The organism is Arthrobacter sp. HS15c, assembly GCF_040812005.1.
GTDB lineage: Bacteria > Actinomycetota > Actinomycetes > Actinomycetales > Micrococcaceae > Arthrobacter.
Window position 1 is genome coordinate 1 of record NZ_JBFOHM010000012.1, and the last position, 212,215, is coordinate 212,215.

The 212,215-nt window shown below is 66.7% G+C and carries 195 protein-coding genes, 3 tRNA genes and 2 riboswitches; of the genes, 147 read left to right on the forward strand and 51 right to left on the reverse strand.

Annotated features, from left to right (window positions below):
• From ABV518_RS18950 to ABV518_RS19030, 17 genes are all read left to right on the forward strand, one after another.
• On the forward strand, nt 1-5,338 hold a 5,338-nt coding region (locus ABV518_RS18950), incomplete at its 5' end, for an Ig-like domain-containing protein (RefSeq protein WP_367770156.1).
• A 79-nt stretch (nt 5,339-5,417) separates the two neighbouring features.
• Nucleotides 5,418-6,389 (forward strand): AAA family ATPase, encoded by a 972-nt coding sequence (locus ABV518_RS18955; protein ID WP_367770159.1) that lies wholly within the window; start codon nt 5,418-5,420, stop codon nt 6,387-6,389.
• A gap of 49 nt (nt 6,390-6,438) precedes the next feature.
• Nucleotides 6,439-7,770: a DUF58 domain-containing protein gene (locus ABV518_RS18960; RefSeq protein WP_367770163.1), complete on the forward strand. Its 1,332-nt coding sequence runs from the start codon at nt 6,439-6,441 to the stop codon at nt 7,768-7,770.
• The gene (locus ABV518_RS18965; protein ID WP_367770165.1) at nt 7,767-10,346 is read left to right on the forward strand and encodes a transglutaminase domain-containing protein; all 2,580 of its coding nucleotides are present in this window, start codon (nt 7,767-7,769) and stop codon (nt 10,344-10,346) included. The genes ABV518_RS18960 and ABV518_RS18965 overlap by 4 nt, the downstream gene beginning before the upstream one ends.
• On the forward strand, nt 10,343-11,896 hold the full coding sequence (locus ABV518_RS18970; RefSeq protein WP_367770167.1) for an RDD family protein: 1,554 nt from the start codon (nt 10,343-10,345) through the stop codon (nt 11,894-11,896). The genes ABV518_RS18965 and ABV518_RS18970 overlap by 4 nt, the downstream gene beginning before the upstream one ends.
• Nucleotides 11,893-12,813 carry a PP2C family serine/threonine-protein phosphatase gene (locus ABV518_RS18975; protein WP_367770169.1) on the forward strand — a complete coding sequence of 307 codons (921 nt, stop codon included), beginning with the start codon at nt 11,893-11,895 and terminating at the stop codon, nt 12,811-12,813. Before ABV518_RS18970 ends, ABV518_RS18975 begins: the two co-directional genes overlap by 4 nt.
• The gene (locus tag ABV518_RS18980; protein WP_367770172.1) at nt 12,800-14,362 is read left to right on the forward strand and encodes an FHA domain-containing protein; all 1,563 of its coding nucleotides are present in this window, start codon (nt 12,800-12,802) and stop codon (nt 14,360-14,362) included. Before ABV518_RS18975 ends, ABV518_RS18980 begins: the two co-directional genes overlap by 14 nt.
• Nucleotides 14,359-16,155 carry a protein kinase gene (locus tag ABV518_RS18985; RefSeq protein WP_367770176.1) on the forward strand — a complete coding sequence of 599 codons (1,797 nt, stop codon included), beginning with the start codon at nt 14,359-14,361 and terminating at the stop codon, nt 16,153-16,155. Before ABV518_RS18980 ends, ABV518_RS18985 begins: the two co-directional genes overlap by 4 nt.
• A 57-nt stretch (nt 16,156-16,212) precedes the next feature.
• Nucleotides 16,213-16,917, forward strand: a complete 705-nt coding sequence (locus tag ABV518_RS18990) for a hypothetical protein (RefSeq protein WP_367770179.1) — start codon at nt 16,213-16,215, stop codon at nt 16,915-16,917.
• Nucleotides 16,914-21,359, forward strand: a complete 4,446-nt coding sequence (locus ABV518_RS18995; protein WP_367770182.1) for an FtsK/SpoIIIE domain-containing protein — start codon at nt 16,914-16,916, stop codon at nt 21,357-21,359. The genes ABV518_RS18990 and ABV518_RS18995 overlap by 4 nt, the downstream gene beginning before the upstream one ends.
• An 11-nt stretch (nt 21,360-21,370) precedes the next feature.
• Nucleotides 21,371-21,934 carry a hypothetical protein gene (locus ABV518_RS19000; RefSeq protein ID WP_367770185.1) on the forward strand — a complete coding sequence of 188 codons (564 nt, stop codon included), beginning with the start codon at nt 21,371-21,373 and terminating at the stop codon, nt 21,932-21,934.
• Between the two features lie 169 nt (nt 21,935-22,103).
• On the forward strand, nt 22,104-22,679 hold the full coding sequence (locus tag ABV518_RS19005) for a hypothetical protein (RefSeq protein ID WP_367770189.1): 576 nt from the start codon (nt 22,104-22,106) through the stop codon (nt 22,677-22,679).
• A gap of 165 nt (nt 22,680-22,844) precedes the next feature.
• Entirely contained in the window at nt 22,845-23,108 is a 264-nt protein-coding gene (locus ABV518_RS19010) for a WXG100 family type VII secretion target (RefSeq protein ID WP_367765998.1), read from the forward strand.
• 105 nt (nt 23,109-23,213) lie between these two features.
• The gene (gene ligA / locus ABV518_RS19015) at nt 23,214-25,487 is read left to right on the forward strand and encodes an NAD-dependent DNA ligase LigA (protein WP_367770192.1); all 2,274 of its coding nucleotides are present in this window, start codon (nt 23,214-23,216) and stop codon (nt 25,485-25,487) included.
• On the forward strand, nt 25,484-26,302 hold the full coding sequence (locus ABV518_RS19020) for an inositol monophosphatase family protein (protein WP_131132566.1): 819 nt from the start codon (nt 25,484-25,486) through the stop codon (nt 26,300-26,302). The genes ligA and ABV518_RS19020 overlap by 4 nt, the downstream gene beginning before the upstream one ends.
• An 88-nt stretch (nt 26,303-26,390) precedes the next feature.
• Complete coding sequence (locus tag ABV518_RS19025) at nt 26,391-26,894, forward strand: GNAT family N-acetyltransferase (protein WP_367770195.1); 504 nt, start codon at nt 26,391-26,393, stop codon at nt 26,892-26,894.
• Between the two features lie 46 nt (nt 26,895-26,940).
• Nucleotides 26,941-27,324: a RidA family protein gene (locus ABV518_RS19030; protein WP_367770198.1), complete on the forward strand. Its 384-nt coding sequence runs from the start codon at nt 26,941-26,943 to the stop codon at nt 27,322-27,324.
• 103 nt (nt 27,325-27,427) lie between these two features.
• Here the strand turns inward: ABV518_RS19030 and ABV518_RS19035 are convergent, their stop codons facing one another.
• Both ABV518_RS19035 and ABV518_RS19040 read right to left on the reverse strand, forming a co-directional pair.
• The gene (locus ABV518_RS19035) at nt 27,428-28,090 is read right to left on the reverse strand and encodes a response regulator (RefSeq protein WP_367770201.1); all 663 of its coding nucleotides are present in this window, start codon (nt 28,088-28,090) and stop codon (nt 27,428-27,430) included.
• Nucleotides 28,083-29,795 carry an ATP-binding protein gene (locus tag ABV518_RS19040; RefSeq protein ID WP_367770203.1) on the reverse strand — a complete coding sequence of 571 codons (1,713 nt, stop codon included), beginning with the start codon at nt 29,793-29,795 and terminating at the stop codon, nt 28,083-28,085. The genes ABV518_RS19035 and ABV518_RS19040 overlap by 8 nt, the downstream gene beginning before the upstream one ends.
• 181 nt (nt 29,796-29,976) lie before the next feature.
• Here ABV518_RS19040 and ABV518_RS19045 point away from each other — a divergent pair, with 181 nt between their 5' ends.
• From ABV518_RS19045 to ABV518_RS19065, 5 genes are all read left to right on the forward strand, one after another.
• Nucleotides 29,977-31,443, forward strand: coding sequence for a CitMHS family transporter (locus tag ABV518_RS19045; RefSeq protein ID WP_367770205.1), 1,467 nt, complete (start codon nt 29,977-29,979; stop codon nt 31,441-31,443).
• Between the two features lie 145 nt (nt 31,444-31,588).
• A complete protein-coding gene (gatC, locus tag ABV518_RS19050; RefSeq protein WP_131132561.1) occupies nt 31,589-31,885 on the forward strand; it encodes an Asp-tRNA(Asn)/Glu-tRNA(Gln) amidotransferase subunit GatC in 297 nt (98 codons plus the stop codon).
• A 3-nt stretch (nt 31,886-31,888) separates the two neighbouring features.
• Entirely contained in the window at nt 31,889-33,466 is a 1,578-nt protein-coding gene (gene gatA / locus ABV518_RS19055; RefSeq protein WP_367770208.1) for an Asp-tRNA(Asn)/Glu-tRNA(Gln) amidotransferase subunit GatA, read from the forward strand.
• Nucleotides 33,466-34,974, forward strand: a complete 1,509-nt coding sequence (gene gatB / locus ABV518_RS19060) for an Asp-tRNA(Asn)/Glu-tRNA(Gln) amidotransferase subunit GatB (protein ID WP_367770211.1) — start codon at nt 33,466-33,468, stop codon at nt 34,972-34,974. The genes gatA and gatB overlap by 1 nt, the downstream gene beginning before the upstream one ends.
• Nucleotides 34,975-35,171: 197 nt before the next feature.
• Nucleotides 35,172-35,756: a hypothetical protein gene (locus ABV518_RS19065; RefSeq protein ID WP_367770214.1), complete on the forward strand. Its 585-nt coding sequence runs from the start codon at nt 35,172-35,174 to the stop codon at nt 35,754-35,756.
• Nucleotides 35,757-35,782: 26 nt separating this feature from the next.
• Here ABV518_RS19065 and ABV518_RS19070 read toward each other — a convergent pair whose 3' ends face one another.
• Entirely contained in the window at nt 35,783-36,721 is a 939-nt protein-coding gene (locus ABV518_RS19070; RefSeq protein WP_367770217.1) for a LysR family transcriptional regulator, read from the reverse strand.
• A 138-nt stretch (nt 36,722-36,859) separates the two neighbouring features.
• Between ABV518_RS19070 and tdh the strand changes: the two genes are divergently transcribed.
• From tdh to ABV518_RS19095, 5 genes are all read left to right on the forward strand, one after another.
• A complete protein-coding gene (gene tdh / locus ABV518_RS19075) occupies nt 36,860-37,906 on the forward strand; it encodes an L-threonine 3-dehydrogenase (protein WP_367770221.1) in 1,047 nt (348 codons plus the stop codon).
• Between the two features lie 8 nt (nt 37,907-37,914).
• On the forward strand, nt 37,915-39,111 hold the full coding sequence (locus ABV518_RS19080) for a glycine C-acetyltransferase (protein WP_367770224.1): 1,197 nt from the start codon (nt 37,915-37,917) through the stop codon (nt 39,109-39,111).
• Nucleotides 39,112-39,179: 68 nt separating this feature from the next.
• Nucleotides 39,180-40,295 carry an NAD(P)/FAD-dependent oxidoreductase gene (locus ABV518_RS19085; protein ID WP_367770227.1) on the forward strand — a complete coding sequence of 372 codons (1,116 nt, stop codon included), beginning with the start codon at nt 39,180-39,182 and terminating at the stop codon, nt 40,293-40,295.
• A gap of 11 nt (nt 40,296-40,306) precedes the next feature.
• Complete coding sequence (hutI, locus tag ABV518_RS19090) at nt 40,307-41,518, forward strand: imidazolonepropionase (protein WP_367770230.1); 1,212 nt, start codon at nt 40,307-40,309, stop codon at nt 41,516-41,518.
• Between the two features lie 95 nt (nt 41,519-41,613).
• On the forward strand, nt 41,614-42,402 hold the full coding sequence (locus tag ABV518_RS19095; RefSeq protein ID WP_131132552.1) for a DeoR/GlpR family DNA-binding transcription regulator: 789 nt from the start codon (nt 41,614-41,616) through the stop codon (nt 42,400-42,402).
• Between the two features lie 7 nt (nt 42,403-42,409).
• On the opposite strand, the gene ABV518_RS19100 is transcribed toward ABV518_RS19095, so the two are convergent.
• Complete coding sequence (locus tag ABV518_RS19100; protein ID WP_131132551.1) at nt 42,410-43,090, reverse strand: histidine phosphatase family protein; 681 nt, start codon at nt 43,088-43,090, stop codon at nt 42,410-42,412.
• A gap of 84 nt (nt 43,091-43,174) precedes the next feature.
• Between ABV518_RS19100 and ABV518_RS19105 the strand changes: the two genes are divergently transcribed.
• Nucleotides 43,175-43,951 carry a CPBP family intramembrane glutamic endopeptidase gene (locus tag ABV518_RS19105; RefSeq protein WP_367770234.1) on the forward strand — a complete coding sequence of 259 codons (777 nt, stop codon included), beginning with the start codon at nt 43,175-43,177 and terminating at the stop codon, nt 43,949-43,951.
• A 103-nt stretch (nt 43,952-44,054) separates the two neighbouring features.
• On the opposite strand, the gene ABV518_RS19110 is transcribed toward ABV518_RS19105, so the two are convergent.
• Nucleotides 44,055-44,693, reverse strand: a complete 639-nt coding sequence (locus tag ABV518_RS19110; RefSeq protein WP_131132549.1) for a VOC family protein — start codon at nt 44,691-44,693, stop codon at nt 44,055-44,057.
• Between the two features lie 170 nt (nt 44,694-44,863).
• Nucleotides 44,864-44,978, forward strand: a riboswitch (SAM riboswitch).
• A gap of 44 nt (nt 44,979-45,022) precedes the next feature.
• On the opposite strand from ABV518_RS19110, the gene ABV518_RS19115 reads away from it, so the two are divergent.
• Nucleotides 45,023-46,342 (forward strand): bifunctional o-acetylhomoserine/o-acetylserine sulfhydrylase, encoded by a 1,320-nt coding sequence (locus ABV518_RS19115; protein ID WP_367770237.1) that lies wholly within the window; start codon nt 45,023-45,025, stop codon nt 46,340-46,342.
• A 90-nt stretch (nt 46,343-46,432) separates the two neighbouring features.
• Nucleotides 46,433-46,548: riboswitch (SAM riboswitch) on the forward strand.
• A gap of 12 nt (nt 46,549-46,560) precedes the next feature.
• Nucleotides 46,561-47,676 carry a homoserine O-acetyltransferase gene (locus ABV518_RS19120; protein ID WP_367770240.1) on the forward strand — a complete coding sequence of 372 codons (1,116 nt, stop codon included), beginning with the start codon at nt 46,561-46,563 and terminating at the stop codon, nt 47,674-47,676.
• A gap of 30 nt (nt 47,677-47,706) precedes the next feature.
• Here ABV518_RS19120 and ABV518_RS19125 read toward each other — a convergent pair whose 3' ends face one another.
• From ABV518_RS19125 to ABV518_RS19135, 3 genes are read right to left on the reverse strand one after another with little or no spacing between them, the layout of a single operon-like run.
• Nucleotides 47,707-48,201 (reverse strand): hypothetical protein, encoded by a 495-nt coding sequence (locus tag ABV518_RS19125; RefSeq protein WP_367770243.1) that lies wholly within the window; start codon nt 48,199-48,201, stop codon nt 47,707-47,709.
• Nucleotides 48,202-48,214: 13 nt separating this feature from the next.
• A complete protein-coding gene (locus ABV518_RS19130; protein WP_367770246.1) occupies nt 48,215-49,405 on the reverse strand; it encodes a winged helix DNA-binding domain-containing protein in 1,191 nt (396 codons plus the stop codon).
• A gap of 44 nt (nt 49,406-49,449) precedes the next feature.
• Nucleotides 49,450-50,301, reverse strand: coding sequence for an SGNH/GDSL hydrolase family protein (locus tag ABV518_RS19135; protein WP_367770620.1), 852 nt, complete (start codon nt 50,299-50,301; stop codon nt 49,450-49,452).
• Nucleotides 50,302-50,396: 95 nt separating this feature from the next.
• Here ABV518_RS19135 and ABV518_RS19140 point away from each other — a divergent pair, with 95 nt between their 5' ends.
• Entirely contained in the window at nt 50,397-51,047 is a 651-nt protein-coding gene (locus ABV518_RS19140) for an alpha/beta hydrolase (protein ID WP_367770249.1), read from the forward strand.
• 57 nt (nt 51,048-51,104) lie between these two features.
• Here the strand turns inward: ABV518_RS19140 and ABV518_RS19145 are convergent, their stop codons facing one another.
• Entirely contained in the window at nt 51,105-51,338 is a 234-nt protein-coding gene (locus ABV518_RS19145; protein ID WP_131132544.1) for an RNA-binding S4 domain-containing protein, read from the reverse strand.
• 33 nt (nt 51,339-51,371) lie between these two features.
• On the opposite strand from ABV518_RS19145, the gene ABV518_RS19150 reads away from it, so the two are divergent.
• The 3 genes from ABV518_RS19150 to ABV518_RS19160 all read left to right on the forward strand — a co-directional run bounded on the left by ABV518_RS19150 (nt 51,372) and on the right by ABV518_RS19160 (nt 54,938).
• Nucleotides 51,372-52,370, forward strand: a complete 999-nt coding sequence (locus ABV518_RS19150; RefSeq protein ID WP_367770253.1) for a DMT family transporter — start codon at nt 51,372-51,374, stop codon at nt 52,368-52,370.
• 148 nt (nt 52,371-52,518) lie between these two features.
• Entirely contained in the window at nt 52,519-53,904 is a 1,386-nt protein-coding gene (locus ABV518_RS19155; protein ID WP_131132542.1) for a glycine--tRNA ligase, read from the forward strand.
• Nucleotides 53,905-53,906: 2 nt separating this feature from the next.
• On the forward strand, nt 53,907-54,938 hold the full coding sequence (locus ABV518_RS19160; protein WP_367770257.1) for a GNAT family N-acetyltransferase: 1,032 nt from the start codon (nt 53,907-53,909) through the stop codon (nt 54,936-54,938).
• A 76-nt stretch (nt 54,939-55,014) separates the two neighbouring features.
• Here the strand turns inward: ABV518_RS19160 and ABV518_RS19165 are convergent, their stop codons facing one another.
• Both ABV518_RS19165 and ABV518_RS19170 read right to left on the reverse strand, forming a co-directional pair.
• Nucleotides 55,015-55,815: a DUF1295 domain-containing protein gene (locus ABV518_RS19165; RefSeq protein ID WP_367770259.1), complete on the reverse strand. Its 801-nt coding sequence runs from the start codon at nt 55,813-55,815 to the stop codon at nt 55,015-55,017.
• Entirely contained in the window at nt 55,812-56,489 is a 678-nt protein-coding gene (locus ABV518_RS19170) for an alpha/beta hydrolase (RefSeq protein WP_367770623.1), read from the reverse strand. The genes ABV518_RS19165 and ABV518_RS19170 overlap by 4 nt, the downstream gene beginning before the upstream one ends.
• A 163-nt stretch (nt 56,490-56,652) precedes the next feature.
• On the opposite strand from ABV518_RS19170, the gene ABV518_RS19175 reads away from it, so the two are divergent.
• The 7 genes from ABV518_RS19175 (at nt 56,653) to ABV518_RS19205 (ending at nt 63,602) form a co-directional block, all read left to right on the forward strand.
• The gene (locus ABV518_RS19175; protein ID WP_367770261.1) at nt 56,653-58,095 is read left to right on the forward strand and encodes a YibE/F family protein; all 1,443 of its coding nucleotides are present in this window, start codon (nt 56,653-56,655) and stop codon (nt 58,093-58,095) included.
• 90 nt (nt 58,096-58,185) lie between these two features.
• Nucleotides 58,186-59,364: a tRNA dihydrouridine synthase DusB gene (gene dusB / locus ABV518_RS19180; RefSeq protein WP_367770263.1), complete on the forward strand. Its 1,179-nt coding sequence runs from the start codon at nt 58,186-58,188 to the stop codon at nt 59,362-59,364.
• Complete coding sequence (locus tag ABV518_RS19185; protein ID WP_367770265.1) at nt 59,348-60,646, forward strand: deoxyguanosinetriphosphate triphosphohydrolase; 1,299 nt, start codon at nt 59,348-59,350, stop codon at nt 60,644-60,646. Before dusB ends, ABV518_RS19185 begins: the two co-directional genes overlap by 17 nt.
• 52 nt (nt 60,647-60,698) lie before the next feature.
• Complete coding sequence (gene dnaG, locus ABV518_RS19190; RefSeq protein ID WP_367770267.1) at nt 60,699-62,630, forward strand: DNA primase; 1,932 nt, start codon at nt 60,699-60,701, stop codon at nt 62,628-62,630.
• A 55-nt stretch (nt 62,631-62,685) separates the two neighbouring features.
• Nucleotides 62,686-62,758, forward strand: a tRNA-Asn gene (locus tag ABV518_RS19195).
• Nucleotides 62,759-62,884: 126 nt separating this feature from the next.
• A tRNA-Asn gene (locus ABV518_RS19200) sits at nt 62,885-62,957 on the forward strand.
• Between the two features lie 255 nt (nt 62,958-63,212).
• The gene (locus ABV518_RS19205; RefSeq protein ID WP_367770269.1) at nt 63,213-63,602 is read left to right on the forward strand and encodes an FAD-dependent monooxygenase; all 390 of its coding nucleotides are present in this window, start codon (nt 63,213-63,215) and stop codon (nt 63,600-63,602) included.
• 4 nt (nt 63,603-63,606) lie between these two features.
• On the opposite strand, the gene ABV518_RS19210 is transcribed toward ABV518_RS19205, so the two are convergent.
• The 3 genes from ABV518_RS19210 to ABV518_RS19220 form a co-directional block, all read right to left on the reverse strand.
• Nucleotides 63,607-64,014, reverse strand: a complete 408-nt coding sequence (locus ABV518_RS19210) for a hypothetical protein (protein ID WP_367770272.1) — start codon at nt 64,012-64,014, stop codon at nt 63,607-63,609.
• Between the two features lie 97 nt (nt 64,015-64,111).
• Nucleotides 64,112-64,291, reverse strand: coding sequence for a hypothetical protein (locus ABV518_RS19215; protein WP_131132534.1), 180 nt, complete (start codon nt 64,289-64,291; stop codon nt 64,112-64,114).
• Between the two features lie 49 nt (nt 64,292-64,340).
• A complete protein-coding gene (locus ABV518_RS19220; protein WP_367770275.1) occupies nt 64,341-65,564 on the reverse strand; it encodes a multidrug effflux MFS transporter in 1,224 nt (407 codons plus the stop codon).
• Between the two features lie 179 nt (nt 65,565-65,743).
• Here ABV518_RS19220 and ABV518_RS19225 point away from each other — a divergent pair, with 179 nt between their 5' ends.
• From ABV518_RS19225 to ABV518_RS19250, 6 genes are all read left to right on the forward strand, one after another.
• The gene (locus ABV518_RS19225; RefSeq protein ID WP_367770278.1) at nt 65,744-66,598 is read left to right on the forward strand and encodes a phage holin family protein; all 855 of its coding nucleotides are present in this window, start codon (nt 65,744-65,746) and stop codon (nt 66,596-66,598) included.
• Between the two features lie 48 nt (nt 66,599-66,646).
• Nucleotides 66,647-67,270, forward strand: coding sequence for a CDP-alcohol phosphatidyltransferase family protein (locus tag ABV518_RS19230; protein WP_367770280.1), 624 nt, complete (start codon nt 66,647-66,649; stop codon nt 67,268-67,270).
• Nucleotides 67,270-68,178 carry a DMT family transporter gene (locus ABV518_RS19235; protein WP_367770283.1) on the forward strand — a complete coding sequence of 303 codons (909 nt, stop codon included), beginning with the start codon at nt 67,270-67,272 and terminating at the stop codon, nt 68,176-68,178. The genes ABV518_RS19230 and ABV518_RS19235 overlap by 1 nt, the downstream gene beginning before the upstream one ends.
• A 96-nt stretch (nt 68,179-68,274) precedes the next feature.
• A complete protein-coding gene (locus ABV518_RS19240; protein WP_367770286.1) occupies nt 68,275-69,471 on the forward strand; it encodes a glycosyltransferase in 1,197 nt (398 codons plus the stop codon).
• 78 nt (nt 69,472-69,549) lie between these two features.
• Nucleotides 69,550-69,623 (forward strand) — tRNA-Ile (locus ABV518_RS19245).
• A gap of 167 nt (nt 69,624-69,790) precedes the next feature.
• Nucleotides 69,791-70,981, forward strand: a complete 1,191-nt coding sequence (locus ABV518_RS19250) for an acyl-CoA dehydrogenase family protein (protein ID WP_367770289.1) — start codon at nt 69,791-69,793, stop codon at nt 70,979-70,981.
• Here the strand turns inward: ABV518_RS19250 and ABV518_RS19255 are convergent.
• On the reverse strand, nt 70,978-71,574 hold the full coding sequence (locus ABV518_RS19255) for a M23 family metallopeptidase (RefSeq protein ID WP_367770292.1): 597 nt from the start codon (nt 71,572-71,574) through the stop codon (nt 70,978-70,980). The two genes, ABV518_RS19250 and ABV518_RS19255, sit on opposite strands and share 4 nt — an antisense overlap.
• 435 nt (nt 71,575-72,009) lie before the next feature.
• Here ABV518_RS19255 and rpsB point away from each other — a divergent pair, with 435 nt between their 5' ends.
• From rpsB to ABV518_RS19285, 6 genes are all read left to right on the forward strand, one after another.
• Nucleotides 72,010-72,879, forward strand: a complete 870-nt coding sequence (gene rpsB / locus ABV518_RS19260; protein ID WP_367770295.1) for a 30S ribosomal protein S2 — start codon at nt 72,010-72,012, stop codon at nt 72,877-72,879.
• A gap of 128 nt (nt 72,880-73,007) precedes the next feature.
• Nucleotides 73,008-73,844 carry a translation elongation factor Ts gene (gene tsf, locus ABV518_RS19265; RefSeq protein WP_131132525.1) on the forward strand — a complete coding sequence of 279 codons (837 nt, stop codon included), beginning with the start codon at nt 73,008-73,010 and terminating at the stop codon, nt 73,842-73,844.
• A 128-nt stretch (nt 73,845-73,972) separates the two neighbouring features.
• Nucleotides 73,973-74,710: a UMP kinase gene (gene pyrH, locus ABV518_RS19270; protein ID WP_367770298.1), complete on the forward strand. Its 738-nt coding sequence runs from the start codon at nt 73,973-73,975 to the stop codon at nt 74,708-74,710.
• Between the two features lie 127 nt (nt 74,711-74,837).
• Entirely contained in the window at nt 74,838-75,395 is a 558-nt protein-coding gene (frr, locus tag ABV518_RS19275) for a ribosome recycling factor (RefSeq protein ID WP_367770301.1), read from the forward strand.
• Nucleotides 75,395-76,318 (forward strand): phosphatidate cytidylyltransferase, encoded by a 924-nt coding sequence (locus tag ABV518_RS19280; protein WP_367770303.1) that lies wholly within the window; start codon nt 75,395-75,397, stop codon nt 76,316-76,318. Before frr ends, ABV518_RS19280 begins: the two co-directional genes overlap by 1 nt.
• 92 nt (nt 76,319-76,410) lie before the next feature.
• Entirely contained in the window at nt 76,411-76,995 is a 585-nt protein-coding gene (locus ABV518_RS19285) for a DivIVA domain-containing protein (RefSeq protein ID WP_367770626.1), read from the forward strand.
• A 21-nt stretch (nt 76,996-77,016) separates the two neighbouring features.
• Here ABV518_RS19285 and ABV518_RS19290 read toward each other — a convergent pair whose 3' ends face one another.
• From ABV518_RS19290 to ABV518_RS19310, 5 genes are read right to left on the reverse strand one after another with little or no spacing between them, the layout of a single operon-like run.
• A complete protein-coding gene (locus ABV518_RS19290; protein WP_367770305.1) occupies nt 77,017-77,706 on the reverse strand; it encodes a hypothetical protein in 690 nt (229 codons plus the stop codon).
• A 51-nt stretch (nt 77,707-77,757) separates the two neighbouring features.
• Nucleotides 77,758-79,224, reverse strand: coding sequence for a cation acetate symporter (locus tag ABV518_RS19295; protein WP_367770307.1), 1,467 nt, complete (start codon nt 79,222-79,224; stop codon nt 77,758-77,760).
• A gap of 7 nt (nt 79,225-79,231) precedes the next feature.
• The gene (locus ABV518_RS19300) at nt 79,232-79,582 is read right to left on the reverse strand and encodes a DUF485 domain-containing protein (RefSeq protein ID WP_131132519.1); all 351 of its coding nucleotides are present in this window, start codon (nt 79,580-79,582) and stop codon (nt 79,232-79,234) included.
• Nucleotides 79,579-80,301: a LytR/AlgR family response regulator transcription factor gene (locus ABV518_RS19305; protein ID WP_367770310.1), complete on the reverse strand. Its 723-nt coding sequence runs from the start codon at nt 80,299-80,301 to the stop codon at nt 79,579-79,581. Before ABV518_RS19305 ends, ABV518_RS19300 begins: the two co-directional genes overlap by 4 nt.
• A 45-nt stretch (nt 80,302-80,346) precedes the next feature.
• Complete coding sequence (locus ABV518_RS19310) at nt 80,347-81,537, reverse strand: sensor histidine kinase (protein WP_367770313.1); 1,191 nt, start codon at nt 81,535-81,537, stop codon at nt 80,347-80,349.
• Nucleotides 81,538-81,716: 179 nt separating this feature from the next.
• Here ABV518_RS19310 and ABV518_RS19315 point away from each other — a divergent pair, with 179 nt between their 5' ends.
• Both ABV518_RS19315 and ABV518_RS19320 read left to right on the forward strand, forming a co-directional pair.
• Nucleotides 81,717-82,097 (forward strand): DUF485 domain-containing protein, encoded by a 381-nt coding sequence (locus tag ABV518_RS19315; protein WP_367770316.1) that lies wholly within the window; start codon nt 81,717-81,719, stop codon nt 82,095-82,097.
• A complete protein-coding gene (locus tag ABV518_RS19320; protein WP_367770319.1) occupies nt 82,094-83,710 on the forward strand; it encodes a cation acetate symporter in 1,617 nt (538 codons plus the stop codon). Before ABV518_RS19315 ends, ABV518_RS19320 begins: the two co-directional genes overlap by 4 nt.
• A gap of 97 nt (nt 83,711-83,807) precedes the next feature.
• Here ABV518_RS19320 and ABV518_RS19325 read toward each other — a convergent pair whose 3' ends face one another.
• Nucleotides 83,808-84,500: a hypothetical protein gene (locus ABV518_RS19325; protein WP_367770322.1), complete on the reverse strand. Its 693-nt coding sequence runs from the start codon at nt 84,498-84,500 to the stop codon at nt 83,808-83,810.
• 152 nt (nt 84,501-84,652) lie between these two features.
• A complete protein-coding gene (locus ABV518_RS19330; protein WP_066286063.1) occupies nt 84,653-85,126 on the reverse strand; it encodes an Lrp/AsnC family transcriptional regulator in 474 nt (157 codons plus the stop codon).
• 196 nt (nt 85,127-85,322) lie between these two features.
• Here ABV518_RS19330 and pdhA point away from each other — a divergent pair, with 196 nt between their 5' ends.
• Genes pdhA through ABV518_RS19345 form a run of 3 tightly spaced genes read left to right on the forward strand, consistent with a single transcriptional unit; the run spans nt 85,323 to nt 88,905 of the window.
• Nucleotides 85,323-86,498: a pyruvate dehydrogenase (acetyl-transferring) E1 component subunit alpha gene (gene pdhA, locus ABV518_RS19335; protein WP_367770325.1), complete on the forward strand. Its 1,176-nt coding sequence runs from the start codon at nt 85,323-85,325 to the stop codon at nt 86,496-86,498.
• Nucleotides 86,498-87,508 (forward strand): alpha-ketoacid dehydrogenase subunit beta, encoded by a 1,011-nt coding sequence (locus tag ABV518_RS19340; protein WP_367770328.1) that lies wholly within the window; start codon nt 86,498-86,500, stop codon nt 87,506-87,508. Before pdhA ends, ABV518_RS19340 begins: the two co-directional genes overlap by 1 nt.
• The gene (locus tag ABV518_RS19345) at nt 87,505-88,905 is read left to right on the forward strand and encodes a dihydrolipoamide acetyltransferase family protein (RefSeq protein WP_367770331.1); all 1,401 of its coding nucleotides are present in this window, start codon (nt 87,505-87,507) and stop codon (nt 88,903-88,905) included. Before ABV518_RS19340 ends, ABV518_RS19345 begins: the two co-directional genes overlap by 4 nt.
• Nucleotides 88,906-88,973: 68 nt before the next feature.
• Here ABV518_RS19345 and ABV518_RS19350 read toward each other — a convergent pair whose 3' ends face one another.
• Nucleotides 88,974-89,705 carry a TetR/AcrR family transcriptional regulator gene (locus ABV518_RS19350; protein ID WP_367770334.1) on the reverse strand — a complete coding sequence of 244 codons (732 nt, stop codon included), beginning with the start codon at nt 89,703-89,705 and terminating at the stop codon, nt 88,974-88,976.
• A 157-nt stretch (nt 89,706-89,862) separates the two neighbouring features.
• On the opposite strand from ABV518_RS19350, the gene ABV518_RS19355 reads away from it, so the two are divergent.
• The 8 genes from ABV518_RS19355 to ABV518_RS19390 are packed head-to-tail and all read left to right on the forward strand — an operon-like array spanning nt 89,863 to nt 98,255.
• Nucleotides 89,863-91,470, forward strand: a complete 1,608-nt coding sequence (locus ABV518_RS19355) for a carboxyl transferase domain-containing protein (RefSeq protein ID WP_367770337.1) — start codon at nt 89,863-89,865, stop codon at nt 91,468-91,470.
• Nucleotides 91,471-91,477: 7 nt separating this feature from the next.
• Nucleotides 91,478-93,673, forward strand: coding sequence for a biotin carboxylase N-terminal domain-containing protein (locus ABV518_RS19360; protein WP_367770340.1), 2,196 nt, complete (start codon nt 91,478-91,480; stop codon nt 93,671-93,673).
• Nucleotides 93,674-93,675: 2 nt separating this feature from the next.
• Nucleotides 93,676-94,839, forward strand: coding sequence for an acyl-CoA dehydrogenase family protein (locus ABV518_RS19365; RefSeq protein ID WP_367770343.1), 1,164 nt, complete (start codon nt 93,676-93,678; stop codon nt 94,837-94,839).
• A 23-nt stretch (nt 94,840-94,862) separates the two neighbouring features.
• Nucleotides 94,863-95,657, forward strand: coding sequence for a CoA transferase subunit A (locus ABV518_RS19370; RefSeq protein WP_367770346.1), 795 nt, complete (start codon nt 94,863-94,865; stop codon nt 95,655-95,657).
• A 2-nt stretch (nt 95,658-95,659) separates the two neighbouring features.
• Nucleotides 95,660-96,427 carry a CoA transferase subunit B gene (locus ABV518_RS19375; protein WP_310166380.1) on the forward strand — a complete coding sequence of 256 codons (768 nt, stop codon included), beginning with the start codon at nt 95,660-95,662 and terminating at the stop codon, nt 96,425-96,427.
• A complete protein-coding gene (locus tag ABV518_RS19380) occupies nt 96,424-96,972 on the forward strand; it encodes a MaoC family dehydratase (protein WP_367770350.1) in 549 nt (182 codons plus the stop codon). Before ABV518_RS19375 ends, ABV518_RS19380 begins: the two co-directional genes overlap by 4 nt.
• Entirely contained in the window at nt 96,969-97,808 is an 840-nt protein-coding gene (locus ABV518_RS19385) for a CoA ester lyase (protein WP_367770353.1), read from the forward strand. Before ABV518_RS19380 ends, ABV518_RS19385 begins: the two co-directional genes overlap by 4 nt.
• Nucleotides 97,809-97,865: 57 nt before the next feature.
• Nucleotides 97,866-98,255, forward strand: coding sequence for a hypothetical protein (locus ABV518_RS19390; RefSeq protein ID WP_367770356.1), 390 nt, complete (start codon nt 97,866-97,868; stop codon nt 98,253-98,255).
• A 9-nt stretch (nt 98,256-98,264) separates the two neighbouring features.
• On the opposite strand, the gene ABV518_RS19395 is transcribed toward ABV518_RS19390, so the two are convergent.
• The gene (locus ABV518_RS19395) at nt 98,265-99,740 is read right to left on the reverse strand and encodes a lipase maturation factor family protein (RefSeq protein ID WP_367770359.1); all 1,476 of its coding nucleotides are present in this window, start codon (nt 99,738-99,740) and stop codon (nt 98,265-98,267) included.
• A gap of 231 nt (nt 99,741-99,971) precedes the next feature.
• Between ABV518_RS19395 and dxr the strand changes: the two genes are divergently transcribed.
• The 7 genes from dxr (at nt 99,972) to ABV518_RS19430 (ending at nt 106,354) form a co-directional block, all read left to right on the forward strand.
• Nucleotides 99,972-101,156 (forward strand): 1-deoxy-D-xylulose-5-phosphate reductoisomerase, encoded by a 1,185-nt coding sequence (gene dxr / locus ABV518_RS19400; RefSeq protein WP_367770362.1) that lies wholly within the window; start codon nt 99,972-99,974, stop codon nt 101,154-101,156.
• An 18-nt stretch (nt 101,157-101,174) separates the two neighbouring features.
• Nucleotides 101,175-102,506, forward strand: coding sequence for an RIP metalloprotease (locus ABV518_RS19405; protein WP_367770365.1), 1,332 nt, complete (start codon nt 101,175-101,177; stop codon nt 102,504-102,506).
• A gap of 243 nt (nt 102,507-102,749) precedes the next feature.
• A complete protein-coding gene (locus tag ABV518_RS19410) occupies nt 102,750-103,415 on the forward strand; it encodes a MarR family transcriptional regulator (RefSeq protein WP_367770368.1) in 666 nt (221 codons plus the stop codon).
• Nucleotides 103,412-103,930 carry a hypothetical protein gene (locus ABV518_RS19415; RefSeq protein ID WP_367770371.1) on the forward strand — a complete coding sequence of 173 codons (519 nt, stop codon included), beginning with the start codon at nt 103,412-103,414 and terminating at the stop codon, nt 103,928-103,930. The genes ABV518_RS19410 and ABV518_RS19415 overlap by 4 nt, the downstream gene beginning before the upstream one ends.
• Before the next feature lie 76 nt (nt 103,931-104,006).
• On the forward strand, nt 104,007-104,300 hold the full coding sequence (locus ABV518_RS19420; RefSeq protein ID WP_310166362.1) for a YciI family protein: 294 nt from the start codon (nt 104,007-104,009) through the stop codon (nt 104,298-104,300).
• Between the two features lie 34 nt (nt 104,301-104,334).
• Nucleotides 104,335-105,501 (forward strand): flavodoxin-dependent (E)-4-hydroxy-3-methylbut-2-enyl-diphosphate synthase, encoded by a 1,167-nt coding sequence (gene ispG, locus ABV518_RS19425; protein WP_310166360.1) that lies wholly within the window; start codon nt 104,335-104,337, stop codon nt 105,499-105,501.
• Complete coding sequence (locus tag ABV518_RS19430) at nt 105,464-106,354, forward strand: GNAT family N-acetyltransferase (protein WP_367770629.1); 891 nt, start codon at nt 105,464-105,466, stop codon at nt 106,352-106,354. Before ispG ends, ABV518_RS19430 begins: the two co-directional genes overlap by 38 nt.
• Before the next feature lie 27 nt (nt 106,355-106,381).
• Here ABV518_RS19430 and ABV518_RS19435 read toward each other — a convergent pair whose 3' ends face one another.
• Genes ABV518_RS19435 through ABV518_RS19445 form a run of 3 tightly spaced genes read right to left on the reverse strand, consistent with a single transcriptional unit; the run spans nt 106,382 to nt 108,563 of the window.
• On the reverse strand, nt 106,382-107,014 hold the full coding sequence (locus tag ABV518_RS19435; protein WP_367770374.1) for a TetR family transcriptional regulator: 633 nt from the start codon (nt 107,012-107,014) through the stop codon (nt 106,382-106,384).
• Nucleotides 107,011-107,754 (reverse strand): ABC transporter permease, encoded by a 744-nt coding sequence (locus tag ABV518_RS19440; protein ID WP_367770632.1) that lies wholly within the window; start codon nt 107,752-107,754, stop codon nt 107,011-107,013. The genes ABV518_RS19435 and ABV518_RS19440 overlap by 4 nt, the downstream gene beginning before the upstream one ends.
• Nucleotides 107,755-107,762: 8 nt before the next feature.
• Nucleotides 107,763-108,563: an ABC transporter ATP-binding protein gene (locus ABV518_RS19445; protein WP_367770377.1), complete on the reverse strand. Its 801-nt coding sequence runs from the start codon at nt 108,561-108,563 to the stop codon at nt 107,763-107,765.
• Between the two features lie 438 nt (nt 108,564-109,001).
• Here ABV518_RS19445 and ABV518_RS19450 point away from each other — a divergent pair, with 438 nt between their 5' ends.
• Genes ABV518_RS19450 through ABV518_RS19460 form a run of 3 tightly spaced genes read left to right on the forward strand, consistent with a single transcriptional unit; the run spans nt 109,002 to nt 113,062 of the window.
• Nucleotides 109,002-110,813, forward strand: a complete 1,812-nt coding sequence (locus tag ABV518_RS19450; RefSeq protein WP_367770380.1) for a proline--tRNA ligase — start codon at nt 109,002-109,004, stop codon at nt 110,811-110,813.
• 9 nt (nt 110,814-110,822) lie between these two features.
• Nucleotides 110,823-111,617: a sulfite exporter TauE/SafE family protein gene (locus ABV518_RS19455; protein ID WP_367770383.1), complete on the forward strand. Its 795-nt coding sequence runs from the start codon at nt 110,823-110,825 to the stop codon at nt 111,615-111,617.
• 47 nt (nt 111,618-111,664) lie between these two features.
• Entirely contained in the window at nt 111,665-113,062 is a 1,398-nt protein-coding gene (locus ABV518_RS19460) for an aspartate aminotransferase family protein (RefSeq protein WP_367770386.1), read from the forward strand.
• A 5-nt stretch (nt 113,063-113,067) separates the two neighbouring features.
• On the opposite strand, the gene ABV518_RS19465 is transcribed toward ABV518_RS19460, so the two are convergent.
• The 3 genes from ABV518_RS19465 to ABV518_RS19475 are packed head-to-tail and all read right to left on the reverse strand — an operon-like array spanning nt 113,068 to nt 116,105.
• On the reverse strand, nt 113,068-114,093 hold the full coding sequence (locus ABV518_RS19465; protein ID WP_367770389.1) for an aminoglycoside phosphotransferase family protein: 1,026 nt from the start codon (nt 114,091-114,093) through the stop codon (nt 113,068-113,070).
• Nucleotides 114,094-114,116: 23 nt separating this feature from the next.
• Nucleotides 114,117-114,884: a VIT family protein gene (locus tag ABV518_RS19470; RefSeq protein ID WP_367770391.1), complete on the reverse strand. Its 768-nt coding sequence runs from the start codon at nt 114,882-114,884 to the stop codon at nt 114,117-114,119.
• A gap of 45 nt (nt 114,885-114,929) precedes the next feature.
• Complete coding sequence (locus tag ABV518_RS19475; protein ID WP_367770393.1) at nt 114,930-116,105, reverse strand: DUF4439 domain-containing protein; 1,176 nt, start codon at nt 116,103-116,105, stop codon at nt 114,930-114,932.
• A 106-nt stretch (nt 116,106-116,211) separates the two neighbouring features.
• Between ABV518_RS19475 and rimP the strand changes: the two genes are divergently transcribed.
• The 5 genes from rimP to rbfA all read left to right on the forward strand — a co-directional run bounded on the left by rimP (nt 116,212) and on the right by rbfA (nt 122,192).
• Entirely contained in the window at nt 116,212-116,826 is a 615-nt protein-coding gene (gene rimP, locus ABV518_RS19480; RefSeq protein WP_367770395.1) for a ribosome maturation factor RimP, read from the forward strand.
• Nucleotides 116,826-117,806: a transcription termination factor NusA gene (gene nusA / locus ABV518_RS19485; protein ID WP_131132487.1), complete on the forward strand. Its 981-nt coding sequence runs from the start codon at nt 116,826-116,828 to the stop codon at nt 117,804-117,806. Before rimP ends, nusA begins: the two co-directional genes overlap by 1 nt.
• A gap of 161 nt (nt 117,807-117,967) precedes the next feature.
• Entirely contained in the window at nt 117,968-118,360 is a 393-nt protein-coding gene (locus ABV518_RS19490) for a YlxR family protein (RefSeq protein WP_367770397.1), read from the forward strand.
• Nucleotides 118,361-118,512: 152 nt separating this feature from the next.
• Complete coding sequence (gene infB / locus ABV518_RS19495; RefSeq protein WP_367770399.1) at nt 118,513-121,452, forward strand: translation initiation factor IF-2; 2,940 nt, start codon at nt 118,513-118,515, stop codon at nt 121,450-121,452.
• A 230-nt stretch (nt 121,453-121,682) separates the two neighbouring features.
• The gene (gene rbfA / locus ABV518_RS19500) at nt 121,683-122,192 is read left to right on the forward strand and encodes a 30S ribosome-binding factor RbfA (RefSeq protein ID WP_367770402.1); all 510 of its coding nucleotides are present in this window, start codon (nt 121,683-121,685) and stop codon (nt 122,190-122,192) included.
• Nucleotides 122,193-122,299: 107 nt separating this feature from the next.
• Here the strand turns inward: rbfA and ABV518_RS19505 are convergent, their stop codons facing one another.
• A complete protein-coding gene (locus tag ABV518_RS19505; RefSeq protein ID WP_367770405.1) occupies nt 122,300-123,442 on the reverse strand; it encodes a ScyD/ScyE family protein in 1,143 nt (380 codons plus the stop codon).
• A 181-nt stretch (nt 123,443-123,623) separates the two neighbouring features.
• On the opposite strand from ABV518_RS19505, the gene ABV518_RS19510 reads away from it, so the two are divergent.
• Complete coding sequence (locus tag ABV518_RS19510; RefSeq protein ID WP_367770408.1) at nt 123,624-124,109, forward strand: nucleoside deaminase; 486 nt, start codon at nt 123,624-123,626, stop codon at nt 124,107-124,109.
• Nucleotides 124,110-124,129: 20 nt separating this feature from the next.
• On the forward strand, nt 124,130-124,582 hold the full coding sequence (trxA, locus tag ABV518_RS19515; RefSeq protein ID WP_367770411.1) for a thioredoxin: 453 nt from the start codon (nt 124,130-124,132) through the stop codon (nt 124,580-124,582).
• Here the strand turns inward: trxA and ABV518_RS19520 are convergent.
• Nucleotides 124,579-125,751, reverse strand: a complete 1,173-nt coding sequence (locus ABV518_RS19520; RefSeq protein WP_367770414.1) for a pyridoxal phosphate-dependent aminotransferase — start codon at nt 125,749-125,751, stop codon at nt 124,579-124,581. The genes trxA and ABV518_RS19520 overlap by 4 nt on opposite strands.
• An 82-nt stretch (nt 125,752-125,833) precedes the next feature.
• Here ABV518_RS19520 and truB point away from each other — a divergent pair, with 82 nt between their 5' ends.
• The 10 genes from truB to ABV518_RS19570 all read left to right on the forward strand — a co-directional run bounded on the left by truB (nt 125,834) and on the right by ABV518_RS19570 (nt 135,722).
• The gene (truB, locus tag ABV518_RS19525) at nt 125,834-126,769 is read left to right on the forward strand and encodes a tRNA pseudouridine(55) synthase TruB (RefSeq protein ID WP_367770417.1); all 936 of its coding nucleotides are present in this window, start codon (nt 125,834-125,836) and stop codon (nt 126,767-126,769) included.
• 2 nt (nt 126,770-126,771) lie between these two features.
• Nucleotides 126,772-127,125, forward strand: a complete 354-nt coding sequence (locus ABV518_RS19530; protein ID WP_367770420.1) for a hypothetical protein — start codon at nt 126,772-126,774, stop codon at nt 127,123-127,125.
• 19 nt (nt 127,126-127,144) lie between these two features.
• Complete coding sequence (locus ABV518_RS19535) at nt 127,145-127,603, forward strand: hypothetical protein (protein WP_367770423.1); 459 nt, start codon at nt 127,145-127,147, stop codon at nt 127,601-127,603.
• A gap of 141 nt (nt 127,604-127,744) precedes the next feature.
• Nucleotides 127,745-128,728: a bifunctional riboflavin kinase/FAD synthetase gene (locus ABV518_RS19540; RefSeq protein WP_367770425.1), complete on the forward strand. Its 984-nt coding sequence runs from the start codon at nt 127,745-127,747 to the stop codon at nt 128,726-128,728.
• Nucleotides 128,729-128,757: 29 nt separating this feature from the next.
• Nucleotides 128,758-129,612 (forward strand): tryptophan 2,3-dioxygenase, encoded by an 855-nt coding sequence (kynA, locus tag ABV518_RS19545; protein WP_367770427.1) that lies wholly within the window; start codon nt 128,758-128,760, stop codon nt 129,610-129,612.
• Nucleotides 129,609-130,865, forward strand: coding sequence for a kynureninase (kynU, locus tag ABV518_RS19550; protein ID WP_367770430.1), 1,257 nt, complete (start codon nt 129,609-129,611; stop codon nt 130,863-130,865). The genes kynA and kynU overlap by 4 nt, the downstream gene beginning before the upstream one ends.
• A 139-nt stretch (nt 130,866-131,004) precedes the next feature.
• Nucleotides 131,005-131,274 (forward strand): 30S ribosomal protein S15, encoded by a 270-nt coding sequence (gene rpsO, locus ABV518_RS19555; RefSeq protein WP_310166300.1) that lies wholly within the window; start codon nt 131,005-131,007, stop codon nt 131,272-131,274.
• 245 nt (nt 131,275-131,519) lie between these two features.
• A complete protein-coding gene (locus ABV518_RS19560; protein ID WP_131132856.1) occupies nt 131,520-133,778 on the forward strand; it encodes a polyribonucleotide nucleotidyltransferase in 2,259 nt (752 codons plus the stop codon).
• A 110-nt stretch (nt 133,779-133,888) separates the two neighbouring features.
• Nucleotides 133,889-135,232 (forward strand): M16 family metallopeptidase, encoded by a 1,344-nt coding sequence (locus tag ABV518_RS19565; RefSeq protein ID WP_367770433.1) that lies wholly within the window; start codon nt 133,889-133,891, stop codon nt 135,230-135,232.
• Nucleotides 135,233-135,260: 28 nt separating this feature from the next.
• Complete coding sequence (locus ABV518_RS19570; protein WP_367770436.1) at nt 135,261-135,722, forward strand: DUF1579 family protein; 462 nt, start codon at nt 135,261-135,263, stop codon at nt 135,720-135,722.
• A gap of 51 nt (nt 135,723-135,773) precedes the next feature.
• On the opposite strand, the gene ABV518_RS19575 is transcribed toward ABV518_RS19570, so the two are convergent.
• Nucleotides 135,774-136,055 carry a hypothetical protein gene (locus ABV518_RS19575; protein ID WP_367770438.1) on the reverse strand — a complete coding sequence of 94 codons (282 nt, stop codon included), beginning with the start codon at nt 136,053-136,055 and terminating at the stop codon, nt 135,774-135,776.
• Nucleotides 136,056-136,212: 157 nt separating this feature from the next.
• On the opposite strand from ABV518_RS19575, the gene ABV518_RS19580 reads away from it, so the two are divergent.
• On the forward strand, nt 136,213-137,373 hold the full coding sequence (locus ABV518_RS19580; RefSeq protein ID WP_367770441.1) for a helix-turn-helix transcriptional regulator: 1,161 nt from the start codon (nt 136,213-136,215) through the stop codon (nt 137,371-137,373).
• Between the two features lie 101 nt (nt 137,374-137,474).
• Here the strand turns inward: ABV518_RS19580 and ABV518_RS19585 are convergent, their stop codons facing one another.
• Together ABV518_RS19585 and moaA are read right to left on the reverse strand one after the other, a co-directional pair.
• Complete coding sequence (locus ABV518_RS19585; RefSeq protein WP_367770444.1) at nt 137,475-137,741, reverse strand: MoaD/ThiS family protein; 267 nt, start codon at nt 137,739-137,741, stop codon at nt 137,475-137,477.
• A gap of 4 nt (nt 137,742-137,745) precedes the next feature.
• Nucleotides 137,746-138,873 (reverse strand): GTP 3',8-cyclase MoaA, encoded by a 1,128-nt coding sequence (moaA, locus tag ABV518_RS19590; RefSeq protein WP_367770447.1) that lies wholly within the window; start codon nt 138,871-138,873, stop codon nt 137,746-137,748.
• Between the two features lie 256 nt (nt 138,874-139,129).
• Between moaA and ABV518_RS19595 the strand changes: the two genes are divergently transcribed.
• The 7 genes from ABV518_RS19595 to ABV518_RS19625 all read left to right on the forward strand — a co-directional run bounded on the left by ABV518_RS19595 (nt 139,130) and on the right by ABV518_RS19625 (nt 144,778).
• Nucleotides 139,130-140,608, forward strand: coding sequence for a molybdopterin-dependent oxidoreductase (locus ABV518_RS19595; RefSeq protein ID WP_367770635.1), 1,479 nt, complete (start codon nt 139,130-139,132; stop codon nt 140,606-140,608).
• Nucleotides 140,609-140,632: 24 nt separating this feature from the next.
• Complete coding sequence (gene glp, locus ABV518_RS19600) at nt 140,633-141,967, forward strand: gephyrin-like molybdotransferase Glp (protein ID WP_367770451.1); 1,335 nt, start codon at nt 140,633-140,635, stop codon at nt 141,965-141,967.
• On the forward strand, nt 141,955-142,440 hold the full coding sequence (gene moaC / locus ABV518_RS19605; protein ID WP_367770454.1) for a cyclic pyranopterin monophosphate synthase MoaC: 486 nt from the start codon (nt 141,955-141,957) through the stop codon (nt 142,438-142,440). Before glp ends, moaC begins: the two co-directional genes overlap by 13 nt.
• Nucleotides 142,437-142,964, forward strand: coding sequence for a MogA/MoaB family molybdenum cofactor biosynthesis protein (locus tag ABV518_RS19610; RefSeq protein WP_367770457.1), 528 nt, complete (start codon nt 142,437-142,439; stop codon nt 142,962-142,964). The genes moaC and ABV518_RS19610 overlap by 4 nt, the downstream gene beginning before the upstream one ends.
• Complete coding sequence (locus ABV518_RS19615; protein WP_367770460.1) at nt 142,954-143,415, forward strand: molybdenum cofactor biosynthesis protein MoaE; 462 nt, start codon at nt 142,954-142,956, stop codon at nt 143,413-143,415. Before ABV518_RS19610 ends, ABV518_RS19615 begins: the two co-directional genes overlap by 11 nt.
• A gap of 109 nt (nt 143,416-143,524) precedes the next feature.
• The gene (gene dapB, locus ABV518_RS19620) at nt 143,525-144,295 is read left to right on the forward strand and encodes a 4-hydroxy-tetrahydrodipicolinate reductase (protein ID WP_367770463.1); all 771 of its coding nucleotides are present in this window, start codon (nt 143,525-143,527) and stop codon (nt 144,293-144,295) included.
• A 3-nt stretch (nt 144,296-144,298) separates the two neighbouring features.
• Nucleotides 144,299-144,778 carry a hypothetical protein gene (locus tag ABV518_RS19625; RefSeq protein ID WP_367770466.1) on the forward strand — a complete coding sequence of 160 codons (480 nt, stop codon included), beginning with the start codon at nt 144,299-144,301 and terminating at the stop codon, nt 144,776-144,778.
• Nucleotides 144,779-144,825: 47 nt separating this feature from the next.
• On the opposite strand, the gene ABV518_RS19630 is transcribed toward ABV518_RS19625, so the two are convergent.
• Nucleotides 144,826-146,061, reverse strand: a complete 1,236-nt coding sequence (locus tag ABV518_RS19630; protein WP_367770469.1) for a heparan-alpha-glucosaminide N-acetyltransferase domain-containing protein — start codon at nt 146,059-146,061, stop codon at nt 144,826-144,828.
• Between the two features lie 125 nt (nt 146,062-146,186).
• Between ABV518_RS19630 and ABV518_RS19635 the strand changes: the two genes are divergently transcribed.
• From ABV518_RS19635 to ABV518_RS19670, 8 genes are all read left to right on the forward strand, one after another.
• A complete protein-coding gene (locus tag ABV518_RS19635; RefSeq protein WP_367770472.1) occupies nt 146,187-146,609 on the forward strand; it encodes a hypothetical protein in 423 nt (140 codons plus the stop codon).
• A gap of 32 nt (nt 146,610-146,641) precedes the next feature.
• Nucleotides 146,642-147,388 (forward strand): carbon-nitrogen hydrolase family protein, encoded by a 747-nt coding sequence (locus tag ABV518_RS19640; protein WP_367770475.1) that lies wholly within the window; start codon nt 146,642-146,644, stop codon nt 147,386-147,388.
• Between the two features lie 99 nt (nt 147,389-147,487).
• Complete coding sequence (gene dapA / locus ABV518_RS19645) at nt 147,488-148,396, forward strand: 4-hydroxy-tetrahydrodipicolinate synthase (protein WP_310166261.1); 909 nt, start codon at nt 147,488-147,490, stop codon at nt 148,394-148,396.
• Between the two features lie 41 nt (nt 148,397-148,437).
• Nucleotides 148,438-150,129 (forward strand): ribonuclease J, encoded by a 1,692-nt coding sequence (locus ABV518_RS19650; protein WP_367770479.1) that lies wholly within the window; start codon nt 148,438-148,440, stop codon nt 150,127-150,129.
• Nucleotides 150,130-150,261: 132 nt separating this feature from the next.
• A complete protein-coding gene (locus tag ABV518_RS19655; RefSeq protein WP_367770482.1) occupies nt 150,262-153,168 on the forward strand; it encodes a DNA translocase FtsK in 2,907 nt (968 codons plus the stop codon).
• A 9-nt stretch (nt 153,169-153,177) separates the two neighbouring features.
• A complete protein-coding gene (pgsA, locus tag ABV518_RS19660) occupies nt 153,178-153,801 on the forward strand; it encodes a CDP-diacylglycerol--glycerol-3-phosphate 3-phosphatidyltransferase (protein WP_367770485.1) in 624 nt (207 codons plus the stop codon).
• A gap of 23 nt (nt 153,802-153,824) precedes the next feature.
• Nucleotides 153,825-154,304 carry a CinA family protein gene (locus ABV518_RS19665; RefSeq protein WP_367770488.1) on the forward strand — a complete coding sequence of 160 codons (480 nt, stop codon included), beginning with the start codon at nt 153,825-153,827 and terminating at the stop codon, nt 154,302-154,304.
• A gap of 152 nt (nt 154,305-154,456) precedes the next feature.
• Nucleotides 154,457-154,909, forward strand: a complete 453-nt coding sequence (locus ABV518_RS19670; protein ID WP_131132456.1) for a helix-turn-helix domain-containing protein — start codon at nt 154,457-154,459, stop codon at nt 154,907-154,909.
• A gap of 58 nt (nt 154,910-154,967) precedes the next feature.
• Here ABV518_RS19670 and ABV518_RS19675 read toward each other — a convergent pair whose 3' ends face one another.
• The gene (locus tag ABV518_RS19675; protein ID WP_367770491.1) at nt 154,968-155,498 is read right to left on the reverse strand and encodes a MarR family winged helix-turn-helix transcriptional regulator; all 531 of its coding nucleotides are present in this window, start codon (nt 155,496-155,498) and stop codon (nt 154,968-154,970) included.
• Nucleotides 155,499-155,539: 41 nt separating this feature from the next.
• Between ABV518_RS19675 and ABV518_RS19680 the strand changes: the two genes are divergently transcribed.
• The 6 genes from ABV518_RS19680 to dapF all read left to right on the forward strand — a co-directional run bounded on the left by ABV518_RS19680 (nt 155,540) and on the right by dapF (nt 161,198).
• Nucleotides 155,540-155,764: a DUF3046 domain-containing protein gene (locus tag ABV518_RS19680; RefSeq protein ID WP_131132454.1), complete on the forward strand. Its 225-nt coding sequence runs from the start codon at nt 155,540-155,542 to the stop codon at nt 155,762-155,764.
• 191 nt (nt 155,765-155,955) lie between these two features.
• A complete protein-coding gene (recA, locus tag ABV518_RS19685; protein ID WP_131132453.1) occupies nt 155,956-157,011 on the forward strand; it encodes a recombinase RecA in 1,056 nt (351 codons plus the stop codon).
• A gap of 181 nt (nt 157,012-157,192) precedes the next feature.
• Nucleotides 157,193-157,678 (forward strand): regulatory protein RecX, encoded by a 486-nt coding sequence (locus tag ABV518_RS19690; protein WP_367770638.1) that lies wholly within the window; start codon nt 157,193-157,195, stop codon nt 157,676-157,678.
• A gap of 62 nt (nt 157,679-157,740) precedes the next feature.
• Nucleotides 157,741-159,288 (forward strand): tRNA (N6-isopentenyl adenosine(37)-C2)-methylthiotransferase MiaB, encoded by a 1,548-nt coding sequence (gene miaB / locus ABV518_RS19695; RefSeq protein WP_367770495.1) that lies wholly within the window; start codon nt 157,741-157,743, stop codon nt 159,286-159,288.
• Nucleotides 159,289-159,291: 3 nt separating this feature from the next.
• Nucleotides 159,292-160,188 (forward strand): tRNA (adenosine(37)-N6)-dimethylallyltransferase MiaA, encoded by an 897-nt coding sequence (miaA, locus tag ABV518_RS19700; RefSeq protein ID WP_367770498.1) that lies wholly within the window; start codon nt 159,292-159,294, stop codon nt 160,186-160,188.
• 65 nt (nt 160,189-160,253) lie between these two features.
• Nucleotides 160,254-161,198 carry a diaminopimelate epimerase gene (gene dapF / locus ABV518_RS19705; RefSeq protein WP_367770501.1) on the forward strand — a complete coding sequence of 315 codons (945 nt, stop codon included), beginning with the start codon at nt 160,254-160,256 and terminating at the stop codon, nt 161,196-161,198.
• On the opposite strand, the gene ABV518_RS19710 is transcribed toward dapF, so the two are convergent.
• Entirely contained in the window at nt 161,179-161,793 is a 615-nt protein-coding gene (locus ABV518_RS19710; protein WP_367770504.1) for a class I SAM-dependent methyltransferase, read from the reverse strand. The two genes, dapF and ABV518_RS19710, sit on opposite strands and share 20 nt — an antisense overlap.
• A 427-nt stretch (nt 161,794-162,220) precedes the next feature.
• On the opposite strand from ABV518_RS19710, the gene hflX reads away from it, so the two are divergent.
• Entirely contained in the window at nt 162,221-163,789 is a 1,569-nt protein-coding gene (gene hflX, locus ABV518_RS19715) for a GTPase HflX (RefSeq protein WP_367770507.1), read from the forward strand.
• Nucleotides 163,782-165,839 (forward strand): ATP-dependent DNA helicase, encoded by a 2,058-nt coding sequence (locus tag ABV518_RS19720; RefSeq protein ID WP_367770509.1) that lies wholly within the window; start codon nt 163,782-163,784, stop codon nt 165,837-165,839. Before hflX ends, ABV518_RS19720 begins: the two co-directional genes overlap by 8 nt.
• 77 nt (nt 165,840-165,916) lie before the next feature.
• Here ABV518_RS19720 and lexA read toward each other — a convergent pair whose 3' ends face one another.
• The gene (gene lexA, locus ABV518_RS19725; protein WP_367770511.1) at nt 165,917-166,666 is read right to left on the reverse strand and encodes a transcriptional repressor LexA; all 750 of its coding nucleotides are present in this window, start codon (nt 166,664-166,666) and stop codon (nt 165,917-165,919) included.
• Nucleotides 166,667-166,999: 333 nt separating this feature from the next.
• Between lexA and ABV518_RS19730 the strand changes: the two genes are divergently transcribed.
• The 8 genes from ABV518_RS19730 to ABV518_RS19765 all read left to right on the forward strand — a co-directional run bounded on the left by ABV518_RS19730 (nt 167,000) and on the right by ABV518_RS19765 (nt 173,276).
• The gene (locus ABV518_RS19730) at nt 167,000-167,410 is read left to right on the forward strand and encodes a LysM peptidoglycan-binding domain-containing protein (protein ID WP_367770514.1); all 411 of its coding nucleotides are present in this window, start codon (nt 167,000-167,002) and stop codon (nt 167,408-167,410) included.
• A 73-nt stretch (nt 167,411-167,483) separates the two neighbouring features.
• Nucleotides 167,484-168,602, forward strand: coding sequence for a histidinol-phosphate transaminase (locus ABV518_RS19735; protein WP_367770517.1), 1,119 nt, complete (start codon nt 167,484-167,486; stop codon nt 168,600-168,602).
• A 62-nt stretch (nt 168,603-168,664) separates the two neighbouring features.
• Nucleotides 168,665-169,291 carry an imidazoleglycerol-phosphate dehydratase HisB gene (hisB, locus tag ABV518_RS19740; RefSeq protein ID WP_131132443.1) on the forward strand — a complete coding sequence of 209 codons (627 nt, stop codon included), beginning with the start codon at nt 168,665-168,667 and terminating at the stop codon, nt 169,289-169,291.
• Nucleotides 169,288-170,022: an imidazole glycerol phosphate synthase subunit HisH gene (gene hisH, locus ABV518_RS19745; RefSeq protein WP_131132442.1), complete on the forward strand. Its 735-nt coding sequence runs from the start codon at nt 169,288-169,290 to the stop codon at nt 170,020-170,022. The genes hisB and hisH overlap by 4 nt, the downstream gene beginning before the upstream one ends.
• Complete coding sequence (locus ABV518_RS19750) at nt 170,023-170,181, forward strand: hypothetical protein (RefSeq protein WP_165478273.1); 159 nt, start codon at nt 170,023-170,025, stop codon at nt 170,179-170,181.
• A 54-nt stretch (nt 170,182-170,235) separates the two neighbouring features.
• Entirely contained in the window at nt 170,236-170,982 is a 747-nt protein-coding gene (gene priA, locus ABV518_RS19755; RefSeq protein WP_367770523.1) for a bifunctional 1-(5-phosphoribosyl)-5-((5-phosphoribosylamino)methylideneamino)imidazole-4-carboxamide isomerase/phosphoribosylanthranilate isomerase PriA, read from the forward strand.
• A 21-nt stretch (nt 170,983-171,003) separates the two neighbouring features.
• Nucleotides 171,004-171,927, forward strand: coding sequence for an SseB family protein (locus ABV518_RS19760; RefSeq protein WP_367770526.1), 924 nt, complete (start codon nt 171,004-171,006; stop codon nt 171,925-171,927).
• A gap of 56 nt (nt 171,928-171,983) precedes the next feature.
• A complete protein-coding gene (locus ABV518_RS19765) occupies nt 171,984-173,276 on the forward strand; it encodes an MFS transporter (RefSeq protein ID WP_367770529.1) in 1,293 nt (430 codons plus the stop codon).
• A gap of 84 nt (nt 173,277-173,360) precedes the next feature.
• Here ABV518_RS19765 and ABV518_RS19770 read toward each other — a convergent pair whose 3' ends face one another.
• Nucleotides 173,361-173,747 carry a DUF1844 domain-containing protein gene (locus tag ABV518_RS19770; RefSeq protein ID WP_310166219.1) on the reverse strand — a complete coding sequence of 129 codons (387 nt, stop codon included), beginning with the start codon at nt 173,745-173,747 and terminating at the stop codon, nt 173,361-173,363.
• 386 nt (nt 173,748-174,133) lie between these two features.
• Between ABV518_RS19770 and infC the strand changes: the two genes are divergently transcribed.
• The 4 genes from infC to ABV518_RS19790 all read left to right on the forward strand — a co-directional run bounded on the left by infC (nt 174,134) and on the right by ABV518_RS19790 (nt 177,042).
• Nucleotides 174,134-175,180, forward strand: a complete 1,047-nt coding sequence (gene infC, locus ABV518_RS19775) for a translation initiation factor IF-3 (protein WP_310166216.1) — start codon at nt 174,134-174,136, stop codon at nt 175,178-175,180.
• A 116-nt stretch (nt 175,181-175,296) separates the two neighbouring features.
• The gene (gene rpmI, locus ABV518_RS19780) at nt 175,297-175,491 is read left to right on the forward strand and encodes a 50S ribosomal protein L35 (RefSeq protein WP_009358635.1); all 195 of its coding nucleotides are present in this window, start codon (nt 175,297-175,299) and stop codon (nt 175,489-175,491) included.
• Between the two features lie 117 nt (nt 175,492-175,608).
• Nucleotides 175,609-176,073 carry a 50S ribosomal protein L20 gene (gene rplT / locus ABV518_RS19785; RefSeq protein ID WP_131132438.1) on the forward strand — a complete coding sequence of 155 codons (465 nt, stop codon included), beginning with the start codon at nt 175,609-175,611 and terminating at the stop codon, nt 176,071-176,073.
• Nucleotides 176,074-176,130: 57 nt separating this feature from the next.
• On the forward strand, nt 176,131-177,042 hold the full coding sequence (locus ABV518_RS19790; protein WP_367770537.1) for a TrmH family RNA methyltransferase: 912 nt from the start codon (nt 176,131-176,133) through the stop codon (nt 177,040-177,042).
• A gap of 59 nt (nt 177,043-177,101) precedes the next feature.
• Here the strand turns inward: ABV518_RS19790 and ABV518_RS19795 are convergent, their stop codons facing one another.
• Nucleotides 177,102-177,377 (reverse strand): GlsB/YeaQ/YmgE family stress response membrane protein, encoded by a 276-nt coding sequence (locus tag ABV518_RS19795; RefSeq protein WP_056342958.1) that lies wholly within the window; start codon nt 177,375-177,377, stop codon nt 177,102-177,104.
• A 202-nt stretch (nt 177,378-177,579) separates the two neighbouring features.
• On the opposite strand from ABV518_RS19795, the gene ABV518_RS19800 reads away from it, so the two are divergent.
• Nucleotides 177,580-178,557 (forward strand): cation diffusion facilitator family transporter, encoded by a 978-nt coding sequence (locus ABV518_RS19800; RefSeq protein ID WP_367770540.1) that lies wholly within the window; start codon nt 177,580-177,582, stop codon nt 178,555-178,557.
• An 88-nt stretch (nt 178,558-178,645) separates the two neighbouring features.
• On the opposite strand, the gene ABV518_RS19805 is transcribed toward ABV518_RS19800, so the two are convergent.
• Nucleotides 178,646-179,854 (reverse strand): MFS transporter, encoded by a 1,209-nt coding sequence (locus ABV518_RS19805; protein ID WP_367770542.1) that lies wholly within the window; start codon nt 179,852-179,854, stop codon nt 178,646-178,648.
• Nucleotides 179,855-179,936: 82 nt separating this feature from the next.
• Here ABV518_RS19805 and ABV518_RS19810 point away from each other — a divergent pair, with 82 nt between their 5' ends.
• The gene (locus tag ABV518_RS19810) at nt 179,937-180,389 is read left to right on the forward strand and encodes a (deoxy)nucleoside triphosphate pyrophosphohydrolase (protein ID WP_367770544.1); all 453 of its coding nucleotides are present in this window, start codon (nt 179,937-179,939) and stop codon (nt 180,387-180,389) included.
• Between the two features lie 38 nt (nt 180,390-180,427).
• Here ABV518_RS19810 and ABV518_RS19815 read toward each other — a convergent pair whose 3' ends face one another.
• The 3 genes from ABV518_RS19815 to ABV518_RS19825 form a co-directional block, all read right to left on the reverse strand.
• On the reverse strand, nt 180,428-181,555 hold the full coding sequence (locus ABV518_RS19815; RefSeq protein WP_367770546.1) for an Rv2578c family radical SAM protein: 1,128 nt from the start codon (nt 181,553-181,555) through the stop codon (nt 180,428-180,430).
• Between the two features lie 90 nt (nt 181,556-181,645).
• The gene (locus ABV518_RS19820) at nt 181,646-182,290 is read right to left on the reverse strand and encodes an SIMPL domain-containing protein (protein ID WP_367770549.1); all 645 of its coding nucleotides are present in this window, start codon (nt 182,288-182,290) and stop codon (nt 181,646-181,648) included.
• Nucleotides 182,291-182,292: 2 nt separating this feature from the next.
• On the reverse strand, nt 182,293-182,775 hold the full coding sequence (locus ABV518_RS19825; protein ID WP_367770552.1) for a hypothetical protein: 483 nt from the start codon (nt 182,773-182,775) through the stop codon (nt 182,293-182,295).
• A 224-nt stretch (nt 182,776-182,999) separates the two neighbouring features.
• On the opposite strand from ABV518_RS19825, the gene pheS reads away from it, so the two are divergent.
• Genes pheS through ABV518_RS19840 form a run of 3 tightly spaced genes read left to right on the forward strand, consistent with a single transcriptional unit; the run spans nt 183,000 to nt 187,276 of the window.
• Nucleotides 183,000-184,061, forward strand: coding sequence for a phenylalanine--tRNA ligase subunit alpha (gene pheS / locus ABV518_RS19830; protein ID WP_367770555.1), 1,062 nt, complete (start codon nt 183,000-183,002; stop codon nt 184,059-184,061).
• A 2-nt stretch (nt 184,062-184,063) separates the two neighbouring features.
• On the forward strand, nt 184,064-186,607 hold the full coding sequence (pheT, locus tag ABV518_RS19835) for a phenylalanine--tRNA ligase subunit beta (protein WP_367770558.1): 2,544 nt from the start codon (nt 184,064-184,066) through the stop codon (nt 186,605-186,607).
• 9 nt (nt 186,608-186,616) lie between these two features.
• On the forward strand, nt 186,617-187,276 hold the full coding sequence (locus tag ABV518_RS19840) for a 4'-phosphopantetheinyl transferase superfamily protein (protein WP_367770561.1): 660 nt from the start codon (nt 186,617-186,619) through the stop codon (nt 187,274-187,276).
• Between the two features lie 15 nt (nt 187,277-187,291).
• Here ABV518_RS19840 and ABV518_RS19845 read toward each other — a convergent pair whose 3' ends face one another.
• The 4 genes from ABV518_RS19845 to ABV518_RS19860 all read right to left on the reverse strand — a co-directional run bounded on the left by ABV518_RS19845 (nt 187,292) and on the right by ABV518_RS19860 (nt 194,963).
• Nucleotides 187,292-188,677: a M1 family metallopeptidase gene (locus tag ABV518_RS19845; RefSeq protein WP_367770565.1), complete on the reverse strand. Its 1,386-nt coding sequence runs from the start codon at nt 188,675-188,677 to the stop codon at nt 187,292-187,294.
• A 43-nt stretch (nt 188,678-188,720) separates the two neighbouring features.
• On the reverse strand, nt 188,721-192,671 hold the full coding sequence (locus tag ABV518_RS19850; RefSeq protein ID WP_367770568.1) for a Pls/PosA family non-ribosomal peptide synthetase: 3,951 nt from the start codon (nt 192,669-192,671) through the stop codon (nt 188,721-188,723).
• A gap of 91 nt (nt 192,672-192,762) precedes the next feature.
• On the reverse strand, nt 192,763-193,728 hold the full coding sequence (locus ABV518_RS19855) for a quinone oxidoreductase (protein WP_367770571.1): 966 nt from the start codon (nt 193,726-193,728) through the stop codon (nt 192,763-192,765).
• Between the two features lie 143 nt (nt 193,729-193,871).
• Complete coding sequence (locus ABV518_RS19860; RefSeq protein WP_367770574.1) at nt 193,872-194,963, reverse strand: fatty acid desaturase; 1,092 nt, start codon at nt 194,961-194,963, stop codon at nt 193,872-193,874.
• Between the two features lie 173 nt (nt 194,964-195,136).
• Here ABV518_RS19860 and argC point away from each other — a divergent pair, with 173 nt between their 5' ends.
• From argC to ABV518_RS19910, 10 genes are all read left to right on the forward strand, one after another.
• A complete protein-coding gene (gene argC / locus ABV518_RS19865; RefSeq protein ID WP_367770577.1) occupies nt 195,137-196,168 on the forward strand; it encodes an N-acetyl-gamma-glutamyl-phosphate reductase in 1,032 nt (343 codons plus the stop codon).
• Nucleotides 196,165-197,331 carry a bifunctional glutamate N-acetyltransferase/amino-acid acetyltransferase ArgJ gene (gene argJ / locus ABV518_RS19870; protein WP_367770580.1) on the forward strand — a complete coding sequence of 389 codons (1,167 nt, stop codon included), beginning with the start codon at nt 196,165-196,167 and terminating at the stop codon, nt 197,329-197,331. Before argC ends, argJ begins: the two co-directional genes overlap by 4 nt.
• A 43-nt stretch (nt 197,332-197,374) precedes the next feature.
• Nucleotides 197,375-198,334, forward strand: a complete 960-nt coding sequence (gene argB / locus ABV518_RS19875) for an acetylglutamate kinase (RefSeq protein ID WP_367770583.1) — start codon at nt 197,375-197,377, stop codon at nt 198,332-198,334.
• Nucleotides 198,331-199,611 carry an acetylornithine transaminase gene (locus ABV518_RS19880; RefSeq protein WP_367770586.1) on the forward strand — a complete coding sequence of 427 codons (1,281 nt, stop codon included), beginning with the start codon at nt 198,331-198,333 and terminating at the stop codon, nt 199,609-199,611. The genes argB and ABV518_RS19880 overlap by 4 nt, the downstream gene beginning before the upstream one ends.
• A complete protein-coding gene (gene argF, locus ABV518_RS19885) occupies nt 199,608-200,636 on the forward strand; it encodes an ornithine carbamoyltransferase (RefSeq protein WP_367770589.1) in 1,029 nt (342 codons plus the stop codon). The genes ABV518_RS19880 and argF overlap by 4 nt, the downstream gene beginning before the upstream one ends.
• On the forward strand, nt 200,636-201,172 hold the full coding sequence (locus ABV518_RS19890) for an arginine repressor (RefSeq protein WP_310166164.1): 537 nt from the start codon (nt 200,636-200,638) through the stop codon (nt 201,170-201,172). Before argF ends, ABV518_RS19890 begins: the two co-directional genes overlap by 1 nt.
• A 78-nt stretch (nt 201,173-201,250) precedes the next feature.
• The gene (locus ABV518_RS19895; RefSeq protein ID WP_310166162.1) at nt 201,251-202,456 is read left to right on the forward strand and encodes an argininosuccinate synthase; all 1,206 of its coding nucleotides are present in this window, start codon (nt 201,251-201,253) and stop codon (nt 202,454-202,456) included.
• A 6-nt stretch (nt 202,457-202,462) separates the two neighbouring features.
• Nucleotides 202,463-203,902, forward strand: coding sequence for an argininosuccinate lyase (gene argH, locus ABV518_RS19900; RefSeq protein WP_367770594.1), 1,440 nt, complete (start codon nt 202,463-202,465; stop codon nt 203,900-203,902).
• Between the two features lie 128 nt (nt 203,903-204,030).
• Complete coding sequence (locus ABV518_RS19905) at nt 204,031-204,567, forward strand: pyridoxal 5'-phosphate synthase (RefSeq protein WP_367770598.1); 537 nt, start codon at nt 204,031-204,033, stop codon at nt 204,565-204,567.
• Between the two features lie 10 nt (nt 204,568-204,577).
• On the forward strand, nt 204,578-205,318 hold the full coding sequence (locus ABV518_RS19910) for a maleylpyruvate isomerase family mycothiol-dependent enzyme (RefSeq protein ID WP_367770601.1): 741 nt from the start codon (nt 204,578-204,580) through the stop codon (nt 205,316-205,318).
• Between the two features lie 3 nt (nt 205,319-205,321).
• Here the strand turns inward: ABV518_RS19910 and ABV518_RS19915 are convergent, their stop codons facing one another.
• Both ABV518_RS19915 and ABV518_RS19920 read right to left on the reverse strand, forming a co-directional pair.
• Entirely contained in the window at nt 205,322-205,843 is a 522-nt protein-coding gene (locus ABV518_RS19915; RefSeq protein ID WP_367770604.1) for a methylated-DNA--[protein]-cysteine S-methyltransferase, read from the reverse strand.
• Entirely contained in the window at nt 205,840-207,354 is a 1,515-nt protein-coding gene (locus tag ABV518_RS19920; RefSeq protein ID WP_367770608.1) for a DNA-3-methyladenine glycosylase 2 family protein, read from the reverse strand. The genes ABV518_RS19915 and ABV518_RS19920 overlap by 4 nt, the downstream gene beginning before the upstream one ends.
• Nucleotides 207,355-207,433: 79 nt before the next feature.
• On the opposite strand from ABV518_RS19920, the gene ABV518_RS19925 reads away from it, so the two are divergent.
• The 3 genes from ABV518_RS19925 to tyrS all read left to right on the forward strand — a co-directional run bounded on the left by ABV518_RS19925 (nt 207,434) and on the right by tyrS (nt 211,773).
• Nucleotides 207,434-208,099 (forward strand): DNA-3-methyladenine glycosylase, encoded by a 666-nt coding sequence (locus ABV518_RS19925; protein ID WP_367770611.1) that lies wholly within the window; start codon nt 207,434-207,436, stop codon nt 208,097-208,099.
• A gap of 52 nt (nt 208,100-208,151) precedes the next feature.
• On the forward strand, nt 208,152-210,380 hold the full coding sequence (locus ABV518_RS19930; protein ID WP_367770614.1) for an AAA family ATPase: 2,229 nt from the start codon (nt 208,152-208,154) through the stop codon (nt 210,378-210,380).
• A gap of 79 nt (nt 210,381-210,459) precedes the next feature.
• Complete coding sequence (gene tyrS, locus ABV518_RS19935) at nt 210,460-211,773, forward strand: tyrosine--tRNA ligase (RefSeq protein WP_367770617.1); 1,314 nt, start codon at nt 210,460-210,462, stop codon at nt 211,771-211,773.
• The last annotated feature ends 442 nt before the right edge of the window (nt 211,774-212,215 follow it).

Consider the following 212,215-nt stretch of genomic DNA (forward strand, 5'->3'; position numbering starts at 1 on the left):
TGATTTTGTGGCGATTTCGACGCAGAAGGCGTTGTTGAAGCAGCCGTTGGATGGTGCCACGGCGAAGACGGTGGCCTTTGATGGTGAGGGTGTGCCTGCGGCGCCGGTGCAGTTGGGCGGGTGTGTGCATGCGGCGTGGTCGGGTGCGAACAAGTACGTCCGGGACTGCGCCAATGATGCTGATGATAAGAATGTTGAGGTGCCGAAGGCGAGTGCGTCGCCCTCGTATGTTTTCCGGGTGAACCGGGACCTGGTGGTTTTGAATGATGTGAACTCCGGGAATGTGTGGCTGGTGAACCAGAACATGCAGCTCGTGAACAACTGGGACGACGTCATCCCACCCAAAAATGAATCGGACGAGCAGGACCAGGAATCGGCCGACAACAACACGATCAATGTGCTCCCGGACCGCACCAAGCCCAACCGGCCACCGGAAACCAAACCGGACGCCGTCGGCGTCCGGCCCGGACGCACCACCATCCTCAGCGTCCTGGACAACGACTCAGATCCCGACGGCGATGTCCTCACTGCCGCCGTCGGAAACTCAGGACCCAAGGCCGGTACTCTCGAAAGCATCTACGGCGGCACCGCCTTCCAGATCTCGGTGGCGGCGGACGCACAACCGGGCACCGAAACGTTCGATTACAACGCCGCCGACGGCCGCGGCCTGTCGGCGGGCGGCCAGGTGACGCTGAGCGTCGTGGGCCCGGAGGAAAACCGGCCACCCCAGTTCAAGCGCGGCGGCGACGCCACCACCATGCTGGTGGAACAGGGCAAAACCGTCAGCCAGAACATCCTCACGGACTGGATGGACCCCGACGGCGACGACCTGGTCCTGATGGACGCCAAGGCGGACAACGACCAGGACCAGGTCAAGGTCCGGCGCGACGGCCTGCTGACCTTCCAGGATTCAGGCGCCACCGCAGGCAAGAAGAACGTCACCGTGACCATCTGGGACGGCCGCGCCACGGTCACCGGGAAAGTCGTGGTCAACGTCCAGCCGCCTGGCGCCCTCGCACCCGTCGTCAACGCCGACCACGTCACAGCCGTCGTCGGCCAGGACCTGGTGATCGCGCCGCTGAAGAACGACGTCGACCCCAACGGCGGCGCCCTGCGCCTGGCCCAGGTGGAAGCCAACGGACCGGCCGAGCTGGGTCCAGTGACCGACGGCGGGACCTTCACTTTCAAAAGCACCACCCCTGGGCCGGTCTACCTGACCTACATCGCGAGCAACGGCCCGCAGAGCAGCCAGGGACTCATCCGCGTCGACGTGGAATCCGGCAAGGACACCGGCGACCCCGTCGCCGTGCACGACGTTGCGCTGATGCCCACCGGCGGCAGCGTGCTCCTTGACCCGCTCGCCAACGACTCCGACCCCTCCGGCGGCGTACTGGTCCTGCAGTCAGTAAAGCTCCCGGACAACATCACCGCGTCCGTCAGCGTGATCGACCACAGCGTCCTGCGCATCACCGACGTCGTGGGCACCAAGGAACCGTTCCTGTTCGAATACACCATGTCCAACGGCCGCAAGTCTGCCACCGGCAGCGTCTCCGTGGTCCCGGTGCCGGCCCCCGCCGTCGTCGAAGCCCCGCAGCCGAAACCGGACGAAGTGAACGTCCGGGTCAATGACGTCGTCACCATTCCTGTGCTCGACAACGACACGCACCCGCAGGGTGAGAAGCTGACCGTGGACCCGGTCCTGCCGCAGGGTGTGGACGAGCTGGACGGCAAGAGTTTCGTGTCAGAGAACACGCTCCGGTTCATCGCCGGTTCCCAGCCGAAGACTGTCCGGGCCATCTACAACGCGGTGGACCCGCAGGGCCAGAAGAGCGCCGCAGCGGTGACCATCCACATCCTTCCGCTGGAGGGATCGGAGAATTCCCGGCCCCAGCCCCGGAACCTGACCGCACGCGTGGTCGCCGCCGGCACGGTGCGCATCCCCGTGCAGTTGGACGGCATCGATCCTGACGGCGACTCCGTCCAGCTGACCGGCATCGACAGCACCCCCGCCATGGGAACCGCCACCATAGGCAGCAACTTCATCGACTTCACCGCCGCCGGCGACGGTGCCGGAACCGATACGTTCCGCTACAAGGTGGTGGACCGCCAGGGCGCCGTCAACACCGGCACCGTGACGGTAGGAATCGCCCCGCGGGGTGAAACCAACCAGAACCCCACCCCGGTGGACGACGAAGTCAAGGTCCGTCCGGGACGCCAGATCGCCGTCGACGCCACCGGCAACGACACCGATCCCGACGGCGACATCATCCGCATCCTCACCGACGGGATCGAGGCTGACGACGCCCTGCAGGCCACTGTCAGCAAAACCAGCGGCCGCATCATCCTGCTGGCCCCCGGGGCCGCAGGGACGGTCAACGTGCGCTACACCATCGCCGACGACCGCGACGCCACCGGCCAGGCCACCATCCGCGTGGTGGTGGACAACGAGGTTCCGCTGCAGGCCCCCATAGCCCGCGACGACAGGGTGACCTCCGCCCAGACCATGGGCAAGACGGCCGTGGACGTACCTGTCCTGAAAAACGACGAAGACCCCGACGGCGTGGGCGAGAACCTGAAGATCAGCACCGAAGCCACCACGGCCCGTCCCGGAACGGACGGGACCATGATTGTTGACCTGACAGAGCAGCCGCAGCTCATTCCGTACACCGTGGAGGACGTGGACGGGCAGAAGTCCACCGCGATCATCTGGGTACCGGGCATCGGTCAACAGGTCCCCACACTCGCCAAGGACGAGGTGGTCGAGGTCATCGCCGGCCAGTCCGTCACCGTGGACCTGAACGAATGGGTCAAGGTCCGGGAAGGACGCTCCCCGCGGATCACCCAGACAGACCGGATCAAGCTCATCGGCGCCGACGGCGGCGACCCCACCGGCGGCAGTGCCACGTCGCTTAAATACACTGCGGGCACCGACTATGTGGGGCCGGGCTCCCTCAGCTTCGAGGTGACCGACGGCACCGGACCGGACGATCCCGAGGGCCTGAAGTCAACACTCAGCATCCGCACCAAGGTCCTGCCCGATCCCAACCGGAACAACCCGCCCACCCTGCTGGGCGCGACCGTAGACGTTCCCAAGGGCGAATCGGTGGACCTGGACCTGGGCCCCCTGACATCGGACCCCGACCGGGACGACGTTGACAACATGAAGTACGAACTGGTTGGCGGCAGCCCGGCCAGCTTCAACGCCAGGATCGACGGCAAGACCCTCAAAACGTCCGTTGACGGTTCAACGTCCACCGGCACAACAGGCGCCATCCAGGTTAAGGCCAAAGATTCACGCGGCCTTGAGGCCACCGCCACCTACCAGCTGGCCGTAACAGCCTCCAACCGGCCCAAACCGGTTGCCAACGATGACCTCGAACCCAATGCGGCCGCCGGAAAGCCGGTCACGGTGAAGGTTCTGGCCAACGATTCGAACCCGTTCCCCGAGACGGCCCTTAAAATCGTGGCCGCGGGTGCCGAAACCGGAAGCGGCAACGTGGAGGTGTCCGGCGACTCCGTGGTGGTTACACCGGCTCCGGGATTCTCCGGGTCCATGGTGGTGTCCTACACGGTGGCGGACAAGACGGAGGAATCCTCAAGGCAGGCAACGGCCCGCATCCGCCTGACCGTCAAGGACAAGCCGCTGGCACCCACCACGCCGCAGGCGCAGAGCGTGGGGGACCAGACCGCCCTGCTGAACTGGTCGGCTCCGGCAGACCGCGGTTCAGCCATCACCAAGTACACGGTCTATGGCGAGTCCGGCTTCCGCCAGGACTGCCCGGCGAACACCTGCACCTTGAACGGTCTCGTCAACAACACGAAGTACCACTTCCAGGTGACGGCCACCAACGAGTTCGGTGAGTCGGACCGATCCCCGGCCTCCGCCGAGGTCCGGCCTGACGTCAAACCCGACACCCCGTTGGCGCCCACCCTGAAGTTCGGTGACAAGCAGCTCGCCGTGAACTGGGTGGCGCCGGCCAGCAAGGGGTCACCGGTCAAGTCCTACGACCTGGAAATCTCGCCCGCCCCGCCGGGACAGAACGCGCAGATCCAGAACCTGACAGCGGTCAGCTACGTCTGGAAGGGACTCCAGAACGGAGTCTCCTACAAGGTCCGTGTCCTGGCCCGCAACGATGCCAAGGACCCCTCCGAATGGAGTCCCTACTCGGCTGCCGAAATACCGGCGGGTGTGCCGGCGACTCCGGCAGCTCCCACCGCCTCGCAGGCCGGCTCTGTTGGTACCCAAAGCCAACTGAAGGTCAGCTGGGCTGCGCCGAACAACAACGGTGATGCTGTGTCCTCGTACACCCTCACCACCCTGCGGGGAGGGGCCGTTGTGGCCTCCCAGCCCGTAGCGGGCGGAACCACACAGAACGTCACCGTGGACAACTCCGAGGCCAACTACACGTTCACGGTTTCCGCCACGAACAAGGCCGGCACCAGCGGAACCAGCGCGCAGTCCGCCCAGATCCGGGCGGCAGGCAAGCCGGGCCAGGTCAGCAGCGGCACGGTGGCCGATACGGGCACCAGCGGCCAGCTGAGGGTGACTTTTGAGCCACTGACGCAGGCGCAGCGCAACGGGTCGCTGGAGACCGAAATCCAGTACACCTACAACGCGGACGGCAGGTCGGGAAGCATCCCGGCCGGCGGCGGAAACATCAACGGACTGACCAATGGCCGCGACATTACGGTCACCATCATCGCTACCTCCACCAAGAACAACGTCTCCGGCGACGCCAAGGCGATCGGAACCGGCAACCCCTACGGACCGCCGAACGCGCCCAACGTGGACGGACGGACCTCGGCCCAGGGAGATGGTGACGTGCACTGGACCTGGAACAACCCGGCCACCAATGGCCGCCCGCTCGATCACTTCGAGGTCAGTTATGAAGGGGGCGCCTGGACCAGTGTTGGCTTGGCAAACCGCTACGACCGCCCGGCTGGCGGCTGGGACCAGGCCCGCACACTGAGGGTCCGTGCAGTGACTGCGGCGGTGGGCCCCGCAGGCCAGGCAAATTCCCGTTCCGGGGCGGACCCCACGCCCCCGCCGCCCACGTCGTGGGGCATCACGGCCAGTCCGGTCCGCAGCTGCACCGAACCCCGCAAGGGCACGGACAGCTTCCGCGACGGTAATCCGTCTTCATGCGTGGGGGAAGGCAAATGGCTTGACGCCGGCGCCGCCGCGCAATCGGACCGCTACCAGGTCTGGTACAAGACGTCCAACAACCCCACAGGCATCTGGTACCACCTCACCAGCGGCATGGCAGCCGGCAACTGGCTCCGCTGCGACACCTCGAACCTGGGGTGCAACCCGCCCAATGGGATGCCTAACCGCTAGTCAATTACCACTCGACCCAACGGTCGGGCCCGGGACTCCGGGCCTGATGAAACCTTGAACAAAGAAGAGGATCCACCGCATGACAATGACAACTGAGCAGGCCGAATGGTTTGCAGGCACCTTCGAAAAGCTCGTTGCCAACGTCGGACAGGCGGTCCTGGGCAAGGAACACGTCATCCGGCTGACCTTCACCGCAATGCTGGCGGAAGGGCACGTGCTGTTCGAGGATGCTCCCGGCACGGGTAAGACCATGCTGGCGCGCGCCATGGCGGCCACCGTGCAGGGCTCCAACAACCGCATCCAGTTCACCCCCGACCTGCTGCCGTCGGACGTGACCGGTGTGACCATCTATGACCAGAAGACGCAGAAGTTCGAGTTCCACAAGGGACCGATCTTCAACAACATCGTCCTGGCCGACGAAATCAACCGTGCATCGCCGAAGACGCAGTCGGCGCTACTGGAGGTCATGGAGGAATCCAGGGTCACCGTGGACGGAGTCACCTACGAGGCAGGACGGCCGTTTATGGTCATGGCCACGCAGAACCCGATCGAACAGGCCGGCACCTACCGGCTGCCTGAGGCTCAGCTGGACCGCTTCCTGATCAAGACCTCGATCGGTTATCCGGACCACGCCTCCACGGTCCGGCTGCTGGGAGGCGCCAACCTGAAGGACCGCTCCAAGGAGCTCTCCGCGGTGATCACCACCCAGGCCGTGGCAGACATGGCTGACCTGGCCGCGACGGTGCACGTGGACACTGCAGTGCTCGAATACATTTCCCGGCTCTGCGAGGAGACCCGCAACGCGCCCGAATCCCGGCTGGGTGTCTCCGTGCGTGGCGCCATCGCCATGGTCCGCGCCGCGAAGGTCTGGGCTGCCGGGCAGGGACGGAACTTCGTCCTGCCCGACGACGTCAAGGAACTCGCTCCCGTCGTGTGGACCCACCGGTTTGTGATGGACCCGGAGGCTGAATTCTCCGGCGCCACGCCTGAAGCTGTCCTGGCCCGTGTGCTGGCCGACGTCGCTGCCCCCCAGCAGCGCGCCACTCTCTGACGCTTCCAGGACCTCCCGACCACCACCCAGCGCAAACGAAGGCTCTCCTATGTCCAGCAGCACTCCGTTGACCCGGCTTGCTGAGCGTCTCCGGCAACTTCTCCACCGGAACGGCAAGCCCACAAGGCTGCACCCCTCGGCTTTCTGGGCCGAGGCCACCAGCACCGCAGGCCTGGCCCTGGCCCCTGCCTGGCGGAAATTCCGGGACCTCTGGCTCCGGTACGCGTGGCCGGTGCTGTCAGTGGTGAGCATCCTGGGCTGGTCCGTGCTCGCGGCCGCCATCCTGCTGTGGTCCACCGGCCAGGCCTTCGGCTGGCAGGAAGCCAAGGCGGCGGCCATCGCAGCGTTTGTACTGTTTGTGATCGCCGTCGGATTCATCCTGGGCCGGTCATCGTACGGCGTTGTCCTGGACCTCGCCCGGACCCGCGTCGCCGTGGGCGACAGCGCCGTGGGCAGCATCGCGGTCTCCAACACCTCCGCGCGTCCGCTGTTGCCCGCCGCCCTGGAGCTGCCCGTCGGTGCTGCCACGGCGGTGTTCCACCTGCCCAGAATGAAGCCGCAGCAGGTCCACGAGGACCTCTTCACCATCCCCACGGCCCGCCGCGCCGTCATCGTGGTGGGCCCGGTCCGCTCCGTCCGGGCGGACCCGCTGCACCTGCTGCGCCGCCAGGTGCTGTGGACCGAGCCGGAGGACCTCTTCGTCCATCCCCGCACGGTTGCCCTGGCCGGCTCGGCAGCCGGGTTCATCCGGGACCTTGAAGGCATGCCCACCACGGACCTCTCCAGCGCCGATGTGTCCTTCCACGCGCTTCGCGACTATGTGCCGGGGGATGACCGGCGGCACATCCACTGGAAGACCACCGCACGGACCAACAAACTGATGGTCCGCCAGTTCGAGGAAACCCGCCGCGCCCACCTGGCCATTTCACTGTCCATCAACACGGACGAATACGCCTCCGAACAGGAGTTCGAGATGGCCATCTCGGCCGCCGCCTCGATCGGACGCCAGGCCATCCGGGAACAGCGCGAACTGGACGTCCTGACCCAGAAAGGGCCGCTGCGCTGCGAAACCGGGCGCAACATGCTGGACGACATGACCAGGATCGTCGGGGCACCCATGCGCCGCACCGCCGTCGACCTTGCCCGGTCCCTCGCAGACACTGTCCCCAACGCCTCAGTGGTGTTCTTCGTGGTGGGCAGCAATGTCACACCCACCCAGCTGCGCTCCGCCTCCGCCTCCGTCGCCCCCGGCGTCCGCAGCCTCGCAGTGCGGCTGCAGGCCGGCGCCGCCCCGACACGGGCCAACATCGCAGACTTGACCGTGCTGACCCTGGGCGACCTTGCTGACCTTGCCATCGTCCTGAGAAAGGCGGCCGCATGAGCTCCGCATCCGACCTCCGCCCCCGGGCATCCCGGCAGCAACTGCAGCAGTCCGCGTTCGCAGACGGCAGGCCGCTCTGGCACTTTATGGTCGACGCCGGTGCGCTCACGCTCCTGCTCGGGCTGGGTGTCCTGGGCTTCAGCCTGAGCTTCGGCGGGGACGCCTACTATCTCCTTTCCGGGTTCGGCGGCATCATCCTGGGCCTGGCCCTCAGCGCCGCCAACGCCCACCTCCGGCTTGGCCTGCTCATCACCACAGCCCTGGCCCTGGGCGCCTACCTTGTGCTCGGAACCGTGCTGGCCGTGCCGGACGCCGCCATCGCAGGATTCCTCCCCAGTCTGGACTCCCTCCGGACGCTGCTCCTGGGCGTGGTGTTCGCCTGGAAGGACATGCTGACCGTAGGCGTGCCGGTTGGTACAGCCGGGGGAGTGCTCATTGTCCCGTTCCTCAGTTCCCTGCTCACCGCACTGGTTGCAGGCATCCTCACCTGGCGGGCCAAGAGCCCTTACTGGCCGCTGCTCCCGGTGCTCGCCCTCTTTGTCACCGGCATCGCGTTCAGCACCAACGCCGCGTTCCTTACGGTGGAGCGGGGCATCGGCCTCACCGTGATCGCGATCGCCTGGGCCACATTCCGGCGCGACGCACTGCGCCGCAGCGACACCCGGAAGGTGTCCGTCAACCGCCCGCAAAGCGACGCCGGAACTGCCCAGCGGGCGAAAATCCGCCGGCTCGGCACCGCAGCTGCCGTCATCGCCGCCAGCGTGGCCATCACCGCCGTCGCCGCCCCCCTGGTCACCGCCAGCGATGACCGGAAAGTGCTCCGCAACGTGGTGGTTCCGCCGTTTGACCCCAAGGACTACATCACGCCGCTGGCAAGCTTCCGGACCTTCGTCAAGGACAAAAAGGACGACACCCTGTTTGTGGTCAAGGGCCTGCCGCGGGACGGGCGCGTGCGGCTGGGGGCGTTGGACGCGTTCAACGGCACCAACTACAACATGGACCCCAACGGGTCGGGAAGCTTCAGCAAGGTGGGGGACACCAAGTCCATCAACACCCTGGCGGATACCTCCAGCGTTGTGCCCACGAACGACTACTCCATTGACATCACCATCGAGGACTACCAGGGTTACTTCGTCCCCGGCGGCCGCAAAACCACCGGCCTGAGCTTTGACCAAAGCGCGTCAGCGGCGGCCTCGGGCCTCTACTTCAACTCGGGCACCGACACGGCCGTGACCACCAAGGGACTCTCGACGGGTGATTCCTACAGCGTCCAGGTATCCGACCCGGTCAAGCTGGAGCACGGCCAGCTGACGCAGTACGACTTCGCCAAAGTCACCCTGCCGGACGCCCAGGAGGTGCCGCCGGTGGTGGGCTCCCAGGCCAACGACCTCTCGGCCGATGCGCCCACCGCGATCGACCGGGTCCGGCAGATCGAGGCCCACTTCCAGAAAACCGGTGCCTTCAGCAACGGGCTGGTCACTGAAGGCCAGCTGCCGAGTGTTTCCGGGCACAGCTCGTCCCGGATCCGGAACCTCCTGACGGCCAAGCAAATGCTCGGCGACGATGAACAGTACGCCGTGGCCATGTCGCTGATGCTCCGCCACCTGGGCATCCCCTCGCGCGTGGTCATGGGCTTCTACCCCGAGCCGACCAGCCCGGAGAACGGCGCCGGCGAGGTGAAGATCACCGGCAAGGACGTCCATGCCTGGGTGGAAGTCGCCTTCGACCGGGTGGGCTGGGTCAGCTTCGATCCAACACCGCCCAAGGACAACATCCCCATCCCGCCGGACCCCGAAAACAAGTCCAAGCCCAAGCCGCAGGTTCTGCAGCCCCCGCCGCCGCCGCAGGAACCAGCGGACCTGCCGCCGGATTCATCCCCGGATGCCCTGGACGCGGACCAGAAGAAGAACAACCCCTGGCTGTTCTGGGGCGCCCTCCTCGGTGCCCTCGGGATTGCACTGATTCCGTTGTCGATCCTGGCCTTGCCGCTGCTGCTCATTGCCCTGCTCAAGTCACGGCGGCGGAAGTCCCGTTTCACGGACGGCCACCCCGCGCAGCGCGTCGGCGGCGGCTGGAACGAGGTGTTGAGCCTCGCCACTGACATGGGTGCCGGGATCGACACCCGCGCCACCCGCCGGGAAAGCGCCGCAGTAGTCGCTGACGCCTTCCCCGGGTCAGGAACCACCACCACCCTCCTCGCCCGCCGGGCGGATGCCTCGATCTTCGGTGCCGGACAGCCGAGCGAGGAGGAGGTCAAGGAATACTGGACCATCGTGGAGGGCTCGCTGAAGGAAATGACCGCGACGGTGGGCTTCTGGCGCCGCCAGCAGGCCAGGTTCTCGCCCAGGTCCCTGCTGGCGGACGGGCGCGCGGCCCTCAAGCTGCGCAGCGCGGGGCGGGGGCTCGCCTCGCTGCGGCGCCCGGGCTCGGCCGCACCGCAGCCGGGCTCCGCCGCACCGCAGCCGGCTGACGGTAGGGTGGAGGGCGGCCCGGCGGCAACCCCCGCAGCCCCCTCCGAACCTGATGAGTCCACCGTTCTCAGGAACCCTGGCAGGAAGAACCACACCGAACCATGATGCAAGACTCCGAGCGCTGCCAGCGCTGCCAGCAGCTGATCCGCGCCGGGGCCACTTTCTGCACGGCCTGCGGCGCCCCGCTGCCGAACCGGGCTGCCCGGAATGCACGCAACCTGGACCACGCCCAGCGGGCGCAGATGGAACGTGCCGCTGAGCATGCGTCCGGGATTCCCGGTACTATCCCGGTAGTACACCGGGCCCCCGCTGACAGCGGCCCCGGAATGACACAGGCCGTCCACGGTCAAGGGGGAAGAACGGGCATGGCAGTGAATCTTGGGCTGGTTCCGGCCACGGCGGGCAAACGGCTGGGGGCCGCCGTGCTCGACTGGCTCGCTCCGCTGGCGGTCCTCGCGGTGACCTTCGCCATCGGATTCGCCGGGGTAACGCGCACCCAAAGCGGCGGATTCATCATCTATGACACCGGGTCACTGGTCCTCTTCGGCGGCATCGGCTTGGGACTCACCCTTGTCTACATCGTTGTCCTGGCGGGCATGGAGGCCCGCTCGGGAATCACCATCGGCAACCGGCTCATGGGCATCCGCAGTGCCGACAAAGACGGCTATGGACCCGGCGGGGGAGGGGTGTTCCTCCGCGGACTCATTACCGGCGCCGGCATCCTGCTGGCCGTTCTGGCGGCAGCTGTGCTGGTCATCTTCAAGTGGTTCGATGTGGCCCTCTTCATCCTGGCGCCGCTGGCCCTCATCGGCGCCGCCTGGGCGCTGATTGTGGTGGTGTCGAACGCCTGGGACAAAAACGGCAGGCTCCGGGGATGGCACGACACCGCCGCGAAAACCCTCGTCTTTGACGTCAAAGCCGGACGGAATCCCATTGCGACGGGCGGAATCCAGGGACCGTACAGCTTCGCGCCACTGGACCTGCCGCCCGTCCAGCAGGTCGCTTCGCCAGTGGCCGGGGCCGCAAAAACGCCTCAGGTCATCAACGCCCAGACGCCCCTCAACCCCAACCAGTGGCAGCCGCCGGCAGGGCAACCAGCCGGGCCCGCAGCGTACACCGCACCACAGCCGGCACCCGCCCCTCCGGCCCCTGCTGTTCCGCAAACCCCTGCGGCGCCACAGGCCCCGGCCAGCCAGCAGCACCCCGCGGCGCCCGCAAGCACAGCCCCGTACCGGGCCCCGGACCACGCCGCACCGGCCGCGCACCCGGACGACGACCACGACCGCACGCAGATGCGCGGCGGCGTCCGCGCGCCGGCTCCGGCGGCAGTCCTGCGGATCAGGCTCGACGACGGACGGGACTTCCAGCTCGACCGGAACGTCCTGGTGGGCAGGAACCCCGTGGGGCAGGCGGGCGAGCAGCAGGCCCAGCTGCTGGCGGTGGATGACCCCGGCCGGTCGATTTCCAAAACCCATCTGCATGTCCTCACGGACGGCGCAGGGGTCTGGGTGACCGACCGGAACTCCACCAACGGGAGCGCCGTCACCACTCCGGACGGCCTGCGTACCCCGCTCCAGCCGGGCGTGCCCGCTTTTGTCAGCCCGGGATCCACAGTCCACTTTGGTGACCGCTCCTTCCACCTAGGACAGGCATGAATTCCCAAGCCGCCAGCGTTCCCGCTGCAGCAGACCACGACTCCGGGTTGAGCCTTAGCTACGGTTACGGCACGGACCGCGGGCTGCGGCGCGAACTCAACGAAGACTCCTTCATCGCCTCCGATCCGGTTTTTGCCGTCGCGGACGGGATGGGCGGCCACGAGGCCGGCGAGATCGCCAGCGGAATGTGCGTCCGTGCCCTGGCCGCGATGCCGCAGCTGGCCACCGGTGAACGCAGCGTCACAGCCGCCGTGATCCAGCAGTACCTGGTGAAGGCGGACAACGCGATCCGGGAGGCTACCGGCGCCCGGGCGGGCACAACCCTCACAGGCGCCGTGGTGGTCGAGCAGATGGGCATGCCCTACTGGCTGGTCATGAACATCGGCGATTCCAGGACCTACCGGCTGAGCCAGGGCCAGTTCGCCCAGGTCAGCGTGGACCACTCCGAGGTCCAGGAACTGGTTGATGCAGGCGAAATCACGCCGGAGCAGGCAACTGTCCACCCGCGCCGGCATGTCGTGACCCGTGCCCTCGGCACCGGGGATGAGACCGAAGCGGACTACTGGCTGTTGCCGGTGGAAGAGGGTGACCGGATCATGGTCTGCTCCGACGGGCTCAACGGCGAGCTGACCGACGAGCACATGTTCCGGATCCTGAGCACAGTTGCCCACCCCCAGGATGCGGTGGATGCCTTGATCCAGGCCGCCCTCCGGAACGGCGGCCGGGACAACGTCACGGTCATTGTGGTGGACGCCAAGAACGTGATGAACGACGCCGGCATGGCCACCACAGCGCCGCGTCCGGGTGCTGGTGCCGAGGAGGAGATCACGCTGCCGCGGTCCCAGGTCGTTGAAGCCGCACGGCCGGCAACGGCAGGCGGGAATGAAAGCGAGGAGTCCGGTGATGGCCGCGAATAACTATGTGCCCGGCACGTGGCGGGGCATTGTCCGGTCCCGCACGGCCATCTTCCTGGGACCCGACACACCCCCGCAGCTGGTCCAGTCCCTCTGGGAGCTGCTGGAGAGCGGACCCGAAGTCCATGAGCTGCTCCACGCTGTCACCAGCAGCTTTGGCGTATCGCTGGCCCAGATCCCGCCCTTCGGAATCGTCGATTTCCAAGACTCGCTGCGCATCTTCCTGCGTGGGGACCTGGACCTGACAGTCCAGCTGCCCGGCGGGCCGGTGGAGCTTCACGGCCGCGACGTCACAACGTGGGCCGAACGCCACCTCACAGCCCCAGAGTGGTACCGACTCAGCGTTCCTGGCGGCGGTCCTGCCGGCCAGTCGCTGCCCCTTCAGGAAGGTGTGGTCCTGCTGCAGGCCCTGACGGTGGGCCTGGACGGCACCGTCAGGGCTGCTGCCGCAACGCCGGTTGCCGGGCTCCGTGCAGCCCCGGCAATAGCCGCAGACCCCGTGGCTGTAACGCCTGTTGTGCTCCCCTCGCCTGAGCACGGTGCGTCCGCCGAAACCGTCATCGGAGTCATGGACGAAGACGATGAAGACCCTCCTGCCGGGGAACCGGACGCCGGGCCGGTTGAGAATGAGGCTTCCCCAGCCGAAGAGGCTGTTCCGCCCGCCGCGGAGGAACCGGCGTCGAACGGGGCTGTGCCGGCCTCTGAACAGACCAGCACCTACGACCATTTATGGGAACGCACAGTGGTCCGCAGCATTGAAGATGCGGCTGTCCGTGACGATCCCGACGGCCCGCCTGTTGACGAAGCGCCGGAAAAGCCGGCCGCTGCCGTGCCGGAGATGCCGTCCGCCGCGGAAACGCCGCCGACCGTGGCTGCATCGCCACCTGCGCCGGCGCCGGCCGGGGGACTGATCGACTCTGTACCGTGGAGCACCGGCGGGGCCATCCCACCGGTGCGCGGGTCCGTGCCCGCCCCGGCCGGCGGCGGCAGCGACGATGCTGACCACGACGGCCAGACCATCATGAAGAGTGACCTCGCCGGTATGGCCGCCCACCCGGCGCCCGCTGCTGGCCCGGCCGCCGCCGGATCCACCGGCCCCATGGTGCTGGCACGTGTCTGCGGGCAGGGCCACGCGAATCCGCCCACCCATGCCCAATGCGCGGCGTGCGGGCAGCCCCTGCCGTCGGACGCCGTGCAGGTGCCCCGGCCCCGTCTCGGCCGCATGCGGGTTTCCAGTGGCGAGCTTGTGGACCTTGAGCAGTCCCTCGTCATCGGCCGCCAGCCGTCGGTATCACGCGTCCAGGGCGGAGTTATGCCCCGGCTGGTGCAGGTGGCCAGCCCCAGCGGCGATATCTCCCGCTCACATGTAGAGGTGCGGCTGGAAGGCTGGCACGTGATGCTATGCGATTTGAAGGCCACCAACGGCACTGTCCTGGTCCGGGAGGGCCAGCAGCCGAGGCGACTGGCCCAGAACGAAATGGCCATCCTGCTCGACGGCGACATCGCAGAACTGGGCGACGGCATTTCGCTGCGCTTTGAGGAGATTCTTTGAGTTCCAAACGGCCCATCGCGCCGCCGCCCCCTATCCCGGGGTTTACCTACATCAGCCTGTTGGGTTCAGGCGGCTTCTCAGACGTCTACCTCTACGAACAGGACCGGCCCCGCCGCAAGGTGGCCGTCAAGGTCCTGCTCTCGGACCTGAAGACCGAGGGCGCCCGCCGCCGGTTCGAGTCCGAAGCCAACCTGATGGCCCAGCTGTCCTCACACCCCTACATTGTGACCATCTACGAGGCCGAGGTCACCGAAGCCGGGCATTCCTACCTGGCCATGGAATACTGCTCACGCCCCAGCCTGGACGTCCGGTACCGCAGGCAGCGCTTCAGCGTCGACGAGGTCCTGGCCGTGGGCATCCAGGTTGCCTCCGCGGTCGAAACCGCACACCGCGCCGGCATTGCCCACCGGGACATCAAACCCGCCAACATCCTGGTGACCGACTACAACCGCCCGGCGCTCACGGACTTCGGGATTTCCGGAACCCTCGGTGGTTCCGAGGATGACGACGACGCCGGGATGTCCATCCCCTGGTCACCGCCGGAGCAGTTCACGGACGGCGGTATCGACGGCGTCATGGTGGACGTCTGGGCGCTCGGCGCCACGCTGTACACCCTCCTGGCGGGAAGGTCGCCCTTCGTGATGCCCGGGGCCGACAACTCCCAGCGCGAGCTCATTTCACGCATCAGCACGATGTCGCTGCCACGCCTTGGCCGGGCTGATGTCCCGGAATCGCTGGAACTGGCCCTGTCCACGGCCATGGCCAAATCCGCGGCCTCCCGCTATTCCTCCGCCCATGCCTTCGCACTGGCCCTGCAGCGGATCCAGGCTGAGCTGAACCTGTCAGTCACTCCGTTCGAAGTGCTGGAAGAGCCGCACCCCGAGGAGAGCCACCCGGACGACGGCTATGAAGAGACCCGGGTCCGCAGCATCGCGGCCATCGATCCCGAGCGGACCGGCAGCGCGCCCACCTTCCCGGCACGGACCCGGCCGCAGGGCCTGACCAACGTTCCGCCGTCGACCTTTCCACCGGCCGGTGCGCCGGCGGCGTTGCCTCCTGCAGCTGTGCCGGTACCATCGGCACAGCCACAAGTTCCCGGCAACCTCTTCACCGGCCAGCAGACCGGAAACCCCTCCGGTGAATGGGCGCATGCCACCATGCTCCGCGGCAGTGTGCCCGCTGCTGCGTACGGCACTCCGCAGGACTCAACCGTCCAGCGGCCGGCCGTACCGGCGGGCAGCGGCCTGCCGCCCGGGCAACCCGCAGCAGCACCCCGGACCGGTCCGGAGCCGGAGCTGGACGCCACCGTCAGCCGGCCGCCCGCCGCCATGGAATCCGCGCCGGACGTGTCTGCGGACCCCGGCAAACGGAATCTCTGGCTGGCCATCGCGGGCGGCACGCTGCTTGTCATTGCCGTTGTGGTGGGCATCGTGGTGTCAACCACCGCGCCCCCGCCGGCTCCTGTGGTGACGGACCAGGTGAGCAAGCCCCCGGCAGATGCCCTCGATAACGGCACCGTTCCGGATGTCACAGACCTGGTGGGGGAGATGGGGAGCAACGGGAAAGTCGTCTTTACGTGGACCAACCCGCAGCCCAAGGAAGGCGATACGTACAAGTGGAACGTCAACGACTTCGTGACCCGGGAACCAGGGCCCTTCCAGGTCACAACTGAGCCGCGTGCGGAACTTGAGCCCGCGCCGGGGAACATCACCTGCATCCAGGTCATGATCGTCAGGACAGACGGGGCAGCTTCCCCGATGGAAGCAGACTCCCGGAACTGCTACGTGAAATAGTGCGGATCAGCCGGACAAACGAAGCATTGCGCATTGCCCTTTGAGGAGGCACGGAAAATGGGGGATCTAGCAATAGATTTCTGTGGCGAGTGGTACGAACCGTCGGACGAGGATGTGTTCAACATAGGCCGCGAAGGCGACCTTGAAGTGGACGACAACCCGTACCTGCACCGGCAGTTCCTGCAGGTCGCCCGGTATGACGGGATCTGGTGGCTCAGCAATGTGGGCAGCATGCTCTCAGCCACCGTGGCAGACGGTTCCGGCGGCATGCAGGCCTGGCTCTCCCCGGGAGCGCGCATCCCGCTCGTCTTCAGCCACACGAACATCATCTTCACGGCCGGGCCGACAACGTACGAATTCGCCGTCCACCTCAAGGCGCCCTCCTTCCGCCAGGCGGCACGCGACGACGACAGCAACGGGGAAACCACCGTCGGTCCCGTGGTCTTCACCGACTCGCAAAAAGCCCTGATCGTCGCCCTCGCCGAGCCGATGCTCCGCCGCGAGGGAACAGGCTTCAGCGCCATCCCGTCCTCGGCGGCCGCGGCCAAAACACTTGGCTGGGCGCTGACCCGGTTCAACCGGAAACTGGACAACGTCTGCGACAAGCTGGACCGGGTGGGCGTGGTCGGCCTGCGCGGCGGCGGCGGAAAACTCGCCACCAACCGGCGTGCCAGGCTCGTGGAGCACGCCGTGACATCCCATCTGGTGACCCCTGATGACCTGTATCTGCTCGAAAAAATGAGGGGCGTGGACGAAGGATGAGAATCCGGCTGACGCTCCGCCGGGACCCGGCGGAGACCAAGGATCTCGCGGTCACTGTGGACGGCCTGGCAACCGTGGCGGACATCGCCACGCAGCTGTGGGCCGCCGATCCGGACCGGAAGGGGAATCCGGCGCCGGAGAACCTCTCGCTCCGGATTGATGAGGCCTTTGTGGCCGGGGGGATGCGCGGCAACGTCCTGACCCGCACGGACAACCTCCTCGAATCCGGCCTGCGTCCCGGGTCCGTGGTGTCCCTGACACAGGTCAGCGAACACTTCGACGTCCCCGGCGCCAACCGGGGCCCCGCGGCCGCCACCTTGCGGATCCTTTCGGGTCCCGACGTCGGCCAGGAGTTCTCGCTCCCCTTCGGCACCAGCTACATCGGCCGCGACCGGGACGTGGACATCCGGCTCACGGACCCGCTGACGTCGAAGCGCCATGCCCGCATTACCGTGGGCGAGGGCATAGAAATCGTGGACACCAATTCGGCCAACGGCCTCCTGATGGACGGGCTTCCGGTCACCCGGGCCACACTGAACTCCTCGGACACGGTGACCCTCGGCGACACCACCGTCACAGTGGTGCCGCTGGGGCGCAACCAGGCGGCAGCACCGACGTCGCCCCTGGTGGACTTCAACCGCTCGCCGCGGGTGGTGCCGCGCTTCGAGGCGCCCAAGCGCGTCCTGCCGGCCGGCCCCAAGCGGCCGGACCACCATCCCTTCCCCTACATCATGCTGGTGGCGCCGCTGGTGATGGGCGCAGTCATTTTCGCCATCACCCGGAATGTCATTTCGGTGGTGTTCATGGCGATGATGCCGCTCTTCATCGTGGGCCACTTTGTGGACCAGCGGATGCAGACCAAGCGTCAGCAGAAGGAACAGCTCAAGCATTTCCGCGCCTCCATGGCCGCGTTCCGGCAGGACATCACCGAACTCCAGCACGTGGAACGTGCCGTCCGGCTCCAGGAGGCGCCGTCGGTCAGTGACACCGTGGATTCGATCTACAAGCTGGGTCCGCTGCTGTGGACCCACCGTCCCGAACACCAAGGCTTCCTGGGCCTGCGGTTCGGGCTGGGAACCGCGCCGTCGCGCATCGCGTTCGAAGAGCCGTCCAGCAACGACACCGAAGTTGAGTACATGCGCGAGATCCAGGACTGCCTGACGCAGTTCAGGGACATCGAAGGCGTGCCCGTCGTGTCGCAGCTGCGGACGGCAGGATCGTTCGGCGTGGCAGGCGCACGCGGCCTGGTCGACGACGTGGCGCGCGGCATGGTCCTGCAGCTGGTGGGCCTCCATTCGCCGGCAGAAGCGGTGGTCACGGCCATCACGTCCGCACAGTCCAGGGAACGGTGGAACTGGCTCCAGTGGCTGCCCCACGTCGGTTCGGGCCACAGCCCGCTCACCGGTGACCATCTTGCCGCCGGCTCCGCCAGCGGCTCCTCCCTGCTGGCACGCATCGAAGACCTGCTGGACGCCAGGGAAGCGGCCGCGGGGCGGTCCGGTCCGGACCTGCGCCCGGACATCAACCCGGCCAGGGACGAAATCCCGGCGCCGATGTTGCCTGCCGTGCTGGTCATTGTGGAGGACGACGCCCCGGTTGACCGTGGCCGCCTGACCCGCCTCGCGGAACGGGGCCCGGACTCGGGTGTCCACGTCATGTGGGTGGCTACCGATATCCAGGCGCTGCCGGCCGCCTGCCGCGACTTCATGGTGGTGGATGGCGACCACGGCACCACCACCGGCCAGGTCCGGCTGGGCCGGCACACCTACCCGGTGAGCTGCGAAAGCGTGGACGCCGAGCTGGCGGGCCAGCTTGCCCGGATGCTTTCCCCCGTGGTGGACGTTGGCAAGCCGATGAGCGATGACTCCGACCTGCCGCGCGCCGTGTCCTATGCCACCCTCATCGGCAAGGACTTCCTGGACAACCCGCAGGCCGTCGCTGAACGCTGGACCGAGAACAACTCCGTCCACGCCACCGCCATCGCCAACCGCAAGGACAACGGAACGCTCCGCGCGCTCGTTGGCTCGAAGGGCGTTGAACCCCTCTACCTTGACCTCAAGAACGAAGGCCCGCATGCCCTCGTGGGCGGCACCACCGGTGCCGGCAAGTCCGAGTTCCTGCAGTCCTGGGTCATGGGCATGGCCGCCGCGTACAGCCCGGACAGGGTGAGTTTCCTGTTCGTGGACTACAAAGGCGGCGCGGCCTTCGCCGACTGCCTGCACCTGCCGCATACCGTCGGCCTGGTCACGGACCTCTCCCAGCACCTGGTGCGCCGGGCCCTGACTTCGCTGCGGGCCGAGCTCCACCACCGCGAACACCTCCTGAACCGGAAGAAGGCCAAGGACCTGCTGGCCCTCCAGCGCGAAGCCGACCCGGACGCCCCGCCCTACCTGGTCATCATCGTGGATGAGTTCGCCGCACTGGCCACCGAAGTTCCCGAATTCGTCGACGGCGTGGTGGACGTCGCGGCACGCGGGCGCTCCCTGGGCCTGCACCTGATCCTGGCCACCCAGCGACCCGCCGGTGTGATCAAGGACAGCCTGCGCGCCAACACCAACCTCCGTGTGGCGCTGCGCATGGCGGACGCGGATGATGCCGCCGATATCCTCGGCGTGTCCGACGCGGCGTACTTCGACCCGTCGATCCCCGGCCGGGGCGCCGCCAAGACCGGGCCGGGCCGCATCCAGGGATTCCAGACAGGCTACGCCGGCGGCTGGACCACCGAAAAGCCGCAGCGTCCCCAGATCGACATCGTGGAGATGGCCTTCGGATCCGGACCCGCCTGGGACGTGCCGGCACCGGAAAAGCCGGTCCAGGAAGAAGCCGCCGGTCCCAACGACATCGCCAGGATGACGGCGAACATTGTCAGGGCCGCTGAGTCGCTTGCCCTCCGTCCGCCGCGCAAGCCATGGCTGGACGAACTGGCCACGACGTACGACTTCTCCAAACTGCCGAACCCCCGCACCGACGAGCGGCTGCTCCTCGGCGTCGCGGATGATCCCGCCCGCCAGGACCAGCCCACAGTGTTCTACGAACCGGACAAAGACGGCAACATGGCCATCTACGGCACGGGCGGTTCCGGCAAATCGGCGGCGCTGCGCGGCATCGCCATCGCCGCGGCTGTCACACCGCGAGGCGGGCCGGTCCACGTTTACGGCATCGACTGCGGATCCTCGGGGCTGAAGATGCTCGAGGAGCTTCCACACGTCGGGGAGGTCATCAACGGCGACGACGTGGAACGCGTCGGCCGCCTGCTGCGCCTGCTCCGGGACATCGCCGATGAGCGTTCTGCCCGGTTCGCCGACGTCCGGGCATCCACCATCGTGGAATACCGCAAGATTGCCGGCCGGCCGGACGAAAAGCGGATCTTTGTGCTTGTGGACGGCATGGGAGCTTTCCGCGAAACGTACGAATACAGCCGCCTCTCCGCGCTGTGGGACATTTTCCTGCAGCTCGCCACCGACGGCCGTCCCTTGGGCATCCACCTGGTAGTGACGGGTGACCGTCCCAACGCAGTACCGACGTCGCTGCTCGCCTCCATCCAGCGCCGGCTGGTCCTGCGGCTCTCGTCCGAGGACGACTACCTGTCCATGGACGTCCCGAGGGACGTCCTCAGCAGCACCTCGCCCCCGGGACGCGGCCTGCTGGGTGGCTACGAGGTCCAGCTCGCCGTGCTCGGCGGCGACTCCAACCTGGCCCTGCAGGCCCGCGAAGTCCACAAGCTCAGTGAAGCCATGCTGCGGCAAGGCCTGGACAGGGCGCCCAAGATCGAACGGCTCCCGGAACAGGTGGACCTGCACGTGCTGCCGGCCGGCAGCCCCGACCTGCCGGTGATTGGCGTCGACAACGAAACGCTCCAGCCCGCCGAAATCATGGCCAAGGGCCCGCTCCTCCTCTCCGGCCCGCCCGGGTCGGGCCGGACCGTGGCGCTCGTGACCCTGGCCTACGCGCTCCGGCGCTCGAACCCGGACACCGAACTGGTCTACCTCGGCTCCAGGCGGTCTGCTGTCGCCTCACTGCCCATCTGGAACCGTTCCGTGGTGGGCGCGGACGATGCCGCCGAAATCATGGAGGACCTGGTTGAGCATTCCTCCGGGAACCCGGGCAAGCTGGCGATCTTTATCGAGGGGCTGACTGAGTTCACGGATACGGTGGCCGAGTCCGGGGTGGGGCGGCTGGTGACGGCGTCCATCAAGGCCGACCAGTGGGTCATCGGGGAATCAGAAACGTCCACCTGGTCCTCGGCCTGGTCGCTGGCGCAGCCCTTCAAATCCGGGCGCAGGGGAGTGCTGCTTAATCCCGGCGACATCGAAGGTGACAGCCTGCTTAACACGTCACTGGGCCGTGTCAGTCCGGAGTTCATTCCGGGCCGCGGCTACATCGTGGGACGCGGCAAAGCACGCAAGCTCCAGATCGCCCTGCCGCCGGAAAACAGGGACTAGAAAAGGTATCCATGAAACGATTGCCGTCCGTATTCCGTGTTATCCCCGCGACGGCGGGAGCGGCTGTTTTGGCGCTTTCGGCAGGCCTCTGCACAATAGCGCCTGCGAACGCTGAAACGTCCGAGCCAACTCCCACCTGCGGGCTGATCTGCCTTCCGGGTCAGTTCGGACCGGACCCGGAGAATCCACGCACTCCGCGCCCGAAACCGACCTCGCAGGAACCCTCCGCCCCGCCGGCCCCCGCACCTCCCGCCCCGCAGCCGCCCGCGGAACCCGCCCCTGCGCCCGTTCCCACCCTTGCCCCGGAGCCGGGCGAAGCCGCCGTCGAAGCGACGCCCCCGGCTGAGGCGCCCACCACCGCCCCGGCCGCCACTGCGTCCGGCTCCACAGAACCGAACTGGAACAAGCCGATCACCAAGTCCGCCAAACCAACGCAGGCCGCCGCCGTCTCCCAGGGCGACGGGCCCGGCTTCGGGGACCCGGGGCTGGTGACCATTGTGGCGGGGGTGCTGCTGATGGGACTCAGCGGCCTGGCCTTCGCCTGGTGGGGCCGGAACCGGGTCTCAGCGCACTGAGCTGAGCTGCAGATTGAGCCGCGCAGCGACCGGAAACAGGTGCTGGCGCGGGCTTATACGTTGCCTGCCGCGAATCCCCGGGATTTGCGGCCCCGCGGCGTGTTGTAGCAGACTACCGGGAACACTAGTTGCCGCGGAGGGGGTGCCGCGCGCTGTCGATAAGGTAACCATGATCCGATCCTCCCCAGTGCTTCGCGCCGTCCCCGCGACCGTTGCGGCCATTGGCTTGGCGCTGGCAGTCGGCCTTGGTGCGGTGGGGGCTGCGCACGCCGAATCGCCGACGGCCGATCCAACCCCGACCGTTTGCACGTCATGTTCGCAGCCTACGACCGGGCCCGGAGAAGACCAGGGAAAGCCGGATCCCAAACCCACTCAGGAGCCCTCGGTCCCGGCTCAGCCGGCCGACCCCGCCCCTGCGCCGCCCGCCAAAAAGGCGCCGGCTGCCCCGGAACCGGAGCCCACCCTGGCGCCCGAACCCAGCGCAACTGTCGAAGAGACACCAACGGCAGAGGCCACCACCGCGTCGCCCAGCCCGACGCCGTCGACGGCCGGCCCGTCGAGCGAATCCAACTGGAACAAGCCCATCACGAAATCGGCCAAGCCCACCCAGGCGGCGGCCATCTCCGGCAGCGACGGCACGGGCCCCGGCACAGGGCTCCTTCCCATCGTGGCCGGTGTCCTGCTTGTGGGCCTGGGTGGAATCTCCTTCGCCTGGTGGAGCCGGAACCGCATCTCGGCCCACTGATTACGCGGCGCCGTTGGCCTGCCCATGGGGAGTGGTGCATGGGCAGCGGTCCCCATCGACAGTGCTTTGGGGCCGGGATAGGTTCTAGGTAATGGATCTTCCGGATCAGCCGGGGGCCGCTGGGGATGCCGACCTGGATCGGATCCAAGACTAAGGAGAATACTCATGGCTTTGTGGGGCGCAGATGTAGAACAGCTCAGGACTCTCGGCACCAAGCTGCAGCATGGTGCAAACGAGATCGAGCAGCAGAAGAACAACCTGAACACCCTGCTGGACTCCACGCAGTGGATGGGCCCGGACGCGGACGCCTTCAAGCAGCAGTGGAAGGGTGAGCACATGACCCAGCTGACGCGGGTCGCTGAATCACTGAAGGAAGCCAGCCAGAAGGCCACGCGGAACGCCCAGGAGCAGTCGGACGCTTCACACTAGCCACAGCAGGATTACCAACGGGCCCGGACACAACACAGTGTCCGGGCCCATTGGCGTGCGCCACAGGGTCGCTGCAATGTCCGCCCCATGAGGCAAGATAGGTCTGTGAGCACAGCACCCGGCCCCACAGGACAGACAACCACCAGGACTGAGCCCGGATCGCCCGATCCGGAAGTGGTCCCCTCCGAGTCCGTGCGCGAGGAGTACGAGAACCTGGCCGACCTTGTCAGGAAGTACAGGTTTGCGTACTACCAGGAAGACGAGCCCCTGGTCTCGGACGCCGAATTTGACGACCTCTTCCGCCGACTGGAGGAAATTGAGGCCCTGCACCCGGAACTGGTGGCCAACGATTCCCCCACGCAGGAGGTAGGAGGCGAGGTCTCCGCCGCGTTCGCCGCCGTCGAACACCTGCAGCGCATGTACAGCCTTGAGGATGTCTTTTCCCTGGAGGAGCTGGAAGCCTGGCTCGCCAAGGCCGAAGCCTCCGTTGCAAAAATCGGCAACGGCACGGCCGGGCCTGCCTGGCTGACCGAACTGAAGATCGACGGCCTGGCCGTCAACCTGCTGTACCGCGACGGCAAACTCGTGCGCGCGGCCACCCGCGGTGATGGTTTCACCGGGGAGGACATCACGCACAACGTGCTTACCATCAAGGAGATCCCGCAGGAACTCAGCGGGACCGGCTTCCCCGCCGAAATGGAGGTCCGCGGTGAAGTTTTCATCCCGTCCAAGGCTTTCGCGGAATTCAACGAAGCCCTGATCGAAGCCGGCAAGGCACCACTGGCCAATCCACGGAACGCCGCTGCCGGCTCGCTCCGCCAAAAGGACCCCGCCGAAACCGCCAAGCGTCCGCTGCGGATGTTCGTCCACGGCATCGGTGCGCGCGAGGGCCTCGACGCGCTCAGCCAGTCGGAAACGTATGCCCTGCTGGAACAATGGGGCCTGCCCGTCAGCCCGTACTTCGAGGTCCTGGCCAGCCTGGCTGACGTCCTCGGCTTCATCAGGAAGTACGGTGACCAACGGCACAAGCTCCTCCACGAAATTGACGGCATCGTGGTCAAGGTGGACGACTTCGCCACCCAGCGCGCGCTGGGATTCACGTCGCGCGTACCCCGCTGGGCGGTGGCCTACAAGTACCCGCCGGAGGAAGTGCACACGAAGCTCCTGGACATCGCCGTCAATGTCGGCCGGACCGGGCGCGTCACACCGTTCGGCGTGATGGAGCCGGTCAAGGTGGCCGGCTCCACGGTGGGGATGGCCACGCTCCACAACCAGGACGTTGTGAAGGCGAAGGGCGTCAAGATCGGTGACATTGTCATCCTGCGGAAGGCCGGCGACGTCATTCCGGAAATCGTCGGCCCCGTGCTTGCCCTCCGGGACCAGCAGGATCCGCCGGTCCGCGACTTCGTGATGCCCACCGGATGCCCCTCCTGCGGAACGCCACTTGCCCCCGGAAAGGAAGGGGACGTGGACATCCGCTGCCCCAACGCCAGGTCCTGCCCGGCACAGCTCCGGGAACGTGTCTTCCATCTGGCCGGGCGCGGCGGGTTCGACATCGAGGCGCTCGGTTGGGAAGCCGCCATCGCCCTCACGCAGCCCGCCGAGCCCGATGTGGCTCCGCTGAGTACCGAAGCTGCCCTCTTTGACCTCACCCCGGAGTCCCTGGCGGATGTCCGGATCAGGCGTGAAAAGCGCTCCAAGGGCGTGGCCACCGGCGAGTTTGAACTGGTGCCGTACTTCTGGAGCAAAGGCACAGCCAAAACGCCCTCAAAGCCCACCGCCACCACCGATAAGCTCTTCCGGGAACTGGAGAAGGCCAAGTCTCAGCCACTGTGGCGGCTGCTGGTGGCACTCTCCATCCGGCACGTGGGCCCGCGGGCCTCCCGGGCGCTCGCGCAGGCCTTCGGCACCATGGACGCCATCCGGCAGGCCTCCGAGGAGGAACTCGCGCACGTGGACGGCGTTGGCCCCACGATCGCCGCAGCCCTGAAGGAATGGTTTGCCGAAGACTGGCACCTCGAAATCATCGACCGCTGGGCCGCCGCAGGGGTCCGGATGGAGGACGAACGGGACGAATCCATGCCGCGCACGCTGGAAGGCCTGACGGTGGTGGTCACTGGGTCGCTGCCGAACTTCAGCCGGGACGAGGCCAAGGAAGCCATCCTCCTCCGGGGCGGCAAGGCTGCCGGTTCCGTCTCCAAAAACACCAGCTACGTCGTGGCCGGCGAAAACGCGGGCACCAAGCTGGACAAGGCGGAGCAACTCGGGATCCCGGTGCTTGATGAGGACGCGTTCCGTGAACTCCTGGCCAACGGACCGGCAGCTGCTGCTGCTCCCGCCGAAACAGAGGCCGGCGACCCTGGCCAGGTGTCCGAATGAGCCGTCCGGACATCACCGCAGAACTGCTGGCGGTGGCCCGGCAGGCCGCGGCCGCAGGGGCCGGAGTCCTGGCGTCACGGAACGGGGATGCACTCGGCGTCAGCAACAAGGGCGACGCGGGGGACTGGGTCACGGCCTACGACGTCGCGGCCGAGGACGCGGTCCGCCGCGCCATCACCGCCGCGCGGCCACAGGACACCATCACCGGCGAGGAACACGGGACCACGCGCCCGGATGCGCCCAGCGGCTACCGCTGGTCCATCGACCCGCTGGACGGAACCACCAACTTCATCCGGAACATCGTCTACTACGCCACCTCGGTGGCAGTGGCCGATCCCGACGGCGTCTGGCTGGCCGGCGTCGTGCACGCACCGGCACTGGACCGCGTCTACTACGCCTCCCGCGGGAACGGCGCGTGGCTTGAGGCCCGGGGCCGGGTGACCCGGCTGGAGGGCCCGGTGGCCGGGCGCAAGGGCCAGATCCTTGCCACCGGATTCAGCTACGATCCCGCTGTCCGCGCACAGCAGGCCGCTGCCCTGGGCGGCCTGATGGACGGCTTCGCGGACGTCCGCCGCCTGGGGTCCGCTGCCCTGGACCTGTGCATGGTTGCCGACGGCACCCATGACGCCTTCGGCGAACGCGGCCTCAACGAACACGATTTCTCCGCCGGCGCGCTGATCGCAGAGGAAGCGGGCTGCTGGGTCCGGCGGCCGCGTCTGACCAGCCCGCTGCGGGGAGGTCCCAAGGACAGCGACCGGCTGGCGGCCTGGACCTGCGCCGCCAGCCTGGAACTGTCGGGCAAGTTTCCGCTGTGACCGGACGGCGCTGTGACGGAGTGATAGTTCAATCACGGAAAGCGTTCTTTCACACTCCGACGCGGGCGGACGCCACTAGCATTGTCAGGTGCAGCCGCAGATAACCATCCGTCCCGCCGTCGAGGCCGATTTTGACGCCATTGCCCGGATCACCAGGGACTCCTACCTGGCCGCGGGTTACTTCGACAGCCCCGACCACCCGTACATGCGGCAGATCCAGGAAGTCGCCGAACGGGCGGCGAAGGCCACCATCTGGGTAGCGGAGCGCGCCGGACAGGTGGTCGGCTCGGTGACCTTGGCTGTGGCAGGGGAACCGTATGCTGACATCGCCCTGGCCGATGAGCTGGAATTCCGCATGCTCGTGGTGGACCCGGCAGTGCAGCGCAGCGGGGCCGGCAAAGCCATGGTGGAAGCCATCATCGACCATGCCCGGTCCCTGGCCGGCATCAGCGCAGTGGCTCTCACCACCGGACGGACCTGGGAAAGCGCCCACGGGCTGTACCGGAAGATCGGCTTCCAGCGCGTCCCGGAACGTGACTGGTTCGTGCCCGGCACCGACATAAAGCTGCTGGTTTACCGGCTGGACCTCTAGCCGCCCTAGAGTGGTGCCGACTCATTTCAGGACTGAAAGGCCCACCATGCGCAAAACATTCGGCACCGGCTCCGTCTGGGAACAGACCCTCGGCTACTCCCGTGCCGTCCAGGTGGACAACACGCTGTACATCTCTGCCACAGCCGCCAGCGGCGAAGACGGCATCGTGGGCGAGGACTTCTACACCCAGACCCAGTACATCCTGCAGAAGCTCGGCACCGTCCTGGCGGACGCCGGGTTCAGCTTCGCCGACGTTGTGCAGTCCAAGCTCTACGTGACGGACATCAGCAAGTGGGAAGAAGCCGGCCGCGCGCACGGCGAAGTGTTCGGCGAGATCCGCCCCACCCTCTCCCTTGTGCACGTCCTGCCGTTCCTGGACCCGAAGATGCTCGTCGAGATCGAACTCGTCGCCCAAAAGAGCGCCAGCTAACCCACCCAGCACCCCGCGACACCCCGCGCGAACTGGCACGTAATCCCCTCAAATCCCCATTTTGAGGGTATTACCTGCCAGTTCGCGCCGGGGGAGGTCTACTTTAGCGGGGCGGGAGGCCGTAGCGGTGTTCCGGGCGGCCCGTGGTCCCGTAGCGCAGCTGGATGTCGACGGCGCCGTCGTCGGCCAGTGCCGACAGGTACCGTTGCGCGGTGGCCCGGGATACGCCCACGCGGGTGGCGACTTCGGCGGCAGAATACTGCTCACCCGGCACCAGCGATTCCAGGACTGCCGCTTCCGTAGCCGACCGGGGCCTGGCGGACGGCACCACGTCGCCGGGAATGAGCGCCCGCTTCGCGCGTTCCACCCCGTCCTGGTCCAGCGCGCCCGCCTGGCCCAGGATGCGCCGGTACCGGGCATAGGACCGGAGCTGCTGGGACAGCGATTCCGCCGTAAAGGGCTTGAGCAGGTAGCCCAGGGCTCCCCGCCGGAACGCCACCCGGAGGGACGCGGCATCTGACGCGGCGCTGAGGATCATGGTGTCCACATCCAGCTGCTGCAGCAGGTCCAGCCCCGACCCGTCCGGCAGGTAGACATCGAGCAGCACAAGGTCCGGGCGCAGGCTGTGGATCGCCTGCAGCGCCAGTGACGCCGAACCCACCGGCGAGAGCGCCAGGAAGCCCGCCACCGAATCCACGTACGCGGCGTGGAGCTTGGCGACGTGGAAGTCGTCGTCCACAATCAGCACCCTGAAATCCTCAGGCATCGTTGTCCTCTCGAGCTAAATCATTAATCCGCGCCGTGGTCCGCGGCAGTGAAGCCATAAAAACGGCGCCCGGTCCGCCGGCGGACCCCGGCTCCAGTACCTTGACGTCCCCGCCGCGGCGCCGGGCAAGCTGACGTGCCAGGGCGAGCCCCAGCCCCTGGCCACCGGCACGCGCCGGCACGGCCGCCCCGGCCGCCGTCGTGAATCCTTCCGCGAACACCGCTTCGGGGTCCGTCCCGCTGCCCAGCCCGTCGCCGGAGTCGGCGACGACGATGTGCAGGGTGCCGCCGTCGTCGCCCGGTTCATCCAGCACCTCCAGCTCCACCCAGCGGTCCGCCGACGTGCCGGCGACGGCGGCGTTCACGGCGTTGTCGATCAGGTTGCCGAGCACGGTGGTGACGTCCTGGGGTTCGGTGACCTGGCCCCGGACCAGCGTTTCCGGCCCGATCCGCAGCGTCACGCCGCGTTCGTCAGCCTCCACCCCCTTGGCTCCGACAAACGCCTGAAGGTAGGGATCCTGGAGCAATTCGGCCTGGTCCACCGGGAACTTCAGCGGGCCCGTTGCGGCCAGCCGCGCCAGGTACTCCCGGGCCTGCTGGTGCTGGCCGATGCTCATAAAACCAGCGATCGTGTGCAGCTGGTTGGCAAATTCATGGCGCTGGGCCCGCAGCGCCGTGGACATGGTGCCCACGGCATCCAGTTGCCGGGTGAGCTGCTGCAGTTCGGTGCGGTCCCGCAGCATCACCACCCAGCCCAGGTCCTCGCGCCGGTGCAGGGCCTTCCGGGCACTGGCCACCAGCACACGCCCGCCGGCCACCAGCTCGATGGCGTCCGCCTCCTCGGCGTCCGGCAGCGTCAATGCCGTCAGCTGGCCCGGCACGGGTGCGTCCGCCCACAGCGACCCGGCCAGGTCGGGCTGCCCCAGGAGCCGCTGGGCCGCGGCGTTGAACACGCTGATCCTGCCGTCCGCGGACACGCCGATCACGCCGTCGTCCACGCCCTGCAGCACGGCCACCTGGTCGTGGACCAGGGTGCTGATCTCCTCCGGTTCCAGCCCCAGCGTCAGCCGCTGCAGCCTCCGCCGCAGGAGGAAGGACGCCAGGACTCCCGCCAGCAGGGCCCCGGCAGCCGTAACGGCAACAGGCCCGATGTCCCGTTGCACGCTCTGGCCCACCGTTTCCATCGAGTAGCCCACACTGACCTCGCCCACCACGGTGTCCGTGCCGGGCGCGTAGACCGGAACCTTGGCCCCGGCCGACGGGCCGAGCGTGCCCGTGTTGCGGGTGGTTACCTCCCCGCCGGCCAGCGCTTCGGTGGGATCCGTGCTGACTTTTTCGCCCAGGCGGGCCGGGTCCGGGTGGGCGAGCCGCAGGCCGGTTTCGTCGGTGATCACCACAAAAAGTGCCCCGGTCCTTGTGCGTGCGGCTTCGGCGGCGGCCATCAGGGGCCCGGCGGCGAGTTCCCCGGGCGGGGGAGTGCCGGCCTGCTGGCTGATGGCCAGCACCTCGCCGCGGACGGACGGGTCCGAGGCCACAGTCCGTGCCAGCGTCAGGGCCTGGTTTTCGGCCTCCCGGCCGATCCTGTCGTAGGTCAGCCAGGCGTGGACCACAGCACTGAGCAGAACCACCAGAAGAACCACCCCCAACTGCAGTAGCAGCGTCTGGGTGGAGAACCGCAACGGCGGACGGGACGCGGAACGCTGCATAATCCTCCTTGATTCACGGGTGTGGCTGGCTGGCGGAAGGCCGTGAGCACAATGCGCAAAATGCTCGCAATAAGCAGTATGCCAATCAATTGAGGCAAAGGCACAGCGGTGACGGCCGCCACTATAACGTCTGTAGCACGCGTCACACCGTTGTGTCGCCGTTCACACGAAGGAGCCGGCCGTGCTGGTATTACTTGGATTCGCAATGATCGCGGTATTCATGGTGCTGATCATGACGAAGAAGTTGACGCCAGTACTGGCGCTGATCATCGTCCCCACCGTTTTTGGCCTTTTTGCAGGCGCTGGGCTTGGCATCGGGGACATGGTCCTGGACTCGATGAAGTCCATGACGTCCACCGCAGCCCTGCTGATGTTCGCCATCATCTACTTCGGCCTGATGATCGACGTCGGGCTGTTTGACCCGCTGGTGAAGTTCATCCTCCGCAAGCTCGGCAACGACCCCGCCAAGGTGGTCCTCGGCACCGCAATCCTGGCCGCCGCAGTGTCCCTCGACGGCGACGGTTCCACCACCTTCATCCTTACCACCGCGGCCATGCTGCCCGTGTACCTGCGCCTGAAGATGAGCCCGGTGGTCCTGACCTGCGTGGCCGGCCTCGCCAACGGCACCATGAACATCCTGCCGTGGGGCGGCCCCACGGCCCGCGCCGCCACCGCCCTCAAGCTGGACGTGAACGACGTCTTTGTTCCCATGATCCCGTCCCTCATCGCCGGCCTCGTAGTGGTCTTCGCCTTCTCCTGGCTGCTGGGCCTGCAGGAACGCAACCGCCTCCGCGCCACCGCACCGGAAATCTGGGGCGTCCCGGATACCGCTGAAGAGTTCGACGGCGGCACGGCCGCTCCCTCCGCCGGAACCGGACGCACGGTGTCACGTACCCCCGCAACCGGAAGCCCCGCTGTTTTGTCCCCGGAGGGGTCCTCCGTTGCCGTCCTGGAACGCACGGAAACCCTCGTGGACGACCACGACTCCGCCATGGCCGATACGGCCCTTGACCCCAACCGCTCCACGCTCCGGCCCAAGCTGTTTTGGTTCAACCTGGGCCTGACCGTCGCCGTCATGGTGATGCTGGTGGCTGACCTCGTGCCGCTTCCGTTCGTCTTTATGGTCGGCTCGGCCATCGCCCTCGTGGTGAACTTCCCCAAGGTCAAGGAGCAGGGCGCGCAGCTGATCGCCCACGCGCCGTCCATCGTGGCAGTGGTCAGCATGGTCATGGCAGCGGCTGTCCTGACCGGTGTCCTCAAGGGCACCGGGATGGTGGAAGCAATGTCCGCGTGGCTGGTCCAGATCATCCCTTCCGACATGGGCCCCTTCATGGCCGTGATCACCGGCGTGCTCAGCATCCCGATGACGTTCTTCATGAGCAACGACGCCTTCTACTTCGGCGTCCTTCCCGTGCTGAGCGAAACCGCTGCGCATTACGGTGTCAGCGCCGCCGAAATGGCCCGCGCCTCCATCACCGGCCAGCCGTTCCACCTGCAGAGCCCGCTGGTTCCGGCCATCCTGCTCCTGGTCTCGCTGGCCAAGGTGGACCTGGGCGACCACCATAAGAAGGTGCTCTGGCGCACAGCCGTCATCTCCCTCGTAATGCTTGGCGTGGGAATGCTGACTGGAGCCATCGGAATCGGTTAGTCTTGTCCTGCCTGTGGCTGGCCCTCGTGGCCGGGACCACGGCACCGACGTGCCCGTCTGACGCCCGCTGGGGGTCGTCAGACGGGCACCGACGTTTCCCCACTAGACTGGTTCGGAAAACAATCCGAACTTGCAGGGGAGATCCATGGCTGCGATCAACCGTGACGACGTCGCGCACCTCGCGCGGCTCGCTCACATCGAAATGAGTGCTGACGAGCTGGACAGGATGGCCGGCGAACTCGCCGTCATCGTTGATTCAGTGAAATCCGTGAGTGAAGCCGCCGGCGACGACGTCCCGGCAACCTCCCACCCGATCCCGCTGACGAACGTGTTCCGCGAGGACGTTGTGGGCCACACCTTCACGGCGGAGCAGTCCCTGAGCGGCGCCCCCGACGCATACGAAGGCCGTTTCAAGGTTCCGGCCATCCTGGATGAGGACTGACACATGACTGACACCAACGAACTCATCCGCCTCTCCGCGGCCCAGCTCGCCCAGAAGCTTGCTGCCGGGGAGGTTACCTCCGTCGAGGTCACCCAGGCCTACCTGGACCGTATCGCAGCAGTCGACGGCGGCCCCCGCGGCGTACACGCCTTCCTGCACGTCAACACCGAGGAGGCGCTCGCCGTCGCCGCCGAAGTTGACGCCATCCGCGCCGCCGGCGGCGCCGCCGCCGAAGGGCTCCACGAACTCGCGGGCGTGCCCATCGCCGTCAAGGACCTCATCGTCACGGTCGGCCAGCCCACCACGGCCGGCTCCAAGATTCTCGAAGGCTGGCACAGCCCGTACGACGCCACGGTCGTCAAGCGGCTGCGCGATGCCAAGATGCCCATCCTGGGCAAGACCAACCTGGACGAATTCGCCATGGGTTCCTCGACGGAACACTCGGCCTACGGCCCCACCCGCAACCCGTGGGACCTGGACCGGATCCCGGGCGGCTCCGGCGGCGGCTCGGCAGCCGCCGTCGCTGCCTTTGAAGCACCGCTGGCCCTCGGCACGGACACCGGCGGATCCATCCGCCAGCCCGGCGCCGTCACCGGCACCGTGGGCGTCAAGCCCACCTACGGCAGCGTTTCCCGCTACGGCGCCATCGCGATGGCCTCCTCGCTGGACCAGATCGGCCCCGTGTCCCGGACTGTCCTGGACTCGGCGCTCCTGCACCAGGTCATCGGCGGCCACGACCCCTATGACTCCACGTCCCTCCCGGACCCCCTTGAGGACCTCGTGGCCGCCGCACGGCTGGGCAACGTGGACGGCATGAAGATCGGTATCATCAAGGAACTCCACGGCGAGGGCTACCAGGCCGGCGTCGAGAACCGCTTCAACGAATCGCTGGAGCTGCTCAAGCAGGCCGGCGCGGAAATCGTTGAGGTGTCCTGCCCCAACTTCAAGTACGCGCTCGGCGCCTACTACCTGATTATGCCCTCGGAGGCCTCCTCCAACCTGGCCAAGTTCGACGGCGTCCGGTACGGCCTGCGCGTCCTGCCCAAGGATGCACCGCTCACCATCGAGCGCGTGATGGGTGCCACCCGCGCGGCAGGCTTCGGCGACGAGGTCAAGCGCCGTATCATCCTGGGCACCTACGCGCTGTCCGCCGGCTACTACGACGCCTACTACGGCTCGGCCCAGAAGGTCCGCACCCTGATCCAGCGTGACTTCGAGGCAGCGTTCGCCCAGGCGGACGTGCTGATTTCCCCAACGGCCCCCACCACGGCCTTCAAGCTGGGCGAGAAGCTGAACGACCCCCTGGCCATGTACCTGAACGACGTCGCCACCATTCCGGCCAACATGGCCGGCGTCCCGGGCCTGTCCCTGCCCGGCGGCCTGGCGGACGAGGACGGCCTGCCCGTCGGCATCCAGCTGCTGGCCCCGGCCCGCCAGGACGCACGCCTGTACCGGGTGGGTGCTGTCCTTGAATCCCTGCTTGAGGCCCAATGGGGCGGACCGCTCCTGGCCCAGGCCCCGGCTCTGGCCACCTCGGTGGTCGAGCCTGTCGAGACCCTCGAAACCCAGGAGGCAAAATAATGAGCGTTGACGCAACCCTGAGCTTCGAAGAGGCCATGGAGAAGTACGATCCCGTCCTGGGGTTCGAGGTCCACGTGGAACTCAACACCAAGACCAAGATGTTTTCCTCGGCCCCGAACGTCTTCGGCGACGAGCCGAACACCAACGTCAACGAGGTGGACCTCGGCATGCCGGGCGTGCTGCCCGTGGTGAACCGGACCGCGATCGAGTCTTCCATCAAGATCGGCCTCGCGCTGAACTGCAAGATTGCCGAGACCTGCCGTTTCGCCCGGAAGAACTACTTCTACCCGGACACCCCGAAGAACTTCCAGACGTCCCAGTACGACGAACCCATCGCGTACGACGGCTACCTGGACATCGAGCTGTCGGACGGCACCGTTTTCCGTGTTGAAATCGAGCGCGCCCACATGGAAGAGGACGCCGGCAAGCTGACGCACATGGGCGGCTCCGCGGGCCGCATCCAGGGTGCCGACTACTCGCTGGTGGACTACAACCGTTCCGGTGTTCCGCTGGTGGAGATCGTCACCAAGCCAATCCAGGGCGCAGGAAGCCGTGCCCCCGAGCTGGCCAAGGCCTACGTCGCCGCTGTGCGTGAGATCGTCAAGAACCTCGGCGTCTCGGACGCGAAGATGGAGCGCGGCAACGTGCGCTGCGACGCCAACGTGTCGCTGCGCCCGCACGGCCGCGAACGTTTCGGCATCCGCTCGGAAACGAAGAACGTGAACTCGCTGCGCGCCGTCGAACACGCCGTCCGCTACGAGATCCAGCGCCACGCCGCCGTCCTGGACTCCGGCGAGCCTGTCATCCAGGAAACGCGCCACTGGCACGAGGACACCCGCTCGACGACGTCGGGCCGGGCCAAGTCCGACGCCGACGACTACCGCTACTTCCCCGAGCCGGACCTGGTGCCGATCGTCGCTTCCCGCGAATGGGTGGAGGAACTGCGCGCCACCCTGCCGGAGCCGCCGGCCGAGCGCCGCAAGCGCCTGCAGGCCGACTGGGGCTACTCGGACCTGGAATTCCGCGATGTGGTCAACGCCGGCGTCATGGACGAGATCGAGGAAACCATCGCCGCCGGAGCCACCGCCACGGTGGCCCGCAAGTGGTGGATGGGCGAGATCGTGGGCCGCGCCAAGAACGCCGACGTCGACCCCGGCCAGCTGGGCGTCGAGCCCGCCACCATCGTTGAGCTGAACAAACTGGTGGAAGACGGCAAGATCAACAACAAGATGGCCACCGCGGTCCTGGACGGCGTCCTCGCCGGCGAGGGCACCCCGGCAGAAATCGTCGAAAAGCGCGGCCTGGCCGTGGTTTCCGACGACGGCCCCCTCCTCGAAGCCATCGACGCGGCACTCGCCGCCCAGCCTGACGTCGCGGACAAGATCCGCGCCGGCAAGCTGCAGGCCATCGGCGCGATCGTGGGCGGCGTCATGAAGGCCACCCGCGGCCAGGCCGACGCCGGACGCGTCAAGGAACTGATCCTGCAGAAGCTCGGCGTCGAAAGCTAGGCAGCCTGTTTTAACCCAACTGGGTCGCAGTTAATGTCGTTATGAGCGCTCATCACGACATCTACTGCGACCCAGTTTTGATCAAGTAGTACTCACATTCCACAGGCCGCAAACTACCCGTGTTCAGCGGCGGTTCGCGGTTCTACACTGAAGATCCAGGGCACAGGAGCCCTGTCTGCGCAGTGGGAGGAATGGCCATGTCGGTCCGGGAACCGTTGAGAATCCGCAAGGCGCTGCTGGCGGGTGTGGTGGCACTTGCCCTGACCGGCACAGGCGTCGCGATCGCCTGGTCCGCCACGGACACGCCGTCGCCGTCTCCCTCGGAATCCGCCCCCGGAAAGTCCGACAAGGCCCAGCGCCCCCAGCACCTGCACAGCGAGAGCGTGGTGAAGAAGGCGGACGGGACGTTCGAAACGGTCCTGAGCCAGCAAGGAACCGTGGAGTCCGTCAGCGAAACCTCGGTCACAGTGAAAAGCGAGGACGGCTACACGCAGACCTATGCAGTTAAAGCCGAAACCAAGGTCATAAAGTTCCCTGCCCCGGCCGCTGACGGAACCCCGGCAAAGGGCGACGACGGCAAGCGGCTGAAGCCCTCAGATGTCACCATCGCCGAGATCGCCACGGGTGAGACGGTCAGGGTTTCCGGCGTCAAGAGCGGCGACTCGGTCACGGCCAAAAGGATCGTGGAAGGCGCGGGAACCGGCCATGGACTTGGACTCGGGAAAGGCCTGGGCAAGGGCCACGCCAAAGCACACGGCCACGGCAAGCCATCCGCAAAGTAGGTGGCAGCAGGTGTCCCGTTGAGCCCTCATAACGACATCTGCTGCGACCCAGTTGGGCCCTGTTCCACCAGCCCGGTCATGATCGCCTGCAGCGCCTCGCACACAATCATCACCGAGCGGCGCTTCAGGTTCTCAGGGCGGGCGAGGATATCGATGCGCCGCCGGGTGCTGATGCCCTCGAGCGGCCGCAGCACAATGCCTGGATTCAGGACCGGCCGCGCCGTATGCCGCGGCAGCAGGCCCACCACGCCGCCCGCCGCCACCAGCGCGGCCACGGTGGAGTAGTCGTTGATCCGGTGGACGATGTTCAGTTCCTTGCTGGAGACGGCCGCGACGGCGGACAGGACGTCCGCGGGGGAGTAACCGGTGTGGCTGGTCACCCAGGCTTCCCCCACGACGTCGGCCGCGGTCACTGTGTCCTGGCCGGCCAGGCGGTGGTCCGCCGGGAGGGCAACATCCAGCGGTTCGTGCGCCAGCGGGATCACGGCCACCCGCTCCGCCGGCCACCGCGGACTGTGGTCCATACGGTGCGCGAGCACGAGGTCGTACCGGGCCGTCAGGGCGGGAAAGTCGTGCTGCGCCACGTCCTCGTCGGAAAGTTGGATCTTCGGCTGGCCCGGCGCGTCCAGCATCCGCGCAAGCGGCGCGAACAGCGCCTGGCCCGCACTGTGGAACCCGCTGAGCGTCACCGGCGCCACCGGGGATCCGTGATAGGCGCCGATCGCCGTCCGGGCGTCCGCCATGGCGCTGACGACGGCGGCACCGGCGTCGGCGAGGACCTGGCCGGCTTCGGTGAGCACCAGGTTCCGGCCCTCCTTCCGCGTCAGCGGAACCTCGACGTTGCGCTGCAGCAGGGACAGCTGCTGGGATACGGCGGAGGGCGTGACCATCAGCGTCTCGGCCACAGCCTTGACGCTGCCCAGGGCTCCAAGCTCGCGGAGGATTTCCAGCTGGTGAATTTCCATTCGCCCAGTCTATGCATAAGCAAACACTTCATCGTCGATTGAGAAAATACTGCTTGTGCTAATGCTTCGAAGTGGCTCTAATGAAGGAAGATCTCCGCCCGCGTCACGCGAGGTGGCCGCCCTGCAGTGAGGAAGCCCATGAAGGCGCTCTACAAGTCCGGCGCACACGCCGGGTTCGAACTGGTTGACCGCCCGGAACCCGAAACGGGCCCCAATGACGTCAAGATCCGCGTCCTCACCACCGGCATCTGCGGAACCGACCTGCACATCCAGTCCTGGGACTCCTGGGCCCAGGGGATCATCCAGGCTCCGCTGATCGCCGGCCACGAATTCTTTGGCGAAGTGGTGGAGACCGGCGAGGACGTCCGGGACGTCAAGATAGGTGACCGCGTGTCCGGCGAAGGCCACGTGGTCTGCGGGATCTGCCGGAACTGCCGTGCCGGCCGCCGGCACATGTGCATCCACACCGTAAGCGTCGGGGTGCAGCGGGACGGTGCCTTCGCCGAGTACGTGGTCATCCCCGAAACCAACGTCTGGGTCCACCACGATCCCTCCATCACTCCGGAGCTTGGCGCCATCTTCGATCCGTTCGGCAACGCCGTACACACCGCCCTCAGTTTTCCGCTGGTGGGCGAGGACGTCCTGATCACCGGGGCCGGCCCCATCGGACTGATGGCCATCGCCGTGGCCCGCCATGCCGGTGCGCGGAAGATCGCCATCACCGATGTGTCACGGCCGCGGCTTGAACTGGCGCGCCGGCTGGGCGTGGACCTGGCCATTGACGTCTCCACCACCCGCGTCAAGGATGCCCAGCGTGAACTCGGCATGCGCGAGGGCTTTGACATCGGCATGGAGATGTCGGGCCACCCCACGGCGCTGCCTGAGATGATCGAGAACATGAACCACGGTGGCCGCATCGCCATGCTCGGCCTGCCCAGCCAGGACATCACCATCGACTGGGGCAAGGTGGTCACGCACATGCTGACCCTGAAGGGCATCTATGGCCGGGAAATGTACGAAACCTGGTACGCCATGAGCGCCATGCTGTCCTCCAACCCGGTGCTGCACGCCGGCATCTCGGCCGTGGTCACGGACAGGCTTCCCGCCCGGGACTGGGAAAAAGGCTTTGACATTGCCCGCGCCGGCGTCGGCGGAAAAGTTGTCCTCGACTGGACCGAACTCTAAGGAGCACCATGTACACCTCCATCAAGGACCAGCTGCAGTCAGAGCTGGACGAGATCCGCACCGCGGGGCTCTTCAAGACCGAACGGAGCATCAACTCCCCGCAGTCCAGCCACGTCACCGCCGGGCAGATCGGCCAGCCAGGCTCCACCGTCCTGAACTTCTGCGCCAATAACTACCTGGGCCTGGCCGACCACCCGGACATCATCGCCGCAGCCAAGGAAGCCATGGACACCCGCGGCTTCGGCATGGCCAGTGTCCGCTTCATCTGCGGCACCCAGGACCTGCACCTGGAGCTGGAGGCCCGCGTTTCCCGGTTCCTCGGGACCGAGGACACCATCCTGTTCTCCAGCTGCTTTGACGCCAACGGCGGGGTTTTCGAATCCCTCTTCGGGCCGGAGGATGCCATCATCTCCGACGCCCTCAACCACGCCTCCATCATCGACGGGATCCGGCTCTGCAAGGCCCAGCGCTTCCGCTACGCCAACCAGGACATGGCGGACCTCGAGGCCAAGCTTGTTGAAGCGAAGGATGCCCGCCGCAAGATCATCGTCACCGACGGCGTGTTCTCCATGGACGGCTACCTCGCGCCGCTGGAGGCCATCTGCGACCTCGCCGAGAAGCACGATGCCCTGGTGATGGTGGACGACTCCCACGCCGTCGGGTTCATGGGCGCCACCGGGGCCGGAACCCCCGAGCATGCAGGCGTGTCCTCCCGCGTGGACATCTACACCGGGACGTTCGGCAAGGCACTCGGCGGTGCGTCCGGCGGCTACGTGTCCGGCCGGGCCGAAGTGGTGGCCATGCTCCGCCAGAAAGCACGCCCGTACCTGTTCTCGAACTCCCTTGCTCCCGCGATCGTCGCCGCCACCATCAAGGCCCTGGACCTGGTGGAGAACTCCGGTGACCTGCGGACCCGGCTGTTCGAGAACGCCCGGCTGTTCCGCCGCCGGATGTCGGAGGAAGGCTTCGAACTCCTGGACGGCGAACACGCGATTGTCCCGGTGATGTTCGGGGACGCCGTGATGGCCGCCAAGGTGGCCGACCAGATGCTGCAGCACGGCGTCTTCGTCACGGCGTTCAGTTTTCCGGTGGTCCCGCGCGGTGCCGCCCGGATCCGGGTGCAGCTTTCCGCATCACACTCAGCGGACGACGTCGAAGCGTGCGTGGGCGCATTCGTCGCCAGCCGTGCCGCGGTAGCAGGCTGAACCCCTCCGGCTAGGCGCTGCCGGCCAGGCCCGGCGCGGCAGTACATCAACTCTGCAAGGATGGAGCCATGGCAGCTCAATACGATGTCCTGATTGTCGGCGGCGGCATTGCCGGACTGTCCCTCGCTTCCGCGCTCGCCGGCAGCTGCAGCGTGGCGCTGGTGGAGGCGGAGCAGGAGCTGGCGTACCACACGTCCTCCCGCTCCGCCCGGCAGCTGATCCCCAGCTACGGTCCCGCCGTCGTGCAGGAACTGACGGTCCGGACGCTGGAACTGATAGCCGGGCGGGACGCCGAACTGCCCCGGCCGGTACTGTCGCCGCGCAGCTTTATGCTCATCGGCACGGAGGAGTCCGTCCGCGCAGAGGCCAGCGGCCACATGCGCGCCATCTCCGTTGCGGAGGCGCACGAGCTGTGCCCCGCGCTGGCGCCCGACTCCTTTTCCGCCGCCGGCCTGGACACCGGGTCCTTCGGCTGCGACGCCCCGCTGCTGCTGGCCGACCACCGGCAGCGGGCGGAAGCCGCCGGCACCGACATCATCACCGGTGCCCGGGTGTACTCCGCCCAGCGGCTTGGCACAGGATGGGAAATCGGTGCCGGGCAGGAGGCCTTCCAGGCCGGGGTCATGGTCAACGCCGCCGGCGCCTGGGCCGACGAACTAGCCGTCATCAGCGGCGTGGAGAAGCTCGGGCTGCAGCCCTATCGGCGCACCGCGGCGATTGTCGACGTCGATCATCCGCTGCCTGAGGGAAGTCCCATGGTGGCGGCAGCGGACAACACGTTCTACTTCCGCCGCGAGGGATCCGCCGCCCTGATCTCGCCGTCGGAAACGGTCCCCAGCGGGCCGGAAGACGCCAGGCCGCGGCCCGGCGACGTCGAGCGCCTGGTCGCGAAGCTCAACCAGGTGACCACCTTAGGGATCCGCGGAATCCGCAGTGCCTGGACCGGGCTCCGGACCGAAGCGGCCGACGGCGTCCCGGTGGCAGGGTTCGACGCCGAGGCGCCCGGGTTTTACTGGCTCGCCGGGCAGGGCGGTTACGGGTTCCAGACCTCGGCAGCCATGGCCGAACTGGCAGCCGCGCAGATCCTCGCAGGGCACGGTGCAGCGCAGGGCGTCGACGCGGGCAGTCCGGCATCCCGGACAGCGGAGGCGCTGGCCGCCACGCGCTGGTCCATCCGGCGCTGAAGAATGGTCTCATGAGCACACTGATCACCAACATCGCCGAACTGATGACCCAGGACCTGGAACACCGGGTCCTAAAAAACGCGGCCATGGTGATCGAAGGGGAACGCATCGCCTGGCTCGGCCCCGCCGCATCAGCGCCCGCGGCCGATGACACCGTGGACGCCGGCGGCCGGGCGGTGCTGCCGGGCTGGGTTGATTCCCATACGCACCTGGTCTTCGCGGGGGACCGCACCGCCGAGTTCGAAGCCCGGATGGCGGGGGAGGCCTACGCGGCCGGCGGAATCGCCGTGACGGTGGACGCCACCCGGCGCACGTCCGACTTCGACCTCACCAGGCTGGCCCTGGCGCGGGTCTCCGAGGCCGTCTCGCAGGGCACCACGTACCTCGAAACCAAGACCGGCTACGGGCTGGACACCGAGCATGAGGCCCGCAGCGCCCGGATCGCCTCCACGGTGGCCGACGAAGTCACCTACCTCGGCGCCCACCTGGTCCCGGCAGGATCCGATGCCGATGCCTACACCAACCTCGTGTGTGGGCCCATGCTGGACGCGGTCCGCCCCTATGTCCGCTGGGCGGACGTGTTCTGCGAGGAAGGTGCCTTCACCGCGGAGCAGTCCCGCAGTGTGCTCCAGGCCTGCCGGGACGCGGGCCTGGGCATCCGCGTCCACGGCAACCAGCTGGGCGAGGGCCCCGGCGTGCAGCTGGCGGTGGACCTCGGTGCGGCGAGCGTGGACCACGTCAACTACCTGTCCGCCCAGGACGTGGCAGCACTGGCCGAAAGCTGGACCGGCTGGGACCCCGCAACGGGCACCGGCGCCCGGGGAACCGTGGCCACGTGCCTTCCGGCGTGCGACCTGTCCACCCGGCAGCCGCTGGCCCCGGGACGTGCTCTGCTGGATGCCGGTGTGCAGGTGGCTCTGGCCTCCAACTGCAACCCGGGCACCTCCTACACCAGTTCCATGGCGTTCAACGTGGCTACTGCCGTGCTCCAGATGCGGCTCAGCGTCCACGAAGCGGTCCGGGCCGCAACATACGGCGGCGCGCTGGCGCTGCACCGGGACATCGGGAACGACGCCGACGGCGAACGGGCGGTGGGCTCACTCGCCGTCGGACACCGGGCCGACGTGCACATGCTCAACGCGCCGTCCGCCACGCATCTCGCCTACCGCCCGGGCATGCCGCTCACGTACGCTGTGTGGCGGGCGGGTGTACGGGCACGCTAGAGCCGGCTCACTTTTTGACGTTTAGTGATTGATTTGGTCTGATATGATCATAAAGCGTCATTATCTGGTGACTGTTTGATCGCTGAGAGGCCCCCATGACCCGTACCGACCGCCTGACGGCCATCCTGGACATCCTCGCCAAAACCGGCCAGGTGGAGGTCGAGGAGATCGTCTCCCAGCTTGCGGTGTCGCCCGCGACTGCCCGCCGCGACCTGGACAGCCTGGCCAAGCGACGGCTGCTGACCCGCACGCGGGGCGGCGCCACCACCGGCGCCCTCGCCTACGACCTGCCCGGTCGCTACAACCGCGACGACCACGCCGAAGCCAAGGAAGAGATTGCCCAGGCCGCTTCAGCGCTGATTTGGCCCGGGGCCGTGATCGGCCTCTGCGGCGGCACCACCAGCACCGCCCTGGCCCAGATCCTCGCAACCCGCGAAGACCTCAACGCCCCGGCCAACCAGCCCACCCTGACGGTGGTCACCAATGCCATCAACATCGCCTCGCAGCTGGCCGTCCGGCCCAACATCAAGGTCATGGTGACCGGCGGGATCCTGAATCCCCGGTCCTACGAGCTCGTCGGGCCGTACACGGACATCATCATGCAGAAGGTGGTCCTGGATATCGCGTTCATCGGCGTGAACGGCATCGACCCCGAGGTTGGTCCCACCAATACCGGGGAAGGCGAGGCCTCCGTGAACGCTCTGCTGGCCAGCCGGGCGCGGGTCTCCTACGTGCTGGCGGATTCGTCCAAGGTGGGTATCCGGGCCTTCGCCACCATGGACGGGTACGACTTCACCCGCCTCATCACCGACGCCGGGATTTCAGCCGAGGACAAGGCCGCGTTCGAGGCCAACGGCACCGAAGTGATCGTGGCGCCGCACTAAAGCACCGCTAGAACACCATGGGCGGTGCGTCCAGGACGGTCTCGTCCACCCGGCGGTCCACCCACTGGCTGAACGGAATGTCCAGCTCATACTTCTCCGCGTCAGTGCGCACCAGGGTCCGCACCGCGGCGTTGTCCGGGTTGTTGAGGGACTCAAAGTACTCCACGGACCAGTGGAACCAGCGCATGCAGAACAGCCGCATCGTCAGCCCGTGGGTCACCAGCAGGGTGTTGGGGGCATAGTCCGGCTTGGACCAGTGCCGGTAAAGGGTTTCCATAAAAGAGGAGATCCGGTCGTAGACATCGGAGCCGGACTCGCCCTCGCGGAAGCGGTAGAAGAAGTGGCCATAGGCGTTGCGGAGTTCCTTCTGATCCTCGATCTCCCCGCTGATCTGGAAGTTGGCCCAGTCCTGTTCGCGGAGCCGAGGCTCTTCGATCACCCGTTCCGTGAGGCTGCCAAGGTTGAGCGCCTCCAGCGTCTGGTACGCCCGAAGGTACGGCGACACGTAGACGCAGACCTGGCGGCCGTCCAGCTCCCGGCGGATCCTTTCACCGGCCGCCGCGGCCTGTTCCACGCCCAGGGGGGTCAGCGGGATGCGGTAGTCGGGCACGCGGTTGTAGATGGACGTGTCCGCGTTGGCCATGGACTGGCCATGCCGGATCATGATGATTTTCCCTGGCGCGCTCATAAGGCCCAAGCATAAGTCCTGGGCCAGGCCCTGCCCGGCGGCCCAAATCAGGAAAGAACCAGAAACTGCAGGCAAGATGGGAACATGCTGGTTCCCTCCCGCCGTCGGCTGCGGCTCGAAGTCTGGATTGTCCTGGGCCTGTCCCTGGGGCAGTCGGCCGTCTATTCAGTGGTGCAGCTGCTGGACAAGATGACCCGTGCCCCGCTGGCCGAAGGCACCTCGACGCTGAACCGTTCGCAGAGCAGCCGGGAATACTTTGACCTGACCTACCAGCTGCTGGACATCATCTTTGCGCTGGTTCCGGTGCTCCTGGTCATCTACTTCCTCACCGAGCACCGGCAGTCCACATCCGGGGCGCCGCAGGGCGGTTCCGCGTTCCGGAAGCTCGGCTTCGACTTCGCCAGGCCGGGCCGTGACCTGCTGCAGGGGCTGGGGCTCGCCGCGCTCATCGGCATCCCGTCGCTGGGCCTCTACGCTGCGGGCAGGGCGCTGGGAATCACCACCGCCATCATCCCCAGCGCACTCGATTCGTACTGGTGGACCGTCCCCGTCCTGATCCTGTCTGCCGTGCGGCACGCCGTGGTGGAGGAGGTGATCGTGGTGGGGTATCTCCTGGACCGCTTCGGGAAGTTCGGCTGGAGCATGCCGCTGGCGATCTTCGCCAGCTCCATGCTGCGCGGCAGCTACCACCTCTACCAGGGCTTCGGCCCGTTCATCGGCAATGCCATCATGGGGGTGGTGTTCGCCTGGCTGTACACAAAAACGCGTCGGGTGATGCCGCTGGTGATCGCGCATGCCCTGCTGGACATCGTGGCTTTCGTTGGCTTCAGCCTGTTCGGCAAGGCCGTCGGCCTCGGGTAGGGCTGGGTTACCTGGGCCAGGCCCGGGTTAAAGGGATTCGGCCGCCATCGGTGGGTGGCATCGTTGGCACCCGCTGATGGCGGCCGAAGTATTGACGAAGCAATCAGATGGTGACTGCTCCGGAGGCGGTTTCGAACGTGACGGACAGGATGCCGGGGGTCCCGTGCGGAGCCACCCAGTCAACGGCGACGTCCTCAAGCGGCTTCTCCACCGGTTCGCCCAGCCATTCGGTCACCCGTGCTGCCGAACCGGCGATGGTCAGGCAGGACATCTTGACGTTGCTGTCGTAGGCGTTGGACGGGTGGAGGGCGGGATCGCCTTCCCACTTGAGCATGTACGGAACCTGCGGGTCCGCGATCAGGCCCAGGATGCCGATCTGCTTCCAGACCAGTTCGCGGCCGTCCGGGAACTTGCGGTTGCCGTTGACGGCGGACCGGCCCAGGCGTTCTTCGAACGGGGCGAGGTCGTCCACTTCGACGCACCAGCCCATCCAGCCGCCGCCGGCCGCGGAACGGGCACGGACTGCCTGTCCGAACGGCGCCTTGTCCGATGCCGGGTGGTCAAGCACCTCGACTACTTCCAGATATTTGTGCCCGGCGAGCGGGATGATCATGTTCCGGGTTCCGAAACGGGGGTGCACTCCACCCTTTACGGCTTCGACGCCGAGGGCGGACGAAATACGTTCGGTGGTGGCAGCCAGGCCATCGTGTTCACAGGCGTAAGAGACGTGATCCATGCGCATGCCCTCATCTTGGCACTTTGTGATCCGGCTCTCAGCTAAGGGTACCCTTACCTAATTTGGCGTACGTCACGAGTGGACATCGTCCCTTCCGCGGCCCCCTGGAAGCGCCCGCTGACCATGTTCGTCACAATGCTGTTGCCCGTCGCGGACGGGTTCCTACACTGAACGCAGGTCATGAGTGCCAGCGACAGCCCCGGCTTGCTGGCCGGCAACCCTCCTTCCGCGGTGGGGTGCCCCGGGTGAGGACCTGGCTGTCCGGCAACGGCCGGACGGCAAGCGCGGCCCGTGGTGCTCCCAGCATGCCCGGGCCCACGTCAAAGGAGCCTTGAATGTCCAACGGATGGTCTTTTGAAACCCGCCAGATCCACGCCGGCCAGGAGCCGGACAGCGCCACTGGGGCGCGTGCGCTCCCGATCTACCAGACGACGTCGTTCGTCTTCCCCAGTGCTGAAAGCGCCGCCAACCGCTTCGCGCTCGCAGAACTGGCGCCGATCTACACCCGCATCGGCAACCCCACGCAGGACGCCGTGGAACAGCGGATCGCCAGCCTTGAGGGCGGGCTCGCGGCCCTGCTCCTGAGCTCGGGGCAGGCAGCCGAAACCTTCGCCATCCTGAACATCGCGGAGGCCGGGGACCACGTGGTGGCCAGCCCCAGCCTCTACGGCGGAACCTACAACCTGCTCGCCCACACGCTGAAGAAGTTCGGCATCTCCGTGACCTTCGTGGAGGACCCGGACAACCTGGACCACTGGCGGGACGCCGTCCAGCCCAACACCAAGCTGTTCTTTGCCGAGGTGGTGTCCAACCCGCGCCAGGACGTGCTCGATATTGAAGGGGTGTCCCGGACTGCCCACGAGGCCGGCGTCCCGCTGGTGGTGGACAACACGCTCTCCACCCCGTACCTGATCCGGCCGCTGGAGTGGGGCGCCGACATCGTGGTCCACTCCGCCACGAAATACCTTGGCGGGCACGGCGCGGCCATCGCCGGGGTAATCGTGGATTCGGGCAACTTCGACTTCGGCAAGGACCCGGAACGGTTCCCCGGCTTCAACACCCCGGACCCCACCTACAACGGTCTGGTCTACGCCCGCGACCTTGGCGCCGGCGGAGCCCTCGGCGCCAACCTCTCCTACATCCTCAAGGCCCGGGTCCAGTTGCTCCGTGACCTTGGCTCCGCCGTCTCGCCCTTCAACGCCTTCCTGATCGCGCAGGGCCTGGAGACACTGAGCCTGCGGGTGGAACGGCACGTTGCCAACGCCGTCGCCGTGGCGCAGTGGCTGGAGGCCCGTGACGACGTCGAATCGGTCGCCTATGCCGGGCTCCCGTCAAGCCCCTGGTATGAGCGCGGACGCAAATACGGGCCGTTGGGTACCGGCGCGGTGGTGGCCTTCAACCTGGCCGGCGGGGCCGAAGCGGGGAAACGCTTTGTGGATGCCCTGGAGCTGCACAGCCACGTGGCGAACATCGGTGACGTGCGCTCCCTGGTCATCCACCCGGCGTCGACCACGCACAGCCAGCTCTCCGCGGAGCAGCAGGCGGTTGCGGGCGTGACGCCGGGCCTGGTGCGCCTGTCCGTGGGGATCGAACACATTGACGACATTCTGGCCGACCTGGAGGCCGGATTCCGGGCAGCCAAGGCGGCAAAGTAGGGCGCCGGTCCGGACCGGCCCAGCCTCGGGGAGTCATAAACCAGTCACACTCTTAGCCATACACGGGGGCGGTTTCGTACACTCGGAGGAGGTCATGAGTGCCAGCGACAGCCCCGGCTTGCTGGCCGGCAACCCTCCTTCCGCGGTGGGGTGCCCCGGGTGAAGACCTGGCCTGCCGGTCACTTGACGGCGGGCAAGCGCGTAGAAAAGGTCTCCACATGACGATTACCGTCTCCCGTACAGCAGTACCCGAAAACGGCGTGGTCCGTTACGCCAGCATTGGCGGACTTGAACTCGAGGCGGGCGGCTACCTGCCCGAAGTCACGCTCGCCTATGAAACGTGGGGAACGCTCAATGAGGACGGCTCCAATGCCGTCCTCATTGAGCACGCCCTGACCGGCAGCACGCACGTGACGCGCGGCGACAGCGACGAGCCCGGCTGGTGGGAGCAGCTGGCAGGCCCGGGCGCGCCGGTAGACACGGACAGGTTCTTTGTGGTGTCCATCAACATCGTGGGCGGCTGTTACGGTTCCACCGGCCCGTCGTCGCCCGCACCGGACGGGCAGCCGTGGGGCTCACGCTTCCCGCTCGTGACCCTCCGTGACAGCACCGCAGCCGAGGCCCGGCTGGCGGACCAGCTGGGCATCGGCAGCTGGTATGCCGTCCTGGGCGGGTCCATGGGCGGAGCCCGCGCCCTGGAATGGGCCGTGACCTACCCGGACCGGGTTGAGCGCTGTGCCGTGATCTCCATCGGCGCCGCCAGCACCGCAGAGCAGATCGCCTTCGCACAGGCCCAGACCCTCGCCATCCGCCAGGACGCCAACTTCAACGACGGCGACTACTACGGCGGAGCCTTCCCTGAGGACGGGCTGGCCCTGGCACGGCGGATCGCCCACATCACGTACCGGTCAGCCCAGGAATTCGACGGCCGGTTCGGCCGGTCGCCCCAGGCTCCCGAAACCCCGCTGCAGGCAGCGGCGCTGGGGGACCGGGGCCGCTACCAGGTGGAGAGCTACCTGGACCACCAGGGCAGCAAGCTCGTCAGCCGCTTTGATGCCAACAGCTACATTGCCATCACCGAGGCTCTCATGAGCCACGACGTCTGCCGCGGCAGGGGTTCCCTCGCCGAAACCCTGGCCCGGGCAACCGCCAGGTTCTTCGTGGCCGCGGTGGACTCGGACCGGCTCTACTTCCCGTCGCAGTCCCACGAACTCGCCGCGGCACTTCCCGGAGACGTGGATGTCCACGTCATTGAAGCACCCATCGGCCACGACGGCTTCCTGACCGAGATCGGCCAGCTGGGCAGCCAGCTCCGGAAGACGTTCCTGGTCTGACTGGGTTGCCCGGCCGACTGTCCCGGCTGGCTAGCCGTCCATGATTTCGGAGCGCCGCTTCATGTACTCGTCCACGGCCATCTCGCCGTTGCTGTACTGCTGGTCCAGTTCCGCGAGTTTGCGGGCCCGGAAGCCCTGCGGGGCCGACGGCGGCGGGGGAGTTGCGGGGGCGGCAGGCTGCTGCGGTGCCTCCGCGGCCTGGCCCGGCACAGGCTGGCCGTACGGCGGGAACTGCTGGTCCGCGGGCGGAACGGGCATCATGGGCGGCAGCGGCTGGCTGGGCGGCAGGGGCTGCGGGCCGTCGAGCTGGCGGAAGCCGCCGCTCATGTAGTCCTGCTGGGTGTAGCCGTCACGCGGCTGGCGGCTCTGTTGCCCGGGGAACTGGCCGCCGCCGGGGAACTGGTCCGGGTAGCGTCCGGAGAAGCTCTGTTCCTGGTTCCGCTTGTTGACGGATTTCCGGTACATCCGCATCGCCATCGGAATCAGGAACGACAGAATGATGATCCAGAAGAACAAGCTGTTCACGGTGTAGCGCCTCTCATGTGTGTCCTTCCAGCTTAGCCCCGGTGCGCACGCGGACGGCCGGGGTTCCCAGGAAGGCCCCATATCTGTCCACTGCGTCTTCCACGGCGTTGGCCAGCGGGGAGCCGGGCACCGGACCGGCCGGATCGAACAGGCGGATGTCCAGTTCGCACCGGCCGGGGAGCAGCGTGTGCCGCCAGGAGCCGACCATCCGCCCGTCCAGCAGCACCACGTGCAGCAGCGAGCCATCGACCGGGAAGGCAGGAGCGCTGCCGCCCAGGTAGTGCCGGGACGCGGAATAACCCATCACATATTCGTCGTAGCACTGGATCAGGTCGATCCGCGGTCCGCTGTCAGCGCTGCCGGCGCCATGCCCGGCACCGTGATAAAATACGACGCCGTCAATCACCACCGTGCCGAGGGCTTCCGGATGTTCCTCGATGGCCAGGTGCAGGCCCTCCCGGACCTCGGCCATCGTCAGTCCCGACCAGTCGGCACAATCCTTGACGGTGGCGGGACCACGGCTCGTGAAATAGCGCCGGGCCAGCTCCGCCAGCGCCTCTGGCCGGGTCGGCGGCACGGCCGGCCCGGCAGGCACCCGCTCGTCAAAAAGGGCGTACGTTTGCTTCAGCGCGCCGCCGCGGCTGCGCACCGGCGCTCCGCTGACCAGGACGCCGCTGATTTCCGCGTGCATGATCAGGTAGGCAAGTTCCAGGCCCTTTCCGGCGAAGCCGGCGTCCTGCAGCCTCGCCGCGAGCTGCTCGCGGGTCAGGTGGTTGCCGCCGGCGACGGCCCCGGCCAGCACCTCGCCGCTCCGGGCGGCTGCGGCGGTGTCGATCCCGGTGCGGCGGTACATGCCCGCATTGCCCTGGTGGAGCCGCGGCGCGGACAGGGCAAGGAGCCAGCGGAGATCGTCCCGGTGGACAAAATGCCACGTGGGCCGCAGGATGTGGGTCCGCAGGATCCGGCCGTCGGCCACCGCCTCCTCGATGTCCGCGGCCGTGGCGGGGCCTCCACCGGTGGAACCGGCCCGCCCGCCGGCTGATCCATCGGCTGACGAGCGCTGGGCCAGGCTCCAGCGGGCGTAGGGAAAATCCTGTGCCTGGACGGCCAGCAGGTTCCGCAGGGCTGCTTCCGGGGACGGCGCTGCCGGACCGCGGAGCATCTGGGACTGAAGCCGACGCCGCACCACCGCACCAGGTTCCATGCCTGCCGCCTGATTCACGCTTCGCGGTTCCGGCCCGGCCGCGGCTAGTGCCGGGCCGCGTCAGTGGAGCCGAGCGGACCCTCGCCGGATCCCAACGGGACGCCCGGGCCGAACACGGGTCCTGGCGTCGGACGCTTGGCGGTGATCCCGTCCCCGGAGGAACGGTGGCGCAGCCGCCGCACCACCCACGGGACAAAGTATTCACGCGCCCACACGAGGTCCCCGGACCGGGCTTCGCGCCAGGTGCGCGGCGGCAGCGGCTTGGGCTGCAGGGGCTCCAGCGTGTGGCTGACGTTGAGCGAGTCCAGCACCATGGCCGCGATGGTGTGGTGTCCCAGGGGCGAGAAGTGCAGCCTGTCCTCGTCCCACATCTGCGGGTCGCTGAGCTGCCGCAGGGACCACATGTCGGCGATGATGGCGTCATGCCGGGCCGCAACGGTCCGCAGGTTCTCGTTGTAGATGGCAACCTTGCTGCGGATCCGGCCAAGCACCGAGGACCCGGTGTCCGGGCCGTTGAAAAGCACCACGGTGGCGCCGCCCATGCCCAGGATCTGCACCACGGAATCGAGCCGCTCCGCCAGGACGTCGGGGTCGCCGCCGGGACGGATGAGGTCGTTGCCGCCAGCGGAGAGCGTGACCAGGTCAGGCTTCAGGGCAAGGCACGGGGCAAGCTGCTGGTCCACGATCTGCTGCAGGAGCCTGCCGCGCACGGCGAGGTTGGCGTAGGCGAAATCGCTTTGGCCGCGGCCCAGTTCCTCCGCCACCCTGTCCGCCCAGCCCCGGTAGCCGCCCGGCCTCGTCGGTTCGGGGTCGCCGATGCCTTCGGTAAAGGAATCGCCCATGGCCACATAGCGGCTCCAGGGATGTTCCGCGACGTCGGACGGCGGGTTCTGCATGGCTCTGGCTTCACTCACGGTCCTATCCTGCCTCCTCGTTCTCAAGCTACGCCAACGTAGGTTGTTACCGCCGGGTAGCTGTAAGAATGGAAACCATGACTGACGCCGAAGTATTTCCCGCCCCCGTTGTTTTGTGGTCCCAGCCCGAGGACCAGCGCGCCGGAAAGCCGCTGCTGGTGCTGCTGCACGGGTACGGCGCCAACGAACAGGACCTCCTGAGCCTGGCGGACATGCTGCCGGCCGACTTCGCGGTGGCTTCAGTGCGTGCCCCGATGGCCATGGGGCCGGGCTTCACGTGGTTCCCGCTGACAGCCTCGATCGACTACTCCCTGGACGCCGTGAAAAAGGCCTCCGGGTATGTGCTGGACTGGATCGACACCATCAAGGACGGCCACTCCTCGGTGACGCTGCTGGGTTTCTCCATGGGGATGGCCATGGCCACCACGCTGCTGCGGCAGCGTCCCGCGGACTTCGCCGCCGTCGTCGGCCTGTCCGGCTTTGCCGTGGACGCCGGCGGGGACCCCACGTTCCGCGACGCCGAACTGGACGGCACGGTGCCGATGTTCTGGGGCCGCGACCAGCAGGACCCGGTGATCACCCCGGACAAGATCGAATTCACCATGGGCTGGGTGCGCAAGCACGTCAAACTCACCAAGGTGCTTTACACAGGCATGTGGCACGGCATCAACCAGCAGGAGGTCGGGCACGTGTCCGAGTTCCTGACGCACGAGGTGCTCAACAAGTAAGGCACGACGGCGGCGACGCAGCTGTTGCGCCCGGACCGCCACACGCTGCCGCGCGGGTCAGGCCTCCGGCGCGACCACTTTCACGGTCTGCCCGTTGACGGTGACGGTATCGCCGTTGTGCAGCTGGCGTCCGCGGCGGTCATCAATATCCCCGTTGACCTTGACGAGCCCGTTCTTGATCAGCTCGGCTGCCTCCACCCCGTCCTCCACCAGGCTGGCGAGCTTCAGGAGCTGGCCGAGGCGGATCATGCTGTCGCGGATGGGGATCTCTTCGATGTCCGGGTTGCTCATACAAGCAATAATGCCTGACGTAAGGTGGATTCAATGACCCACACCCCCCGGCTGCCGTTGCTCGCAGGCCTCCCGTTGGCAGTCGGAGCAGGGCTTGCCATCCCGGTCCAGGGCCGGATCAACGGCGCACTTGGTGCCCGGCTCAATGACGGGATCGCCGCGGCGGTGGTGAGTTTCAGCACAGGCCTGGTCCTGATGATCCTGATTTCCCTGGTCCTTCCCAAGGGACGCGCCGGCCTCGCGAAGATCGTACCGGCCGTCCGAAACCGCGCCTTCCCGCCGGTGTACGTCCTGGCCGGCGGGATCGGGGCGCTGTTTGTCTTCGCCCAGTCCTTCACCGTTGGCCTCCTGGGCGTGGCCCTGTTCACCGTGGCCACGGTGACCGGCCAGACGGTGAGCGGCCTGCTGGTGGACCGGCTGGGCATCGGCCCCGCGGGGAAGAAACCGGTGACCGGCATCCGGATCATCGGCTGCGTCCTCACCATCGCCGCCGTGGCATGGGCGGTCTCGCCACGGTTCGCGGCCCCTGCAGCGGCTTCCGCTGGAGCTTCCGGAGCGGCCGGCGGGCCGGAGACGCTGCTGCTGCCGCTCCTGCTGCCTGTCCTCGCGGGGTTCCTGATGAGCTTCCAGCAGGCCATGAACGGAACAGCCACTGTCCACTACGGCACACCCATCGCGGCAACGCTGGTCAACTTCGTGGCCGGCAGCGTGGTGCTGTGGACTGCGTGGGGCATCAAGGTTGCCGTTGCCGGGCCGGGCAGCCCTTTGCCGGGGGAGTGGTGGTACTACGTTGGCGGGCCCATGGGCTGCGTGTTCATCGGGCTGGGCGCACTCCTGGTCCGCAGCCTTGGAGTCCTTGTGACAGGCCTGGGCATGATTGCCGGGCAGCTGTTGGGCTCCCTTGGCCTTGACCTCCTGGTTCCCGCTCCGGGAACCATCGTGGCGCCTGCCACCGTCCTGGGCACCGTCCTCACCCTGGCCGCCATCATCCTGGCCACACTGCCCTGGCCCCGGGGCGCTTTCAGGAGGTAGTGGCCGGTAGGCTAGGACACGCAGCTTTCTGCAATCTTTCCTTCGCCCGCCCCGCCCGGCCACCAACGGTGATTCGCCAACGGTGATCCCGGCGGCCAGATAACCCGCGGACCGCACCCAGCGGCCCTGTAGAAATTGGAGTTCCACCATGGCAGCAAAATCCGTTCTCGACCAGGTCATTTCCCTCTCCAAACGGAGGGGCTTCGTGTTCCAGGCCGGTGAGATCTACGGTGGTTCGCGTTCTGCCTGGGACTACGGGCCCCTCGGCGCCGAGCTGAAGGAAAACATCAAGCGCCAGTGGTGGCAGTCCATGGTCCGCGGCCGCGAAGACGTGGTGGGCCTGGACTCCTCCGTCATCCTGCCCCGCCAGGTATGGGAAGCCTCCGGCCACGTCGACGTCTTCTCCGACCCGCTGGTGGAGTGCCTGTCCTGCCACAAGCGCTACCGCGCGGACCACCTCGAGGAAGAATACGAGGAAAAGAAGGGCCGTCCGGCCGAAAACGGCCTGAAGGACATCGCCTGCGCCAACTGCGGCACCCGCGGCGAATGGACCGAACCCCAGGAGTTCTCCGGCCTGCTCAAGACCTTCCTCGGCCCCGTCGCCAGCGAAGAAGGCATGCACTACCTGCGCCCGGAAACGGCCCAGGGCATCTTTGTGAACTTCAGCAACGTGCTCACCACGTCCCGCAAGAAGCCGCCGTTCGGCATCGGCCAGATCGGCAAGTCCTTCCGCAACGAGATCACGCCCGGAAACTTCATCTTCCGCACCCGTGAATTCGAGCAGATGGAAATGGAATTCTTCGTCGAGCCCGGCACGGACGAAGAGTGGCACCAGTACTGGATGAAGGAGCGCATGTCCTGGTACACCAGCCTGGGCATCCGTGAGGAGAACCTGCGCTTCTTCGAGCACCCGCTGGAGAAGCTCAGCCACTACTCCAAAGGCACCACCGACATCGAATACCGCTTCGGCTTCCAGGGCTCGGAATGGGGCGAGCTCGAAGGCATCGCCAACCGCACCGACTTTGATCTCTCCACCCACTCCAAGGCCTCCGGCCAGGACCTGAGCTACTTCAACCAGGCCACCAATGAGCGCTACACCCCGTACGTGATTGAGCCAGCCGCCGGCCTGACCCGTTCCTTCATGGCGTTCCTCGTGGACGCCTACACCGAAGACGAGGCTCCCAACGCCAAGGGCGGCGTCGACGTCCGCACCGTCCTGAAGCTGGACCCCCGCCTGGCCCCGGTCAAGGCCGCGGTGCTGCCGCTGAGCCGCAACGAGGACCTGTCGCCGAAGGCCAAGGACCTGGGCGCGCAGCTGCGCAAGAACTGGAACATCGACTTCGACGACGCCGGCGCGATCGGCCGCCGCTACCGCCGCCAGGACGAGATCGGCACGCCGTTCTGCATCACCGTGGACTTCGACACCCTCGAGGACCACGCCGTGACCATCCGTGAGCGGGACACCATGACCCAGGAACGCGTGTCCCTGGACAAGGTGGAAGGCTACCTGGCCGCCCGCCTGATCGGCGCCTGAGCATGGCCATCGAATACCGCGAATGGCGCGAAGGCGACGACCTGGCGCTGCTGGAGATCTGGGGCGACCCGGAGACGTTCCAGGCCGGCCAGTTCCGCGGCGCCCTGACCGTGTCCTCCGCCGGTGCTGACGGAACCCCGTGGCGTCGCACCATCGTGGCCGAAGACGTCGTTGACGGCGTCGGCATTCCGGTGGCAGCGGGCGTGGTGTACGAGGCATCGCTGCACCCCGAGCGGCTGTGGGCCTACATCGAGGTGGCCCGGGATCACCGGCGCGCCGGCATCGGTGCGACGCTCCTGACCATGCTCCGCCGCGAAGCCGACCATGCGCCGTCGGGCGTTACCAAGCTCCGCGCGAAGGTCCAGCCCGGCAGCCCCGGGGCCGCGTTCGCCGAGGAGTTCGGCCTGTCGGCCATCCAGCGTTCCCGGCTGGTGGTGGTGGAACCCGGCGCCCTGAAGCTGCCGGTCTTCCCGGCCAAGGACAACGGCGGCCGCCCGGCCAACGACGAGAACGCAGGGTCCGATGTGGTCATGGACCTCGCCACCGGGTCCGTTGAGCTGACCGACGTGGTGGGGCGGTACTACACGTCCATCCACGGCTGGGATTCACCGGGCGTGCTGTCCATGGGGCAGGTGCAGAAGCTCTTCCTTGACGACCTCACCGGCGCCCACGGTGCGATTGTGCTGCGGGCCGAGCCGGAGTCCGCCTTCGGCTCGGGCGTTGCGCCCAGCAAGAAGGGCAGGATCCGCGCCTTCGCGGTGAGCTACGCGGAGGCCTCCCAGGATCCGCTGGCCCCGGAAGGCTCCGCTCCGGGTTCGGCTGCCACGGATGTTTTTGTTGGCCACGATCCTGCCCTGGACACCGCCGATGCCGCCGAAGCGGTCCGCGACCTGCTCTCGCTCATCGCGTACCAGCACCCGGTCATGCTGGAACTGGACGACTCCATGGCAGCCCTGCGTGCCGCCGTCGAACCCCTGCTGGACAGCGGCAAGGCGCGGCAGGCGGGCGCGGAAACGCTGATCGTCGCGGACTGACCCTCCCACCCAACTAAGTATCAGCAGGTGTCGTTTTGGAGCCTCAAAACGACACCTGCTGCTACTCACATGGGCGTCACCTTCGCTTGGGCGGCCAAGGGATAAAGCCGCTGGTGGATTCGACGTACTCGCGGTAGCCTGGCCGGCCGGACATCGCCTTCTCTGTCAGCGGCTTGCCCGTCTTCCCGGCCAGTGTCCACACCATCAGGGCCGGTGACAGCAGCGTCAGGACGCCCGGCCAGGACTCCGCGGTGACCAGGAACAGGCCGATCCAGACGGCGGCATCGCCGAAGTAGTTCGGGTGCCGGGTGTAGCGCCAGAGCCCCGTGTTGAGCACCGTCCCGCGGCGTGACGGATCCTTCTTGAACCGGGCCAGCTGCCAGTCGCCCACGGCCTCAAAAATGAAGCCGGTCAGCCACAGCAGGACTCCCAGGAGGGCGAGCCACCCGACCGGTCCGGTGGAGAACATGCCCACCTGGACGGTGAGGGAGACAAAGAACATGACCACGCCCTGCGGCAGGTAGACCCGGCGGAGGGTGTAGACGTTGCGTGAACCCGGCGCCGAACCCAGCATCGCCTTGTAGCGGGGATCCTCGTGCCCGTCGCGGGCGCGCCAGCCGATGTGCACGCCCAGGCGGAGCCCCCAGATGGCTGTCAGCACCAGCAGGAGCAGCCGCCGCAGGTCATCTCCGTAGGCGGCTGACAGGAACCAGGACACGGCGGCGACAGCCACAAAACCCGGCCCCCACGCCACGTCCATGACGGAGTGCCTGTCCTGCCGGACTGCCACGGCGAAGGTCAGGGCCAGGACCAGGACAACGGCCAACGCCGTCCAGGGGAGCGAAGCCACGAACTCCGGCCAAGGAAAAGGATTCACAGGGTGACCTGGACGGATGTCGCAGGCAACAGGTCATCCAGGGCACGCGCCGAGGCGGGACCGGCCCCGGTCGCCTCGCCGAAGGCTTTCATGATGAAGCCCGTAGCCAGGGCATGCCACAGGCGGACCCGGCGGAACATAAAATGGCCGGCCCCCTTGAGGGTCACGTACTGCATGGAGGCGGTGCCGGTGGCGCGGCGGGCAAACTTGAGCGACTCGGAGGCGCTGGTCCAGCGGTCGGTGGTCCCGTGGACAATCAGCACTTTCTTCCCGGCAACCCGGGTCGAGGGTGTTTCGGGGCTGAGCCAGGGCGCGAGGGCCACTACGGCGGCCACCTGCGGATCGTCGGCCGCGCACACCGCCGTCAGCCCTCCCATGGAATGTCCCAGCAGGAAGACCGGAACCCCCGGGTGCCGCTGCCTGATCTGCTCCAGGGCCCACCGGGCATCCTGCAGCGGCGTCATGTCGTGGCCGTTCCAGCCCCGCACGCTGTTGCGCAACGACCACACCGCCAGGCCATGGTCCCGCCCGGCGCGGTGCAGGTGTTTGGCAAACGGCACCATCCGGGCGGGGCTCAGGTGGTGTGCCGCCACAGGCTCGAAGCTGTGCGACTTGCCCCCATGGAGCACGAGCGCCACACCCAGCGTGGGTCCGGACGGCTCCAGAACAGTCAGGACCGCCGCGCGCGAGGGCCGGTCAACGGCCCCGGCGGAGTGAGGCTTGCCGGGTTCATCAGTCTTGCGCTTGGTCACGCGGGGTTCCTCCCAGTTCCTGGTGGTCCATTTATCAACCCTATGGCGCCGGACGTAGAGTTCAAGGTATGAGGTTCAACTGCTGATGGGGTCCGGTCACACCCACGTTTCACAAGGCCATTCGGAGCCGACGGCCCAGGCGATTGCCGCCCGCAGGAAAGCGAACTACATACTCGCCGCAGTGCTGGTGCCGCTCACCCTGCTGACCCTGGCAGCGATGGCCATGCTGTGGCCGTCCGGGAGCAAGGAAGGCATTTCCCTGGCCAACCCATACTCGGCGGCGCCGGGGGTGACGTTCGACACCGGCAAGATCCAAAGCGTGGTGGTGGAAAGCTGCATGCAGGGCACCGCGGCGCCCAACGCGAATTCCGGCCAGCAGGCTTCCGGCGGCGAGGGCTCGGACTGTACGTTCGCCTTCACCGAGCCGGACAAGGGGGGCAACCCCGTCAAAGTGGTGATCAACCCGGACATCGCCAAGTCCCACGGCGTGAAGCCGGGGGACCAGATCCGGTACCTCAACCTCTCCAACGCCCAGGGCGCGTCCGCGGGGCAGGGTTCCCCGGCCTACATTTTTGTGGACTTTGTCCGGACACTGCCCATTGTCCTGCTGGCCCTTCTGTACGCGGTGGTGGTGATCGCGGTTGCCCGCTGGCGGGGACTCCGGGCCCTGATCGGACTTGTCGGAGCGTACTTTGTGCTGGTCAGCTTTATGCTGCCGGGACTGGTGGAGGGCAAGCCGCCGCTGCTTCTGGCGTTGGTGGGTTCCACGGTGATTATGATCGGGGTCCTCTATTTCGCCCACGGCTTCTCGGCGCGGACGTCGACGGCGTTGCTGGGCACCATGTTTGGCCTCGCCATCACGGCGCTCCTGGCAGCCTGGGCCACCGACGCCGCAAACCTCGCGGGCGTGGGCAACCACGACGCCGCCACACTGGTGAACACCTCGGCCAACATTTCCATCTCCGGGGTGATCCTGTGCGGCCTGATCATCTCGGGCCTGGGCGTCCTTAACGACGTCACCATCACGCAGTCGTCCGCAGTCTGGGAACTGTACGAACTTGCCCCCGCCACGAGTGCCCGCAAGCTGTTCACCTCGGCCATGAGGATCGGACGCGACCACATCGCCTCCACCGTCTACACCATCGCCTTCGCCTATGCGGGGGCGGCGCTGCCCATCCTGATCATCGTGATGCTCTACGACCGCCCGCTGGGGGATACCCTCACCAGCGCCGAACTCTCCGAGGAAGTCATCCGGACGCTGGTGGGTTCCATCGGGCTGGTCCTCGCCATCCCGGTGACCACGCTCATCGCGGTACTGGTGGTCAAAGCAACCGGAATCCGGACCGCCGGGCTCCCGTCGGGTCCCGCTGCAGGGGACCACGGCGAAACCCAGGAGCGCCGCGCCGTGAGCCCGGACGACGTGGACGACACCGGCGCGCTCGCCGCCGCTGCGGCGGTGGCTGCAGAAACAGGGCAGGCAGAAACGCCGGCAGAAACACGGCGGGGACGCAGGGCGGACCGCGGCTGACTGGCCGCGGCCCCGCCGTCAGGCGCTTCAGGGAAGCATCCCTGCCGAGGGTGCCGCTCCCGATTTGCCCGGCTTTGCGACAATGGACAGGTGACTGTTACAGCAACGCCTCCTGCCCCCAAGCTGGAACTCCCGCCCCTGAAGCTGGGCCCCATCACGGTGGACACCCCCGTGATCCTGGCTCCCATGGCGGGCATCACCAACTCCGCCTTCCGCAGGCTCTGCCGTGAGTACGGCGGCGGCATGTACGTGGCGGAGATGGTCACCTCCCGCGCCCTTGTGGAGCGCACGCCCGAATCCCTGCGCATCATCTCGCACGACGACGACGAGAAGGTCAGGTCCGTGCAGCTGTACGGCGTGGACCCGGTGACCGTGGGCGCCGCCGTCCGGATGCTGGTGGAGGAAGACCGGGCCGACCACATCGACCTGAACTTCGGCTGCCCGGTTCCCAAAGTGACCCGGCGCGGCGGCGGCTCGGCCCTGCCGTGGAAGATCGACCTGTTCACCTCGATCGTCCAGACCGCGGTCAAAGAGGCGTCCAAGGGCAACGTCCCGCTGACCATCAAGATGCGCAAGGGCATCGACGAGGACCACCTGACGTACCTCGACGCCGGCCGGATTGCCCGCGATGCCGGTGTCGCCGCCGTCGCACTCCACGGCCGCACGGCCGCACAGTTCTATTCGGGCCAGGCTGACTGGACCGCCATCGCCCGGCTGCGCGAAGCCCTGCCGGACATTCCCGTCCTGGGCAACGGCGACATCTGGTCCGCAGAAGACGCCGTGCGCATGGTCCGGGAAACCGGCGTCGACGGCGTGGTGGTGGGCCGCGGCTGCCAGGGGCGGCCCTGGCTCTTCGGGGACCTGCAGGCCGCGTTCGAAGGCAGCGACACCAGGCACAAGCCCAACCTGCGGCAGGTAGCGGAAGGGGTCTACCGCCACGCGGAACTGATGGTGGAAACCTTCGGCGACGAGGGCAAGGCCCTCCGCGAGATCCGCAAGCACATGGCGTGGTACTTCAAGGGCTACGTGGTGGGCGGGGAGCTGCGCACCCGGCTGGCCCTGGTCACCAGCCTGGAGGTGCTGCGCGAAACACTGGCCGAGCTGGACCAGGACTCGCCGTACCCCGGCGTGGACGCAGAAGGTCCCCGCGGCCGTGCAGGATCGCCGAAGAAACCGGCGCTGCCCAAGGACTGGCTCGAGTCCCGCGCCCTCAACGATGCGCAGTCCCAGGAAATCGCGGCCGCGGAGCTGGATGTTTCCGGTGGCTGAAACCCGCACCACCGCACCGGTCCTGCCCGGCTACGACGCCCACGATTCCGCCCGCTGGGTGGAGGAGCCTCCCAAAACCACCTACCGCTCCGACTTCGAGCGCGACCGCGCCCGGGTGCTGCACTCGTCGGCGCTGCGGCGGCTGGGCGCCAAGACCCAGGTGGTGGCGCCGGACACGGACGACTTCGTCAGGACCCGCCTGACACACAGCCTGGAAGTGGCGCAGGTCGGCCGTGAACTGGGCCGCGCCCTGGGCTGCGACCCGGACGTGGTGGACACGGCCTGCCTCAGCCATGACCTCGGACATCCGCCCTTCGGCCACAACGGCGAGTCCGCCCTGAATGAGGTGGCGCACGCCATCGGCGGCTTTGAAGGCAATGCCCAGACCCTCCGCCTGCTCACCCGGCTGGAGCCCAAGGTCCTGGCCACGGACGGCCGCCCGGCCGGCCTGAACCTCACCCGGGCAAGCCTGGACGCCGCCGCGAAGTATCCCTGGTCTGCCCTGGAGGCGCCGGTGATCCACGGCCAGCGCACCAGCAAGTTCGGCGCCTACGAGGACGACCTCCCCATCTTCAACTGGCTCAGGGAGGGCGCACCGGTGCGCCGGTCCTGCCTGGAAGCCCAGGTCATGGACCTGGCGGACGACATTTCCTACTCCGTGCACGACGTCGAGGACGCGATCGTCGCCGGGCACTTCCAGCTCCGCTGGATGGACAACCCGGACCACCGTGCCCGCGTGGTGGGCTACGCCAAGCAGTGGTACCTCCCGCACAACGATCCAGCCGCCATTGACGCTGCCCTGGCCCGGCTGGAAGCCACCGACGTCTGGGTGCGCGAGGCAGACGGAAGCCGCAAATCCATGGCTGCCCTGAAGAACATGACCAGCCAGCTGATCGGCCGGTTCTGCCAGAGCGCCCTGGAGACCACCCGCACCCTGTATGGCCCGGAGAACCTCACCAGGTACAACGCCGAGCTGATGGTGCCGGACGAAACGGTGATGGAGATCGCGGTGATGAAGGGCCTGGCCACCACGTTCGTGATGACCACCGAGCACCGCCAGCCGATCTACGAACGCCAGCGCGAGGTGCTGCACTCCCTGGTCACCGCGCTGAGTGCCACTGGCGACCGCCATCTCGAACCCATGTTCGCGGCGGACTGGCGGGACGCGGCCGACGACGGCGCACGGCTCCGCGTGGTCATCGACCAGGTCGCGTCGCTGACGGACGGCTCGGCGCTGGCCATGTACGAACGGCTCGTGGGGAGCCTGCCGTCGCTGTGGTGACGGACGCCTCACGGCGGACCAGCTTGTCCGGCCCCGGGACTAGGATGGCTTTGTGGCTGGCCTGATCAAACGTGAAGATATCGACGAAGTACGCCAGCGCACGGACATCAAGGAAGTGGTTGACGGCTACGTCACGCTCAAGGGTGCCGGGCTGGGAACCTACAAGGGCCTGTGCCCCTTCCACGACGAGCGCTCGCCGTCGTTCACCGTCCGCCCCCAAGTGGGCAGGTACCACTGCTTCGGCTGCGGCGAGGACGGCGATGTCATCGCCTTTGTCCAGAAACAGGACCACACCTCCTTCCACGAGGCCGTGGAGAAACTGGCCGCCCGCATCGGCTACGAGCTGCGCTATGAAGACGGCGGCACCGGGCCCAACCGCGAGGAAGTGGGCAAGCGGCAGCGGCTCCTGGACGCGCACAAGATCGCTGACGAATTCTTCCGCGCCCAGCTGCTAACCCCCGGGGCAGCGGAGGGCCGGAACTTCCTGCACGGCCGCGGCTTTGACCGCGCCGCCGCGGAGCAGTTCGGCGTCGGCTACGCGCCGCAGGGCTGGGACGCGCTCCTTAAGCACCTCCGCGGACGCGGCTTCACCGACCAGGAACTCAAGCTCACCGGAATGTTCTCCGAAGGAAACCGGGGCATCTACGACCGCTTCCGCGGCCGGCTCATCTGGCCCATCCGCGACATCGCCGGGGACACCATCGGCTTCGGCGCCCGCAAGCTCTATGAGGACGACCAGGGCCCCAAGTACCTCAACACCCCCGAGACCACGCTCTACAAAAAGTCCCAGGTGCTCTACGGGATCGACCTCGCCAAACGGAGCATCGCCAAGGACCGCCAGCTGGTGGTGGTGGAAGGCTACACGGACGTGATGGCATGCCACCTCGCGGGAATTCCGACGGCGGTGGCCACCTGCGGCACGGCGTTCGGCACCGAGCACATCAAGATAGCCCGCCGCCTGCTGTCTGACGACGGCACCGGGGGAGAGGTCATCTTCACCTTCGACGGCGACGCCGCCGGCCAGAAGGCGGCCCTGCGGGCCTTCGAAGAGGACCAGCGCTTCACCGCGCAGACGTATGTGGCAGTGGAGCCCACCGGCGCAGATCCCTGCGACCTGCGGCAAACCAGGGGGGACGCCGCGGTCCGCGACCTCATCAGCACCCGCCGGCCGCTGTTCGAATTTGCCATCCGCGCCACCCTGAAGCGGCACAACCTGGACACCGTGGAAGGCAGGGTGGCCGCCCTGCGGGAGTCCGCTCCCGTGGTGGGCCAGATCCGCGACGTCGGCATCAGGCCCGAGTACGCCCGTGAACTGGCGGGCTGGCTCGGCATGTCCGTGGAGGAAGTCAGCAGGGCCGTAGCGGTCGCGATGAAGCGGGCTGCCTCGGGCCCGCCGGGCGCTCCGGGCGCCACTGCCCCGGGCGGTGCCCACACCTCGGCGCCGACGCCGCAGGCGGGCGGACCCGGCGTCGCTGCAGGGCCGGCGTCGGGAGCGGTCCCTTCCTACCACCGCCCCGACCCCCGCGACCCCGTGGCGTCCATGGAGCGGCAGGCGATCGAGGTGGCGCTGCAGGAGCCTTCGCTCCTGGGCGGAGGCATCTGGGAGCGTTTCTCGGCTGCGAGATTTGTCACACCGGCCTTCCAGGCCGTTCATGATGCCATGCGGGCCTCCGGACCCGGGCTCATCGGAGACCCCGTGCGCTGGGTGGAGCAGGTCATGAACGAGGTGCCGGAACCCCTCCGGCCGCTGGTGTCCGAACTTGCTGTGGTGCCCCTGCCCGCGAGCACCGAGGAAGCGGTCCAGAAGTACTGCAAGGACATCCTCTCGCGGCTGTTCGAGCTGCAGATCACCCGGGTGAAGGCGGACAAAATGGGCCAGCTGCAGCGGCTGGATCCGGCGGCTGACCCGGAGGATTTCCAGCGGCTCAACAGGGAACTGATGATGCTGGAAATGGAACGCCGGGCACTGCGCTCGGACGCGTAGGGCGGCCCGATTTCACTTCCCCGCGGGGTCTTTGCTAGGCTTGTACCCGCTTCATTCCTCCTTAGCTCAATTGGCAGAGCATTCGACTGTTAATCGAAGGGTTGCTGGTTCAAGTCCAGCAGGAGGAGCGCGCAGTCCCCGTTCCGGGCCTCCGGAACGGGGACTTTTTTATACCCGGGGAGGGTATTTCTTCGCTGTCAGGGCGCCGATTTCCCATAGCCCTGAAACGTTTGCTAATGTCATACCTGCTTCATTCCTCCTTAGCTCAATTGGCAGAGCATTCGACTGTTAATCGAAGGGTTGCTGGTTCAAGTCCAGCAGGAGGAGCAAACACAAAAAGTCCCCGTCCTCCATATGGAGGGCGGGGATTTTTTGTCTCTTCCCGTTGCCGCGGTCTTGGTTCATGATGTGGGGACACCCGGATGTCATGGACACAGGACGCGGAGGCACGCATGGCGGGGACGCTTGCACGCCGGGCGGTCATCATAGGGGCCGGCATCGGCGGCCTGACGTCCGCCCCCGATCCCTGATGTCATCGCGCGGATCGATCCGGCGGCGATCATACGCGCCGACATCTACTCCATGCGGAGGCCGCTGCCGGCACTCCACCGGGGCAAGGTGGCGATCCTCGGCGATGCCGCCCACGCGATGGCACCGAACCTGGGCCAGGGTGCCTGCCAGGCGGTAGAGGACGCCGTTACCCTCGCCTACTGCGTTGCCGCCGCGGACGCTGTGGCTGACGGCCTTGCGGACTACACGGCCGCCCGTCTGCCGCGAACCTCGCTGATAGTGCGCCGTTCTGAGCAGATCGCGCGGCTCGCCACGGCCCGGAATCCCGTGGTGCGGAGGCTCAGGAACGGCATGCTGCGCAGCATGGCGTTCTTTGGCCCCTCGGCCGCGCTGCGGCAGGCCGACTTCGTGATGCGCTGGGACCATCCGGCGCTTTCCCCCGCCGGGCCGCAGTCGTCGTGATCTGTCAGACGAAGTCCATCTCCACCTGCAGGAAGCGCTCCGCCTCGGCGATGGCCGCCTGGAAGGCCTCCTGCTCGGTGGGGGACTTGCGCGGCTCCCGCGGGTGCCATTCGTGCGGGGCGGAGTACACGCGCGTGAAGCCGGAGTCCGGTGGCGCGTAGAAGATGCCGAAGCGCTGCACGGGCCATTCGGCGGAGGTCTCGGGCGCTACGAGCAATGCCGCGTTAAACGCGGGGTTGTACCACTGCGCGATGGGACGGCGGCGGTCCTCGGTGAAGAGACCCGCGGCGTACAGTGCCGCCGACTGCTCACCTGTTTGGGCACACAGCCGATCCCACCACAGGGGCAATATGCCGGTGTCGCACCGTTGCCACGTGGCCGGGAGTGGCGGTGGGGCCTGCCAGCTGTGCACGGAAACATTTTATCGCGGGAAGCGCCCCGGGCGGCAGGGGGCGGAACGGAAGGAGGGCCCTCGGCTTGGCACGCACCGTGCTGCTGCCGCAGGTTGGTCAGCGGCGGTTCCAGGGGCCCGGATTGAGGCGGTAGAGCAGGGCTGAGCCGGCAAGTGAGCCAAGGATGATGCCGATCGCCGGGTTGCCCAGCGCCCGGCCGGCAAAGTAGCCCACGACGGCGCCCAGCACCGCGCCGAGGAACAGTCCCCGCCCGTTGCGGTGCGGCTTGCGTGTCATCGTCCCACCCTACTGCCGGAGGTTGCGGCCCCAGGCCTGTCGCAGGCGATCAGTGGATCGAAGGGACGGTGCGGGGCCGGACCACCAGCCACAGGGCCGCAATTCCCAGCAGGATGCATGCGGCCTGCACGGCGCCCATGGGTGTGGCGGTCTCGATGCCCAGCCAGCCCACCACCGGAGAGATCAGCCCGGCCATCATGAACGTGGCCGCGCCCAGGAGCGAAGCCGCCGTACCCGCCTTGTCGCCATGGCTGGCCAGGGCCAGGACCTGCACGCAGGGAAAAGTAAAGCCAGTGCCCAGGATGTAGAACCAGAGCGGCACCATGACTCCCCACAGGCCCAGTCCCAGCTGGTCGAAGAGAACAATCAGCAACGACATCAGGAACATCCAGGCCGTGGAGCACGCCAGGATCCACTGCGGCGGTACGCGCCTGATGAGCCGCGAGCTGGTCTGGACACCGGCGACGATGCCCAGGGAGTTGATGCCGAACAACAGGCCGTACTGCTGGGGGGAGAACCCAAAGACGTCCTGGAACAGGAACGGCGAAGCGGAGAGATACGTAAAGAGCCCGGCGAAGTTCATGCCGCCCACCAGTAGGAGCCCCACGAAGATCCGGTCGGTGAAGAGGACTTTGTAGCGCTGGCCGGCCGTCAGGCCGGACTGGCCGCGGTTTTCCGGCGGGAGGGTCTCACGGACCAGGAAGAGTGCTGCGATGATCACCAGGGTGCCGTAGGAGGCGAGGAACACAAAAATCCCGGGCCAGGGCATGACCAGCAACAGCTGTGAGCCGATGACCGGCGCCAGGATGGGGGCGAGACCGTTGACGAGCGCCATCCGGGAGAACATCCGCACCATCGCATATCCGGAAAATAGGTCCCTGACCATGGCCATGGCAACCACACCGCCGCCCGCGGCGCCGACGCCCATCAGCACGCGGAACAGACCCAGCGTCGCGATGTCGGTGGAGAGCGCTGCCCCTACGGACGCTGCGATATGCAGGGCCGTGGCAAGAATCAGCGGAAGCCGCCGTCCGAACTTGTCACTGAAGGGCCCCACCACCAACTGGCCCAGGGCGAAGCCCACCGTTGTCCCGGCCAGCGTCAGCTGGACCTGCGCCTCGGTGACTCCCAGGCTGGCCTCAAGCGCGGGGAAGGCCGGCAGGTACAGGTCGATGGTGAACGGTCCCAAAGCGGTAAGCGCGCCGAGCAGGAGGATGTACAGGAGTTTCCGGCGGCGGGTCAGCAGATCGCCCGGATTGGCGGTTATGGTCACGGAGATCAATCCTAGGCCCGATGCATCCAACATTTACAGCGTTGGAGGGCACGCCGCTCCGCATGGCCCGAAGTTCGTCCTGAACCTGAATGATAGTTTTGTGGGCGGGGACTGTGCAGTTGCACTCTCCCGCAGTACACGGAAGCCGAATCGACCATGCAACCAGTTAGGCGGAACCGATGAGCGGACGTCACAGCGGGCGGACCAGCCAGGGCCTGCGCATCACTGCGCTCCCCAGAACCCTCAAACTCCTTTTCCGGTTGGCCCCCCGCCAGATCAATGACGAAATCGCCCTGGCCAAGGTTGAGATCAAGCGCAAGGGCGTCCAGCTCGGAGTCGCCGCCGCATTCTTCGCCGTCGCACTGGTTTTTGTGGCGTTCCTGGTAGTGGGGCTCATCGTTGCCGCCATCATGGGCCTGGCCACCATCATGCCGGCGTGGCTGGCTGCTCTGCTGGTCAGTGCCGCGTTCCTGCTGATCGCCGCGGTCGGCGGCCTGGTGGGATTACAGAAGTTCAAGAAGGCCATGCCGCTGGTTCCGGAGGAGACCATCCGGGGGATCAAGCACGACCTCGGCATCGTCAAGGAAGGCTCGGACTTCAACCCGGCCCTCCTCGATCCGTCCAGCCCCGAAGCGAAGGCCGCCAAGGCCGCCAAAGCAGAAGCTGCTGCGAAGGCCAAGGCCGAGAAGGAAGCCAAAGCCGAGGCGCACGATAAGGAATTCCCGCACGCGTCCGAACCCGAGCTGCACCGCCGCCTCGACCAGCGCCGGCGCCACCTCACGGAGGTCCGCGACGAACTGGACACCGAACTCGACATCAAGCCCCAGGTCCGGTTCCTTGCAGGTGCCGCACAGGAAAAGCTGCGGGAGGGCCAGGCCCTGCTGAACCATGGCCGGGAGGTCGCCGCGGAGAAGTTTTCCGGCCTGTCAGGGGAACCGGGGAGGGCGGCCCTTCGTTGGAAGCCCTTGGCCGCTTTTGCAGGCGCTGCCGCCGTTTTTGTGGTGCTGCTGCGCAAGCTGCTGAAGAACCCGTAGCTGCACACGCCATGCTGCACACCATGCTTTGAGGAAAGGGGGGACGGGATGAAGTTCATTGGTGCTGGCTCCCGTCCGGGCCGCCCCCAGGTTGACCACGACCTCGTCTTCACGGTCCCCAATGCCCTCACCGTCCTGCGGTTTATGGGCGTCCCGCTCTTCATCTGGCTGGTCCTGGCCCAGAAGGAGTACGGCTGGGCCGTCGTGGTCCTGGCGGTCATGGCCAGCACCGACTGGGTCGACGGCTACGTGGCCCGCCGCTTCGACCAGGCGTCCAGGCTGGGCCGCGTGATGGACCCGATCGCAGACAGGCTGGCGCTGATCGCCGTCGCCGTCACCCTGGTGATCGCCGGAGTGGTGCACTGGCTCTACCTCGCCGCGCTGGTCATTCCCGACGCCGTCCTGCTCGTCCTGACGCTTTCCTACTTCGGCGGCCACCCGGACCTTCCGGTGAGCCGGGTTGGCAAAGTCCGCACCGGGCTGCTGCTCCTCGGCACGCCCATGCTGGTGCTGTCCCGGCTGGACGTTCCGCTGGCCGGGGCCCTGCACATTGCGGCCTGGGTGGTGCTGGGCCTCGGCCTGGCCGGGCATTGGATTGCCGCTTACAACTACTTCTGGGCCATCCTGCGGAAGGGCAGAATGCACCCACCTCACGACGGCGGCACCGCCTGATGGTGTGGGTGGCGGTTCTGCTCGCGGTCCTCGGAGCATTTTTCCTGGCCATCGGTGCACAGAAGCAGGGCAGTGCCGTTAAGGCCGATACCGGCGGGCTGGCACTCAGTTCCAACGGCTTCCTCAGGTTGCTGCGCAACCCGCGCTGGGTGCTCGGACTGCTCCTGCTCTGCGTCGGGATGGGAATGAACGCCGTCGCCCTGGTTTCCGCCCCGCTGACCGTGGTACAGCCGATCGGCGCGATTGCGCTGGTGATCACCACCGTGGTCAACGCCCGGGACCAGGACCTCACCATCAACAGGGCAACCTGGGTGGCCATCGCAGCGTGCGTCAGCGGGTCGGCGCTGTTTGTCCTCCTCGCAGTCAACGTGACGCAGGAGAACCACCATGTCAGCCACGACGATGAGCTCACGATTGTGCTGCTGCTGGCGCTCGCAGTGGGCATTTTCGGCACTTTGGCCGCCATGTTCCGGCACCGGATGAGCGCGTTCGTCTACATCCTGGGTGCGGGCGTCCTGTTCGGCTTCGTGGCCGTCCTGACGAGGATCATCGGCAAGCACCTGCTGGATCCCAATGGGCTGGTCCTGCTCAACGTGCAGTGGTACTCCGTGGTGGCCATAGCCGCAGCCGGCGGCCTGGGCTCCTGGTTTGTCCAGAACGCCTACTCCGGCGGACCGCCGGACCTCGTCATCGCCGGCCTCACTGTCATCGACCCGATCGTGGGGATCGCCATTGGCATCGTCATACTGGGCGAACTCCGTCCGGACGTCCACGCCGTGATGGCGATTGCCATGGGTACGGCTGCTTCCCTTGCTATCGTTGGGGTGATCGCCCTTTCCAGGCACCACCCCGAGGTCACCAAGCGCAAGAAGGATGCGCGGAAGGCCGCGGGCCGGGCGTCCCACTAGCCGATTTTCACTAAAAGGCCCGGCACTACCGTGCCAGCGGCCAAGCGGTGCTGTCAGCCTTAACTGCCGGCACCGAGACCATCAGGAGCTCTCCACGTGACAACGCCCGCCGACCAGCCTCCGCTGACTGTCCTGATCGCCGCGGACACCTATCCGCCCCACATCAACGGTGCCGCCACGTTCGGTTACCGGCTGGCCAAGGGAATGACCGGGCGCGGCCACGACGTGCATGTTCTGGCGTGCCGCGCGGACAACGGAAAGAGCTTTACGGAGTTCCGGTCCGAGGCCACCGTGCACCGGCTCCGATCGCATGGGGTCTTTACGCACGAATACTTCCGGATCTGCTTTCCGTGGGAGATCAAAAAGGAGATCAGCCTCCTGTTCGACCGGGTCAAGCCCGACGTCGTACACATCCAGAGCCACTACATGATCGGCGAACACGTCCTCTACGAAGCCGTCAAGCGCGGCATTAGAGTTGTGGCCACCAACCACTTCATGCCCGAAAACCTCAACCCCTTCCTGCCGTTCCCGCAGTGGTTCAAGGACATCATCGGAAAGATCTCCTGGAAGGACATGGGCAAGGTCATGGGCCAGGCCGACGTCGTCACCACCCCCACGCCCCTGGCGGCCAAGGCGATGCACCAGCATGCCTTCCTCCGCAAGGTGCTGCCGCTTTCCAACGGCATCGATGCCTCGGCCTATGAGCTGCAGCCCGGGGAAGTCATCGAACGCCACGCGCACCCCACCCTGCTGTTCGTGGGCCGGCTGGCCGAGGAGAAGCACGTGGACGTGCTGATTGATGCCGTGTCCAAGACGCCGGCGGACCTGAACGTCCACCTGGAAATTGTTGGCGGCGGCGAGGTGCGGTCCGCCCTGGAGGCGCAGGTGCAACGGCTGGGCCTGGGGGACCGGGTGAAGTTCCTGGGCCTGGCCAGCGACGAAGACCTTCGAGAGGCGTACATCAAGGCTGACCTGTTCTGCATGCCCGGCACCGCCGAACTGCAGTCACTGGTCACACTGGAGGCCATGTCGGCGTCCACGCCGGTGTTGCTTGCCGACGCCATGGCATTGCCGCACCTGGTGCGGGACGGCGAGAACGGGTACCTCTTCACCCCGAACGACAGCAACGACCTTGCGGCCAAGATCGCCCGGGTCCTCCAGCTTCCGGCAGAGGAGCTGGCTGAAATGGGCCGGGCCAGCCGCCGGATGGTGGAGCCGCACAGCATGCAGGGAACACTGCAGACCTTTGAGGACCTCTACCGCGGAGCAGGCTTCGAAGACAAGGTGGTCTGAAGGCATTCCGTGATTTGCTAGAGTGTTTTTGCCCCGCTGGATCCGAAGCTCCCCTGGACGCGGATCCGCAGGGCGCACGGGGCTATAGCTCAGCTGGTTAGAGCGCGGGACTCATAATCCTAAGGTCCTCGGTTCAAGTCCGAGTAGCCCTACCCCTGGAACCGTTATTTCAGTCCAAAGAACCGTGGCCACAACAGGCCGCGGTTCTTTGGTTTAACCCGCAGGATACGGTATGTTACTGACCAGTAACTTAGTGGGTTCCCTGGGACATCCATCCCTCGGGGCTCTTCCGCCCGTACTGATCCACTGCGAGGAAACCATGTCCAGGAAATCCATTGACATCAACAACCTTCCGTACGCCGACGGTGACTTTTTCGCTTTTGAGCAGATGCTCACGGGGAAGGAGCAGGACAGGCTCGCGGAGGTCCGCGAATTCCTTACCCGCGAAGTCCGTCCGATCGCCGTGGACTGCTGGAACCGCGGCGAATTCCCGATGGATCTCATCCCCAGGCTGGCCGAGATCGACCTGGTCAGCCCGGTCAGGCGCCAGGGGCACTCCAACCTGTTCGCCGGACTGATGCATGCGGAAGTCACGCGGGCCGACACCTCGATCTCGACGTTCATGGGCGTCCATGACGGACTCTTTACCGGATCCATTGAGGCGCTGGCCTCGCAGGAACAGCAGGACGCCTGGCTTCCGGACATCTACTCGCTGAAGAAGATCGGGGCATTCGGGCTGACCGAGCCGCTGGGCGGCTCGGATGTGGCCGGCGGCACCCGCACCACTGCCCGGCGCGAAGGGGACTCCTGGATCCTCAACGGCGCCAAGCGCTGGATCGGCAACGCTACCTTTTCGGACTGGGTGGTCATCTACGCGCGGGACCTCGCGGACAACCAGGTCAAGGGCTTCCTGGTGGACACCAAGCTTGCCGGGTTCAGTGCAACCAAGATCGAAAACAAGATCTCCCTGCGCACGGTCCAGAACGCGGACATCAACCTGGACAACGTGGTGGTGCCTGACTTCTTCAAGCTCGCCAACGCCAACAGTTTCCGCGACACCAACAAGGTCCTCAAGGTCACCCGCCTTGGCGTTGCCTGGCAGGCCGTGGGCCAGCAGCTGGCGGCGTTTGATGTGGCCCGGCGCTACGCCGTGGAGCGTCACCAGTTCGGCCGCCCGCTGGCATCCTTCCAGCTGGTCCAGAGCCAGCTGGTGCAGATCCTGGGGAATGCCGTCAGCTCCATGGGCATGATGGTCCGGCTCTCCCAGCTGGAGGACGCCGGCCAGGCGAAAGACGAGCAGTCCGCCCTGGCGAAAGCCTTTACGACGGCACGGATGCGCGAAAGCGTGGCGATCGGGCGCAGCCTCCTGGGCGGCAACGGAATCGTCACCGACTTTGAGATGGCCAAGATCTTCGCCGACGCGGAGGCCATCTACTCCTACGAAGGCACGCATGAGGTCAATACCCTGGTGACGGGCCGCGCCATCACGGGCATTTCCGCGATCGTTTAGCCTGCGCGATCGTCCTGTCCCGGATCGGGCCGGCCCCCGGACAGGGGGAGCAGGATGGACGGCCGGAGGTCAAGTACGAACTCCAGCGGATTCACGTAGTCCTCGCCGCGCCGGACGCCCCAGTGGACGCACGGACGGGGGCCACAGTGGCCGGGCATCAAGGTGCCGATCGTGTCACCTTTGGCCACCGTGTCGCCGGCCTTCAGCGGGCTCTCCACCGGTTCGAAACTGCTCCGGAGCCCGTTTCCGTGGTCAATGGTGATCACCGGCCGGTCAACCACCACGCCCACGAAGCTGACGGTTCCGGACTCCGGCGAGGTGACCGGAACGCCGTCGTGCGTTGCCTCAAGGTCCACCCCGCGGTGTCCGCTCATCCACGGCTTGTCCGGGGGATCAAACGCCCGAAGCACTCCGGGCCTGGGCGCAAGAGGCCAGTGCCACGTGGGCTGGGCCGGAGCCGGTCCGGCAAATGCCGAAACGTCCGGGTAACGGCCTCCGGGGACCGGGGCCGGTGCGGCGGACAGCACCTCACCGGCCGGCGTGACCGACGCCGGAAGCAGCAGGACCGCGGCGAGCAACGCTGGGGCTTTCATCTGCCCAGCATCCCGCCGCCATTCACACTGAGGGAAGGCCCGTTTTTGCTATGTGGACAACGCCTGAGGCGCCCCTCCGGGTGTCCGTCGGGAGGGGGTGCCTGTAGTACACTTGATGGAGCAGTTTGCTGCGCCCTCAACGTTTGTCGTGTCAGCGGTTAAATCCGCCGGTCCGGCACGCGTCGGCACGTCTCATTCAGAGGTGCGGGGGAGCGGCGGCTGACTACGCGCATCCAGCCCTCTGAATCTGAAGCCCCGGCTTCATGTGAGGAGGATTGTGCCTCCCGCGGTCAGGACCCCAGGGCCCTGATGGGAAGCGCAATGGATGCCAGGAGCACGGCCCGCCTTGGGCCACGCTAAACAACCGTCAACTATTGGCAGGGTAAGAGGGCCTCAGGGCCTTCTCATGAATGACCTGCCGGAAGGAGCGCCGGCATGCCCGTCGTAACTATGCGCCAGCTGCTTGACAGCGGCGTCCACTTTGGACACCAGACCCGCCGTTGGAACCCGAAGATGAAGCGATTCATCTTCACGGAACGCAATGGCATCTACATCATTGACCTTCAGCAGTCGCTGTCCTACATCGACCGCGCCTACGAGTTCGTCAAGGCCACCGTTGCCCACGGCGGCACCGTACTCTTCGTCGGCACCAAGAAGCAGGCCCAGGAAGCAATTGCTGAGCAGGCAACCCGCGTTGGCCAGCCCTACGTGAACCAGCGCTGGCTCGGCGGTATGCTGACCAACTTCCAGACCGTTTCCAAGCGCATCCAGCGCATGAAGGAACTGGAAGAAATCGACTTCGATGACGTCGCCGGTTCTGCATACACCAAGAAGGAACTGCTGCTCCTTCGCCGCGAACTCACCAAGCTTGAGACCAACCTCGGCGGTATCCGCAACCTGACCAAGGCACCCTCGGTGCTCTGGATCGTGGACACCAAGAAGGAACACCTTGCTGTTGACGAAGCCAAGAAGCTGAACATCCCGGTTGTGGCCATCCTGGACACCAACTGCGATCCGGACGAGGTTGACTTCCCGATCCCGGGCAACGACGACGCCATCCGCTCCGTGAACCTGCTGACCCGCGTTGTCGCCGACGCCGTTGCTGAGGGCCTGATCGCCCGTAACCAGCGCGCCACGGGCACCACGGAAGCTCCGGAAGAGCCGCTGGCTGAGTGGGAGCGCGAACTCCTCGAAGGCAGCAAGGCTGAAGAGGCTGCCGCTCCGGCCGCTGAAGAAGCTGCTGCTCCGGCTGCCGAGGAAGCTCCGGCCGCTGCCGAGGCTCCCGCCGCAGACGCGGACAAGTAACACAAGTAAATCCGGAATACCGGCGCTGCCAGCAGCACCGGAACTGCTGACAGGACGGCGGCTCACCAGGTGGGCTGCTGTCCTGTCGGTCCGTACACCACATAAATTTTCTAGACAGAGGGGTTCACATGGCGAACTACACTGCCGCTGATATCAAGGCTCTGCGTGAGCGCACCGGCGCCGGCATGATGGATGTCAAGAAGGCTCTTGACGAAGCCAACGGTGACGCCGAGAAGGCCATCGAAATCATCCGCATCAAGGGCCTCAAGGGCGCGACCAAGCGTGAAGGCCGCTCCACCGCCGAAGGCCTGGTGGCCGCAAAGGTCACCAACGGCGTTGGCGTGATGATCGAGGTCAACTGCGAGACCGACTTCGTGGCCAAGGCTGACAAGTTCATCCAGCTCGCCGACAAGGTCCTGGCCGTGGCTGTGGAGTCCGGCGCTGCCGACCTCGACACCCTCCTCGCCACCGACGTTGACGGCAAGCCGCTCTCCGAGGTCGTCGTCGAAGAAGGCGCAGTCCTGGGCGAAAAGGTTGTTGTCCGCCGCATCTCCCGCATTGAGGGCGCAACGGTAGACGCTTACCTGCACAAGACCTCCAAGGACCTCCCGGCCCAGGTCGGCGTGCTGTTCGCCGTCGACGGTGAAGGCGAAGCCGCCACCACCGCCGCGCACGACGTTGCTGTCCACGTTGCCGCCATGGCTCCGAACTACCTGACCCGCGAGGACGTTCCGTCCGAGCTGGTTGAGTCCGAGCGCCGCATCGCCGAAGAGACGGCCAAGGCTGAAGGCAAGCCGGAAGCTGCCCTCACCAAGATCGTCGAAGGCCGCGTGACGGGCTTCTACAAGGGCGAGGTCCTCGTTGACCAGTCATTCGCCAAGGATGCCAAGAAGTCCGTGGCACAGGTCCTCGAAGAGGCCGGCGTCAAGGCTACGGCCTTCACGCGTTTCCGCGTCGGCTCCTAGTCGCACCTGCAAAAGGGGTGGCCACTTCGGTGGCCGCCCCTTTTGCATGCACCGGGCCAGCCGTCGATGAGACCTTTGGCCGCCCGGCAGGATAACCTTTTTCAGAGTTCACGAACGGGAAGGCACCCATGGAAGCCGTCAAATCGTCCAACCAGTCGGAGAAAAGCAGGCGCCGCGTTCTCCTGAAGCTTTCAGGTGAGGTCTTCGGCGGCGGAAAGCTGGGCGTTGACCCCGAAACCGTCCGCGACGTCGCCAAGCAGATCGCCGCGGCGGTCCCTGAAGTGGAAGTGGCCATCGTCGTCGGCGGCGGTAATTTCTTCCGTGGCGCCGAACTGTCCCAAAGCGGCATGGACCGCTCACGCGCAGACTACATGGGCATGCTCGGCACCGTCATGAACTGCCTGGCCCTGCAGGACTTCCTGGAGCAGGCCGGCGTGGAAACGCGGGTCCAGAGCGCCATCACCATGGGCCAGGTAGCCGAGGCCTACATTCCCCGCCGCGCCATCAGGCACATGGAAAAGGGCCGCGTGGTCATTTTCGGCGCCGGCGCCGGCCTCCCGTACTTCTCCACCGACACCGTGGCCGCACAGCGCGCCCTGGAAGTGCACGCGGACGTTGTGCTGATGGCCAAGAGCGGCGTGGATGCCGTGTATACGGCCGATCCCAAGAAGGACCCTTCAGCCGAACGCCTGGAGACCCTGAGCTACGACGACGCCCTGCGCCGCGACATCCGGGTCATGGACCAGACCGCAATGACCATGTGCAAAGACAACAACCTCTCCATGGTGGTCTTCGGCATGGAAGGCGAAGGCAACGTCACCCGAGCCATCCTCGGCGAAAAGCTGGGCACCCTGGTGACCACCTAGCAACAGCTAGGATGTTTTCAGGACAGATCCATCCCCGCTGGCCGGCCCAGCGATGGAACCAGTAACACTGAACCAAGATTGTGCAGGAAACCGGCCTCCGGACTGCACTGATTTCTGAGGAGAGACCGTGATCGAAGAAACCTTGCTCGAAGCCGAAGAGAAAATGGACAAGGCAGTAGAGGTAGCCAAGGAAGACTTCGCCTCGATCCGCACGGGCCGGGCCAACCCGGGCCTCTACAACAAGGTCCTGGTGGACTACTACGGCTCACCCACCCCGCTGCAGCAGCTCGCCTCCTTCGCGATCCCGGACGCGCGGACCATCCTTATCACCCCGTTCGACAAAACAGCCCTTCGCGACATCGAGCGCGCCCTCAGCGACTCAGAGGTGGGCGCCAACCCGTCCAACGACGGCAACGTCATCCGCATCACCATCCCTGACCTGACGCAGGAACGCCGCAAGGAATACGTCAAGATCGTCAAATCCAAGGGCGAGGACGCCAAGATCTCCATCCGCAACATCCGCCGCAAGGCCAAGGAAACCCTGGACAAGCTGGTCAAGGACGGCGAAGCCGGCGAGGATGAAGGCACCCGTGCCGAGAAGGAACTCGACGCCCTGACCAAGGCCCACGTGGACGGCATCGATGAGCTGCTCAAGCGCAAGGAAGCAGAGCTGCTCGAAGTCTGATGAGCCAGGCAGAGCAGGCTCCCGCACAACGGGCGCGCATGAAGGGCAGGCAGCCCCGGGCCAACCCCACGCCGAAAGCCGGGCGGAACCTGCCCGCGGCCACCGCCGTGGGGCTGGCCATGCTGTTTGCCGTCCTCGGCGGCCTGCTCTTCCTCCCGCTGGCGTTCGTGGCGGTCACCACCACCTTCGCCATCTTCGGAGTCTGGGAGATCTTCCGGGCCCTCGAAGCCAACGGCACCAGGCTGCCGATTGTCCCGGTTATGACCGGGACCGTGGCCATGCCCTTTGTCGCCTATTTTGGCGGACTGGAAAGCCTGCTCTTTGCCATGCTGCTGAGCTGTGTTGCCGTGCTGCTGTGGCGGTCGATTGAAAGCGCGGCGGGCTCGGCCAACAGCATCTTCGCAGGGGTCTTCACGCTCGGCTGGGTGCCGTTCTTCATCAGCTTCGCGGCGCTGCCGCTCCACGCGTCCGGTGGCGTCACACCCCTGGGGCTCTGGCCGGGCGGTACGGTGCCGCACGGCGCCTGGCAGGTGGCCGTCATGCTCCTGCTGGTGGTATCCAATGACACCTTTGGGTATCTTGTGGGGGCATCGTTGGGCAAACATCCCATGGCCCCGAAGATCAGCCCGAAGAAGTCCTGGGAAGGGTTCGCCGGTTCCATCGCGGGCGCCATGCTGATCGGCGTCCTGGCCAGCATCTTCCTGCTGGACAAACCGTGGTGGGTCGGTGTGGTCCTCGCAGTCGGCGTGGTGGCTGCCTCGACGGCGGGCGACCTCGCCGAATCCATGGTCAAGCGTGAACTTGGCATCAAGGACATGAGCAGCATCCTCCCTGGCCATGGCGGCGTCATGGACCGGCTCGATTCCATCGTTTTCGCGTGTCCCGCAGCCTTCGTCATGTACGTTTTGGTTGCAGGCGCCTGACCGGAAACCACCGACCGGAAACCCCGCCGGCTCCGCCGCGCCAATAGACTGGTGCTAAACCGATCCGGCTGAACAGCATGAAGGAAAACATAGTGGCAGTGGACATTCATCGGCACATTCCCGCGTCCTTTGAGCGCGTGCCGCGCGGCGAATACGGGTACAACGCCAAACAGGTGGACCAGTTCCTCCAGCGTGCGCGCGTGTCACTGGAAACGCCGAAGGCCGCCATCCACGCTGTCAACAGCGGGGATGTCCGTGCCGTGTCCTTTGACCCGGTCAAGGGCGGGTACTCCGCTGCGGTGGTTGACGCGGCCCTGGACAGGCTCGAAGATGCCTTCGCCCGCCGTGAGCGGGATGAGCTTATTGCCGCCAGCGGCGAAGAGGCCTGGCTGCGTGAAATCGGAAAACTGTCCGGGATCCTCCGCGGCAGGCTGCACCGGCCCGACGGCGAGCGGTTCCGGCGGCCGTCCAAGAAAAAGGCCCGGAGCTACAACACGCTGGACGTGGACAATCTTTGCTACGACCTGCTTGGTTACCTCGAGGAGGACAAGCCGCTCAGCGTGGACAACGTCCGGCGCGCAGTCTTCCGTCCCGCCGTCGGCAAGGATGGCTACGAGGAAAACCAGGTGGATGCCTTCCTGGACCGTGTGGTTGAACTGATGGCAGCCATCGACTGATTCCGTCCCGGCTGATGCACCTCAGTCCCGGCCCGGAGGCGTGGGGGAGAGCGGTGTGAAGGCCGGCCACACGTCGCGGTACTGCCGGTAGCCGTAGAACATCGAGGCACCGGCAAAGACGAGTCCGCAGACCGCCCCGGCCAGGACCGCCACCGGTGCCGGCCAGCCCAGCAGCGTGATGGATGTGCCGAGCAGGATCGCCGTCAGGGCGGTGTTTGCCATGATGATGAAGACCGCGCTGCTCCCGGCAACGTGGCTCCACGTGCTCCGGCCCTTGAGGAAGTAGTAGGTCTGGTCCATGCCGGGCTGGTCGTCGTGCGTACCGGCCAGCATGTACTTGGCCATGCCGGGATCCAGGTCAACGTACGCTGCCCTGAGCCGGTTCATGGCCAGCACGTACATCAGGTCCTCCATGGCCACATTCAGGACGCGGACCTGCGTGAGGAGGCCGATCAGCAGATCGGTGGACAGGACCACCATGGCCAGCATCACAAACATGTCTGAGAACCTGGTGGCCTGGCCCACCAGGGCAAGACTCACCAGGCTGGCCGAGGTGAACATCAGGAACATGCTGATCCGTGTCAGCACTTCAGCCTGTGTGGTGCTCCGGGAAGCCAGCAGGCTCCAGTGTTCGGTGGCGAGCAGCTGTGCCCGGACCGACGGGGGGACACTTTCGGGTTCGCCGGCTGTACGTTCGTCCTGTGTGGACATGCGGTAATTGTCCACCCTGGATGGTCCCGGCGCGAGGGGCAGCCCCGGCGTTCAGCGCTCAGTGGCCAACGGCCTTTCGGGGGTGTGCAGCCGGGTCATCACCCGCGCCATGGTCTGCGGAACCCGCTGCCTGGTGGCACGCGAGACGAGCACCATCACAGCGAACGCGGCGGGGACCGTCCACGCGGCCGGCTGTGCCAGCCAGAAGGGGGTGCCCGCGGCCCCGAGCACGGTGCCGGACACCATGGCACCGCCGCAGAGGACGCCGCCGGTCACCATCCCGGCGATGGCGCCGGTGTCAGTGAGTCCGCGCCACCAGATGCCCAACAGCAGGACGGGACAGACCGTGGACGCGGTGAAGGCGAAGACCAGGCCCACGCTGCCGGCCAGGGCGAGGGTATCGGTGGTGAACGCGAAGCCCAGCGGGACCACCGCCGAGATGACGGCGGCCAGCCGGAAGCCGCGGACACTGCCGCCCAGGACGTCCTGGCTGATCACGCCGGCCAGCGAAACCACCAGCCCGGACGTGGTGGACAGGAACGCGGCAAACGCCCCGGCCACCACGAGGGCCGAGAGCAGGTCCCCGGCTGTTCCGCCGATCAGCTGCCCCGGCAGGAGGAGGACTACCGCATCTGCCTGTCCGGAGCGCGCGAGGTCCGGCGCGAACATCCGCCCCATCAGCCCGTACGCGGTCGGAAAAAGGTAGAACACCGAAAGCAGTCCGAGCACAATCAGCGTGGTCCGCCGCGCAGACTGCCCGTCCGGATTGGTATAGAAGCGGACCAGGACGTGCGGCAGCCCCAGGGTGCCGAACAGCAGCGCCACGAGCAGCGAAATGTTCTGGTACGGCCCGGCCGGAGCAAGCCCGGTGGGGTTGACGGCGGCCGGGGCCACGGCAGCACTCCCGTTTCCGGCGAGGGCGAACACGATGAACAGGACCGGGACGGCCAGGGCCGTGAGCTTAAGCCAGTACTGGAAAGCCTGCACAAACGTGATGGAACGCATCCCGCCGGCCACCACCGTCAGGCACACCACGACGACAACGGCGACGGACCCCACCCAGGCGGGAAGCCCGGTGGTGATCCGGATGGTCAGGGCCGCACCGTGGAGCTGCGGCACGATATACAGCCAGCCCACCACAACCACCACCACGCTGGTCACCCGGCGGACTGCCCGCGAGTCCAGCCGCGCCTCGGTGAAGTCCGGGATCGTGTACGCACCGGACCGGCGCAGCGGGGCTGCCACAAAAAGCAGCAGCATCAGGTACCCGGCGGTGTACCCCACCGGGAACCAGAGGGCGTCCGTTCCGGAGAGCAGGATGAGACCGGCCACGCCCAGGAAGCTTGCCGCGGACAGGTACTCGCCGCCGATGGCTGAGGCGTTCCACCACGGCCGGACGGTCCGCGAGGCAACATAGAAATCCCCGGTGGTGCGGGAAATCCTGAGACCGTAGAAACCAATCACTGCGGTGGCGACTGACACCACAACGAGAGCCACCAGTCCCACGGCCGGATTCACGGGAAGATCACTTGTCCTCGGCGAGGTCGCGGTACCGCGCCTCGTTGCGCGCGGCCGTCCGGATGTACAGCCAGGCGCTGAGGCCGGTCACGGGGTAGATGCCGGCGCCCAGCAGCAGCCAGTCGAAGGGGATGCCGGCCACCCGGGTCTCGGCCAGGCCAGGCACGGCGGCCAGCAGCAGCGGGAACGCGCACAGGATCAGCAGGAATCCGCAGGCCACGACGAGCGCCAGCCGCAGCTGGGTCCGGATCAGCGACCTGACAAAAAGCTGACCCACCTCCGATTCCACGGCTGCCTCCCGCGACTGCGTGGCCGGCCTGGCGGCGGAGAGCGGGGCGGTGACCCGGACCCGGGTCATGGCTGCGGCCGGATGCGGGTGGCTTCCAGCTTTTCCCGGACGGTGGGCAGGTGCCGGCGGCTGATGGGGAGGTTGGCCCCGGCGACGGTGACGCTTGGTCCGTCCGCGGCCAGCTTCATCGAGGCCACATGCTTCAGGGCTACCAGGTAGGACCGGTGGGTGCGGATGAATCCGGCCTCAGCCCACTGCTGCTCGAGGTCGGCCAGGGGCACCCGGATGAGGTAGCTGGCGTCCGCCGTGTGGAGCCGCGCGTAGTCTCCCTGGGCCTGAACGTAGGTGACGTCGTCGCGCCTGATCATCCGGGTGGTGCCGCCCTGGTCCACGGTGATCATTTCCGGTGCCGGGCCGCCGCCGTCGCGCAGCAGTTCGCTGATCCGTCCCACCGAACGGGAGAGGCGTTCCGCGCGGACCGGCTTCAGCAGATAGTCCACCGCGGCAAGCTCGAAAGCTTCCAGGGCGCAGTCCTCGTCGGCGGTGACAAAAACCACCGCCGGCGGGTGGCTGCTGCGGGCGATGGCCCGGGCAATGTCCAGGCCGGAGACCGCAGGCATGTGGATGTCCAGGAATACGGCGTCCACGGATTCCGTGGTGAGGGCCCTCAACGCTTCAGACCCGGAGGTGGCGCGGTGGATGATGCCGATCCGGTCGTCCCGGCCCAGGAGGTAAGCCAGTTCCTCCACTGCCGGCAACTCGTCATCGGCGACGAGGACATTAATCATGGTCCTACATTATCCGCCGGAGGCGGCTTGACCCGTAAGCGGTGCTCAGGCGTCGTGGCCCGGCTGGGACTTGGGCACGCGCATGGTGATCAGGGTTCCCTCGCCGGGCGCGGTCTCGATCACCAGGCCGTGGTCGTCGCCGTAGACCTGACGGAGGCGGGCATCCACGTTGCGCAGCCCCACGTGGTCGCCGTCGGTGTGGCCGGCCAGCATCGACTGGAGCTGGGCAGGGTCCATGCCCACGCCGTCGTCCTCGATGGTCACCTCCGCGAAGGCGCCCGAATCGTTGGCGGTGATGCTGATATGGCCGGGACCTTCCTTGGCCTCGAGGCCGTGCCGCACCGCGTTCTCCACCAGTGGCTGCAGGCTCAGGAACGGGATGACGGTGCCCAGTACCTCGGGGGCTATCCGGAGGCTGACCTGCACGCGCTCGCCGAAGCGGGCCTTCTCCAGCAGCAGGTACCTGTCAATGCAGCGGAGCTCCTCGGCGAGCGTGGTGAAGTCGCCGTGGCGGCGGAACGAGTACCGGGTGAAGTCCGCGAACTCCACCACCAGTTCCCGGGCCCGCGCCGGGTCGGTAATGATGAACGAGGCGATGGCGTTGAGCGAGTTGTAGATGAAATGCGGGCTGATCTGGGCACGCAGGGCGCGGACTTCGGCCTCCATGAGCAGCGTCCGGGAGGCGTCCAGCTCGGCCAGTTCCACCTGGACGGCCACCCAGTCGGCCACTTCGCTGGTGGCCCGGACCAGGCCGGCGCCCGCCGACGGGGCAAAGGCCGCCACAACGCCCACCACCCGGGAACCGGCCCGCACCGGCGCGATGACGGCGGCGAGCCCGGCGGAGCCAAGATCCGGAGCCAGGTCCCGGGCCTGAATCACCGTGGTCCGGCCACCGACCAGGACGTCCGCAGCCAGGTCCATCAACCGGGGTTTCAGTTCCTCGGCGGCACCGTCCCAGGCGAGCACGCCCGCCGTATCGGTGATCGCCAGCGCATTGCAGCCCAACAGGGTCCTCAGTTGCCTGCTCGCCTTGGCGGCCCCCGCCGGATTAAGTCCGGTGCGCAGGTGCTGCCCGGCCCGGGACGCGGCGTGGAGCGTGTTGTAGGTTGCCCGCTCGGCGTCGGTGCCCAGCTCACGGAAGGAGCGCAGCAGCTTAATTCCCACGCCGACGACGACGGCGATCGCCAACACGATCACCGCCACTGCCGCGGCGGTCAGGAGAGGGGAGTCCGGCATGGTGCCCAGCGTAGCGGTGGGTGCCGCTTGCCGCAGCATCGCGACCGTTGAGCGAGCGTTCCCGCCAGGGCTATGGAATGTGCCACTGCCACGGCGCAGAGTGATTGCAGTCACAGCGGCGGCATCCTGCGTGCGGGTCCCTCTGATGTGAACCAGGCAAGACTCAATGAGGAGGAACGATGGGTAACGATGCCCGGACTCCGGACGCAGCAGCGTCCGTGGACTTCGAACAGGTCCAATCGACAGAGCGGTTCCAGGAACTGCGCAAACGCCACCGCAGTTTTGTATTCCCCATGGCTGTCGCTTTTTTGCTGTGGTACTTCGCGTATGTCCTGCTGGCCGACTACGCGGTCGGCTTTATGTCCACCAAGGTGTGGGGCAACATCAACGTCGGCCTGATCCTGGGCCTGCTGCAGTTTGTCAGCACGTTCGCCATCACCGGCTGGTATGTCAGCTACTCCAACCGCCGGCTGGACCCCATAGCCGCGGAAATCCGAAACGAAATCGAAGGCCATGAATTTGATAAGGACGGCAACATCGTGACCGGGGTGACCAAATGATCGGGATTGCCACGGCGGTCGACGTCGCCGACCTCAAGGAAACCACGCTCCTGAACATGGGGATCTTCGGCCTGTTCGTAGCAGTCACCATGGTGATCGTGCTGCGTGCCAGCCGGAACAACAAGACCGCGGCCGACTACTACGCTGCGGGCCGGTCCTTCACCGGCTCCCAGAACGGAACGGCCATCGCCGGGGACTACCTGTCGGCTGCCTCGTTCCTGGGCATCACCGGCGCCATCGCCATCAACGGCTACGACGGCTTTATGTACTCGATCGGCTTCCTCGTGGCCTGGCTGGTTGCCCTGCTGCTGGTGGCAGAGCTGCTCCGGAACACCGGCAAGTTCACCATGGCCGACGTCCTTTCGTTCAGGCTGAAGCAGCGCCCGGTCCGGATCGCGGCGGCCATATCCACGCTGGCGGTCTGCTTCTTCTACCTCCTGGCGCAGATGGCCGGCGCCGGCAGCCTGATCTCCCTGCTCCTTGGCATCAGCGACTGGGGCGGACAGGCCCTGGTGATCATCGTCGTCGGCGCCCTGATGATCACGTACGTACTGATCGGCGGCATGAAGGGCACCACCTGGGTCCAGATCATCAAAGCCATCCTGCTGATCGCCGGCGCGGCCGTGATGACTTTCTGGGTCCTGGCAATCTACGGCTTCAACCTCTCCAGCCTGCTCGGCGCAGCCGTGGAAACCTCGGGCAACCCGGCGGTGCTGAACCCCGGCCTGCAGTACGGCAAGACCGAGACCTCCAAGCTGGACTTCATGTCCCTTGGACTGGCACTGGTCCTGGGTACCGCCGCCCTGCCGCACGTCCTGATGCGCTTCTACACCGTGCCCACCGCCAAGGAAGCCCGGAAATCCGTGGTGTGGTCCATCTGGCTGATCGGCCTGTTCTACCTGTTCACCCTGGTACTGGGTTACGGCGCAGCAGCCCTCGTGGGTGCCGACACCATCAAGGGCGCGCCAGGCGGCGTTAATTCCGCAGCCCCGCTCCTGGCCTTCCACCTCGGCGGACCGCTGCTCCTGGGCTTCATCTCCGCGGTTGCGTTCGCCACCATCCTTGCGGTGGTGGCCGGGCTGACCATCACTGCCGCAGCGTCCTTCGCCCACGACATCTATGCCAGCGTCATTTCCAAGGGCAAGGCCGACGCCGACACTGAGGTTAAGGTGGCGCGGCGCACCGTTGTGGTCATCGGCGTCATGGCCATCCTGGGCGGCATCTTCGCCAACGGCCAGAACGTCGCGTTCCTGGTGGCCCTGGCCTTCGCCGTGGCGGCGTCGGCCAATCTGCCCACTATTGTTTACTCACTGTTCTGGCGGCGGTTCACCACGCAGGGCGCGGTCTGGAGCATGTACGGCGGCCTGGGCTCGGCCATCATCCTGATCATCTTCTCGCCGGTGGTTTCCGGCGGAGCCACCTCCATGATCAAGGACGCCAACTTCGCGCTGTTCCCGCTGAGCAACCCGGGCATTGTGTCCATCCCGCTGGCGTTCCTGCTGGGTTGGCTCGGCACGGTCCTGGATAAGAAGCGTGAAGACAGCGCCAAGCAGGCGGAAATGGAAGTGCGGTCCCTGACCGGCGTCGGTGCGGAGAAGGCCGTGGACCACTGACACGGGCTCACCACCGGCATCACCCCCGAAGGTAAAGAGCCCCCGTGCTATGTGAATTGCTCACATGGCACGGGGGCTCTTCACATGGGCGGAAGTGTTATGTCTTCGGCCGGAGTTTGATGTTGGTCATCATGAGTTTGTCCGTGCCTTCGAAGCGGTAGGCCAGGTCAATCTGCTGGCCGTCGCAGGTGATGACACCGGCTATGTCGGCAGAGTTGATGCCGTTGTCCGAGGCGACCTTTACGTCGTTGTACGCCGGCTTGCAAGTATCGTTCATCGCCAGGCTTTTGACGCCGGCGATGAAGTCCTCCTTCGGCAGCTGTTCCTGGAGCGCAGGGTCAAGGTAGTCGTCGTAGGCCTTGGAGGATTCGCCTGCGATCACCAGCTTCGTAAACCCGTCCGCGAGCCCGCGGGCCTGGTTGGTGGCACCGCCGAAGACATTGAACAGGACAACGATGCCGACCACTGCCAGCAGCACCACGCCGCCGGCGATGCCGAGGATGACCCACAGCTTCTTCCGGTCCTTGGCGGGGGGCTGGCCCGGCAGGCCGAAGGGCGACGGATCGGGGTATTGGCCGGACTGAGAGTACTGTCCGCCCTGCGTGTATTGACCGACGGAAGGACGGGAGGCATCCTGGGGAGCTCCGTACTGGGGCGCCGCATACTGACCGCGCTCGCCGCCCTGGGGCGGCCCGTACGGCTGTGCCGGCGGCTGGCGGGGCGGCGCAGGCGGCTGCTGCGCGCCGGCGTCGGCCGGGCGGGGCTGGTACGGTTCCTGAGGATTGCTCAAGATGGAGCCTTTCCGGCAGCGTGCGTTGGGACTGCCTCGTTGCTGGGAACCGCAGACCGGCACCCCGTTCAATTCAACTTGGACCAGCCTATAACCCTGCCTGCCCCGCTCCGGCATCCGCCAGGACCCGGGGCGCTGCCGGGACCTGGGTCCTACGCGTCGGCCGGGCCGCGCTCCAGCAGCGGCTGGATGCGGAACGGGATCAGCTCACCCATGGCCAATGCGGTGTCCGTGCGCTCCACTCCGTCGCAGGCCAGGATCTTTCCGTTGATCCGGAACAGGTCCTCGGCGTCCAGGGCCACCACGCGCAGCAGCAGGTCCGCTGAGCCGGTCAGGCCGTACCCCTCAAGGATCTCCGGGACACTGGCCAGGTCATGGGCCAGCTGGCCGAGTTTTTGCTGCTGCACGTGGACGGAGATAAAGGCCATCAGCGGGTAGCCCAGAGACACGGGATTGATTCGCCGCTCGAAGGACAGGAAGACGTGCTTTTTCTCCAATTGGGCCATCCGCGCCTGGACGGTGTTACGCGACAGGCCCAGCTTCTGGGCGAGCGCCACTACCGTCCGGCGGGGGTCCCGCGCCATGGCGGAAAGCAGTCGGGTGTCAGTGCCATCCAAAGCTTGCATAATGCGCAACGGTAGCACGGTCTGGCGCTCCCAAACAGGGCATTGTGCTCAGTTTTGTTCGCGGTGGTTGTACCCATTGAGCATTGTGAGTAGGGTCACAAATATCCGGGGCAACGGCGCCCGGGAGGCCGGAACGCGGCAGGACCACAAGTCCCTAAGCGCCGGTCAAACGACGTGAGAGGGTTGCGGGGCGATCGTGTCTACAGACGAAACGGGCCATGGCGGAACAAACGCCGAAGGCCCGGGCAACAGTGCAGGAATCCATGGCTCCGGCCGGTACCTGATCCAGCTGATCACCCCGGCGGGGGAACGCATCAGCCATCCGGAATTCGATCCGTGGGTGCAGGACATCAGCGATGAGCAGCTGTGCTCCCTCTATGAGGACATGGCAGTGGTCCGGCGCATTGACGTCGAGGCAACAGCCCTCCAGCGGCAGGGCGAACTGGCCCTCTGGCCGCCGCTGCTGGGCCAGGAAGCGTCCCAGGTGGGGGCAGGCAGGGCGCTGCGCGAGGACGACTTCGTGTTCTCCAGCTACCGGGAGAACGGCGTGGCCTACTGCCGCGGCGTGGACCTGACGGACATCATCCGGGTATGGCGCGGAAACGCCTCGTCAGGCTGGGATCCGTACAGCATCAACATGGCCACGCCGCAGATCATCATCGGCGCGCAGACCCTGCACGCCACCGGCTACGCCATGGGGATCCAGAACGACGGCGCCGACTCGGCTGCGGTCACGTTTTTCGGCGACGGCGCCACGAGCGAAGGCGACGTCAACGAAGCCATGGTGTTCGCCGCGAGCTTCCAGGCACCCGTGGTCTTTTTCTGCCAGAACAACCACTGGGCCATCTCGGAACCGGTCAGGCTGCAGTCCCACATCCAGCTGGCAGACCGGGCCACCGGCTTCGGCATCCCCAGCCTCAGGGTGGATGGGAACGACGTCCTCGCCGTCATGGCAGCCACGCGGGTGGCACTGGACCGGGCCCGGCGCGGCGGCGGACCCACCTTCATCGAAGCCGTCACCTACCGCATGGGCCCGCACACCACCGCGGATGACCCCACCCGGTACCGCGACGCCAATGAACTGGAGGACTGGGCCGCGAAGGACCCCATCGCCAGGGTCAAGTCCCTGCTGGAACGCAAGGGGCTCCTGACGGAGAACCTGCAGCAGCACGTGCAGGACAAGGCCGACGCCGTGGCACGCGAGATGCGTGCAGGCTGCACCAACATGCCGGACCCGGAACCGCTGGACATCTTCAAGCACGTCTACAGCTCACCCAATTCCTGGCTGGACCGGCAGCAGGACCATTACTCCCGATACCTGGCTTCCTTCGGTGATCCCGCCGGAGCCAACTCACCCGAAGGGGCACGCTGATGACCCAGATGACCTTTGCCCGCGCCATCAACGCCGGCTTGCGCAAATCCCTCGAGAACGACCCCAAGGTCATCCTCATGGGGGAGGACATCGGAACCCTCGGCGGCGTCTTCCGGGTCACCGACGGCCTGCAGAAAGACTTCGGCACACACCGGGTGGTTGACACGCCACTGGCCGAATCCGCCATCATGGGCACCGCCGTCGGACTGGCCTACCGCGGCTACCGTCCTGTGGTGGAGATCCAGTTCGACGGCTTTATCTACCCGGCCTTCGACCAGATCGTGAGCCAGGTGGCGAAGCTGCATTACCGGACCCAGGGTGCCGTCAAGATGCCCATCACGGTCCGGGTACCCTTCGGCGGCGGCATCGGCTCGCCGGAACACCACTCCGAATCACCCGAGGCCTACTTCACCCACACCTCCGGGCTCCGCGTGGTGGCCGTGTCCAACCCGCAGGACGCCCACACCGTCATCCAGCAGGCCATCGCCAGCGACGACCCCGTCCTGTACTTCGAACCCAAACGCCGCTACCACGACAAAGGCGAAGTGGACGAGGCTGTTGACCTGTCAACTGCCCTGCCCATGGACCGGGCCCGCGTCGTCACTGAGGGCACTGACGTGACACTCGTTGCCTACGGCCCCATGGTCAAGACGGCCCGCGACGCCGCCACCGCGGCGTCGGATGAGGGAGTGTCCATCGAGGTCATCGACCTGCGCTCGCTGGCGCCCATTGACTATGCCACCGTGGAAGCCTCCGTGCGGAAAACCGGCCGGCTGGTCATCACGCATGAGGCCGGGCAGTCCGGCGGGCTCGGCGCTGAGGTCGCTGCCAGCATCACCGAGCGGTGCTTTTACCACCTTGAAGCGGCTCCCGTCCGAATCACTGGGTTCGATATTCCGTACCCGTACTCCAAACTCGAAATGCACCATCTGCCCGGCCTGGACAGAATCCTCGACGGCGTCGACCGTGCCCTGGGCCGGCCGAACTCCCTTAGTGGGCTGGAAGGATGAGCGCAACCATGATCAAGGAATTCAGGCTCCCGGACCTCGGCGAAGGACTGACCGAGTCCGAAATCCTCAGCTGGAAAGTCGGGGTGGGGGACACCGTCAGCCTCAACCAGGTCATTGCCGAAGTGGAAACCGCCAAAGCCGTGGTGGAACTGCCGTCACCGTTCGCCGGCGTCATCACTGCGCTGCACGAGCAGCCCGGCACTGTGGTGGAAGTAGGCAAACCAATCGTCTCCTTTGAAGTACCGGACGACGGCGCCCCGCGGCCTGCAGCGGAAACGCCAGCCGCTGCCACGACGGCGGTGGGCGCAGGCAAGAGGGAACCGAACCTCGTGGGGTACGGCGCCGTCGTCGAAAGTTCCGGCCGCCCGGCGCGGCGGGCCCGCAACCTGGCGGTGGTTGAGGTGCCGGTGGTTGAGCCTGGGGAAACCAAGCCTCCCGAAACCCCGGTGGTTGAGCTTGCCGAAACCAAGCCTCCCCAAACCCGGCCCTCCGAACGCCCCCGCTCCACCCCGCCCGTGCGGAAGCTCGCCAAGGACCTGGGCGTCGACCTGGCCGCAGTGGCGGGAACCGGCCCCGGCGGCCTGATCAGCCGCGACGACGTCCGCAACTTCGTGGGAGGCGGCGACCTGCCTGCCGCCGCGCACCACCTTTCGGCAGTGCCTGAAGGCCGTCCGGAGGAACCGTCCGCGGGTGGCCAACGTGAGACCCGCACGCCCATCAAGGGGGTCCGCAAGTTCACTGCGGCAGCCATGGTGGCCAGTGCGTTCACCGCTCCGCATGTGACCGAGTTCCTGACGGTGGACGTCACCCCAACGATGGACCTGCTCGCCCGGCTGAAGGCCAACCGCGCTTTTGCCGGCTACAAGCTCACGCCGCTGACCATCGTGGCGAAGGCTGTCCTCATTGCGCTCCGGCGGAACCCGTCCCTGAACTCCCGCTGGGACGAAAGCAGCCAGGAGATTGTCCAGTTCAACTACGTCAACCTGGGCATCGCGGCAGCGACACCGCGTGGCCTCACGGTACCCAACATCAAGGACGCGGATGCCCTGACCCTGATGGGGCTGTCCGAAGCCCTGACGGGGCTGGCCGAGTCGGCGCGTGCCGGCAAGACCACGCCGGCCGAGCTGTCCGGCGGCACCATCTCCATCACCAACATCGGGGTGTTCGGCATCGACGCCGGAACGCCGATCCTGAACCCCGGCGAGGCAGCGATCCTGGCAGTGGGGGCGGTCCGGAACATGCCATGGGAGTACCAGGGGGAGGTCGCCCTGCGCCAGGTCATGACGTTGAGCCTGTCCTTTGACCACCGCGTAGTGGATGGGGAACAGGGCTCGCGGTTCCTGGCCGACGTCGGCGCGATCCTGGCTGAACCCGGCATGGTGCTGACGATGGTTTAGGGCAGGAGTTTTTGTCCAGGTACGGCGACTTTGGAGCCGATTATCCCGCTGTATCTGGACAAAAACTCCTACTGGAGTGGGACCTGGGAAACGTCCACGGTGAGGGCAGCCAGCGCCATGCCTTCGAGCAGGGGGCGGGCCGACCTGGCGGCAATTTTGCGGCCATGGCTGCGCACCGAGTGCGGCGTGGAGTTGATCAGGCCAAACGTGGCATGGGCCCGCATCCGCAGTTCGGCGGCATCCGTTTCCGGGTGCAGCCGGGCGAGGACATCCACCCATAGCTCCACATAGTTCCGCTGCAGCGTCCGCACCTCGGACTGGTCCTTCTCGGTGAGGTTGCTGAAGTCGCGGTCCTGGACCCGGATCACATCAGGCTTGCCCAGGGCAAAATCCACCTGGAATGCCACCAGCCGGCGCAGTGCCGCGAGCGGGTCCGTGGTTTCGGCTATCACCTTCAGTCCGCCCTCCAGCAGTTCCCGGCTGACGGTGAGCAGCAGATCGCCCAGCACGGCCTGCTTCCCCGGGAAGTGGCGGTAGACCGCCGGGCCGCTGACGCCGGCCGCCGCGCCCAGGTCCTCCAAGGACACGCGGTTGAACCCGTTCTTGGCGAACAGCGAGGCGGCAGCCACCAGCAGCGCCTGGCGCCGCAACTCCTTGGCCTGGCTGCGCTGGGTTCCCGGCGCGGCCGGCGCTGCGGGGCCCCCGTTGGCCGCGGCAGCACCGTTCGTGGCCGGACCGGCCTGGGCGGACAGGATCGGCTGGGCTTGCTGGGTGGGCCGTACCGGTCGGGTAGTGGGCACATTTCCTCCTCGGACCAGCAAATTCTAGCAACGCCTCGATGTGTTGGACATCACAGTTAATAGAGACTAACCTAATCTCAGTTACAAAGCACTAACCGAGTTGGCTTTAACTGCCCTCGAAACGCGTATACCAAACAGAACAGGAACGGACCAGTCGATGGAGACCCTCGCCAGCCGGGTTGATACCGGGAGTGATGCCTTTGCGGCCAACAACCGGGCGCAGCTCGCGCTCGCCGCCGAGCTCCGGTCCCGGCTGGCTGAGGCGGCGCTGGGCGGTCCGGAAAAGTCGCGTGAACGCCACGTGGCGCGCGGCAAGCTGCTCCCGCGCGAGCGCATCGACCAGTTGCTCGATGACGGCAGCCCGTTCCTGGAGATTGCCCCGCTGGCGGCCAATGGGATGTACAACAATGAGTCGCCCGGCGCCGGGGTCATTGCCGGCATTGGCCTGGTCCACGGCCGCCAGGTCCTGGTGATCTCCAATGACGCCACCGTCAAGGGCGGCACGTACTACCCGATGACGGTGAAGAAGCACCTCCGGGCCCAGGAAATCGCCCTTGAGAACAGGCTGCCGTGCATTTACCTGGTTGACTCGGGTGGAGCCTTCCTGCCGAAGCAGGACGAAGTTTTCCCGGACAAGGAGCATTTCGGCCGGATCTTCTACAACCAGGCCAGGCTCTCGGCCGCCAAAATCCCGCAAATCTCGTCCGTCATGGGCTCCTGCACGGCCGGCGGCGCCTACGTCCCGGCGATGAGCGATGAAACGGTGATCGTTCGGAACCAGGGGACCATCTTCCTGGGCGGTCCGCCGCTGGTGAAGGCCGCCATTGGCGAAATCGTCACGGCGGAAGAGCTCGGCGGTGGCGAGGTGCACTCGAGGATTTCCGGCGTGACCGACCATCTTGCCGAGAATGACGAACATGCCCTGCAGATCATCCGCGACATCGTGGCCACTTTGCCCCGTCCGGCGGGCCCCGTGTGGGAGGTGGAAACCGCCGTCGACCCTGTTGCGGACCCCGCCGGGCTTTACGGCGCGGTGCCCACTGACGTCAATGCGCAGTACGACGTCCACGAGGTCATCGCCCGTCTGGTGGACGGCAGCCGTTTCCACGAGTTCAAGAAGGAATACGGCGCCACCCTGGTGACCGGCTTCGCCAGGATCCACGGGCACCCGGTGGGGATCGTGGCCAACAACGGGGTGCTCTTCAGTGAGTCCTCGCTCAAGGGCGCACACTTCATCGAGCTCTGTGACCAGCGCGGAATTCCCCTGGTCTTCCTGCAGAACATCTCCGGGTTCATGGTGGGCAAGGACTCGGAGCAGGGCGGCATCGCCAAGAACGGCGCCAAGATGGTCACCGCGGTGGCAACGGCGCGCGTTCCCAAGCTGACCGTGGTGATCGGCGGGTCCTTCGGCGCGGGGAACTATTCCATGTGCGGCCGGGCCTACTCACCGCGCTTCCTGTGGATGTGGCCGGCCAGCCGGATCTCCGTGATGGGCGGAAACCAGGCCTCCAGCGTGCTCGCCACGGTGAAGCGGGACCAGTACGACGCCGCCGGCCGGGAATGGTCCGCCGAGGACGAGGAAGCCTTCAAGGCCCCGATCAGGCAGCAATACGAGGACCAGGGCAGCCCCTATTACTCCACCGCCCGCCTCTGGGACGACGGCGTCATCGACCCCGCGGACACGCGCACCGTCCTGGGACTGGCGCTCGACGTCGTCTCCCGCACCCCGCTGCCGGAGACTTCCTTCGGCCTTTTCCGGATGTGAGCCAGCAATGACTGTTCCTTCGCCGACCACCGCCCCAACACACGAAAAGACCCTGTTCGGTACTGTCCTCGTCGCCAACCGCGGGGAGATTGCGTGCCGCGTGATCCGCACCCTGCGTGCCCTCGGCATCCGTTCCGTGGCCGTCTACAGCGATGCCGACGCCGGGGCCCGGCACGTGCGCGAAGCGGACCATGCCGTGCGGATCGGCCCGGCAGCCGCAGCGCAGAGCTACCTCAACATCGAAGCCATCATCCAGGCCTGCCGGGACACCGGCGCCGAGGCGGTCCACCCCGGCTACGGCTTCCTGAGCGAGAATGTGGACTTTGCCCGCGCACTGGAGACGGCCGGCATCACGTTCATCGGCCCCGGCGTCGAGTCCCTGAACGTCATGGGCGACAAGATCCGTTCCAAAAACCATGTGGCGGGCTACGGTGTCCCGGTCGTGCCGGGCATTGCCGAGCCGGGCATGACGGACGCCCAGCTGATCGGGGCCGCGGCCGCCGTCGGCTTCCCGCTGCTCATCAAGCCCTCTGCCGGCGGCGGCGGCAAAGGGATGCACATCGTGGAACGCGCCGGGGACCTGCCCGCGACCTTGGAAACCGCCCGCCGTGTTGCCGCCAGCGCCTTTGGCGATGACACCCTCTTCCTTGAGCGGCTGGTCCGCACGCCCCGGCACATTGAGGTCCAGGTTCTGGCCGACAACCACGGGAACGTGATCCACCTGGGCGAGCGTGAGTGCTCGCTGCAGCGCCGCCACCAGAAAGTCATCGAGGAAGCGCCGTCACCGCTGCTGGATGCATTGAACGACGGCGGCGCCACCCGGGCGCGGATTGGCGAGGCCGCCTGCCAGGCGGCACGCAGCGTCCACTACAGCGGCGCCGGAACGGTGGAGTTCCTCGTCTCCGACGAGGCTCCGGACGAGTTCTTCTTTATGGAGATGAACACCCGCCTCCAGGTGGAGCACCCGGTCACCGAAATGGTCACCGGCGTCGACCTTGTCGAATGGCAGGTGAGGATCGCCGCCGGCGAGGAACTGACCGTCCGGCAGGCCGACGTCGAACTTAACGGGCACGCTGTCGAAGCCCGCGTCTACGCCGAAATCCCGGAGCGCAACTTCCTGCCGTCCACCGGGACCGTGCTCCTGCTGGACGAAATGCCGGATCACTCAGCCGGCAGGATCCGGGTGGACTCAGCCCTTCTTGAGGGGCTGGAGATCTCGTCCAGCTACGACCCCATGATCTCCAAGGTCATCGCGTGGGGCCCGGACCGCACCGCTGCCCTCGACACGCTCGATGAAGCCCTCGCCGGGTATACCGCGCTTGGGATCGACACGAACGTTGAGTACCTGCGGCTGTTGATCAATGACCCCGATGTGCGCGCCGGGCATCTGGACACCGGCCTGATCGAGCGCAAGATGCCGGACTTCGCGTTCCGGCGGATCGGCGACGCCGAACTGGTGGCCGCCGCCCTGTACGCCATGTCGAGGGAAGAGCAGGACAGTTCCGGGACGCCGGCCGGTCCGTGGCAGGCCAGCAACGGCTGGCGGATCGGGGCGCCGGCGCCCCGGCGGATCAGCCTGGGAACGCCCGACGGCGGCATCGCAACAGTGAGTGTCAAAGGCAGCCTCGCGGCGGGCACCGCCCTCGTGGCCGTGGACGGCGGGCCGGAACGTCCGGCGTCGCTGGAGATCACCTCCCGCCGACAGGCGGTGGTGACCCTCGACGGCGTGGCCACCGCGTACTCACTGGCCACGGTGGTCCGGGGTCCAGGCAGTACGGGCCCGGACCACCCGGCCTCCGGCGGCCCCGCGGAACTGTTCCTTGGCAACGGCGGCTGGTCCTGCCGGCTGGAGGTGCTGACGCGGGAGTCCAGGCTCGAACGGGTGCTCGCCGCCATCCACCGCGAGGAAGGCACGGCAGACCCCGAGGTCCGCTCACCCATGCCCGGCACAGTGGTCTCCGTGGCAGTCAACAACGGAGACACCGTGGAAGCCGGCCAGGTCCTCCTTTCCGTGGAAGCCATGAAGATGGAGCACCAGTTGGTGGCAGAGGTTGCCGGCACGGTCCACATCAGCGTCACGGCCGGCCAGTCCGTCAAAGCGGACCAGGTCCTGGCCACGATCCACACAGAGTCCCACACCGAAAGCCCGGCACAGCCGGGCAGCACCATCCAAGACCCACCCAACCCAGGCGAGGGAGCCTAGCAATGCCGGATTTTGACCTCAGCGAGGAATACCAGGACCTCAGCGACACCGTACGGGACTTCGCGGACCACGTGGTGGCCCCCGTGTCCGCCAAACACGACGAGGAGCACAGCTTCCCGTACGAAATCGTGAAGCAAATGGCCGACATGGGCCTCTTCGGGCTGCCGTTCCCCGAGGAATTCGGCGGGATGGGCGGGGACTACTTTGCCCTGGCGCTGGCATTGGAGCAGCTGGGCCGGGTGGACCAGTCCGTCGCCATCACGCTGGAAGCCGGCGTCTCCCTGGGCGCCATGCCTGTCTACCGGTTCGGCACCGACGCCCAGAAGGAGGAATGGCTGCCGATGCTCGCCTCGGGCCAGGCACTCGCCGGCTTTGGCCTCACCGAGCCTGAAGCCGGCTCCGACGCAGGCGGCACCAAAACCCACGCGCGGCGTGAGGGTGGCGAGTGGGTCATCAACGGCAACAAGGAGTTCATCACCAACTCCGGCACGGATATCACGCGCCTGGTCACGGTCACTGCCGTCACCGGACAGAAGGAACGCAAGGACGGGAGCATCAAGAAGGAGATCTCCACCATCCTGGTGCCCACCAACACACCCGGGTTCACGGCGGAGCGGGCCTACAACAAAGTGGGCTGGAACGCCTCGGACACGCATCCGCTGACGCTGAAGGACGTCCGCGTACCGGAAGCTAACCTGCTCGGCGAGGAGGGGCGCGGCTACGCCAACTTCCTCTCCATCCTCGACGAAGGCCGGATCGCCATCGCCGCCCTGGCCACGGGTGCCGCGCAGGGCTGCGTGGACCTGTCGGTCAAATACGCCAAGGAACGCAGCGCTTTCGGCCACCACATCGGCAAGCACCAGGCCATCGCGTTCAAGATCGCCCGCATGCAGGCACGCGCGCACACCGCCCGCCTGGCATACTACGACGCCGCCGCGCGGATGCTCGCCGGCAAGCCATTCAAGACGCAGGCGGCCATCGCTAAGATGGTCGCAGGCGAGGCGGCCATGGACAACGCGCGGGATGCCACCCAGGTATTCGGCGGCTATGGCTTCATCAACGAATTCACCGTGGCACGCCATTACCGCGACTCCAAGATCCTTGAAGTGGGGGAGGGCACCACGGAGGTCCAGCTGATGCTTATCGCCCGCGAACTCGGACTGTAATAGCCGGCCGGAGAGGATCACTGATGATTAACAAGGTTGTTGCCAGCGCCGAGGAAGCCATAGCGGACATCCCTGACGGCGCGTCCCTCGCAGTGGGAGGGTTCGGCCTGTGCGGAATCCCGGTTGCCCTGATCGACGCCCTGCACCGTCACGGCACCAGGGAACTGGAGACCGTGAGCAACAACTGCGGCGTGGACGACTGGGGACTGGGCGTCCTGCTCCGCGACGGGCGGATCCGGCGGACCATCAGCTCCTACGTCGGCGAAAACAAGGAGTTCGCGCGCCAGTACCTCTCCGGTGAACTCGAAGTGGTGCTGACCCCGCAAGGAACCCTCGCCGAGAAACTCCGGGCGGGCGGCGCCGGGATCCCCGCTTTCTACACCAAGGCAGGCGTGGGCACGCAGGTGTCCGACGGCGGCCTGCCGCAGAAATACGACGCCGACGGCGGCATCGCGATCGCCTCAGCCGCCAAGGAAGTCCGCCCTTTCAACGGGGTCGACTACGTCCTGGAGGAATCGCTGACACCCGACTACGGCCTGGTCCACGCCTGGAAAGGCGACCGCCACGGCAACCTCGTCTTCCACGCAACCGCCATGAACTTCAACCCGCTCTGCGCCATGGCCGGCAAGATCACCATCGCCGAGGTGGAGGAACTGGTGGAACCGGGGGAGCTGGACCCCGAACACGTCCACACCCCCGGCATCTTCGTCCAGCGGGTGGTGGTTGTCCCCGCCGGTGAAAAACGGATCGAAAAGCGGACAGTTGCCCTGAAACAGGCCACCGGAAACGAAAGCGCCACAGAACAGGCAGGAGCGTAGCCATGGAGTCCACCAGCCCGCAGGGGGCGCCTCCCCGCCCCGAAGCCGTCCGCCCTGAATACCGGCGTGCCGCCGTCGGGCATCCGGAAGGCGCCGACCAGGAAGCCAAGGGGTGGACCCGCAACGAACTTGCTGCCCGGGTTGCCCGCGAGCTCAGCAACGGGCAGTACGTCAACCTGGGGATCGGCATGCCCACACTGATCCCCAACTACATCCCGGCCGGCGTGGAAGTGGTGCTGCATTCGGAGAACGGGATCCTGGGCGTGGGCCCGTACCCCAGCGAGGATGCGGTCGACCCCGACCTCATCAACGCAGGCAAGGAAACCGTCACCGTCAACAAGGGTGCTGCGTTCTTCGATTCAGCGTCGTCGTTCGGCATGATCCGCGGCGGCCACGTCGACGTCGCCGTGCTCGGCGCCATGGAAGTGGCCCAAAACGGCGACCTCGCCAACTGGATGATCCCGGGCAAGATGGTCAAGGGCATGGGCGGAGCGATGGACCTCGTCTTCGGCGCCAAAAAGGTGATTGTCATGATGGAACACGTGGACCGCAACGGCCGGCCCAAGATCGTGGAGCAGTGCTCCCTGCCGCTGACGGGCAAAGCCTGCGTGGACCGGATCATCACCGACCTCGCCGTGATCGATGTCGTCACCGAAGGCGGGTCCTCCCGGCTGGTGCTCCGCGAACTGGCACCCAACGTGTCCGTGGAGGAGGTGGCTGCGGCCACCGGAGCCGAACTCTTCGAAGAGGACCAGGAACTTACCGTATGACGGACGGGGATTCGGCAGGCTCAACCACCGGCCCGCGCGTCATTGAGCAGCGCGGCCTGTACTACGACGAACTGGAAGAGGGTGTGCTCTACGCCCACAGGCCGGGCCGCACCGTGACGGAAGCCGACAACGTCCTGTTCACCACGCTCACCATGAACACCCAGGCGCTGCACCTCGACGCCGCGTGGAGCGCCGGGCAGCCGTTCGGCCAGCGGCTGGTCAACTCCATGTTTACGCTCTCCACCGTGGTGGGGCAGTCCGTGTCGCAGTTGACCCAGGGCACCATCATCGCCCAGCTGGGCCTGACCGATGTGTCCTTTCCGCATCCGCTGTACCACGGGGACACGCTGTACACCGAGACGGTGATCACCGGGAAACGGCTCTCCGGCTCCCGGCCCGGGCAGGGGATCGTGACCATGCAGCACACCGGCCGGAACCAGGACGGCACCGTGGTGGCGCTGGCTACGCGGAGCTGCCTGATGTGGACACGGGAGGCACATTCCGGGCAGCAAACCGGCGGCCAAAAGGGGACAATGGCTGTATGACCTTTGTGATGGGGCCAGCCCTCCTCTTTTGCCCTGCCGACCGGCCCGAGCGCTTCCAGAAAGCCGCCGAACGCGCCGACGCCGTGATCGTCGACCTTGAGGACGCGGTGGCGCCTGCAGACAAACAAAGGGCCCGCGGCGCGATCCTCGCCCAGCTGGGTGCCGCCGGTGAAGGACCCGAACTCGACCCGAGCCGGACCATCATCCGGATCAACCCTGCCGGCACCGAAGAGTTCGAAAAGGACCTGCACTGCCTGGCGCACACGCCTTACCGCACCGTGATGCTGGCCAAGGCGGAGAGTGCCGGGCAGCTCAAAGCGCTGGAGGACTTCCACGTGGTCGCCCTCTGCGAAACAGCGGCCGGCGTCCTGAACGCCCCCGCGATCGCCGCCGAACCGAACGTCGTCGCGCTGATGTGGGGAGCCGAGGACCTGCTTGCTTCCCTGGGCGGCACCTCCAGCAGGACGGACGACGGCGGCTACCGCGCCGTTGCCCTGCATGCCCGGTCCAGCGTGCTCCTTGCCGCAGGCGCCTTCGGAAAGGCCGCCGTGGACGCCGTGTACGTCAACATCCCGGACCTGGAAGGCCTTGCCGTGGAGGCAGCCGATGCCGTGGCATCCGGGTTCGGCTCCAAAGCCTGCATCCACCCCACCCAGGCGGCTGTGGTCCGGGGCGCCTACGCCCCGTCCGAGGCCGACGTTTCCGCTGCGACTGAACTGCTGCAGGCCGCCGCCTCCGCCGGTTCAGGTGTGTTTCAGTACAACGGCAAGATGATCGACGGGCCCATCCTCAAGCACGCGGAAGCCACTATCCGCCGCGCGGGGATCCACAGCTAGCTGGCTGGCCGGCGGCCGGGCGTCGGTTGGAAAAGAGTTCTGATTGGGGGACCAAAATTGAGGCACCGCCTTACTGGGGGCGCAGCCGCGGCCATCATCGCTCTCGCCTTGGCGTCATGCTCCACTTCCGAGGCCATACCGCCGGAGGACGGCGGAACGTACGAAACGCTTGGGGACTTAAAGGAATCTGTTGAAGTCGCTGGCTGGCGTTGTCCGGAGTTGGTCCTGCACAACGACGCCAAGTATTCCGCTTCCTCGGGGAGCTGCGGCGAGGGGTTGTCCCTGGCTGTCTATGCCAACGATGCGTCTTTGGAGTCACAGCTGGACTTTTGGAAGCCTATCGGTCAGTTCCCGATTAACGTCGGCAGGAACTGGACGGTAGTCTCCGTCGACCCAAAACTCATCCAGAGGAAGCTGGGCGGCGCTGTCATCTACACAGGACAGTAGAGCACAGGGTCAGGCGCCTCTCCGCTGCCACGTGCCCTGTCCTCCCCGGAGTGACAACGGCGGAATGGCCTCATAGAGGGGCGTCCGGACCCAGCGTTCGCCGGTTTCGCGGAATTCTGCCCTCGTGGAAAACCGGTACAGGTAGCTTCGCGCGCGCACCCACCGCGGACGGCCGCCGTCGAACGGGTCATGACGGAGCAGCCGCAGCACCCGGGGGTCTGCTTCAAGCAGTTTGGCGAGGAAGGCGTAGAACCATTCCTCATGCACTGACCGGAGCGGCAGGAACCACATCAGCCAGTCCAGCCGGAGGTGGTACGGGGCCCACTGGCGCGGCAGCCGGCGCACGTCTCCGGGCTTGCCCTTGAAGCCGTACTCCTGCCAGCCGGACTCCGGATCCTCGTCCGCGGTCCCCTCCACCACAACCTCGATCCGTTGCTTGGTCACCGTGCCGAACGCCCCGTAGGTGTTGACGAGCTGCCAGCGGTTGAAGCTCGCATTCATGAGCTGCCGCTTGGAGACCAGGTTGCGCACCGGCCAATAGCTCAGCACCACCAGCAGCAGCGTTGCGGCGAGGGTGATGGCCAGCCACCACGGCGGAGTCTCGCCGCCGCCTGCGGTCCCGGTGTGCCAGTCCAGCGGCAGGAAGGGCAGGACAGCGTGGGCCGCCGTGTCGCTGACGGCGGCGAAGGCCAGCACAATGGCAATCCAGTTCAGCCACGCGAAGTTGCCGCTGGCCACGAGCCACAGCTGGGTGAAGATGATGATGCCGGCCGCGGCGCTGGCCACGGGCTGCGGCGCGAACAGGAAAAACGGCACCACGAGCTGGGCGAAATGGTTGCCCAGGACCTCCATGCGGTGGAATGGCCTGGGCAGCAAGTGCGCCTGCCGGCTCAGCGGTCCGGGCATGGGCTGGGTCTCATGGTGGTAGTAGAGCGCGGTCAGGTCCCGCCATTCCCGCCCGCCCCGGATCTTGATCATCCCCGCGCCGAACTCCAGCCGGAACACCAGCCAGGCCACCAGGATCATCATGGTGCGTGGCGGGTCGGTCTGGTCCGATCCCAGGAAGGCCACGGTGAAGCCGGCCTCCAGAAGGAGCATTTCCCAGCCGAAGCCATAGAACGTCTGGCCCACATTGACGATGGACATGTAAAGCAGCCACAGGGCCAGGAAGGCGATCAGCGGCAGCCACGGCGGGCCGAGCTGGGGAAGTCCGGCCACGAGGAGTGCTGCGATGGCCATCCCGGACAGGCACACCGCCCTGAGAATGCGGTCCGAGTAGCGCCAGCGAAACAGCGTGGGACGGCTGCGGGCGCTGTAGCCCTCAAGGTAGTCCGGAACCGGCAGCAGCCCGCGTTCACCCAGCAGGGCAGGGAACTGGTTGAAGGAGGAGAGGAACGCGACGAAGAAGAGCGCTGCTACGCCGCGTTGCAGCACCTGCCGGGCGAATTCATACTCCGGCGCATCGAACCAGGAAACCCAGTCCACGAAGTCCACGTTACGCCGGCCGTTCCTACCATCGCCACAGCGAAGGCGGGCGCGGAGGCCGGACCAGGCGGGGGCGGGCGGGAGGTTGGCCGGGCTGAATGCGCGGAGGCCGGATATGGGCGGCGGTGTGGAGGGCACCGCGAAGCGGGCACCGCCCCATATCCGGCGTAGCGCCCACCAGCCGGCGTCGGGCTGAACCGGCTTAGCGCGTGGGTGCGGGATACTTAAGCAATGCAGCCCCGCAGAATCGTCCTCCTCGGCTCCACCGGTTCCATCGGCACCCAGGCGATTGACGTCGTCGACGCTGCCCCGCACCTTTTTGAGGTAGTGGCGCTCAGCGCCGGGGGAGGAAACCTGGAGCTGCTGGCCCGCCAGGCCGTCCACACCGGTGCTGCCGCCGTCGGCATCGCGTCGGGGGATCCGCAGCAGCTGGAGCTCCTTATCGCGGATGCCGCCCGCGCCGCCGGACGGCAGGGCTACCGCCCGGAGATCATCTCCGGCCCCGACGCGTCCACCCGGATTGCCGAAATCTCCGCCGACGTGGTGCTCAACGGAATCACGGGCTCCATTGGGCTGGCCCCCACTTTGGCCGCCCTGAAATCGGGTGCCACGCTGGCGCTGGCCAACAAGGAGTCCCTCATTGTTGGTGGGGAGCTGGTCAAAGCAGCAGCCCGCGAAGGACAGATCGTCCCGGTGGACTCCGAACACTCCGCGATTGCCCAGTGCCTCCGGTCCGGTTCCGCCGACGAAGTGGACAAGCTGATCCTGACGGCCTCCGGCGGGCCCTTCCGCGGCCGGACCAGGGAGCAGCTGCACAGGGTGTCGCCGCAAGAGGCACTGGCCCACCCCACCTGGGACATGGGGCTGATGGTCACCACCAACTCGGCAACCCTGGTCAACAAGGGCCTCGAGGTCATCGAAGCCCACCTGCTGTTCGACATTCCGCTGGACCGGATCGACGTCGTTGTCCATCCGCAGTCCGTGGTGCATTCCATGGTCCAGTTCGTGGACGGATCCATCATCGCCCAGGCCTCACCGCCGGACATGCGCCTGCCCATTGCGCTGGGACTGGGCTGGCCGGACAGGGTGCCCAAGGCTGCGTCCCCGTGCGACTGGACCCAGGCCACGAGCTGGACGTTCGAGCCGCTGGACTCGCAGGCCTTCCCGGCTGTGGACCTCGCCAAGGACGCAGCGAAGCAGGGGAGCACCTTTCCGGCCGTGTTCAACGCCGCCAATGAGGAGGCCGTCACCGCCTTCCACCAGGGGTCAATCCGGTTCACCGACATCGTGGATACCGTCGCAGCCGTTCTCAGCGAACACCCAGGATCCTCCGGGCTGACGCTGGAGTCCGTGCTGGAAGCTGAAAGCTGGGCACGGGCAAGGGCCCACGAACGTTTAGCAGTCAGCAGTCTCTAGGAAGCAGCAAATCCACCCATGAGTCCCGTACTCCTCTTTATCCTCGGCGTCGTCTTCGTGGCGATCGGCATCGCCGTGTCCATTGCGCTGCACGAAGTGGGCCACCTGGTGCCCGCAAAGCTGTTTAAGGTGCGCGTCACCAAGTACATGATCGGGTTCGGCCCCACGCTGTGGTCAAAGCGCAAGGGGGAAACCGAATACGGAGTTAAGGCCATTCCCTTGGGCGGCTACGTCTCCATGATCGGCATGTACCCGCCGAACAAGGATGATGGAACAGTCAGGCCATCGAGCACCGGCATGTTCCAGACACTGGCCACTGAAGCGCGGTCCATGGCGCACGAAGAGGTTGGCCCGGAAGATGCGAACCGGGTGTTCTACCGTCTTCCGGTGTGGAAGAAAGTCATTGTGATGCTCGGCGGCCCGGCCATGAACCTGCTGATCGGCCTGGCACTCACCGCAGTCCTCCTGATGGGCTTCGGCATTGCCACACCCACCACCACCATCGCCGATGTCTCCAAATGCCAGGTCGCGGCCGGCGAGACCGTGGACCCTGACTCCGCCGACTGCCAACTGACGCCCGCTGCCGCAGCAGGGCTCCTGCCCAACGACCAGGTCACCTCCTTTGACGGGAAAACTGTCACCAGCTGGGACCAGCTGACGGAGTGGATCCGTGCTTCCGCCGGGAAGGAAGTCAGCATTACCGTGGAACGCGGCGGCGCCCCCGTCACCACCACCGTGACGCCGGTGCTGTCTGCCCGCCCCATTGTTGGCGTCGACGGACGCCAGGCAAAGGACGACGCCGGCAACCTCCTGTACCAGGACGTCGGCTTCCTCGGCATTGGTGCGCAGAGCGAACTGGTGGCGCAGCCGGCGTCGGCCGTCCTGCCCATGGCAGGGGAGAACATCAGGCAGGTGGCCGGCGTGGTGCTGAACCTCCCGGCGCGTGTGGTTGGCGTGGCGAAGGCGGCCTTCAGCGAGGAGCCGCGCGATCCGAACGGACCCATCAGCGTGGTGGGCGTGGGGCGTGTGGCAGGAGAGATATCTGCCATGGAAGACGTGCCGCTGCAGTCCAGGCTGGGGGCGCTGGTGGGGCTGCTCGCCGGGCTGAACTTTGCGCTGGCGGTGTTCAACCTTGTTCCGCTGCTGCCGCTCGACGGCGGCCACATAGCCGGCGCGCTCTACGAAGGTGCCCGGCGCCGGGTGGCGAAGCTTTTCGGCAGGCCCGATCCCGGGGCGTTCGACATCGCCAAGCTCTTGCCGGCGACGTACGTGGTGGCCGCTTTGCTGATGGGGATGAGTGCGCTGCTCGTCTACGCAGACATCGTCAAGCCCATCAACCTGTTCGGCTGAGCACGGTTCCTTGCTGGCCGTCACGGGGCAGTTTGCCGGGGTTCGGCGCGGAAATGGATGGTATCGCACGCGTTTCGTGTCGAAGTGCCCCACGAGGCGTGGGCCGTGTCGCGCCGGGCGGATCGATCGCCCTGATAATCAACCGCTTATAGCTGATTTATGTGTATCAGCTTATTTCGGCTCATTTTTAAAAATCAGTTGAAAATGATTGATTGTTCTTGGTCATCTGCGTACGGTTGATTTATGTACGTCCTGACGATAGACCAGCGCGGCAGCAGTACCGACGTCGACCGCGTTCCGGAACTGATCTCCGAACTGGCTGGCCTCACCCCGGCGGCCTTTGAACGCTCGGTGGGCGATGAACTCCAGGGACTGGTAGCCGACCCGGCCGAGGTGGTGGACATTGCCCTGCACGCCCTGCGCGGTGGCCACTGGTACGTGGGAATAGGCATCGGCACGGTGGTTCTGGCGCCAGGCGCCAGCCCGCGGGAAGGGGCCGGAACAGGGTTCGTGGCCGCCCGCAAGGCCGTTGAGATGGCCAAAACCGCGGCCGGCCAGGTCCCGTTGTCAGTGGTATCCGGAAGTATTGGCCGGACAGCGGAAGTACCGCAGCATGCCCGTGAAGGAGCCGTGGCCTGTGCCAACGCCGAGGCAGTGCTCCGCCTGATTGGCCGCCTGGTCCAGGAGCGGACCGACGCCCAATGGCGGGTGGTCGACCGGCTCCGCCCCCTCCAGGGCGGCGGGGGCAGGCATGGCAGCCAGAAACTCGTAGCCAGGGAGTTGGGAATTACGGAACAGTCGGTGAGCCGGAGCGTGCTCAGGTCCGGATGGCAGGAAGAATGGGCGGCCAGGCCTGCCGCGGCAATGCTCCTGGAGCACGCACATTCCCACATTGAAGGAGACCGGTGAACGCACTTTGGATAACGGCGGCCCTGTTGGTGGCCGGATTCGCCGGCTGGCCCGTGACAGCCCTGGTCTTCCGGCTGGCCAGGACCATCGACGACAGGGCAGATGCAGCCAACAAAGCCGGCCCCGCTGCCGAGGACCCGTCAGCGGACGTCACCGTGGACATCATCCCTACGGAACCGCGAGCCGGCACGGGACAATCCGTTGACGGCGAGCTGACCACCGGCGGCGGCAGGCCGCCGTCGGACGCAACGCCGGCCGCGCAGCCGGTTCCTGCCCAGCGGATCCTGCGCGGCGGAGCGATCATCGGCGTGCTGGAGCGCCTCGCGGTGTGCGTGGCCATCCTGACCGGGCAGCCGGTGGCCATTGCCTACGTTGTGGCCATCAAGGGCCTGGGACGGTTCGCTGAGCTGAAGGAAACGCCGGTGGCTGCCGAGCGGTTCATCATCGGGACGCTCACCTCCATGCTGTGGGCTGCCGGGGTTGCGGCCACCGTAAAAGTCCTGTTCCTGTCCTAGGCCCCGGACCACTCCGCCTGGGTTGGAGGCCTTGACCGGATCGGCGCAGGCCCGTCGCTGGGGATAGGGTGTCCTTATGACTGTTTTTGCTGTTGAGTACGTTTACGCTGCCGATTCCACTGCCGCCCGCGATGAGAGCCGTCCCGCGCACCGGGCCTGGCTGTCCACCCTTGCCGAGGACGGCCGGCTCCTGACCAGCGGACCCTATGGTGACGGCGCCGGCGCGCTGCTGATCTTCAAAGTCCAGGACGAGACGGAGCTGAACGAACTGCTCAAGCAGGATCCCTTCGCGCTGGCAGGCACCATCGCAGGCATCCGGACCACCGAATGGACTCCCGTGATCGGCATCCTTGCCGCGCACGCGTCCTGATCTTTTCTCCGTTACACCTACCCAAGGAGTCCACGTGACCTCGGTCAGCCTGGGAATGCCGTCAGCACCACCGCCCGTCCTTGCCCCCCGCCGGAAGACGCGCCAGATCAAGGTCGGTTCCGTAGGGGTCGGCTCGGACAGCCCCATCAGCGTGCAGTCCATGACCACCACACCCACCACGGACATCAACGCCACGCTGCAGCAGATCGCCGAGCTTACGGCCTCCGGCTGCGACATCGTCCGCGTGGCGTGCCCGTCCGCGGATGATGCCGAGGCGTTGCCCATCATCGCCCGCAAGTCCCAGATCCCGGTCATCGCCGACATCCACTTCCAGCCCAAGTACGTCTTCGCGGCCATCGAAGCAGGCTGCGCCGCGGTCCGGGTGAACCCCGGGAACATCCGTAAGTTCGATGACCAGGTCAAGGAAATCGCCAAGGCTGCCAAGGACCACGGCACTTCCATCCGGATCGGCGTCAACGCCGGCTCGCTGGAACCGGGCATCATGAAGAAGTACGGCAAAGCCACCCCCGAGGCCCTCGTGGAATCGGCTGTCTGGGAAGCTTCCCTGTTCGAAGAGCACGGCTTCCACGACTTCAAGATCTCGGTCAAGCACAATGACCCCGTGATCATGGTTGCCGCCTACGAGATGCTGGCCGAAAAGGGCGACTGGCCCCTCCACCTTGGCGTCACCGAGGCCGGACCGGCCTTCCAGGGAACCATCAAGTCGGCCACGGCCTTCGGTGCCCTGCTGTCCCGGGGCATCGGCGACACCATCCGGGTTTCCCTGTCCGCTCCGCCGGTGGAGGAAATCAAGGTCGGAAACCAGATCCTGCAGTCCCTCAACCTGCGCCCGCGCAAGCTGGAGATTGTGTCCTGCCCGTCCTGCGGACGCGCCCAGGTGGACGTCTACACCCTGGCCGAGCAGGTCACGGCAGGGCTGGAGGGCATGGAAATCCCGCTGCGCGTTGCCGTCATGGGCTGCGTCGTCAACGGCCCCGGTGAAGCCCGCGAGGCGGACCTCGGGGTGGCATCGGGCAACGGCAAGGGCCAGATCTTTGTGAAGGGTGAAGTCATCAAGACTGTCCCCGAGGACCAGATTGTTGAGACACTGATCGAAGAGGCCATGCGTATCGCTGAAGAGATGGGGGAGGCCGATGGCGAAGATGCTGTCAAGGGTAGCCCCGTGGTTAGCGTCTCATAAGGAGGGCACGGCGCCGGCGGGCATTTCCGTCCGGACCCTTGCCGGCGCGGACACGTCGGCACTGCGGCGCCTGGCCCAACAGGATCCGGTAGCCAACGTCTTCATCCTTGCGCACCTGCGCTCGGCCGGCACCGCCGCGCCCACCACAGGCGGCGCGTCGGTCCTGGGTGTGTTCGACGACGGCATGCTGGTGGGTGCGTGCTGGACAGGAGCCAACCTGGTTCCGGTCCAGCTGGACCCCGCCTTCGCCGGGCTGATCGCCGCGGCAGCCAACCGGACAGGCCGCCGCTATGCCTCGGCCTTCGGCCCCGCCGAACCGGTGCTTGCCCTGCACGCAGAGCTCGAGGCGCGGGGCCACACCGCCCATGAGGTGCGCTCCGAGCAGCCGCTCCTCACCCTGGCCGGGCCGCCCACCGTGGAACCGAACACGGACCTTACGCTGGGCAGGCTCGCCGACTTTGACCGGATCCTGCCGGCCTGCGCCGCCATGTTCGAAGAGGAAGTGGGCTACTCGCCCTTCCTTGGCGGCCGTGAGTTCTACAGCCGGCGTGTGGAGGGCCTGATCCGGCAAGGGCATTCGCTGGTCCATCTCAGCGCCGCTGGGGACGTCATCTTCAAAGCCGAACTCGGGGCCGTGACGGCAGAAGTCACCCAGGTGCAGGGCGTCTGGATGAACCCGCTGTACCGGGGCCAGGGCCTCAGCGCCGGCTACATGGCGGCCGTCGTCGACCAGGCGCGGAAAATCGCCCCGGTCACCAGCCTGTACGTGAACGGCTTCAACACCAAGGCCAGGTCCACCTACGAGCGCGTCGGCTTCACCCAGCGGGGCACCTTCGCCACCGTGCTTTTTTAGGGCAGCGCATTTTTCCGGCGTTAGGCGTCAGCCCACACCATCCAGCTCTCCGGTGAGGTAGCGCTGGACGTTTGGAGCCACCAGCCGCACCACATCCTCCGGTGACGCCGAAGCGAGCGGCTCCAGCCTGACCACATAGCGGACCAGCATCACGCCAACTACCTGCGTGGCCACCAGGTTTCCCCGCAGGGCCACTTCCTCCGGCGGGCCCGGCACGCCGGCCATGATGCGGCTGATCACCGTTCGGGTCACCACTTCCCGCAGCAACAGGGTCTTGGCCTTGGAACCGATGGTGCCGCGGATAAACGCCACCAGGCTGTGTTGGGCCGGGCTCTCCCACAGCTTCAGCACTGCCCGGACAATTGCCTCCGCACGGTGCTCGGGGTCGTGCTGGTCAACCCCTTCCAGTACCTGGGCAGGGTCCGCCGGCAAGGCCACGCTCAGGGCGAAGAGCTCATCCTTGCCCTTGAAAAAGTGGTGGATCATGGCCGGGTCGACACTGGCTTCCCGGGCAATCTGCCTCAGGCTGGTGCCGTCGAACCCGTGCTCGGCGAAGAGCCGGCGGGCCGTGGCCAGGATGTGCTCCCGGGACTCGGTTGCCCCTTCGCGCCGTCCCCGCCGGCCGGATCCCGGTTTCCGGGCCGCCTGCGTGCCGCTCATGAAGTCTGCCGCCGAAGCGTGAGGGAAGCGAGCACCAGTACTCCCAGGACGATGGCCAGCATGGTGCCGGCGTCTGTCCAGAGCTGGTCCGTGGCTTCGGCGTTGGCCGCAATCTCCTGCAGGGCGTCCACGGAAAAGGTGAGCGGCAGGACATTTGAAATGGACTCGAGGACCTCATTCATCCGGTTGCGGGCAACGAACAGCCCGCAGAGGAGAATCTGTGGCACCACCACCACGGGCATGAACTGTACGGCCTGGAATTCAGTCCTGGCGAACGCCGAACACAGCAGCCCCAGCGCCACGCCCAGGACGGCGTTGATCACCGCGATCATGACAACCAGGCCAGGACTGCCCTTGATGTCAAGGTCGAAGATCCAGTAGGCGACAGCCGTGGCAACCAGGGACTGCAGGGCAGCCATGATGGAAAACGCCAGCCCGTAGCCGAACAGCAGGTCGGCCTTGTGGATGGGTGTCGTCAGGAGCCGCTCCAGGGTCCCGGACGTCCGTTCCCGCAGCATGGTGATGGAGGTGACCAGGAACATCACCACAAACGGGAAGATGGCCAGCATCATCAGGCCCACCCGGTCGAAGGTCCTGGGCACGCCGGGCGGGAGGGTCTCGTTCTGGTACAGGAAGTACACCGCCGTCAGCAGCAGCGCCGGGACCACCAGGATCAGGGCCACACTGCGGTGGTCATGCCGCAACTGGTCCAGGACCCGGCGGGCCGTGGCCAGCATCATCACCGGGTTCATGACCGCACCGTCCTCTCGGTTGTTGTGCTGCTTTCAGCCGTGGCCGAGCCTTCCGCCTCACGGATGATGTGCAGGAACGCCCTCTCCAGGTCAGCGCTGTGGCCGCGGCTGCTGAGTTCCGCCGGCGTCAACTGGGCCAGCAGCCTGCCTTCGCGCAGCAGCAGCAGGGAACTGCAGTGGCTTGCCTCCTCCATCACGTGGCTGGACACCAGCAGCGTTGTGCCGGCGTCGGCCATGGATCTGAAGCGGTCCCAGAGATCCGCCCGGAGCACCGGGTCAAGGCCCACGGTTGGTTCGTCGAGGACCAGCAGCCGCGGGTGCGAAACCAGGGCACACGCCAGTGAGACGCGGCTGAGCTGGCCGCCGGAAAGGTCGGCAGTCTTCTGGCGCGCCTGCTGTTCAAGGCCGACGGCGGCAATCGCCTCGGCTGCGTCGGCCCGCCCTTTCCGGTGCATCGCCCCGAAGTAGCGGACATTGGCCTCCACGGTCAGGTCCGGATAGACGCTGGGGGACTGGGTCACGTACCCCACCCGGTGCCTGAGCGAGGGATGGCCGGCCGGAAGGCCCAGCACGGTCACGGACCCCGAGCTCAGCCGCTGGACTCCCACGATGGCCCGCATCAGGGTGGTCTTTCCGCTCCCTGAGGGCCCCAGCAGGCCGGTGATCCTGCCTGCGGGGATCGCAAAGTCCAGACCCCGGAGGACGGGTACCTTTCCCCGGATAACGTGCAGGGAGCTCGTGGCCACGGCCACGTCATCTCCGGAACCTGCCAGGGCCGCTGCTGCTGAGTGGGACATGACTGCCTCCGGATGCTGGTGCCTGCATGCTGGTGAAAATTTGATGAATTCACCACATGATGAATTAAAACTAAACCCGCCATCCGGGGCCGTCAACAACTTCGACTGGAAAAACCCTTGTCAATGTGTCGGCTATCACATAGGTTCGATCTAGCTGCGCTGGAGTGTGGTTGGGCGGTCTCACCAGTCCTCACCAGAATCAACGGCGTTAACGGCAAGAAGAGCCACGTCCGGTTGCAATGACCAGCCCGAATGGGGGGCCAGGGGCTTTGCAGCACCGGACGTGGCTTTTCGCTGTCCCGGCCACGCACCCCGGCGGCGAGGATGCGTGCGCTCACGCTCCCGCAGGCATTGGCGCAGCTTGCCGGTACATTAGTACCCAGACGAATTGCCCGGCCCTGCTTTCAGCAGCCATTCCCCAGAAACGGATACCGCCCCGTGGTCACAAGACTGTCCCAGCTTTTCCTGCGCACCCTGCGTGAAGATCCCGTCGACGCCGAAGTGGCCAGCCACCGGCTCCTGGTCCGGGCCGGCTACATCCGGCGTGCGGCACCCGGCATCTACACCTGGCTGCCGCTCGGGCTCAGCGTGCTGCGCAAGGTCGAAGCCGTCATCCGCGAGGAAATGGCCGCGATCGGCGCCCAGGAAGTCCACTTCCCGGCCCTGCTGCCACGGGAACCCTACGAGGCCACCAACCGCTGGACCGAATACGGCGAAGGCCTGTTCCGGCTCCAGGACCGCAAGGGTGCCGACTACCTGCTGGCCCCCACGCACGAGGAAATGTTCACCCTGCTGGTCAAGGACCTGTACTCCTCGTACAAGGACCTGCCACTGAGCCTCTACCAGATCCAGAACAAGTACCGCGATGAGGCGCGCCCCAGGGCAGGCCTGCTGCGCGGCCGCGAGTTCATCATGAAGGACTCGTACTCCTTCGACGTGGACGACGCCGGCCTGGACGCAAGCTACGCCGCTCACCGCGGCGCCTACCTCCGCATCTTCGAGCGGCTGGGCCTGGAAGTCGTCCCTGTCGCCGCCACGGCCGGCGCCATGGGCGGGTCCAAGAGCGAGGAGTTCCTGCACCCCACCGAGATCGGCGAAGACACCTTCGTGCGCTCCGCCGGCGGCTACGCAGCCAACGTCGAAGCCGTCACCACAGTGGTTCCGGCGGACATCGACTTCGCGGATGCGCCGGCCGCGGAAGTGCTGGATACCCCCAATACGCCCACCATCGACACCCTGGTGGCCGCATCCAACGAACTGGCCCCCCGCAGCGAGGCCGACGGCGGCGCCTGGACTGCCGCGGACACCCTCAAGAACGTGGTCCTCGCCGTCACCCTGCCCACCGGTGAGCGCCAGCTTGTGGTCATCGGCCTGCCCGGCGACCGCGGCGTTGACCTGAAGCGCGTCGAAGCCAACATCGGCTCCTTCCTGCCCATCGCCGGCGAAATCGGGCTGGAAGCAGCCAACGACGACGACCTCAAGAAGCAGCCGCTCATCGTCAAGGGCTACCTGGGCCCCGGCCTGACGCTGGACGAAGCCCTGCTGGGCACCGAAAGCGCCACCAAGCTCCTGTACCTCGTTGATCCCCGCGTTGTCAGCGGCACAGCCTGGGTCACGGGGGCCAACGAGGCCGGAAAGCACGTGTTCGGCCTCGTGGCCGGCCGGGACTTCACCTGGGACGGCGTCATCGAATGCACCGATGTCCGCGAAGGCGATCCCGCCCCGGACGGCTCCGGTCCGCTGGAGATCGCCCGCGGCATCGAGATGGGCCACATCTTCCAGCTTGGCCGCAAGTACGCTGCTGCCCTGGAGCTGAAGGTCCTGGACCAGAACGGCAAGCAGGTTGTGGTCACGATGGGTTCCTACGGCGTGGGCGTCACCCGTGCCGTCGCCGCCCTGGCCGAGTCCAACCACGACGACAGGGGACTGGTCTGGCCCCGCGCCGTGGCACCGGCCGATGTCCACGTGGTGGCTGTGGGCAAGGGCGAAGAGATTTTCGCGGCAGCCGAAAAGCTGGCACTGGATCTCGAGGCCGCAGGCCTGGACGTCATCTACGACGACCGTCCCAAGGTATCCCCGGGCGTTAAGTTCGGCGACGCCGAACTCGTGGGCGTCCCCACCATCCTGGCCGTCGGCCGGGGACTGGTGGACGGCGTCGTGGAGATCAAGGACCGCCGCAGCGGCGAGGCCGAGAACGTTGCAGTGGACAAGGCGGTGGACTACGTGGTCACCGCCGTCCGCAACAGCTGACCCGCGGCGTTGATTTCGGGTTTCGAGTCGATCCAGCTCACCACCCTCATCCTGATTGTGGTGGCTGGATTCGCTGCCGGCTGGGTTGATGCGGTGGTGGGCGGGGGCGGACTGATCCAGCTCCCCGCCCTGCTGCTGGTGCCGGGCATCACCCCTGTCCAGGCGCTTGCCACCAACAAGATGGGCTCGATCTTCGGGACCACCACCAGTGCTGTCACTTACTACGGGCGCGTCAAGCCGGACCTGAAAACGGCGCTGCCCATGGCGGTGATCGCGCTGGCCGGGAGCTTCGGCGGGGCGGTGCTGGCAGCCACCCTGCCGGCCAGCGTGTTCAAGCCCATCATCGTGGCGGCGCTGGTCGCCGTCGCGCTTTTTACGGCACTGAAGCCCAACGTCGGGGACATCACCGTACTGCGCCACGACGGGCACACACATTACGTGGTGGCGTGCTTGATCGGGGCGGTGATCGGTTTCTACGACGGCCTGATCGGCCCGGGCACCGGCTCGTTCCTGGTCATCGCCTTGGTCTCGGCGATGGGGTACGCCTTTCTGGAGGCCAGCGCCAAGGCGAAGATCGTCAACATGGCCACCAACGCCGGAGCGCTGCTGTTCTTCCTGCCGCACGGTTCACTGCTCTGGGGTGTAGGCCTGCTGCTGGGCGCCGCCAACATGGCAGGCGGCTATCTGGGGGCCCGCACTGCCGTCAAGCAGGGCAGCCGCTTCGTCCGCATCGTGTTCCTGGTGGTGGTGGGCGCCCTGATCGTCAAACTTGGCTTCGACGTCTGGGCCGAGAACTTCTCCTAGCACCCTCCGCCCTCGTGGGTGGGACCGCCGAGGCGTACCATGCTGCTATGTCAGCAGGCGCTGGACAGTACTCCGAGGCCTTATCAGCCGCAGCCCGCCACGCCCAGGAGTGGCTGGCGAGCCTGCCGGACCGGCACGTGGGCCCGGCCCTGTCCGCGCACGACCTCGCCGACGCCTTCGCCGGACCCCTGCCCCAAGCCGGCATGCCCGCCGCCGAAGTGGTGGACTACCTCGCACTTAAGGCGGAGCCGGGACTGATGGCCATGCCCTCCGGCCGCTTCTTCGGCTGGGTCATCGGCGGGACCCTGCCCGCCGCGCTGGCGGCAGACTGGCTGGTCAGCGCCTGGGACCAGAACGCCGTGCTCCGCGTTTCCGCGCCGGCCATGGCGGCCATCGAGGACGCAGCCGGCCGATGGCTCGTGGACCTCTTGGGCCTCCCGGGAGGATCCGACGTCGGCTTTGTCACCGGAGCCACGATGGCCAACTTCGCCGGTCTGGCCGCCGCCCGCTGGAGCCTGCTTGCCGACGCCGGGTGGGATTTGGAACGCGACGGGCTGTTCGGCGCCCCCCGCATCCGCTGCCTCGTGGGCCAGGAACGCCATGATTCGGTTGATCTCGCCTTGCGGTACCTGGGGCTGGGGCGGCCGGCAACCGTGGCGTCGGACCGGCAGGGCAGGATCCGCACCGACGAGCTGGACCGGCAGCTGTCCGCAGGCTCCGGTCCGGCGCTCGTCTGCCTGCAGGCGGGGAACCTGCACTCGGGAGCCTTCGATCCTTTCGTCGAGGCTGTCGGCGTCGCGAAGGCCCACGGCGCCTGGGTCCACGTGGACGGGGCTTTCGGGCTCTGGGCCGCCGCCGTGCCTGAGCTCGCCCACCTCGTCGGGGGCATGGAGCTCGCCGACTCATGGGGGACCGACGCGCACAAGACCCTTAATGTTCCATACGACTCCGGCATAGCCGTAATCAGGGACGCCGCGGCCCTGCGCTCCGCCATGGGCGTGCACGCCAGCTACCTGATCCGAACTGCGGACGGTGCGGCTGACCCGCACGAAAAAGTTCCTGAGCTCTCGCGCCGGGCCCGCGGCGTGCCGGTCTGGGCGGCGCTCCAGTCGCTGGGAAGGGACGGCGTGGCAGCCCAGGTCAGGGGTCTGGCAGATGCCGCTGCACGGATCGCCGAGGGACTGGCCGCGGTGGACGGCATCGAGGTGTTGAACCTGGTCGACTACACGCAGGTGTCGCTCGCGTTCGGCGACGACGACACCACCCGGGCCGTGACAGCAAAGGTCATTGAGGACGGCAAGGTGTGGATGTCCGGTTCGCGGTGGCAGGGCAGGGACGTCCTGCGGGTCTCCGTCAGCAACTGGAGCACAGGCACGGACGACGTCGGCACGGCAGTTGATGCAGTCAGTTCGGCTTTTGCGGCCGTGCGGGCGGCTAACGGCTGATTCCGTCAGCTGGCCGGCCGTGCCTGTCCCGGCTCCGGGAGGGAATGCGCGGACGGAAGCCCGTCCATGGTCCGGCCAGCCAGGGTGCTGGCCACCCACAGGGAGCGCGCCAGGTCCCCTTCGTGGTGCGGGCGGCCGGCGTAGGACAGTGCGTTCTCCACTTCGCGGGCGACGCCCCACTGGCGGGCCACCTCAGAATCCAGGCCTGCCGCTTCGCTGAAATCACGGCACCGTTCCCGCAGCCCCGCCTGCGGGTCGCCGCGCGGAAGGTCCTTGATCCTGTTCCACAGCAGCGGCGCCACCGCGAACTCGGGTTCCCCGATCATCGGCTGCGGATCGATGGCCGCGAACCCTGATCCGTCCTGTCCCGCGGGACGGGCAAGGATGTTCAGGTAATGGAAGTCGGTGTGCACCAGCACGTCGCGTCCGGAGCGGCGGCCCACGGCACCGCGGGTCTGGCAGACTTCCAGGGCAGCTTCGAGCAGCCAGCGCGGAAACGGCCTGCCCAGCTGCTCCCAGTCGGCCGGCAGGTCATCGCTCCACTGCTCGGCGCGCCCGGCGATGTGGTCGAATTCCTGCCACTGCGGGCGGTGGTCGGGTACCAGGCTCAACTGCCGGACCAGCCTGCCCCACACGGTCACTGCTTCCTCCATCGGAACGTCCTGCAGCGAGCAGTCCGCATCCAGCCGCTCCAGCAGCATGGAGCAGGTTCCGGCGTCGGATTCCAGGAGCCGAACGGCGCCGTGCCCGGACCACAGCTCGAGGGCATGCCGCTCCACCCGGGCCTCATCGTGCGGAAATGCCACCTTCAGCGCTGCGGGTGTTCCATCGTTGCGGCGGACCGGAACCACCACGCCGCCATGCCCGTTCCATGGATCGGCGCCGGGAGCCAGATCAAGCGCAAGGTCCCAGTGGTCCATCCGGCCGGTCACGAGGGCGGGCAGTGAAACCAGCCATGCCCGGCCGGCGCTGGTTCGGCTGTACCTCGAGGTGAGGTCTGCAGGGATCGGCACCTGGGTTTGCTGGCTCATCAGGTCCACCCTAGTTGACGTGGCTACACGACTCCGCTGGCGCCGAGCAGGTTGCCGATGGTGAACGTTGCCGCCAGGGCCAGTGCTCCGCCCACCACCACCCGGACGGCGGCGCGCATTTTGGAACCTCCACCGATCCCGGCCCCCAGTGCGCCGGTTAATGCCAGCGCTGCCAGCACCGTGCCGAAGGTGATGGGAACGCGGATGTCCTGAGGGGGCAGGAGGATGGCCAGCATTGGCAGGACCGCACCGATGGTGAACGCCACAGCCGAGGCGAAGGCGGCGTGCCAGGGGCTGACAATATCCGCCTCGTCGATATTGAGCTCAGCCGAGAGATGGGCCGCCAGCGCGTTGTGTTCGGTCAGTTCCACGGCCACCTTACGGGCTGTTTCAGGGCTGAGGCCCTTGCCCTGGTAGATGGCGGCCAGCTCGGCGAGTTCTTCCTCCGGCTCCTCGGCGAGCTCGCGGCGTTCCTTTTCGATCAGCGCCTTCTGGCTGTCGCTTTGGCTGCTCACGGAGACGTACTCGCCCAGGGCCATGGAGACGGCGCCGCCCACCAGGCCGGCCACGCCCGCGGCGAGGATGGGTCCCGTGTCAGCCGTGGCGCCTGCGACGCCGACCACTATGGCGGCCACTGAGACGATCCCGTCGTTGGCGCCCAGCACTCCGGCGCGCAGCCAGTTCAGGCGCTGGGCCACATCGTTCTCGTGCGGCTCGGTTTCAAGGTGGCGTTGCAGATCCTTGTTGTCCGGCCGAAAGCCCGCCCGGTCCGCCGGCTCCTGGGAATCCATGGAATCAGCAAACCATCACTTGGACCCCGTCGCCAGTAGCGTGTCCTACGTGGCTGCCGGAGATGCCGTAAGGGCGGCGTTTTCAGGTCTGTCCGGCAAGGCGGGGAGCTGGGACTCGTCCAGGGTGAGGCCGGGAACCGGACCGGGGTCCACGCCCCAGTTGGCCGTCCTCCGCGCAGCCGCCACGAGGGCTGAGACGGCCCATCCGCGGGCAGGAGCGGCGCTCAACGCCACGACATCGCCGAAAGCTGTCAGGGTCGCTGACTCCAGCCGTGCCAGGCCCGCGGCGGGCGCGCCCAGGAACGCCGGATCGAGGACGTATCCGGGCGGCGTCGGCGGAATGGCCGTGCACTGCAGTGCGGCGTATGTCTCAGCCTCATCAGCCAGGTCCAGGTGTTCTGCCAGCAGGCTGGACGCCTGGGTTGCGGCTGTCGGGTCAAGGCGGGTGAGCGCGGCCTGGTAGCCGTAAACAGCCTGATGTTCGGCGTCCAGGGTGGCCGTCAGGGCCGCCCCCAAGCCAGCGCCAGTGCCCGGGTCGACGCGTTCGCCATCAGCTCCGCCTGACGGCCCGGCGCTGGTGCACCCTCTAGCGGGTGAGGGTTGCGCGGAAGGTCCTGCCGGTTCCTGCCATCCGGGCAGTTCGGCCGCCGGAACCCCGGCGAGGGCTGCGATTTCACCGGCGGCCAGCAACTGGGCCGCGCCGGCACCGGCGAGAAGGCGGGCCATGCCGCCGTCGGCCTCCAGCGCATCGGTGAGGCGCGTGGCGCCGCTGGCAGCAAGGTCTGTCGCCAGTTCGGATAACGAGGCCGGGCCCGGCGTTGCTGAATTGCCGGGCGAGGCCGGCACGCCCGCGGAGGAGGCTTGCGCCGTCCTGTGTCCAGGACCTGTACCGGCAGAAGCGGTCGGGGTGTCGCCGGGCAGCACCAGGGCCCTGGCCTGGATGGTCAGCAAAGTCACAGTTCTGTCCAGCGCGGTATCGGTGCCGGGCCCTCCATCGCCGGCGGCGGCACCTGCCAGTTCCTGCCCGGCAGCCCTCAGCGCCAGGGCATCGGCCAGCGCCGCGGCCCGGGCACGCTCCGAAAAAGGTGTTTCCGCAGGTGCAGGGGGCTGACGGGGGACAATGGCCATGCCCAGGCTCATCACCAGCAGGGCTGTGAGCGAAAAAACGGCGTACCGGAAATACCGCCTGCGGGCGCTGATTTCGGTGCTGTCGTCTTTCACAACAGACCATGTTGTCACGCCGGAGGGCAAACTCGGTGCACCACAGCGCCCGGAAAATCGCTAGGCTAGTAGTCACAACATCATCTATCGGGAGGCGGCCGGCATCGTGAGTAATGCAGAAGCCACGACTTCATCAGACCGTACCGGAACGGGTAGGGCTGACGTTGCGCCTGCCTACAATCCGGAAGCTGCCCGGCTGCGGGCCTTACTTGAACCGCCGGTCCAGGCCAACCGCCTGTACCTCGAGGATGTCTCCATCATCCCCGGTTCGCATCGGGTGGTCCACGTGGTGGTGGACCTGCCACAGGAAGAGACCGGCGGCGTGAACCTTGACGTGATCGCTGACATCTCCAGGGTCCTGTCCGACGTACTGGACAACGATCCTGACGACGACGGCCGGCCGTACGACCTTGAGGTTTCCTCCCCCGGCGTTGGACGTCCATTGACGGAAGAGCGCCACTGGCACCGGGCCCGCGGGCGGATGGTCAAAGTCAACGTCGTCCAGGGCGACAACGTCACCGGCAGGGTCAAGGCTGTGGACGACTCCGGCGTGACCCTCGTCCCGGAGATCGCCGTCAAGAAGGGCATGAAGCCCAAGCAGGGCGACCCCGTAACACTTCCTTTCGACAGGATCCGCAACGGAAAAGTCGAGATCGAATTCAGCCACCTCGACGAGGCCGGTCTGGAACCTGAGCACAATGGACCTTCTGAGGAGGCCTGATGGATATTGACATGAGCGCACTGAGACTTCTGGAGCGTGAGCGTGAAATCCCGCTGGACCTCCTGATCCCCACCATTGAGCAGGCGCTCCTGGTGGCCTACCACAAGTCGCCCGGCGCCTTCGAGAAGGCCCGCGCTGAACTGGACCGCAAGAGCGGGCACGTGACCATCTGGGCTGTGGAGATCGACGACGACGGCGCCCCCATCGGCGAGTTCGAAGACACTCCGGCCGGGTTCGGCCGCATCGCAGCCAGCACTGCACGCCAGATCATCCTCCAGCGCCTCCGGGACGTTGAGGACGACGCCGTCCTGGGCGAATTCAAGGGCCGCGAGGGTGAACTCGTTGCCGGGCTCATCCAGCAGGGCAACAACCCGCACATGATCCAGGTCAACCTGGGCGCCGTGGAAGCGCTGCTGCCGCCGCCCGAGCAGGTGCCGGGGGAGAAGTACACCCACGGGAACCGGCTCCGCGCCCTGGTCATCGACGTCCACCGCGGCACCAAGGGTCCGTCGGTCACGCTGTCGCGTTCACACCCGGGCCTGGTCCGGAAGCTCTTCGAACTGGAAGTTCCGGAAATCGCGGACCGTTCCGTGGAAATCGTGGCACTGGCCCGCGAAGCCGGCCACCGCACCAAGATCGCCGTCAAGGCAAACACCCAGGGCATCAACGCCAAGGGCGCCTGCATCGGCGAAATGGGTTCCCGGGTTCGGGCAGTGATGACCGAACTGAACGACGAAAAGATCGATATCGTAGACTTCAGCGAGGATCCGGCGACTTTCATCGCCAGCGCACTGTCGCCGTCGCGTGTGAATTCCGTCACGATCATCGACGAAGCGACCCGCTCGGCCCGCGTTGTTGTCCCGGACTACCAGCTCTCACTGGCCATCGGCAAGGAGGGCCAGAACGCCCGCCTGGCCGCCAAGCTGACCGGCTGGCGCATCGACATCGTCTCGGACGCCGCCGCGCCGCGCGAAAACTGACCCTTGCCCGGTGCGACGGCCGACGGCGGATGCCGCCGGTTGAAGCGCCGGGTTTCGGGCAGAACGGCCCCGAGGGGCTAGAATAGACATTGACCGCGCCTAACGGCCGGTATCCGTGCGCCCTTGCGTGCCCACCCTGCAGTTCGCTGTGGCGGGCAGGCATGGGCAGGGCAGCCAGGTACGTCAGGAAGATACTCACCGTGGAAGAAGTGCTTCACAGCGAGAATCAACCCCAGCGCACCTGCATCGGATGCCGGAAGAAGGGTTCGCGGTCGGAGCTGCTCCGGCTCGTGGCTGATGCCAGCGGTTCATCCGCTGTTTTGGTCGATGAACGACGCCGGATGGCTGGCCGGGGTGCATGGCTGCACCCCAGCGAATCGTGCCTGGCCCTGGCGGTCAAACGGCGAGCATTCGGACGTGCCCTCAAGGGCGCAACCGGGACCGCCGCCGTCGAACGCCGGATTATGGCAGGCACGGGCGCTGCAGGCCCGCTGCGGATACCTCCGGTAGCTGCAGCAACAACCGTCCAACCTGAAAGCGGGTCAGAAAACTGATGGAAACCCGATGAGTTCCCAGCGATGAGTGCGCAACGATGACAACTTTGTTGCGCTCTGCAATGGGCCCTTCTGCTGCATCCGCGGCGAGGGCCCGCAGTAAGAAGTAGACGGTTCGTGCCTGGCTCGGTGCGGACCGAGACAGGAGAAATGTGGCCAAGGTCCGCGTACACGAGCTCGCTAAAGAGCTCGGTATTACTTCCAAAGATGCAGTGACAAAACTGCAGGAACTGGGCGAATTCGTTCGCTCCGCCTCTTCCACCATTGAGGCCCCGGTGGTGCGGAAACTCCGCAACGCCTACCCCGACGCCGCGGCTAAGTCCGCAGCTCCGGCAGCCGCGCCCCAGGCGCCTGCCCCGTCGGCTGAATCACGTCCCGCAGCACCCGCTCCGAGTCCCGCAGCTCCCAAAGCCCCGGCTCCTGCCGCTGCAGCCCCCGCGGCCGCAGCGCCTGCAGCCCCGGCTGCACCCGCCGCCGCTTCTGCAGCTCCGGCTGCACCTGCGGCCGCGGCACCCGCTGCGCCGGCTCCGGCCGCCAGCGCTCCGTCCACCGGAGCAAAGCCCGGTGCCCGCCCGGCGCCCAAGGCTGAAGCCCCCGCTGCACCCTCCCGCTCCGGCGGATCGTCGCAGGGCGGCTCCGCGCCGCGCCCCGGCGGCCCCCGCCCGGGCAACAACCCGTTCGCTACGTCCCAGGGCATGCCCCGCGGCCGTGGTGGCGACGGCGAACGTGGAGAACGTGCGCCTCGTCCGGGCAACAACCCGTTCGCTACCTCGCAGGGCATGCCCCGTCCGGGTGGAAGCCGTACCGACGGCGACCGTCCGGGTGGTCCCCGTCCGGCAGCCGGTGCGGGCGGTCCCCGTCCCGGTGGTCCGCGTCCCGCGGCTGGTGCGGGCGGTCCCCGTCCCGGTGGTCCGCGTCCCGCGGCTGGTGCGGGCGGTCCCCGTCCCGCAGGTGCCGGTGGAAACCGTCCTACTCCGGGCATGATGCCCAACCGCACTGAGCGTCCTGCACCCGCAGGCGCAGGTGCAGGCCGTCCCGGTGGCGGCGGCCGTGGTCCCGGACGCCCGGGCGGCGCTCCCGGTACCGGTGCTCCCGGTGCCGGCGGCGGTGCTCCGGCCGGCGGTGGCTTCGGCAAGGGTGGCCGCGGTCGCGGTGGCACCCAGGGTGCTTTCGGTAAGGGCGGCGCCGGCCGCGGCAAGCAGCGCAAGTCGAAGCGTGCCAAGCGCCAGGAACTCGAGCAGATGAGTGCTCCGTCGCTGGGTGGCGTCAGCGTCCCCCGTGGCGACGGCAGCACCGTCATCCGGCTCCGCCGCGGTTCGTCCATCACGGACTTTGCCGACAAGATCGAGGCAAACCCCGCAGCACTGGTCACCGTCCTGTTCCACCTCGGCGAAATGGCCACGGCCACGCAGTCGCTGGATGAGGAAACCTTCGCCCTGCTGGGCGAGGAGCTTGGCTACAAGCTCCAGGTCGTCTCGCCGGAGGACGAGGAGCGCGAGCTGCTCTCCACCTTCGATATCGACTTTGAAGCAGAGCTCGAAGCCGAAGGCGACGAAGACCTTGAGGCACGTCCTCCTGTTGTCACCGTCATGGGCCACGTCGACCACGGTAAGACCCGCCTGCTTGACGCCATCCGCAAGTCCGACGTTATGGCGGGCGAGCACGGTGGCATCACGCAGCACATCGGTGCTTACCAGGTCACGCACACCCACGAAGGCGAAGACCGCAAGATCACCTTCATCGATACTCCGGGCCACGAGGCGTTCACCGCCATGCGTGCCCGTGGTGCGAAGGTCACCGACATCGCCATCCTCGTGGTCGCAGCGGATGACGGCGTGATGCCGCAGACCGTTGAGGCCCTCAACCACGCGCAGGCAGCAAATGTGCCGATCGTGGTGGCCGTGAACAAGATCGACAAGGAAGGCGCCAACCCGGACAAGGTCCGCGGCCAGCTGACCGAGTACGGCCTGGTTCCCGAAGAATACGGTGGCGACACCATGTTCGTGGAGGTCTCTGCCCGCCAGAACCTCAACATCGACGAGCTGCTCGAGGCCGTCCTGCTCACCGCAGACGCCGCCCTGGACATGCGCGCCAACCCGAACAAGGACGCCCGCGGTATTGCGATCGAAGCCAACCTGGACAAGGGCCGCGGTTCCGTGGCCACCGTCCTGGTGCAGTCCGGTTCGCTGCGTGTCGGCGACACGATCGTGGCCGGTACGGCCCACGGCCGCGTCCGCGCCATGTTCGACGACGACGGCAGCGCCCTGACCGAGGCCGGCCCGTCCCGCCCCGTGCAGGTCCTGGGTCTGTCCAACGTGCCGCGCGCCGGCGACACCTTCTTCGTGACCGCTGACGAGCGCACCGCCCGCCAGATCGCCGAGAAGCGTGAAGCAGCCGACCGCAACGCCGCCCTGGCCAAGCGCCGCAAGCGCATCAGCCTGGAAGACTTCGACCAGGCCGTGGCCGATGGCAAGATCGATACCCTCAACCTCATCCTCAAGGGTGACGTGTCCGGTGCCGTGGAAGCCCTCGAAGACGCACTGCTCAAGATCGATGTCGGCGAAGGCGTGCAGCTGCGCGTCATCCACCGCGGCGTTGGTGCCATCACGCAGAACGACGTCAACCTGGCGACGGTCGACAGCGCCGTCATCATCGGCTTCAACGTCAAGCCCGCCGAGCGTGTTGCCGAACTGGCAGACCGCGAAGGCGTGGACATGCGCTTCTACTCCGTCATCTACTCAGCAATCGATGACATCGAGATGGCCCTCAAGGGCATGCTCAAGCCGGAGTACGAAGAGGTCCAGCTTGGCACCGCCGAGGTCCGCGAAGTGTTCCGTTCCTCCAAGTTCGGCAACATCGCAGGTTCCATCGTTCGCTCGGGCATCATCCGACGCAACTCGAAGGCACGCATCAGCCGCGACGGCAAGATCATCGGCGACAACCTCACCGTTGAGACGCTCAAGCGCTTCAAGGACGACGCCACCGAGGTCCGCACGGACTTCGAGTGTGGTATCGGTCTTGGCTCGTTCAACGACATCACCGAAGGCGACATCATCGAGACCTTCGAGATGCGCGAGAAGCCGCGCGTCTAAGGCAGGGAAAGCACTACTGCGGGGAGCCTCCGAGTTTTGGGGGCGCCCCGCCCAAGCACTCCGCGATTGAGGGGGCCCCGCCCCTACGACGGACGGCCATCGATCTACGATCGTTGGCCGTCCGTCTCCGGCAGGCCCGATGCCACTCCCGGGCCCCCTCAATCGCTCCGCGCGCAGGTGCGTACGTCACCTGCGCCCCCAAACTTTCTATTTCTATCCAGGAGGATGTCATGGCTGATCCCGCACGGGCTGCCAAGTTGGCGCAGCGGATTAAGGTTGTTGTTGCCGAGGCCCTGGGCCGGAAGGTTAAGGATCCCCGGCTTGAAGGCATCACTATTACCGATGCCCGCGTGACCAACGACCTGCAGCACGCCACCCTTTACTACACCGTGTTCGGTGACCAGGCTGTCCAGGCGGATGCCGCCAAGGGGCTTGAGAAAGCCAAGGGTGTACTTCGGCAGGAAGTGGGCCGGAACGTCACTGTCCGGCTGACTCCCAGTCTCGAATTCGTGGCTGACCAGATTCCCGTGGTTGCCTCCAACCTCGAGGAGCTGCTTCGCGAAGCCAAGAAGCGCGACGCCGAGGTTGCCGCCCTGGCTGAGAAAGCCAAGCACGCCGGCGACGCCGATCCCTACAAGCGTGACGTTCCCGCCGATGTGGACATCGACGAGGACGACTTCGACGAAGAGGACCTTGACCTCACCGACGACGAAGAACTCGACGAAGACGGCGGCAAATAGCCGTCTGACCACATCGCGTGGATCACAGGAAGGCCCGGACTGCAGCTGCAGTCCGGGCCTTCCTTCGTCTGCCGGTAGTGATTACCTGCAGGACCTGTTGCCGCCCGCTACCTGATGTCAGCCTTGATGACCTTGCCCGCCGGCGGGGCGGGGGGTGAAGCCGCGAAGTCAGGCAGTGCTTCTACCGTGGCGTAGAGGGTCCGGCCGTGGATTTCAATAGCCCCTGGTGTTATGGCCTCCAGGAACACTGATCGTTTGCCGGTCCATGCATCGATCTTGAGGATCTCATTGCCGAACATGGACGCTACATAGACATCGCCTGTGTTGGAAACGGCCAGGCCGGTAGGGCTGAGGATGTCTTCGGCCCAGAGGTGGGTCGCCCCGGTCCACGGGTTGATCCGGAAAATTGCTCCGCGTTCGCCCAGTTCGGCGCTCTCCGGACCGCCCGGAAGCGACGATACGTACAGCCAGCCGTCGGGGCCAAACTCCACGTCCGTCGGCACGGCTTCAAAGGCGTATTCGTATCCCGTGCATTCAGGTACCTCCACCGTGTTGCCCATCATGTCCACGGGGATTTTGAGGCCTGCCGGAATGATAGCTGGCCGGGGCGGAAGGACAGCCAGTGTGGTGACCGCGCCCGTAACAGCGTTGACCTTGAGGATCGCATTCATCCCGGCATCCGCCACGAAAACCGTGTTCCCCTGCACGGCGGTGGCATAGGGATGGGAATCCACGATGCCCGTGTAGCGGGCCGGAGGGAAGTCAGGGAAGCCGGCGAGGCATTCGTAGGAGACATCCGACCCAAAGCCGTACTCCTGCTTGCCGTCCGGGTTGTTGCTCCGTTCAAACGAGGCGAGATCGGCGATGCTGCGCACCTCGCCATGGACGTTGATGGCCTTGAGGTAGCCTTCCAGCCCTGCCGGATCCCCGCCTGCCCCCACGCTCTCAAGGAAGAAGGTGGTTGCGCCGCGGCTCTCCACACCCGCCACATCCCAACCCGGACGTTCGTACACGTCAGTGATGGAGCCATCGCGCTCCACTTTGCTGAGCTTGCCGAGAGGGGGTTCACCGAAAACAGTATGCGTAAAAAGGACGGACTTATTGGTGCCGACGGCGAGACTCAGTGGCAGGGCCAGTCCATCGGCCAGGGGATCGTCAGGCGGCGACGACCAACCGCCTGCTGTCGCGGGTGCGACGGAAAAAGCCAGCATCGCCGCCAGGCAGGCGATGATGGGTACCTTTTTGTTCATTGCCAGTCTCCGAAATTGAAGTGCACCCCGCTGCGGGGCCGGGCCATGAGACCAAGACGACGTATCAGAACTAACCCCCGGCGCCAGACTAGTCCTGCGGGCTGAAGGCGTCGACGGAATTTCCCCCTATTGGGCCCCCTAATTGGCCCCGCATTCCGGGCGTCGTGGCTAGGATCTAGCTATGAGCCAGGCGAGCGACAACCACGATGCAACGCGATATCTGGAACAGGCCGTTGAACTGGCCGTAAAGAACGTGGCCGACGGCGGTGGTCCGTTCGGTGCGCTGGTGGTCACCGCGGACGGCCGGGTCCACGAAGGCATCAACCGTGTCACCCGGGACCACGACCCCACGGCACACGCCGAAGTGGTGGCGATCCGTGCCGCCGCTGCTGCCACAGCCCGCTTCGACCTGCGCGGGGCTGTCCTCTACACGAGTTGCGAGCCGTGCCCGCTGTGCCTGTCAGCGGCCCTTTGGGCCCGCATTGACCGCGTCTACTTCGCTGCAGACCGGCACGGCGCCGCTGCAGCCGGTTTCGACGATGCCGTGTTCTACGACTACTTCAGCGGCACCCGGCCGGAACTGTTGCCGGTTGCCCAAACCGCCGTGCCGACGTCGGACGCTCCGTTTGACGCATGGCGGAGAAACAAGCACCGCACCGACTACTGACCCGGAAGGCAGCGAGCACAGTGGAATCCACCGCAGCGGAACCAACGCTCATCAAGTGCCTCAACTGCGGGAAGACCAACCGGGTTCCCGCCGCTGCTGCCGGCCACCCGCGCTGCGGCAGCTGCCGGCAGGACTTGCCGTGGATCGTCAACGCCGGCGACGTCGACTTCGCCACGGTGGCGGAACAGTCCCCGGTTCCGGCACTCATCGACTTCTGGGCTGCCTGGTGCGGACCCTGCCGGATGGTCAGCCCGGTGCTGGACAAGCTCGCCGTGGAGCGGGCCGGCCGGATCAAGCTCGTCAAGGTGGACGTTGACCGGGCCCCGCAGCTGTCTTTGCGGTTCGATGTGCAGGCGATTCCCACACTGATGGTCATCGTCGGCGGAAAAGTGGTGGCAAGGCAGGCGGGAGCGGCGCCGGCCGCAGTCCTGCGTTCCTGGCTGGATGAGGCTCTGGCAGCCAGCCGCCGCTAAGCGGTACGGGCCGGCCCTGACCGCGCCGGCAGCCGGCCAACGCCCTCCACCAGCTCTTCGCGCGCGCCACACAGGGCGATCCGTACCCACCCTTCGCCGATCGAGCCGAAGGCGGTTCCCGGCGCGAGGGCCACGCCCGAGCCGGCGAGGAACTGGCGGACCCAGCCGCGGACGTCGCCGCCGCTTGCGTGGGAGACGTCGGCCCAGAGATAGAACGCCCCCTGCGCCGTCAGGTAGGGAATGTTTTTGGCATCGAGCACGGCCGAGGCGGCGTCGCGGTTGGCGCGGTAGTGGGCATGGGCGTGCCGGACGTAGTCCTGCGGGCCGGTCAGTGCCGCGAGTGCGGCATACTGCGACGGCGAGGCAACACAGGAGACGATGGCCTCCATGACGTTGTTCATTGTCTGCTCCAGCCCCGGCGGGCAGACCAGTGCCCCAATCCGCAGGCCGGTCAGGCCGTACGTCTTGGACAGCGTCAGCGAGGTGAAGACGCGCGCCTCCCCGGGGACATCGCTGTCGAACCGCGCGGGGCTGACGTGGGGGACGTCGTACGTGAAGGCCTCATAGCATTCGTCGGAGATGATCCAGAGGTCGTGCCGGCGGGCCAGGTCCACAAGCTGCCGGGTCAGGTCCTCGCCGAGTACCGCGCCGAGCGGATTGGAGGGCGAATTCAGGATCAGCAGCCGCGTCCGGTCCGTGATGAGCGCCTCGATATCGCCGATCCGGGGCTGGAAGTCGTGCTCGGGATATAGCGGGTACCCGACGGGGACGGCGTTGAGCAGCCGGCTGGTCATGGCGAACGTGGGGTAGCCGGGGTTGGGAATGAGGACCTCATCGCCGGGGGAGAGCACGAGGCTCATGGCGAAGTGCAGGCCTTGCTGCGCGCCGTCCACCACGTAAACGCGCTCGGCGCCTATGGTGCTGCCGGAACGTTCCCTGAAGCGCGCGGCGAAGGCCTCACGAAGTGCGGGGATGCCGGCGTTGGGTGTGTAGTTGGTCTCGTCGCGGTCCAGGCAAGCCATCCCGGCTTCCAGGATGTGGCGGGGGAGCGCGAAACCCGGTTCCCCGATGCTCAGCACGAGTGCCCCGGGAGTTCGCCACGCGGCCTCGGTGATTTCGCGGATCTGGTTGACGGGGACGTCGCGCGCGTGCGCGGCAAGCTCAGGCATGGTTGCCATCCTAGCCCTGGCACGCTGGCGTGGGCGGCACGCGTGGGCGGGCGCTCCCGCCGGCGCCGATATACTGGGAAGCGTGCTTTCTGGACTGGTGATAGTGGACAAACCGCAGGGATGGACCAGCCATGATGTGGTTGGTCGGATGCGTCGCATCGCCGGAACCCGGAAAGTGGGGCACGCCGGAACCCTGGATCCCATGGCCACCGGCGTCCTGGTGGTCGGCATCAACAAGGCCACGCGCCTGCTCACCTACATCGTGGGCACCTCCAAGACGTACACGGCCACCATCCGGCTGGGCCAGTCAACCATCACCGACGACGCCGAGGGTGACGTTGTCGCCTCCGCCAGCGCCGCCGCCGTCACCGACGAAGCGATTCACGACGGCGTCGCGGCCCTCACCGGGCTGATCCAGCAGGTGCCCAGCAGCGTCAGCGCCATCAAGGTCAACGGCGAACGGGCCTACGCCCGGGTGCGCTCCGGCGAAGAGGTCAAACTCGCTGCCCGCCCCGTCACCATCCACCGCTTCGAAGTCCATGGCATCAACCGGGAAGCCGGCACTGAGACAGATGACGCCGCGGTACTGGACATCGACGTCACCGTGGAATGCTCCTCCGGCACGTACATCCGCGCCCTGGCCCGGGACCTGGGGAACGCGCTGGGAGTCGGCGGCCACCTGACGGCGCTCCGCCGCACCCACGTGGGTCCCTACTCGCTGGAGCAGGCGCGGACCTTGGAGCAGTTGGCCGAGGACCTCCAGGTCCTCGAAATGTCGCAGGCCGCGCGCGCCCTGATGCCCAACCGGGAACTGACCGCCGAAGAAACCACCGAGATCTCGTTCGGCCGCAGGATTGCGGCCGGCGCGGAAGCAGGAAGCCCCGGGGCCGCCACCGCCGATCATCCCGCCGCCGCCTTTGCCCCCGACGGCAGCCTGGTGGCGCTCCTGGCGGATTCCGGCAACTTCGCCAAGCCTGTGCTGGTGTTCGCACCCGGCAACGGCTCCCGGGAGTCCTAGCCGTGGACGCGTACTTCTACATCATCCTCGCCGTCGGCCTGATCTCCACCGGCATCTGTCTGGTGGCCGGCATCCTGAAAAAGGCCCCGAACGACGTCACCATCCTGTCCGTGGCCGCCGTCGAACTCGCCCTGGTGGTCTACCTCGTGGGGTCCATCATCAGGGTGATCGGCGGTGAACCCATCGCGGGCGAAGCCTGGGAGTTCTGGGGCTACCTGGCCACAGCCATGCTCCTGCCTCCGGCGGCCGTCTACTGGTCCATCCTGGAACGGACCCGCTGGAGCAACTTTGTCCTGGCCGCCGTCGGGGTGACCGCCCTGGTGATGGCCGCCCGAATGAACCAGATCTGGTACTGAAGTGGAAGAAGCCCGCAACGTGAAAGCACCACATTCCGAAGCGACGCCGGACAAGGCACGCACGTCTGCCAAAGACACCCGCAATACCGGCCCCGGCAGGCTCCTGATCGCCGTTTACGCGGTGTTCGCCATTTCCGCCACCGCCCGGGCCGGCTACCAGATCCTTACCAAGTTCTCCGAAGCACCGCTGGCCTACCTGCTGTCCGCCTTCGCGGCGCTGGTGTACCTGGTGGCCACCGTTTCCCTGGCCAAACCCGGCCGCACCTGGTTCAAAGTATCGGTGGCCGCCGTGCTGGTGGAACTGGTCGGTGTCGTCGTCGTGGGGGCCCTGAGCGTCTTTGACCCGGTGCAGTTCCCGCACGAAACCGTCTGGTCGCTGTTCGGCCGGGGCTACGCCTTCATCCCGCTCCTGCTGCCGATTCTGGGCCTGGTGTGGCTGTACAGGCGCCGGCCGGGCAAACGGCGGAACGCCGCCTAGTCCTTTTCCGGCACGGCCCGGCCGCCCGCCACGGGCTGCGGCGCAGTCCGGAGGCACCCGTGTTAGCGGGTAATCTTAGAGAGTTCCGGCGCCGGTCAGGCGTCCGGGCATGTCAGTTGCAGGCAGTAAAAGGCGAGGGTGATGGTCTACATCTGGAACGATCCGTCCGAGGTCCCGGCGGACTTCGGTCCATCCGTTGTCACTTTCGGCAACTTCGACGGCGTCCACCGCGGCCACCAGCAGGTGCTGTCCCAGCTGATCCGGTCCGCCCGACGCAACGGCATTAAAGCCGTAGCCGTCACCTTTGATCCGCACCCGGCCATGATCCACCGGCCGGAGTCTGCGCCCGAGATGATCATGGGCCTGCAGGACAAGCTGGAAGCGCTGGGCGAGCTGGGCCTGGACGCCATCCTGGTGATGAAATATTCCCTGAACCTGGCCAGCCTCACCGCCGAGGAGTTCGTGGGCCAGGTCCTCGTGGACAGCCTTCACGCCAGCCATGTGGTGATCGGTCACGACGCCCGGTTCGGCCGGGGCAACTCCGGCGACCTGGACACCATGAAGCAGTTGGGCGGGAAGTTCGGGTTCGACGTCCAGGTCATCAGCGAGTTCGGCTCCGAGGGCTACCCCCTGCATGACGACGACGGCACGGACCGCCGGTGCTCGTCCACCTGGGTGCGCGAGGCCCTGCAGGAAGGCGACGTCGCCACAGCCGCTGAAGTGCTGGGCCGTCCGCACCGGATGCGCGGCGAAGTGGTGCACGGTGCCGCCCGGGGCCGCGCCCTGGGATTCCCCACCGCCAACCTCGCCCACGAGGCGAGCGGCTTCATTCCCGCCGACGGCATTTACGCCGGCTGGCTCGTTGACCAGGCCGGAACCCGCTGGCCCGCGGCCATTTCCGTCGGGTCCAACCCCACTTTTGATGGCGTCAGCCGCCAGGTCGAGGCCCACGTGATCGACCGCCCCGATGAATCGGTGGAGGACTTCGATCTGTACGGCCAGACAGTAGTGGTGGAATTCGTGGCCAGGCTGCGGGGCATGGTGGCCTATCGTGGGCCTGAGGCACTGGTTGACCAGATGCGCCTGGACGTGGTGCAGGCCCACGATCTCCTGGTCCGCCGCTGACCGGAGCACCCGCCAGGAAAGGCAGCCAAGTGACCGTCGAAAAGAACACCAGGAAGCTGGATAAGGGCATCGTCCGCGATTTCAGTTCGCGGATGAGCTACGCCTCGTACCTGCAGCTGCCCACCCTCCTCAGCGCCCAGCAGCCGGTCAGCAAGCCCGAACACCACGATGAACTGCTGTTTATCATCCAGCACCAGACCACCGAGCTGTGGCTGAAGCTGGTGCTGCACGAACTCCGCAGCGCGGCCGCCTGGCTCCGCGCCGACGACCTCGGCTCCGCGCTCAAGGGCATCGCCAGGGTCAAGCACATCCAGAAGACGCTCACGGAACAGTGGTCTGTCCTGGCCACCCTGACGCCCACGGAGTATTCCCAGTTCCGCGGCTTCCTCGGCAACTCGTCAGGGTTCCAGTCCAGCCAGTACCGGGCGGTGGAGTTTGTCCTCGGCAACAAGAACCGCAAGATGCTTCCCGTATTCGAGTCCGATCCCGAAGCACACGCCATGCTGGAGGAACAGCTCCACGCGCCCAGCATCTACGACGAATTCCTGGCCTACCTCGCGCGGCAGGGCCTCAATGTGCCGCGGTCAGTCCTGGAGCGCGACGTCACCCGCGCCCACGAATTCTGCCCGGAGCTCGTGCCGCTGTTCAAGCACATCTACGAAAACGCCGCCGACAACTGGGGAGCCTACGAGGCCTGCGAGGAACTGGTGGACCTTGAGGACAACTTCCAGCTGTGGCGGTTCCGGCACCTCCGCACCGTGCAGCGGACCATCGGCATGAAGTCCGGAACCGGCGGCTCCAGCGGCGCCGCCTTCCTGCAGAAGGCGCTTGAGCTGACCTTCTTCCCGGAACTCTTCGCAGTCCGGACGGAGATCGGCCAGTGAGCGCCCTCCATGGGCGTGGCGCGCAGCTGGACGCCGAGGATCCGCTGGCGTCCTACCGGGACCACTTCATCGGAACAGACACCCCGCTGTCCTACCTGGACGGCAACTCCCTGGGCCGCCCGCTTAAGCGCACGCCGCAGGACATCGGCGACTTCATCCGGGACAGCTGGGGCGGGCGCCTGATCCGCGGCTGGGACGAGGAATGGCTGGACCTGCCGCACAGCATCGGCGACCAGTTGGGCCGCGCCGTCCTCGGTGCAGCCCCGGGCCAGACCATCATCGCCGACTCCACCACGGTGGTGCTGTACAAACTCATCCGCGCCGCGCTGGCAGCAGTCACTGACCCGGCCCGGACCGAAATCGTCCTGGACACGGACAACTTTCCCACGGACCGCTACCTCGTGGAGGGCATCGCCCGCGAGGAAGGACTGACGCTGCGGTGGATCGAATCCGATCCGGCCGCCGGGGTGACCGTCGAACAGGTGAGGGCGGCAACCGGCCCGGGCACCGCCGTCGTGCTTCTCAGCCAGGTGGCCTACCGCTCGGGGTTCCTTGCCGACCTGCCGGCCATTACCGCCGCCGTCCACGACGCCGGCGCCCTGGTGGTCTGGGACCTGTGCCATTCGGCCGGTTCGGTCGAGATCGACCTGGACGGCGCCGGCGTCGACTTCGCCGCCGGATGCACCTACAAGTACCTCAACGGCGGCCCGGGTTCACCGGCGTTCGCCTACGTCAACAGCCGCCACCTGCCGGGGCTGCAGCAGCCGATCTGGGGGTGGATGGGCCGCAAGGACGCGTTCGAGATGGCCGCCGGGTATGAGGCAGCACCGGGAATCCGGAGTTTCCTCAGCGGCACGCCGGCGATTTTCGGGATGCTGGCGATGCGCGGCACCCTGGACCTTATCGAGGAAGCCGGGATGGCGGCCATCCGCGAAAAATCGGTGAAACTCACCGGCTTTGCCGTGGAGCTGTTCGAGGAGTGTCTGGAACCCCTTGGGGTGCGGCTGGCCTCGCCCCGTGAGCCGGAGCAGCGGGGGAGCCACATCACCGTGGACCATCCGGCGTTCCGGGACGTGACGGCCGAACTGTGGGAGCAGGATGTCATCCCCGATTTCCGCGCACCGCAGGGAATCCGGATCGGATTGTCGCCGCTGAGCACGTCCTTCGATGAGGTCCGCCGCGGGATGTGGGCCATCCGGGAACGGCTGGAAGGCCGTGGTTTCGACAACCCGCGCGGCATGCCGGTAAACTAAACGTTGGATCCGGCTGCAGTCCGTGGCGGCTGGCTCTTGTCATGTGCGGGAATTCCGGGGTTTTCCTCGAATTCCGGCGCGGGCACACCCGGCAGTGAGTTACTGATTCGGGCCTCACGGCACATCTCTAGGAGTTATTGTGGCACTTGACGCCGCTGTAAAGCAGTCCATCATCAAGGAATACGCAACTGGCGAAGGCGACACCGGTTCACCGGAGGTCCAGGTTGCAGTCCTGACTCAGCGGATCAAGGATCTCACTGAGCACATGAAGGAGCACAAGCACGACTTCCACACCCAGCGCGGTCTGCTGGCCATGGTTGGTCGTCGCAAGCGCATGCTCACCTACCTCAAGAAGACTGACATCGCCCGCTACCGTGCGCTCATCGAGCGTCTCGGCCTGCGCCGCTAGTCTGATTTAGGGGCGGCCCCTTCCGCGACGGAAAGGGCCGCCTTCTTCAGTAGAAAAACTAAACAGGAGGATCAACCGCATCACGCATTCGCGGTCCTCGGTAGTGATCCCCGGGAAGCTTCGTTGACTGAAGCCCGGCCCGTGGGTCTCGATCGATGACCGGGTGCAGTGCAGGCCAGTAGACAGATGCTGGCCTGGGTTGATGCGGCTGGACTTCCGTTAACCAAGAAACGGAGGTGACTCTCTTGGAGGGTCCCGAAATCCAGTTCTCAGAAGCAGTCATTGACAATGGCCGCTTTGGCAAGCGTGTAATCCGCTTCGAAACCGGCCGCCTTGCCAAGCAGGCAGCCGGCGCAGCCATGGTGTACATCGACGAAGACACCGCGCTGCTGTCCGCAACCACCGCCGGCAAGCACCCGCGCGAAGGCTTCGACTTCTTCCCGCTGACGGTTGATGTCGAAGAGCGCATGTACGCTGCCGGCCGCATCCCGGGTTCGTTCTTCCGCCGTGAAGGCCGCCCGTCCACCGAAGCCATCCTGGCCTGCCGCCTGATGGACCGCCCGCTGCGTCCTGCCTTCATCAAGGGCCTGCGCAACGAGGTCCAGATCGTGGTCACCGTCCTGGCGATCAACCCGGACGAGCTCTACGACGTGGTGGCCATCAACGCCTCCTCCATGTCCACCCAGCTCTCCGGCCTGCCTTTCTCCGGCCCGATCGGCGGCGTCCGCGTTGCCCTCGTCGCTGACGAGAACGGTTCGCAGTGGGTTGCTTTCCCGAAGCACTCCCAGCTCGAGAACTCCGTCTTCAACATGGTTGTTGCCGGCCGCATTGCCGGCGACGACGTCGCCATCATGATGGTCGAAGCCGAAGCCACGGACAACTCCTGGAACCTCATCAAGGAACAGGGCGCCACCGCTCCCACCGAAGAGGTTGTCTCCGAGGGCCTTGAGGCTGCCAAGCCGTTCATCAAGGCACTGTGCGACGCCCAGGCCGACCTCGCCGCCCGCGCTGCAAAGCCGACCGTCGAGTTCCCGGTCTTCCTCGACTACGAGGACGACGCCTACGCCGCTGTTGAGGCCGCTGCCGCCGAAAAGCTGGCTGCTGTCTTCCAGATCGCCGACAAGCAGGAGCGCGACACCGCTTCGGACGCACTCAAGGACGAGGTCACCTCTTCCCTGGCCGGCCAGTTCGAAGGCCGCGAGAAGGAGCTGTCCGCAGCATTCCGCTCGGTCACCAAGCACGTTGTGCGCCAGCGCATCCTCAAGGACCAGATCCGCATCGACGGCCGTGGCCTGACGGACATCCGCCAGCTCACCGCCGAGGTTGAGGTTCTGCCCCGCGTCCACGGTTCGGCCATCTTCGAACGCGGCGAGACCCAGATCATGGGTGTCACCACGCTGAACATGCTGAAGATGGAACAGCAGATCGACTCGCTGTCTCCCGTTACGCGCAAGCGCTACATGCACAACTACAACTTCCCGCCGTACTCCACCGGTGAGACCGGCCGCGTGGGCTCGCCCAAGCGCCGCGAAATCGGCCACGGTGCCCTGGCAGAGCGCGCACTCGTGCCGGTGCTGCCGTCGCGTGAGGAATTCCCGTACGCCATCCGCCAGGTGTCTGAGGCTCTCAGCTCCAACGGTTCGACGTCGATGGGTTCCGTCTGCGCCTCCACCCTGTCGATGCTGAACGCCGGTGTGCCCCTGAAGGCCGCCGTCGCCGGTATCGCCATGGGCCTGGTTTCCGACCAGGTTGACGGTCAGACCCGCTACGCAGCGCTGACCGACATCCTCGGCGCCGAAGATGCCTTCGGCGACATGGACTTCAAGGTTGCCGGTACCTCCGAGTTCGTTACGGCCATCCAGCTGGACACGAAGCTCGACGGCATCCCCGCCTCCGTGCTGGCAGCAGCACTGAAGCAGGCCCGCGAAGCCCGCCTGCACATCCTGGATGTCATCAACTCCGCGATCGACACCCCGGACGAGCTCTCCGAGTTCGCGCCGCGCGTCATCGCGGTCAAGATCCCGGTTGACAAGATCGGCGAGGTCATTGGGCCCAAGGGCAAGATGATCAACCAGATCCAGGAAGACACCGGCGCCGACATCTCCATCGAGGACGACGGCACGGTCTACATTGGCGCCACCAACGGTCCGTCTGCAGACGCAGCACGCTCCGCGATCAACGCCATTGCCAACCCGCAGGTTCCGGAAATCGGCGAGCGTTACCTGGGTACGGTCGTCAAGACCACCACCTTCGGTGCCTTCATTTCCCTGACCCCGGGCAAGGACGGCCTGCTGCACATCTCCGAGCTGCGCAAGCTGGCCAACGGCAAGCGCGTGGACAACGTTGATGACGTCGTTTCCGTCGGCCAGAAGATCCAGGTGGAAATCACCAAGATCGATGACCGCGGAAAGCTGTCGCTGTCCCCCGTAGTGGCTGAAGAGGAAGGTGCCGGCGAAACCGTCGACGCTTCCGCCACGGCCGAGGGCGCTGCAGACTCCGAGTAATTCGGACCCTGCTCCACACAGCATGAATCGGCGGGGCCGGTGGATGATCCACCGGCCCCGCCGCTGTTACGATGGCAGCCAGATCCGGCTGCCGCTCCCGAAAGGCTTCAATGACTGTTGTACCCCTGCCGCTTGAGCAGAACCAGCCCGGTGACACCTTCGTCCACGGATCCGACGGCGGTTCCGTCGTCAGGCGTTCGGTGCTCCCGGGCGGTGTTCGGGTGCTCACCGAGGCGATGCCGGGCCAGCGCTCGGCAACGATCGGTTTTTGGGTTGGGGTGGGGTCGCGCGACGAGGCCCCGGGACAGCACGGCTCCACGCATTTCCTTGAACACCTGCTGTTCAAGGGCACCAAGCGGCGCACCGCCCTGGAGATCGCCTCGGCGTTCGACGAGGTGGGCGGCGAATCCAACGCCGCCACGGCCAAGGAGAGCACCTGCTACTTCGCCCGCGTGCTCGACACCGACCTGCCCATGGCGATCGACGTCATTGCGGACATGATCACCGGCGCGGTCCTGGATCCGGCCGAAATGGAGCAGGAACGCGACGTCATCCTTGAGGAAATCGCCATGGACAGCGATGACCCCACGGATGTGGCGCACGAAAACTTTGTGGCTGCCGTGCTGGGCACGCACCCTTTGGGCCGCCCCATCGGCGGCACCCCCGCGGCCATCCGGGCTGTTGCCCGCGACTCCGTCTGGGAGCACTACCGCCGGTATTACCGCCCGGATGAGCTGGTCATCACCGCTGCCGGAGGCCTGGAGCACGACGTCGTGTGCGGCCTTGTGGTGGATGCGCTCCATGCGGCCGGCTGGTCGCTGGAGCCTGACGCCGCCCCCGTGGAGCGGCGCTCCACCGAGCGTGCCGAGATCGCCGGCACGGCCGGCCTGCACGTGGTGAAGCGTGCGGTGGAGCAGGCCAATATCATCATGGGCTGCCCCACCATCGTGGCCACGGATGACCGCCGCTACGTCATGAGCGTGCTCAACGCGGTCCTGGGCGGTGGCATGTCCTCGCGCCTCTTCCAGGAGATCCGCGAGAAGCGCGGCCTGGTGTATTCCACCTATTCCTTCGCGTCCTCCTACGCCGACGCCGGCTACTTTGGGATGTACGCCGGGTGCACGCCGTCGAAGGTCCGCCAGGTGCTGGACCTGCTCGGAGCCGAGCTGGACAAGCTGGCCGAAGGCGGGATTTCCGACGACGAACTCCGCAAGGCCGTGGGCCAGCTCTGCGGCGGGATCGTTCTGGCCCTGGAGGACACCGGCTCGCGCATGTCCCGGCTGGGCCGCGCCGAACTGGTCTCCGGCGAGTACCAGGACATCGACGAAACCCTCCGGCTCATCAAGGCCGTGACCGCCCGGGAAGTCCAGGAGCTCGCCAAGGAGCTTGCCGCGGCGCCCCGGACAGTCACTGTGGTGGGACCCTTTGAGGAAACCGAGACGTTCGGGCTCTGACCTCGAGGGCGCCAGACATAATGGAGCTATGAACCGCCCGCAGCCGGGCACCGTGCATGCGGTGCTCGAGAACTTCCTGGGACACTGGCGTGGAACGACGCGGCTTGCAGCGTCCGCGTGGGGACCTGAGCGCACAGCCACTGCGGAAGTGAACTATACCCGGGCAGCCGGTGGCTATGCCGTGGTGCAGAGCTACCGTCATACGGAAGCGGACGGCACGCACTTTGAGGGCCACGGCGTGTTCACGGTCGACCCTGACCACGAGGACGTTCTCTGGTACTACGTGGACAGCCTGGGCCTGCCGCCGGGCACCCCGGCCCGCTGCACGTGGGTGGACGGCATCCTCCGGGTGGAGAGGCACAGCGACCGGGGGACCGCCCGCCATTCGTTCCATGTGGACAACGGCGTGCTCACCCACACCGCAGAGCTGCGCCTCGGGGACGCGCCCCATTTCGTCCCGTTCATGGTTTCGGAGTGCCTCCGCGCCTGACCGGCGCCCGTCCCAGAGCGAACGTACACTTGCGGCCCGCGAAGCGCGCCCTCAACCGGCGGATTCCACGATTCTTGTCTGCGGCGCGCCGGCCAGGGCAGGAGCAGCGAGAGGCGAATTCCACACCGTGGCCTTGAGGTTTGCCAGCAACTGCTGGGCCTGTTCGAGCCTCGCGAAGTCCAGTTCCACCACCACGTAGTGGGTGTCGTCCACGGGCCGGCCTATCCTGTGCGACACAACCCCGGAGGCGGCGCGGTTGACCGGATCGCGGTCAAAAGCGGCCTTCCACATATCAAAGTCCTTGATGCTGTGTTCAATCTGGAGGGTGAACATTTCGAGATGCTCCTTCGGGGCCTGATGCCGGGTTGGGTACGCCATGAGTTTTCATCGGCACTTCCCAAACTAGGCTCACGCTCTTACCGCTGGTATCCCAGAAATCTGGAGCCGCTCAGCCAAGGTGGCTCGCCGATGTCGGGCGCATACTGGGGAAATGATTACCGGCCGGGGGCTGACCCGGAGCCTGGAGCGGATTCGGGCCCTGGGAGATTCAACTGTGGACCATGAGTCACTGCGCGCCGAGGTACTGGCCGAAGTGGGACGGGTTGTGCCGTTCGATGCCTTCGTGTGGCCGCTTTGTGATCCGGTGACAGCAACCGGCGTTGCACCCCGCGCCAGGATTCCCTGTCCAGAGGAGCTACCGCTGCTGATCCGGCTGAAGTATTTGTCCCGACAGGCACGGTGGACCGGCCTGGCCGGTTCCGCGTCACCGGCTTCGACTTTGCTTCGAGCCACCGGCGGCGATGCCTCCCGGAGCCCGCTCTGGGAGGGCGTGATGCAGCGATACGGCGTCACCGATGTCCTCTCAGTGGTCTTTGCGGACAAGTACGGGTACTGGGGCTGGCTGGACCTGTGGAAGGTAGGTAGCCATGGCACATTTTCCGAGGCGGAAGCCGGATACCTCGCTGACGTGGCAGGGGAGCTGACCCCTGCCTTGCGACGCTCGATTGCACGGCAATTTGGGCCGCCGGACCACGCCGAACACGGCCGGGCCGACGTGCCGACGACAAAAGCGCCTTCAAAGACCGGACGTCCAGGGAAGGGGGCCAGTCGAGTGGAATTGCCCCCGCAGGCTGTTCTCACTTTGGACGAAAACATGGCAGTGGTGGGTGAGACGGCGTCGACCAGGGACTGGCTGGAATTACTCCAGCCAGGGCCGCGCCCTTATCAGGCCGTGCCGGCTGAGGTCCTGAATGTGGCTGCCCAACTGCTGGCCCGGGAGGCGGGCGTGGACGATCACGACGCTGCGGCCCGGGTTCACTTGGGCTCCGGCAGATGGGGCATTCTCAGGGCCAGCCGGATGGCGTCCGGAGTCCCCGGCGCAACCCCGCCCCTCGCCGTGACTATCCAGGAATGTCCTCCAGGGGCACGCCTGGACATGTTTGCACGGTGTTTTGGCCTGACGCCCAGGCAGCGGGAATTGTTGGAGCTTGCGTCTGCCGGTGCGAGCACGGCGTCCATGGCCGCGTCCCAGGGAACAACTGCCTACACCGTCCAGGACCAGTTCAAACAGATTTTTGAAAACTGTGGGGTCCGGACCCGCGCGTCATTGTTGGCCATGGCGCGGGGAGGGAATGCGCGAACTGGCAGCTAACACCCTCAAAGAAGAGAGGTTTTGGGGTAATACCTGCCAGTTCGCGCCAAAGCGAGGGCCGTAACTGTACGTTCGCGCCCAAAAGCAGGCGCGAAAGTGCCTCAGCCCCCGGCAAAGGGCGGGAGAACGTCCAGGACGTCGCCCGGCCCGAGGGCTACGGACCGGTCCCGTACAGCCACCTCATTGAGCAGGAAGCTGCTCCGGGACAGGATGCGTGGCAGGGGAGGGGTGCCGGCGGGCGGTGCAGGCCGGTCGACTGCCAGCACGGCCTCGAGCAGGGACTCCACTGTGGCGCCTGCGGGCAGGTCGAACTGCTCCTCTTCCACACCCGCAGCGGCGCGCGCGGCAGCGAAGTATCGTACGTTCAAGAATTCAGCCTCCGATGGCGCTCATGCTGCGGTCCGGCTGGACGAAGTCCGGGGCGTCCAGTCCAACGTGGTCCATGCCGTGCGCCTTGGGTTTGACCCACATGGCGTCCTGCCAGCGTTCGGCCAGGGCGTCGTCGCTGGCCCCTTCGCGCAAGAGCCCCAGGAGGTCGTACTCCTCCCGGGAGAACAGGCAGCTCATGATCTTGCCCTCGGCGGTGATCCGGGTCCGCCGGCAGTCCGAACAGAACGGCTCGGTGACAGAGGCGATGATTCCCACGGTGCCCAGTACCGGCCCCTGCGCGTCCTCAGACCCGGCCGCCCGGCGTCGTACTTCAAACCGCTCCGCCGGGGCGCCGTCGCGGGCGCGGGGATCCGGGCTCAGGACATAGTCCACGGAAAGCAGGGAGCGGATTTCGGCGGCGGTGATCATGTTCCGCCGGGTCCAGCCGTGGTCGGCATCAAGGGGCATCTGCTCGATGAAGCGCAGCTCGTACCCGCGGTCCAGCGCCCAGGCGAGCAGCGACGGCGATTCGGCGTCGTTGATGCCGCGCATGAGCACGGCGTTAAGCTTCACGGGGCCCAGGCCGGCAGCCCAGGCGGCGTCCACGCCGGCGAGCACCTGGTCCAGGAAGGGCCTGCGGGTCAGCTTGGTAAACGTCTCCTCGTGCAGGGAGTCCAGGGAGACATTGATGCGGGTCAGCCCGGCAGCCTTCAGGGCAGCGGCCTTCTTCGCCAGGCCCACCCCGTTGGTCGTCATCGAGATGGGCAAATCAGGATGGTTGCTCCGGAGGGCTGTGATGATCTCCACCAGGTCATGCCGGACCAGCGGCTCGCCACCGGTCAGCCGGAGTTCCCGGACCCCCAGCCGGTCCACGCCGATCCGCACAATCCGCACGATCTCCTGGGCCGACATGACCGCCTGCTTCGCCAGCCATTCCAGGCCCTCAGCAGGCATGCAGTACGTACAGCGGAGATTGCATTTGTCAGTCAGGGACAGCCGCATGTCCGTCGCGCGGCGGCCATAGCGGTCCGCCAGCCCCGCGGGCGCATCTGCCGGGCGAGCGGCAGGCCCGGGCGGCAGGCCAGTGCCTGCGCTGTCCCGTGGTTGCGGTATGCCTAGCTGAACGCTCATGAATTCAGGCTACGCCACGTTTGGCCCCCTGATCACGCCCGTGACGCCGGGGCCCGGATTCCTGCAAGGGCATGGCCGCCCGGCCCGTGCCGTGCGGCCCCGGCGAACCTATGCTGGAGGTGTGAATACGCCCCAGCACAATGAGGGAACGTCCGACGGCGGCACGCGCCCATTGGCCGCGCCAGGAACCGCAGGTGCACGCAACCGGAACGCCCGCTGGGCCGCTGCTTCGGGCGTCGTGGCGGTGGGCGGCGGCGTGGTGCTCGGGGAACTGCTGGCCGGTCTGGTGAGCCCCGCCGTTTCGCCCCTCACAGCGGTCGGCGGGGCTGTGATCGACGCCGTTCCGCCGGCGGTCAAGGAATGGGCCATTGCCCTGTTCGGCACATCCGACAAAGTGGCGCTGCTGGTGGGGATGGCAGTGGTCATCGCGGCGCTGGCCGCATTGGCCGGAGTCCTCGAATACCGCAGGCGTTTCGCCGGGGCTGTGGTGATAGGCGTCTTTGGGCTCACCGGAGTGGCTGCCGTGCTGACGCGGCAACAGGCGACCCCTGGCGCCGTCGTCGTTCCGCTGCTGGTGGCGGTGGCAGCGGTGATCCTGCTGCGCCTCCTCACGGGCCGGCTGCACAGATGGCCCCAAAAGGTGGCCTATGCGGGGGAGGCGGGGCCGCCCCGCCGCAGCTTCCTGCAACTGCTGGCCGGCGGTGCGGCGGCCACGGCAGTGGGCGGACTCCTCGCCGCCGTGTGGCGGGGCGCGGCCGCCGTCGTCAATGATGCCCGCCAGCAGCTTCAGCTCCCTGCCGCGGGATCGGCCGCGCCGGCCATTCCGTCCGGCGCGGAGGTGGGGCTGGGCGGCATGGAACCCCTGGTCACCCCGAACGTCGACTTTTACCGCATCGATACCGCCCTGACCGTTCCAGCCATTGATCCCGCGACATGGGTCCTTCGGGTCACAGGCCTGGTGGCCGAGGAAGTCGAGCTGACCTTCGCCGAGCTCCTGGCCAAACCGCTGATCGAACGGCACGTCACCATCGCCTGTGTGTCCAATGAAGTGGGCGGTGACCTGATCGGCAACGCCCGCTGGCTGGGCTGGCCGGTCCGTGAACTGCTGGCCCTGGCCCGGCCGCAGCCCGGCGCGGACATGGTCCTCTCCAGAAGCACCGACGGCTGGACGGCGGGCACGCCCCTTGAGGTCCTCACCGACAGCCGGGACGCCATGCTGGCCGTGGGAATGAACGGCGACCCATTGCCGCTGGAGCACGGGTTCCCCGTGCGGCTCGTGGTCCCCGGTCTCTACGGCTACGTCTCCGCCACCAAATGGCTCACGGAACTCAAGGTCACCAGGTTCGCCGACGACGTCGCCTACTGGACGCCGCGCGGCTGGTCGGACCACGGACCCATCAAAACGTCGTCCCGCATCGACGTGCCGCGAAACGGCCGCACGGTCACCGCCGGCATAGTGATGCTCGGCGGCGTCGCCTGGGCACAGCACACCGGCATTGGCAAAGTGGAACTGCGAGTCAACCGCGGAAACTGGCAGGAGGCAGAGCTTGCCCCGGGGATCTCCGTTGACACCTGGTACCAGTGGACGTGCGGAATTGAACTGACCCCCGGCCAGTATGAGGTCCAGGTCCGTGCCACTGACCTCAAGGGCAAAGCTCAGGCGGAGGAGCGCAGGCCGGTTGCCCCCGACGGAGCCACCGGCTTCCACACCATTACAGTTGACGTGAAACCGTAACTGGCCGCAACCGAAAGCAGTCCCATGCCCAGCGACCCGCATCCGCACGGCCACGCGCCCGCCCCAGAAGTTATCCCGCCTGGAGCTATCCCGCCCGAGGGTACGCACAACGACGGCGCCCGGCACTCCGGAAGCCACCGCACCGGCAACCACCACGCGCGGTCGGTGGCGGCCCACCTCTCAGCAGTTATGGACCTGCTCGCGCCGCTCAGCGTGCCCGGACGCACCGAACAACTGGCCCTGCAGGACGCGCTGGGCAGGGGCCTGGCAGCGGACGTCACGGCGCCCGTCAGCCTGCCGCCGTTCGCCAATTCCCAGATGGACGGCTTTGCCGTCAAGAGTGCGGTCATTCCCGACGGCGGCGCGAAGCTGCGTGTGGCTGCCCCCGTCCCCGCAGGTGCCATACCAGCGCCGCTGGAGCGGGGCACAGCCGCCCCGATCATGACCGGTGCCGCGATCCCGCCCGGCGCGGACGCCGTCGTCCCTGTGGAACGGGCAGTCCCTGACCGGTTCCCCGATCCCGGTACGGACAGCACGGTATGGCTGCCGGCGACGGCGGCCGGGACCTTTGTGCGGTCCGTGGGCAGCGACCTCGCTGCGGGGGAGCGGGCGCTGGCTGCCGGGACATTCCTGGGACCGGCCCAGCTGGGCCTCCTGGCAGGCCTGGGCCTCGCCGACGTCACCGTGTACAAAGCCCTGACAGTCCTGCTGGTCACTACCGGCGATGAAGTGGTGGAACCCGGCCAGGAGCTTCCGGCCGGCAAGATCTACAACTCCAACGGAACCCTGCTGGAGAGCGCCATGCGCCAGGCCGGACTGAAGGTAGTGCGCACGCGGATCGCCACCGACAGCCCCGGGGAACTCAAAGCCCTGCTAAGCAGCCACGCGCCGTCGGTGGACCTGATAGTCACCACCGGCGGTGTCAGCATGGGGGCTTACGAAGTGGTGCGCCAGGTGCTCGAGGGGCAGGGCGCCGACTTCCTCCACGTCGCCCTGCAGCCCGGCGGCCCGCAGGGAATCGGGACGTTCGAAGGGGTTCCTTTCCTCGGCTTCCCAGGGAATCCGGTGAGCTGCCTGGTTTCCTTCGAAATGTTCCTGCGGCCCGTGCTGTCCGGACTGTTCGGATCGCCGGCGCCACGCGCACCCGTCCGCGCCCGCCTGGCCCACGGACTCAGTTCGCCCGCGCACAAGCACCAGGTCCGCCGTGGAAGCCTCCAGTCCGACGGAACAGTGCGCCTGGAAGGCGGCGAAAGTTCCCACCTCATGCACGCGCTGGCGGGATCCAACGCCCTGGTCCACGTCCCTGTTGGCGTCTCGGCGCTCGCAGAGGGCGACGAGGTGGAAGTATGGATGCTGTGAATCCAGAACCAAGCCTGACCCACCTGCGCCAGGACGGCAGCGCCCAGATGGTGGACGTGTCGGCGAAAGCCGAAACCACCCGGGAAGCCACCGCCACGGCCACAGTTAACACCACCGCAGAGGTCATGGCCCTGCTGGGATCCGGCGGCCTGCCCAAGGGCGATGCCCTGGCCGTGGCACGCGTCGCCGGCATCATGGCCGCCAAAAAGACGCCCGAACTCATTCCGCTGTGCCATCCGCTGCCGCTGTCCAAGGTGACGGTGGACTTCGGGCTCGGTGCGGATTCCGTCTCCATCCTGGCCACGGTCAAGACCCGGGGAGTCACCGGCGTGGAGATGGAGGCCCTCACTGCGGCCTCCGTGGCCGCCCTCAGCGTGTACGACATGATCAAGGCCGTGGACAAGCACGCTGTCCTGACGGACATCAAGGTGCTGGCGAAAAGCGGCGGCAAGAGCGGGGACTGGAAACTGTGAGCACTGAGAGTACTTTCCTGCCGGAGCCGCACCGGCACGGCGACGTCCAGGGCCGGAAGGCCGGGGTGGTCATCGCGTCCACCCGGGCCGCCGCCGGAATTTACCAGGATGAAACCGGGCCCGTCATCATCGACTGGCTCACCGAGCATGGCTTCGAGACGTTCCCCGCCATGGTGGTCCCGGACGGTGAGCCCGTCGGCGCGGCCATCCGTGCGCTCCTCACCCAGCATCCCGCCGTCGTGATCACCAGCGGCGGCACCGGCCTCAGCCCGGACGACCGCACGCCCGACGTCACGCTGCCGCTCCTGGACCGGGAAATCCCGGGCATCATGGAAGCCATCAGGCGGGCAGGCGAGGCCAAAACACCGCTGGCTGCGCTGAGTCGCGGCCACGCCGGCGCGCACGGCCGCACCTTTATCGTCAACCTGCCCGGTTCACCCAAGGGCGTCATGGACGGACTGTCCGTCCTGGACCCCGTGATCGGGCACCTTTGCGACCAACTGGAGGGCAACCATGGGCACTGAATCCGTTTTCGAAGTGGTCCATGCGGTCCTGAGCGCTGAGCCCATTTCCGTGGACCAGGCCATCGCCGCGGTGGAGTCGGATGCCGCGGGGGCAGTGGTCAGCTTCAGCGGCGTCGTCCGGAACCACGACGGCGGCAAGGCAGTTGAGCGGCTCAGTTACAGCGCGCACCCCACGGCCCACCAGGTGATGGCCGACGTCGTCGCCCGGCTTGTTGCCGAACAGGCGGGCGGGGGTTCAGCCACCCAGCCGGTGCGCATCTGGGCTGCCCACCGCATCGGCATGCTCGAAATTGGGGATCCCGCGCTGGTCTGTGCCGTCTCGGCGTCGCACCGGGGCCAGGCTTTTGCCGTCTGTTCCGAACTGGTGGACCGGATCAAGGCAGAGGTGCCCATCTGGAAGGAACAGTTCTTCTCCGACGGCACGGTGGAGTGGGTGGGCGCCGGGAGCTGATTCCCGGCTGCCTTTCGCCTGCCTGTCGGCTTGGCTGTCCTGGCGGTGGGGAGGTAACGCACAGCCTCCGGTTCCATCCGGCGTCCGGCCCGACGGTAGGGTTAACGGCATGACCGAACAACTTTCCGTACCCCGGCGTGTGGCCGTCCTGGGCGCCAACGGACGCATGGGCGCCGAAGCCGTCAAAGCCGTTGAAGCTGCCCCCGACCTGGAGCTGGTAGCGGCCCTGGGACGTGGCGACTCGCTGGACCAGCTGGCCGCCGCCGGCGCCGAATTCGTGGTGGACCTGACCGTTCCCGAAAGCACCGAAGCGAACGTCCGGTACGCCGTCGAACACGGAATGCACGCCGTCGTCGGCACCACCGGCTGGAACGCCGGCCGCCTCGCCGCCCTGGAAGCACTTCTCGCGGAGCACCCGGAAACCGGCGTGCTGATCGCCCCCAACTTTGCCCTCGGCTCCGTGCTCGCCTCGGCGTTCGCCGCGAAGGCCTCCAAGTACTTCGACTCCGTCGAAATCATCGAACTGCACCACCCGGACAAGGTGGACGCACCCTCCGGCACCGCCGTCCGGACCGCCCAGCTCATCGCGGCCGAGCGGCAGGCCGCCAACGTACCGGCAAGCCCCGACGCCACCACTTCCGGACTCGCCGGCGCGCGCGGCTGCGAAGTCGACGGCGTACGCGTCCACAGCGTCCGGCTCCGCGGCCTGGTGGCCCACCAGGAGGTGCTCCTCGGCGGTCCCGGCGAGCAGCTGACGTTCCGTCACGACTCCTTTGACCGCGCGTCGTTTATGCCTGGCGTGCTGCTTGGTGTCCGCAACGTCGCCTCACACCCCGGCCTCACTGTGGGGCTCGACGGCTACCTGGACCTGGGGCTCTGAGCCGTGGCTGACGTGGTGGCCGCATTCCGGAACAACCGCACCAAGATCTGGGTGGGCGCGGTGACGCTCCTGCTGGTCTTCTACCTGGTGGTCTCCTTCCAGCGGTCCGTCCTGCTGCTGCTGGACAGCAATCCTGCCGCCAAGGCCATCGGCGCCGCCTACCTCGTGCTGCCCATTATTGGCGCGTGGGCCATGATCCGTGAACTGCTGTTCGGTGCCCGCACCGAGCAGATGGCGAAGGTCCTCGAGGCCGAGGGCGGGCTCCCGGTGGACGAACTGCCGCGCACCCCCGCCGGACGGATTGTCCGCTCAGCGGCGGATGCGGAATTCGAAAAGTACCGTGCAGAGGCCGAAGCGGCACCTGAGGACTGGCGTTCCTGGTTCCGGCTCAGCTGCGCCTATGACGCGGCAGGGGACCGCAAACGCGCCCGGGCGTCCATGCGCGACGCCGTGAAGCTGTTCCGGGGCAAGGTCCCGGCGTAGCCTCTGCGCTCCGTCCCGGGCAGTTGGGCGGGCAGCGCGCCGGCCCTTCAGCGCAGGGCGTTCCGCTCCATCCGGCCCAGCTGGTTGGCGCCATGGCCCAGCCATTCCAGTGGCCCCCGCCATTTCAGCAGGATAAAAACGGTGCCCACAATGATGGCTGTGGCGGCGTGGGCAAAATACATCCCGTCCTCGGTCCAGCCTGCCGGGAGCGGCTTCAGGTAGAAACCCGCCACCACCCAGACGTGGACCGTGTAGAGGGTCAGGGTCATGGCACCCGGCCCGCGCAGCGGCAGCAGCAGGTCCAGGTCCAGCCAGTCCGCGAGCCTGCCGAGCAGCAGGCAGGCGCCCACCACTGCGGCCGCCACGCCGGACGTATGCGCCAGGTCCAGGGTGGTGCCGGAATGCGGCGCAGCGGAGGCCAGCCACCACCACGAGCCCTCCTGCGGTACGCCGGTGAGGTTGACCTGCAGCACGCTGTCCAGGGGGTAGTTGGGGGCGTTCAGCACGTCCTCAAGGGCGGCCCTCCCTCCCCAGGTTTCCATCGCGGTCACACCCAGGGATTTGGTGAAGACTGCCAGTACCGTTCCGCCCGCGAGCAGCAGCCACGGCACCAGGGCTCTGGTCAGTGGAAGGCGTCCGATCAGCAGGCCCACCAGCAGGTAGGACATCCACTGGAAAACGGGGTAGTAGCCGGTAAGGAACAGGTCGCCCAATAACGGGCCCGGCGTGGACAGATCCTCCCAGGACGGGTTGTGGCCAAGCTTCAGGGGCGGGTTGGACGCCAGCAGCCAGGGCCGCAGCAGGTAGGCAAGGACCGGCGAAACAAGGATCCATCCCGCCGCCCAGGCGCACAGCGCCTTCGGCTTCAGGCCCAGGAACGGAAGGACGCACAGGAACAGCACTGCGTAGTGGACCAGGATGATGGCCAGGTTGACTTCCAGCCCGCCCAGCGTCAGTCCGACGGCGGCAATCACCGCCGCGCGCAAGGCAATCCCGCGGCGGGCGGCCCCCAGGCGGGCGCCTTCCGCCGGCACCTGCTTTCCCGTTGACAGCGCGAGGCCGATTCCCGCCAGAACGGCGAAGAGGGCGGCTGCGCGGCCCGAGAACGTCAGGCCGATCCACGTGGGCGTGAGGTCGGCGTTGGACTCGAATGTGGGGAGCAGATGGGTGGCCATCATGCCCAGGAGGGCCAGCCCACGGGCCGCGTCAATTCCGCGGAGCCGATCCGCGGATGATGAGCTTCGGGGCGCCCTGGATGGCTTTGCCGTGGCGCGGGAGGTCATGAGCCGATCGTCTCACAGGATGCAGGGGACAGGCAGTCAAGTGCCGGCAGTCCCGTCACTGAAACTCCTGGGACACTGCCGCGCAGGCCTTGTGTTCGAATATATGTTCGAATAATATTGACGGCATGCACACCCCATCACAGCCACAGCCACCCTCAGCCCTTCCGGCGGGAAAAGGATCGGACCGGACCAGCCGCGGCCCTGACGGTCCGGCGGCGCCCGCGGGACTTATGAAGGCCATGAGCCCCGGCGTCGTCGACTACCTTTTCAGGCAGCTCGTGGCCGGGGAAGCCCCCGAGGATGTCCAGTGGCAGCAGGAGGGCATCGCGCTGGCCGCACAGCCGGCCGGCGCGGAACTGGCGCGCCGGTTGTCAGAAACAGATCTGGACGCCCTCACGCCCACGGAACTCTTCCACTACGTCAGGGCCGCCCAGCGCCTGGCCACCTGGGCTGAGAGCCTGCGGGAGGCCGCCGTCGGACGCTACTGCGGTCCGGACATGCCGCGGTCGGACCACGGCCGGCAGCAGGGCGGGGTCTCCTCACCCTGAATGTGTCCTGTCCGGTTCCCTAGGATGGAGAGGTGACCAATGCCCTGACGGTGTCCGCCGTCCAGTACCAGGCCCTCGACGGTGGAATCCTCCCCAATGCGATGGAGCACGTCCGCCTGATCGAGGACGCAGAATCGCACGGTGCACGGCTGGCCGTGTTTCCGGAGCTGTCCCTGCTTGGCTACGACCTCGCACTGCTGGCGTCCCCCGAACACTGGCTCGTCCAGGGCGACGAGCGGCTCCATGATGTCCGTGAAATCTGCCGCCGCACCGGAATAACGGCCGTCGTGGGAGGCGCCTACCGGGAACCCGGGGGCACTCCGCGGCTGGCTTCCCTCGCCATCCATCCGGACGGCACCACAGAAACCGTCTTCAAGACACACCTGCATGGCCGGGAAAAGGACATCTTTGTTGCCGGCAACGATGCAAGCGTCCTGCAACTCGACGGTTGGCGGATCGGCCTTGCCATCTGCTTCGATGCCGCCGTGCCCGCCCATTCAACCGGAGCGGCAGAGGCTGGCGCCGATGCCTACGCGGTTTCTGCCCTCTACACCACGGACGAGGACCACCGGCTCGAGCTTCACCTGGGCGCCCGGGCCATGGATAACCGGATGTTTGCCATACTGGCCAACCTTGGTGGAACCACCGCCCTGGGATCCTCGTGCGGCCTGAGCGGTTTTTGGGGACCTGACGGCCTGCGGATGAAGAAGGCGGCAGGAACAGGAACGGAAGTGGTCACGGCAACCCTTTCGCGGAGCGCGCTGCTGAAATTCCGCTGAGACATTGAGCCCCAACAACGCATACGGCAGGCGATATTTGACGTTCATCACGTCCCCGCCATTGTCCTAACCAGCCGCGGACAGGGTAACGTTTTTTCCATGCCTCACACATCCGCGAACATCCCTGCCCTTGGTACCCTCCTGACCGCCATGGTTACACCCTTCACCAAGGATGGCGAAGTGGATTACGCCCAGGCGGCAGAGTTGGCTACCAAGCTCGTGGATGATGGCTGCGACGGCCTGGTGGTTACCGGCACCACCGGCGAGACCTCCACCCTCACTGACGAGGAAAACCTCGGCATGTTCCGTGCTGTCAAGGAAGCCGTCGGCGACCGGGCCGCCATCATCGCCGGAACCGGAACCAACGACACGGCGCACTCCGTACACCTTTCGAAGAAGGCGGCCGCGCTGGGCGTCGACGGGCTCCTGCTCGTCACGCCCTACTACAACAAGCCCAGCCAGGCAGGCGTCCGCGCACACTTCGAGGCCATCGCCTCAGCAACCGATGTGCCGGTCATGCTGTATGACATCCCGGGCCGCTCGTCCATCCCGATCGAGCCTGAAACGATGATCCGCCTCGCGCAGCACCCGAACATCGTCGCTGTCAAGGATGCCAAGGCCGATTTCACCGCCGCAACCCGCGTTATGGCGGAGACTGACCTTCATTTCTACTCCGGTGATGACGGACTGACCCTTCCCTGGATGGCCCTCGGCGCCGTCGGCCTCGTTGGTGTCACCACCCACGTCGCGACCCGCCGCTTCCGCGAACTGATCGACGCCGTCAACGCGAACGACCTCGCGACTGCCCGGAAGATCAACTTTGAGCTCCAGCCGGTCATCCGCGCCACGATGACCCGCGTCCAGGGAGCCGTTGCCGCAAAACAGATTCTTAAATGGCAGGGAGTCCTGCCCAACTCGATTGTCCGTTTGCCCCTCGTGGAGCCGGACGAAGCCGAGATCGTAACCATCCGCGAGGACTTGGCTGAAGGAGGGCTGGTCTTTTCCTGAAGGCTAAGACCGGCACCCTTCCGCCTGGAAAGTAGTGCACTATGACCCAAATCGCCCTTCCCGGCCTTGTCACCCCTCCCGCCCTGCCGCAAGGCACCCTTCGGATCGTACCGTTGGGCGGGCTGGGGGAGATCGGCCGGAACATGGCCGTGTTCGAAATCGACGGCAAGCTCCTCGTGGTGGACTGCGGTGTCCTTTTCCCCGAAGAAACCCAGCCCGGCGTTGACCTGATCCTGCCCGATTTCTCGTACATCGAGGACCGGATCGATGACATCGTGGCTGTCGTCCTGACCCACGGCCACGAGGACCACATCGGCGCAGTCCCGTACCTCCTGCGGCTGCGGGCCGACATCCCCCTGGTGGGTTCCCAGCTGACCCTTGCGCTGATCGAGGCCAAGCTGCAGGAACACCGCATCCGCCCCTACACCCTCACAGTTGAAGAGGGACAGGTGGAGAAGTTCGGCCCCTTCGAATGCGAGTTCGTCGCGGTCAACCACTCCATCCCGGATGCCCTGGCCGTATTCATCCGCACGGCCGGCGGCACCGTCCTGCACACCGGCGACTTCAAGATGGACCAGTTGCCGCTGGACGGCCGCATCACCGACCTCCGCCACTTCGCCAAGCTGGGCGAAGAAGGCGTGGACCTCTTTATGTCCGACTCCACCAATGCGGATGTGCCGGGCTTCACCACGGCTGAGAAGGAAATCGGCCCCACCCTGGAACGGCTCTTCGGCCAGGCCACCAAGCGCATCATCGTGGCATCCTTCTCCTCGCACGTGCACCGCGTGCAGCAGGTCCTTGATGCCGCAGCCAAGCACAACCGCAAGGTCGCCTTCGTGGGCCGGTCCATGGTGCGCAACATGGCCATCGCCGCGAAGCTTGGCTACCTTGACGTTCCTGACGGCCTCATTGTCGACATCAAGAACATCGACAACCTGCCTGACAACCGCGTCGTGCTTATGTCCACCGGTTCCCAGGGCGAGCCGATGGCTGCCCTGTCCCGCATGGCCAACGGCGACCACCGCGTGGTGGTGGGCGACGGCGACACCGTCATCCTGGCCTCCAGCCTTATCCCCGGCAACGAGAACGCAGTGTTCCGGATCATCAACGGCCTGCTCAAGCTCGGCGCCGACGTAATCCACAAGGGCAACGCCAAGGTGCACGTCTCCGGCCACGCGGCCGCGGGTGAGCTGCTGTACTGCTACAACATCCTGGAACCGCTCAACGCCATGCCGGTGCACGGCGAGACCCGCCACCTGATCGCGAACGGCAAAATCGCCATCGAATCCGGCGTACCCACGGCCAGCGTCATCCTCGCGGACAACGGCACCGTGATCGACCTCAAGGACCACCGCGCCGACGTCGTTGGCCAGGTCGAAGTGGGCTTTGTCTATGTGGACGGCTCCAGCGTCGGCGAAATCACCGACGCCGACCTCAAGGACCGCCGGGTCCTGGGGGATGAGGGCTTCATTTCCATCATCACGGTCATCAACCGGGCCACAGGCAAGGTGGTCTCCGGGCCGGAGATCCACGCCCGCGGCGTTGCCGAGGACGATTCAGTCTTCGACGACATCATCCCCAAGATCAACGCCGCCCTCGAAGAGGCCGTCCTGAACCACTCCGACCACACCAGCCACCAGCTGCAGCAAGTGGTCCGCCGGGTGGTGGGCACCTGGGTCAACCGGAAGCTCCGCCGCCGCCCCATGATCATCCCCGTGGTGCTCGAGGCGTAACAACCCTGAGCCCCACCGGAATCACCGAAGGCCCGGTCCTCCTGGATCCGGGCCTTCGGTGTCTCAAAATGCAAGCCCGGAACGGCCCGGAAATCCGCGGAATTCCGGCCCGGTTCGGGTAGCGTGGCAGGTATGGCCACTCGTACTACTTCCGCGCCCAAGGGCCCCGCCAGGGGCTCCGCCAGTGCCAAATCCGGCAGCACCACTGGCCGCGGGGCCGGCTCCGCGGCGTCCAAAACCGGCCGGACGACCGCACGCTCCAGCACTGCGCGCACCCGCCAGCTGCCCGCTGTCGAAGAGCACCAGCCGTGGCTGGTCCGCGTTGTGGGCGGCGCCTGGCTGGGCATTGGCCACCTGGTGGGAGGCGGCGTCCGCAGGATTGGCCACGACGTCAGCGACCTGCCCGCAGAAGACCGCCGGGACGGCGCCGCACTGTTCAACCTGGTTCTCGGGGTCTTCATCGCCACGTTCGCCTGGTGGGGTCTCACCGGGTGGTTCCCCGACGCCGTCTACAGCGTCGTCAACGGAACGTTCGGATGGATGTCGCTGCTGCTGCCGCTGATGCTCTTTGTCTGCGCGTTCCGCCTCTTCCGGCAGCCGTCCGACGGGCGGGGCAACAACCGGGTGGGCATCGGCTTCCTCATCATGACCTTCGCCGGCTGCGGCCTGGCCCACATCGTGGGCGGACAGCCCACCGTTGCTGACGGCTTCGACGGACTGCGCCGGGCCGGCGGCATGCTCGGTTTCCTGGCCGCCTCGCCGCTTGCGGCCATTCATGCCGCCGTTCCGGTGGCCCTCTACGGCCTGCTGGCATTTGTTTCGCTCCTCATCATCACCGCCACGCCCTTCGGTGCGATTCCACGGCGGCTGCGGGCCGGTTACGAGCACCTGATGGGCATCGACCTCCAGGAGCCGGACGAGGACAGGGACGGCCACGACCGCAGCTACCTGGAACAGGCCCCTGCGGCAGCACCCAAGAAGAAGAGGCGGCGGCTGTTCGGAAAGGACGAGGACTCCGACGCCGGACTGGAAGGCTATGTGGGCGACGAGGCCTTCGAGCACGCCGTCATCGACGACGACGACCCGGCCAACGACGCGAAACCTAGCCCGGGGCCGCGCCTTGCCCCCGGCGTGCGCCGCCCCACCCAGGCGGAAATCGCCGTCGAGAAGATCAAGGCCGCCCAGGGGCTGGGAACGGCAGCACATTCGCCGTCGGCGGGGGAGAACGCCACCGAAGCGATTCCGCTCGTGACGCCGGGCATGGTCGCTGCGGGGTCGCTGAACCCGGTACAGGTCCCGGCCAAACCGGTAACGCCAGCACCCCTGCCCACCCCTATTCCGCAGCGGACCGAGCAGCTCTCGCTGGCCGGCGACGTCACCTACACGCTGCCGTCGTCGGACGTCCTGACGCCCGGCTCCATTCCTAAGGAGCGCACCGAAGCCAACGACGCCATCGTCGCTTCCCTGACGGAGACCCTCAACCAGTTCAACGTCGAGGCGCAGGTGACCGGCTTCAGCCGCGGTCCCACCGTGACCAGGTATGAGATCGAGCTGTCCCCGGGCACCAAGGTGGAGCGGGTCACCGCTCTGTCCAAGAACATCTCCTACGCTGTGGCCAGCTCCGACGTCCGTATCCTGAGCCCGATTCCCGGCAAGTCCGCCATCGGCATCGAGATCCCCAACACGGACCGTGAGACCGTCTCACTCGGCGACGTGCTCCGCAGCCAGAACGCCCGCCGCACCGACCACCCCATGGTGATGGGTGTCGGCAAGGACGTCGAAGGCGGCTACGTTGTGGCCAACCTCGCCAAGATGCCCCACCTTCTCGTGGCCGGCGCCACCGGTGCCGGCAAGTCGTCATTCGTGAACTCGATGATCACCTCCATCCTCATGCGGGCCACCCCGGACGAGGTCCGCATGGTCATGGTGGACCCCAAACGCGTGGAACTGACCGCCTACGAAGGCGTCCCGCACCTGATCACCCCCATCATCACCAACCCCAAGAAGGCCGCGGAGGCCCTGCAGTGGGTGGTCCGTGAGATGGACGCCCGCTACGACGACCTCGCCAACTACGGCTTCAAGCACATCGATGACTTCAACAAGGCGGTCCGTGCCGGCAAGGTCCAGCCGCCGGTCGACTCCAAGCGCGTCATCCGGCCCTACCCCTACCTGCTGGTGATCGTTGACGAGCTCGCCGACCTCATGATGGTGGCGCCACGCGACGTTGAAGATTCCATCGTCCGCATCACCCAGCTGGCCCGTGCCGCCGGCATCCACCTGGTCCTCGCCACCCAGCGTCCGTCAGTCGACGTCGTCACCGGCCTGATCAAGGCCAACGTCCCGTCCCGGATGGCGTTCGCCACGTCCTCGGTCACTGACTCCCGCGTGGTCCTGGACCAGCCGGGCGCCGAGAAGCTCATCGGCCAGGGCGACGCCCTGTTCCTGCCCATGGGCGCATCGAAGGCCATGCGCGTCCAGGGCGCCTGGGTCACCGAGTCCGAGATCCACAAGGTCGTCGAGCACGTCAAGGGCCAGCTGAAGGCCGTCTACCGCGACGACGTCGCCCCGGAGGCGCAGAAAAAGCAGATCGACGACGACATCGGCGACGACCTCGACGTCCTGCTGCAGGCCACGGAGCTCGTGGTCACCACGCAGTTTGGTTCCACCTCGATGCTGCAGCGCAAGCTCCGCGTCGGCTTCGCCAAGGCCGGGCGGCTCATGGACCTTCTCGAGTCCAGGGGAGTGGTTGGCCCGTCAGAAGGCTCCAAGGCTCGCGACGTCCTGGTCAAGCCCGACGACCTCGCCGCGGTCCTCGCCGCCATGAAGGGGCAGGACGCGCCGGTTTCCCCGGACTCCCAGACCGCGGCACTGAGCGATAACGCCAACGCCAACATCGCCCAGGGCGGCTACGCAGAGGACCTCGTGCAGGCGGACCTGGACCAGCGCAGCCAGAACGTCGAATACTTCGACGGCGCGGACACCGGCTCCAGCGACGACGAAGACGGCTCCGAAGACGCCTGGTCACTCACCGGACGGTAGCCTAGGAAGGTGACTAGCACCGAAGCAACCGCCGCCGGCTCCAGCAGTTCAGGGATCTGGAATCTTCCCAACATCCTGACCATGCTGCGCATCGCGCTGGTGCCTTTCTTCGTCTGGTTCCTGATAGCCGATGCCCCAGGGCTGCGCAGCGAGTCCGGACTGTGGCGCTGGGCCGCGGTGCTGGCGTTCGCCGTCGCGATTTACACTGACAAGCTCGACGGCGACATCGCCAGGAGTCGCGGCCTCGTCACCGACTTCGGCAAAATCGCCGACCCCATCGCCGATAAGCTGCTGATCGGTTCCGCCCTGGTCATGCTGTCCGTCCTCGGGGAGCTCCCGTGGTGGGTCACGGTGTTGATCCTCGTCCGGGAGTGGGGCATTACAGCCCTGCGCTTCTTTGTGATCCGCTACGGCGTGATCCCGGCCTCACGTGGCGGCAAGCTCAAGACAGTGGTTCAGACCGCCGCGATTTTCCTCTATCTCCTGCCGCTCGCCGCGTTTGCCCCGTGGCTTGCCTGGGTGGCTTTCGCCGTCATGATGGTGGCCGTGCTGATCACGGTCTGGACCGGCGTCGAATACGTGGTTGAAGCCCTGCGGCTCCGTGCGCAGGGAAAGCGCAATGTCGGCCAGTAGGCCACTGTAGACAAGGAGCAGACATGACAAACCTCCACCACCTCGCCGGGGAAGCAGTCAAAAACGCCCTGGACCGGGGGCTGACCGTCGCCACGGCCGAGTCGCTCACCGCCGGAATGGTCTCCGCCATCCTGGCCGACACCGCCGGCGCCTCCGGAATGCTGCAAGGGGGTGTCGTGGCCTACCAGAACTCCGTCAAAGTCGACGTCCTGGGCGTTTCGCCGGAGCTGCTTGCCGCCGCCGGATCCGTGGACGGGGAAGTTGCCGCTGCCATGGCAGCCGGCGTCCGCGCCGCCCTGGGCTCGGACATTGGCGTGGCCACGACAGGTGTTGCCGGCCCGGAGGAGCACGATGGCAAGGCCGTGGGGACCGTATACATCGGGGTCGCGACGGCGGACGGCACCGAGTCCTTCGACTACGGCTTCTCCGGCAACCGTGCAGAGATCCGTGGCCAGGCCTGCGGAGCCGCCCTGGAGCGTCTCCTGGCAGCCCTATCTTCCTGAAGTTACCGGGGGTAAAGTATCCGGGAACAAATCCCGGTACCCATTAGTTATTACATTGTGTCGCTTCCGGAGAGCGGAGGCGCCTAGGATGATTACACCACCACGGTTCGCTCGACGGCGGACCGGACTTATGAGGGAGCAAGGCGATACAGATGGTAAAGCAGCCCGTATCCGTAAACGGCGTTGTCCGCTGGAAGGATGTGGGCCTCGCCGATCAGGGCAAGAGCGAACAGAAGGAGCGCAAGATGGTTGTACTTCGTCACGAAATCGGTGATGTTCTGCGCGATGTCCGCCAGCGTCAGGGGCGTACTCTTCGCGAAGTTTCGCACAGTGCCCGTGTTTCCCTGGGATACCTCAGTGAAGTGGAGCGCGGCCAGAAGGAAGCTTCGTCAGAGCTTCTGTCCTCGATCTGCTCCGCTTTGGACGTACCCCTGTCCAGCATGCTCCGTGAAGTCAGCGACCGCGTCGCCGTCGCAGAGGGCGTTGCTGTTCCGGACACCGTTCCGCAGGAGTTCTCGCAGCGCTATGGCCGCGACCTCGAGCGGGACCTGAACGCCGAACTCACCAACGAACTTTCCAAGGGACTGCTTTCCGGAGCACGGTAAGCCCCCTGAACGATTAACCACCGAAGCCTCCGGCAGCAAGCCGGAGGCTTTTGGTGTCTCAGGGCTGGGTGTCTTTCTTCACGGGAGCCACGTCCTGGGGGAAGCCATCGCGTTCATACGTGGCGTTGAGCTTGGCCATGTACGTTGCCAGCGTCTGCAGGTCCTCGAGGGGCCATTCGCCCAGCCGTTCCCGGAAGACCTCGCGCCGGGCGTCCTGGACCTGGTGCATTTTCTCTTCGCCCTTGGGCGTCAGCCGGATCGCCTGGGCGCGGCCATCCAGCGGGTCGGCCTCCTTGGAGACCAGCCCGATGCTTTCCAGGAACGCGATCTGCCGGCTGACCGAGGGTTTCCCGACGCCGATACTCAGGGCCAGATCGGTGAGGCGGATGGGACCTTCGCGCCGGATCACGGTGAGCAGGCCGTACGCCGCAGGCTCCATGTCGGGGTGGACCTGGCGGGACAGCTGATGGGACACGGACCGCGCCCTTCGCCAGAAGACGCTGATCTGATGCTCCACGGTCTTCAACGCCGCGTCGACGGTGTCGTCAGAAGCGCCGGCGGGAGCGGGAACGTCGGGGGAGTTGCTCATGGCAACAATTCTAAGGTCCTGCTTCATGAGAGACTCTATTGGTGCGAATCAGTGACTACTGGCGTCTGATGGACGACGAATTCGGCTCCGGATACTCACGCGTTGTGAGCGGTTCCCTGATCCTTGCCGGGGTCGGCGGACGCACCGCGGACCAGGCCCTGGCAGCGGGCGTGAGCCCCCGGCAGGTATGGCTGGCGGTCTGCGACGTCCAGGACGTCCCGCCGGAACGGCGCCTCGGCCGTGACATCAAACCCCTCCGCGACTGACCTGAACTGCGCTGACACGCCGCCGGATTGTTCGAATATCTGTTCGGGTAAAGCTATGCTTTTCCTAGTGGGTTATCCACATAGCCGATGTCATCCGGCCAGAATGTCAGTGGGTGCCATTAGCGTCAGAGATGACCAAGAAACGGCCGCTCAGGCCACTCCAAAGCGAGAAAGCATTAGAGGTGTGAACCATGGCGGCAGCCCCGGATCGTCAGAAGGCGCTCGACGCAGCACTGGCACAGATTGACAAGCAGTTCGGCAAGGGCTCGGTCATGCGGCTGGGCGATGAAGTCCGCGCCCCCATCGAGGTCATCCCCACCGGATCCATCGCATTGGACGTCGCCCTGGGAATTGGCGGCCTGCCCCGCGGCCGCGTGGTGGAGATCTACGGCCCGGAATCCTCAGGTAAGACCACCGTTGCGCTGCACGCCGTAGCCAACGCCCAGCGCCTGGGCGGCATCGCAGCCTTCATCGACGCCGAGCACGCCCTGGACCCCGAGTACGCCGCAAAGCTGGGCGTTGACACCGATGCGCTGCTGGTTTCCCAGCCGGACACCGGCGAGCAGGCCCTCGAAATCATGGACATGCTGATTGGCTCCGGCTCGCTGGATGTCATCGTCATTGACTCCGTGGCCGCCCTGGTGCCGCGTGCGGAAATCGAAGGTGACATGGGTGACAGCCACGTGGGCCTGCAGGCCCGCCTGATGAGCCAGGCGCTGCGTAAGATCACCGGCCGCCTGAGTCAGACCAAGACCACCGCCATCTTCATCAACCAGCTCCGCGAAAAGATCGGCGTCTTCTTCGGGTCCCCTGAAACCACCACCGGTGGTAAGGCCCTGAAGTTCTACGCCTCCATCCGCATTGACGTCCGCCGCATCCAGACGCTCAAGGAAGGTGCGGATTCGGTCGGTAACCGTACCAAGGCCAAGATCGTCAAGAACAAGATGGCGCCGCCCTTCAAGATCGCCGAGTTCGACATCATCTACGGCCAGGGCATCTCCCGCGAGGGCGGCATCATCGACATGGGCGTGGAGCACGGCATCATCAAGAAGTCCGGTTCATGGTTCACGTACGACGGCGACCAGCTCGGCCAGGGCATGGAGAACTCCCGCCGGTTCCTGCGTGACAACCCGGAACTCGCTGCCGAGCTTGAGCGCCTGATCAAGGAAAAGCTGGGGGTCGGCGTCAAGCCTGCCGAAGCCGATTCAAAAGACACACCGAAGCTGAAGGCTGTTGACGGCTTCTAGGGACACCGCGGACCTCACGGATGGTCCGGGCTTCGGCCCGGGCCCGGACTCCGGCACCGGTCCAGGCCGGCGCCGGCGGGGCCGGGGCGGCGGACGCTCAGGTTTCGGACCGGACGGGCCCAGTCCGGATTCTTCGGTCGCGTTTGACCCCGAACCGGATCCTGCTTCTGTTGCGCGCGCGATAGTGCTGCGGCAGCTGACCAGCTCGGCCAAGAGCCGGCTGCAGCTGTCGCGCAAGCTGGCCGAGCGCAACATCCCCGAGGACGTTGCCGAGGCCGTGCTGGACAGGTTCCAGGAAGTGCGGCTCATCGACGACGCCGAGTTTGCGGAAATGTGGGTGCGCAGCCGGTCCCAGTCGCGGAAGCTCGCCAAGGGCGCGCTGCGCCGCGAGCTGGCAGACAAGGGGATCGACGCGGACACGGCTGCGTCAGCGTTGGAACAACTCACCGACGACGACGAGGAAACGGCCGCGCGCCTGCTCGTGGAGCGGAAGCTGCGGCCCGGCACCGACCTGTCGGACCGGGCCGAGCGGGACAAGACCACCCGGCGGCTCGCGTCAATGCTTGCGCGCAAGGGGTACCAGCCGTCGCAGGCCTTCCGGATTGTGGGCGAGGTGCTCGCCTCGCGTTCGGACAGCATGCACGAGGACAGCCTGCCTGAGGAGTAGGCCCGTTTGGCAGGACATCCCCGCCGACGCGTCGATTTCCGCCGAACCGGTACCCTTAACAGGTGAGTTTGACCATTCCTTCCCCCGCATCCGGTATCGCCCCTTCAGCCGACCCTGCCGCGCCGCCCCGTACCTATCAGGTGCGCACGTTCGGCTGCCAGATGAACGTGCACGATTCCGAGCGGATGGCAGGCATGCTCGAGGACGCCGGGTACGTACCGGCCGCCGGGGACCACGCGGACGTCGTGGTGTTCAACACCTGCGCTGTCAGGGAAAACGCTGACAACAAGTTGTACGGCAACCTGGGCATGCTGGCGCCGGTGAAGGCCGCCAACCCGGGCATGCAGATCGCCGTCGGCGGGTGCCTCGCACAGAAGGACCGCGAAACCATCCTCAAGAAGGCGCCGTGGGTGGACGCCGTCTTCGGAACCCACAACGTGGGTGCGCTTCCGGCGCTGCTGGACCGGGCACGTCACAACAACGAAGCCCAGCTGGAGATCCTCGAATCGCTGGATGTCTTCCCCTCCACGTTGCCTACCAAAAGGGACTCGGTGTATTCCGGCTGGGTGTCCATCTCCGTCGGCTGCAACAACACGTGCACTTTCTGCATCGTTCCCGCCCTTCGCGGCAAGGAGAAGGACCGCCGCCCGGGTGACATCCTGGCCGAAATCCAGGCCCTCGTGGACGACGGCGCCATCGAAGTCACCCTGCTCGGCCAAAACGTCAACTCCTACGGGGTCGAATTCGGGGACCGCCAGGCCTTTTCCAAGCTCCTGCGAGCCTGCGGTGAAATCGAAGGCCTGGAACGGGTCCGCTTCACGAGCCCGCACCCGGCGGCCTTTACCGATGACGTCATCGAGGCCATGGCCGAAACGCCCAACGTCATGCCACAGCTGCACATGCCGCTGCAGTCCGGCTCGGATAAAGTCCTCCGCGACATGAAGCGGTCGTACCGTTCCACCAAGTTCCTCGGCATCCTGGACAAAGTCCGGGACAGGATCCCGCACGCGGCCATCTCCACCGACATCATTGTGGGCTTCCCCGGCGAAACCGAAGAAGACTTCCAGGCCACCCTGGATGTGGTGGAAAAGTCCCGCTTCGCCACCGCGTTCACGTTCCAGTACTCCAAGCGGCCTGGCACCCCTGCTGCCGACCTTCCGGACCAGCTGCCCAAGGCCGTGGTCCAGGAGCGCTTCGAAAGGCTGACCGCCCTCCAGGACAGGATCGCTGCCGAGGAAAACGCCAAACAGCTGGGCCGCCGCGTCGAGGTCATGGTCACCGCCCAATCAGGGCGCAAGGCAGGCGAAACCCACCGGCTGTCCGGACGCTCCCAGGACCAGCGGCTGGTGCACTTCTCCGTTCCCGCGGGAGCACCCGCACCCCGTCCCGGCGACCTCGTGACGGTCACCATCACCGAAGCCGCAGCGTTCCACCTGGTGGCCGACCCCACGGCGGAGGACTACAGCCTCCGTCGTTCCCGCGCCGGCGACGCCTGGGACAGGTCCCAGGCGGACTCGTGTGGGGCGCCGGCGCCAGGCGCGGCGAAGAATGCAGCCGGCCGCTCCGGCGTTTCGCTGGGCATGCCGTCGCTGCCGGTCCGCAGCGCCTGACCGGTGGCCAACCTTCCGGTCATCGCGGTCGTTGGCCCCACCGGGTCGGGTAAGTCCGATCTCGCCGTCAGCCTCGCCCTTGCCTTGGACGGGGAAGTGATCAATGCCGACGCCATGCAGTTCTACCGCGGCATGGACATCGGGACGGCCAAGGTCACCCTGGCTGAACGCAGGGGAGTGCCGCACCACCTGCTGGACACCCTGGACGTCACCCAGGAAGCGAGCGTCTCGGACTTCCAGCAGCAGGCCCGCGACATCATTGCCGGCATCCACGCACGCGGTAAGCGGGCCATCCTGGCCGGCGGGTCCGGGCTGTACGTCCGGGCAGCGTTGGATGTCCTGGAATTCCCCGGAACCGACCCGGCCCTGCGCGCCGGGCTGGAAGCAGAGCACGCAGCGGAAGGCACCGGACCGCTCCTGGCGCGGCTGCAGGCCGTTGACCCCGTGTCGGCGGCACGGGTCTCGGATGCCCGCCGGATCATCAGGGCACTGGAAGTCCACCAGCTCACCGGCCGGCCGTTCAGCTCCTTCATGCCCCGGCGGGAGTATTTCCAGCCGGCCATCCAGATCGGCCTGGCCGTGGACCGGGACGAGCTCCGCGAACGGCTCGCCCAGCGCGTCCACACCATGGTGGGCAATGGGCTGCTCGAGGAGGTCCGCCGGCTGGACAAGGCAGGCCTGCGCCACGGCAAGACCGCCCCGCGGGCGTTGGGCTACTCCCAGTTCCTGAGGGTCCTCGACGGCGGCGCCACCGTTGAGGAGGCTGCCGAAGAGACCATCGTGGCCACGCGGCAGTTCGCCAGGCGGCAGCTCACCTGGTTCCGTGCCGATCCCCGGATCAGCTGGCTGGACTGGAAGGACCCCGAACTGACAGCGCACGCGCTCACGCTCTGCAGCTGAAGCGGCACCTGTGCACCGGTCCCGCGGGTTTCTGATGCCCCCCACATGGCCGGTAACCTTGGAACATGGACGCTACCCCCGCAGAGACCCTCGAGCCCGCCATCTCCACCCTGGGCGGTCTCCGCTTCTCGAAAGGGCACGGCACAGGCAACGATTTTGTCCTGATCGCCGATCCTGACGGCGTCCACACCATCGGCCCCGACCAGGTTGCCGCACTGTGCGACAGGCACCGCGGCATCGGCGGGGACGGACTCATCCGTGCCGTACCGTCGCGCTTCCTGCCCGAGGGCCGGGAACTGCTGGGTGCAACCCCGGAGGCGGAGTGGTTTATGGACTACCGCAACGGGGACGGCTCCCTTTCCGAAATGTGCGGCAACGGCGTCCGCGTGTTTGTCCACTTCCTCCGGGCCGAGGGCCTGGTAGACCTGCCCGACGGCGGCGCCCTCACCATCGGAACCCGCGGCGGCATCAAAACCGTCGTCCGCACCGGCGAGGACTACGCCGTCGACATGGGCCCCTGGGAGTTCATTTTCCCCGGGGAAGCCTCCGCCAAAGCGATGGACTCCCTGGTCACGGCCGACGGACTGGAAGTGCCGCGCCCTGCCCTCTCCGTCAGCATGGGCAACCCGCACACCGTAGTGGCCCTCGCGGAGCTTTCCGAGCTGGAAGCCACCCGCCTGTTCACCGCGCCGCATGTGGATCCCACCCCGGCCAACGGAACCAACGTCGAGTTTGTGGTCCCCTCAGAGCCGCTGGTGCATGACGGCGTGGGCACGGTGACCATGCGGGTCCACGAACGCGGCGTCGGCGAGACCCAGTCGTGCGGCACGGGCGCCTGCGCTGCCGCCGTCGCCATCAGGCACTGGGCCGGGGCCGGGGCGCCTGACGCCTGGAACGTCAAGGTGCCCGGCGGCGTCGTCGGCGTCAAGTTCTTTGCCGGAGCCGGCGGGCACGAGCACGTCGAGCTCAGCGGCCCGGCGGTGATTGTAGCTAGCGGGACGCTTTCCTGACCCGCAGGATCCTGAAGGCTTTGGCCGTCGCTTCCCGGGTGACCGTGAACGAGCCGTCCAGCTCCTGGGACAGCCAGCGCTGCAGGGAGTCGGAACCGAGGTTTTTCTGGACTACCAGCCATGCGGAGCCGCCCGGTGCCAGCCGCGGAATCCACAGCTTCAGCAGCGAGTGGAGTTCGTCCTTGCCGATCCGGATGGGCGGGTTGGACCAGATGGTGTCGAAACGCAGTTCCGGGTCCACCTCATCCGGCGTGCTGGCAGTAACGTTTCGCAGGCCGAGCGAAGCCGCGTTTTCGTTCGTCAGTGTGATGCAGCGTTCGTTGACGTCCACGGCGTAGACCTTCGCGTCGGGCGAATGCAAAGCCATGGTGATCGCGATGGGACCCCAGCCGCAGCCGATATCCAGCAGGTTCCCTGACTGCGCCGGCGCGGGGACCTCAGCCAACAGCACGGCAGTACCCTTGTCGATTCCGTCAGGGCTGAAAATGCCGCCGGACGTCTGCAGTTTCCGCGTCTCCCCGGCCAGGTCCACCGTGAGCGGCTTGCGGGTGAACGGCCCTGCGGGCGATGCGCTGAAATAGTGTGCAGACTCCATAACTGGCCAGATTAGTTGGCCCTGAAGCGTAAGGGAAACCGCGCCGGACCGGGTCTGCTAATCTGGGAGGCATGTTCCTGATCTTCGAGTAGCCGGCACGGGTTGAACCCGTCCCGCAGCCACGTCCCGCAGCGATGCAGGTTTTCACCTTCCGCAGATGCGTCATCGACCAGGCCTTTGGCGCCTGGTCCGACCGCCGGGCAATACTCGAAGCCAGCCCTCCCGCTGTGCCTCTCCAGTCGTTGCCGGCGCTTTACCCTTTCCACGCCAGCGATGGATGTGGATCTACGTTGCGCGCCACCGCCTTGCACGGCGCGCGCAGCAGACCGGAGCCAGGATGACCGCCAGCCGTCAGCCCAGCGCGAATACGTCCCCACTCACCAGCAATCGGCACTATTCTGGAAATGCCGAATCTTCAAAGGAGACCATGACCAGCCAGCCCAACACCGGATCCGATCCAGCAGCCCAGGATATGAGCCCGGAGGAAATCCAAGCTGTCATCGACCGGATTCTCTCCAAGGATGTTCCGGCAAAGCGAGGCGCCGCCGCTGAAGGCGACGGCAGGGCGGTGTTCGGCAAAGCCCAGGCAATTTCCCGCCTCGACGAAGAGCACAGCTCCTACGACGGCGACCAGCAGGACCTTGAAGAGCGCAGGGCGCTCCGTCGAACCGCCGGCCTGTCCACGGAACTCGAGGACGTCACCGAAGTCGAATACCGGCAGCTGCGCCTGGAACGCGTGGTGCTTGCCGGCCTCTGGGCCGAAGGAACGCTCGCCGACGCCGAAAACTCATTGCGCGAGCTCGCCGCCCTGGCGGAGACTGCCGGTTCGGAAGTCCTGGACGGCATGGTGCAGCGCCGGGCAAAACCGGACCCCGGCACGTTCCTCGGGTCCGGCAAAGCCCTGGAGCTCAAGGAAATCGTGATGTCCACCGGTGCGGACACCGTGGTGGTGGACGCCGAGCTGGCGCCTTCCCAGCGGCGCGGCCTGGAGGACATCGTCAAGGTCAAGGTCATCGACCGTACTGCCCTGATCCTGGACATCTTCGCCCAGCACGCCAAAAGCCGCGAAGGTAAGGCCCAGGTGGAACTGGCCCAGCTCGAATACCTCCTGCCGCGCCTGCGCGGCTGGGGCGAGTCCATGTCCCGCCAGGCCGGTGGCCAGGTGGGCGGCGCCGGCGCCGGTATGGGTTCCCGTGGTCCCGGTGAGACGAAGATCGAACTGGACCGCCGCCGGATCCGGACGCGCATGGCCAAGCTGCGGCGCGAAATCGCCGCGATGAAGCCCGCGCGGGAAACGAAGCGGGCCAACCGCCGTCGTAATTCCGTGCCGTCCGTTGCCATCGCCGGGTACACGAACGCCGGGAAATCGTCGCTGCTGAACCGGCTGACGGATGCCGGCGTGCTCGTGGAGAACGCCCTGTTCGCCACCCTGGACCCCACCGTGCGCAAGGCGGAGACCGCGGATGGCCTGGGCTACACCCTGGCTGACACCGTGGGCTTTGTCCGCTCCCTTCCCACCCAGCTCGTGGAGGCATTCCGCTCCACCCTGGAGGAAGTGGCGGACGCCGACCTCATCCTCCACGTGGTGGATGTCTCGCACCCGGACCCCGAAGGACAGATCGCCGCAGTCCGCAAGGTGTTCAGCGAAGTGGATGCCCGCAAGGTGCAGGAAATCATCGTCCTGAACAAGGCAGACGCCGCGGATCCGTTTGTGGTCGAACGCCTCAAGCAGCGCGAGCCCCGCCACGTGGTGGTATCGGCCCGGACCGGTGAGGGGATCGCCGAGCTGCTGCGCGAAATCAGCAGCTCCATCCCGCGGCCCAGCGTCAAGCTGGAGCTCCTCATCCCGTACAACCGCGGCGACGTGATCAGCAAGCTGCACAACACTGACGCCGAAATCCTGAGCCTTGACCATGGCGAGGACGGAACGCGGGCCGTGGTGATGGTCCGGGAAGGCCTCGCGGCGGAACTGGAATCATTCGTCAGCAATGACTGAAACAGTGGCAAGTGAGTCCTCGGGTACGGCCGGCGAGCAGTTCGTCATTGAACTGCTCGACCGTGCCGTGGCCGGGATGGGCGGGCAAAGCCGCAGCGGACAGCACGAGATGGCCAGGCAGGTGGCCCGGGCCATCGAAACCGGCGACCACCTCCTGGTCCAGGCCGGCACCGGAACCGGAAAGTCGCTGGCGTACCTGATCCCGCTCATTGCGCATTCACTCGTGAGCAACAAACCCACCCTGGTATCCACCGCCACCCTCGCCCTGCAGACGCAGATCGTGGGCCGGGACCTGCCACGCCTGCTCAAAACCATCACCCCGGCCCTGGACCGCCCCGTCAAAGTGGCGCTGGTCAAAGGCCGCTCCAATTACGTGTGCCGGCACAAGCTTGAAGGCGGATTCCCTTCCGAGGAGCCTTCCGAAGGGCAGCTGTTTTCCCTTGGCGAGGACACCAGCGTGCCGCACTTCGCCGCCGCGCTGGGGGGACCGTCCTCGCAGCTGGGCAAGGAAGTGGTGCGCCTGCGCGAATGGGCGCAAAAAACGGCCACCGGCGACCGCGATGAACTCCTTCCCGGTGTCACGGACCGGGCCTGGCGCCAGGTCTCCGTCACCTCGATGGAATGCCTCGGGGCACAGAAATGCCCAATGGCGGCCGAATGCTTCAGCGAGCTGGCCCGCCAGGACGCGGCGGACGCCGACGTTGTGGTCACCAACCATGCCATGCTCGCCGTCAGTGCCTTCGAGGGCCTGGCCGTCCTGCCCGAATACGACGTTGTGGTGGTGGACGAGGCCCACGAACTCCAGGACCGGGTGACCGGGGCCGTATCCGGGCAGCTGTCCGTCGCCATGGTCCATGCCGCCGCCTCTGGCGCGCGGAAGCACACAGCCATCACGGTCGACGCCCTCAACGCTGCCGCTGCGAACCTGGAACTCGCCCTCGCCGGGGTGCCCAACGGGCTCCTTCCCAACGGACTCAATGACGAACAGCTGGACTGCATGGACCAGCTGCGTGACGCCTGCCGGGCGGCCCTTTCCGATTCGAAGGGGGACAGCAGCCAAACAGCCGACGGCGGGCGGCAGCTCGCCCGCTCCCGCCTGATGCTTATCCTCGAACTCTGCGAACGGCTCATCGCGGCCCGTGAAAACCGCGAGGTGGTGTGGTTCTCCCGCGCCAGCACCTTCGATCCGCAGCAGGGCTACGCGCAGCCCGACGACTCCTCGCCGGCGCTGGTCAACATCGCGCCGCTCAGCGTCGCAGGAAGGCTGCGCGAGGGCCTCTTCGAAGGCCACACTGTGGTGCTGACTTCGGCCACCCTCGCCATCGGCTCGGCGTTTGAGCCGGCCGCCGGCGGCCTGGGACTCGTGGGCCAGGGCGCCCCGAGCTGGACCGGCATTGATGTCGGTTCCCCCTTTGACTACCCGAAGCAAGGGATCCTGTACGTTGCCGGCCACCTCCCCAAGCCCGGCCGGGGTGTGTCGCCGGAGGCGCTGGAAGAACTCGAGGCCCTGATCAGGGCTTCCGGAGGGGGTGCGCTGTGCCTGTTCTCCTCGCGCCGCGCCGCAGAAGAGGCAGCCGAAGCCCTGCGGCCGCGGCTTGGACTGAGCATCCTCTGCCAGGGCGACTCCACCATGACCGCCCTGGTCAAGCAGTTCGCCGACGAGCCCGACACCTGCCTCTTCGGAACCATGTCGTTGTGGCAGGGCGTGGACGTGCCCGGCGGCTCGTGCCGCCTGGTGGTGATTGACCGTATTCCGTTCCCGCGGCCGGACGATCCCCTCATGACCGCCCGCTCCCGGGCCGTGGCCCAGGCCGGCGGCAACGGCTTTATGTCGGTCTCCGCCACCCACGCCGCCATCCGGCTGGCACAGGGCGCCGGCCGGCTGATCAGGTCCACGGGTGACAAGGGCGTGGTGGCGGTGCTCGATTCACGGCTTGCCACGGAGCGCTACGCCGGGTTCCTTCGCGCCGCCCTGCCGCCCTTCTGGCCCACCACGGACCGGAAAATCGCGTTCGCTGCCCTGGAGCGGCTGTCCAAGGAACACACCTGAGTTAACTGCGAAGATCAGCTGGGCCCGCCCCTCGAGGGGCGGGCCCAGCTGATCTGTTTTGCTGTAACTGGCGGTTCCTAGAGTGAGCGCAGGACCGAAACAACCTTGCCCATGATGGTGGCGTGGTCGCCAAGGATGGGTTCGTATTGGGTGTTCTGCGGCAGGAGCCACGTGTGGCCGTCCCGCTGGCGGAACGTTTTGACGGTCGCTTCGTCGTCCAGGAGGGCCGCAACGATGTCACCGTTGACGGCGTCAGCCTGGCGCCGCACCACCACCCAGTCGCCATCGCAGATTGCCGCGTCCACCATGGAGTCTCCGGCCACCTTGAGCATAAAGAGCTCGCCCTGCCCCACCAGCTGACGGGGGAGCGGCATCACGTCCTCCACGACCTGATCCGCGAGGATGGGCCCGCCGGCCGCGATCCGGCCCACCAGCGGGACCATGGCGGTGTCCATGGCCGTGGGCAGCTCAGTCACTTTGCCCCCACTGATGCCGCGCAGGGCAGCCGGCGCGGCTGAACCTGTCGCCTTGGCAGTCCCGCCGTCCAGCGTCAGCGGCATCAGGACCTCCATGGCCCGCGGCCGCTTGGGATCGCGGCGAAGGTAACCCAGCTTCTCCAGCTGCGAGAGCTGATGGGTCACGCTGGACAGGCTGGCCAGGCCCACTGTGTCACCGATTTCACGCATGGACGGGGGATACCCGTTGTCATTGACCGAACGCTGGATGGTTTCCAGGATCTTCTTTTGCCGGGCAGTCAGCCCTTTGGGAGTCCTCTGGGGCTGCTGACCCCGCTGGGTCGCCCTGCCGCCCGCGGCTGCTGCTGCCATGTTTGCCAATGCCTTTCCGTTGCCCCGGTGCCTCCTGGCCGCGGGTGCCGGGAGCCTCCGGCATTGATTGTCAGACCCTGCTGATCAACTACAGAGGTGGTTGATCTTTGATCCAAACGTAGGCCAGCCACAACCCTTTTTCAAACATTTGTTCTAGCGAGTCTCGACAATGTTCGTTGATAAGTGCTAAAACAGAAGAAGCAAAGTTCGAACATGTGTTCTATTCGCTTCCTGTGGTATTCGAATATTCGAAGAGGCAGGGCCTGTCCGCCGAGGCAGGCAGGCGGAAAGGACACTCCGGGCAGCACAGCATGGTCCAGGAGGGCTCATTTCATGTCAGCTTTTTCAGCATCGCAGGACTCCGGTCCGCAGTTCGTCTCGGTCCAGCACCTCACGGCAGTGCCAGAGTTCCGGGCCCGCAAGGAATCGCTGCCTCCTCTGCGCCTGACGCGGCGCGGCCGGGTGGTCCTGATCGGCATTCCCCTGGTCCTGATCGCGGCGCTGCTCTTCCTGCTCGCGGGATTCCTTAACGCACCCGCCAAGGCCGCCGACTCCGCCGCGGACCTCTCGCTCACGCCGACTGTCTCGGTAACTGTGCAGCCCGGTCAGTCGCTCTGGGGGATCGCGGCGGCGGTGTCGCCGGAGCGGGATCCCCGGGATGTGATCGCGGACATCGTCCAGCTCAACAACCTCACGGCCGGGACCGTGCTGCCCGGCCAGCAGCTGTTTGTGCCTGCCAAGTAGCCCTGCAGGTTGTGAATGGCAGTCGGGAACCGTCACATTTTCGGGGTCCGCGCTTCGGCACTAAACTGTTCAGGTGAATGACCAGCTAGAGCGTCTGAACCGCCTTCCCCTCCGGACCAACCTTCGTGGCCTGTCCCCGTACGGGGCTCCGCAGCTCGATGTTCCCGTTCTGCTGAACGTCAACGAAAACACCCATGGTGTTCCCGCGGACGTTCGGGCGGCCATCAGCGCGGCGGTCACCGAGGCCGCAGCGGGCCTGAACCGCTACCCGGACCGGGAGTTCACAGAGCTTCGCGAGGCGCTGGCGGAGTTCCTTGGCCACGGACTGGACGTGACGAACATCTGGGCAGCCAACGGTTCCAACGAGGTGCTGCAGCAGATCCTCCAGGCCTTCGGCGGGCCGGGCCGGACGGCTCTTGGCTTCCCTCCCACGTATTCCATGTACCCCCTACTGGCCAGCGGCACGGACACCGAATACATTGCTGGGCAGCGCGAAGCAGACTACGGACTCAGCGCCGAGTCGGCAGGCCGCCAGGTCAAGGAGCTCCAGCCCAACGTTGTCTTCCTCAGCTCACCCAACAACCCCACCGGAACAGGGCTGGGCCTGGATGTGGTGGAAGCCGTGTACACCGCCGGCGAAGCCAGCCAGACCATCGTGATCGTGGACGAGGCCTACCATGAGTTTGCCCACGACGGCACACCCAGCGCCCTGACGCTCCTGCCGGGCCGGGAACGCCTCATTGTCACCCGGACCATGAGCAAGGCGTTTGCCCTGGCCGGCGCCCGGCTGGGCTACATGGCCGCCGCCCCCGAGGTCGCGGACGCCCTGCGGCTGGTCCGGCTCCCGTACCACTTGTCCGCCGTCACCCAGGCCACCGCCCTGGCCGCCCTGCAGCACCGCGAGGCCCTGATGGCGGACGTCGAGGACATCAAGGTCCAGCGCGACCGGATCGTTTCCGAACTGACCCGCCTGGGCCTCACGCCCGCCGCGTCGGACTCCAACTTCGTCTTCTTCGGCGGACTGGACCGGCCCCACGACGTCTGGCAGCAACTGCTGGACGCCGGCGTGCTGATCAGGGACGTCGGCATCCCGGGCCACCTGCGGGTCACCGCCGGCACTGAGACTGAAACCACGGCCTTCCTCACTGCCCTGGAAACCATCCTGGCCAGCCAGCCAAAGCTGCCCGCCTAAACTTGACCATAGCCGCGCCGCGCGCGCGGGAATTCCTCCTTCTCCGCAAAGGACATATGACCATGAGTTCCACCGGATCCAGCACTGCCGCGACCCGCACCGCACGCATGGAGCGTGCCACCAGCGAATCGTCGGTGCTCGTGGAGATCAACCTCGACGGTACCGGTGTCTCAAACATCGACACCTCCGTCCCGTTCTATGACCACATGCTCACGGCGCTGTGCAAGCACTCGCTCATTGACATGACGGTGAAGGCCACCGGTGATACCCACATCGATGTCCACCACACCGTGGAGGACGTTGCCATCACCTTCGGCGAAGTCCTGCGGACGGCCCTCGGCAACAAGGCCGGCATCCGCCGCTTCGGCGAAGCGACCGTGCCGCTGGACGAAGCACTGGCCCACGCGGTGGTGGACGTCTCAGGCCGGCCCTACCTGGTCCACGGCGGCGAGCCCGCCGGGCAGGAATACCACCTCATCGGCGGCCACTTCACCGGGTCGCTGACGCGGCACGTCTTTGAGGCCATCACGCTGCACGCAGGCATCTGCCTGCACATGAACGTCATCGCCGGCCGGGATCCGCACCACATCGTCGAGGCACAGTTCAAGGCATTCGCCCGCGCACTGCGTGCTGCCGTTGAGCCGGACCCGCGCGTTGAAGGAATTCCGTCCACCAAGGGTGCCCTGTGAGCGGCCAGATCCTGCGCGACGGCGCCGTGATCGACCCTGCCGCCCTGAAGAAGCCGGAGTCGCCGGAGGGCAAGCCCACGGTCACCGTGCTCGACTACGGCTCCGGGAACGTCCGTTCCGCGGTACGTGCCCTTGAACGGGCAGGCGCCGAGGTCATCCTCAGCTCCAAGCCAGAGGATGTCCTGAACGCCGACGGCCTGGTCGTGCCGGGCGTGGGAGCGTTCGAAACGGTGATGCGCGAACTCAAGGCCGTGGACGGCATCCGCCTCATCGGCCGGCGCGTCGCCGGCGGGCGCCCCGTGTTGGGCATCTGCGTCGGACTCCAGGTCCTGTTCGAGGCCGGCGTGGAACACGGCACCGAGGCTGAAGGCATGGGGGAGTGGCCGGGCAAGGTGGAGCTCCTCCCGGCCGAGGTCGTGCCGCACATGGGCTGGAACACGGTCAAGGTCCCGGAAGGGTCCAAGCTGTTCGAGGGCGTCGAGGACCAGCGGTTCTACTTTGTGCACTCCTACGGCGTCCAGGAATGGAATTTCGACGTCGTGCAGCCGAGGATGGCTCCGCCCCTGGTCACCTGGTCAGAGCACGGTGCGCCGTTCATCGCCGCCGTGGAGAACGGCCCGCTCTGCGCCACCCAGTTCCACCCGGAAAAGTCCGGCGACGCCGGAGCCCGGCTGCTCCGCAACTGGGTGGATGCCCTGCGGAAGCCGGCGGCCGCGGACGGCAACGCCTAGATGTGGTCAATTGTCCTGATGGGGCTCGCCGGCCTCCTGGTGGGCGGCGCCCTGTCCTTCCGGCAGCAGCAACGGCCGCTCTGGACCCAAATAGGCTTCTACGTCCTGGCCGGCATGTCGCTGCTGGCTGCCTCCCTCCTGACCTTTTCCGGAAGTTAGCCCGCACCGGCGCTCCCGCCCCAACCAGCCGTACAACTACCTGAGGATTTTGAGATGACCACCGCAAACGATCTGCCGGTCCTTGAACTGCTGCCCGCCGTCGACGTCGTGAACGGCCAGGCCGTCCGGCTGGTCCAGGGCGAAGCCGGCAGCGAAACGAGCTACGGCACTCCGCTGGAAGCCGCCCTCAACTGGCAGCAGCAGGGCGCCGAATGGGTGCACCTGGTGGACCTCGACGCCGCGTTCGGCCGCGGTTCCAACGCGGAACTGCTTCGCGAAGTCGTGGGCCGCCTGGACATCAAGGTGGAGCTCTCCGGCGGGCTCCGGGACGACGAGTCCCTTGAAGCCGCCCTGGACCTTGGGGTGGCACGGGTGAACCTGGGCACCGCTGCCTTGGAGAACCCGGAGTGGACGGCCCGGGCCATCGACCGCTTTGGCGACAAGATCGCCGTCGGACTAGACGTCCGCGGAACCACGCTGGCAGGCCGGGGCTGGACCAAGGAGGGCGGCGACCTCTGGGAGGTACTCGGCCGGCTCGAAGGGGCCGGCTGCGCCCGGTACGTGGTCACCGACGTCACCAAGGACGGAACCCTGCAGGGGCCCAACGTTGAACTGCTGCGCCAGATGGTGGAGAAGACCGGAAAGCCCGTAGTGGCCTCCGGCGGCATCTCCAGCCTCGACGACCTCAAGGTGCTCCGCTCACTGGTGCCGCTGGGCGTCGAAGGTGCCATCGTGGGCAAAGCGCTCTACGCCGGTGCCTTTACACTGCCCGAGGCCCTCGACGTCGCCGGCCGCCGCTAGGCCCGCCGGACCCGCTGACGGATGGAACACAACGGCATTGCACCCGGTCAGGACGGCGCGCCGGCAGGCAATTCCGGCACATCCATCCCGGCGCCGCGCCACCTGCCCGGCCACATCGCCGCAGCCCTCGCCGGGGCCGGCGGCCCCACAGACTCGGCCGGCCAGCCGTGGCAGGGCCGAAGCCTGGCGGGGGATGACGGGAAGATCCACAACTTTGAGGACGACGACGGCACGGCCGACGCCGGGTACCTCGCCGCTGTCTCGGCACTCCGGAACGGAACCGGTGACGAGGCCACCGTCATAGCCTCGCTGGCCACGGCCAGGGTTTTCATCCCCATCATCGCGCAACTCGCGGAGGAATCAGAGGGGGATGACGGCCTGGTCTCGGACAAGCAGGCGGACATGGCGCTGGTGATGCTGAAGGCCGCCGACGGCAGGACCGCGATGCCCGCCTTCACCTCGGCCCAAGCGCTTGCCAGCTGGCATCCCGAGGCGCGGCCGGTGGCCGTGTATGCCGCCAGGGCTGCCCTTTCCGCCGTGTCGGAGCAGGCCGAACTCCTGGTGCTTGATCCAGGCTCGGAGGTCACCTTTGTGGTCCGGCGGCCCGGCCTGTGGGCTTTGGCGCAGCAGCAGACCTGGGTGCCCTCCTACCTGGACGGCGAAGTGGCCGGCACCATCGCGGAGGCAGCTGCCGCTTTCCCCGCGGTCCGGAACATCGGGCTCCTCCCGGGCGCCGGCGTCGCTACCACCACAGCGAACGGCGAAACGATGCCCGGCGGCGGCGCCGGACCCGAACTGCAGGTGGTCCTCTACCTTGAGGACGGCCTTGACGCAGCTGCAGTCCAGGACCTGGTGGCCGGACTGCAGGCCTCCTGGTCCCGGAATGTATTGTTTGGGGAGCGCGTTGACTCGATCGAAATCAAGTTGAGGCGCGCTGTTCAATAAATGACGGTCAGCGGGGAGATCCCTCGGGCTGCCCGCGGCAGATCAAAGGATTTTCCGTGAACTTCGCTTTATACCGGGAGCTGCTCGCCGTCCGGCCGATCAGGCGGCTGCTGCTGGTGGGCATGATTGCCCGCATCCCGCACTCCGCCGCCGGCGTCCTGCTGACCCTGCACATCGTCCTCACACTGGACAAGGGCTACGCCGCCGCCGGAGCCGCCGCCGCCGTCATGACCATCGGCATTGCCGTGGGCGCGCCGTGGCGCGGCCGGCGCGTGGACACCGTTGGCCTGCGCAGGGCCCTCATCCCGTCGGTCGTCTCCGAAACCGTCATATGGACCGCGGTGCCGCACGTGAGCTACGAATGGCTGCTGCCGCTGGTCTTCATCGGCGGGCTGCTGACCCTCCCCATCTTCAGCGTGGTCCGCCAGTCCCTGGGAGTCCTGGCCGACGGCGACCAGCGGCGCACCGCCTTTGCCCTGGACGCCATCACCACCGAGATGGTGTTCATGATCGGGCCGGCCGCCGGCGCCGTGGTGGCCACCAGCGGCTACTCGGTCCTGGGGCTGACCATCGTGGGGGTGTCCACCTCGCTGGCCGGATTGTTCCTGATGTGGTTCAACCCGCCCACCCGCAGCGCCACGCAAACCGAGGAATGCGAGGCGGACCAGCGCCACGCGGCGGAAGTCGCAGTGGTCTCGGCCGCGCCCGCCCACCTCCAGGAAGCGGCCGCGGAACTTGTGCCCGCCGGAGTGCATGGCGGACCCGGCCTCCGGGGCAGGGTGGCCCACAACTTCGCGTGGTTCACGGCCACTGTCGCGGCGGTCTTCGCGGTTGCCGCGGGCGCCGGCATGGTGCTCAGCGGAACCGACGTGGGCATTGTCGCCGCACTGGAAACGGGCGGGCACCAGGGCGAAATCGGCATCGTGTTCCTCTTCTGGTGTGCCGCGTCGGTGATCGGCGGCCTCATCTACGGCGCCATGCACCGCCCGGTGTCGCCCATCGTCCTGCTGCTGGGAATGGCGGCCCTGACCATCCCGATGGGCTTCGCGCACGACACCTGGTCGCTGGCGCTCGTCTCGGTTCTGCCCGGCCTCCTCTGCGCTCCCGTATTGTCGGCCGCGTCCGAAAAGGTGGCAGACCTGGTGGATGAGGACCGCCGCGGTGAAGCGATGGGCTGGTATGGCTCCGCGCTGACCGGCGGCGTGGCCCTCGGGGCGCCGCTCGCCGGAGTCTTCATCGACGGCGTGGGATCCTCCGGCGGCTTTGTCTCCGTCGGTGTTGCCGGCGTTGCGCTGTGCCTCGTGGGACTGGTGCTGCAGCAGCGCCGCCGCAGCCGCACCGCGGCCTGACGCGGCGGGGGACACAACGACGGCGGGCGGACCGCCATGGTCCGCCCGCCGCCGTCGTGGTTTATGTCAGTTAGCTGTGCCGGCTCAGTTGACCGCCCCGGTGTACTTCTCGCCCGGGCCCTTGCCCGGGGCGTCAGGGATGATCGACTCTTCGCGGAACGCCAGCTGCAGTGACCGCAGGCCGTCGCGCAAAGGCCCGGCGTGCTGGGACCCGATCTCGGGCGCAGCGGCGGTGACCAGCCCGGCGAGTGCAGTGATGAGCTTCCGGGCCTCGTCCAGGTCCTTGAGTTCCTCGGCGTTGTCCTCGGCGGCGAGGCCAAGTTTTACCGCTGCTGCGCTCATGAGGTGGACTGCCGCGGTGGTGATGACCTCGATGGCCGGTACCTCGGAGATGTCGCGGATTTGCTGGGCGACGTCCCCCTGGGCGTCGGCAGCCTGGTAAACATGTGAATTACTGTCTGGGGTGCTCATACTGGTAAGCTTGTCACAGACCGACTGGATGTCGTTATTTGTTATGGATGATCCCCACCGGCGCTGGGATGCGTTGAGCGGGTTTTTTTCTGTAGAATGGCAGCCAGTTTGCAAGCGGAGTCCTCTCCCACCCGCGTCAGCCGTTTTCCTACAGGAAGCAATTCCGCAAGGAAGCAAGGTTGCCGGGTATCTGGTCGGGCATCACCCAGCTTTTGCGGGGATGATGCGTGCAGCCTCCGCGGAGGCCGGCACATCCGATCTTCGAGGCCTTCGATTGCTCCGGCAATTGGGGGCCTTCTCTATTTTGCCGGTGGAATACCCACAACAATCACAGGAGCTTTAACATTAGCGAGCCAAGAATCAATGAGCGTATCCGCGTCCCCGAGGTGCGGCTGGTCGGCCCTGCAGGTGAACAGGTAGGAATCGTCCGTATTGAGGACGCCCTGCGTTTGGCTGCCGAGTCCGACCTTGATCTCGTTGAAGTTGCACCTCAGGCGAAGCCTCCGGTGTGCAAGCTGATGGACTTCGGCAAGTACAAGTACGAGGCCGCCGTCAAGGCACGTGAAGCCCGGAAGAACCAGACCAACACTGTTCTGAAGGAAATCCGGTTCCGCCTGAAGATTGACACCCACGACTACGAGACCAAGCGCGGACACGCACTGCGCTTCCTCGGCGCAGGTGACAAGGTCAAGGCAATGATCCAGTTCCGCGGCCGTGAGCAGCAGCGTCCCGAGATGGGCATCCGCCTTCTCCAGCGCTTCGCCGACGACGTAGCCGAAGTTGGCGTTGTGGAGTCCAGCCCGCGTATCGACGGCCGGAACATGGTCATGGTTGTGGGTCCGCTCAAGAACAAGGCCGAAGCCAAGGCAGAAGCCCGCCGCGCCACGCAGCGTGCAGAAGCCAAGGCGCAGAACGAAGCCAAGGCGACGGGGCGCGTCGACGTCTCCGGCGACGACCAGGCACCGTTCACGCAGTCTCTGGCTGACCTTCTTCCGGAAGGTTTCGCCATCACCACGGAGCCCGAAGCCGAGGCACCCGAGGTGGAAGCTCCCGCTGCCGCTGTTGCTCCCGAAGCTCCCGTGGAAGCCGCCCCCGCAGAAGAAGCTCCCGTGAAGGAAGCCGCACCGCAGGAAGCGCCGAAGCAGGCTGCCCCGAAGACCGAAGCTCCGAAGACTGAAGCCCCCAAGGCAGCAGCCCCCCGGCGCGAGGCACCGAAGGCAGCTCCCGCGCCCGCAAAGGCACCGGAGGCTCCCAAGGCACCGGTCGCCGCCAAGGCTCCGGAAGCAGCCAAGCCGGCAGCGGTTCCGGCGCCGGCAGCTCCGAGGCCGCCAGTCCCGATGCCGAAGCCGGTGGCCAGGCCTGCAGCGCCGAAGCCTCCTGCCCGGCCCGCCCCCAAGGCGGCGCCGAAGCCGGCTGGCAAAAAGACCACCTAGTTCAAAGCCGCCGGAGGTTGTCCTCCGGCAGCAAGCAACCAGCAGGCCGCCCGCAGGGGTGGCTGCACGAAGAACTGCAGACCCTGGTCTGTGGATACGTAAGGAGATCGGTTCCCATGCCGAAGATGAAGACCCACAGTGGTGCTAAGAAGCGCTTCAAGCTGACCGGCAGCGGCAAGCTGCGCCGCCAGCAGGCCAACCGCCGCCACTACCTCGAGCACAAGTCCTCCAGGCTGACCCGTCGCCTCGCCGGCGACAAGATCGTCTTCAAGGGCGACGCCAAGGTCATCCGGAAGATGCTCGGCATCTAATTTCCAAGTATTTTGGCTGATGCCTCCTGGCAGCAGTCACCTACCAAAAAGCCTTCTCAGGCCGGCCGGGTTTCCGGCAGTAGACGCTTGGGATCAGAATTCTGAAGGAGTACGCACGTGGCACGTGTGAAGCGGGCGGTAAACGCCCACAAGAAGCGCCGGGTTATCCTCGAACGCGCAAAGGGCTACCGGGGACAGCGTTCACGCCTGTACCGCAAGGCCAAAGAGCAGCTGCTGCACTCGTTTGTGTACAGCTACGGTGACCGCAAGAAGAAGAAGGGCGACTTCCGTCGCCTGTGGATCCAGCGCATCAACGCTGCATCCCGCGCCAACGGCCTCACCTACAACCGCCTGATCCAGGGCCTGAAGGCCGCTGAGGTTGAGGTTGACCGCCGCATGCTGGCCGAGCTGGCCGTCTCCGACGCCAACGCTTTCGCCGCTCTGGTGAAGGTCGCCAAGGACTCCCTGCCTGCAGACACGTCCGCTCCGGCTGTCCAGGCTGAAGCACCCAAGGCCAAGGCGCCGAAGGCTGCCAAGGCCAAGGCTGCTAAGAAGCCGGCCGCTGACGAGGCCGCTGAGTAGCAGCTCCCCGTTCTGGGTAGTTCGAGAACCTGCTTCAACAGCAACTAAGGTTCTTATATGAACGAAACCGGGCGCCCGCAAGATTTTCCACTTTCCAACCCTCGAGCTGATCGGGTGAGGAAGGTGGCACAACTTGCCGGGCGCCCGGCCCGTTTAAAGCGCAGTGAGTTCCTGGCGGAGGGCCCGCAGGCTGTTCGGGAGGCCCTGGTCCTGCACCAGAAGAGGATGGCCGCGGGGGAGCCCGGCATCGTCTATGAGGTTTACGCGAGCGAGGCCTGCCTTGACCGCTACCCGGAGTTCGAAGAGCTCGCTGAGGGCACCACCGCCTACCTGGCCACCGACGAAGTGCTGGCCGCGATGGCGGATACGGTGACCCCGCAGGGCATTCTCGCGGTCTGCGGTTTCCTGGACGTGAGCCTTGAGCAGGTACTCGACGCCGGCCCGCAGCTGATCGCGGTGCTGTGCCAGGTCCGCGACCCAGGCAACGCCGGAACCGTGCTCCGGGCAGCCGACGCGGCCGGCGCGGACGCCGTCATCCTGACCGCATCCAGCGTTGACATCTACAATCCCAAGGCCGTGCGCTCGACGGCGGGATCCCTCTTCCACCTGCCCGTGGTGCTCGGCGCCGACGTCGAGGAACTGGTGGCCCGCTGCAAGGAACGCGGCATCGGGGTCCTCGCGGCGGACGGCCAAGGCCAGCTGAACCTGGACACCCTGCAGGACGAGAACGCGGCCCGTCGGCTGGGTGCCTCGGGCGCCGGATCGGCCTACCCCTTGGAAAACCCCACAGCGTGGCTGTTTGGAAACGAAGCGCAGGGGTTGTCGGAAGCTGAACTGGGACTGGCCGACCACCGCGTGGGCGTCCCGGTCTACGGGGCCGCAGAGAGCCTCAACCTCGGGACCGCAGCAACCGTCTGCCTCTACGCAAGCGCCCGGTCCCAGCAGGGCAGCCTGCCCGTTTCGGCTTAAAGGGCAGGGCCCCGGATGTCATCCGGGGCCCTTTCTGAATTCAAATAGTAGGACGGGAATCAGGGGGCGCGCGTGCTCTTGCTGCGTCCCGTAATTGCGCCGTAGACGCCGGCTACTACGAGGCCGCCAACAATGGCGAGAATCCACGTGCCGAGGTCAAAGAATGCAAGGTCGCCCTTGCCGAAGAGCAGGCTGCCGATCCAGCCGCCCACAATTGCACCAACCACGCCAAGAACAAGGCTGGTGACCCAGCCGCCGCCCACTTTGCCGGGCATAACGGCCTTAACTATGGCCCCCACTATGAGGCCGAGAATAATCCAAGCAAGAAAACCCATGTCTCCTCCTTATTTATTCGCCGGGACTTAATCTTCCCGATATTGCTTCAAGCTAACACACAGCCCCCTTATTGTCAGTAGCCTTACGGCCAGTCCGGATGCGTGTCTTACACCGCTGCAGGTACGGTATTCATGGGCGGAGCCGAGTCCGGCTTCGCGTCTTTCCTGTCCTGTTCCGTATCCCTGAAGAGGTGAAGCCCACGTGGCTGCAAACGGCGGTAACAAGGCGATCGTCGCGGCCCTGGCCGCGAACCTGACGATTGCCGCCCTCAAATTCGTCGCCTACATCCTGACGCTGTCATCGTCGATGCTCGCCGAGGCCATCCACTCCCTGGCCGACTCCGGCAACCAGATCCTCCTGCTGGTGGGCGGCAAGCGGGCGAAGCGGGCAGCAAGCCCCGAGCACCCCTTCGGGTACGGGCGTGAGCGATACATCTACGCCTTCATTGTCTCCATCGTGCTGTTCAGCGTCGGTGGCCTCTTTGCCCTCTACGAGGCATGGGAGAAGCTGCAGCACCCGCACGCCATCGAGGGCGATTTCTGGTGGGTTCCGCTGGCCGTGCTGGTGGGCGCCATCATTGCCGAGTCCTTCTCGTTCCGTACCGCCATCATCGAGTCGAACCACCTCCGCGGGAAACAGGGTTGGGTCAGCTTCGTCCGGACCGCCAAGCAGCCCGAACTTCCGGTCATCCTGCTGGAGGACCTCGGCGCTCTCGTGGGCCTGGTCTTTGCCCTCTTCGGTGTGGGGCTCACCCTGATCACGGGCAACGGCGTGTGGGACGCGGTGGGCACCGGCATGATCGGCATCCTGCTGGTGCTGATCGCCGTGGTGCTGGCCCTCGAAACCAAGTCCCTGCTGCTGGGTGAATCTGCCACCAAGGATGACACCCAAAAGATCCACCGCGCCATCGAAGACGGCGGAACGCGCGTCATCCACCTGAAAACCCTCCACCTGGGGCCGGAAGAACTGTTGGTTGCGGCGAAGATCTCCGTCGGTGCAGCCGATGCCGGCCGTGACATCGCGGCGGCCATCGACGACGCCGAGGAACGGATCAGGGCAGCCGTGCCTATCGCCCGCGTTATTTACCTGGAACCGGACATCCGCCGGGCGGACGCAACGGGCTCAGCGGCGTCGGGCTCAGCGGTGGGCAACGCGGGGGTCCCGGACGCCAATGCCTGATAGCGGCACCTGCCGCAGGCACGTTACGCTGTGCCAGAACGACTGGCCGCTGGCCGCCCGATCCTCCGGATGACTTTGTCTCCCGGGGTCAGGCGGTCAGCGGTTTATTGCGTTCCAGCAGTCCGCTGACGATGGCCACGCCCAGGCCAAGGATGGCCAGGACGGCCCCCACCAGGGCAGGGGCAACATAGCCCCAGCCCCACGCGATCACCACGCCGCCCAGGAACGCGCCCAGTGCGTTGGCCACGTTCAGCGCGGCATGGTTGAGCGAGGAAGCCAGCGACGGCGCGTCCGGGGACGCATCCAGCAGCCGGGTCTGCAGGGCCGGCACCAGCATCGAGCCGGCCGCACCGACCACAAATACCATGACAAACGCGGACCACGGCCACTGGACGGCGACGGCATAGACCACCAGGGCAACGGCGATTCCGGGCAGCACCCGGTAGATGGTTCCCATCACGGACCGGTCCGCGATCCGCCCGCCTACGATGTTGCCGGCCACCATGCCCAGGCCATAGAGCGCAACCACCAGCGGGATCAGGGACGACGGGATGCCGGCCACCGAGGTCATGGTGTGCGCGATGTAGGTGTACGTGGCGAAGAATCCGCCGAAGCCGACAATGCCGATCAGGATGGCAAGCCAGACCTGCAACCGCTTCAGCGCCCCGAGCTCGCGCCGGATGCTGGCATCGGGGTGGGCCGCCTGGAACGGCACAAACCTCCAGAGCAGCGCCAGGGTCAGCAGGCCGATGGCTCCTACCAGCACAAACAGCAGGCGCCAGCCGAATGCCTGGCCCACCCACGTGGCCAGGGGAACGCCCACCACGTTGGAGACAGTCAGTCCCGCCATCACCATGGAGATGGCCCATCCCCGGCGGGTAGGTGAGACGAGGGACGCGGCGATGACGGCGGCCACACCAAAGAAGGCGCCATGCGGCAGTCCGGCGGCAAAACGGGAGACCAGCATGGTGGTGTAGTCAGGAGCGAGGTACGAGGTCAGGTTGGCGACGCTGAAGAAGAACATGAGTCCCAGGGCCAGGTGTTTGCGCGGCAGCTTGGCTCCGACCGCGGCCAGCAAGGGTGCGCCCACCACCACGCCCAGGGCGTAGGCCGAAATGAGGTGTCCCGCTTCAGGGGTGCTGATGCCGAGGCCCATTTCCACCTCCTTGAGCAGGCCCATCATGGTGAACTCAGTCACGCCGATCCCGAACCCGCCCATCGCCAGCGAAACGATCGCCGGAGCGATCCTGGGGGACGGGGTCTTTTTGGCCGGGGGTGACTGGACAACGCTGCTCATGTGCCTGCTTTTTCGAAAGGGGAGTTGATCGTGGCGCACGCCCACGGGGCGCCCCATCAATTGTCCCCCATAGACTGGAGCGGTGACTGGACGGATACAGGTAGTTGGCGGCGCAATACTTGACTCGTTGACCGAACCCACCCGGATGCTGGTGGCCAGGCGGACTGCTCCCGAGCAGTTCGCCGGACTCTGGGAGTTCCCCGGCGGGAAGGTCGAAGACGGGGAACAGTGCGAGGCTGCGCTGCACCGCGAACTCAGGGAAGAACTGGGCGTGGGGGTCAAACTGGGGCCGGAACTGCCCGCCGGAGCGCCGGCCGGCTGGCGGCTGAACGAGCGGGCCAGCATGCGGGTGTGGCTGGCAGAAATTTCCAACGGCGATCCCCGGCCGCTCGAAGACCATGACGAGCTGAGATGGATCAGCACCACAAGCCGTGACGAAGCTCTCGGCCTTCCGTGGATCCCGGCCGACTTTCCGATTGTCCGGGCACTGCTTGAATCCCTGGGCACGCTCGTGGATTCAAACTCTCCCCGCTGAGCTGGTTCCCTGAGTGTCCTAGATTCCCTGGAGCGTCCCTAGAACAGGGTGGGCTGCTGGCGCAGCCCCGCGGCCGGCTGGGATTCCCCGGCCGGCCGATTTTGCGTTCCGGCGGAGTGGGCTGCGGGAATACTCCCCGCCGGGTACTGTGCTTCCTCGCCGCGGGGATCGTCCTCCAGATCGCGGTGGCTGAAACCGTGCGTACTTGCGAAGCCGTGCCGCTGCTTGAAGTAGCGGACCTTCCCGGCAAGCCAGGTGCGGTATTCCTTGGACGCGTAGGAACCAGTGCCGTAAAGACGCCGGTACTTGCCCGCGAGCTCCGGATGGTTCCCGGCGATCCACTGCATGAACCATTCCCGGGTGCCCGGCTTCAGGTAAAGGGCGCCGGCGGTCACTCCCGTGGCTCCTGCAGCTGCCAGGGAGCCGAAGAGGGAATCAAGTGCTTCGTCGCTGTCGGACAGCCACGGCAGGATGGGCATGGCCATCACACCGCACGGGAGCCCGGCGTCGCGCAGGCGGGAGACCAGTTTCAGCCTGGCGCGGGGCCCCGGCGTACCCGGCTCCACCGCCTCGGACAGGGCTTCATCCGTCATGGCCAGGGAGATGCCGACACCCACCGGGACCTGGGCGGCGGCCCGTTTCAGGAGTGGAATGTCCCTGGCCAGCAGCGTGCCTTTGGTGAGGATGGACAGCGGGGTCCCGGAGTCAGCCAGCGCGGTGATGATGCCCGGCATCAGCTGGTAGCGGCCCTCGGCGCGCTGGTAGGGATCGGTGTTGGTGCCCAGGGCCACCTGGTGGCGGCCCCACGACGGCTTGGCCAGTTCCTTCCGAAGGACTTCCGCGGCGTTGACCTTGACCACCACCTGGCTGTCGAAATCGAGGCCGGCGTCGAAATCCAGGTACGTGTGGCTCTTGCGGGCAAAACAGTACACACAGGCATGGCTGCAGCCGCGGTACGGGTTGACTGTCCACTCAAACGGCATCCGTGAACCGGCAACCACCTTGTTGAGCACCGATTTGGCAGTGACCTCATGGAAGGTGATGCCGGCGAACTCGGGAGTGGTGACGGAACGGACCAGTCCGGCGAGTGGGAGCAGCGCGGGTGAAGTGCCGCTTCCGGGGTCATCGCCGGGCCGCGGCATCAGTGCTTGTGCATCCCATCTCATGGGTCCATTCGAATATATGTTCGAACTTAAGTCAAGGAGCGGCGCGCCGGGCCCTGCGGCCGGTCCGGCCCGGACCCGGCCGCGGGGACGTCAGTCCAGCAGTTCCCACACCACCGTGACGCTCGCGCCCACGCTCGCGTGGCCTGCCTCCACGCTGATGGCGTCCGTGGCTACAGCCCGTTCGAGCTTGGCCACAGGAACCGGCCCAAATGAGAGGGGGTGCTCGGCAACGGACACCACGGCGCCAAGCCGTGCCGAGGCCAGGGACGCAAACTGTTCGGCCGCAGCAGCGGCATCCCGCCACGCAGCTTCCCGGGCCCGGCCCATCACAGCCGACTCGTCCGCGAATCCGAGTTCCAGGCCGTTCAGCCGCACGTCATCGCCGCCGGCATCAACCACGGCAGCAATAACACCGGACGCGGCAGCGACGTCCCGGAGGCGGACGGTAAGCACGCTCGACGCCACGTAGCCGGCCACTTTCTGGCCTTCGCCGTCGCGCCAGACGAGCTCCGGCCGGACGTTCAGCCCTGACGTCCGGATGTCGGCGTCCGCGACGCCGTGCTGCCGGAGGGCGCCGGAAACGGCGCCGGACGCTGTCCCGGCATCAGCGTAGGCGGTGCCTACGCCGTCCCGCCGGCATTCGACGCCAACGGAAATTGTCAGCAGGTCGGGCGGCGCCTCAGCCGATCCTGTTCCTGTCACCGTGATGGTCCTGGGATTGCTTTCGCCCGCCATGGTCAAACCTCGATTCCTCCGGCGCCCCGCGGGGCCGGCCTTGGTGTCCTGGTGTCAACGTAGCCGCCGGCTTCCAGGCCGGCGAGCCGTTCGAAGAAGTTGGCCGACGCCGGATTTCCGGTCCGGAGCTGTGACCACGCGGCGGCAAGGAAATACAGCGGAAGGAACGGCAGCCCAAGGCAGCAGGCGTACTGGCTGGAGTGCTTTTCCTCATGGCCGAGAAGCGCCGTGTTGGACGTCAGCAGCGCTGCGGGGCCCCGCGAAAGGACGACATTCCCCACGGTGAAAGCGCCTGCGTAGGGCAGGCGCCACCGGTAGCCGCCCGCAATGACCAGCCCGCGGGGGCCATTGCTCACGGCGGTTCCCGCAGCCCGGGCAAGGGCCAGGCCAAGCAGGGTTGTGCCGTTGGCCAGGTTCGCGAGCTGCCTTGCCCGCTGACCCGCCGTCAACGGCCTGGCTGGCGCCCGGCGCTGCCGCTGTGTCATGAGGCCATGGTAGCCGGAGCCTTCACTTAGACTGGAGGATAGTGGCCGCCGGCAGTTCCAACCGGTACTGATCCAGTGGCCCGGACCTGGCCACCGAGTGGATTCATCCTGAATGGACCCATAACGTGGCCTGCCAGTGACGGATACGCTGCCGGGAAACCGCGCAGTGCTGCCCAAGTCATTGAGGAAATACGTCAGCCCCGACTCGTAGCTAAGAACAGTAGATGACTGAAACTTTGCCGGGCGCCGCCATCCCGAACCCTACGGATGAAGCCGCCATCACTGCCGCTGTAGACCAGGCCATCGCCGCCATTGCCGGCGCCGGCTCCCTTGACGAGCTCAAGGCGGTGAGACTGGCCCACACCGGTGAGAAGTCACCGCTCAGCCTGGCAAACCGCGAAATCGGCGGCCTGCCGAAAGACCAGAAAGCCGTAGCAGGCAAGCTGATGGGTTCCTCCCGCGGCCGGGTCAACAAGGCGCTCGCGGACCGCACGGCCGAGCTGGAAGCCGAAAACGACGCCCGGATCCTGCTGGAAGAGACCGTTGACGTCACAGCCGCGCCCCGCCGTCGTCGGGCCGGAGCCCGGCACCCGCTGTCCACGCTGCAGGACCGTGTGGCGGACATCTTTGTTGGCATGGGCTGGGAAATCGCCGAAGGCCCCGAGGTTGAGTCCGAGTGGTTCAACTTCGACGCCCTGAACTTCAAGCCGGACCACCCGGCCCGCGAAATGCAGGACACGTTCTTCGTGGAGCCGCCCGAGGCGCACCTCCTGATGCGTACCCACACCTCGCCGGTGCAGGTCCGCTCCATGCTGGAACGCGAAGTCCCCATCTACGTGCTGTGCCCGGGCAAGGTGTTCCGCACCGACGAGCTGGACGCCACCCACACCCCGGTGTTCCACCAGTTCGAGGGCCTGGCCATCGACAAGCACCTGAGCATGGCGGACCTTCGCGGAACGCTGGAGCATTTCGCCCGGCAGATGTTCGGCGACGAAGCCCAGATCCGGCTGCGCCCCAACTACTTCCCGTTCACCGAGCCGTCCGCCGAGCTGGACATCTGGCACCCGGGCGCCAAGGGTGGCCCGCGCTGGATCGAATGGGGCGGCTGCGGCATGGTCAACCCCAACGTGCTCCGCGCGGCGGGCATCGACCCGGACATGTATTCAGGTTTTGCCTTTGGCATGGGCATCGAGCGCACCCTTATGTTCCGCAACGAGGTGGGCGACATGCGCGACATGATCGAAGGCGACGTACGTTTCAGCGAGCACTTCGGGATGGAGATCTAACAGTGCGTATCCCACTTTCCTGGCTGCGTGAATTCGCAGCAGTACCGGCCGGAGCAACGGCCGAAGACCTGATGGCCGAACTGGTCAAGGTTGGCTTTGAAGAGGAAGCGGTCCACCGCCCCACGGACACCCTGCAGGGCCCGATTGTGGTGGGCCAGGTCCTGAGCATCGTCAAGGAACCGCAAACCAACGGCAAGACCATCAACTGGTGCCAGGTCCGGGTTGTCCCCGAAGGCCAGGAGCAGGCCCTCACCGGCGACGGCATCGACCCCTCCGGCGTCCAGGGCATCATCTGCGGCGCCCACAACTTCGTTGAAGGCGACAAAGTGGTGGTCACCCTTCCCAGTGCCGTCCTGCCCGGCGACTTCCGCATCTCCGCGCGCAAGACCTACGGCCACCTCTCCGCCGGCATGATTGCCTCCGTCCGCGAACTGGGCATCGGGGAGGATCACGACGGCATCCTGGTCCTCTCCCGGATCGGGCTGGATCCCGAAATCGGCACGGACGCCATGGACCTTCTGGGCCTCTACGACGAAGCCGCCGAGATCAACGTCACCCCGGACCGCGGCTACGCGTTCTCCATCCGTGGCGTGGCCCGCGAATACGCGCACGCCACCGGAACCGCCTTCACGGACCCCGCCACCAAGGTCCAGGCTCCGGCCGAACTCACCGGCGGCTACGGTGTGAAGCTCAACGACGACGCGCCCATCTACGGCAAGCCCGGCTGCGACCGCTTTGTGGCCCGCACCGTCCGCGGCGTCGACGCCACCAGGCCGACGCCCCCGTGGATGGTGTCGCGCCTGCGGCTGGCAGGCATCCGCTCCATCTCCCTGCCGGTGGACATCTCCAACTACGTGATGCTTGAGCTGGGCCAGCCCACGCACTGCTATGACCTGGACAAGCTGTCCGGCGACATCGTGGTCCGGCGTGCCGTGGCGGGGGAGAAGATCACCACCCTGGACAACAAGGAGCGCACGCTCGACGTCGAGGACCTCCTCATCACCGACGGCTCCGGCGCGATCGGCATCGCCGGCGTGATGGGCGGTGCCGCCACCGAGGTGAGCGATTCGACGTCGAACGTCCTGGTTGAGGCGGCGCACTTCGACGAGGTGTCCATTGGCCGTTCCCGCCGCCGGCACAAGCTGCCGTCCGAAGCGTCCAAGCGCTTCGAGCGCGGCGTGGACTGGCACGTGGCGGACATCGCCGCCCAGCGCGTTGTTGACCTCCTGGTGGAACTCGCCGGCGGGATTGCTGACCAGGCGGGGACCGACGTCGGGACCGCGCCGGACGCCGTGACCATCCCCTTGCCGGCGGGCTTCGCCGCCCAGCGCATCGGCATCGATTTCACCGAAGAACAGATCACCACCTCGCTGGTTGACCTCGGCGCTGCCGTGGAAAAGAACGACGGCGGCTGGACAGTAACGGCGCCGAGCTGGCGCAACGACCTGGAAACCAAAGAGGACCTCTCCGAGGAAATCGCCCGGCTGGTGGGCTACGACAACATCCCCGCCACCCTCCCGGTGGCCCCTCCGGGACGTGGCCTGACCCGCGTGCAGCAGCAGCGCCGTCGGCTCATCCAGGCACTGGCCGACGCCGGCCTGACCGAAGTCCTGGCCTACCCGTTTGTCTCCAAGGCGGCCAACGACACGTTCGGCGTGGCCGAGCAGGGCGCGCCGCGGAGCGCGGTCAAGCTGGCCAACCCGATCAGCGAAGAGCACGGCTACCTGCGGACCTCCATCCTCCCCGGGCTCATTGAGGTGGCCAAGCGGAACCACTCCCGCGGCTTCCGCGACCTGGCGCTCTTTGAATCAGGCCTGGTCTTCCTGCCCGGCGGGACGGTGGGAACTGCCTCCATCCCGCCGCTGGGCGTCAAGCCCGCCGATGAGGTGCTGGATGCACTGTACGACGGCGTTCCGGACCAGCCGCTGTACGTCGCCGCTGTCCTCACGGGCCATGATTCACCCGCTGCCGCGGCGCACACGCCGCGCCTGTGGGACTGGTCCGACGCGCTGGACATCGCCCGGCTCGCCGGCGACGTCCTGGGCGTGGAGATCGTGGTCAGCCAGGGCGCGCACCAGGCATTCCACCCGGGCCGGGCCGCGCAGCTTTCGCTGCGGACCGGCGAGGTGGTGGGTTACGCCGGCGAACTGCACCCGAAGCTCCTTGCCGCGCACGACATGCCTGCCCGTTCGGTAGCGCTGGAGTTCAACGCCGACGCCCTGTTCGAAGCAGCCGCGGACGTTATTGTGGCCCGCCACATCTCCACGTTCCCGGTAGCCACCCAGGACGTCGCGCTCGTGGTGCCGCAGGACATTCCCGCGGACCGCGTGCTTGAGGCACTCCGCGAGGGCGCCGGCGAGCTCCTGGAGGACGTGGCGCTGTTCGACGTCTACGCCGGCAAGGGCATCGAGGAAGGCAAGAAGTCGCTGGCCTTCGGGCTGCGGTTCCGGGCAACGGACCGCACCTTGACGGCAGACGAGGCATCAGCCGCGCGCGAAGGCGCGGTAGCACTGGCCGCCGAGCGCTTCGGTGCCGTCCAGCGCTAGCTGACTGTGATGGAGCCCGGACTCGTCCTGCAGGCCGTGGATCTCCGCGGCCATCCTGCGGACGGTCCGGGCTTCGATGCGCTGCTTCTCGAACCTGTGGAAGCCGCCCGGGCGGCGGCCATGGAGCCCGGCGCGCGGGCGCGTTTCATCGCCGGCAGGGCTGCCCTGCGGCGTTTTGCCGCGGCATTGCTGCAGCTGCCGGCCGGGGAGCTGGAGGTGTCCTATGCCTGTCCGCGCTGTGGCTCCGGACCGGACATAGCCCACGGGCGGCCGGGTTACACCCGCGGGGGAGAGCCGCAGCCGCTGCTGCTCAGCATGGCCCGGACGCAACTCTGGATCCTTCTCGCGGGGCTGCCGGCGCCACGTGCCGGGATGCGGCTGGGGGTGGACGCCGAGGACCCCGCGCGGCTGGACTTTGACGGGTTCGACGCCGTGGCCCTGGGCCCGGAGGAACGTCACGCCGTCGACAACCTGGCCGGGCAGGAACTGCTGCGCGAACGGGCCCGGCTCTGGGCCCGCAAGGAAGCCTGGCTCAAAATGACGGGCGAAGGACTCCGGCGCGATCCCCGCACTGTCGACGTCCTTGCCAGGCCCGGACTCACAGACCTCGACCCGGCGGACACCGGCCTGCCCGGAACCCTGGTGGCCGCCGTCGCCATCGGGTCATAGCCGCCTGTGCAGCGGCTAGCTGGCGGCGTGCCGTCCGTGCGTCGGCAGCGGCGGCAGGGCCTCCTCAAACAGCCAGGGGTGCAGCAACGCCTCTGAATCGAGGCCGACGACCCGGTCCGCCATCAGGATGAAGTCCGCGGTGGACACCGATCCGTGCCGGTGCGTCCTGGTCCATTCCTGCAGCAGCGTAAAGAACGCCAGGTCCCCGCACCGCAGCCGCAGGGCGTGCAGTGCGAGGGCGCCCCGCTTGTAGACGCGGTCATCGAACATCAGCTCCGGACCGGGGTCCCCGATCACCAGGTCCTGGCCCGCGGCCGAGAGCCGGCGCCAGGCCGCTGCGGCCCGGTCGTGGACGCCCATCACTCCGGCAGCGTCCGACCAGATCCACTCCGCGTAGCAGGCGAACCCTTCATGCAGCCAGATATCGCTCCATCCGCTGACCGTCAGGGAATTACCGAACCACTGGTGTGAGAGCTCATGGGCGATCAGACGCTGGGAATCCCAGTCCGGGCTAAGGTGGTTCCGCCCCAGGATGGACAGGGTCTGGGCCTCAAGCGGGATCTCCAGGACGTCGTCCGCCACCACCACCGTGTACTCCGCAAACGGGTAGGGCCCAAAGCAGCTGACGAACGTGCGCATCATCTCCGGCTGCAGGCGGAGCCCCTGCAGGGCGGCCCCTGCCAGGCCCGGCGGGACAGCCGCCGACTGCAGCACCCCGCCGGGGGAGTCCCCGGGATCGAGGATCACGGACTGGTACCGGCCGATCTGGACGGTGGCCAGATAAGTGGCCATCGGCTCTTCCTGCTCATACGTCCAGGTTTCACGGCTGGCCCGGATGCTGTGCCCTACCAGCCGGCCGTTACAGACAACACGGTAATTGGCGTCCGTGGTGACGGTAATCCGGTAGCTGGCCTTGTTCCCGGGGTGGTCGTTGCAGGGAAACCAGGACGGGGCGCCATTGGGCTGCCCCGCCACCAGCACGCCGTCGGTGAGTTCTTCCCAGCCCACTTCGCCCCACAGCCCGCGGCGCGGCGACGGATTGCCCTCATAACGGATGTCCAGCGAGAAGGCGTCCCCGGGGAGGAGGTCGGCATCGAGATGCACCACCAGCTGCTCGCCACGCTGCACAAAGCGCCGGACGCGCCGCCCGTTGAACTGCACCTTGCTGGCGCGGAGACCCACGAGGTCCAGGACGACGGCGGATGCCTGGCGTGCCGCCGTGGCGTGGAGGAGCGCGCGGCCGCTGAGCCGGTTGGAAGAGAGCCGGTAGTCCAGGTCCAGTTCATACCGTCCAACGCTGTAGGCGCTGGTGCCGTGGCCCGGCATATACCGGTCGGACCGCACGCCGGTTCCGGCCGTTCCCACGGCGGTTCCGGAGCTGGCGGGTTCTGGGACACTCATGGGGCGGGGCCTCAATCACAAACGGTGGCGGACTGTCAGGTACTTACTTCAGGCGGGGTGCGGGAACGTCCGGACCGGCCCACGGACTGACCGGATTGCCCATCCAGTAGGTCCCCGCGGGCACCGTCTCCCCGCGCATCACCAGCGATGCCGGACCCACTGTTCCGCCATGGCCGATGCGTGCCTGCGGGAGGATGACGCCGTGCGGTCCCATGGTTGCTCCCTCCTCGAGCGTAACAGTGTCAATGCTCATGATCCGGTCATGGAACAGGTGCGTTTGGACCACGCAGCCCCGGTTGACCGTGGAGTTCGCGCCCAGGGTCACCAGGTCCGCTTCGGGCAGCCAGTAGCTCTCGCACCACGTCCCGGAACCAATTTTTGCCCCCAGCCCGCGGAGCCACCACACCAGTGCCGGTGTCCCGCTTGCTGCGCGGGCGAACCATGGTGCGCTGACCATTTCGATGAACGTGTCCACCACTTCGTTGCGCCAGATAAAGGAACTCCAGAGCGGATGTTCTCCGGCCCGGATCCGGCCCACGAGCAGCCACTTGGCCACGACGGCGCTGCCGGCCGCGACGGCGCCCGCCAGCAGCATTACGAACCCGCCCAGCACCGCGGCCAGGCCGTAGCCAACGGTGCTTGCCAGCCAATCGAACGCGAGGAGCACACCGGCGGCGAGGCCCACGGTAAGGACCACGGGCACAAAGCGGCAGAGCTCCCATAGTGCCCTGGCTATTTTCAGCCGGAGCGGGGGCTGGAACGTCAAGGTGGTGTCCGAGGCGATGGCTGTGCGGCGAAGCCTGACTGGCGGGCTGCCCAGCCACGACGTTCCGGATTTAGCCTTCGAAGGGGTTGCCGACAGCACCGCCACGAGGGAGTTCTTCGGGACGCTCCGGCCAGCAGCTGTCATGCCGGAATTCCCCAGGAACGAACGCTTGCCGATCTTCGCAGGGGCGATCTTCAGCCAGCCGCCGCCGAGTTCGTAGGAGGCCACCATGGTGTCATCGGCCAGGAACGCGCCTTCGCCCACCGTGGTCATTTTGGGCAGCAGCAGCACGGTGGACGCCTCCACGTTCTTGCCGATCCTGGCTCCAAGCAGGCGCAGCCAGACGGGGGTGAAAAGGCTCGCGTAAATGGGAAAGAGGAGATCACGGGCAAGGTCAAGGACGCGTTCGGTGGCCCAGACCTGCCAGCCGATCCGGCTACGCACCCGGTAATAGCCTTCTGTCAGGCCGGTCCCCAGCAGCCTGGTGGTGCCCAGGACCAGCAGCAGGTTGGTAGTGAACCAGGCCAGTGCCGCCAACGGCAGGGAGACGAGGAGCTGCGGCCACGCCGCGACCAGGGAGCTGCTGCCCTGGATGAACAGGAAGACTATCCCGGCAGCGGCGGCCGCGGACGCGTAGGGGATCATGGCCAGGACAGCGGAGGCCGAGGCGAAGGCGGCGAACCACAAGCGGCCGATCAGCCGGCTGCTGGGCGGAGTGTCCGGCCAGTCATTTTTGGCCTTGCCCCGGCGGCGGGCCGGTGACCCTGCCACCACTTGCCCTGCTTTCACCTTGCCGAGCACTGCCGAACCCGCTTCGACCTGTCCGCCGGCGCCGATGCTGGCGCCCGGCATGAGCGTGCTGCGTGCGCCCACGGTCGCCCCGGCGCCCACATGGATGGCTCCGATCCGGACGTGGTCGCCGTCGATCCACCAGCCGGAAAGGTCCACCTCGGGTTCGATGTTCGCTCCGCTGCCCAAGGACAGCAGGCCTGTCACCGGCGGCAGGGAATGCAGGTGCACATTGGTGCCGATCTTCGCTCCGAGGGCCCGTGCGTAGTAAGGCACCCACGGTGCGCTGGCCAGGCTCACGGCACCGGCAAGGTCCTGGATCTGCTCCGCCAGCCAGAGCCTGAGGTGGATTTTCCCTGAGCGCGGGTAGGTGCCCGGGCCAACGTTCCGTAGCAGGAGCCGGGCGGCGGCGATGGAGAGGCCCATCCGGCCGAGAGGACTCACGAAGACCAGCCACGATGCCCCGACCCACCACCAGGACACGGTGGGCGCGGCAGCAAAGCCGGCCAGGCCGGCGAGGAGGTTGTTGCCTGCCATCAGGTAGGTCAGCCAGCGCATGCCCACCAGGATGTGCAGGGGAATACCCATGAGTGTCTGGAAGACCTGGGACTTGCGGGCCGTCGGCCGGACAAAGCGTTCCTTTGCAGGGCCGGCAGCAATGCCGTCAGGAAGCGACTGCCGGGCCGTGTCGATCAGGGCCCCGACCCGCGGGGTGGCGTAGATGTCCGCGACCGTGATGGTGGGGTAGCGGAGGCGCAGTGCGGACACCAGCTGTGCCGCGGCGAGGGAGCCGCCGCCGTGGGCGAAGAAGTCCGCGTCCAGGCTTGCTGCCGGGCTGCCGAGCACGGCGCCCCATTGTTCGACGATCCAGGCGGCGTCGTCAGGCAGGTTCAGGGGAGCGCGGTCGCTTTCGGCCGCGCCAGATCCGGCCAGGGGCCAGGGGAGTGCGTGCCGGTCGACTTTGCCGCTGGTTTTGGTCGGCAGCGACGGGACGACGGTCAGCAGGGGGATCAGCGCTGCCGGGAGGCTGGATGTCAGCATTTCGCGTGCCGCGGCAAGGTCAGGTTCCTCATCGCCGGCCGGGGCGAGGTACCCCACAAGCACCTGGTTCCCGGCCGCCGTCGTCTGCACAGCGGCCGCGGCGCCGGCAACACCCGGGAGGGCCTGCAGGGCGGCATCGATCTCTCCGAGCTCGATCCGGCGGCCACCCAGTTTCACCTGTTCGTCGGCGCGGCCCATAAAGACCAGCCCGGCGGCTTCGTAGCGGACGAGGTCGCCGGAGCGGTAGGCGCGGTGCCAGCCCAGGGTGGGCATGGGCGCATACTTTTCCGCGTCCTTGGCAGGATCCAGGTACCGGGCCAGCCCTACGCCGCCGATGATGAGTTCGCCGACGGCGCCCTCCGCCACCGGGATGCCGTCACCGTCCACCACGGCCAGGTCCCAGCCGTCCAGCGGCAGCCCGATCCGGACCGGCCCAGGTCCGCCCAGTTCGGCCGCGCACGCCACCACCGTGGCCTCGGTGGGCCCGTAGGTGTTCCAGACCTCGCGGCCTTCCACTGCCAGGCGTTCCGCAAGCTCCGGCGGGCAGGCCTCGCCGCCGAAGATCAGCAGCCGCACGTTTTCGAGTGATTCCGCAGGCCAGAGCGCAGCCAGCGTGGGAACAGTGGACACCACCGTGATGCCGTGGCTGATGAGCCAGGGCCCGAGGTCCATTCCGGTGCGGACCAGGGCACGTGGCGCGGGGACCAGGCAGGCGCCGTGCCGCCACGCGAGCCACATCTCCTCGCACGAGGCGTCAAAGGCCACTGACAGTCCTGCCAGGACACGGTCCTGCGGACCGATCGGTTCCGCAGCAAGGAAGATCCGTGCCTCGGCGTCGACGAAGGCGGCAGCGGACCTGTGCCGGACGGCCACTCCCTTTGGAGTTCCCGTGGAGCCTGAGGTGAAAATGACCCAGGCGTCGTCGTCGGGGGTGGCAGGCCGTGCGGCCGGGAACGGCGAGACCCTGTCTTCGGTCAGTGCCAGCCCCTGGCCGGTGACCACGGCGCTGACCCTGGCTTCGCCGAAGACCAGCCGGGCCCGCTCGTCGGGGTCATCGGCGTCGACGGGGACATATGCGGCACCGATGAGCATGATCGCGAGGATCCAGACGTACAGCCCGTTGGTGCCGGAGGGGATCCGCACGCCGATCCTGTCGCCGGCTCCGAGCCCTGCCAGGTGAAGTTCCCGGCCGGCGGAGCGCACGGCCGCCATCAGCTGCGCGTAGCTCAGTGACTGCCGGCCGTCGTCGAGGGCGGACGCGTCGGGATGGCGCTGTGCGGTCTCCTGCAGGATGTCCACCAGCGTACGCACCGGGGGTGCCACACCCGATCCGGGCAGCTGGGGCTGATATTCGGCAAGGCCGTCGGGCACAGGGCCGCTGAGTTGTAGCTCGGTCACCCCTGCAGTGTCCACTGGCAAGGTGAACGGAAAGTGACGCCGTTTGGGTGGCGTCCACATTCCCTTCACCGGACGTTTCCCTGACCGGGGATCAGGGGACCAGGAGGACCTTGCCGGTGGTCCGGCGGCCCTCAAGGTCCTCGTGTGCGCGCCGGGCATCGGCCAGCGGATACGTGGCGCCGATCCGGACCTTGAGGTGCCCGATTTCGGCGGCGGCGAAGATTTCTCCCGAGCGCCAGCGGCGCTCCTGCTCGTTGAGCAGGAAGTGGCCCAGGGACGGGCGGGTCAGCGTCAGTGACCCGCCGGCGTTGAGGCGCTGCGGATCCACCGGGGGCACGGCGCCTGAAGCGGCTCCGAACAGGACGAGCGTGCCGCGGGTCCGCAGGCAGGACAGGGAGCCGTCAAAGGTGTTCCGGCCGACGCCGTCGTACACCACATCCACGCCCTTTCCGCCGGTGAACTCGCGGACGTGGTGGGGAAAGCCCTCGTACCGCAGCACATGGTCGGCTCCGGCCTCCCGGGCAAGTTCCTCCTTGGCGTCCGAGGAGACAGTTGTGATGACGCGGGCGCCCCTCTCCTTCAGCAGCTGTGTCAGCAGCAGGCCGACGCCGCCTGCGCCGGCGTGCGTGAGCACGGTGTGGCCCGGTTCGACCCGGAAGGAGGAGTTGATCAGGTAGTGGGCGGTCATGCCCTGGAGGGGCAAGGCGGCCGCCGTCAGGTCGTCGACGCCGTCCGGCACCGGGAGCGCCTTGGCGGCATCCAGGACCGTGTAGCCGGCGTAGCACTTGGCGCCCTCGGCCGTGGCCACCCTGCTGCCCACCGTGAAGTTCTCGACACCGTCGCCGACCTCTTCAACCGTTCCCGCGGCTTCCGAGCCGGGCGTGAACGGGAAGGGGACCTGGTACATGCCCCCGCGCTGGTAGGTTTCGATGAAGTTGACGCCCGCCGCCGCCACTTTGATGAGCAGCTGGCCGGGGCCGGGCACGGGGCGTTCGGCCTCTGCCAGTTCCAGTACTTCGGGTCCTCCGGGCTCGCGGACAACGATTGCGTGCGTCATGTATCTCCTTCCCGGGGCTGGGATTTCCTTGCCCCGGTCCTGGACCCATCCTAGGGAAACCGGCACCAACGACGAAGTGACGGCCGGTCAGGGCCGTCACTTCGGGTCAAACGCGGGGGCCGGCTGTGGTGCGCCGGAGCTGCTCAGTAGCGGCGGGTGACCGTGGCCATGGGGCACTCGAAGTGGCGCCCGGCGGAAAGTCCGACGTCGTTGAGATAGCGGACAATAATGCCGTAGGACTGCAGCAGGGTGGTTTCCGTGTAGGGAACCTGGTGCTTGCGGCAGTACTCCCGGACGATCTTGGCGGCCTTGTCCAGCTGGGGCCGTGCCATGTCCGGGAAGAGGTGGTGCTCAGCCTGGCGGTTCAGGCCACCGAGCAGGATGTCCATAAAGCGGCCGCCGGAGATGTTCCGTGACGTCAGGACCTGCCGGCTGAAGAAGTCAACACGGCTGTCCGCCGGAATGACGGGCATGCCTTTGTGGTTGGGCGCAAATGAAGCTCCCATATAGAAGCCGAACACGGCGAGCTGCACGCCGATGAAGGCGAACGCCATTCCCAGCGGCAGGAACGAGAACGCCAGGACCGGCAGCACGCTGAGCCGGACCAGCAAGATGGGCAACTCCACCCAGCGGTGCGTCACTTTGGCGCGCCGGAAGATGAATTTCACCGAATCGATCTGGAGTCCCAGGCCCACCAGGAACAGCAGCGGAAAGAAGAACCAGCCCTGTTTGCGGGTCAGGAACGAGAACCGGCCCTGCCGCGTGGCTGCGGCTTCGTGGTGGAAGGCGATCGCGCCGGTGGCGATGTCGGGATCCTTGGAAATGACGTTGGGATGGTTGTGGTGCGCGCCGTGTTTCTGCTCCCACCAGGAATAGCTCATGCCTGCCACCGAGGTGGCCAGGAGCCTGGCTGTCCAGTCGTTGGCGCGGCGCGAGGCGAAGATCTGGCGGTGGCCGGCCTCGTGGGCCAGGAAGCTGAGCTGGGTGCAGATGATGCCGACTGCCGCGGCGATGAGGAGCTGGAACCAGCTGTCGCCGATCAGCGCGAAACCGAACCATGCGGCGGTCATCAGGAGCACCAGGCAGGAAAAGACTGTGATGTAGAAGCCCACACGGCGTTCCAGTAGGCCTGCGGCCTTGACGCTCTTAAGCAGTTCCGAATAGCTCAGGACAACTGCATTGGGCTGCCGGACGCGCGATTGGGGGCGCTCCGACGTTGGGAGGGTGGTGGTCAAAGCCGGGGCCTCGTAACTGTTACGGGCAACGCGGCAGCCGACATTCGGACTGCGCGGTCAGGATCACCCTCCCCCCATCGTACGCCTGCCTGTCCAGCCGGCCCGGAAAAGGAGAAAGGATTGAGTGCATAAATATCGGACATACTGAATACTTTTGCTGTAGGATTTCCTGCATGACTATTTCTGTTGCCGTCTCCGGAGCCAGCGGCTACGCCGGGGGAGAAGTCCTGCGCCTCCTCGCAGGGCATCCGGACGTGACCATCGGTGCCATCACAGCGCACAGCAACGCAGGCTCCCGCCTCGGCGAGCTGCAGCCCCACCTGCACGGGCTCTCCAGCCGCATCCTGGAGGACACCACGGTGGAAAACCTTTCCGGCCACGATGTGGTGTTCCTGGCCCTCCCGCACGGGGCATCCGCCGAGATCGCGGCCCAGCTGCCGGAAGGCACCATCGTGATCGACGCCGGCGCAGACCACCGCCTCGAAGACGCCGCAGCGTGGGAAAAGTTCTACGGCTCTGCCCACGCCGGAACGTGGCCTTATGGCCTGCCGGAACTTCCGGGCCAGCGTGAGGTCCTCAAAGCCGCCACCCGGATCGCCGTCCCCGGCTGCTACCCGACGTCGGCCCTGTTGGCGCTCACGCCCGGGTTCGCGGCCGGACTGCTCCAGCCCGACGACGTCGTCATCGTTTCGGCCTCCGGCACCTCGGGTGCGGGCAAGGCAGCGAAAGTGAACCTCATTGGTGCCGAGGTGATGGGCTCCATGAGCCCGTACGGCGTGGGCGGCGGCCACCGCCACACGCCGGAGATCGAGCAAGGGCTGTCCAATGCCGCCGGGGAACGCGTCACGGTGTCCTTCACTCCCACGCTCGCTCCCATGAGCCGCGGGATCCTCACCACAGCCACCGCCAAGGTGAAGCCGGGCACCACCGCCGCCGACCTCCGGCAGGCGTGGGCCGAGGCCTACGACGACGAGCCGTTTGTGCACCTGCTGCCGGAAGGGCAGTGGCCCGCCACCAAGTCGGTCCAGGGCTCCAACCACGCGGCCATGCAGTTGGCATTTGACCCGCACACCGGCCGCGTGATCGTGTCCTGTGTCATTGATAACCTCACCAAGGGAACCGCCGGCGGCGCCGTGCAGTCCATGAACATTGCCCTTGGCCTGGCGGAGACCGCCGGCCTTAACCTGCAGGGAGTTGCACCGTGACCGTTACCGCCCCCAAGGGATTCCGGGCCGCCGGCGTCACCGCCGGCCTGAAGGCGTCCGGCAAGCCGGACCTCGCCCTGGTCGTCAACGATGGCCCGTCAAAGGCTGCGGCCGCCGTCTTCACCAGCAACCGCGTGGCTGCGGCCCCGGTCCACTGGTCCCGCCAGGTGGTGTCGGACGGACGCGTGGACGCCGTCGTCCTCAACTCGGGCGGAGCCAACGCCTGCACCGGGCCCCAGGGATTCCAGAACACGCACAGCACCGCCGAAAAAGTGGCCGCCGTCCTGGGCATCTCCGCGACGGATGTTTTTGTCTGCTCCACCGGCCTGATCGGCGAGCAGCTGCCCATGGACAAGATCCTTCCCGGCGTCGAGGCTGCCTCGGCGGCGCTCAGCACCGAGGGCGGCCCTGAGGCGGCCAACGCCATCATGACCACCGACTCCGTGCCCAAGGCCGCACTGTTCATCGGCACCGATGCCGACGGCCAGGAGTTCACCATCGGCGGCATCGCCAAGGGTGCCGGCATGCTGGCACCCGGCCTGGCCACCATGCTGGTGGTCCTCACCACCGACGCGGCCGTCGAAGCGGAAATGCTCGACGTCGTCCTCCGCGACGCCACTCGCGTCACCTTCGACCGCGCAGACTCAGACGGCTGCATGTCCACCAACGACACCGTGGTGCTGCTGGCTTCCGGCGCTTCCGGCGCCGTCCCGTCCGCCGAGGCCTTCGGTGCCGGGCTGACCCAGGTGTGCGCCGAACTGGCACGCAAGCTGATCGGTGACGCCGAGGGCGCGAGCCACGACATCGCCATCCGGACGTTCAACGCGGCCAGCGAACGGGACGCCGAAACAGTCAGCCGCTCCGTTGCCCGGTCCAACCTGTTCAAGGCTGCCATTTTCGGCAAGGACCCCAACTGGGGCCGTGTCCTGTCCGCCGTGGGAACCACGGACGCCGTCTTTGAGCCGGACCAGCTCAACGTCGCCATCAACGGCATCCAGATTTGCCGCAACGGCAGCATCGGCGACGACCGGAACCTGGTGGACCTGGAACCCCGCGAAGTCCACGTGGAGATTGACCTGCAGTCCGGCGACGCCGAGGCCACTGTCTGGACCAACGACCTCACCCACGACTACGTGCACGAGAACAGCGCCTACTCGAGCTAGACCCCGAGCTAATCAACCAGCCACCCCTGGAGATAGTGCAAGCATGAATACCCAGACCCGTGAAACCACGTCCATGAGTGATGCCCAAAGCAAGGCCGGCACCCTGATCGAGGCTCTGCCCTGGATCCAGCGCTTCGCCGGCACCACCATGGTGATCAAATACGGCGGCAACGCCATGGTCAACGAGGAACTGCGCCGGGCCTTCGCGGAGGACGTCGTGTTCCTGCATCATGTCGGCATCCACCCCGTGGTGGTCCACGGCGGCGGTCCGCAGATCAACTCCATGCTGGCGCGGCTGGGCATCGAGTCTGAGTTCAAAGGCGGGCTCCGGGTCACCACGCCCGAAGCGATGGACGTGGTCCGCATGGTCCTCACCGGCCAGGTGGGCCGCGAACTCGTGGGCCTGATCAACTCCCACGGACCGTACGCGGTGGGGATGTCCGGCGAAGACGGCGGCCTGCTCCGTGCCGTCCGGACCGGCACCGTCATTGACGGCGAGGAAGTGGACCTGGGCCTGGTGGGCGAGGTCGTGGGCGTCAACCCCGAAGGCATCCTGGACATCCTCGCTGCCGGACGCATCCCCGTCATCTCCACCGTTGCCCCGGAAATCGCGTCCGACGGCATCGAGACTGCAGCCGGCGAGGTCCAGACCACCGGTCAGGTACTGAACGTCAACGCGGACACGGCCGCGGCCGCCCTCGCGGAGGCGCTGGGGGCATCCAAGCTGGTGATCCTCACCGACGTCGAAGGGCTTTACGCCAACTGGCCGGACAGGTCCTCCCTCATTTCCTCCCTCACGGCCTCGGAGCTGCGGCAGCTGCTGCCCTCACTCGAATCGGGCATGATCCCCAAGATGGAGGCCTGCCTCAAGGCCATCGACGGCGGAGTGGAGCGGGCGCACATCGTGGACGGCCGCCTCCCGCACTCCATGCTCCTGGAAACATTCACGACGGCGGGCATAGGCACCCAGGTCGTCCCCGACGAAGAAACGGTTGCATCATGACGAACGTTGAAGATCTCGACAAGCTCGATCACCAGAGTCCGGTGGTTGAGCTTGTCGAAACCTCAGGCCACACCAGCGGCGCCGACTGGCTGGCGCGCTACTCGACGTCGCTTATGGGCGTCTTCGGCACACCTCAGCGTGTCCTGGTCCGCGGCGCCGGCAGCCTCGTCTGGGACGCCGACGGCAAGGAATACCTTGACCTGCTCGGCGGCATCGCCGTCAACGCCCTGGGCCATGCCCACCCGTTTGTCACCTCTGTGATTTCCAGCCAACTCGCCACGCTGGGGCACGTCTCCAACTTCTTCACCAGCCCCACCCAGATCGCGCTGGCCGAACAGCTGCTGGCCCTGAGCCACGCCCCGGCGGGCTCGAAGGTGTTCTTCACCAACTCCGGCACGGAAGCCAATGAGGCCGCCTTTAAGCTGGCGCGGCGCAACGCAACAGGCCCGGATGGCGCACCCCGCACCAAGATCATCGCCCTCGAAGGTGCCTTCCACGGACGCACCATGGGTGCCCTGGCCCTGACCGCCAAGGAAGCCTACCGTGCCCCGTTCGAACCGCTGCCCGGCGGCGTGGTGCACATCCCGTTCGGTGACGTGGCAGCCCTGGAAGCCGCCATCGACGAGACCGTGGCCGCCGTGTTCCTGGAACCGATCCAGGGCGAAGCCGGAGTCCGGCCCCTGCCCGCCGGCTACCTGCGGGCGGCCCGCGAAGCGACCACCAAAGCCGGCGCCCTGCTGATCCTGGACGAGGTCCAGACGGGCATCGGCCGCACCGGAAAATGGCTCGCCAGCGAGGACGCCGGAATCGTTCCGGATGCCGTCACCCTGGCCAAGGGCCTGGGCGGCGGGTTTCCCATCGGCGCGCTGCTCACCTTCGGGGAGCCGGTGTCGCAGCTCCTGGGCGCCGGCCAGCACGGCACCACCTTCGGCGGCAACCCGGTGGCGACGGCGGCCGCCCTGGCCACGCTGCACGCGATCGAAAGCCAGCGGGTCCTGGACAACGTCGTGGCTGTGGGGGAATACCTCCGGACCGGGCTCGCCGCCGTCGACGGCGTCACCGAAGTCCGCGGCGTTGGCCTGCTGATCGGGTTCGACCTGGACGCTGACGTGGCCCCCGCCGTCGTGACCGCAGGACTCGACGCCGGCTTTATCGTCAACAGCCCCGGGCCGCGCACCATCCGGCTCGCCCCGCCGCTGGTCCTCACCACGGACCAGGCCGGCGCCTTCCTTGCCGCACTCCCGGCAATCCTCCAGACAGCTAAGGACGCGCAGTGACCCCTGTAGTTTCTTCCGCCGGCACAGCCAGCAGCACCCGCCACTTCCTCAAGGACACCGACCTCAGCCCCGCTGAGCAGGCCGAAGTCCTTGACCTGGCCATCCGCATGAAAGCCGCGCCCTACAGCGTGCAGCCCTTCGCCGCGGAGGGCAACGGCCGCAAAACCGTAGCCGTGATCTTCGACAAGACCTCCACCCGCACCCGGGTTTCCTTCGCCACCGGCATCGCGGACATGGGCGGCAACGCCCTGATCATCAACCCCGGGGAAGCCCAGATAGGTCACAAGGAATCGGTAGAGGACACTGCCAAGGTCCTGGAGCGCATGGTTTCCACCATTGTGTGGCGCACCGGCGCGCACTCGGGCCTGGTGGCCATGGCGGAGAACTCCAAGGTGCCGGTGATCAACGCCCTGTGCGATGACTACCACCCCTGCCAGCTCCTCGCGGACCTGCTCGCGGTCAAGGAGCACAAGGGCGAACTGGCCGGCCTCACCATGAGCTACCTCGGCGACGCCGCCAACAACATGGCCAACTCCTACCTGCTGGCCGGTGTCACCGCCGGCATGCACGTCCGCATCGCGGGCCCGGAAGGCTACCTGCCGGCCGCGGACATCGTCGCCGCGGCCGAGGAACGCGCCGCCCAGACCGGGGGTTCCGTGCTGATCACCACCGACGCCGCGGAAGCCCTCAAGGGCGCCGACGTCGTGGCCACGGACACCTGGGTCTCCATGGGCCAGGAAGCCGAAAAGGAAGCCCGGCTGCAGCTGTTCCGTGAGTACTCCGTCGACGAGGCGGCCATGGCACACGCGGCGGATGACGCCGTCGTGCTTCACTGCCTGCCCGCGTACCGCGGCTATGAGATCTCCGCGGGAGTCATTGACGGCCCGCAGTCCATCGTCTGGGACGAAGCCGAAAACCGCCTCCACGCCCAGAAGGCCCTGATGGCCTGGCTCATGCACCGCTCAGGTCTGGCCTTCGTAGACGGTCTTTCTCCCGTTGAAGGCACCGGGGAGAGCACGTTCTAGTGTCCACCAACCCGTCGGTGCCGGGCTCCAGCCCGGCCACCAAAACGGCCCGACAGGCGCGCATCACCGCGATCCTGACGGGTGAATCGGTGCGCTCCCAGGCGGAGCTCGCCGCGTTGCTGGCGGACGACGGCGTCCAGGTCACCCAGGCCACCCTGTCCCGGGACCTTGTGGAGCTCGGCGCCGTCCGGGTCCGCGGCAAGGAAGGCGTCCTGGTCTATGCCGTTCCCGGCGAAGGCGGCGAACGCGCCGCAAAGAGCGGCGTCAGCCAGGAAATCCTGGATGCACGCCTTGCCAGGCTGTGCAGCGAGCTGCTGGTCACGGCGGAGGCCTCGGCCAACATCGCCGTGCTCCGGACCCCGCCCGGGGCGGCCAACTTCCTGGCCCTGGCCATCGACCACTCGGTCATGCCGTCCATCCTGGGAACCATCGCCGGTGACGACACCGTGCTGCTGGTCTCCCGCGACCCCCAAGGCGGGCAGGACCTCGCCGTGCGGTTCCTGCAGCTGGCAGAGGAAGCCGGCGGCAGCCAGTAACACCATTTCCCAAGGTGTGACAGGCTTTCCGTAACCAATTCTTAAACAACGCAACCCCCAACACAGAGGAGCATTTTCGTGACTGAGCGTATTGTTCTGGCCTACTCCGGTGGCCTGGATACTTCCGTAGCCATCGGCTGGATCGGTGAAGCCACCGGCGCCGAGGTCATCGCCGTGGCGGTCGACGTCGGACAGGGCGGCGAGTCGCTGGAGACCATCCGCCAGCGCGCCCTCGGCTGCGGCGCCGTCGAAGCCTACGTGGCCGACGCGTCCGACGAGTTCGCCGACGAGTACTGCATGCCCACGCTGAAGGCCAACGCCCTCTACCAGGGCCACTACCCGCTGGTCTCCGCCATCTCCCGCCCCGTCATCGTCAAGCACCTGGTCAAGGCCGCCCGCGAATTCGGCGCCACCACCGTTGCGCACGGCTGCACCGGCAAGGGCAACGACCAGGTCCGCTTCGAGGTGGGCATCCAGACCCTCGGCCCGGACCTGAAGTGCATCGCCCCCGTCCGCGACCTCGCCCTGACCCGCGACAAGGCCATCGCCTTCGCCGAGGAAAAGGGACTGCCGATCGAGACCACGAAGAAGAACCCGTACTCGATCGACCAGAACGTCTGGGGACGCGCCGTCGAAACCGGCTACCTCGAGGACATCTGGAACGCCCCCACCAAGGACATCTACGACTACACCGCCACGCCGGAGTTCCCGCCGGCCCCGGATGAAGTCACCATCTCCTTCGAAGCCGGTGTGCCGGTGGCGATCGACGGCGTCAAGGTCACCCCGCTGCAGGCCATCAAGGAACTCAACCGCCGCGCAGGCGCCCAGGGCGTCGGCCGGATCGATGTCGTCGAGGACCGCCTCGTGGGCATCAAGTCCCGCGAAATCTACGAAGCCCCGGGTGCGATGGCGCTGATCACCGCGCATAAGCACCTCGAGGACATCACCATCGAGCGCGAGCAGGCCCGCTTTAAGGCCACTGTTGGCCAGCGCTGGGCCGAACTGGTCTATGACGGCCAGTGGTTCTCCCCGCTCAAGCGCTCCCTGGACGCCTTCATCGAAGACACCCAGAAGTACGTTTCCGGCGACATCCGCATGGTGCTGCACGGCGGCCAGGCGATCGTCAACGGACGCCGCTCCGAGACCTCGCTCTACGACTTCGACCTCGCCACCTACGACACCGGCGACACCTTCGACCAGTCCATGGCGCGCGGCTTCATCGAGCTGTGGGGCATGTCCGCCAAGGTTGCCTCCGGCCGCGATATCCGCGTCGCAGGAAAGTAAGAATCGGTGGTTGAGCCTGTCGAAACCCCGAAATCCGAGGCTACGAACACCGGCGCTCTGTGGGGCGGCCGGTTCGCCGGCGGCCCCGCAGACGCACTCGCAGCGCTGAGCAAGTCCACGCACTTTGACTGGCGGCTGGCCCGCTACGACATCGCCGGCTCCAAGGCGCACGCCCGCGTGCTGCACAAGGCCGGGCTGCTGGACGATGCCGAGCTCGAAGGTATGCTCGCTGCCCTGACGCAGCTGGACGAGGACGTCGCCTCCGGCGCGTACCTGCCGGCGGAATCCGATGAGGACGTGCACGGGTCACTGGAACGCGGCCTGATCGAGCGCGCCGGCACCCAGCTGGGCGGCAAGCTCCGCGCCGGCCGGTCCCGCAATGACCAGGTGGCCACCCTCGGCCGCATGTTCCTGCGTGACCACGCCCGGATCATTGCCCGCGGCGTGCTGGCAACGATCGAAGCGCTGGTGGACCAGGCCAAGGCGCACCACGGTGTGGCCATGCCCGGCCGTACGCACCTGCAGCACGCCCAGCCGGTCCTGCTCAGCCACCACCTGCTGGCCCACGCCTGGGCGTTGCTGCGCGACGTGCAGCGGCTGGCGGACTGGGACAAGCGCGCCGGGGTGTCGCCTTACGGTTCGGGTGCCCTGGCCGGATCTTCCCTGGGCCTGGACCCGGAAGCCGTTGCAGCGGACCTGGGCTTCTTCTCCGCAACCCACAACTCGATCGACGGCACCGCCTCCCGCGATGTCTTCGCCGAGTTCGCCTGGGTGACGGCGATGATCGGTGTGGACCTGTCCCGCGTGTCGGAGGAAGTGATCCTGTGGGCCACGAAGGAGTTCTCCTTTGTCACCCTGCACGATTCCTACTCCACCGGCTCCTCGATCATGCCGCAGAAGAAGAACCCGGACGTGGCCGAGCTGGCCCGTGGCAAGGCAGGGCGCCTGATCGGCAACCTGACCGGGCTGCTGGCCACGCTCAAGGGCCTGCCGCTCGCGTACAACCGCGACCTGCAGGAGGACAAGGAGCCCGTCTTCGACGCCGCCGACACCCTGGAGCTGCTGCTCCCGGCGGTCTCGGGCATGATCGCGACGCTGAAGTTCAACACCGAACGAATGGAGTCCCTGGCACCGCAGGGCTTTGCCCTGGCCACGGACATCGCCGAATGGCTGGTCCGCCAGGGCGTCCCGTTCCGCGAGGCCCACGAGCTCTCCGGTGCCGCGGTCAAGCAGGCCGAAAGCCGCGACGTCGAGCTCTGGGACCTCACGGACGAGGAGTACGCGGCCATTTCGGAGCACCTGACGCCGGAGGTCCGCACGGTCCTGTCCACCGAAGGTTCGCTCAACAGCCGCAACTCGCAGGGCGGAACGGCGCCGGCCGCCGTCGAGCGCCAGCTTGTTGCGCTGGAAGTCGAGCTGGCGGGCGTGCGGGAGTACGCGGCCTAGCTACCAACACACTCTCTCAGTTGATGCAGCTTTTTGGGCATCGCTCTCTCACTTTCCTCAAGAAAGTGAGAGAGCGATGCCGATTTTCATGCAACAACTGAGAGAGCGTGTGCGGTTAAGGTGGGTGAATGAGCGACGCCTTCCGCAGCCAACTGCGCGCCCTGCCGGACTTTCCCGCCGACCTGCCGGACTTCGACCCGGCCAAGGCCCCGGCAGACCCGGTGGCGCTGTTCAAACTCTGGCTGGATGAGGCCCTCGCGGCCGGGGTGCTGCAACCGCACGCGTGCAGCCTGGCCACAGCGGACGGAAACGGCCAGCCCTCTGCCAGGATGCTGATCCTGAAAAACATCGACGACGACGGCTGGCACTTCGCCACGTCGCGGACGTCCCGGAAGGGCCGGGAACTGTCCGTCAACCCGGCTGCCGCCCTGAACTTCTATTGGCCGCAGCAGGGCCGGCAGGTCCGGGTCGCCGGCCCGGTGGTTGAGCTGTCCGCCGAGGCGTCGGCGGCCGACTGGCGGGCGCGCCCGGCCGCAGACGGCAGCGACAACCCGGACTGGCAGCTCTATGCACTCAGGCCCACGGAACTGGAGTTCTGGCAGGCGCGCCACGACCGCCGGCACGTCCGGCACCGCTACGGACCGGACGGTACCCCGCTCAGTTAGGATGGGCGCCATGACTGCTCCTGCACCGGCTGACCTGCTCGCCCAACTGCACAAAGCCGCCGCCGTCCTTGCCTCAACCGCCGCGAAATTCACCGATGAGGACGTCAAAGCGCCCTCAATCCTGCCGGGCTGGACCCGCGGGCACGTCCTGGCGCACCTCGCCGGCATCACCAACGCCATGGCCCGGCAGCTGGAATATGCGGCGCGCGGCGAAACCGTCGAGCTGTACGACGGCGGCATGGACGGACGCAACAAGGCCATCGGGATGGCCGCGGGCCACAGCGCCGACGCCCACCGCGCGGATCTGGACGCAGGCCTGGACCGTGCGCTGAAAGCCTTTGATGCCCTGGACGCCGATTCGGGCTGGCAGGTACCCATTGCCTACCGCGGGGGAGTGGTCCTCGACGGCGGCTTGGCACTGTGGCGTGAACTGGTCATCCACACTGCCGACCTGGGCACCGGCTTTGGCCCGGAAACCTGGAGCCGGCCATTTTGCGAGCACCTCTTCGACTTCCTCGCTGCCCGTGTGATGCCGGGGGACAAACTGGTGCTTCAGCCGCTCGGGCTCCCTCCAACGACGGTTGGCACAGGTGTCCGCTCCACGGTCATCAGCGGCATGATCACCGACATCGCGGCGTGGCTGGCGGGCCGTGAACCATCGCTCGGCAGCCTCCGGGCATCCGCCGCCGCCGACGGTGTGGACCTCCCTGAACTGCTGCCGTGGCCTTCGGGGACACCCGCAGCGAAGTAGGCCTCACCCGGCTTCGCGGGCCAGCAGGCTTTCGGTTGCCTCGCGCGCCAGCAGGCTCTCCTTAATGGGCAGGCCCCAGCGGAAACCGCCGAGCGAACCGTCGGTGCGGATCACCCGGTGGCATGGCACAAACAAGGCGGCCGCATTGAACGCGCAGGCGCTGGCAGCGGCCCGGACGGCTTTCGGATTTCCTGACAGTTCGGCGTACTCCGTATACGTAACCGGAGATCCGGGGCGCACCGTCCTGAGCACATCCCAGGCATGGGACCGGAACGGCCCGGACTTCTGCCGTACGGGAACAGCCATGGCGGGTGCGGGATCCCCGGCGTAGAAGGCCTCCACTGCCCTTGAAATGGGCCCAAGACCAGTCACCGCCTCAACATCATCCGGACGGAGCTCAGGGTGGATCTGGCCGGTCAGCTCGCCGGGCTCGGCGGTCCAGCCCGAGGCCAGGACCACACCGTCCTGGGCCAGGATGGTGAACGGGCCGTCCGGGGTGGACATCACTAACAGCTGGGCTTTCATCGCATCGCTTTCTCTGGAACGGCTGGAACACGCTTGGGGGAGGCGGGCGCCGCGGCGGCGCGCCACAGGTGCATGGTGGCGTAGGACCGCCACGGGCTGACCTCCCGGAACTCCGGGCTGGGCACATCGGCGCTCAGCGGATCGGGGCCGGGCATGATCACGCCAAGGGCCCGGATTCCGTTTCTTACCGCAGCGTCGTTGGCCAGGAACACGTCCGGCGCGCCCAGGACTCGCATCGCCACATAGCCCACCGTCCAGGGACCCACGCCGGGAAGGGGGAGCAATTTGGCCCCCAGCCCGGGCAGGTCATCGCCATAGCCGAAATCCAGCCGCCCGTCGGCGAGGGCAGAGGCCGCGGAGCGGACAGCGTCGATCCGGCGTTGCGGACCGCGCAGCAGCGTGTAGCCCTCGTCCGCGATTTCGGCGGCGGTGGGAAACAACCTGTCGAGCCCTTCGGCGGGCATCAGGCTGGCGCTGCCGGCAGCGGACAGCTGCGTCAGTGCGGTCCGGGCTGCGGCGACCGTGACCTGCTGCCCGATCATGGCCCTGACCAGGAGTTCCTGCGGGTCAACCGCGCCCGGTAGCCGGATGCCGGAGGTACTGGCCACCGAGGCGGCAAGCCGGGGATCCCCGGCCAGCGCGCCGTCGATCGCCACCGGATCGGCGTCGAGGTCGAAAAGCCGGCGCACCCGGCTCAGGAGGGCCGGCAGGTCGCGGAGGTCCACCGCGCCGATGGTGAGGGTCAGCGGCCGTCCCGGCGCGCCGCCGTCGTAATCCACGCTGAACCTGGCATCCCCGTGCGGAAGCCGCAACGTCCGGGCGTACGACGCCGGTGTCCCCGCCTCGATCCCGGGGATCGCCCTGACGGCGAGGAAGGAAAAGATGCCGGGATCAAACGGTTCGCGGTAGGGCAGGGTCAACGTCAGCGAGGTGGCGGCTGTCCCTGGCTTGTGGTGCCGGGCGGTGGAACGCAGGGCGGTGGGCGTCATGGCGAACACCTCCACCATGGTCTCGTTGAACTGCCGCACGCTGCTGAAACCGGACGCGAACGCAACGTCCGCCAGCTTCATGGCCGTTGAGACCAGCAGCGTGCGCGCGGTCTGGGCGCGGCTGGCCCGGGCCAGGGAGAGCGGACCTGCTCCGAGCTCGTGGCTGAGGATCCGGTTCAGCTGCCGGGCCGAATAACCCAGCCGGGCCGCCAGGCCTTCCACCCCGTCGCGGTTGATGACGCCGTCGTTGATCAGGCGCATGGCCCGGCCGGCGAGGTCCTGCCGGACGTTCCACGCCGGCGTCCCGGGCACCGCCTCAGGAAGGCAGCGTTTGCAGGCCCGGTAGCCGGCGTCGTGCGCTGCGGCGGACGTTTCGTAGAACGTGACGTTGGCCGCCTTCGGGGTCCGGGCCGGGCACGACGGACGGCAGTAGATCCCGGTGGTCCGGACAGCAGTGTAGAACTGCCCGTCGAACCGGGTGTCGCGCGCATCAATCGCACGGTAGCGCTGCCAGAAGTCCATGTCCCCTATCCTGCCAGCCTGGGACAACACCTGCTAGCGGAAATCGGACATGGCCGTGGGCGTTGGGTAGAGTCGGACCATGACCGTCAGCAGGAGTCCCGCCGACCCGGAAGAGCTCCGCGGGCTGCTGTCCGGGGACGCGCGGAGGATCGCCCCGCGGCTGCTGGGATCCGTCCTCAGCCACAACAGCCACGAGGGAACCGTCGCCGTGCGGATCACGGAGGTGGAGGCGTACATGGGTCCCGGCGATTCCCTGCACCCGGATCCGGGGTCGCATACGTTCCGCGGCCCCACGGCGCGGAACGCGCCCATGTTCGGGGCGGCCGGCCACCTCTACGTATATTTCACGTACGGGATGCACTACTGCGCCAACATCGTCTGCGGCCCTCCAGGCATGGCCTCTGCCGTCCTGCTGCGAGCCGGTGAAGTGGTGGAGGGGGAGCACCTGGCAGCGGTGAGGAGGCCGACGTCGAAATCTGCGCTCGACCTGGCCAGCGGCCCCGCCCGGCTGGCCACCGCCCTGGCCCTCACCACGGCAGACAGCGGACGGGACGCGCTGAGCGAACCTTTCGGGCTGCGGCTGCCGGAAATCCCCGCCGCTGACGTCAGTTCCGGACCCCGGGTGGGCGTGTCCGGCGACGGCGGCTCCGCTGGCTACCCCTGGCGCTTCTGGCTGCCGGGGGATCCCACCGTGTCCCGCTACAAGGCGGCAAAGTCGCGCCCGGCGAAGTTTCAATCACGTTAACCGAAATGGTTGTAGAATGGACGGTCTGTCTTTTGCGATAGGGGAACGTTTAATGCTCGACGCCGATTTGGCCCACGAACGGGACTATGTTGCTGGCCTGTATGCGCGGCTGGAAGAATTGCGCGCCGAAAAGCGCAAGCAGTTGGCGCAGGTCCGCCGGGCCGGTGCTGTGGGCACCATGCAGAATGTTTCCGAGCGTGACGCCTTCGCCGCGCTCTATGAGGACCGCCTTGCCCAGCTCGACGCCGTCGATGACCGCCTGGTCTTCGGCCGGCTGGACCTCGATTCCGGGGAAGCCCAGTACATCGGCCGCATCGGCCTCACCACCGAGGACCTGCAGCGGCTCATGGTGGACTGGCGTGCGCCCGAAGCCGGCCACTTCTACCAGGCCACGGCCTTCGACCGGCAGGGCGTGCGGCGCCGCCGGCACCTGATCCTGCAGGGCCGGGTAGTCAAGGCAATCGAGGACGACGTCCTGGACGCCGACATGCTCACCGACAACCAGTCGCTGCAGGGCGAAGGTGCGCTGCTCGCTGCCCTGGACTCCAAGCGGACCGGCCGCATGTCCGACATTGTGGGCACCATCCAGTCCGAGCAGGACCGGATCATCCGCTCCTCCATCTCAGGAGCGGTGGTGGTACAGGGCGGTCCCGGCACGGGCAAGACGGCCGTTGCGCTGCACCGCGCCGCCTACCTGTTGTATACCCACCGGGACCGGCTGAAGACTGCCGGTGTGCTTCTGGTGGGACCGTCGTCGTCGTTCATGAAATACATCGAACGCGTGCTGCCCTCGCTCGGCGAAACCGGTGTGGTGATGGCCAGCCTCGGCCGGCTGATGCCGGGCATCAGCGCCGTGGCCGAACCCGAAGCTGACGTCGCTGCCATCAAGGGACGCCTGGATATGGCGGACGTGGTGGCCAACGCCGTCTCAAACCGCCAGCGGATTCCTGCCGAGAACCGTGTCCTGGAAGTTGACGGGCGCAAGCTGCTGCTCACGCCGCGGCAGGTCCGCCGCGCCCGGGAACGTGCCCGCTCCACGGGCAAGCCGCACAATGAGGCGCGCGTGACGTTCGTCAAGATCCTGCTGCGCGAGCTGACCGAACAGATGACCGAGCTCGTGGAAGCGGGGAGCCTGGGCAACAATGCCGACCGCTCCTATCTTGCCGAGGACGTCCGTACGGCGCGTGATGTGCGGATCGCGCTGAACCTGTGCTGGATGCCCATGACTCCGGAGAAGCTCATCAGTGAGCTCTTCAGCAAGCCTGCGATCCTGGAGGTGTGCACCCCGCACCTCACCGCCGCGGAACGGGCCCTGCTGCTCCGCCCGGTGGATGCCCCCTGGACCGAGTCGGACGTGCCGCTCCTGGACGAGGCGGCCGAGCTCCTTGGCGAACTTGACCCGGCCGCTGGCCGGGGACTGGCACAGCAGGAGCACGACCGCGCCCGCGACCTGGCGAACGCCAAGCAGACCATCGTGAACATGGAAGCTGCCGGCGTCGACGCGCTGATGTCCGCCGAGGAACTGGTGGACCAGAACCAGGAACGCGAAGCCCGGCTGACCGCAGCCGAGCGTGCCACGTCCGACAGGACCTGGGCATTCGGCCACATCGTGGTCGACGAAGCGCAGGAACTTTCGCCGATGCAGTGGAGGCTGCTGGTCCGCCGCTGCCCGCTGAAGTCCTTCACGATCGTGGGAGACATTGCGCAGACCAGCTCCGTGGCCGGTGCGAACTCCTGGCAGGGTGCCCTGGGCCCGCTGTTCGGGGACCGGTGGCAGCTGGAAGAGCTGACGGTCAACTACCGGACGCCGTCGCAGATCGCGGAGGCCGCTGCCAGGATGGCTAACGCAGCCGGCCTTGTGGTGTCCGCACCGAAGGCGGTCCGCGAAGGCCGCTGGTCGCCCGTCATCGACAAGGTGGCGCCCGGCGACGTGGTCAGCCGCCTCGTGGAGGCACTTCCGGAGGAGCTGGAAGCGCTCGACGGCGGCCTGTTGGCCGTGATTGCCGACGGCGACCTCCTGCCGCAGGCCACCTCAGCCCTGCGCGCCGTCTATGGCCGGCGCATCGGTACCGGGGCGGGAAGCTATGAGCAGGACATTGTGGTCATCAGCCCCCGCGAGGCCAAGGGCCTTGAGTTCGACGGTGTTGTGGTGCTGGAGCCGTCCATGATGCTCAACCACGAGCACGGTCGGGTGGGGGATCTCTACGTCGCCATGACCCGGCCCACCCAGCGTCTCCGCCTGATCGCAGCAGAGGGCGTGCCTGCCGGCATCGAGCGCTAGCCCGGCCGACTTTGGCTTCCTGACGCCCGGCGCCGTTCACACGACGCCGGGCGTCGTTGATCCTGCTAACTTAGAAGTCGTGTCAGAAATCAACGATCTCGAATCCCAGCAGAACGACCCCACCTTCGCCAATATCTGGCAGGAGCTGAAGTGGCGCGGCCTGGTCCACGTCTCCACCGATGAAGGGGAACTGGAAAAGCTCCTCGCCGGTGAGCCGGTCACGTATTACTGCGGGTTCGATCCCACCGCTCCGAGCCTGCACCTGGGAAACCTCGTCCAGCTCCTGGTTATGCGGCGGCTCCAGCTTGCAGGCCACAAGCCGCTGGGACTGGTGGGCGGCTCCACCGGCCTGATCGGTGACCCGCGCCCCACTGCGGAGCGGACACTGAACACCAAGGACACTGTCTCGGAATGGGTGGGCTACCTTCAGGCCCAGGTCCGCCGCTTCCTGAGCTTCGATGGCGCCAACGCTGCACGCATGGTCAATAACCTGGACTGGACCGCCCCGCTGAGCGCCATCGATTTCCTGCGTGAGATCGGAAAGCACTACCGCGTCGGCACCATGCTCCGCAAGGATGCCGTGGCCTCCCGCCTCAGCTCCGACGAGGGCATCAGCTACACGGAGTTCAGCTACCAGATTCTTCAGGGCATGGACTACCTCCAGCTTTTCCGCGACCACGGCTGCATGCTGCAGACCGGCGGCTCGGACCAGTGGGGAAACCTCACCAGCGGTACCGAACTCATCCGCAAGGTCGAGGGCAAGACCGTCCACGCCCTGGGGACACCCCTGATCACCAACTCGGACGGAACCAAATTCGGCAAGAGCGAAGGCAACGCCATCTGGCTCGACGCCGGCATGTGCAGCCCCTACGCCTTCTACCAGTTCTGGCTCAACACCGCCGACGCCGATGTTGTGGACCGGCTCAAGGTCTTCACCTTCCTGAGCCGGGCCGAGATTGAGGAGCTGGCTGCTGCGGTCGCCGAGCGTCCGTTTGCACGCGAAGGCCAGCGCAAGCTTGCATTTGAAGTGACCTCGCTGGTCCACGGGGTTGAGGCGACGGAGAAAGTCATCGCCGCCTCCGCCGCACTCTTTGGCAATGGTGATCTGACAGCGCTGGACAAGCCGACCCTCGAGGCCGCAACGTCGGAGCTTCCCTCCGCAACCATCCAGGTGGATGGCCTCGGGATTATCGACCTGCTCGTGGCTTCGGGCCTGTCAGAGAGCAAGTCCGCCGCCCGGCGCACCGTCGGGGAAGGCGGAGCGTATGTGAACAACGAGAAGGTTTCCGATCCGGAAGCAGTTATCTCCGAGTCTGAGCTGCTGCACGGACAGTACCTGCTTCTTCGGCGTGGCAAAAAGAACCTGGCAACTGTCGAAGTCCTGGTCCCGTAGCGGTAGCCAAGACCGCCATTGCACGCTCCTCTCCGGCCGATTTGCACGGCCGGAGGGGAGCGTGTAATGTTTTCTGAGTCGCCGCCGCTGAGTGGCGACAACCCCCCTTGACTTGAGAAGCAATTCTTCGTGTGCACAGCACGGAAATAAAGAAATGCTTCACTTTTTGATGGGCGGATTCTTTCCACGGAGTGAATATCGGGAAAATAACCCGGATTTGCAAAGTGAATATGAATGAAATAAGCTAGAAACATCGCAGCGAAGAAATACTAAACAAAATAATTCATTGAAAATGAATTTGTTTCGAGAAGTATTCGAATGTGTCTGTTGTTTGAGAACTCAATAGTGTGCCAAGTTTGTTGATACCAATTTATTGTATTGAATTGGTTGAATTGACCAGGTTATGCCACCCCGTGGTGTGGTCTGGTTTTTACAGCTGGTT

Excerpts from the sequence above, each read along its gene's own strand:
- ABV518_RS18955 (WP_367770159.1), top strand. The coding sequence starts at position 5,418 with ATGACAATGACAACTGAGCAGGCCGAATGGTTTGCAGGCACCTTCGAA.
- ABV518_RS18960 (WP_367770163.1), top strand. The coding sequence starts at position 6,439 with ATGTCCAGCAGCACTCCGTTGACCCGGCTTGCTGAGCGTCTCCGGCAA.
- ABV518_RS18965 (WP_367770165.1), top strand. The coding sequence starts at position 7,767 with ATGAGCTCCGCATCCGACCTCCGCCCCCGGGCATCCCGGCAGCAACTG.
- ABV518_RS18970 (WP_367770167.1), top strand. The coding sequence starts at position 10,343 with ATGATGCAAGACTCCGAGCGCTGCCAGCGCTGCCAGCAGCTGATCCGC.
- ABV518_RS18975 (WP_367770169.1), top strand. The coding sequence starts at position 11,893 with ATGAATTCCCAAGCCGCCAGCGTTCCCGCTGCAGCAGACCACGACTCC.
- ABV518_RS18980 (WP_367770172.1), top strand. The coding sequence starts at position 12,800 with ATGGCCGCGAATAACTATGTGCCCGGCACGTGGCGGGGCATTGTCCGG.
- ABV518_RS18990 (WP_367770179.1), top strand. The coding sequence starts at position 16,213 with ATGGGGGATCTAGCAATAGATTTCTGTGGCGAGTGGTACGAACCGTCG.
- ABV518_RS18995 (WP_367770182.1), top strand. The coding sequence starts at position 16,914 with ATGAGAATCCGGCTGACGCTCCGCCGGGACCCGGCGGAGACCAAGGAT.
- ABV518_RS19000 (WP_367770185.1), top strand. The coding sequence starts at position 21,371 with ATGAAACGATTGCCGTCCGTATTCCGTGTTATCCCCGCGACGGCGGGA.
- ABV518_RS19005 (WP_367770189.1), top strand. The coding sequence starts at position 22,104 with ATGATCCGATCCTCCCCAGTGCTTCGCGCCGTCCCCGCGACCGTTGCG.
- ABV518_RS19010 (WP_367765998.1), top strand. The coding sequence starts at position 22,845 with ATGGCTTTGTGGGGCGCAGATGTAGAACAGCTCAGGACTCTCGGCACC.
- ABV518_RS19020 (WP_131132566.1), top strand. The coding sequence starts at position 25,484 with ATGAGCCGTCCGGACATCACCGCAGAACTGCTGGCGGTGGCCCGGCAG.
- ABV518_RS19030 (WP_367770198.1), top strand. The coding sequence starts at position 26,941 with ATGCGCAAAACATTCGGCACCGGCTCCGTCTGGGAACAGACCCTCGGC.
- ABV518_RS19035 (WP_367770201.1), bottom strand. The coding sequence starts at position 28,090 with ATGCCTGAGGATTTCAGGGTGCTGATTGTGGACGACGACTTCCACGTC.
- ABV518_RS19040 (WP_367770203.1), bottom strand. The coding sequence starts at position 29,795 with ATGCAGCGTTCCGCGTCCCGTCCGCCGTTGCGGTTCTCCACCCAGACG.
- gatC (WP_131132561.1), top strand. The coding sequence starts at position 31,589 with ATGGCTGCGATCAACCGTGACGACGTCGCGCACCTCGCGCGGCTCGCT.
- gatA (WP_367770208.1), top strand. The coding sequence starts at position 31,889 with ATGACTGACACCAACGAACTCATCCGCCTCTCCGCGGCCCAGCTCGCC.
- gatB (WP_367770211.1), top strand. The coding sequence starts at position 33,466 with ATGAGCGTTGACGCAACCCTGAGCTTCGAAGAGGCCATGGAGAAGTAC.
- ABV518_RS19065 (WP_367770214.1), top strand. The coding sequence starts at position 35,172 with ATGTCGGTCCGGGAACCGTTGAGAATCCGCAAGGCGCTGCTGGCGGGT.
- ABV518_RS19070 (WP_367770217.1), bottom strand. The coding sequence starts at position 36,721 with ATGGAAATTCACCAGCTGGAAATCCTCCGCGAGCTTGGAGCCCTGGGC.
- tdh (WP_367770221.1), top strand. The coding sequence starts at position 36,860 with ATGAAGGCGCTCTACAAGTCCGGCGCACACGCCGGGTTCGAACTGGTT.
- ABV518_RS19080 (WP_367770224.1), top strand. The coding sequence starts at position 37,915 with ATGTACACCTCCATCAAGGACCAGCTGCAGTCAGAGCTGGACGAGATC.
- ABV518_RS19085 (WP_367770227.1), top strand. The coding sequence starts at position 39,180 with ATGGCAGCTCAATACGATGTCCTGATTGTCGGCGGCGGCATTGCCGGA.
- hutI (WP_367770230.1), top strand. The coding sequence starts at position 40,307 with ATGAGCACACTGATCACCAACATCGCCGAACTGATGACCCAGGACCTG.
- ABV518_RS19095 (WP_131132552.1), top strand. The coding sequence starts at position 41,614 with ATGACCCGTACCGACCGCCTGACGGCCATCCTGGACATCCTCGCCAAA.
- ABV518_RS19100 (WP_131132551.1), bottom strand. The coding sequence starts at position 43,090 with ATGAGCGCGCCAGGGAAAATCATCATGATCCGGCATGGCCAGTCCATG.
- ABV518_RS19105 (WP_367770234.1), top strand. The coding sequence starts at position 43,175 with ATGCTGGTTCCCTCCCGCCGTCGGCTGCGGCTCGAAGTCTGGATTGTC.
- ABV518_RS19110 (WP_131132549.1), bottom strand. The coding sequence starts at position 44,693 with ATGCGCATGGATCACGTCTCTTACGCCTGTGAACACGATGGCCTGGCT.
- ABV518_RS19115 (WP_367770237.1), top strand. The coding sequence starts at position 45,023 with ATGTCCAACGGATGGTCTTTTGAAACCCGCCAGATCCACGCCGGCCAG.
- ABV518_RS19120 (WP_367770240.1), top strand. The coding sequence starts at position 46,561 with ATGACGATTACCGTCTCCCGTACAGCAGTACCCGAAAACGGCGTGGTC.
- ABV518_RS19130 (WP_367770246.1), bottom strand. The coding sequence starts at position 49,405 with ATGGAACCTGGTGCGGTGGTGCGGCGTCGGCTTCAGTCCCAGATGCTC.
- ABV518_RS19135 (WP_367770620.1), bottom strand. The coding sequence starts at position 50,301 with ATGCAGAACCCGCCGTCCGACGTCGCGGAACATCCCTGGAGCCGCTAT.
- ABV518_RS19140 (WP_367770249.1), top strand. The coding sequence starts at position 50,397 with ATGACTGACGCCGAAGTATTTCCCGCCCCCGTTGTTTTGTGGTCCCAG.
- ABV518_RS19145 (WP_131132544.1), bottom strand. The coding sequence starts at position 51,338 with ATGAGCAACCCGGACATCGAAGAGATCCCCATCCGCGACAGCATGATC.
- ABV518_RS19150 (WP_367770253.1), top strand. The coding sequence starts at position 51,372 with ATGACCCACACCCCCCGGCTGCCGTTGCTCGCAGGCCTCCCGTTGGCA.
- ABV518_RS19155 (WP_131132542.1), top strand. The coding sequence starts at position 52,519 with ATGGCAGCAAAATCCGTTCTCGACCAGGTCATTTCCCTCTCCAAACGG.
- ABV518_RS19160 (WP_367770257.1), top strand. The coding sequence starts at position 53,907 with ATGGCCATCGAATACCGCGAATGGCGCGAAGGCGACGACCTGGCGCTG.
- ABV518_RS19175 (WP_367770261.1), top strand. The coding sequence starts at position 56,653 with ATGGGGTCCGGTCACACCCACGTTTCACAAGGCCATTCGGAGCCGACG.
- ABV518_RS19185 (WP_367770265.1), top strand. The coding sequence starts at position 59,348 with ATGTTTCCGGTGGCTGAAACCCGCACCACCGCACCGGTCCTGCCCGGC.
- ABV518_RS19205 (WP_367770269.1), top strand. The coding sequence starts at position 63,213 with ATGCGGAGGCCGCTGCCGGCACTCCACCGGGGCAAGGTGGCGATCCTC.
- ABV518_RS19215 (WP_131132534.1), bottom strand. The coding sequence starts at position 64,291 with ATGACACGCAAGCCGCACCGCAACGGGCGGGGACTGTTCCTCGGCGCG.
- ABV518_RS19225 (WP_367770278.1), top strand. The coding sequence starts at position 65,744 with ATGAGCGGACGTCACAGCGGGCGGACCAGCCAGGGCCTGCGCATCACT.
- ABV518_RS19230 (WP_367770280.1), top strand. The coding sequence starts at position 66,647 with ATGAAGTTCATTGGTGCTGGCTCCCGTCCGGGCCGCCCCCAGGTTGAC.
- ABV518_RS19235 (WP_367770283.1), top strand. The coding sequence starts at position 67,270 with ATGGTGTGGGTGGCGGTTCTGCTCGCGGTCCTCGGAGCATTTTTCCTG.
- ABV518_RS19250 (WP_367770289.1), top strand. The coding sequence starts at position 69,791 with ATGTCCAGGAAATCCATTGACATCAACAACCTTCCGTACGCCGACGGT.
- ABV518_RS19255 (WP_367770292.1), bottom strand. The coding sequence starts at position 71,574 with ATGAAAGCCCCAGCGTTGCTCGCCGCGGTCCTGCTGCTTCCGGCGTCG.
- rpsB (WP_367770295.1), top strand. The coding sequence starts at position 72,010 with ATGCCCGTCGTAACTATGCGCCAGCTGCTTGACAGCGGCGTCCACTTT.
- tsf (WP_131132525.1), top strand. The coding sequence starts at position 73,008 with ATGGCGAACTACACTGCCGCTGATATCAAGGCTCTGCGTGAGCGCACC.
- pyrH (WP_367770298.1), top strand. The coding sequence starts at position 73,973 with ATGGAAGCCGTCAAATCGTCCAACCAGTCGGAGAAAAGCAGGCGCCGC.
- ABV518_RS19280 (WP_367770303.1), top strand. The coding sequence starts at position 75,395 with ATGAGCCAGGCAGAGCAGGCTCCCGCACAACGGGCGCGCATGAAGGGC.
- ABV518_RS19290 (WP_367770305.1), bottom strand. The coding sequence starts at position 77,706 with ATGTCCACACAGGACGAACGTACAGCCGGCGAACCCGAAAGTGTCCCC.
- ABV518_RS19300 (WP_131132519.1), bottom strand. The coding sequence starts at position 79,582 with ATGACCCGGGTCCGGGTCACCGCCCCGCTCTCCGCCGCCAGGCCGGCC.
- ABV518_RS19305 (WP_367770310.1), bottom strand. The coding sequence starts at position 80,301 with ATGATTAATGTCCTCGTCGCCGATGACGAGTTGCCGGCAGTGGAGGAA.
- ABV518_RS19310 (WP_367770313.1), bottom strand. The coding sequence starts at position 81,537 with ATGCCGGACTCCCCTCTCCTGACCGCCGCGGCAGTGGCGGTGATCGTG.
- ABV518_RS19315 (WP_367770316.1), top strand. The coding sequence starts at position 81,717 with ATGGGTAACGATGCCCGGACTCCGGACGCAGCAGCGTCCGTGGACTTC.
- ABV518_RS19320 (WP_367770319.1), top strand. The coding sequence starts at position 82,094 with ATGATCGGGATTGCCACGGCGGTCGACGTCGCCGACCTCAAGGAAACC.
- ABV518_RS19330 (WP_066286063.1), bottom strand. The coding sequence starts at position 85,126 with ATGCAAGCTTTGGATGGCACTGACACCCGACTGCTTTCCGCCATGGCG.
- ABV518_RS19340 (WP_367770328.1), top strand. The coding sequence starts at position 86,498 with ATGACCCAGATGACCTTTGCCCGCGCCATCAACGCCGGCTTGCGCAAA.
- ABV518_RS19345 (WP_367770331.1), top strand. The coding sequence starts at position 87,505 with ATGAGCGCAACCATGATCAAGGAATTCAGGCTCCCGGACCTCGGCGAA.
- ABV518_RS19355 (WP_367770337.1), top strand. The coding sequence starts at position 89,863 with ATGGAGACCCTCGCCAGCCGGGTTGATACCGGGAGTGATGCCTTTGCG.
- ABV518_RS19360 (WP_367770340.1), top strand. The coding sequence starts at position 91,478 with ATGACTGTTCCTTCGCCGACCACCGCCCCAACACACGAAAAGACCCTG.
- ABV518_RS19365 (WP_367770343.1), top strand. The coding sequence starts at position 93,676 with ATGCCGGATTTTGACCTCAGCGAGGAATACCAGGACCTCAGCGACACC.
- ABV518_RS19370 (WP_367770346.1), top strand. The coding sequence starts at position 94,863 with ATGATTAACAAGGTTGTTGCCAGCGCCGAGGAAGCCATAGCGGACATC.
- ABV518_RS19375 (WP_310166380.1), top strand. The coding sequence starts at position 95,660 with ATGGAGTCCACCAGCCCGCAGGGGGCGCCTCCCCGCCCCGAAGCCGTC.
- ABV518_RS19380 (WP_367770350.1), top strand. The coding sequence starts at position 96,424 with ATGACGGACGGGGATTCGGCAGGCTCAACCACCGGCCCGCGCGTCATT.
- ABV518_RS19385 (WP_367770353.1), top strand. The coding sequence starts at position 96,969 with ATGACCTTTGTGATGGGGCCAGCCCTCCTCTTTTGCCCTGCCGACCGG.
- dxr (WP_367770362.1), top strand. The coding sequence starts at position 99,972 with ATGCAGCCCCGCAGAATCGTCCTCCTCGGCTCCACCGGTTCCATCGGC.
- ABV518_RS19405 (WP_367770365.1), top strand. The coding sequence starts at position 101,175 with ATGAGTCCCGTACTCCTCTTTATCCTCGGCGTCGTCTTCGTGGCGATC.
- ABV518_RS19410 (WP_367770368.1), top strand. The coding sequence starts at position 102,750 with ATGTACGTCCTGACGATAGACCAGCGCGGCAGCAGTACCGACGTCGAC.
- ABV518_RS19420 (WP_310166362.1), top strand. The coding sequence starts at position 104,007 with ATGACTGTTTTTGCTGTTGAGTACGTTTACGCTGCCGATTCCACTGCC.
- ABV518_RS19430 (WP_367770629.1), top strand. The coding sequence starts at position 105,464 with ATGCTGTCAAGGGTAGCCCCGTGGTTAGCGTCTCATAAGGAGGGCACG.
- ABV518_RS19435 (WP_367770374.1), bottom strand. The coding sequence starts at position 107,014 with ATGAGCGGCACGCAGGCGGCCCGGAAACCGGGATCCGGCCGGCGGGGA.
- ABV518_RS19440 (WP_367770632.1), bottom strand. The coding sequence starts at position 107,754 with ATGATGCTGGCCACGGCCCGCCGGGTCCTGGACCAGTTGCGGCATGAC.
- ABV518_RS19445 (WP_367770377.1), bottom strand. The coding sequence starts at position 108,563 with ATGTCCCACTCAGCAGCAGCGGCCCTGGCAGGTTCCGGAGATGACGTG.
- ABV518_RS19460 (WP_367770386.1), top strand. The coding sequence starts at position 111,665 with ATGTCAGCAGGCGCTGGACAGTACTCCGAGGCCTTATCAGCCGCAGCC.
- ABV518_RS19465 (WP_367770389.1), bottom strand. The coding sequence starts at position 114,093 with ATGAGCCAGCAAACCCAGGTGCCGATCCCTGCAGACCTCACCTCGAGG.
- ABV518_RS19470 (WP_367770391.1), bottom strand. The coding sequence starts at position 114,884 with ATGGATTCCCAGGAGCCGGCGGACCGGGCGGGCTTTCGGCCGGACAAC.
- nusA (WP_131132487.1), top strand. The coding sequence starts at position 116,826 with ATGGATATTGACATGAGCGCACTGAGACTTCTGGAGCGTGAGCGTGAA.
- ABV518_RS19490 (WP_367770397.1), top strand. The coding sequence starts at position 117,968 with ATGGGCAGGGCAGCCAGGTACGTCAGGAAGATACTCACCGTGGAAGAA.
- rbfA (WP_367770402.1), top strand. The coding sequence starts at position 121,683 with ATGGCTGATCCCGCACGGGCTGCCAAGTTGGCGCAGCGGATTAAGGTT.
- ABV518_RS19505 (WP_367770405.1), bottom strand. The coding sequence starts at position 123,442 with ATGAACAAAAAGGTACCCATCATCGCCTGCCTGGCGGCGATGCTGGCT.
- ABV518_RS19510 (WP_367770408.1), top strand. The coding sequence starts at position 123,624 with ATGAGCCAGGCGAGCGACAACCACGATGCAACGCGATATCTGGAACAG.
- ABV518_RS19520 (WP_367770414.1), bottom strand. The coding sequence starts at position 125,751 with ATGCCTGAGCTTGCCGCGCACGCGCGCGACGTCCCCGTCAACCAGATC.
- ABV518_RS19540 (WP_367770425.1), top strand. The coding sequence starts at position 127,745 with ATGGTCTACATCTGGAACGATCCGTCCGAGGTCCCGGCGGACTTCGGT.
- ABV518_RS19565 (WP_367770433.1), top strand. The coding sequence starts at position 133,889 with ATGACTGTTGTACCCCTGCCGCTTGAGCAGAACCAGCCCGGTGACACC.
- ABV518_RS19570 (WP_367770436.1), top strand. The coding sequence starts at position 135,261 with ATGAACCGCCCGCAGCCGGGCACCGTGCATGCGGTGCTCGAGAACTTC.
- ABV518_RS19575 (WP_367770438.1), bottom strand. The coding sequence starts at position 136,055 with ATGTTCACCCTCCAGATTGAACACAGCATCAAGGACTTTGATATGTGG.
- ABV518_RS19580 (WP_367770441.1), top strand. The coding sequence starts at position 136,213 with ATGATTACCGGCCGGGGGCTGACCCGGAGCCTGGAGCGGATTCGGGCC.
- moaA (WP_367770447.1), bottom strand. The coding sequence starts at position 138,873 with ATGAGCGTTCAGCTAGGCATACCGCAACCACGGGACAGCGCAGGCACT.
- glp (WP_367770451.1), top strand. The coding sequence starts at position 140,633 with ATGCCCAGCGACCCGCATCCGCACGGCCACGCGCCCGCCCCAGAAGTT.
- moaC (WP_367770454.1), top strand. The coding sequence starts at position 141,955 with ATGGATGCTGTGAATCCAGAACCAAGCCTGACCCACCTGCGCCAGGAC.
- ABV518_RS19615 (WP_367770460.1), top strand. The coding sequence starts at position 142,954 with ATGGGCACTGAATCCGTTTTCGAAGTGGTCCATGCGGTCCTGAGCGCT.
- dapB (WP_367770463.1), top strand. The coding sequence starts at position 143,525 with ATGACCGAACAACTTTCCGTACCCCGGCGTGTGGCCGTCCTGGGCGCC.
- ABV518_RS19630 (WP_367770469.1), bottom strand. The coding sequence starts at position 146,061 with ATGACCTCCCGCGCCACGGCAAAGCCATCCAGGGCGCCCCGAAGCTCA.
- ABV518_RS19635 (WP_367770472.1), top strand. The coding sequence starts at position 146,187 with ATGCACACCCCATCACAGCCACAGCCACCCTCAGCCCTTCCGGCGGGA.
- dapA (WP_310166261.1), top strand. The coding sequence starts at position 147,488 with ATGCCTCACACATCCGCGAACATCCCTGCCCTTGGTACCCTCCTGACC.
- ABV518_RS19650 (WP_367770479.1), top strand. The coding sequence starts at position 148,438 with ATGACCCAAATCGCCCTTCCCGGCCTTGTCACCCCTCCCGCCCTGCCG.
- ABV518_RS19655 (WP_367770482.1), top strand. The coding sequence starts at position 150,262 with ATGGCCACTCGTACTACTTCCGCGCCCAAGGGCCCCGCCAGGGGCTCC.
- ABV518_RS19665 (WP_367770488.1), top strand. The coding sequence starts at position 153,825 with ATGACAAACCTCCACCACCTCGCCGGGGAAGCAGTCAAAAACGCCCTG.
- ABV518_RS19670 (WP_131132456.1), top strand. The coding sequence starts at position 154,457 with ATGGTAAAGCAGCCCGTATCCGTAAACGGCGTTGTCCGCTGGAAGGAT.
- ABV518_RS19675 (WP_367770491.1), bottom strand. The coding sequence starts at position 155,498 with ATGAGCAACTCCCCCGACGTTCCCGCTCCCGCCGGCGCTTCTGACGAC.
- recA (WP_131132453.1), top strand. The coding sequence starts at position 155,956 with ATGGCGGCAGCCCCGGATCGTCAGAAGGCGCTCGACGCAGCACTGGCA.
- dapF (WP_367770501.1), top strand. The coding sequence starts at position 160,254 with ATGGACGCTACCCCCGCAGAGACCCTCGAGCCCGCCATCTCCACCCTG.
- ABV518_RS19710 (WP_367770504.1), bottom strand. The coding sequence starts at position 161,793 with ATGGAGTCTGCACACTATTTCAGCGCATCGCCCGCAGGGCCGTTCACC.
- hflX (WP_367770507.1), top strand. The coding sequence starts at position 162,221 with ATGACCAGCCAGCCCAACACCGGATCCGATCCAGCAGCCCAGGATATG.
- ABV518_RS19720 (WP_367770509.1), top strand. The coding sequence starts at position 163,782 with ATGACTGAAACAGTGGCAAGTGAGTCCTCGGGTACGGCCGGCGAGCAG.
- lexA (WP_367770511.1), bottom strand. The coding sequence starts at position 166,666 with ATGGCAGCAGCAGCCGCGGGCGGCAGGGCGACCCAGCGGGGTCAGCAG.
- ABV518_RS19730 (WP_367770514.1), top strand. The coding sequence starts at position 167,000 with ATGTCAGCTTTTTCAGCATCGCAGGACTCCGGTCCGCAGTTCGTCTCG.
- hisB (WP_131132443.1), top strand. The coding sequence starts at position 168,665 with ATGAGTTCCACCGGATCCAGCACTGCCGCGACCCGCACCGCACGCATG.
- ABV518_RS19750 (WP_165478273.1), top strand. The coding sequence starts at position 170,023 with ATGTGGTCAATTGTCCTGATGGGGCTCGCCGGCCTCCTGGTGGGCGGC.
- priA (WP_367770523.1), top strand. The coding sequence starts at position 170,236 with ATGACCACCGCAAACGATCTGCCGGTCCTTGAACTGCTGCCCGCCGTC.
- ABV518_RS19760 (WP_367770526.1), top strand. The coding sequence starts at position 171,004 with ATGGAACACAACGGCATTGCACCCGGTCAGGACGGCGCGCCGGCAGGC.
- ABV518_RS19770 (WP_310166219.1), bottom strand. The coding sequence starts at position 173,747 with ATGAGCACCCCAGACAGTAATTCACATGTTTACCAGGCTGCCGACGCC.
- rpmI (WP_009358635.1), top strand. The coding sequence starts at position 175,297 with ATGCCGAAGATGAAGACCCACAGTGGTGCTAAGAAGCGCTTCAAGCTG.
- ABV518_RS19790 (WP_367770537.1), top strand. The coding sequence starts at position 176,131 with ATGAACGAAACCGGGCGCCCGCAAGATTTTCCACTTTCCAACCCTCGA.
- ABV518_RS19795 (WP_056342958.1), bottom strand. The coding sequence starts at position 177,377 with ATGGGTTTTCTTGCTTGGATTATTCTCGGCCTCATAGTGGGGGCCATA.
- ABV518_RS19805 (WP_367770542.1), bottom strand. The coding sequence starts at position 179,854 with ATGAGCAGCGTTGTCCAGTCACCCCCGGCCAAAAAGACCCCGTCCCCC.
- ABV518_RS19815 (WP_367770546.1), bottom strand. The coding sequence starts at position 181,555 with ATGAGATGGGATGCACAAGCACTGATGCCGCGGCCCGGCGATGACCCC.
- ABV518_RS19820 (WP_367770549.1), bottom strand. The coding sequence starts at position 182,290 with ATGGCGGGCGAAAGCAATCCCAGGACCATCACGGTGACAGGAACAGGA.
- ABV518_RS19825 (WP_367770552.1), bottom strand. The coding sequence starts at position 182,775 with ATGACACAGCGGCAGCGCCGGGCGCCAGCCAGGCCGTTGACGGCGGGT.
- pheS (WP_367770555.1), top strand. The coding sequence starts at position 183,000 with ATGACTGAAACTTTGCCGGGCGCCGCCATCCCGAACCCTACGGATGAA.
- ABV518_RS19840 (WP_367770561.1), top strand. The coding sequence starts at position 186,617 with ATGGAGCCCGGACTCGTCCTGCAGGCCGTGGATCTCCGCGGCCATCCT.
- ABV518_RS19845 (WP_367770565.1), bottom strand. The coding sequence starts at position 188,677 with ATGAGTGTCCCAGAACCCGCCAGCTCCGGAACCGCCGTGGGAACGGCC.
- ABV518_RS19855 (WP_367770571.1), bottom strand. The coding sequence starts at position 193,728 with ATGACGCACGCAATCGTTGTCCGCGAGCCCGGAGGACCCGAAGTACTG.
- argC (WP_367770577.1), top strand. The coding sequence starts at position 195,137 with ATGACTATTTCTGTTGCCGTCTCCGGAGCCAGCGGCTACGCCGGGGGA.
- argB (WP_367770583.1), top strand. The coding sequence starts at position 197,375 with ATGAATACCCAGACCCGTGAAACCACGTCCATGAGTGATGCCCAAAGC.
- ABV518_RS19880 (WP_367770586.1), top strand. The coding sequence starts at position 198,331 with ATGACGAACGTTGAAGATCTCGACAAGCTCGATCACCAGAGTCCGGTG.
- ABV518_RS19905 (WP_367770598.1), top strand. The coding sequence starts at position 204,031 with ATGAGCGACGCCTTCCGCAGCCAACTGCGCGCCCTGCCGGACTTTCCC.
- ABV518_RS19910 (WP_367770601.1), top strand. The coding sequence starts at position 204,578 with ATGACTGCTCCTGCACCGGCTGACCTGCTCGCCCAACTGCACAAAGCC.
- ABV518_RS19915 (WP_367770604.1), bottom strand. The coding sequence starts at position 205,843 with ATGAAAGCCCAGCTGTTAGTGATGTCCACCCCGGACGGCCCGTTCACC.
- ABV518_RS19920 (WP_367770608.1), bottom strand. The coding sequence starts at position 207,354 with ATGGACTTCTGGCAGCGCTACCGTGCGATTGATGCGCGCGACACCCGG.
- ABV518_RS19925 (WP_367770611.1), top strand. The coding sequence starts at position 207,434 with ATGACCGTCAGCAGGAGTCCCGCCGACCCGGAAGAGCTCCGCGGGCTG.
- ABV518_RS19930 (WP_367770614.1), top strand. The coding sequence starts at position 208,152 with ATGCTCGACGCCGATTTGGCCCACGAACGGGACTATGTTGCTGGCCTG.